Source organism: Nocardia aurantiaca (assembly GCF_009708175.1).
GTDB classification, from domain to species: Bacteria; Actinomycetota; Actinomycetes; order Mycobacteriales; family Mycobacteriaceae; genus Nocardia; species Nocardia aurantiaca.
The window spans coordinates 171,918-402,603 of the sequence record NZ_WMBB01000002.1; the positions used below are offsets into that span (position 1 = coordinate 171,918).

The following is a 230,686-nucleotide window of genomic DNA, read 5'->3' on the forward strand; positions in this document are numbered from 1 at the left end:
GATCAGGACCGCCGGGGCGTGGGTGTGCCCGCGGGTGATCATCGGCATGACCGAGGTGTCGGCCACGCGCAGGCCCTCGATGCCGCGCACCCGCAGTTCCGGATCCACCACGCTGGACTCGTCGCGGCTCATGGCACAGGTACCGACCGGGTGGTACAGCGTGTGGGCGTGGTCCTCGAGGCAGCGCCGCAGCACCTCCTCCATCGGGGTGTCGGAGGGCACCGCCGGTTGCATGAGCTCGCCGATGTGCTCCTTCAGCGAAGGCTGGTGGGCCAGATCGACGCATGCCTGCAGACCCGTGAGCAGGGCGGCGCGGTCTGCGGGTTCGGCGCAGTAGCGCGGGTTGATGCGCGGCGCGGTGAACGGATCGGACGAGGTGATGGTGATGCTGCCGATGGATTCCGGCTTGAGCAGCACCGCGGCGAAGGTGAGCGCGTGCCCGTCCGGGTCGCCCAGGCCCTCGGCGATATACGGCGCGGGCGCGAAGATGAGCTCCAGATCGGGCAGGTCGAGATCCTCGCGGCTGCGCGTGAACCCGTAGGCCTCACCGATGTTCGAGGTGAGCTGGCCGCGCCGCAGCACCAGGTAGTTGGCGAGCTCGAGCAGGTTCTTGTCCGCGCCGTAGAGGCTGCCCGCGGTGGTCCGGTAGACGATGGGCGCGGCCAGGTGGTCGCGCAGACCGCGTCCGACCTCGGGCAGATGTCGCACCACCGGGATGCCCAGTTCCTGCAGCCGGTCGCCGTCGCCGATGCCGGAGAGCATGAGCAGCTGCGGGCTGTTGATCGCGCCGCCGGACAGGATGACCTCGCGCTTGGCGGTGATCTGCTTGATCTCGCCGCCGACGCCGCCGACCCGGAATTCCACCCCGGTGGCCCGCTTGCCTTCGAACAGCACCCGGGTGGCGTGCGCCTCGGTGATGACGGTGATGTTGCGCCCCGCCTGCCGGGCGGGTCGCAGGTAGGCATCGGCGGTGCTCCAGCGGGCGCCGCGCTTCTGGGTCACCATGGTCTGCGAGAAGCCTTGCGGCCGATCGAGATTGGCGCGTTCTACCGGGTATCCGGCTTCGCCGGCGGCCTGCAGGTAGCTGTGGGTGAGCGCGCGGGGGCTGCGCTGGCGGGAGATGTGCAGCGGTCCCTTGCGGCCCTCGCCGGGTTCGTTGGCCTCCTCGACGGATTCCAGGCGCTGGAAATAGGGGAGTACCTGTTCGAACGACCAGCTCGGTCCGGCGTAGCGCGCCCACTCGTCGTAGTCGGCGGCGAAGCCGCGCACCCACATCATGGCGTTCATGGAGGAGGAGCCGCCGAGCATCTTGCCGCGCGGCCAGTACACGCGTCGGTTGCTGAGTTCGGGTTGTGGCTCGGTGCGGTAGTTCCAGTCGTTGGGGCCCTGGAAGAGCTGGTTGAACGCCGCGGGTATGTGGGCGAACTTGTCGCTGTCCTCGCCGCCGGCTTCCAGGACCACGACGCTGACGCCGGGCCGCTCGCTCAGTCGTGCGGCCAGTGCGGCCCCCGCGGATCCGGCTCCGACGACCACGAAATCGGCGGTGTGCGGGGTGTATTGGGGCATGGTGAGACTCCTCCGAAAGACCACGGCGGAGCCGCTGCCGGGCTCCGTGCCGTCCCATGCCGCTAACCCTAGGGTGGAAATCGCCCGGTCGTGGGGTGGATCGTCGGGATAGCGAAGCGAAGCTGAACAGATCAAGATCAAATCGTGTGCTTCGGACCTGTCGGAAATCCACTAGCGCCCGCGCACTAGGCTGAATACCCATGATCGACCTTCGATTCCTGCGGGAAAACCCGGATGTGGTCCGTGCGTCGCAGCGTGCGCGCGGTGAGGACCCCTCCCTGGTGGATGCCCTGCTCGAGGCGGATGCCGCCCGTCGCGCCGCGGTCGCGACGGCCGACAATCTGCGCGCCGAGCAGAAGGCCCTGGGCAAGAAGGTCGGCAAGGCTTCCCCGGACGAGCGCCCGGCGCTGCTGCAGCTCGGTCAGGAATTGTCGGCGAAGGTGAAGGAGGCCGAGGCGGCCGAGACCGCCGCGGACGCCGACCTCGACACCGCCCAGCGCGCCCTGTCGAACGTGGTGCAGGAGGGTGTGCCCGCCGGCGGCGAGGACGACTACATCGTGCTCGAGACCGTCGGCGCCCCGCGCGAATTCGAGTTCGAGCCCAAGGATCACCTGGATCTGGGTGAATCGCTGGGCCTGATCGACATGGAGCGCGGCGCGAAGGTATCGGGCTCGCGCTTCTACTTCCTCACCGGCAACGGCGCGCTGCTGCAGCTGGGCCTGCTGCAGCTGGCCGCGCAGAAGGCGGTGGCCAACGGCTTCACCATGATGATCCCGCCGGTGCTGGTGCGCCCGGAGATCATGCAGGGCACCGGCTTTCTGGGCCAGCACGCCGCCGAGGTCTACCACCTCGAGGACGACGACCTGTACCTGGTCGGCACCTCGGAGGTGCCGCTGGCGGGCTATCACTCGGGCGAGATCCTGGATCTGAGCGCGGGCCCTAAGCGTTACGCCGGCTGGTCGTCGTGCTTCCGCCGTGAGGCGGGCAGCTACGGCAAGGACACTCGCGGCATCATCCGCGTGCACCAGTTCGACAAGGTGGAGATGTTCGTCTACACCACGCCGGACCAGGCCGATGCCGAGCACAAGCGGCTGCTGGCCTGGGAGCAGGACATGCTCGCCGCCATCGAGGTGCCCTACCGCGTCATCGATGTGGCCGCCGGCGATCTGGGCAGCTCGGCGGCCCGCAAATTCGATTGCGAGGCTTGGGTTCCCACCCAGCAGACCTACCGCGAGCTGACCTCGACCTCGAATTGCACGACGTTCCAGGCGCGTCGGCTGAATGTCCGGTACCGGGACGAGAACGGCAAGCCGCAGATCGCCGCCACCCTGAATGGCACGTTGGCGACGACTCGGTGGATTGTCGCGTTGCTGGAAAACCATCAGCAAGCCGACGGTTCGGTGCGGGTGCCCGCTGCGCTGGTGCCTTTCGTCGGCACCGAAGTGCTGGAGCCGCGCTGAGTATTCGCTACTCGGCGTGGTTTATTTCCGTCGGTTGTGTCTACCGCTGGCAGGGCTTGTGTCTAGGCTAGGCGTCGTGCGAGGAATCGGGTCTCGCGGCGATACCCGGACCCGGGTGCGGGCGGCATCGGCGCTGGCGACGGCAATGGTCATGGCTCGGACCACCGGGGCGTTCTACGTCATGGGCGGAGTCCTGGGCTTGATCCTGACGGCGGTCGCCCCGGGTGAAGAGGGCAATCGGCCGCTGGTGGGCGCGGCGGCGTTCGTGGCGCTGCTGTTGGGTGTGAGCCTGCTGATCTGGGGTCCGCGGCTGCCGCATTCGGTGCATCACGCCTATGTGGCGACCGCGACCGTGCTGGTGACCATTGCGGTGCACTGGTTTCCGAACACGGTCGGCGCGATCAGCCTGGCGGCGTTCTATGTGTTCGTCGCCTGTGATGCCGCCATCTTCTTCTCCTGGCGATGGCTGGGCGCACACCTGGCGTTCGCCATCGCCTGCTGCCTGTGGGTGGTGCCTTCGCGCGGGCTGCCGTGGTGGTCGGGCATCATTCCGGCGGGCATCACCTTCGGAATCGGCATCGTGGTCGGCATCTTGACGCGCATGGCGTCGGACGCCGATATCGACGTGCTGACCGGTCTGCTGAATCGGCGCGGTTTCGACCGGGCGCTGAGCAATGCCATCGCGCACGCCACCCGCACCGGTCAGGGCCTGGCCCTGGTGCTGGTGGACCTGGACCGGTTCCAGAAGATCAACGATCACCTGGGCCACCGGGCCGGCGACGCGGTGTTGCAGCGGGTGGCCGATACCTGGTCGAAACTGCTTGCGCCGGAGCAGCGACTGGCGCGCTACGGCGGCGATGCCTTCGCGCTGCTGTTGCCCGGCACCACCGAGCAGGCCGCGATCCTGTTGACCGAGGAGTTGCGCGCGGCCGTCACCACCGGCTGTTCTGCGGGTGTGACGTCCTGGCAGCCGGGCGAATCCGGGTCATTGCTGGTGTCGCGCGCGGATGTGGGTCTGTACCGGGCCAAGCAGGCGGGCCGCAATCGCACGGTGCTGGAGTCCTCGCGGCAGCTGCCGCTGGCGGTGGAGCTGCGTGAGGCCATCGACCGCGGCACGCTGGACGTGCAGTACCAGCCGATCGTCAGTCTCGCCGACGGCGCCGCCCGCGCGGTCGGCGTGGAAGCCTTGCTGCGCTGGTCTTCTCACGCGCAGCCGGAGGTGACCACCGAGGGCCTGATCCGGGTGGCCGAGGAATACGACCTCATCTCCGATCTGGATGAGCTGGTGTTGCGTCGTGCCTGCGCCGACGCCGCGCGATTGCAGGAGACCTTCGCACAGCTGGATCTGACGCTCAACGTCAATGTGAGTGGGCTGGAGCTGGCCGAAACCGAGTACGCCGACCGTGTTTCCGGCATTCTCGAGGAAACCGGCTGGCCCGCCGCGCAACTCGTGCTCGAGGTGACCGAGAGCGAGCTGGCCGCCGAATCCGAGACCGCTATCGCGAACCTGCACAAGCTGCGCGAGGGCGGCGTCCGCATCGCCATCGACGATTTCGGCACCGGCTACTCCTCGCTCAGCCGCCTGGCCACGCTGCCGTCGGACATCCTCAAGGTGGACCAGTCCTTCGTGGCGTCCATCCGATCGGATTCCCCCGCGCCGCCGCTGCTGGGCGTGATCGCGGCGTTGAGCAAATCGCTCGACCTGCAGGTCATCGCCGAGGGCGTGGAGACCGAATATCAGGCGGCGGTGCTCACCGAGCTCGGCTTCGCGCTGGCCCAGGGCTACCACTACAGCGACTCGCACCCGGTGTCGGAGCTCATCAACGACCTCAATGATCGGCACGGCGTGGTCGGGGCGGCGCTGTCGGAAAACGAGCCGCCCGCCCACGGCTGGATCCCGCTGGACGATCCGCTTGACGGTGGTGAGCCCGGCGCGCAGAGTTGACCGCATGCGGATGCTGGTCTACGCCTGTTGATTCGTCCTTTGTAGTGCTCTACCCCGGGCTGGCGAGCCCGCGGGTTCGGTACGCGCACTGACCCTTCGCGCGATCCTGTTCGCATTCACCGCGGACCTGATCCCGCTCTACGCCATCTACGCCCTGTTGTTCGCCGCGCGCGGTCTGAACGCGGCGCAGATCTCATCGCTGTTCGTCCTCTGGTCGGCGACCTCGTTCCTGCTCGGGATTCCGTCCGGCGCCTGGGCCGACACGGTCTCGCGGCGCGGCCTGCTCATGCTGTCGGGTGCGCTGCTGGGCGCGGGTTTCGCCGTGTGGATCCGGTATCCGTCCTATCTGGGGTTCGCGGCCGGTTTCGTGCTGTGGGGTACTTCGGGCGCGCTCCGGTCGGGCACCGTCGAGGCGCTGATCTACGACGATCTGTACGCCCGCGCGGCGGCCGCCGAATACCCGCGGGTGATGGGCTGTGTCCGCGCCGCCGGCGAATCCGCCGCGCTCGCGGGCGTTCTCATAGCGGCTCCGCTCTACGCGTGGGGTGGCTATGCGCTGGTCGCCTGGTCGAGTGTCGCGATTGCCGTGGTGCACACCGTGACCGCGGCGCTGCTGCCGAGCGCACCGAAGTCGGTATCCGCGGCGGAGGTCGAGGATCTCGAGGACGGTGTCGCCGAGCGGGAGCCGGACGAGCTGGGCACGCAGGAGAGCCACAGGATGTTCGAATCCCGCGCGGTCGAATCGGAATCCATCGGCTATCTGGCAACGCTGCGCGCGGGTCTGCGAGAGGCCCTGCGGGTGCGGGTGATTCGGCGTGGCGTGGTCCTGGTGGCGCTGTTGAACGGCATCACGGCGTTCGACGAGTACTTCGCCCTGCTGGCCGGCCACGCGGGCGCCGGGCCGTCTGTGTCCGCGGTGCTGGTGGGCGTCACGGTGGCCGGAGCCCTGGCCGGTGCGACGCTGGCGGGCCGCACCCGCGGCGTATCGGCGCGGGTGATGGCTGCGGTGCTGGCCGTGGCCGGCGTCCTGTTCATCGCCGGCGCGTTGCTGGCGGGTGCGGCCGCCCACCATCCGGGGGCCATGTATGTGCTGACGGCCGTGGGCTTTTCGGCGGTGGGCATCGCCTACGGCATCGACTACAACGCCGATGTCATCGCCTCGGCCCGATCGCAGGACGCCATCGCCGGTCCGGCACGTGCCACGGTGACATCGGTGTCGGGCTTGGCCACGGAGGTGATCGCCCTGCTGGTGTTCGTCTTCGCCGCGGTGGCCGCCACCTGGCTGTCGCCGCCGGTCATGGTCGCACTGCTCGGTGTGCCGCTGCTGCTGGCCGCGGGACTGCTCCCTACCTGGATGCCCCGGGGACGAAGTGTGGACGAGCGCCGAGGGGCATGATCTGGTCGGCCGGAACGGCGTCAGGGCAGGCGGGGACAATCGGGCGGTGGCGATGCGGCGGTGGGTGGGGTTGGGGTTCGGGGGTGCCATCGGCGCGGCCGTGGCCGTCCAGGCGCGGATCAACGGCGAGCTGGGGCATCGGCTGGGGGACGGGATCGCGGCGGCCTCCATCAGTTTCGGGAGCGGGTTGCTCATCCTGGCCGTGGTGTTCGCGTGCAGCGGGCGCCTGCGTGCCGGCGTCGGGCGGGTGCGGGCGGCGCTGGAATCCGGGGGGCTGCGCTGGTGGCAGCTGCTGGGTGGGTTGTCGGGCGCGTATTTCGTTGCGTGTCAGGGGCTCACGGTGACGACCATCGGGGTCACGGTGTTCACGGTGGCCGCGGTGGCGGGGCAGCTGGTGAGCAGTCTGGTGGTGGACCGGATGGGCCTGGGGCCGGGCGGCCGGAGCCCGGTGACGGCACGGCGGGTCAGCGCCGCGGTCCTGGTGCTGGTGGCGGTTGTGCTCGCGGTGGTGGGGCGGAACGGATCCGGCTCGATCACCGGCGGGCATTCCGGCGCGTCGGTGGTGCTGGTGGTGTTGCCGCTGGTCGCGGGTGTACTGGTGGCCTGGCAGCAGGCGGTGAACGGCCGGGTGGGCGCGGTGGGCGGGCCGCTGTCGGCGACGTTGGGCAATTTCGCGACCGGCACCGCGGCGCTGGCGGTCGTCGAGGCGGGCGTGCTGGTCCGGCGCGGTGGATTCGGGCCGCTGCCGAGTGCGCCGTGGCTGTATCTCGGCGGGTTGATCGGGATTTCGTTCGTGGCGTTGGCGGTGGCGGTGGTGCGCTGGATCGGGGTGCTGCTGCTCGGGCTGACGTCGGTGGCGGGCCAGCTGCTGGCCTCGGTGGTACTGGATGTGGTCGCGCCGACCGGGTATGGGCTCTCCTCCGCGGCGGTGATCGGCTGTGCGCTCACCTTCGTCGCGGTGGCGGTCGCGACGTGGTCCCGATCGGCCTAGCCACGCAGGCTTTCGACGGGCTGCCCGGCGTGGCGTCGAAAACTGTTCGGGTGATTTGTAATTCACCGTCAATCTCGGTGTGCGATGGTGCGGGAATGGCTATCGACTACTGGGTGTGGGTGGCACGTCTGGTGCTGGCCGTCGTGTTCGGATTGTCGGCATGGGGGAAGTTCGCCGACGACTCCGGGACGCGGAAGGCGGTGGGGGAGTTCGGCATTCCGATCGCATGGGTGCCCGCGGTGGCCTGGGGATTGCCGACCGTGGAGGCGGCGGTAGCGGTCGCGGTGCTGCCGCCGTGGACCGCGGCCGCCGCGGCGTTGATGGCGATTCTGCTGCTGGGAATATTCACCGGAGCGGTGGTGCGGCTGCTGCGTCAGGGAACACGGCCGGTCTGTTCGTGTTTCGGTGCGGGCAGTGCGGCGCCCATTGGCCGCGGCACCGTGGTCCGCAATATCGTGCTGATCATGCTGGCCGGTCTGACCGTGGTGGCGACGCTGGCGAATCCGCAGGTGCCGGGTGTACTGCCGATGGATCGCGCGGTCACGCTCGCGGTCGCGGCCGGATTCGCCGCGGTGCTGGTGTCGCTGTGGGGTGAGCTGCGGTCGCTGCGTCGTCGGCTGGACGCCGTCGACAGGATGCGGCCGATCCCTCGGGACCGGCCGCATTCAGCGGATCAGACCAGTTTCTTCGAGCGCAGCTCGTGACCCCTGGAGGTCTTGCAGCGGCCGGACTCCAGATCCCACTGCCAGCCGTGCAGGTTGCAGGTGAGGGTATTACCCTCCACCACACCGAATTTCGACAGATCGGCTTTGAGGTGCGGGCAGCGGCGCTGCACCTCCCAGCCGTCGAGTTCGGTGGAGGCGGAATCGTCGTGCGCTTCGGCGAACCAGCCGTCGGCGTAGGCGATGCGCTCGTCGGTGAGGCATTTGAAGAAGGTGTAGAGGAATTCGTTGTAGCCGCCGATGCGCCAGGTGGTGAAGCGCGTCGACAGGAAGATAGTGTTCACCCAGTCGGGCTCGTCGTCGCGCAGCACGGTGCGCACCAACTGCGGGTCGATGCGGAATCCGTAGCGGTACTTGCCTTCTCCCTCGATGGGCTCGCGCACCACGCGCTTGGGGAAGTCCAGCACTACGGTCTCCTCGCCCATGACCAGGCCGACCGGGTAGCCGATGCCGTCGCAGATGACGTCGCTCTGCGCCATGATCGGCTCGAACTTGGCCTTGAGCGCGGGCAGCAGCGGCTCGCCGGCGGCCGGGGCCCAGGTGGCCTTCTCGGCGGCCAGCACCGGGGCCATCCGCTGGGCCATGTCCTCGATGTAGGCGGCCTTGTCGCCGTAGATGGTGTCGGGATCGACCGGGTGGGTGAGTGAATTCAGTTCCTTGCCCCGCAGATCCGCGACCGAGCCGGGGATCATGAGCAGCCCGCCCGAATTGCCGTGGGTCTTCATCTGATCCAGGAAGACGATCTGGTCGGGGAAGATATTGCCCTCGTCGCCGCGGTCGTCATTGAGGTAGCGCAGTTCGTCGTCGAGGAAGACCGGCGGGCCGGCGGACGGGACGACCCAGGTGGCTCCGACCTGTTCGATGTAGGAGCGGGCCCGGTCCATGCCGCGCTGACGCTTCTGCTTGCCGAAGTTGGCCTTGGTCTTGGCGGGAATGTCGTAGACCATCGGGTACCAGATGGCGCCGGAGTACTGCAGCAGGTGGACGTCCACGTGCCCGAAGGCGTCGTGCAACACGTCCATGTCGACGGGCCGGGCGTCGTTCATGTTGAAGCACACGGTTTCCCCGTCGGCGACGACCAGGGCGGAGTCGCCGATCGGGCCGTCGGCGGGCGCGCGCAGCGCGATGATCATGATGTCCAGGTCGCCGCCGGGACCGGTGACGGTGGTCTTGACCGAGTTCTCGGTCTCCACGAACCTGGTGAAGCCGAGCTTCTCGAGTTCGCGCTCGAGATCCGGCACCGGGTAATCGGGCAGCAGGACGGTGGCGTCCTTGTTGATCTTGTCGGCCAGCAGCTTGGCGTCCCAGTGATCGCGGTGCAGATGCGATACGTAGAGGAAATCGCAGTTGCCGAGCTCGTCCCAGTCCAGCTGGGTGTTGTCGGGGAACGGGAACCATGATCCGAAATAGGCCGGGTTGACCCACGGATCGCACAGGATTGTTCCGGCCGCGGTTCGGATGTGGAATCCGGCGTGTCCGACGCTGGTGATCTGCACGAGCTTCATTCCTCCCTGACCGTTACCAGCCACCCACAGTACTGGCTGGCCGGAGACGTCGCCGAGGCAGGCCGAGCTGACGGGCAGTGTCCCGAGCAGTCCCTGGCGAAGCTGGGTGGGCGGCGCTGTTCAGCCGTTTTCCACTCATATGGACCTTTTTCGGTGTCGAGAAGTCACATCAATGGAGACGGTGTCGCCCGGATCACTGGATGCCGCGAGGGCAGCGACTACGCTAGCGGAATTGTGGAACCCGTCTATTACCCCGTCATCGGGCTGGCCCGCACCGTTTTCGCGCTGCAGGGCCTGAAGTTCACCGTCAAGGGCGAGGAAAACATTCCGGCGACCGGTGGTGCGGTGATCGCGATCAACCACACCGGGTACCTGGATTTCACCTACGCCGGTCTGCCCGCGCGCGCCACGAAGCGCTACATACGCTTCATGGCCAAGAAGGAGGTCTTCGACAGCGCCGTCTCCGGCCCGATCATGCGCGCCCTCAAGCACATTCCGGTGGACCGCTCGGCGGGCGCGGAGTCGTACCACGAGGCCGTCAAGCGCCTGCGCGCCGGCGAGCTGGTCGGCGTCTACCCCGAGGCCACCATCAGCCGCAGCTTCGAACTCAAGGAGTTCAAGTCCGGCGCGGCCCGCATGGCCATCGAGGCCGGCGTCCCCATCATCCCCCTCGTCATCTGGGGCGCTCAGCGCGTCTGGACCAAGGGCTTCCCGAAGCGTCTGGGCCGCACCAACACCCCCATCTCCATCGCGGTCGGCGAACCCATCCAGCCCTTCGAACCGGCGTCGGCCCTCACCGACCAGCTGCACAAGACCATGGAAGCCATGCTCCTGGATCTCCAGAAGGACTACGTCCACGAGCCCGGCGCCTACTGGGTCCCCGCCCGCCTCGGCGGCAGCGCCCCCACCCTCGAGGAGGCCAACGCCATGGACGCGGCCGAAGCCGCCGAGAAGGCCGCCCGCCGCGCGGAGAAGCCGGCCGAGTAGTCGGCTAGCTCGGGTCGGATCCGCGAACGGCCGACAGCCAGGTGGCCGTGGCCGCCGCGACCAGCGCGGCAGCCACGAAAGCCGGCGATCCGCCGCCCGCGACGTACACCCAGAGCAATCCCGCGAACGGCCCGACCACGGCGGATTGGGCGTCCAGCACCAACCTGCGCCCGACCCCGGTCCGTCCGATCGCTTCGGGATCCGGCCGGGCCGGATTGTCGACCAGCCTGCCCACCGGCTCCGAATCCCGCAGGCGGCCCGACGGATACACCCGATGCCCGTCGATACGTACTGTGCGGCCGGACAATTCGGCCGTGACCTGGGTCAGTGTCACCAGTACCGGATCGAAATACACTGGCAGCCACCGATTCTTCCCCCCGATGGTGAACTCCAACCACGACCTGCTCACCAAGCGATGTTGCTGCCGCACCCGCCGCACGGCGACCTCCTGGCCTTGCTTCCCGCCCGATAACCCGGCGGGTGGATATCCCAGCGCGCACGCGAAGCGAAACCCGGTGTAGCCCAGGATTATCAAGGCCACGGTGACGAGCATGGTCACCTGCTCCGGATCGGCGAACGGGACCCAGGCGAGCGTGATCGCCAAGGTCCCGATCGTCACGAGAGCCGGATAGGCCAGGGGGTAGCCCGTCCGGGGGCTCACTTCAGGAAGCCGACCTTCAGGTAGTCCGGGGACGCCAGGCCGAACGCGCCCCAGTTGGCCAGGTTGGTGCGAGCGGCGTGGGTGCCGGACGCCTGGTTGAACAGCATCGAATGCCCTTCGTCCCAGATCATCTTGTCGGCCTTGTTCGCCAGTTCGATGGCCTTGTCCGGGTTCAGCTCCGCCATCGCCTGATCGATGACCGCGTTCAGCTCCGGCGAGCCGAGGCGAGACTTGTTGCCCTGCCAGTTCTTCGGGTCGTAGTAGTAGAACTGCTTCAACGCCCCGATCGGCAGCACGCTGGTGCTGCGGCTCCACTGCGCGAGATCGTAGTTACCGGGGTCGATGACGTTGGTGAACAGGCCGGTGCCGGGGACGGTCTGGATGTCGAGCTTGACGCCGATCTTCTGCAGGTCGGCCTGGATGATCTTGGCGATATTCACCCAGACGTCCTGCTGGTACATGACGTCCCGCACGATCAGCTTGCGGCCGTCCTTCTCGCGCACGTCGCCCTTCATCACCCAGCCCAGGGCATCCAATTCCTTGGCGGCCTCGTCCAGGTTGAAGGCAACATCCTGGGAATTGTCCTGGTAGCCCTTCTGACCGTCGATGTAGACGTGGTTGTTGAGCGGCTTCGGGTTGTCGACGATCCCGTGCTGGCTGGTGTCCACGATGGTCTGCCGGTCGATCGCCTTGGCGATGGCCAGTCGCAGCTTCATGTCCTCGAACAGTGAGCCCGGCGCCCCGTTGAACGCGATGAAGCCGTAGGTCGGCTCCGCGGCCCGCCGAATTTCGACGCCCGGCGCTTGCCGCGCACCGGTGACGGCTTCGAGCCCGGAGACGTAGGCCTCGTCCAGTTCGTTGTTCTGGATCGCGGGCACGACGGCGGAGTTGTCGAGCACGCTGAAGGTGATGTTGTCCAGCTTCGGCGCGTCACCCCACCATTTGGGGTTGCGGCTCAACGTGATCCGGTTCTGGGTGCGGTCGATATTGGTGATCATGAACGGGCCGCCGCTGACCGGCAGCGAGTTGCGCGCCCAATCGTTGAACGCCTGCGGGGTCTCGGTGTCCGCTTTCGGGAACAGCTGGCCGAACAGGCTCTGCCACTCGCCATAGGGTTGGGCGAAGGTGACGATGGCCTGTCGGTCGTCGACGCCCCGCTCCACTTTGCCGACATGGTCGTAACCCGAGGTGGAGGCCACCTGGTACTCGCTGTTGGTGCCATTCGACGCCTGCCACTGCGACTTCATGTCCTCCCAGGTGATGGGATTTCCGTCGGTCCACACCGCCTTGGGATTGATGGTGTAGGTGACGACCTCCGGGTTGGTGGAGGTCAGCGTGATGTCGGTGAAGAAGTTGTGGTTGACGGTGAGTTCGCCGGCCGCGTTGCTGTCGAAGGCCACGGGCAGCGTCGGCGACACGACATCGGAGGTGTCCTGAGTATTTCCATCGACGTGCAACGCGTTGAACGAGGCCGGGAACGAGCTCAGCGACAGCCGGAGGTTGCCGCCGTCCTCGAGATCCGAGACCGGATGCGGGTTGATGGCGTTGGTCGTGCCGAGGGTCGCGGTTCCGCCTTCGGTACCGCTGGAACTACACCCCGTCCCGACCAACCCGAGAGCGACCATCGGGATCGCCAGTCGAATCATGGTCGAACGTATCCGCATGGACCGCTCCTTCCGCCGCGGACGGCTGTCGAAACTTTCGGCCGGGCCTATTTCAAGAACCCGATGGCGGTGTAGTCGTACGAGGCCAGCCCGGCGGAGCCGAAGTTGGCCAGCTCGGACCGTACCCCGTAGTTGCCCTCATCCTGCATCAACGGCAGCGAGTGGCCCTCCTCGAAGACCTTGCGGTCGACCTGATTCGCCATGTGGATGGCCTTGTCGGGGTCCAGCTCGGACAGCGTCTGGTCGATGAGGGTGTTCAGTTCCGGCGATCCGATGCGCCCGTAGTTGAGTTGCAGATCATTGGGGTACAGCCCGAAAATCTGCGGGATGCTGCTGAATACGAAGGCGTCGCCGCCCATGGAGAACTGACAGACATCGAAATCGCCGGGTTGGATGACATCGGTGAAGAAGCGTTGCGCCGGCCGGGCGTCGATGGTCAGCTCGACGCCGATCCGGCGCAGGTCCTGCTGGATCAACTTGGCGATCTGAACCCAGGTGTCATCGTTGTAGAAGACGTCCCGGATCGACAGCTTCTTGCCGTCCTTGACCCGGTAGTCGCCCTGTTTCACCCAGCCGAGCGCGTCGAGCTCCCGGCCGGCGGCGTCCGGGTCGAAGCCGAGACTGTTGTCCTGATACCCGTGCTGCCCGCGCAGGAAGACATGATTGTTCAGGGGCTGTGGGCTGTCGACCAGCCCGTTCTGCATTGTCTCGGCGATGCGCTGGCGGTCGATCGCCTTCGAGATGGCGACGCGCAGTTGGGGGTCAGCGACGATCGAGCCCGGTGCGCCGTTGAAGGCGAAGTAGCGCCACCGGTTCAGCGGCGCGTGGCGGATGGATACACCCGGCACCGAGCGGAGATTCTGCAGATCGCCGACGGTGCTGAGCAGCGCCGCGTCGAGTTCGTTGTTCTGCACCGCCTGCGTCCACGCGTTGCGGTCCAGTACCCGAATGGTGACGGTGTCCAGCTTGGGGGTGTTTCCCCACCATTTGGGGTTGCGAGTCAGCGTGATCAGGCCGCCGGTGCGGTCGATGGATTGCAGCACGAACGGTCCGGCGGAGACCGGGAGCCCGTTCACCAACGACTTGTTGAACGAATTCGGGTCGGCTGTCACCGATTTCGGATACAGCATGGCGTTGCCCGCGAACTGTCCGCGCCAATCGGCGTAAGGCTTGTCGAAGGTGATGACGGCCTGCCGGTCATCGGTTCCGCGCTCGACCTTCGCCACCCGGTCGAAACCATTGCTGATGGCGATCTGGAAGTCCTTGTTCCTGCCGTTCAGCGAATTCGCTTCGGAAGCAATGTCTTCCCAGGTGATGGGGGTGCCGTCGGACCACACCGCCTTGGGGTTGATGGTGTAGGTGACGACCTGGGGATTGGTGGACGTGAGCTGCACGTCGCTGAAGAAGTCATGGTCGACGGTGAGGTTGCCCGCGGCATCGGTGTCGAAAGACCGCGGCATCAGGAATTTGATGATGTCCGCGTAATCACCGTCATTGCCGTCGATCTGGAGGATGTTCCAGTTGACGGGCACTTCGGGGGTGGGCAGCCGCAGGTTCCCGCCATCCTTGATGTCGTCGCGTGGATGGGGATTGATGTCGGACGCGGTGCCCAGCTGGCCGGTCCCGGTCGGGGTCGGCGTGTTGCTGCTGCACGCCGCCAATGCCAACCCGCTCGCGAGGACCATTGCGGCGCATGCTCGTTTACTTCGCATACGACACCCTTTCTATCGGGTCGCCACCGGTACCGGCACCGCGTCGATCAGCGCGCGGGTGTATTCGTGCTCCGGACTGGCGAAAATTCGTTCCGCCGGGCCGTATTCGACGATCTGCCCGCGGTACATGACCGCAATGTCGTGGGCAAGATTACGCACCACCGACAGGTCGTGCGAAACGAACAAATACGACAGACCGCGCTCGGTTTGCAGATCGCGCAGCAGGTTGAGCACACCGGCCTGAATGGAGACGTCCAGCGAGGACACCGGCTCGTCGAGCACCAGCAGCTCCGGATCCAGCGCCAGTGCCCGCGCGATGTTGATGCGCTGCTTCTGGCCGCCGGAGAAGTCCGCCGGGTACCGGTCCGCATGCTCGGGCCGCAGCCCCACCTGCTCGAGCAACTGCGGTACGCGCCGGTTGATCTCCTCGCGGGAACGCCCGTCGATGCGCAGCGGTTCGGCCAGCGCGTCCGAGATCGGCAAGCGTGGATCCAGGGACGCCGACGGATCCTGGAAGACGATCTGCATCTTCCGGCGGATGTTCCGGCGCTGCTGCTTGCTCAGCTCGGATACGTCAGTGCCCAGGATTTCGATGCTGCCGCCCTCCGGCCGCAAGAGCTCCATGATCTGGGTGAGCGTGGTCGACTTGCCGGAGCCGGATTCGCCGACCAGCGCCAAGGTGCGGCCGGCCCGCACCTCGAAGCTGATGCCGTCCACCGCCTTGACCTCGCCGACCCGGCGACGGAACACCACACCCTTGGTGAGCGGGAAGGTCTTGCGCAAATCGGTCACCTTCAGCACCACCCGCGAGGAGTCGACCTTCGCGATCTCCTCCGGTGCCTCGATCTCCTTGCGGTAGGCCGAGAACAGTTCCCGGCTGCCCACCTCCGCGGTCCGAATGCAGGCCGCCCGGTGCCCGGGCCCCGTATCCTGCAGTGGCGGTTCGGCCGCGCGGCACTCGTCGATGGAGACGGGGCAGCGGGGCGCGAATGAGCAGCCCTGCGGCAGGGCGTGCATGGCCGGCGGGTTGCCGACGATCGGGATGAGCGGCGACCGCGCGGGACCATCCATGCGCGAGATAGAGCCCAGCAATCCGACCGTGTAGGGCATCCGAGGTGCGGTGAAAAGCTCCTGCGCAGGCGCCGTTTCGACGATCCGCCCCGCGTACATGACCGCCACCCGGTCGGCCAATGTCGCCGCGATGCCCATGTCATGGGTGATGAAGATGACGCCCGCACCGGTGATGTCGCGCGCCTTGCGCAACAGGTTCAGGATCTGCTTCTGCACGGTCACGTCGAGTGCCGTGGTCGGTTCGTCGCAGATGATGAGCTCGGGATCATTGGCGATGGCCATGGCGATGACGACGCGCTGGCGCATTCCGCCCGAGAACTCGTGCGGAAATGCTGTGGCGCGCTGGGCCGCATCCGGAATGCCGACCAGGTCCAGCAGTTCCACCGCCTTGGCGGCGGCTTCCTGCTTGCTCATCTTCCGGTGCGCCAGCAGGGCTTCCGCGATCTGGTCGCCGATCCGGTAGACGGGGGTCAGTGCGGACAGCGGGTCCTGGAACACCATGGACACCTTGCTGCCGCGCAGGGCGGACATCTGTTTGTCGTCCAGTCCCAGCAGTTCCCGGCCGCGTAGGCGGATCGATCCCCGCACGCGCGCCTGCTCGGGCAGCAGGCCGATGACGGCCATTGAGGACACCGATTTGCCGGAGCCCGATTCGCCGACGATCGCCAGCACCTCGCCGTCGTTGACCGCGAAGTTCACCCCGCGCACCGCGTCGACGCGACCCTCCTCGCCCGGAAAGGACACACGCAGGTCGGAGACTTCCAGCAGGGGCGCGGTCATCTTGGACCGCTCGGCCGAATCCTGGCTCATTTGCCGGCCTTTCGTGCCTGCTTCGCCCGTGCTTTCCTGGCCGTCGGGTCGAAGGCGTCGCGCAGCCCGTCTCCCATGAGGTTGGCGGACAGCACGATGACCACCAGGAACGCGCCGGAGAACATGAACGTCCACGGGTACGTGAGTGCGTTCTTGGAGTAGTCGCCGATCAGCGAGCCCAACGACACGTCGGGCGGCTGGACACCGAAACCCAAGAAGCTCAAACCGGTTTCGGCCATGACGGCCCCTCCCACGGCGAGGGTGGTGTCGATGATCAGGATCGAGGCGATGTTCGGGACGATGTGCGTGGTGATGACCGTCCAGGTGGATGCACCCATATATCGTGCGGCGCGCACGAATTCGCGATCCCGCAAGGTCAGCGACAACCCGCGGACGATGCGTGCCGAGATCATCCAGCCGAACGCCGCGATCAGCACCACCAGCAGCACCACCGAGCTGTTGCCCTTGGTCTTCGGGGCGAACAGGGCGATGAAGATGAAACTGGGGACTACCAGCAGCAGATCCACCAGCCACATGATCGCGCGGTCCGTCCAGCCGCCCAGCAGGCCCGCCACCGAACCTGCGGCGGTCGCGATGATCGCCGAGATGATCGCCGCGCCGAACCCGATCACCAGGGATTTCTGCAGGCCGTGCAGGGTCTGTGCCAGTACATCCTCACCCAGCGAGGTGGTACCGAACCAGTGTTTTCCATTGGGCGGCTTCAGCTTCGCCGTGGTGTCGATGTCGGTGTAGCCGTACGGCAGGAAGTGCGGCACGGCGAACGCGATCACGAACAGCAGGATCAGCACGACCGCCGCGGTCACCGCGATCTTGTTGCGCAGGAATCGCCGCCACACCAACTTGCGGCGGCCCGCGGCGGCGATCTGTGGCGCGCCCTGGACGATGGTTTCCACCTCGGTCATCAGACACGCACCCTGGGATCGAGAATCGCATACACGATGTCGGACAGCAGGCCGGACAACAGGATCACCAATCCCGCGAAGAGCGTCACCGTCAGCACGACATTGATGTCCTGGGCGTGGATGGAGTCCACCAGCCACTCGCCCATACCGTGCCAGCCGAAGATCTTCTCGGTGAAGGTCGCGCCCGTGACGAGTCCGCCGAAGCTATAGGCGAACAGTGTCGCCATGGGGATGAGCGCGGTGCGAAGACCGTGTTTGAACAATGCGCGGGTCCGGGTGAGCCCCTTGGCACGGGCGGTGCGAATGAAATCGCCGCCGAGTACGTCGAGCATCGCATTGCGCTGGTAGCGGCTGTATCCCGCCATCGCACCGAGCGCCAGGCCGAGCGTCGGGATCAGCATGTGCTGGGCCCGGTCCACGATCTGGTTCCACAGCCCGTGCACGGCTGTCGCCGAGGTCTCGCCGGTATAGAGGAAGATCTGCTTGCCGGTGGCCAGATTGATTTCGAGCGCACCGTATTTCAACAGCGTCGCCAGCAGGAACACCGGTGTCGACAACAGCAGCATCGACACGATGGTGCTGAAGTAGTCACTGAACTTGTACTGCCGGATGGCATTAGCCGCACCGATCAGCACGCCCAGCACGGTGCCCACCACCGAACCGATCACCAGCAGCCGCAGACTGACACCGATCCGGCGGCCGAGCTCGTCCTTGACCGGCTGTCCGGCCAGCGTCTTGCCGAAGTCACCATGGACAACACCGTTCGCCCATGCCAGGTACCGCGCCGGGATCGGATCATTCAGATGCAATTCCGCCCGTTTCGCGTCGATCACCGACTGCGGTGGCCGCGGATTGCGTTGTTCCAGATAGTCCAGCGGGGTGAACGTGAGGGACGCCACAGTGAACACCAGGAACGACGCCAGCACCAGCAGCACGACATAGTTCAGCGCACGTCGCAGCAGAAAACCGGCCATCATTCCCTTTCGGGGTCGAGTACTGACCCCAGATCATAGGGACAGAATTATGTGAACGCGGGGTACGGACCGCGGACGCCGCGGCAATCCATGTGTTATTGCTCGCGTCCTGGTCGCGGATGGGGTGTGAGGTGGGCGGGGCCGGACGTGTGCCGGAAAGGTCTCGTTTGTACGGCGGGGTCGGTAATCCACGGGCGCGGCGGTTGTCGCTCGAGGCAGGATGGAGTAGGTGACGCTCTTTCACCTGCCCAAACCCAAGATGGTCGCCTCCGATGTGGACGGCACGCTCATCGACCATCATGAGCAGGTGAGCGCGCGCACCAGGGCCGCGGTCAATGCCCTCATCGCCGACGGGGTGCCGTTCGTGCTCGCCACCGGAAGGCCGCCGCGTTGGATCGATCCGGTCGTCGACGGGCTCGGCTTCGCGCCGCTGTGCGTGTGCGGCAATGGCGCGGTCATCTACGACAGCGCCACCGACCGGGTGCTGGATTCCCGCACCCTGGATATCGAGACGCTCACCTGGGCCGCCGATCTGGCCGAGCGACTGCTCCCGGGCTGCGGCCTGGCGGCCGAGCGCGTCGGCGTCACCGCGCACGACGCGGCGACTCCGCAGTTCGTCAGCTCCCCCGAATACGAGCACGCCTGGCTCAACCCGGACGACACCCAGGTCTCGCGCGCCGAGGTCATCGCCGCGCCCGCGATCAAGATGCTCATCCGCCTGCCCGGGGCCACCAGCGCCGCCATGCGCGCGGCCCTGGGACCGCACCTGGCGGGCCGCGCGGATCTCACGTATTCCACCGACAACGGGCTGATCGAGCTGTCGGCCACCGGCGTCACGAAGGCGACGGGCCTCGCGACCGTCGCTCAGCGCCTGGGCGTGCAGCACAGCTCTCTCATCGCCTTCGGCGACATGCCCAATGACGTCCCGATGCTCCTCATGGCGGGTCACGGTGTCGCCATGGCCAACGCCCACCCCGAGGCTATCGCCGCCGCGGACGAGGTCGCCCCCTCCAATGTCGAGGACGGCGTCGCCCGCACCCTCGAACGCTGGTGGTCCTGAACGAGGGTATCGAGCGGCCGATCGAGAGTTCTTCCCTCACTCCGACAGTCCTATCCCGTCATATCGGTGGTTCACTCTCGTCATGCCGGCAGTCCCCGTCATCCGGTGGTTCTCCCCGTCATTCCGGCGCGTTTCGGCCGGAATCCAGTACGACGCAGTGGATCCGGCTGAGAGCCTGCCGGGATGACGGGGAGAACATCTGTCCAGTCGCTTGGTTGGGGAGCACTTCTGTCCAGCCGCTCAATTGGAGGCGACCGGGGTTCCCAGGGCGGGAATGGGCTTGCCGGGGGCGGGGTCCTGGACTGCGCCGTAATTCTTCAGGACGGTCGTCACGATTCCGGTGAGCTTGTTGAAGATCAGTGCGCCGTTCTGGAAATCGGTGCGGACACCGTCTGGGACCGGATATTCATTGCTCGTGGGCAGGCCGAGAATTCCTGTGCCCGCACCCAATTGGAGGAAGCGCTCCAGGATCTTGCCGACCACCGTGAAGATCTGTCCGGTCGGCGAGGCATAGACGTAACCATTGGTGAATTGGCCGTACTGGCCGCCGTCCGCGAGCGCGATCGGCTCCGCTTTCGGTTGTCCCAGTGGGCCGTTCGCGCCGCCCTGCTCGTTCCAGTAGCGGGCCACCGGGCTGCGGTCGAGCATGTTCAGGATCCTCTGGGTGAGGTCGGCGAGGGCGGCCAGATCCACGTGGTCACCGGTATCGGGGGCCGGGGAGGGCAGTGGGTTGCCCGCGTTCTGGCCCGGTCGGGTCTGTACCGGGTTGGGCTGGGCGGGCGTGTTCGTGCCGCGGGCCGTGTCCTCGGCGATCTGCCGGATCTTGTCCATCAGGGCGTAGACGGCATCACCCGGGCAGGTCGTATTGCCGACATCGCGGTGCGCGAAGATATTCGGCAGGTTGACCGCCTGTCCCAGCGCGTATTTCGTGTAGTCGCTGCCCTCGGAGTACATGGTGGTCGAGCCCTCGGGATCGATGCCCGCCACCTTGGCGCGCCAGCCGATGTACTGGCCGATCGCCTGGATGGACACGTCCGTCGGAGCCTCGTCCTCGTAGTCGCCCATCAGCGCGACACCGGCGGTGTTGATATTGAAACCGCCCGCGTGCGCGCCCTCGACCGGGCGGTCCAGACCGCCGTAGCGGCCCTCGAAGATCTGCCCGTACTTGTCGACCAGGGCGTTGTAGCCGATGTCGCACCAGCCCAGCGTTTTCGCGTGATACGAATAGATGGCGCGCACGATGCCCGCCGATTCGGCCTTGGTGTAGTCATTGCGACCCGCCGTGTGGTGCACGGTGATCGCGGAGACGCCGTCGTCGTAGGTGGGTTCCTCGCAGCGCAGTGATTCGTCCGCACCCCACTGGGCCCGGGTGATCACCTTAGGTCCGCCGCCGGGCAGCGGCGCGGCGACCGAGGACAGGTTCTGGTCTATGCTGTCTCGGCCCGGATCGATCAGCACCGCGGCCAGCTTCTCCAGATCGACCTGCGCCGGATCGGCCGAACCGTCGTCGAGCGGACCCGGTTGGGCGGCCGCGGCGGCCGGTTTGCGGGTCACCAGCATCTGCACGGTCTTGGTGTTGCCGACATAGATCGGCTCGGTGCCGGTGCGCTTGCCCGCCGCGGGACGGTCCTTGCCGTTCTCGGTTTCGGCGTCGTACCAGGGTCCCCAGGTGCCGTCGGGACGCTGGGCGCGGATCTTGGTGGTGGTGCCGACGAGGTCCTGCGCGGTGAGCGCGACCATGCTGAACGGCGTGTCCCGGGTGAGCTCCTTGACCTGTGCGCCGACCTTGTCGATCAGATCGGTGGGCACCGCGCCGGGGTTCAGCGCGGGGGTTCGCAGATCACTGGTCAGGCCGGGGACCTGATGCGGTCCGGCAGCAGCGGGATTGTCGGCGCTGGGGATCGGCGCCCGAGTGCCGGAATCCGCTGGCGCGACCGGCGTGTCGCCGCCCGGAGCGGTAGCCGCAGCGCCGGGTGTCGGCGGGGCGGTGGGTGCCGGTGTGGCGGCGGGATCGGTTGGGGCGGAGGAAGTTTCGGTGCCCGGCGTGGCGGGCGGCCGCGGAACCTCGGGGCCCGGTTCGGCGATGAAGCCGGGTGTCCCGGCGGCCGGGGTGGTGAGCCGGGCGGAGCCGGGTGTGACGGGGGTGGCGTTGGGGAGCGAGCCCGACACGGTGGGGCGGGCGGGGCGTGGCGGGGCGGGCGGCTGCGAGCCGTTGTTCAGCTGCGGTAGTGGAATCTCGCTGGGTAGTTGGACGCCCGGAATGAGATTCGGCGGGATCGGAATCGATTTGGGCAGCGGCAACATCCGCAGATCGGACAGGTGCAGGTCGGGCAGGTTCAGTCCGGTCAGCTCACGCAGCGGCAGGACGATATCGGGTGCCGAGGATAGGGCGACTTCGGCCATTTGTGCAGGTATAGCTGCCAGATTGCTTTCATCCGTGTTCCGGACATCCCGGGAATCGCTCAGCGCGAGTATGCCGACCGGAGCGGTCAGCGCGAGGACGGTGACAACCGGGAGCATGTAGGCGTTTTTCGGTTTGCGATACGGCACAAGCATCTCCCATTCAGGTAAATCCGTCTAACCGCGCCCGGAGCACAAGCTTGCTACTTGGCGCATCAGCGATCACACTAGTCCCTACTGTCACATTCTCTAAACGTATGGTTGAGGCTCAGCTTTGAGTAACTCGAATGTAGCTTCGGCTCTCGACAGAACGGGTATGACATGCCGAACGGGTACCTAGCCGAGCGCCGGAAACGGCGCGGCCTGCTCACCCTGTCCCTCGCTGTCGCCGCCACCACCGGCGGTACCGCCCTGCTGATCTGGGCGTGGCCCGACAATGCCTTCCTCTTCACCGCCGGCGCCGGTCACGGCCGCGGCCTCAGCCAGAACGGCGCCTTCGACAAGGCCGCGGCGGGCTGGAACGCCGACCGCATCCTGGCCAACTACTACGACGGAGCCGAGCTGGCCGAGGTCGGCCCGACCACGGTCCGCGTCCGCCTCATGGGGCAGGATGACAAGACCCTCGACATCGGCTCCGACTCCGTCTTCTACGTCGCCGGCCGCCGCGTGATCCCCGGCCAGGCCGCGCACCTGACGCCCACCGCCACCGGCGCCGACGTCACCATCACCCAGGGCTGCGGCGGCGACACCCTCTGGGAGGGTGAAACCGACGATCCCTGGGCCTACCCCGTCACCGACGGCACCGCCCGCCCCGCCAACGAACAACTCGAGATCTGCGGCGGCAACGCCTATCGCGGCGTCCTCGGCGTGGCCCTCGACAACGGCTCCCCGCGCACGGTCAACGAGGTCGACCTCGACGACTACCTCAAGGGCGTGGTCCCCGCCGAAATGGTCCCCGGCTGGGCCGACCAGGGCGGCACCGAGGCCCTGCGCGCCCAGGCCATCGCCGCCCGCTCCTACGCCCTGGCCGAGGAGCGCTACCCCTACGCCCAGACCTGCGACACCACCGACTGCCAGATGTACCTCGGCACCGACAAGGAGGATCCCCGCACCACCGACGCCGTCGAGGACACCTCCGGCCGAGTCCTGGTGCGCGACAACCACATCCTCCGCGCCGAATACTCCGCCGCCCCCGACGGCGGCCTCCCCACCCCCGCCTCCGCCATGGAGATCGGCCCCGCTCTCACCGACTTCCCCGCGGCCGTGACCCCGGGCTTGCCCACCATTCCCGTCCTCACCCCGCCGACGCCCCAAACCCAGCCCACTCCAACGGAATCCGACCCGGCAACCCCCACGACACCGGACGCCGCCACCCCCGACCCCTCGGTTCCGGCCTACATCGACCCGACCAACGCCACCCCGGGCGCCGAAACCCCCGCCACCTCGGGCAATTCCACCCCGGTCCACCCCGCCCCCGAGAACCGAACGCGGGTCAACATCCCCCTCCCGACCCCCGGCAGCGCCGACCCCAACTCCATGGTCGCCGACCCCCGCTCGGCCCCGGCGCCCGCCGGTTCCGGCCTGGTCAAGCCGGTGATCCCCGCCGAAACCCCCGCCCCGCGCCCCGCCTCCACCCCCGCCCTGCCCGCCTCCCCGGTCCCGGCCTACGCCCCACCCCAGCCGACGACCCCAGCACTGGCGCACCAGACTCCGCGGTAATTGGCACGAATAGTCATTGCCGATCCGCCCGCTGCTACTTCCGATGTATGCCTGTAAGCCGCGAAATGCAGTCAATGGCAGATGATTTCACTGCCAGCGTCAGCGAATCAATGCAGTCTCGCCCGACCTGTCGTTAGTTCTCCGCACACTGGTTATCGCTCAGATCCATTGCGTAAGAACCGATCAGGCACAGCAGAGACCGCCGCCTCCTTCGTGATTCAGTCCAGAGCGAGGTCGCCGAGGGATTCGGCGAACTTGCGGAGGAGAGGGATGAGGGTTTCGCGGTCGGCGGGGGTGAGGTCGGCCAGGAGGCGCTGTTCGTTTTTCATGTGGAGGGGGAGGATTCGGTCGATCAGGGCTCGCCCGGCGTCGGTGAGGTGGACCCGGATGGCGCGGCGGTCGTTCGGGTCGGGGACGCGTTGTACCCAGCCTTTGGCGGTCAGTCGGTCGATGCGGTTGGTGATGGCGCCGGAGGTGATCATGGCGGCCTTGTTGAGAGCGCCTGCGCTGAGGCCGGATTCGTTGCCGGAGCGGCGGAGGGTGGCGAGGACGTCGAATTCCCAGCGTTCCAGGCCCTGGCCGCGGAAGAAGTCGGAGAGCTCGCGGTCGACGATGCGGCCCAGGCGGGCGATGCGGCCGAAGATCTCCATGGGGGAGGTGTCGACGTCGGGGCGCTGCTGACGCCAGGCGGCGGTGATCTGGTCGACGGCGTCGGGCACCGGCGGGCTCCTCTCGGGGCGGAATAAATCTCAACATTGAGATACTTGACGGTGAGGTATCCAGATGGTGTTATCTCAACTTTGAGATTATCAATGAGGAGTTACCGATGACCACCGCACGCGTCGGAGCCGCCGGACTCGCCGGAACGCTCGCCCTCACCGGGCTCGCGCCGCTGGTGTGGGGATCGACCTACGCCGTCACCACGACCTTCCTGCCGCCGGAACGGCCCATGTTCACCGCCCTCATGCGGGTGCTGCCCGCCGGCCTGCTGCTCCTGGCGATCACGCGGAAACTGCCGCGTGGACAGTGGATTCCGCGGGCGTTCGTCCTCGGCGGACTGAACATCGGACTGTTCACGCCGCTGCTGTTCGTCGCCGCCTATCGGCTGCCGGGCGGGGTGGCGGCGGTGCTCGCCGCGGCCGCGCCGCTGTTCGCGGTCGGCTTCGCGGCCCTCGCCCTGAACGAACGGCTCACGCTGCGCAAGGTGTCGGCCGCCTTGATCGGGCTGATCGGCGTGGGACTCGTCGTACTCAGGGCCACAGCGACTCTCGACACCCTCGGCATCATCGCGGGCCTGCTGGCGGCCATCTCCATGGCGGCGGGCACGGTGATGACCAAGCGCTGGGGCCGCCCCGAAGGCATCCGACCGTTGGCCATGACCGGCTGGCAGCTCACCGCGGGCGGACTCATGTTGCTGCCGGTCGCCGCCCTTGTCGAAGGCGCGCCGCCCGCGCTGGACGGCCGGGCCATCGGCGGCTACCTCTACCTGGGCCTGATCGGCACCGCCGCTGCCTACGCGCTGTGGTTCCGCGGCATCGCCAAGGCCAATGCCACCTCGGTGGCCTTCCTCGGCCTGCTCAGCCCGCTGTCGGCGGCCGTCATCGGCTGGGCCGCGCTGGGCCAGGCGCTGGCCCCGCTGCAGATCCTGGGCATGGCCATCGCGCTGGGCGGCACGCTGCTCGGCCAGACCGGATCCGCGCCCCGCGCAACGGAATCGGCGAAGCAAGCCGACATCGCCACGACCCGCGTCGCGGCCTGACGCGGAACCATCTCCCGAAGGAGCGAAAGACCATGCAGATCACAGTGTTCGGAGCGAGTGGCGACGCGGGGAGCCGGGTCGTGGCGGAGGCCCTGAGCCGGGGTCACCGGGTGCGGGCGGTCGCGCGCACCGCGGAGAGGCTGCGGGCGCTGCCGGAGCAGGTCGAGGTGTGGACCGGCAATGCCGCCGACCCCGCCGATGTGGAGAAGGCGGCGGCCGGCAGCGATGTCGTGGTGGGCGCGACCCGCCCGGCCCCGGGCCGCGAGCACGAATTGGCCGAGGTCGCCGCGGCCCTGCTGGAAGGCTTGGCGGGCAGCGGAACCCGGCTGCTGGTGATCGGCGGCGCGGGCAGCCTCACCGTCGCCGGGACCGGGAAGCTCCTCACCGAGCAGCCCGACTTCCCGGCCCACCTGCTGCCCATCGCCGAGGGCGGCAACCGCCAGCTCGAGGTATTCCGGACCACCGCGCACGCGGTGAACTGGACCTACATCAGCCCGGCCGCCCTGTTCGAGCCCGGCGAGCGGACCGGCGTCTACCGCCTCGGCACGGACGAGCTGCTCACCGACGAGCAGGGCAATTCCGCGCTCTCCATGGAGGACATGGCCGTCGCCCTGCTCGACGAGATCGAGCGGCCGCGCCACCACCGCACCCGCTTCACCGTCGGCTACTGAACCCGAAAAGTCTTACGGCACAATTGAATACATTCAGTAACTACTGCGGGGCGTGGATCGGATGACCTCGTCACGCCCCGCGCGTCGAGCTGTCGACCCCGTGCGATCAGGCGATGTGACCGGATCCGCGTGCAGAGTAACTCACCCCACGGCTCGTAACCGGTGCCTCCAGCGTTTGCCCCCGGCCTGACCGCGGACCGATCCTGAGACGACGGCGCAAAACGCGAATCGCCGACTGTGGACCCACCGGCACCAGATCAGGAGGTTCGCAGCCGGTGCTGCGGCTGGCCGGTTATCTCGGCGATCGTCTGGTAGTCGCTGTCTACGTGAAGAACCGTTGCGCCATGGACTTCGGCGGTGGCGGCGATGATCAGATCCGGTATCGGGAGACGGTGGCCACCACGCTCGGCCAGTATGCCCTGTACCGTGAGGGCGCGATCCATGACTTCCTCGGTGAGGGGAAGCCAGACCAGTGATTTCTGACCCGTGATCTTGGCCAGATAGTCCTGATGTGAACGCGCGGAATACCCGATTTCCAGTGCAGTCAGATGGCAGGATGCGACCAATGAGCCTGGCGCGCTGGTTATTTCCGCGAAGTCGGCCGCCGCGTGATCGTCGCGGAGCACCCACTCGAACGCTGACTTGTCCGCCAGCATGAACAAGGTTCTCAGCGCCACGCACCCCCCATCGCGTCGGGTGACAGGTCGGTGCCGCTGTCGCGAAGCTGCTGCAGGACCTTGGTGACAGCGCGCCGGTTCGCGATTTCGCGGAGTGCCGCGTTGACGGTAGCCACCTTGGTCTTGGTGCCCAGCTCTTCCGCCGCTAGCGCGAGCGCATCGTCGTCGATGTCGATCAGGGTTCGAGACATAGCCCACCTCATTGATATCGAGAACTTTTAATTCAGGATATCAATCTTGTGGCGATAGTGATATGAGCGTGCGGTGTCGCGCGCTGTGCCGGACCCAAAAGCGCGGGGCGTGACCGGGAATCCGGTCACGCCCCGCGGTGTCGGTCGGTTCGTTCCGGCCCGAAGGTCCTATGCGACGTGGAAGCCCGCGCCGGCCCCGCCGTGGCGGTCGACATCGGCCAGCACCGTAGAGATGTTGGTGGCCAGCTCCGGCTCGTGGATCAGGTTGCCGCCACCGGTGCACAGTGGCAGTTCGATGCTGATCGGCCCGGCGTTGAAGTCGGTGCCCGCCACCACCATGCCGACCAGCTGGTCGCCGCGCAGCACGGGCGCGCCGGAGTCACCGTGGTTGGCGCACACCTGGCTGCGGAAGTAGGTGGACTTGGTCTCCCAGACCGGGCCGCAGGTGAAGCCGGTGGTGCGGCCGTTCTTGCAGACGTTCTCGCCGATCTGCGGCGGCGCGCCGACCGAGTTGATGACCGACTGGGCGACACGGCGGGTCGGGTTCACCCGGTCCGGGTTGAAGACGATGATGGCCCAGTCCATCTCGTCGTCCTTCTCGGCGATGACGCCGATGCCGCCGGAGCGGGTGTACTCGGCCGCGACGCGCGCGCCGACCTCACCGCAGTGGCCGGCGGTCAGGCCCACGAGCTGGTTCTTGTTGTCGTAGCCCATCGCGGTGATGGTGCAGTCATTGACCGAGCTGGAGTCGGAGAGGTCCTCGACGTAGACGCCGGAACCACCGCCGAGCACCACCGGTGCGGCCGCGTCAGCGGGCCCGGCGAACAGGAGGGTGGAGCTCACGGCGGTGGCGGCCACGGCCGCCCAGTGCAGAACTCGGGCGCGGCCCGCAGACAACATTGGGTTTTCCTCATCCCCCGAATATCGAAATTCGTGCGCGCGCGGAAATCGGGAGTCCGGCAGCGCGCGCGTGGAGCATGTCACGCCCGCTGGGGAGAAGCAAGTACCACTCGCGGACCGACCGATTCGATGACCTGTTCGGAAGGCATTGCCCGGCAGCGGGTTCCGGAGCGAAACCGACTTGGACCTGTCGGTGGCCCGTGATAGAAATCCGGGCAGTGGTGATCGCACCACCGAATGTAACCGGAGCGGCCTTTCTGCCGCTGCCGAACGGGGAGAATTTCGAATGGCTTTCTCGGGCAAACTCGCCCTGACCATGTTCTTTTCCGCTGCCGCCGTCCTGGTTTCGACGCTGGGGGCCGGAACCGCCAGTGCCGAGCGCGGACCGGATGGCTCGCTGTACGGCTCGCTCGCCCTGGGCACCGACGGCGGCACCTTCTACGGCGCGGCCTGGAACTACCCGGACTGGGGTTCCTCCGACGCCGACGCGCTGAGCCAGTGCGCCCACCGCGGCTGCAAGATCATGGTGCAGTTCCGTGACGGCTGCGGCGCCATCGCCGAGAGCGCCGATCACACCTACTACTACGGCGGCGCGGGCAGCAACCGCGCCGAGGCCGAGCAGGACGCCATGAACCGGCTCACCAACTGGATGCCGTCGCCACCGGCCATGTTCGGCAGCTCCGCGCCGCCGAAGCAGTCCGTGCACATCCGGTATAGCCAGTGCACCGACGGCGCGTAAACGCCGTGCCTCGGCACCCGGCCGGGCCATACTGATGAAGGCTTGACCTTGACGCTACGTCAACTTGCATCCTGAATTCGTCGAGGAGAACGAGAGGATACGAAAGGCCGGAACGTGGCAGCGGAATGGTCCATCCAGGAATTGGCGAAAGTGGCCCGCACCACCAGCCGCACCCTGCGGCATTACGGTGACCTCGGGTTATTGCCGCCGAGCCGGATCGGATCCAACGGCTACCGCTATTACGACCAAGAATCCCTCGTACGGTTGCAGCGCATCCTTTTGCTCCGGGAACTCGGCCTGGGCCTACCCGCCATCGCCGAAGTCCTCGCGGGGCAAAAGGACACCGCTGCCGCCCTGCGCACCCATCTGGAATTGCTGAAACAGGAGCAGGACCGGATCGCGCGCCAAATCGCCTCGGTGCAAACCACATTGCGCAAAACGGAAGCAGGTGAGCAACTCATGGCAGATGAGGTTTTCGACGGATTCGACCACGCTCAGTACAAGGACGAGGTCGTGCAGCGCTGGGGCAAGGAGGCCTGGGAAAGCAGCGACCGGTGGTGGAAGTCCAAGACCGACGCCGAGAAGAAGGCGTTCCAGCAGACCCACCTCGATATCGCCGCCGACTACGGCCGCGCCCGCGCCGCCGGCCTCCCGGTCGACAGCGACGAGGTGCAGGCCATCGTGCAGCGCCATTACGACTGGCTCGGCACGACCCCCACGGGCGGACCCATCAGCGCCCAGTACTTCACCAACCTCGGCGAGATGTACGTCGCCGACCCGCGGTTCGCGCAGAACTACGACAGGCACGGCGCGGGCACCGCCGAGTACGTCCGCGACGCGATCCGGGTCTACGCCGCGGCCCGGCTGTAGCCGAAAGACACGCCGCCGCAGCCCCTTTCAATTACCGCTGAGAGGGGCTGCGGCCGTTCTCGATCGGCGCTGGAACGACTCGATCGTGCGCGTCAATGACCATGCTGACCGGCGGAACCCTGGATCAGGAGCCGCGGAGTATGTGCCGCAGCATGTTTCGCGTGACATGCGGGCAGCCCAGCCCCGCGAGTTCGGTCTCCATCTCGAACGGATGGGTGCGAAGTCCTCCGAGATTTCGATCGCCTGCTTCACCTCGACCGACAGGTCAGGGGGACAGACCTGCTCCATCGCGACGGCCACATGTCATTGGACGCGATTGCGCCAGCGCGTGGCTGACGCCATCATCACGGCCACGCCGTCCTCGAGTTCGAAGCGGAATCCCGGGTCGTAGCCCGCCCGGAGATCGGCCACGGTCAGCCCGCCCGGCGCGGTCTCGAAGCGATGCGGCTCGGCTGTCATGGCACTTCCCTAGGGTTTCTACCTCAGCGTAAACCTGCACGATGGTGCATTGCGCATCATCGTGCAGGCCTGGTCGGCGCGCTTGCGTGCCCGAATCCCGTGTCTACGCCGCGCACATGGACTGCATGACGCCGCGCAGGATCGGCGCACCGTAGGTGGTGGGCGCGAAGGCGATGGTCTCGGCCATGCTCAGCGGGGTCAGGATTGTCGAGGACACGCCGGTGAAGCCGGCCACCGTATTGCCGACGGTCAGCAGCAGGCTGGTGGTGTCGAGGGCGAGGGTGATGAGCGAGAAGACGTTCTCCACCTTCACATCTCCCAGCGCCACGGTGTTGAGCGCGCGACCCTCGTAGATGTCGAAGCCCAGGTTGGCCAGGAAGGTCAGCGGCCCGTAATCCATCGAGTCCACGATCGGACCGAGCTGCTCGGTGCGGCGCATCATCAAGACGTCGGCGACCCGGTTGCTCTGCAAGAAGCCCTGCAGCGCATCGGCATTGGCGTTCACCATTGCCGGGTCGACGGGCAGTCCGGCGGTCGTGGCCAGGAAACCGCGGGCGCGCTCGACCAGCTCGGAGGTCTTCAGCTCCGCCAGCGGAGTGCAGCCGCCGTCGGCCTTGGTGAGCTGGTTGGCCAGGTCGATGAGCGGCTGCGGCACCTCCACATGCTCATCGGGCACATCCAGCCGCAGCTTCTGGTACACGCCATTGGCATCGCAGCCCAACGACAGCTGCGACTGCACCGACCGCGCCAGCGACTTCACGCCGTTGAACAGCGCGCCCACGATGGGCTTGAGCACGAAGCCGACGGTCGGCACCAGGCTGGCGGCGAACTGGGCCGGGATCTTCACGATCCGCGTGGCCAGGATGAACACCTCGACCACGTCGCGCACCTTCAGGTCGGAGAGCGCGATGGTCCGGTGCAGCCGCCCGGTCTTGATGGCGTCGAGGTTGTTGACGATGTAGGTGACGATCGGGTCGTCGAGGAACTGGGTGCGATCGTTCACCTCGTCCGGCCCCAGCGGCAGGCCATTGCGGTGCACGTGGATCGAGGCGACGTTCTGCCGGAAATCATCGACCGACCGGTCATAGGCAGCCTGCTGTTCGGCCGGGACCACAGTGCGGATGGCGGTGGCAGCGGCGGTGATGACGTCATCGAAGGTGGCCGCCGGCTTGCCGCAGACATCGCCGGCGTCGGAGATCTCGGCGGCGGCGAGGGTGTCGCCCTCATCGGCGTGGGCGGGTGCCGCCGCCCCCGGGATGAGAGCGGCAGTGCTCAGCACGGCCGTGATGGACAGCGCCCCCAGCAGAGGGGCGAAACGAGCAAGGCGCATGTACGTGGTCTTCCGGGTCGAGTGCACGGCACGGCCGCGCATAGCACACGGCAACAAACTGGTCGGGTGTTCAATTCGACTCGATATGTAATAGAGCCCCCATGACGCCACTGTCCGCACTTTCGTGAACTCTGCGCGAAAACCTCGCGACCTTCCCCGCTCACCGGAATGACCTACGCCACTGGATCTGCCCCCCGGCGCCCCGGACGAACAGCCCGATGACTCGAACAGCCGATAGCCCGAACGGCTGATGCCCCGAACAGCCGATGACCTGAACGGCTGATGCCCCCGAACGGCCGCTGACCCGAGCGGGCCGATAACCAAGGGTTCGCGGCCCGCCTCGGCCTGGACTGACGGAGCGGGGGAGCGAAGCGGAGGAGCGGAGGAGGGAAGGCCGAGGTAACAGGGCCGCGAACGCGCCCGGAGCGAAGCGGAGGGCAATTAAGCACAGGCCCGGAGCGGAGCGGAGGGCAATTGAGCACAGGCCCGGAGCGGAGCGGAGGGCAATCAAACAGAGCTGCCGGTAGTCTGGGCACCCGTGACCGTCGCATCCCCGTTCGATCTCATCGTCGTCGGCTCCGGCTTCTTCGGGCTGACCATCGCAGAACGCACCGCCAACGTCCTCGGCAAGCGAGTCCTGGTGGTGGAACGCCGCTACCACCTGGGTGGCAACGCGTACTCGGAGGCGGACCCGGAAACCGGCATCGAAATCCACAAGTACGGCGCCCACCTGTTCCATACCTCGAACAAGCGCGTGTGGGATTACGTCAACCAGTTCACCGAGTTCACCGGCTACCAGCACCGCGTCTTCGCCATGCACAAGGGGCAGGCCTACCAGTTCCCCATGGGCCTGGGCCTGCTGTCGCAGTTCTTCGGCCGCTACTTCAGTCCGGACGAGGCGCGCGCGCTGATCGCCGAGCAGTCCGCCGAGATCGCCACCCAGGACGCCACCAACGTCGAGGAGAAGGCCGTCTCGCTGATCGGTCGCCCGCTCTACGAGGCGTTCATTCGCGACTACACCGCCAAGCAGTGGCAGACCGACCCCAAAGAGCTGCCCGCCGGCATCATCACCCGCCTGCCGGTCCGCTACACCTTCGACAACCGCTACTTCAACGACACCTACGAGGGCCTGCCGAAGGACGGCTACACCGCGTGGCTGTCGAAAATGGCCGAGAACGACCTCATCGAGGTCCGCGTGGATACCGACTGGTTCGAGGTGCGCGACGAGATTCGCGCCCAGAACCCGGACGCCCCGGTCGTCTACACCGGCCCGCTGGACCGCTACTTCGACTACGCCGAGGGCGAGCTCGGCTGGCGCACCATCGATTTCGAGACCGAAGTGCTGGAAACCGGTGACTTCCAGGGCACCTCGGTCATGAACTACAACGACGCGGACGTGCCGTTCACCCGCATCATCGAGCCGCGCCACTTCCACCCCGAGCGCGACTATCCCACCGACAAGACGGTCATCATGCGCGAGTTCTCGCGTTTCGCCCAGACCGGCGACGAACCGTACTACCCCATCAACACCCCGGACGACCGCGCCAAACTGCTCGCCTACCGCGAGCGCGCCAAGGCCGAAACCGCCTCGGCCAAGGTGCTGTTCGGTGGCCGCCTGGGCACCTACCAGTACCTGGACATGCACATGGCCATCGGCGCCGCGCTGAGCATGTTCGACAACGTGCTGCGCCCGCACCTGGAATCCGGTGCGCCGCTGGTGGACCGGGAGTCCTGATGAGCCACATTGCGCAGCCCGCTGATCAGGCCGACGGGGCGCGGGAACTCCCGCAGGATCGAGCCGCCGAATGACCGCCCAACTCACTCGCGAAGACATGAGCACCGAGACTCGCGCCGTATCCCTGCTCCAGCGCGTCATCCTGCCCCGGCCGGGTGAGCCGCTGGACGTGCGCACGCTGTACCTCGAGGAATCGGACACCAATTCCCGTCGCGCGCATGCCATCACGCGCACCGCGCTGGCCATCGGCGCGGAGTCGGAGGTCTCCTTCTGCACCTACTTCAATGCGGTCCCGGCCAGTTACTGGCGGCGCTGGAGCGTGCTGACCTCGGTGGTGCTGAAGCTGGAGCTGTCCGGCCACGGCCGCGTGGACGTGTACCGCTCCAAGGCCGATGGTTCCCGAATCCACGTGCAGGGCAACGAGTTCAGCACGCCCGGTGAGGGCGCGGCGGCCGCGGCCTTCGTGGAGTTCGAGGTGGATCTGGGCCCGTTCGAGGACGGCGGCTGGATCTGGTTCGACATCACCACCGACAGCCATGTCGAAATGCGCAGCGGCGGTTGGTACGCGCCGATCGAGGCGCCCGGCGAGGGCTCCATCGCGGTCGGCATGCCGACCTTCAACCGCCCCACCGACGCGGTGAAGACCTTGACGGCCCTGGGCTCCGACCCGCTGGTGCTGGAGAAGATCCAGGCCGTCATCATTCCCGACCAGGGCACCCGCAAGGTGATGGACGAGCCCGGCTTCGCCGAGGCCGCGGCCCGCCTGGGCGGTCGCCTGGCCATCCACGACCAGCCCAATCTCGGCGGTTCCGGCGGTTACAGCCGGGTCATGTACGAGGCGCTCGAGACCACCGACGCCGAGTACATCGTCTACATGGACGACGACATCGAGATCGAGCCGGACTGCATCCTGCGCGCGCTGGCCTTCTCGCGATTCGCCAAGTCGCCCATCCTGACCGGCGGCCAGATGCTCAACCTGCAGGAGCGCTCGCACCTGCACGTCATGGGCGAGGTGGTGGACCGCTCCATCTTCATGTGGACCGCGGCCCCGAACGTCGAATACGACCACGATTTCTCCAAGCACCCGCTGCGCGACCGCGACAACTCCAAGCTGCTACACCGGCGCATCGACGTCGACTTCAACGGCTGGTGGACCTGCGTCATCCCGCGCCGGGTGGCCGAGGAGATCGGGCAGCCGCTGCCGCTGTTCCTGAAGTGGGACGACGCCGAATACGGTCTGCGCGCCCGCGAACACGGCTACCCGACCGTCACCCTCCCGGGCGCGGCGGTGTGGCACATGGCCTGGTCCGACAAGGACGACGCCATCGACTGGCAGGCCTACTTCCATCTGCGCAACCGCCTGGTGGTGGCCTCCCTGCACCTGCCCAACGACGGCCGCCCGATGGTGGTCAACACCATCAAGGCCACGCTGAAACACCTGCTGTGCCTGGAGTATTCGACGGTCGCCATCCAGAACGAGGCGATCCGCGACTACCTGGCGGGCCCGGAGAAGCTGTTCGAGCTGCTGCCGACGGCGCTGGGCAAGGTGCACGCCATGCGCAAGGAGTTCCCGGACGCGGTGGTGCTGGCGTCCTCCACCGAACTGCCGCTGGCCTCGCACGCCGACGTGGGCGCGGTCGGCGAGCCGGGTAACCCCCTCGCCAAGGTGGCCCGCCTCGGCAAGGGCGTGCTGCACAACTTCCGCAAGGCCAACCCGCGCCACCACGAGACCCCGCAGCTGAACGTGCCGACGCTGGACGCGCGCTGGTTCCTGCTCTCGCAGGTGGACGGTGTCACCGTTACCACCGCCGACGGCCGCGGAGTCGTCTACCGTAAGCGGGATCCGCGAAAGGCCATGGAGCTGTTCAAGGAAGCGATGCGCCTGCGCAAGGAGCTGGCCGAGCGCTTCCCCGAAGTGCGTGAGCAGTATCGTCGCGCGCACGCGCAGCTCACCAGCAAGGCCGCGTGGGAGACCGTCTTCGGTATCGACACTGGTTCAGGCAGTACCCATTCGAGGAATGAGCCCAAATGACGGCTGCACAGCCCGTTTCCGGCCCCGACCGCGGACTGCACGTGGTCCCGGACGCGCCGGTGGCCCCGGTCGCGTCCCCGGCCGAGGTCAAGATCATCAATCTGGTGCAGGGCACGATCGGCCGGAACCCGGCGGTCGTGAAGGCCGCGCGGGGCATGTCGCACTTCGGTGAGCATTCCCTCGGCTGGATCGGCATCGCCGCGGCGGGCGCGCTGGTGGACAAGCCGCGCCGCCGCCAGTGGGCGGGCGTGGCCGTCGGCGCGTTCGGCGCGCACGCCGCGTCGGTGGTCATCAAGCGCATCGTCCGCCGCCCCCGCCCGCACGATCCGTCCGTGCAGGTCAACGTGTCGACGCCGTCGAAGCTCAGCTTCCCGTCCTCGCACGCCACCTCCACCGCGGCGGCGGCGGTATTGCTCGGCAGGCTCACCGGGCTACCCTTGCCTGCGGTGCTCGTCCCGCCGATGCTGCTCTCCCGGGTCGTCCTCGGCGTGCATTACCCCTCCGACGTGCTCGCGGGTTCCGCGCTGGGCGCAGCATCAGCCGCAGCCGTGCTCGCCGCCGAAAAGAGACTCGCCAAGTGACCGCCCAGGAAAGAGCCATCGTTGACATGAGCGAAGAGCCCACCAGCACCGACCTGGCAGAGGCGGTCATCAAGGGGCCGCCGAAGACGTTGGGCGGCGGCTTGATCAAGGCCATGCGCCCGCGGCAGTGGATCAAGAACGTGCTGGTGCTGGCCGCGCCGCTGGCCGCCGGCAAGACCGCCGGCGGCGAGCTGGTGATCACCGACCTGTCGGTGCTCGCGCACGTCGGCATCGCCTTCGTGGTGTTCTGCATGGCCGCCTCGGGCATCTACCTGGTCAACGACGCGCTCGACGTGGAGGCCGACCGGGCCCACCCCACCAAGCGTTTCCGGCCCATCGCGGCCGGCGTGGTGCCGGTGAACCTGGCCTACGCGCTGTCGGCGGTGCTGCTGATCGGCTCGATCCTGTTGTCCTTCACCGCGAACTGGCATCTGGCCGTGGTGATGGCGGTGTACATCGGCATCCAGCTGGCGTACTGCTTCGGCCTCAAGCACCAGGCGGTGCTGGACATCTGCATCGTGTCCTCGGGCTTCCTGCTGCGCGCGGTCGCCGGCGGCGTCTCCTCGGATATCCATCTGTCCCAGTGGTTCCTGCTGATCATGGCGTTCGGCTCGCTGTTCATGGCGGCCGGCAAGCGCTACGCCGAGCTGAAGATCGCGCTCGACACCGGCGCCAAGATCCGCAAGTCGCTGGAGTACTACACACCGACCTACCTGCGTTTCGTCTGGACCCTGTCGGCCACCGCGGTCGTGGTGTTCTACGGTCTGTGGGCGTTCGAGCAGGATCGCGCCAAGGACACCATCTGGTTCGCCATCTCGATGATCCCGTTCGTCATCGCCATCATGCGGTACGCGGTGGACGTCGACGGAGGCGAAGCGGGTGAGCCGGAAGAGATCGCCCTGGGGGACCGCGTCCTCCAGTTCCTCGCAGTCGCCTTGATCGGAGCCCTGGGTGTCGCTGTCTATCTCACCTGACGTGGTAGAGGGAGCAGAGCGAGAATCGGGCGCGCCGACGGCACAGTTGCCGGTCGGTCGCGCCTGTCCGCGCGCGGATGACACCGCGCGCTTCTCGCGACTATCCCGCGCCATGTTCATCGGTGGGATCGCGCTGACCGCGACGCTGTTCGCGGCCGGCGCATGGCAGCGGCGCTGGATCGCCGACGACGGCCTGATCGTCCTGCGCACGGTGCGAAACCTGATGGCGGGCAATGGTCCGGTCTTCAACGCGGGCGAACGCGTCGAGGCCAATACCAGCACGGCCTGGACCTTCATCGTCTACTTCTTCAGCTGGCTGACCCAGGCCCGGCTGGAATACGTGGTGCTGGGCATCGCGCTCACGCTGTCGGTGCTGGCCGTGGTCTTCGCCATGCTCGGCGCCGCCCGGCTGTGGGGCGGGACCGGTTCCGCGCTGCTGGTGCCGGCGGGCGTGCTGGTCTACATCGCCCTGCCCCCGGCCCGCGACTACGCCACCTCCGGACTGGAGTCCTGCCTGGTCATCTTCTGGCTGGCGGTGCTGTGGTGGGGGATGGTGCGCTGGAGCCAGGCCGAGAAGGTGCGCCCCGTGGCCTTTTTCGCGCTGGTCTTCTTCGCCGGTCTGGCCCCGCTCGTCCGGCCGGAGATGACACTGGTCGGCGCGCTCGCGCTGCTCATGCTCTTCTGCGCCCCGGTGCCCACGACCCGGTTGCGGCCCTGGCTGTTCCGGGCGCTGGTCGTCGCGGTCGCCGGCCTGGTGCCGATCGCGTACCAGATCTGGCGCATGGGCTACTACGGTCTGCCCTACCCGAATACCGCGGTGGCCAAGGACGCCGGCGGCGCCAAATGGCATCAGGGGTTCATCTATCTGTGGGATCTGGTCGGGCCGTACTGGCTGTGGCTGCCGCTGGCGGTGCTGCTGGTCGCGGGCGTCGTGAGCGCGCGACAGCGTCGCGCCGCCGCGCCGGCCGATCGCCCGCTCCTCGCGGTTGCCGACGAGGCCAGCAAGACCGGCTGGCGCGGGCGGATTCACCGCTTCAGCGTCTGGCTGCGCAGCCCGGCCGCGGTGGTGGCCCTCATGCTGGGCAGCGGGTTCGTGCTGACCGTCTACGAGATCCGCGTCGGCGGCGACTTCATGCACGGCCGCATGCTGCTGCCGCAGGTGTTCTGTCTGATCCTGCCGGTCGCGGTGCTGCCGATCCGGCTGCCCCGGCAAGCGCGGGAAGGCGGAGCGTTCGCGGACCGGGCGTCCGGACTGCGCGGAATGGATTGGGCTTTCGTCGTCGTGCTGGCGGCCTTCGTCGGCACGGCGGGCTGGGCGCTGTTCGCGGCCGACACCACCGCCATCACCGCCGGCACCAAGATCCGCGCCAACGGCATCGTGGACGAACGCATCTACTACGTGCTCAATACCGGCCACGACCACCCGATCCGCGCCGAGGACTACATGGACTACCCGCGCATCCGCGCCATGGTCCGGGACATCGCGAACTCGCCGGACGGTGCGCTGCTGCTCAACTCGCCCTCGTTCATGAACTGGTATCTGGTGCCCGCGCCGGTGCCGGAGGGCGGTCGCGAGCACGTGGTGTTCTTCCTGAATCTCGGTATGACCAGCATGAACGTTCCGCTGGACGTGCGCGTCATCGACCAGATGGGGCTGGCGTATCCGCTTGCCTCGCATACCGATCGGCTGACCGATGGCCGCATCGGCCACGACAAGAACCTCTACCCCGACTGGGCGGTCGTGGATACCGGCATGGTGGACAAGCACCCGTGGATGCCGTGGTTCCTGGACGAGAAGTGGAGCACGCAGGCGCGCACGGCCCTGTCCTGCCCCGACACCCAGGCGCTGCTGGCCTCCTCGCGCGCCCCGCTCACCTTCGACCGCTGGCGGCACAACCTGATGCAGGCGTTCGACTTCGCCAAGTACCGCATCGACCGGGTGCCCAAGTACGAGATCCAGCGCTGCGGCCTGGTGGATCCGACTCAGCCGCCGCCCGCACCGCCGAAGTAAGACCAAGACGAGCGAGCCCCGCGCCCTTGAATGGGTGCGGGGCTTTCTTTCATCGCGCGCATGGTGGAGGCCCGGCGGCCGGGCGAGCAGTCGACGTTTCCCTGGGTGTTCGGGAGCGAAGCCCCGAGAGTACGAGGGTTGTCCCCATCGTCATGGTTCGGATCGGAGATATGGGATGCTGTCTCGATTTGGTAACACCCCGGCGTGGGTTTCGCGATAGGCTCCGCGAGTACTCCCGTTGCCTGCCAGAAATCAGCTGTGCCGCAACGGTTGTCGCAATACGAACCTGGGTGCACAGGGAGGCCCGGGGGCACGGACGGAAGGCCGGATATGCGGGACGTGACAGTTCGCGGTGGGGCACGGGTCTGGTTACGGAAATCGGTGCTGGGCTTGGCATTGGCGACCATGGCGCCGTTGGGGGTCTCCCTGCTGGGCACGACCGCCGCGCACGCGGCGTTCAGTCCGGACGGCATGGACTTCTACGTCGACTCGGCCACGATGGGCCCGATCAAATCACGCGTCTTCCGTGCGGCCGACGGCAACACGAACCGCGTCGTCTACGCGCTCGACGGTGAGCGCGCCCGCGACGACGACAACGGCTGGGAGATCAATACCGATGTCGCGCACGCGCTGACCGCCGCCAACATCAATGTGGTGATGCCCGTCGGCGGCCAGTCCAGCTGGTATGCCGACTGGAAGTCGCCCAGCACCTTTCTCGGCGTGCCCGCGGGCACGGCCGCCGTACAGTCCGGATCCGGTGTCACCCAGGCGCTTTCCGGTGGCCCCGGCAAGTCCTACACCTACAAATGGGAAACCTTCCTGAGCCAGGAGCTGCCCAATGCGCTGCGGGATCGCCTGGGCTTCAGCTCGACTCGCAACGGCATCTTCGGCCTGTCCATGAGCGGTGGTTCCGCGCTCATGCTGGCGGCCTTCCACCCCAGCCAATTCGCTTATGCCGGTTCGCTATCAGGCGCGCTGGACCTGTCGCTGCCCGGCATGCGCGACGCCATCCGGGTAGCCATGGTGGACGCCGGCGGCTACAACGTCGACGCGCTGGCCGGGCCCAAGGACCTCACGTGGCAGCACCTGGATCCCTTCCAGTTCGCGCCCAAGCTGAAGGCCAACGGCACCCGCATGTTCATCTCGGCCGGCAGTGGTCTGCCGGCCTCCACCGACGCCATCACGACCTCGACCATCCAGGCGATGGGCATCGAGGCGGTGGCGCTGGTCGGCACCAAGGCGTTCCAGTCCCGCTGGTCCGCGCTCGGCGGCGGAAATGTCGTCTACGACTTTCCCGCGGTGGGCGTGCACAACTGGCGGAACTGGGAATCCGAACTGGGCCGCATGCTCCCGGACCTGTCCGCGAATATCGGTTGATCATCATCAGGATTTCCCGTGCGCGCCTTCGGTATTCACCGTCTGGTATCGGGGATGCTGAAGGCGCGCATTGTGGTTCACGATATATGAGTGATAGGTGATGCGCATGAGTCCGCGGGGGCGAAATGTGACTCTCGAGTCGCATGCTGGCACTGATGCGTGCCACATTCCTCATCCACAGTGGCGCTCATCACTTTCGTCACGATCCGATAACGCTCCGTTGGCCCGCGCACGATAGGGTCGCCGAGACCTCAACCGTGGTCACGAGCACACGGTGAGACCGAACGACAGGAAAGGCCGGACAAGTAAATGCGAGGCGATAGACGTCAGAGATCCCGCGGTTGGCTGAAGAAATCAGTGGTCGGAGTGGCTCTGGCGATTACGCTGCCGTTCGGGGTGTCGGCGGTGGGCGCCGGCACCGCGAGTGCGGCATTCAATCCCGACGGGTTCGACTTCTACGTCGACTCCGGATCGATGGGCCCGGTCAAGTCGCGCGTATTCCGCGCGGCCGACGGCAACACCTCCCGCGTCGTCTACGCCCTCGACGGCATGCGCGCACGACAGGATCTGAGCGGCTGGGAAATCGAGACCGAAGTCGCTCGCGCGCTGACCGCCGCGAACATCAACGTCGTCATGCCGATCGGCGGCCAGTCCAGCTTCTACGCCGACTGGAATGCGCCCAGCAGCCTTCTCGGCATGGGTGACGGCTCCGGATCGTCCTCCGGCTCCTCCTCGCTGTCCTCCTCCGGATCGTCCTCGGGCTCGGGCGCCTTCCAGATCATGGGCGGCGGCCCCGGCAAGAGCTACCGCTACACCTGGGAGACCTTCCTGTCCCAGGACCTGCCCAACGCGCTGCAGAGCCGGCTGGGCTTCAGCCGCACCCGCAATGGCGTCTTCGGTCTTTCCATGGGTGGTTCCGGCGCGCTGACCCTGGCCGCCTACCATCCGGACCAGTTCAGCTTCGCGGGCTCGTTCTCCGGCTACCTGAACATCTCCGCGCCCGGCATGCGTGAGGCCATCCGCGTGGCCATGGTCGACGCCGGCGGCTACAACGTCGACTCCATGGCGCCGCCGTGGGGCTCGCAGTGGCTGCACATGGACCCGTTCGTGTTCGCGCCGCGCCTGAAGGCCAACAACACCCGCCTGTGGATCTCGGCGGCATCCGGCCTGCCCAATGGTGATCCGGTGGCGTTCTCGACCCTGAACGGCATGGGTCTCGAGGCGCTGGCCCTGGTCAACAGCCGCGCCTTCCAGGTGCGGGCGGCCAGTCTCGGCATCAACAATGTCACCTACGACTTCCCGGCGGCCGGTATCCACAACTGGCGCAACTGGGAGAACGAGGTCAACCGCATGATCCCGGACCTCTCGAACAACATCGGGTAACTCCGGCTCTCGGAGACGCTCAGGGGGACAGCGGCTCCCCTGAACACCGATCGCGAGGTTCGCGGGCCACGTCCCGAAACCGTGAAGCCCCCGCCCAGCTGGGCGGGGGCTCTCTGCTCGAATGCGTTCGTTCTGGTCTGCGATCCGGATCCGCTGCGTGAATGGATTACGGCCATCGGTTCATGGATTGGGATATTTCGGTCAGTGTGTGCACTGTGCCGGGCGTCTGGCGCATGTTCGAGCTCGCGGCCCCGGATCGGGGTCTCGTCCGCGATACGCAGCGGAAATGTCCGGGGGCGACCTGCGCCTCGCGCCGCACGTCCGAAGATCGATCCGCGACTCGCCGAATTGAGCACACCGGATACGCCCCACTGGACATCCGATACTCGGTTTGTACCGAAGATCAGTTCTGTGTGATCAATGTTCTGCTCAAACCGAGAAGGGCTGAGTCGATGCGGGTTCGAGGCTTCATACGAAAGGTATTGGGCGTCGCCGCCGCCGCCCTCCTGATGCCATTGGCGGCGGTGATCGAATCGCCACCGGCCACCGCGGCATTCGATCCCGCGATGTTCGACTTCTGGGTCGACTCCCCGGTCATGGGTCCGATCAAGACCCGTGTGCTGCGGGCCCGCGACGGCAACACCCAGCGCGTCGCCTACGTGCTGGACGGCATGCGCGCGCAACAGGATCTGAGCGGCTGGGAGATCAACACCAATATCGCCGAGGTGCTGGCGGACTGGAACATCAATGTGGTGATGCCGGTCGGCGGCGAGTCCAGCTTCTACGCCGACTGGGCTGCGCCGAGCTCGTTCTTCGGCCTCGCGCCGGGCGCCGGATCCGCCGCCTACGGCACCGGTTCGGGCGCCACGGAGGCGATGGGTGGGGGCCCGGGCAAGAGCTACCGCTACGCCTGGGAGGACTTCCTCACCAACCACCTGCGCTGGGAGCTGCGGAACCGCCTGGGCTTCAACCCGTATCGCAATGGTGTGTTCGGCCTGTCCATGGGCGGCAGCGCCGCGCTCGCCCTGGCCGCCTACCACCCGGACTTCTTCAGCTACGCCGGTTCGTACTCCGGCTACCTGAACATCTCGGCGCCCGGCATGCGCGAGGCCATCCGGGCCGCCATGCTCGACGCGGGCGGCTACAACGTGGACAGCATGGCGCCACCGTGGGGTCCGCAGTGGCTGCGCATGGACCCGTTCGTGTTCGCGCCCACTCTGATCGCGAACAACACCCGGATGTGGATCTCGGCCGGCAGCGGCGCGCCCATGCCCGATGATCTGAACATCCCGCTCGGCGCGGCCGCCGACCGTCTGGTCCGCGGTGCGCCCCTGGAAGCCTTGGCGCTGGCCAATACTCGCGCCTTCCAGGTCCGCATGCTCACCCTGGGCGCGCAGAACATTGTCTGGGACTTTCCGGCCACCGGCCTGCACGCCTGGACGAACTGGCAGGCCGACGCCTATCGAATGATCCCGGATATGTCGGCGAACATCGGGTAGAGCCCGCCCTCGGGGACTTCTCCCGGACCCGGGAACGCGGCGGCCGCCGTCCGTGCTGGACGGTGGCCGCCGCGTTTCCGTGTCGGACGTGATCCATCACGGCGCGGTCGCGCGGAGCGTTTCCGCTGTGCCCTGCTCCGAATACGCGGAGAGGATCCTGCGGCGACAGTTTCTGCATTTCGGATGTGGTCAATAGAGACCACGCTCGTGAAAGGCGAGTCGATGCGGTCTGTTCGGATACGCGAGTGGACGCGACGGTCGGTGGCGGTGGCTGTTCCGCTGGCTGGGACAATCAGGGTCGTGACGCCCGCCCATGCGTCATTCGATCCGGGCGGCCATGACTTCCGAGGCTTTTCCTCCAAGGGTCACGTCGCGCTGCAGTGCGCACTGGTGCCGACGGCCTATCTTCCGGATCAGTTCCGTTATGCCGGATCATATTCCGGCTATTCGAAGATTTCGGTCCCCGCATGCGGGTGGCAGCGCGCGGTACTGCACGATGTCGGTGGGCTCAACATCGACGCCCTGTGGGGCCGTGCTGGAGCGAATTGTGTCCGCGCAACGCTCCTTTCGTGTTCGCGCGAATGTTGCGCGACAACGGCACCCTGGTGCGAATCTCCAGCGGCAACGGCGTTCCCGGCCCGCAGGACGTCGTGTGAAGCCCGCCGGACGCGTACAACGTCGCGAATGCGATGGGCCCGGAAGTCATAGCACTCGCGAATACCCGTGCGTTACAGGGGCGGATGGACGCGCTGGGTCCCCACAATGCGGTGCTCGACGAAACCCCCCGGAAGACACTACTGGTCGGATCATGTCTACAAGATGCTGCCGGACCTGAGCGCCGACCTCGGTCGCGCGAAAGCGCGGAGCACGCTTGCGGCGTAAGGATTTCGACGTTGCCGCGACATCACTAGGGATTCGCGATATGGTCACCGCACCATTACGGTCGGATGCGATAGTGACCGAGTTGATTCACTGAACCGGACACTCATTAGCATCACCTTGCCAACCGCTCGGAGCGTCGAATACCCTCCAGCGAGCAAGTGTTGACCAACCCGTGGTAGCGCTTCGCTCACAGAGAAGAGTCGGGATTCGCTGTGAGCGGTGATCGCGTATGTCCACGCATGGCTTTGTCATGCGCGCGTGCGCGATTGACAACTTAAGACACCGCAGCAGCGCAGTGCTGCGGTAGAGAAGGAGCAATATCCATGCGTTTCGGCAGGTCCGCCGTGCCGGGAGGAGTTTCGTCGCGACGCCGTGCGCAGAGTTGGCGCGCTCGGCTCGTTGCCGCCACCGTCACCGCGGCGGCGCTCGCTGTCCCGACCGCCTCCCTGGCCGCCCCGTCCATCGCCTCGGCCGCCCCGGCGTTCGGCCCGATGCACCGCGGTATTCCGGGCAGCTTCGAAGAGCTCATGGTGCCGTCCAGTATGGGCCCGATCAAGGTCCAGGTGCAGTGGGCCAAGAACGGCGGCAGTTCGGCGGTGTACCTGCTCGACGGCATGCGTGCCCGCGATGATCGCAATGCGTGGGCCAATGCCGACGAGGGGGACGGCCCGGGCATCTTCGCCAATGACGACGTGAACGTCATCATGCCGGTCGGCGGTCAGTCCAGCTTCTACGCCGACTGGGTGGCGCCGTCCAACACCAACGGCCAGAAGTACACCTACAAGTGGGAGACCTTCCTGACCAAGGAACTCCCCGATTTCCTTTCCGGCTACGGTGTTGCGCGCAACAACACCGCCATCGCGGGTCTGTCCATGGGTGGTTCGGCCGCCCTCATGATGGCCGCGTATCACCGCGACATGTTCAAGCAGGCCTCCTCGTTCTCGGGCTACCTGAACCTGTCCGCGCCGGGCATGCGTGAGGCCATCCGCCTGGCCATGCTGGACGCCGGTCGCTTCAATGTCGACTCCATGGCCGCGCCGTGGAGCCCGGCCTGGCTGCGCATGGACCCCTTCGTGTTCGCGCCGCAGCTGAAGGGCCTGCCGATGTACATCTCGGCGGGTAACGGCATCCCCGGCCAGTACGACGGCATCGGTTCCGCCGCCGACGTTTTCAACACCGGCAACGCCGTCGCGCTGGAGGCGCTGTCGATGGTGAACACCCGTGCCTTCCAGGCGCGGCTGGGCCAGATCAACATTCCGGCCCAGTTCGATTTCACGGCGAACGGCACCCACAAGTGGCGCTACTGGCACGATGAGCTGGTGAAGGCCCGCCCGGGCATGCTGAGCGCGCTGGGCCTGGCCTAGTGAGCCACCGGTTCGCTCTGCGAGCCACCTGATAACACGAACGACAGAACCGGCCATCCGACAGGGTGGCCGGTTCTTTTATGGCTCAGCGTGATTCGCCATGACGCGGTAGAAACCTACTGTGACAGCTGTGGCAATTGGTAGATGGGGGAGAGGCGGCCGCGCGAAGCTGGTCGCACTCGCGGTAGCCACGACAGCCTTGCTGACGGGTGGGATTGTCCGTGCGGGTGGAACGGCCTGGGCAGATCCGGCCGAACCCGCCAGACCAGATATTCGAAATGTGTTGTGGCTGAGCGACAGACGGGTATCGCTCTGGGTGGACTCACCCGCCATGGGCACCCGGATCCAGGTGCAGCTGCTTCTGGCCAGAGACTGGAACAGCAAGCCGGACAGCAGGTTTCCCATGCTCTACATGCTCGACGGCTTGCACGCGTCCGACGACGAGAACGGATGGACGAAAAACGCTGGGGCGGAGAGCTTCTACGCCGACAAGAACGTCACCGTCGTACTGCCTGTCGGCGGCGCGGCGCGCTTCTATTCCGATTGGAAGCAGTCCGACAACGGCAAGGCCTACAAGTGGGAAACGTTCCTCACCAGGGAATTACCGCCGCTGCTGGACCGCGACTGGCGCACCACGACTGTGCGCGGCATGGCCGGACTCTCCATGGGCGGTACGGCGGCCATGACGCTGGCGGCTCGTGACCCCGGCTTCGCGCGCTACGCCGCGTCGTACTCCGGGCTGCTCGCCCTGACGACTCTCGGTATGCCGCAGGCGATCGCGTCCGCCATGCGGGATGCGGGCGGCTACAACGCCGACGCCATGTACGGCACGTCCACCGACGCGGAATGGCAGTCGCACGATCCCTACGCGCTCGCGGAAAAACTGAAGGGCCTCAGCCTGTATGTGTCCAGCGGCAGCGGTCTGGCGGGCGTGCGCGATGTTCCGTCCGGGGTCCCGGGTGTGAGCACCAGCTGGACCGGTATGGCGCTGGAAGTGTTGTCGCGCTTCTCTTCTCAGCAGTTCGTGGCCAAGCTGAACAAGCTCAGCATTCCGGTGCAGGTGAACTACCGGCCCTCGGGCACGCACTCCTGGCCGTACTGGGATTTCGAGATGCGGCAGTCCTGGCCGCAGGCCGCGTCGGCGCTGGGCGTGGAGGCGGCCAAGCCGGACTGCGCCGCCGCGGGCGCGATTGCGTCTGCGGCGCTGGCGAAGTCGTGGCTGGGCGACTGTCTGACGGCGGAGTATCCCCTGGCCGGTGGTGTGGCCCAGGACTTCCGCGGCGGACGGGTGCTGTGGTCGGCGGCCACGGGCGCGCATCCGGTGGGCGGCATGATCGGCGGTGCGTACCAGGGCGCGGCGGGACCCGCTGGGGCACTCGGCTTTCCCACTACCGACGAAACGCCCATTCAGGGCGGAGCGCGACAGGACTTCCAGCGCGGCACCATCGTCTTCCACGACGGGAAGGCCGAGATACACGCCAGCTGAACCCGATACCCACCAGTTACCTTCCAGCCGGAGGTAGAGTGCACAGTTGTCCGTGACTCCCGTCACGTCGGTGTGGTTCCCCCTGCGGTTCAGGAGATCGATCTCTATGGCAGTACAGGGCGCTTCGTCATGCCCGCAGCACGGTACGGTTCGGATCACCCAGCGCGCCCGCGCCACACGCGCCTGGCGGCGTGCCCTCGCCGCCGCCGCGGCCGTGCTCGCGCTCCCGGCCTTGGCCGGGCCCGCCCTCGCGATGCCCACGCACCCGGTGCACCGCACCCCCGAGGGCGGGTTCGAGGAGCTGATGGTGCCATCGAGCATGGGCCCGATCAAGGTGCAGGTGCAGTGGGCCGCCCACGGCGGCGACGCGGCGCTGTACCTGCTCGACGGCCTGCGCGCCCGCGACGACTTCAATGCCTGGACCGTCGAGACCAATGCCCTGCAGCAGTTCGCCAATGACAATGTCACCCTGGTGATGCCGGTCGGCGGCCAGTCGAGTTTCTATACCGACTGGAGATCGCCCTCCAACACCAACGGACAGAAGCTCACCTACAAGTGGGAGACCTTCCTGACCGAGGAGTTGCCCGCCTTCCTCGAGGGTTACGGCGTCTCCCGCACCAACAACGCCGTGGCCGGGCTGTCCATGGGCGGGTCGGCGGCGCTGGCGTTGGCCGCCTATCACCGCGGCCAGTTCAAGCACGCCTCCTCCTTCTCCGGCTACCTCAATATCTCCGCGCCCGGCATGCGCGAGGCCATCCGCATCGCCATGCTCGACGCCGGCCGGTTCAATGTGGATTCGATGGCCTGGCCGTGGAGCCCGCAGTGGCTGCGCATGGATCCGTTCGTCTTCGCGCCGCAGCTGCGCAATCTGCCCATGTACATCTCCGCCTCCTGGGGTGTGCTGGGCCCGCACGATCACCCGGATTCCCCGATCGGCATCTTCAACACCGCGAATGCCGTTGCGCTGGAGGCGTTGTCGATGGTGAACACCCTCTCGTTCATGGGCCGCATGAACCAGCTCGGCATCGGTGCGCACTACAGTTTCCCGATGCAGGGCACCCACTCGTGGCCCTACTGGCAGGACCAGCTGGCCGCCGCCCGCCCCGATATTCTCGCCGCGCTGGGGGCGTAGCTCTTGTCGCATGCCAGGACAGCGACCGGTCGCGTAACCGTGAGGTAGCTCCGGTGGGACGTCCCACATAGGCGTCCCTACCCGGACGCTGGTGCGTGTGCGTGACGTCGAGGGCGTCAAGCCGTGCATGGAAGGCTCGGGGAGACAGGGCAGAAGCTGATCGTTTGCTGTTGAACGATCGATCTCCGTGTGTCCTACCGGGACTCGCGTGGTTCCAGAGGTACAACACTTGTGTGGCTGGAGTTGTCCGTGTGATCAAACGAGGGCGTATGCGCTGGGTGGCATGCGCCGCGGCGATGGTATTTCCGCTGGCCGCGGGCACCTTCTCGGGAGCCTGGCCGGCGGCGGCCGCACCCGAGGCCCCGTCCGCGCCCGCAGCGACCGTGCAGAAGATGACGTGGCTCAACGACCGCCGGGTATCGGTGTGGGTGAACTCGCCCGCCACCGGCGCGCCGATCCAGATCCAGTTGCTGCTGCCGCGCGACTGGAACGCCAAGCCGGACGCCAAGTTCCCCGTGGTCTATATGCTCGACGGCCTGCGCGCCACCGACGACGAGAACGGCTGGACCAAGGACGCGGGCGCGGCCGGCTTCTACGCCGACAAGAACGCCCTGGTGGTGCTGCCGATCGGCGGCCAGTCCAGTTTCTACGCCGACTGGCTGGCCCCCGACAACGGCCGCAACTACCAGTGGGAGACCTTCCTGGTGAAGGAGCTCCCGCCGCTGCTGGAGAGCCAGTTCCGCGCCACCGATGCGCGTGCGGTGGAAGGGCTCTCGATGGGCGGCACAGCGGCCATGATGCTGGCCGGCCGCAACCCCGGCTGGGTGCGCTCGGCCGCCTCCTATTCCGGCTTCCTCACCCTGACCTCGCTGGGCATGCCGCAGGCCGTCAACTTCGCCATGCGCGACGCGGGCGGCTACGACTCGACCAAGATGTTCGGCCCGCCGACCAGTCCGGCCTGGAAGGAACACGACCCCTACGAGCTGGCCGACAAGCTCAGGGGCGTAGCCCTGTATGTCTCCAGCGGCAATGGGGTCGCGGGCACCAGCGACCCGCTCTCCGACATCCCCGGAATCACCACCAATTACGCGGGCCTGGGCCTCGAGGTGCTGTCGCGGCTGAGCACCCAGAATTTCGTGGCCAAGCTCAACAAGCTGAACATCCCAGTCTCGGTGAACTACCGGCCGTCGGGCACCCACACCTGGCCGTACTGGGATTTCGAGATGCGCCAGGCCTGGCCGCAGACGGCCGCCGCGCTGGGCGTGGACTCGACACCCGTCAACTGCAGGCCCGGTGGCGCGATCGCGCCGGTGGCGCAGGGCAACAACTGGCTCGGCGACTGCCTGACCGCCGAATACCAGGTACCCGGCGGCGTGGCCCAGGACTTCCGCGGTGGCAAGGTGCTCTTCTCCCAGGGCACCGGCGCCCAGCCGGTGGCGGGCGCGATCGGCGGCAGCTATGCCGGACTCGACGATGCCATGAGCGCTCTGGGCTTCCCGGTCGCCGGCGAGGCCGAACTGCCCGACGGACGCGGCAGGCTGCAGCCGTTCCAGCACGGGTCCATCTACTGGACACCGCAGACCGGCGCGCAGGCGGTGCGCGGCGCCATCTTGGATGAATGGTCCAGGCAGGGTTACGAGCGTGGTCCGGCCGGATACCCCACCGGCCAGGAGACCCGCACGCCCCAGAAGGACGGCGTGGTGCAGGGTTTCGAGAACGGGCCCATGTACTTCAGCGCCAAGTCCGGCGCGCACCTGGTGCAGGGCCTGATCCTGGGCAAGTACGCGCAGCTCGGATTCGAGAACAGCCCTTACGGTTTCCCGACCTCGGGTGAGCAGCCGCTGCGCGACTTCGGCCGCTACTCCGCCTTCGAGGGCGGCAATATCTACTGGAGCCCGCTCTCCGGTGCCTGGGGCGTGCGCTCCGGCCCGATCATGGACGCCTGGGGCGCAACCGGATTCGAGAACGGCCCGCTCGGCTATCCCATCTCCGACGAGGGCCAGGTCCCGGGAGGCGCCCAGCAGACCTTCCAGGGCGGCACCATCACCATTCGCGACGGCCGGGCCACCGCGGCCACCCTCGACGGTCGGCCCATCGCCATTCCCGGTGGTGAGCAGCCCAAGCGGGATCCGGCCCAGCCGGCCGCGCAGCCGCAGCCCGCCATCGCGCTCCCCGGCCTGCCCGCTCTACCGCAGCTCGCGCCCCCGGACCCGGCGGCCCCCGCACCCGCTTCGCAACCAGCGGCGGCCCCCGCACCCGCCGCGGCTGCGGCCCCGGCACCCCAACCGAGCCCCGCCGAACCGCCGCCGCCCCCGCCCATCCCCGCGCTGGGCCCCGAGGTCCGTCCCAACTGAGGCCTTTTCCAGCCGATTGGCCCTAACCGGCCCTAAGAAGTAGATGAGGTTCCGTTGCGCCCCGGGACTCCGGACCGGGTTGCGGCTAGCCTGGGGGCGACCTCTTGCCCTTGGACAGATATAGGAAACGAATAGATGCACGGAACCCGTGGAAAGGTATTCGGCGTGGTGGCCGCTGTCGCCGCCGCCGGACTGCTCGCCGCCTGCGGTAGCAATGACTCGACCGCCAAGAGCACGCCCACGCTGAGCACCACCAAGACCACGGCGGCCGCGCCCACCACTCCGGGGGCCGCGACGCCGTCCACGGATCAGCAGGCTCCGCAGGCCGCGCCGGATTCCGGGACCGATACCTCCAATCCCGCGCGTCCGCAGCCGGTGCCGAGTCAGTTCCTCACCACTCCGAACGGCTCGCCCGCGCTGTCGGACAAGGAGAAGGGCTTCCTCGACGAGCTGAAGAAGGCCGGGATCACCCCGGGCTCCTCGGATATCGCCATCACCGCCGCGAACCTGGTGTGCCAGGGTAAGTCGGAGAACGCACCGCAGGATCAGATCATCACCTATGTGACCGCCATCGCCGGCTCCGATCCGTCCTTCGATCCGTCCAAGATGTCGGTCGAGCAGGCGGGCAAGATCTATTACGACGTCGCCTCGAAGAGCTACTGCAACAAGTGACGACGCGACACCGAATCGGACAACGTAGGCCCCGGTCGGCGGGCTGCCTGCTGCTCGCCATCGCCGCCATCGTGATCGTGGTGGTGGTGGCGCTGCTGCTGTGGTACCTGCTGGCCGGCCGGTTGCGGCTGCCCGGCCCCAAGCCGCCGGGGCCGACCCGTCCGAGCTCGCAGCCGGCCACCTGCCCGGACGTGCTCATGCTGTCCGTGCCGGGTACCTGGGAGTCGAACAGCACGGACGACCCCTACAACCCGACCGCGAACCCGGCGTCGCTGATGTTGAACGTATCCAACCCGATTCGGGCGAAGTTCCCCAACGAGCGGGTCGAGGTCTACACCGTCCCGTACGTCGCGCAGTTCTCCAACCCGGTCGCGATTCCGCCGGACGGGCAGTCGTCCTACAACGACAGCCGCTCCGAGGGGGCCAAACGCGCCACCGACAAGCTGGCCCAGACCTACGCCCGCTGTCCGCTCACCACTTATGTTCTGGCCGGCTTCTCCCAGGGCGGCGTGATCGTCGGCGATATCGCCGCGCAGATCGGCGCGGGCAAGGGCCCGGTGCCGGAGGATCTGGTGCTGGGTGCGACCACCATCGCCGACGGCCGCCGCGATGTCGGCGATCCCGGCGAGGCCATCGAAATCGGCCCGACCCCACCCGGTGTCGGCGCGGAGCTCGCGCTCAAGGGCCTCAATGTCCCCGGCATCACCATGACCGGGCCGCGCGGCGGTTTCGGCAAACTCGCCGACCGCACCTTCACCATCTGTGCCGCGGGCGATTTGATCTGCGACGCCCCCCGCCAGGCCCTGAGCCCGGGCAATATCCTCGGCAGCCTGAACATCCTGGTCCGCGCCGCCGGCAATCCGGTGCACAGTCTCTACAACGGCTACCAGGTGGACGGCAACGGCACCACCGCCACCGAGTGGACCGTGAACTGGGCGTCGGGACTCATCGAGAACGCCCCGCACCCGGCACATCTCTAAGCATTCCCTCAGAGTTCGTCATGTGAAGGCGGCCACGCTTCTCTGGTAAGCCCTCCGCGGCAGGCCGGTCCGGAGCGAACCCCTCCGAACCCAGCTTGCTGCTCGCACTTGCGCAGATCACCAGGGTGTTCGCGGCCCGCCTCGGCCTGGACCGATGGAGCGGGGGAGCGAAGCGGAGGAGCGGAGGAGGGAAGGCCGAGGTAACAGGGCCGCGAACCCGCCCGGAGCGCAGCGAAGGGCAATCAGGCACAGCGCCCCCAGTTTCGGGGTCACCCGGTAAAGTGCTCCGGGTTGCGACACAGCCGAGACCCGGTGCGTGCGGCAACTCACATCCATGTCCTGTTGTGTCCTATGCGGGGGCGCTCCCCACCCATTTGGAGGCATTCGCGCCGGTCAATCGGTAGTCCAGAGGTGTGAGCTGGGAGATGTTCGGCCGCTCCGGAGCATGGCCGGGCAGGCTCTCTGTAACATGTCCCTGGTTTGAGAACATCTAGCCATTAGACGGTCACCGCGCAGACCGCAACACAATTCTGCAGGTTGGCTCTCGTATGGAGCTCCCGCGGGCGAAGAGAGTCGGGGCCTCACAGGTAACAGCGGCATAGCAGCCGTCTCATGCCGCGTGTGCCTCGGAGGAGAAGAAGGAATGGAAGAGACTTTCGACGATTACCTCGACGAAACGGGGAACATCACGATTCCCGAGGGACACACCCTCGTCGACTACGTCGAGAAGCACACCCACGGTAATGACGCCAATGACTTGGCCTACCGCTACATCGATTACTCACGCGAGCGCGACGGTGAGTACCAGGACCTCACTTGGAGTCAGTTCGGCACGCGGCTGCGCGCGGTGGCCGCCCGACTGCAACAGGTGACCAAGCGGGGCGATCGGGTCGCGATCCTGGCTCCGCAGGGGCTGGATTACGTCATCTCCTTCTTCGCCGCCATCTACGCGGGCACCATCTCCGTGCCCCTGTTCGATCCGGACGAGCCGGGCCACACCGACCGCCTGCACGCCGTGCTCGGCGACTGCACGCCCTCCGCGATCCTGACGGCGAGCTCCTCCGCCGCCGGTGTCCGCCAGTTCTTCCGGTCGCTGCCCGCGGCCCAGCGCCCGCGCATCATCGCCGTGGACGCGATTCCCGACAGCGTCGGGGAGTCCTGGGTCCGCCCCGACATCAGGCTGGACGACATCGCGTACCTCCAGTACACCTCCGGCTCCACGCGTGTGCCGGCCGGTGTCGAGATCACCCACCGCGGTGTCGGCACCAACGTGCTGCAGATGGTGAACGCGCTTGATCTGAACGAGCATTCGCGCGGCGTCACCTGGCTGCCGCTCTACCACGACATGGGTCTGCTGACGGTGATCCTGCCCGCCGTGGGCGGCAAGTACATCACCATCATGTCCCCGGCCTCGTTCGTGCGCCGCCCGTCGCGCTGGATCAATGAGCTGGCCGCGGTGTCCGACGGCGCCGGAACCTTCGCCGCCGCACCGAACTTCGCCTTCGAGCATGCCGCCGTCCGCGGTCTGCCGAAGCCGGGGGAGTCGCTGGACCTGTCGAACGTTCTCGGACTGATCAACGGCTCCGAGCCGGTGACCACCACCTCGATGAAGAAGTTCAACGAGGCGTTCGCTCCGTACGGTCTGCCCAAGACCGCCATCAAGCCGTGCTACGGCATGGCCGAGGCCACCCTGTTCGTGTCGGCGACCCGGCACGAGGACGAGGCCAAGGTCATCTACGTGGACCGCTACGAGCTCAACGCCGGTCGCGTGGTGAAGGTCGAGCAGGGCACGGAGAACGCCATCGCGCAGGTGTCCTGCGGTTATGTGGCGCTGTCGCAGTGGGCGGTCATCGTGGACGGCGAGTCCATCGACTCCGCCGAGGGCGCGCGCGAGCTGCCCGATGGGCGCGTCGGTGAGATCTGGCTGCACGGCAACAACATCGGCATCGGTTACTGGGGCCGCGCCGAGGAGACCCAGAAGACCTTCCGCAACCATCTGGCCCATCGCCTGGCCGAGGGCAGCCACGCGGACGGTGTGCCGGCCGACGGCATCTGGCTGCGCACCGGGGACTACGGCGTCTACATCGACGGCGAGCTCTACATCACCGGCCGCGTCAAGGACCTGGTCATCGTGGACGGCCGCAACCACTACCCGCAGGATCTCGAGTACTCCGCCCAGGAGGCCTCGACCATGCTGCGCACCGGTTTCGTCGCCGCCTTCGCGGTGCCCGCCAACCAGCTGCCCGCCGAAGTCTTTGCGCAGGACAGCCATTCGGGCCTGAGCTACGACCCCGACGATGCCAGCGAGCAGCTGGTGATCGTGGCCGAGCGTGGCCCGGGTGCGGGCAAGGCCGAATCGGGCCCGATCGCGGACGCCGTCCGCGCGGCCATCTCGTCCCGGCACGGTGTCACCGCGCGTGACATCCTCCTCGTTCCGGCCGGTTCGATCCCGCGCACCTCCAGTGGCAAGATCGCGCGTCGCGCCTGTAAGGCGGAGTACATGGGGGGCACGCTGCGTGGTGGTTACACGCAGCAGGCCTTCCCCGATGCACCAGACGAGGAGTGAGACGAACGTCTCGACATTGGATGGCGCGAGCCCGTTCGGTTCGCGCCATTCATGCATGAAGGACAGTGCCGTGAGGCACCGTGGACCGAGCCGTTCCGGGCAGGGAACAGCGAGAGTCTCGATAACACCGCCGCGCACCGTGAGCAGACAGGTAGCTTGAGGAACTGATGGCTGAGAACGAGGGCACGGACCCCACCCAGACGAGCGAGAATGCACCGGCGGCCGAGAGCGAGGCCGCGCAGAAACCTGCCGCGGCCGATATGTCGGTGGCGGACCTGCGGGAATGGCTGCGCCGCTGGGTCGCCGACGCGAGCGGGCAGCCGATCGAGAACATCACGGTGGACCGGCCGATGGAGGAGTTCGGCCTGGCCTCGCGTGATGCCCTCGCACTCGGTGGCGATATCGAGGAGCTGACGGGGGTCGTGCTGAACGCGACCATCGTGTACCAGCACCCGACCATCGCCTCGCTCGCCGAGCGAATCATCAATGGGGAGCCCGACATTCCGGCCGAGGCGGCCGACGACTCGTTCTATACGGCGGGGTACCAGCCGGGTGAGGCGCATGACATCGCCATCGTCGGTCTCGCGACCCGCCTGCCGGGTGCGGGCGATACGCCCGAATCCACGTGGGAATTCCTGATCAACCGTGGCGACGCCATCCGGGAACTACCCGAGGGCCGCTGGGACGAGTTCAAGGGTGATCCGCAGCTCGCCGAGGCCATCGAGAAGGCCAATACCCTGGGCGGTTACCTCGACCAGGACGTGATCAAGGGCTTCGACGCGGAGTTCTTCGCCATGTCGCCGGTCGAGGTCGAGCGCGTCGACCCGCAGCAGCGGGTCATGATGGAACTGACCTGGGAAGCCTTGGAGCACGCCAGGATTCCGGCCAACGAGCTCAAGGGCAAGCCGGTCGGCCTATTCGTCGGTACCTCGACCAGTGACTTCAGCTTCATCATCGCGGGTGCGGCGGGCGGACCGCGAGATCCGAATGTGCCCATCTCGGCCGAGGGTTACGGACTGATGGGCTCGTCCACGGCCATCATCCCCAACCGGGTTTCCTACTTCTACGACTTCCGCGGCCCGTCCATCGCCGTCGACACCGCTTGCTCATCCACCCTGGTAGCGGTGCACGAGGCGGTGCGCTCTCTGCGCAACGGCGACTCCGATCTGGCGCTGGCCGGTGGCGTGAACATGATCCTCGCCCCGGTCGTGACCCTGGGCTTCGAGGTCAACGGCGTCTTCGCCAAGAACGGCCGCCTCAAGGCGTTCTCGAAGGATGCCGACGGCTTCATTCGTTCCGAGGGCGCGGGCCTGGTGGTGCTCAAGCGCCTGGCCGACGCCGAGCGGGACGGCGACAAGATCCTCGCGGTCATCAAGGGTTCTGCGGTCAACAGCGACGGTCGCTCCAATGGCCTGCTGGCCCCCAACCCGGATGCGCAGGCCGAGGTGTTGCGTCGGGCCTACCGGGATGCCGGAATCGCCCCGTCCACCGTCGATTACATCGAGGCGCACGGCACCGGCACCCTGTTGGGCGACCCGATCGAGGCGGACGCGCTCGGCCGCGTGATCGGCCGGGGCCGTGACGACGACAAGCCCGCGCTGCTGGGTTCGGCCAAGTCCAACTTCGGTCATATCGAATCCGGCGCGGGCGCGGCCAGTCTGGCCAAGGTGATCATGGCGTTGCAGAACAACGTCATTCCGCCTAACGTCAACTTCACCGGTCCTAACCCTTATATCGCGTGGGACCAGGCGCACCTGAAGGTCGTCGACGAACCGACCGAATTCCCGCGCTACAGCGGCACTGCCACCATCGGCGTCTCCGGCTTCGGCTTCGGCGGCACCAATGCGCACGTGGTCATTCAGGAGTACGTGCCGGCCGCGGTCGCGCCCGAGATTCCCGAGACCGCCGACCTCGACGACGAGACCACCGATGTGGTCGCCGAGGCCGAGGCGATCACCGAAGCCGCGGTGCCGGAACCGGAGTGGAGCAACCGCGAAGAGCCGGTGCCGCTGATCCTCCCGGTGTCGGGCTACCTGCCCTCACGTCGCAAGCGCGCCGCCAAGGATTTGGCCGATTGGCTGGAATCCGAAGCGGGACAGGCGACTCCGCTCGAGGACGTGGCCCGCACCCTGGCCAAGCGCAATCACGGCCGTTCGCGCGGCGTGGTGGTCGCCAAGACACACGAGGAAGCCATCGCGGGTCTGCGCGCCATTGCCGAGGGCAAGCCCGGCAACGGGGTCTTCACCGCCGATTCCCCCGCCGCCAAGGGCGCGCTGTGGGTGATGGCCGGTTTCGGTGCGCAGCACCGGAAGATGGGCAAGCAGCTCTACACCGAGAACTCGATCTTCCGAAAGGCCGTGGATCAGGTCGACGACCTGGTCATGGACGAGGCCGGGTACTCGGTCAAGGAGATGATCCTCGACGACTCCATGGACTGGGACATCGGCACGGGCCAGGTCGGCACCTTCACCATCCAGGTGGCCTTGGCCTCGGTGCTGCGCGCGCACGGCGCCGAGCCCGAGGGCGTGGTCGGCCACTCCCAGGGTGAGGTCGCGGGAGCCTACATTTCGGGCGGTCTGCCGCTCGAGGACGCGGTGCGGGTGATCTGTGCGCGCTCGCGGCTCATGGCCGAGGGCGAGGCCATGCTCACCGACGACCAGGTCCGCAATATGGCCCTGCTGGAGTACTCGGCCGAGGAGATCGCCAAGCTCCAGGAGACCGAGTTCCCCGATATCGAGGTCGCGGTATACGCCGCGCCGAACAACACCGTGATCGGCGGCATGCCGGATCAGGTGCACGCGATCGTCGCGCGCGCCGAGGCCGAGGGCAAGTTCGCGCGCGTGCTGCAGACCCGCGGCGCGGGCCACACCTCGCAGATGGACATGCTGCTGGGCGAACTCGCCGCAGAGCTGGCCGGCATCGAGCCGACCAAGATCAAGCGCGACCTGTACTCGACCGTGCATCAGGCCACCGTCTACCGCGCGGGTCACGCGCCGGTGCACGACGTGGACTACTGGGTCATGAACATGCGCGGGTCGGTGTACTTCACCAACGCCATCCGTCAGGCCGTCGACAACGGCATCACCACCTACCTGGAACTGGCGCCGAATTCCGTTGCGCTCATGCAGGTCCTGGGCACCACCTTCGCGGCGGGCGTGCACAATGCCGCGCTCATCCCGACCCTCAAGCGCAAGGAGGACGAGGCCGCGGGCGTCATCTCCGCGCTGGCGCAGCTGTACGTGCAGGGCCACAAGGTGGACCTGCCCTCGCTGCTGCCCGCCGGCGCCTACGCCGCCGTCCCGCGCACCGCGTTCCTGCGAAAGGAATACTGGCCCAAGATCTCCGGCGACTTCGGCGGAGCGGGCAATGGCCGGGTGCCGGGTGCGCACGTGGCGCTGCCGGACGGCCGCCACGTCTGGGAGGTGCAGGCCTCCGCCGTCACCGACCTGGCGGCGCTGGTGAATGCCGCTGCCGCACAGGTGCTCTCGGAGGTCACAGTCGGCGCGTCCGTCGCCCACGGCGCGATTCCCGCGTCGGGCACGCTGACCACCACGCTCACCCCGCACCCGGGCGGCGCGTCGGTTTCGGTGCACGCCAAGGAGGGCAACGTCTTCCGGCCGCTCTTCGACGCGGTCGTCACCTCCACCTCCGGTCATCCCGGCGTGCTTGCGGCCGGGATCCCGGTGGATTCCGGCCGACAGCACGCGGGAATGACGGAGGAAGTCGCCAAGGTCGAGGTGGCCGCGTCGGCCCCCGGTGAGCGCTGGGATCCGCAGGGCGCACAGACCATCGAGCAGCGCCTCGCCATCATCGTGGCCGAGTCCATGGGGTACGCGGTCGAGGACCTCCCCATGGAGATCCCGCTCATGGAGCTGGGCCTGGACTCGCTGATGGCCATGCGCATCAAGAACCGCGTCGAATACGAATTCGACATCCCGCAGCTGCAGATCCAAGCCGTGCGCGACGCCAGCCTGCTCGAGGTCGGCAAGGTGCTGCGCTACGCGATCGAGCACCGGGATCAGCTCAACGACATCGCCGCCCGGCAGGCCGCCGGCGAGGAGATCGCCGTCGACGCCGACTTCATCTCCGCGGCCCGCGCCGCCATGGCCGCGGGTGAGGATCCGGCCGCACTGCTGCCCGCCACCGAGACCACCTCGCCGGTCGCCGAGGCCGAGGCGATCGTCGCGGAAGCCGAAGCGGCCGAGCGGGTTACCGAATCGCTCGAGCACGAGTCGGCCCCGCCGATCGCCGAGACCGATGCCGACAACGTGCCCCCGCGCAATGGCGAAGAGCGGCTGGCCTTCGCCACCTGGGCGCTGGTGACCGGCAAGACGGCGGGCGGCATCTTCAACCAGCTGCCCGAGGTCGACGACGCCACTCTGGAGAAGCTGGTGGCTCGGCTGTCGGAGCGGGTCAAGGCCGAGGTCGATCCGGCCGAGGTGCGAGCCTCCAAGACCATCGAGCAACTGTCCGAGGTAGTGGTGCGCTACCAGGGCCGCAGCTCCGATCTGGAGGGCTTCGTGCGCACGCTGCGCGCGAAGGAGGCCGGTTCGAGCGCGGTGCCGGTCTTCGTATTCCACGCCTCCGGCGGCAATACGCTGGTGTATGAGCCGCTGCTGAACCGGCTCCCGGCCGGCACCCCGATGTACGGCCTCGAGCGCGTCGAGGGCACCATCGAAGAGCGTGCGCGCCAGTACATTCCGGAGATCCGTAAGCGGCAGCCGGAGGGGCCGTACCTCTTCTACGGCTGGTCGCTGGGTGCGGTGTTCGCGCTCGAGGTCGCCCAGATCATGCGCGCCGAGGGCGCGGATGTCCGGCACGTCGGCCTGATCGATCTGGCCCTGCCGGTCGAGCCGTTCAGCGATGCGCCCGAGGAGCGCGTGGAGCGGATTCGCCGCTACCAGTCCTTCGCGCAGAAGACCTACGGCTTCAATGGCGAACTCGATCAGGAGCAGCTCGAGGAGCTGGCCGCGGCGTCCGACGCCGAGCAGATCGAGATCATCATGGAGCTGCTGAAGTTCGCCGGGGTCGACATCCCGGGCGGCGTGATCGAGCACCAGCGCACCTCGTGGATCGACAGCAAGGAGCTGCAGAAGATCGAGCCGTCCAAGTACGACGGCGAGGTGACGTTGTACCTCGCCGATCGCTACCACGACGGAATGATCGAGCTGGAACCGCGTTTCGCCGAGCGGCGGCCGAATGGCGGCTGGCAGGAGCACATTCCGCATCTGGAGATCGTCCACATCCCGGGCGACCACATTCAGATCATCGATGAGCCGCGGATCGCCACCATCGGCGCCGACCTCACCAAGAAATTGGCGGAGATCGACACCACAACGAAATAGCACCACCGCGACACGGGTTCTGCGAAAGTAGGTTTGGGCCGAAAGGAGACCAGTGAGCACCACCGCCGAGAAACTCGCCGACCTTCGACACAAGCTCGACATCGCGAGGGAACCGGCGGGTGATGCGGGAATCGCCAAGCGGGCCAGGAAGGGCATCCCTTCCGCCCGCGACCGCATCGCTATGCTGCTGGACCCCGGCACCTTCGTGGAAATCGGTGCGCTGGTGCGCAATCCGGGCGACAAGAGCGCTCTCTACGGTGATGGCGTGGTCACCGGTCACGGCCTGGTCGAGGGCCGTCCGGTGGCCGTGTTCTCGCACGACCAGACCGTCTACGGGGGTTCGGTCGGGGAGATGTTCGGCCGCAAGGTCGCCGGGATCATGGAATTCGCGGCCAAGGTGGGCTGCCCGGTGGTCGGCATCAACGACTCCGGCGGCGCGCGCGTGCAGGAGGCGGTGACCTCGCTGGCCTGGTACGCCGAACTGGGCCGACGCCAGGAACCGTTGTCCGGCCTGGTGCCTCAGGTCTCGATGATCCTGGGCAGCTGCGCGGGCGGCGCGGTCTACGCGCCCATCAATACCGATGTCGTGGTCGCCACCGAGAAGGCGTACATGTTCGTCACGGGCCCCAAGGTGATTCGCGAGGTCACCGGTGAGGACGTCAGCCTCGAGGAGCTCGGCGGCGCGAATTCCCAAGCCCAGTACGGCAATATCCACCACGTGGCCAAGGACGAGGCCGCCGCGTTCCAGTGGGTGCGCGACTACCTGGGCTATCTGCCGTCGAGTTGCCAGGAGTTGCCGCCGATCGTGAATCCCGGTCTGGAACCGGAGATCACGGAGTCGGATCTCGAACTCAACTCCATCGTGCCCGACGCCGATAACGCCGCCTACGACATGCACGAGATCCTGCTCCGGATCTTCGACGACGGCGAGTTCCACGAGTTCGGGGAACCCGCCGGCCGCAACGTCATCTGCGGCTTCGCCCGGGTGGACGGCCGCTCGGTCGGCGTGGTGGCCAACCAGCCCCAGGTCTACGCGGGTGCGCTCGATGCCCGCGCCTCGGACAAGGCCGCCCATTTCGTCCGGCTCTGCGATGCTTTCGAAATCCCGCTGGTCTTCGTGGTCGACACTCCGGGCTTCCTACCCGGGGTGGAACAGGAGAAGATCGGCGTCATCAAGCGCGGTGGCCGGTTCCTCTTCTCGTTCGTGGAGGCGACGGTCCCCAAGGTCACCGTGGTCATCCGCAAGTCCTACGGTGGCGGCTATGCCGTCATGGGTTCCAAACAGCTGGGCGCGGACGTGAATCTGGCCTGGCCCACCGCCCGCATCGCGGTCATGGGCGCGGAGAGCGCGGTCTCCCTCATCGGGGCCAAAACCCTGGCGGCGGCTCCGGAGCAGCAGCGCGCGGCCATGCGCCGGCAAATGATCGATTTCTACAATGCCACGGTGGCGACGCCCTGGGTGGCTGCCGAACGCGGCTATATCGACGCGGTCATCGAACCCGCCGATACCCGTCTGGAGATTCGGCGCGCCCTGCATCTGCTCCGCGACAAGAGAATGCCGCGCAATCCCCGCAAACATCATCTGTTTCCGTTGTAGCGGCGGTTTCGCCGTGAGCCATTGCGGCCCGGCTCAATTTGTGAAAACATCGCATTTCAATTTTGGCAATGAGAGCTTTGGGAGCGAAGCAGTAATGGCTACCCTTCGAATTCGGCAGTTGATCATCGGCGGCGCGGCGACCGCCGCGACCGCCCTGGCGGTCATGTCCGCCGCACCGACCGCGTCCGCGCAGGTCACCGGGCTGACGTTCGGGGGCGGGCTGGCGCACATCAACCAGACCTACGCCGTGACCGCGCACGTCGGCGGCACGAATCCCGGTACGCAGGTGGGCTTCTGGGTCGTGGATCCGAGCGGCGTCAGCGCCGGACTCGGCGCCTTCCCGGTGAACTCCTCGGGCGACGCGACCCTCCAGTGGACCCCGACGGCCGTCGGCACCTACAAGATCATCGCGAATGACGACCTCACAGTCGGCGCCGCCGGCGGCATGAACATCGGCGTCAGCGTCACCGGGGTGAACGATGTCGCCAGCGGCAGCGCCGCCAAGGTTCCGCTCGTGGGCGGGCTGCTGAGCGGCCTGCTGAGCCAGCTCGGCCTCTGACCCCGGCCGCGGGCGGCTCGTTCGGGCGGCTCGCCGATTGCGCTGAATCTATCGGGTGACCCGTATAGATGTGAGAGCCTTCAGCTATGAGTACCTCACCGATGGCGCTACTCGAAGGCGGGCCGGATGGCCTCGAAACGCGGATCGTCCCGATCACGCCACCGGGCGTCGAGCTGCGCGTGGCATTCGGGGGCGGGTACGAGCGGTTCAGAGTGACGTCCCGATGGCGGGACACTCCGGAAGGCAACCTGCCCGTCTACGAATGGGTCGCGCACGTCGACGCCAAGAAGTAGCAGCTGAGCCGCCTCCCCGGACTTCAGCGGGCCGCAAAGAGCCGCCGACAGCCCACCCGCGCCGGGGGTCGGGAGCCGATCCGATTCTGGCCGTACCCGACGAGTTACCCGGAACCTCGCGAAATCAGTTGTCGCGTCCCGTACGAACGAACCGCCTCGACAGTGGCCGCCCGCGCGAAGTGCGGGCGGCCGCGAATCGCGGCATGTCCCAGCTTGGTCAGAAGACCCGCATCTTTCCCGGTGACCAGAACCCGGAGCGGGTCACCACATGGGTGTCGACCTGCGCGGGCTTGGGGAACCTGGCCTTGGCCGGGTCGGCCGGGTCCGGATAGAAGGGCTCGTACTCTTCCAGCGAGCCCCAGTCACGGGCGTAGTTGTCCTTCAGATAGGTCGGAACCGTCTTGGAGGACGCCAGCATCTCCGCCCAGCCCAGCGGACCACCGAATTCCTCGGCCTGCCAGGTGTTGGTGGAGCTGATCGCCAGCGGGCGGTCGGGCAGGATGCGGTACTTGGGCGCCGCGTCCACCACACCGTTGCGGTGATCGAAGGGATGCTGGCACGGGAACTGCAGGCCCACCGCCCAGTCCAGCAGGATCGGCTGGGTGGAGCCCAGGTAGCTGTTGAGCGAGACCAGCTTCGGCACCCGCGGCGGGGTGAAGGCCAGCCACTGATCGCCGATCAGAATGGGGTCGTTGGCACGGATGCGGACCACATTGGCGTCGTCGGACAGCGCCGAGAACGGGATGCGCAGGTTCCGCCACGAGGGCGCCGGGCCGATATCCAGCGGGCGGTAGGACTTGACCTCGCCGACGGTGCCGTCCGGATCGCGATGCGCGTACTCGAGGAACAGGTCCTGGCCGTAGGTCATATTGCCGGTGTCGTCGACGGACATGACGCGGCCCGCCGCCGAGATGACGATGAGCGGTGTGTCAGCCGAGCGCTGCGGCAGCTGATACCAGCTGGAGGTGAGGGAGGCGGGCTGCTGCACGCCGTCCTGGTAGCTGCCCATGACCGGGGTGGTGGCCGGGTCCAGGCCGAAGGGCAGGGCCACGGTGGACCCGTTGACGCCCTGTGCGCCCTTGCCGCCGCCGGTGCCCGCGTTCTGGCCCTTCTCGAAGGCCGGGCCGACGGTCTGGGTGGAGGTGTTGCCGGTGCCCGGCTTCACCTCGACGCTGTCGGCGTCCAGCTTGTCGGCGACGCCATTGGGGGAGAAGCCGACCGGGTTCTCACCGGCCAGCGGGTCGCCGTTGAGGGGCGGATGGGCCGGATCGATGATCGGGGTCAGATTGCCGCTGTTGACATCGCCCTCGACCAGCACGTCATTGGCGAGCCCGCAGGTCTTGCCGGTGACCGCGTCGATGTTCGAGCGGGCCAGCGAGTAGGCCGGATACTGCTGCACCGCGCCCTTGAGCAGCGACACCACTTCGAAGATCACCATGAGCGCCGCGACCACCGTGAGCGGGATGGCGGCGAACCTGCGGATCCGCTTGCCGCGCGGGGTCTTCCCGCTCTCCATCGGCTTGGCGTAGCCCTCGCGCAGCGACTGCCAGGCCACCAAGGCCAGCGCCAGCCCGAACAGCACCAGCATCAGGGTGTTGGACTGGAAGCCGTGCAGGGAGACGGTCTTGTCGAACCACGGCACGCCGTAGCTGGAGACATACCAGTAGCCGTTGATACCGGAGAACGCGACGGCGAGGGTGAACAGCAGTCCGGCCAGGAAGACCGACCGATTCTTGCGGGAGCGAAGCGCGGTGGCGGACACCGCGACCGCGGTCACCGCCGCCAGCGAGCCCGCGATGCCCGCGTACGAGCCGAAGTGGTGCGTCCACTTGGTCGGGTTGAACATCATGAAGAAGATGGTTCCGAAGACCACGCCCATGAGCCGCCAGGTCGGCGCGCTCGCGATGCCCGGCACCTGCCGCCGGCGCAGGAGCACCAGCATGGTGGTGATCAGGCACAGGATCATGAGCAGGAACGCGAACCGCCGCGCCAGCGAGCCGTCCACGGTCTCGACGAACAGGTAGTAGTAGCGCAGATAGTCCTCGTACCAGGCCAGATTCGGCCCGGTCACCTGCCGCACCCGGTTGGCCTCCATGATCCCGGCGAAGGTCTGATCGGCGAAAACCGCCACCAGCACCAGGAATCCGGCGGCCGCGATGGGGGCGAGCAGGGCGAGGTCACCGAACTGTTCGCGCCGCCGGACCACGATCCGGACCAGCGGCCGGATGCCCGCGAGCAGCGCCGCCACGCACATCAGCCCGGTCGGGGCCGCCGCCAGCGTGAACGCCGCTATGAGCACCGCGACCGCGGCGGGCAGCAGGCGCGAGGTGGCGATGGCCCGCTCGATGGAGACCCAGGTCAGCAGTGCGCCCAGGGCCACGATGGGCTCCGACCGCAGGCCGTTGTCGTAGGGCAGCCAGAAGGCCAGGAATACCAGGCCGCCGGTCCAGAGAGCGACCTTGGACCGGGCCACCGCATTGCCCAGCCGCGGCACCACTTCGCGGCTGATCACCAGCCAGCACAGGATTCCGCAGAGCAGCGCGGGAATTCGCACCCAGGGGCTGGAGGTGGAGATCTCGGCGAATGCCTGGATGACGTAGTAGTACCAGCCGAACGGCGCCTCCGGTACGCCGTACCAGCGGAAGTAGTTGGCCAGGTAGCCCGCGTGCGGGGCCGCACGCACCATGGTCAGGATGTAGCCGTCGTCGGAGGTGTTGGCGCCCACGAAATGCCACAGCAGCAGGGTGCCGATGATGCCGCCGTCGGCCCAGGTCGGCTTCAGCCAGTGCGCCGGCAGGACGCGTCGGTGGCCGCGGCCGTCGCTGGTGTCCAGCACCGCCAGCGCGCCCATGGCCAGCAGGGTGAGCAGCACGGCCGCGATGATGGCCACCAGCTTGATGACGGTCGGGGAGGAGGAGAATCGGGAGTCCACCGTCATGTGGAACGAAAGGCCCTCCGGCACAGCGCCTTTCATATCGGTGAACACGCCCACCACCTGGGGGCGCAGATCGCCGAGCAGTCGGCCCTCGACCGGCGCGGTGACCATTTCCCGGCCGCCGTCGGCGGTGGGCTTCTCGACGGTGCGGGTGACGCCCTCGAAGTCGGCGTAGGTCTGCTTGCTGTCGGAGGTGATGACGAGCCGGGAGCACTCGGTCATCTCCGCGCGGGTGGCGCTGGCCACCACGGCGTTCCGGTCCAGCACATCGACGCTCTCGCCGGACACGCGGACGAACATGGCCTCCAGGTCCGCGCTCTTGCCCTGCGGCGGCGCGGTTGCCAGCAGAATGCCGCCGCGCGGATCCAATTGCTGGACCGCGCTACACGGGATGGTGACGTTCACGTCGACCGGCACCTGCGACATCAGGGCCGCCTGCACCGGATCGAGCGACCCGGCCTGCGGCCAGCTCACCTCGGCTTGGGTCTGCCGCACCGGCAGGAACGGCGCCGCCAGCGCGAACAGCGTCCCGAGCACGCCCGCGACGATGGCTATGAGCTTCGCGACGCGATAGTCGCGCGGTGTCACGGGGGTGGTTGCCGGGGGATTCGGCTTCGTGAGGACTGCGGAGGCGTCTGGCACGGTTGCTGATCGTACGTGCCATCGCTGAGAGTGGCGGTGTTCACTCTCCTCCGCCTCTCCGAATATTTTGCGGGCTTCCCCGCCTCCCCGAATATTCTCCGGGCGCCGTTCGGCGGAACCGCACCCGTGCCGGCGGTCGGGTGCCGAACCGATTCTGGGCGTGCCCGACGAGTTAGCCCGGACCTCGCGAAATCAGTTGTCGCCTTTCACTTGGCTTTGATGGGTGAATCCTTGGCCAGACCGGAGCGGGACTGAACGGTCACGTCCAGGGTGGGCTTGGAATTCGCATCCGGGACGTACGGGGTGAACTTCTCCAGTGCGCCCCAGTCCCGGCTCCAGTCGTGGTTCAGGTACGACGGCCGAGTCTCGGACTCGAGCAGCAATCCGGTCCAGCCGAGCGGGCCGCCGCCGATGTCGTCCTGCCAGGCATTGGAGGCGTCCTGGCCCACCCGGTCGGGCAGGATGCGCCATTCGGGCACCTCGGCCACGCCGTCATGGTGGTCGAAGGGCCGCTGGCACGGGAAGGCCAGGCCCACGTGCCAGTCCTCCAGCACCGGGGCGGTGTCGCCCACCAGGGAATTCAGCGTCTCCAGCCGGGGCAGCCGGGGCGGGGTGACGGCCAGCCACTGACGCGGGGTGAGGTCGGCGTCAGTGAGCACCAGGCGAATCGAGTTGGCGCCCGCGGGAATCTGATCCAGCGGGACGCGCAGGTTGCGCCACGACGGGCTGGGGCCGATATCGATCGGCCGGATCCGGCCGACATTCGTGACATTGCCCGCGGCGTCCCGGGTGCCGTACTCGACGAACAGGTCCTGCCCGTAGGTCTCCACGCCGTCCTTGTCGAAGGACCTGATGCGGCCGGCGGCCGTCACGACCAGCAGCTTGTAGGCGGGATTGTCGCGCACGCCGTCGATATCGGCCCGGTACCACTGGGTGGTGAGTTTCGAAACCTGCTGCTCGCCTTCGGTGTAACTGCCCAGGACGGGCGTCTTGGCCGGATCCAGGCCGAAGGGCAGGGCGACCGAGCTGCCGTTGATGCCGGTCTCCTCGCTCTTGCCACCGCCGGTGCCGGCGCCCGTGGTCTTGGAGGTCTTGTTGCCGGTCTTGTTCACCGAGTTGGCGCTGCCGGTGACGGTCTCCTCCGCGTCCGCGGTGAGGTCGGAGGCGACGCCATTGGGGGTGAATCCGGTGTTCTGCGCGGCCAATCCGTCGGCGTCCGACCCGGTCCACGGGCGCAGCGGAGAACCGGCGGTATCGGTCTCCACCAGCACCTCGTTGGCCAGCGCGCACGAATCACCCTTCAGCGCACGCAGATTCGACTGGGTGATGGAGTATGCCGGGTACTGGCCGACGGCCGCCTTGGCCAGCGACAACACCTCGAACAACACCAGCACGGCCGCGGCGATGGTGAGCGGCATGCTGGCGAACTTGTCGAAGCCGCGCACCGGCCGCGGTGTGGTGTACGGCTCCCGGAAGTGCTGGTACGCCGCGATCAACAGGCACAGCACCGCCAGGCCCAGGAACAGGGTGGAGAAGCCCTTGCCCGCGATGAGCGGCGCCTTGTCGAACCATGGCACGCCGTAGCTGGACACGTACCACCAGCCATTGGGCCCGGTGAAGGTCATGGCCAGCAGGAAGAACACCGCCGCGGCGAACAGCGTCCGGTTGCGCGGTGAGCGAATCCCGTTGACTCCCACCGCGACCGCGGCCAGGGCCGCCACCGATCCGGCGAGCCCGGCGTACACGCCGAAGTGGTGGGTCCACTTGGTGGGGGTGAACATCATGAGGAACAGCGACATGAAGATGATGCCCAGGATCCGCGCCGACGGCCCGCGCGAGGTCCCCGGGATGCGACCGTTCTTGCGCAGCATCACCAGGACGCACACACCCAGGCACAGCAGCATGGCCAGAATGCCGAAGCGGCGGGCCAGCGAGCCGTCGGGAGAGAGCATGAGCAGCGAATCCCACCGGGTGCGTTCGTCGAACCAGGCCACATTGGGGCCGATGAGCTTGCGCACCCGGGTCGCCTCCATGACCGACGCGAGGGTCTGATCGGCGAAAACCACCACCAGCACCAGGGTTCCGGCGGCCACGCCCGGCGCGAGCAGCGCACCGTAGCGCAGCAGCCACGAGCCCGGCCCCTGGGCGCGCTTGATGGTGATCAGCAGCACCGGCCGCGCGCCCGCGATGAGCGCCGCGATGCAGATGAGCCCGGTCGGTCCGGCGGCCAGCGAGAAGCCCGCGATCAGCACGCCCACGGCGGCGGGCAGCAAACGCCCGGTGGCGATGCCTCTTTCGATGGAGCACCAGGTCAGCAGTGCGCCCGCGGCGATCAGGGGTTCGGGCCGCAGCCCGTTGTCGTAGGGCATCCAGGCGGCCAGGAACACCAGTCCGGCGGTCCAGATGGCGATGGTGTCGCGCCGCACCCGCGAGCCCAGGCGCGGCAGCACTTCCCGGCTGATCACCAGCCAGCACACGATTCCGGCCAGCAGTGCGGGCAGCCGTATCCACGGGCTGGAATCGCTGATCCGGGTCATCCACGCGAGCACCTCGTACGGCCACCCGAACGGCGCCTCGGCGACCCCGAACCAGCGGTAGTAGTTGGCCATGTAGCCCGAAACCTTCGAGGCCCGAGCCATATTCAGGATGTAGCCGTCATCGGAGGTGTTGGCGCCGATGACGTGCCACACCACCAGCGTGCCCAGCACCGCGACGTCCGCGAGCCGCACGCGCCACCAGTGCGCGGGCAGGAACCGGCGGGGCCTGCGCCCGTCGGAGGTGTCCAGCAGGTGCAGGGCGTAGAGGGCGATGAGCGTGCAGAGCACCGCCCCGACCGTGGCGAGGCGCTTTGGCCAGGTCGGGCTGGAGGTGAAGCGCGCGTCGATGTTCACGGTGGCACCGGCGGTACCGAGTTGGTCCCGCTTCAGGTCGGTGAACAGGCCCACGACCTGCGGCCGGGTGTCCCCGCCGACCTTCCCGGTGAACGGCGTCCCGTCCTGGCGGTCGACCCCGGTGAATTCGACCCGGGTTTCGGCGGCGTCCGAGTGGACGGTGATCGACGCGCAGTCCTGGATCTCCGCCACCGGCGCGGACAGCAGCGGAATCAGCCGCACCAGCACCGATACCGTGCGCCCCTTGTCGGGCTCGTCGGTGACCTTGACGACCAGGCCCTTCGACTGGGCCTGTCCGGAGGCCGCGGGCACGGTGGAGAACAGCGTGCCGGTCGGCAATTCGCGCAGCACCTGGCAGGGCAGCGTCACGTCCAGGTTCAGCGGCACGTATGACACCAGCGGCGCCGCGATGTCGGCCGTATTCCCTTGCGGCCAACGCAGTGTCGGCCGGTCCTGGTTGACCGGGAGGATCGGCGTGATCACCGCCAGCAGGAATCCGAGTAACCCGGACACCAGGGCGAGGATGCGGATGCGGTGGAACGCTCGGGAGTCTGCGCGCACGAGCACCGACTCTATCGACCGTGTCATCGGCCGCTTCGCATCTCCCGGCGTCCGGCATCGCATCTCCCGGCATCGGGGCTTCGACGGGGCCGAACGTTCTGCCTCCGAGCGGCTGACCGGTAGCCGATCCGGCGGATCTCCGTCAGGATGGTTGTTATCCGAACCGGGCGTGGGGCCGGGCCGGAAGACAAAGAGGAAGCATGACCGAGCTGCGACCTGGCGAAGTCATCGCCGGGTATGTGATCGCCCGGCGAATCGGCGCCGGGGGGTCGGGCGTCGTCTACGCGGCGCGGCACCCACGGCTACCCCGGCTCACGGCCCTCAAGATCTTGAAACGCGACGAGGTCGCCGAGGACGAGGTCTGGCGGCGTTTCGAGCGCGAGGCCGATATCGCGGCCCACTTCGACCACCCCAATATCGTGCAGGTCTACGACCGCGGCGTCGCCGAGGACCGGTTCTGGATCTCCATGCAGTTCATCGACGGCGTGGATGCGGCTGAGCTGCAGCATGTTTCGCCGGAACGGGGACTGCGCATCGGCTCCGAGATCGCGGCCGCGCTGGACTACGCGCACGGCAAGGGCGTCCTGCACCGGGATGTGAAGCCCTCCAACATCCTCGTCGCCGATCCCGACAGCGGCCGCCCGGAGCGCGCCCTGCTCACCGACTTCGGCATCGCCCGGCTGCGCGACGAGACCACCAAGCTCACCCATACCGGAAATATTTCCGCCACTTTCGCTTTCGCATCACCAGAGCAGGTGAGCGGCAAGCCGGTGGGCCCGCGCTCGGACCAATATTCGCTGGCCTGCACGCTTTTCGTGCTGCTCACCGACCATCGGCCGTTCCGCGCCGACAATCCGCTGGGCTGGGTGCACGCCCACACCCGGGAGCGGCCGCTGCGCATCAGCGAGGTGAATCCCGAACTCCCGGCGGCCATGGACGAGGTCTTCGAGCGGGCCATGGCCAAGGATCCGGAGGATCGCTTCGACAGCTGCGGGGATTTCGTTTTCGCCGCCACCCAGGCGTATTACTCCGATCCGGCCCTGGCGGTGACCGCCCCGGCCGGTCCGCTGCCGCGTCCGGCGCCTCGGAGCCCGCGCGAACGCACCCGGAAACCGATGTGGCAGAACTTTTTACATCGTCGCACCCTGGTGCCGGTGGCGGTGGCCGCGGTAACCGCCGCGGGGGTGGGTTTCGCCCTTCATCAGGGTGGCTCCCCCGCCGTCCGGACGGGCCTGGGCCTGGTGCCGGACCGGTTCGTGGGCACGTGGCTGGCCACCGAGGGGCAGACCAACTACCGGCTGACCGTGCGGCAGGCCGAACTCGGCGATCCGGTGCTGTCCAATCGCGTGGACGGCGTGCTGCCCAACGGTTCTCCGTTCCACTGCGAATTCTCCGCGCCTCTGGACCAGGTGCCCGGTGACGGCGATCGCCTCATCGTCGGCACGTCCGAGATCGTGGTCCGCGAGCCGGCCAATGCCTGCCGCGCCAATGGGCCCACCACCCTCACCCTGCTGCCCGACGGGCGGGTCAGCCGCAAAACCGATGTGAGCGGCCTGATCACGTACACCAGCGCCGATGCGGTGGTCGCGTCCTGGGGCCGTGACGCCGCCGCCATCGCCCGCGCCTTCCCCAGCCTGATCGGCCAGCTCGCCGCCAATGGCACCGCGGTGGGCTGGCAGGGCGGCTCCTGCCGGCCGAAGGACCCCGGCCCGGGCGAGGCGGCCCACGGCGCGCACCGCGTGCTGTGCAATGCCGATGACACCACCGGCCAGGTCCGCTTCGACGTCCTCGACTTCGATGCGCGGCCGGGCCAATCCGTGGCCGCGCTCTTCTTCGACAACGACGCCCGCACCACCGCCGTCACCCACCAGGACGTCGCGGGGGCCCTGACGGTCACCACGGCCGCCGGGGTGGACCCGGCCGCCACCCCGGACACCGAAGCCCATCGCGCGCTCGCCGCCGTGTCCTTCCCTGACGGCGATCCGAGATCCCGATTCGTCATGGTGCTGCGCTGGCCGGGGCACACGGTGAACAGCCTCCTGACCGACTGGCTCGAAAGGGCTCCCCTGAAGTAGGTAGGTGCGCGACCATGGCCGATCTGAAGCCGGGCGAGGATATCGCCGGATACGTCATCGAACGCTGGATCGGGGCCGGAGGCTCGGGCACGGTCTACGCCGCGCGGCATCCCCGGCTACCGCGCCTGGCCGCCGTCAAGGTCTTCAATCGGGACGAGGTGACCGCCGATGCCGAGGGCTGGCGGCGTTTCGAGCGGGAGGCCGACATCACCGCCCGCTTCGACCATCCGAATATCGTGTCGGTCTACGACCGCGGCCTCGACGACGGGCGGCTGTGGATCGCCATGCAGTTCGTGGAAGGCCCGGACGCGGACAGCCTTTCGGGCCTGGCGCCGGAGCGGGCCCTGCGCGTCGGCAGCGGCATCGCCTCCGCGCTGGACTACGCGCACGGCAAGGGTGTGCTGCACCGGGACGTGAAGCCGTCGAACATCATGCTGTCCCCGGCCGAGGACGGCCGCCCGGAACGTGCCCTGCTGACCGACTTCGGCATCGCCCGGCTGCGCGACGAGACCACCCACGTCACCAGGACCGGGGACATCTCCGCTACCTTCGCCTTCGCCTCACCGGAGCAGGTTTCGGGCCGGTTCCTGGATCCGCGCACCGACCAATACTCGCTGGCCTGCACGCTTTTCGTGCTGCTCACCGGATGCCGGCCGTTCCTGGCCACCGATCTGGCGGGCCTGATCTACGCGCACACCAGCACGCCGCCGCTGCACGTCTCGCAGGTGCGTCCGGATCTGCCCGGGGGCTTCGACGCCGTCTTCGACCGCGCGCTGGCCAAGCATCCGGACGAAAGATTCCCCAGCTGCGCCGATTTCACCGATGCGGTGTGGCAGGTTTGGCGGGTGGCGTCGACGCCGACCGTGTCGGACACGCCGCCGATCGGCTTCGTCACCGATCCGGGGGTGCCGCGCTCGCCGCGCACCGATCCGACCGTGCTGCGTTCCCCGCGCACCGATCCGACCGTGCTCCGCTCACCGCGTACGGATCCGACCGTCCTCGGTCCCGGGCACTATCACACCGACCCCGGCGCGCCCGCCTACGGCGTGGCCTACGGAGCGAACGCCGGATCGTTCGAAGACGCTGCGCCGCACCGGCATCGGGCCCCGGAACCCGCCCGCGGCGGGGCGGGCGTGGGACGCGGTGTGGTCACCGGACTGCTGGCCGTGCTGGCCGCCGCGGTGATCGGCGGTAGCGCCGTGCTGGTGACGGTGAATCTCGAGAGTCACGGAAGGACCAGTGGCGCACCGGTTTCCGCGGCGGTGCCGACGGTGGCCACCGCCGTGTCGAGCGTGGCGACCTCCATCGCCGCCGTGCCGCCGTCCACGCTCGCGGGCCGGGTGCCGCAGGACTTCGTCGGCGAATGGTCGGGGACCAGCGACTCCAATGCCGACGACTACCGGCTCGTCATCCGGCAGGGCAATCTGAACGACGCCGTGGTGACCTCCACGGTGTTGCGCGGCAGCCGGCCACTCTGCGTCTTCGACTACCGGCTGCTGGGCGTTCCCGGCGCCGGCGACATCACCGTCGGCGCGGGCACGGTGATCTCCGGCGGCAGCAGTTGCAGCCCCCAGGACACCCATGAGCTGGTGTTGAGCAACGGCAGGATCACTCGCGCGCTCTCGGTGAGCGGCTATGTGACCTATACCCGCGTCAAGTGACGACACCCGAGTCGGCCGATTACGCCGGATCGCGCGGGCCCACCAGGTCGCGCACGTCCCAGAGCCATACGCCGTCAACGTAGGTGGCGGGGAACCCGATCAGCTGGTCGACGGTCAGGCGCAGGGTGTCGCTGTTGTCGGTGGGCGGCAGCACCATCACGTCGGCGCGCCAGTAGCGCAGGTCGGCCAGCGCCTGGGCGCGGGCGGCGTCGTCGACCACGGGAATCTTGTTGGACTGCTGCGCCTTCAGCAGCAGGCTCGCGGTGGGCCGGTCGTCCGGACCGTAGCGACCCTTCTTGGAGGTGCCGGTCGGGCCGACGAAATAGCCTCCGGCGAGCGGGAATTCGAAGCCCGAGTCGGCCTGCCAGCGCAATGCGCGCGCGTCCGGCGGGGTCGGCGGCGGCGTGACCACCACCGAACCGTGCGAAACGTAGCGGCGCACCGTGCCGTCGGCGAAGAAGGCCGGCGTGGGGGCCCGCTGCACCGTCGGCAGGATGGTCGGGGTGAGTGGCAGCAGGGCGAAGGCCAGCGCGCCGAACAGGGCCAGCGGCCGCCAGTCGGTCGCCGAGACCTTCCAGTAATCGAGGGCGCGCTGGGTCGCCAGCGTCAGGATGAGGGCGATGGCCGGAATAGCGGCCATGGTGAAGCGCGACTCCAGCACCGAATTCAGCAGCGGCACATTCTCGAGTCGCTGCCACGGCAGTGCGATGCCGGTGTTGCGGTGGCCGATCATGAGGGTCGCGCCCAGCGACAGCACCGTGAAGGCCACGGTCACGGTGGCGGCCGCGCGCACCGCCCGCTCGCGCCACATGAGCACCGCGGCCACCGTGACCACGATCCACAGCGGCCAGCCGAAGTACGAATTCTCCTCGGTGGCGTTGATGGCCACGTTCTGTCCGTGCGAGACCAGGCCGCCCAGCGATTCGGACGGGAACTGGAACAGCGCCTCGAGATCGTTGTTCATCGGCCCGTGATCGATGGAACGGTAGGACTGCGGACCGAAGAACTGCCACCACAGCGGTATCTCGGTGAGCGCCACCGTGATCAGCGCGGCCAGCAGCACCGTCGGGGTGATGGCGAGCAGCGCGCGCAGCCCGGCGCGCGGCGTATGCAGGTAGTAGACGAGCGCGAAGACCCCGAAGGACAGCGCGAAGATGAGCAGCGGCTCCTCACCGAGCGCGATCTGCAGGGCCACTAGCAGGCCCAGGGTGAAACTGTGTCTGATCTGCCCTGCGCTTCGCTCCGGGAGGGTGCGCGGCGCAAGCGCGGGGAGGCGAAGCGCGCTCCAGAGCGAGCGCTCGGCCTCCCCGCGCTTGTGCCGCGCACCGCATGCCCGCGTCATCCGGATCAGCTGCAGCGCGATCAGCGGAAGCAGCGCCAGCACGACGAAATTCGGGTGCGCGTTGGCGTGCGAGATCATGGCCGGGGCGAAGCCGCAGAACAGACCGCCCGCGGCCGCCGCGAATTTCGACGCCACCAGCTCCCGCGAGAACAGCCAGTACCAGGCGAAGGCGGTGCCGAACAGGCCCAGGGTGAGCACCAGCACGAAGGTGACGGTCGGGCCGAACAGCAGTGTCACCGGAGTGAGCGGCACACCGACACCGAACATGGCGGTATTGGCCATCATGTTCACGCCGTCGGGATAGTTCTGCAGCATGGTGCCCAGCGGGTTTTCCAGATGCGCCACATTGTGGGCGGTGACCGCGAAGAACCACTCCCACATGGTCTGGTCCTGGCCGCTCTTGATCAGATAGCCGCGATCGGTGTGCCGCCACTGACCGGACAGCACCAGCACCGCCAGCGACAGATACGCCGCCGAGACGATCAGATCGGCTCGCGCCAGCCGCACCCGCCGTGCGGCGCGCCGCGGTCGAGACAGCTTGGGGCGAGCCGTATCCGGGGCGTCGCGGTCGAGAACCGCTACCGCCGAGCCGCCTTCATCCCCCGGGTCGGATACCCACCCCTGTGTCACGCGCAAACTCCTCGGATGCCTTGCAATCAGCGGCCAACGCTACCGGGTTCCTCTGAGAGTGCAGTGGTAAGGCGCGAAGTTATCCACAGAAACTCATGCTTATCCACAGGAATTGGACAAACTTTGGGGATAAGTGATCCTTGTCTCGTTCCTTTGTTCAAACACGCGTCACCAGGGTGAACGGTCCGATATCGGTGATCCGATAGTGCGCGTCGTCGAAGAGCGACTTGGGGAAGGAAACTGTGAAACGCTTCACATTCGGGTCGTTCGGGTACACGTCCTGCGAGAGCCGCAGCGTGTAGTCGTCGCCGGAACGCCGGAACAGGAAGGCATCCGGCGCGCGCCAGCGGCAGTGGTTCAGGGCGTCGGACAGCTCCTGCGGCGTCTTCAGCGTGCTCCACCGTTGGATCTCGGCGGTCCGCGCCGCGAAATCGGCCAGCGGGTTCGCGTAATGCGAAGTGAGAGCCTGGAATCCGTAGTACGGGTAGATCGCCAGGAAGCTGGTGTCCGCGGTCAGCACCACGCTGGCGTCGCGCGAACGGCCGGTCTGCTCCAGCAGTTTCGCGTCGATGTCGCGGTAGTACGAGACCGCCGACGGCGCCCGCGCGTCCGCGCGCACGCCATTGCCGTCGGTATCGGTGTAGGCCGTGGTGATCTCCGCCGCCAGCACCGTCGGAATGCCCTGGCTGAACCCGATCGCACCGGCCACCGCGACCGCCGCCGCGGCGATCCGGAACCGGCCGGGCTCGTTCAGCGCCTGATAGATCGCCCGCGCGCCCTCGGCGAAGGCGAACACGCCAGCGGCCGAGAGCAGCGCGATCAGCGGGGATTCGAGCCGGAACGACAGCAGCGTGGTGCCGGCCGCGGTCGCGGCCATGGACAGCAGGCACCACAGATAGATGGCGACGACACCGATCCCCAGCGCCTGAGCACGGCGTGAACTGCCCGCGCGCAGCACCAGCCAGATGGTTCCGGCCAGGCAGAAGACACCGAGTAGCGTGAATTCGGTCATGGGCAGCGGTAGTCGCGAACCGGTCTCGGGGAGATAGTGAAAGGCCGAGCCCGAGCCCAGAGAGGCCTTGCCGGACAGAAACTTCAGCAGGAACGGCGTCCACACGGTCAGCGCCAGCACACCCGCGACGGCACCGATTCCGATGAGCCGCACCAGGATCGGCCATATCGCACGCCAGGTGTGCTGTGTCCGGATCGCGAGTCCCGCGGCAATCAGGGCCATGAGGCACACCGCGAAGACCGCGACGCCGAAGTACAGGCTGTAGAAGGTGGCTGCCAGCCCCAGGAACAGCCCGGCACCCAGGACCGCGCCCCAGCCGCCGGCGGTCGGTTCCGTGACATCACCGCCGACCTCGCCGGGCCGGTGCAGAGCGCCCCAGGCCAGCACCAGGGCGGGTCCCAGCAGCAGGGTGAGCACCGCGCTGTACGCCTCGGGCGAGCCGTAGGCCAGCGTCACCGCCGTGGTCGCGGCGGCGACCGCCACCGCCCAGTCCGCCCGAATCAGGTTGGACCACAGCACGAGAGCGACCACCGCCGCCACGGCCAAGCCGATGATCGCGAACGGCTTGAACGCCTCCCACCCGGCCAGACCGGTCAGGCTCGCGAACCGGCCCCCGATCCAGAACCAGCCCGCCGGGTAGAACGGCGGCAGGTCGACGTAGTTCATATCGTGCAGCGCGGCGCTGTCGGTCAGCCGGGTCAGGTACTGCGTCCGGAACTCCTGGTCCACCGACATGCCGAACAGGTACAGCTTCGTCGCGGCCAGCGGCATGCCCAGCGTCACGGTCACGAAGGCCGAAAGCCCGCCCCAGGACAGCGGTTTCGCGAGCTGGACCCACTTGCGTAGGCGCAGCAGCACCACCGCGATCACCAGCACGGCCAGCGCGACCACCTGCCCCACGGTGGTCAGCGCCCGGGTCACATTGGACGAGTTGAACGCCGGCCAGTGCACGGTCGCGAACGCCTCGAGCCCGACCGCGGCCACCCCGGCGGCCACCACCGCGGCGAGCACCGCCTCCCCGACAGCCACACCGGCCCGCCGCGCCAGCACGCCCCCCCGCCCGCTCGCCCGCTCGCTCATCCGCACTCTGCCTCCGCGTTCGTGTCCATGGACCGCGCGCCAGCCTAGTCACTGCCGTCGGAAGTGCTTCGAACGAAGGGACCCGGTGCCGGCGGGGACAACTCGACCCGACGGATGTCCGGGATCTTCGGGCTGGAATGGAGCATGCCGCGCCGGTGAGTCGGACGCGGCATGCGTATCGGTGAAGGAACGTGTCGCCTAGATGGGCAGGCGGCGGAAGATCGGGCGCGGCACGTGGCGCAGGATCATCATGACCCAGCGGAAAGTGCCGGGGGCCCAGACGATTTCCTTGCCCTTATCGGAGGCGGAAACCGCGAGGACGGCGACGTCTTCCTTGTTGACGGTGAGCCCGTTCTCCTTGGCGTGCGCGGAGAGCCTGGTGCGCACCATGCCGGGGCGGATGACCGTGACGCGCGGACCGAACTTGGCGAGCGCCTCGCCGAGACCCAGATAGAAGCCGTCCAGGCCGGCCTTGGTGGAGCCGTAGACGAAGTTGAACCGGCGCACGCGCTCACCGGCGACCGAGGACATCGCCAGGATGCGGCCGTAGCCCTGCGCCCTCATCTTCTCGCCGAGCAGGACACCGACGGAGACCGCCGCAGTGTAGTTGATCTCGGCCATCATGACGGCCTTGCGCTGATCCTGCCAGAAGATCTCGCCGTCGCCGTCGATGCCGAACGCGACGATCGCCACGTCGACGTCACCGCCCGCCCACGCCGCGTCGATCACGGCCGGGTGGCTGTCGGTCTCGAGCGCGTCGAAGTCGATGACCTGCACCTCGGCGGCGCCGGCCGCCTTCATCTGGGCGACGGCGTCCTCGCGCAGCGGGTCACCGGGCAGGGCGGCCAGGAGAATGCGCGCGGGACCCTTCTTCAGATACTCGGCGCAGATCGCCAAGCCGATCTCCGAGGTGCCGCCCAGCAGCAGAATGGATTGCGGGTTCCCTACCGCATTGATCACTGAAGCTCCAGCCTTCTCGCCATATCGGACATGAAAACGCCTGTGGGATCGACACTTCGGCGGATCTTGATCCACTCGTCGATCCGGGGGTACATCTTGTGGAAGGTCTCCGCGTCGGTCCGGGAGTCCTTGGCAGTGTAGATACGGCCGCCGAACTCGAGTACGCGGCGGTCGAGTTCACGCACCAGGTCATTGAGGCCGGGCCGGATCGGGAAGTCGAAGCAGGTGTTCCAGCCCTCCATGGGAAAGCTGAGCGGAGCCTGATTCCCAGGGCCGAAGAACTTCAGCACATTGAGCGCCGAATGGTGGCCGGACGCCTGGATATCGACGATGATCTTGGTGAATTCGTCGAGGGCCTCGGGCGGCACCACGAACTGGTACTGCAGGAATCCCTTCGAACCGTAGGCCCGATTCCACTCCGAGATCACGTCCAGCATGTGATAGAACTGCGTCAAGTTCATCAGCTTGCCGGTGTAATTGCCGCCGAGCGCGTAATACGCCTCGCCGACCATGCCCAGCGTGAACTTGTTGACCGCGAAGCTCGGGAAGATATCCGGCACCGTCAGCAGATTCGGCGCATCGAACTTCAGCGGATTCTTGCGCAGTTTCTTCGGCAGCTCATCGAGTTTCGCCAGCCGGCCGCGCGACACATTGGCGCGACCCAGTTTCGGCGGCCCGGAGATCACGTCGAACCAGGTGGAAGAGTAGGTGTAGTTCGCCTCGGACCCGTCCTTGTGGACCGCGATCGTCTCGTCCAGGTCGACGGTCTTGATGCCGTCGGAGATGAAGTAGGCCGTCTCGGTCGGCGTCATCTCGATGGTGGCGCGCAGGATGATGCCGGTCAGGCCGTTGCCGCCGACGGTGGCCCAGAAAAGCTTGGCGTTCTTCTTCGGCCCGATGGTCTGCACCTTGCCGTCGGCGGTGAGCAGATCGATGGACCGCACGTGATTGCCGAAGCTGCCCGCGCTGTGGTGGTTCTTGCCGTGGATGTCGGAGCCGATGGCACCGCCCACGGTGACCTGCCGGGTGCCCGGCAGCACCGGCACCCACAGGCCGAACGGCAGCGCCGCCTTCATCAGCTGGTCGAGGGACACGCCCGCGTCCACATCCACCAGCCGGGAGTCCCGGTCGATCCGATGGATGCGGTTGAGCGCGGTCATGTCGACGACCAGGCCGCCCGCGTTCTGCGCGTGATCGCCGTAGGAGCGGCCCAGGCCGCGGGCGATGACACCGCGACGCAGGTGCGCGGGCTTGGCGTCGTTGTCCTCCGCGACCATGGCGACCGCCTTGGCGATCAGCTCCGGGTCATTGGTGGAGAGCACTTCCGAGGTGGTGGCTGCGGTGCGACCCCAACCGGTCAGGCGTCGGGTCTGCGTCGGCAGGTCGAACGAACCCTGTGACGCGGTGCCCTCGCCCTCGCCTGCCGAGCTGGGCTCGGCGGCGGCCGCGGTGGTGGTCTGAGCTTTCGTGGACATCGGCATAGAGGCTACAGGCATAACCGTCTCGAGGCTTGTGTCCTTTGTCCCGGGCATTACTCTTCTGCGTTGTGACCGCGGAACCCCATCTGCCCCTGCCGCCCGAGCTGCCCCTCGTCGATGAACCGGGTGGTACGGACGTCGATCTCAAGACGCAGATCGTCCGGTTCACGGTCACCGGCGGTCTGTCGGCCATCGTCGACTTCGGCCTGTACACGCTGTTGTTCAAGCTGGTGGGGCTCCCACTGCCGGTGGCCAAGTCCCTCAGCTTCATCGCCGGGACGACCACGGCGTATCTGATCAACCGGCGCTGGACCTTCAAGGCCGAGCCGAGCCGCAGGCGCTTCATCGCGGTGGTGCTGCTGTATGCGGTGACCTTCGCGTTGCAGGTCGGCATCAACCAGCTCTGCTACTACGCGCTGCCCGATGCCTGGTGGCGGATCTGGCTCGCCTTCTGTGTCGCCCAGGGCACCGCCACCGTGATCAACTTCATTGTTCAGCGCGTGGTGATCTTCAAGATCGATTGACGCTGGGCCGCAATCGCTCAGGACTCGACCAGGGCGTTGGTCTCTTCCTTGGCCCGGAAGTAGTCGCCGCCCTTGGCGCGGACATTGTCGGTGCCCCACTGCCGCATCTCGCGCTGGGCGGGGACCAGGTGCGGGATGTGCTTGCGGCAGTGGATATAGGCCTCTTCCACATCCACTACCACCCAGCGCTCCGGAATGCGGCCGCGGGCGTCGGCGGGCAGATCGGCGACGCAGCGGCGCATGAGCGCGTCGTCCACGATGCGGGCGGTGCCATTGAGGTGCAGGCCGATCAGGTCTTGCACGAAATCGATCATGAGAATGCCGACGTGCGGATTCTCGAGAATATTGCCGAGGCTGGCCATGACGCCGTTGCCGCGATATTCGGGATAGGCGATGGTGTGATCGTCGATCACGTGCAGGAAGCCGGGCTTGCCGGCGCGGAAGCTCGCATCGCATTCACCGTGCTTGTCGGAGGTGGCGATGAATGCCATGTCCATCCGCTGGATGAAATCGATCATGTGGGTATTGAGCCGATCTCGCACCTGATCGGAGTAGAAGCGCTGTGCCCGTTCCTCGGTACCGTATCGCTCCTGCAGTTCTCGTTCGCCGTCGCTGCCGTTTCTGATACCGGGCATCGTGCGCCCCCTTTGGTAGCTGAATACCGGATGGAAGAGGCTCGGCCACGAACTTCGGCCGCTTGAAATCCTATACGGTTTAACTATTTTCGTGTGGCGAATGCGGGAACCGGCGTATCCGCCCTGGTGGGGCTCTCGACCGCTGCCGGATGAGCCTTCCCGACCGAGGATCCACCCGGATGAAGGGGTTCGCAAGGGGTCTTCGGCCTTCGGTTGCGGGGATCCTGCTCATCGTTTCGGACCTCAGGTATGCGAGATCCCCAGGGGGCGCGAGGATTTCGCATACCTGATTTGTCCGCTTCGATGGAGTCTCAACGAGAGGCGGCGGCCGTCATCCCCCTGGGTAACGCCGATCTTCGGTACCCGAACCTCAATACCGAAAGGTCTTTAATGCCAGGGTGATCCGGCCGATATCAGGCGCGGGTGATCGTCACCGGCACCCCGTTGAACACGGCGTTCCCGGACGGCGCGTCCACCAGCGAATCATCGGTCAGCGCATTGGCGTTCACCCCGGCGTGTTCGCGCGCGACGGTCTGTGCGCTGTCGCCGTGTCCCCAGCCGTGCGGCAGGCTCACCACGCCCGGCATGATGTCCTCGGTCGGCTCGACCTCCACGGTCAGCGTGCCCGCCGCCGACTTCACCACCGCCCGCCCGTTCAGGCCCAGCCGCGCCGCGTCCTCCGGATGAATGTGCAGCGTGCACCGATTCGATCCGCCGACCAGCTGCGGCACATTGTGCAACCAGCTGTTGTTGGACCGCAGCTGCCGCCGCCCGACCAGCACCATCTCCGGCTGCTCGGCCGCCAGCCGCGCCCGCAGCCGGTCCAGATCGGCCAGCAGTTCGGCGGGCGCCAGCTCGACCTTGCGTGAGGCCGTCCGGAGCACGCCGGGCAGCCGGGGCTCCAGCGGACCCAGGTCGACGCCGTGTGGATTGTCCAGCAGCACTTGCAGATTCAGCCGTCCATCCCAGGTTCCGGCGGAATCCGCGCCGGCGGGCGCGGGTTCGGCGTCCACCTGCCCTTCGGACCCGCGGCCCGGGCCTGCGTCCGCAGCCGTGCGGCCGGCGGCGTCCGGGTCGCCGTCCACGGACGAACTTCGCCGGGTGGCAGGTGTATTCGGCCCGCTCGCCCACTCGCCGAAGGGACCCAGGCGCAGCATCATGTCCAGGCGTTGTTCGGTGGTGTTCCGACCGATCAGTTCGGCGCGGCGGTCGGCCATGCCGGCCTTGTGGAGGGTCCCGGCGATGACGATCTCGTCGACCACGGTGAGCGGGTCCAGGCCGGGCAAACGCGAGGAGGCGGAGGGGGATTCCTGACCGGAGACCGCCAGGGCCAGCCGGGCCATCACCTCCGCCTCGGACATCTCGTTCTCGCCCAGCGGAACCAGCGGCCGGGAGTAGCGGGCGTAGTTGTGGACCGCGAAGTTGAGCAGCGCGAAATCGTAGTGCGGAGACTGCAGAATGCGCGGGGGCGGCAGGATGACGTCCGCGTGGCGGGTGGTCTCGTTGAGGTAGCGGTCCACGCTGACCATGAATTCCAGCCCGGCGAAGGCGGTATCGAGGCGCGCGCCGCTGGGCGCGGACAGCACCGGGTTGCCCGCCACCGTCACCATGGCCCGGATCCGCCCCTCGCCCGGCGTCAGGATCTCGTCGGCCAGCGTCGCGACCGGCAGTTCGCCCATGGCCTCGGGCAGCCCGCGCACCCGGCTGTGCCAGCGCCCGGTGCGGAAGGGCCGCGACCGCACGATGCCCAGCGCCGCCCCCGCCGCGAACATGGCCCCGCCGGGCGAGTCGAGATTGCCGGTGAGCACATTGACCACATCCACCAGCCACTGCGTGAGCGTGCCGAATTCGGCCGTGCAGGTGCCGATCCGGGCATACACGGCGGCGGTCGGCGCGGCGGCCAGTTCGCGCGCGATGCGCACGATGGTCTCGGCGGGCACCCCGGTCCGCGCGGCCACCAGGTCCGGCGGGAAGTCCGCCGCGGCGGCGCGCACGTCGTCGAGTCCGTTGACCTCGACCCCGACCTCGGCCAGGTCCTCCGCGAACAGCGTGTGCACGATCCCGAACAGCAGGTAGGCGTCACTGCCCGGCCGCACGAACAGGTGCTCATCGGCCAGCTTGGCGGTGCGGGTGCGCCGCGGATCCACGACCACCAGCCGCCCGCCCCGCTGCCGCAGCGCCTCGAGCCGACCCCGGAAATCCGGTGCGGTGCACAGGGACCCATTGGATTCCAGCGGATTCGCGCCCAGCATCAGCAGATAGTCGGTGCGGTCCAGGTCCGGCACCGCCACGGTGAGCGGATCGCCGAACATGAGTCCGCTCGACACCTGCTTGGGCATCTGGTCGGCGGTGCTGGCGGAGAACAGATTCCGTGTGCCCAGCGCCCGGATGAGCAGCGGCACGTACAGCGCCCCGGCGACCGTGTGCGCATTGGGGTTGCCCAGGTACAGCCCCGCCGCCTGGTTCCCGTGCTCGGCCGTCACCTGCGCCAGCCGCTCCCGGATCACCGCGAAGGCCTCGTCCCAGCTCGCCTCCCGCCAGGTGTCGGCGGCGCGATCGCGAATCATGGGTGCGGTCAGCCGATCCGGATCGGCGTCCAGATGCCCGAGGGTCGCGCCCTTGGGGCAGAGGAATCCCCGGCTGAAGGGATCGGCGTGGTCACCGCGGACCGAGACGACGTGATCGCTGGCGTCCAGGGTGAGCTCGAGGCCGCACACCGCCTCGCAGAGCGGGCAGGTGCGTAGCAGGGTCCGGGGGCTGTCCGTGACGTGGTTCATACCCCATGATCGCCCGGAGTCCGATCGGGCGAAACACCTGCGGCCGCGGGGATGGACGAGTGCGGACTCCTACAGCTTTCCGCGTCGCATCTCGGAGCGCCGTACGATCCCCGAATGCCTTGCGCGTGACAGTATCCGGGCGAACCGGAGCGCTGGTTCGGGAGCCGCTTCCCTGGCAGCTCCCGGCGCGGGAGCCTCGGATTATGTCCGCTTTCTCTTAATTTGCAACGTTCGGCCCGGGATACGGCGAAACCCGCGAGCGCCGGGGCGCACTCGCGGGTTTCGTGTCGTTGTCGCCGGTGTCGGTACCGGTCTCAGGAGGCGATGCGGGCCGCCTGCGGGGCTCCTTTGGCGGCGGCGCGGACCGCAGCGCCGATGGCGACCACCGGCGGAACCCAGCGGGCCTCGTGCGGGGCGACGCTCCAGCAGGCCGCACCGGCGGAAAGCTTGCTCGGCGGCAGCGGGATCCCCGCTCCGTCGGAGTAGACGACCACGCCGGCTTCGCGCAGCGCCTCGATGGCGCGCGCGGCCTTGCGCAGGCCGGTGACGAGGTGGATCTCGCGGCGCTCGGCGCCCGGGATCTCGATGACCGGGCCGGTCAGGTTGTTGGCCCGCAGGTAGCGGCGCACGAAGGCGGCTGTGTCGCCGGTGACCTCGATGCCCGCGATGTCCTCGTCGGTGACCAGGCAGGCGCCATTGGCGGTTTCGGCGACCGTCCAGCCGCGCCGGATGTAGTCCTGCGCAGATTCCGCAACGGCTGACGAAAACGTCGTACGCACTGGATTCTCCATTCCCCGGTAGATCTCGTTCCTGCTCTGTGCGTCGTATCGGAACGGGGGGTTCGGGGCGTTACACCCTCTTTTTCACTTGGGTTTGGTCCTGTTCCGGAATTTCGTGTGCCCAGTTCGTTTTTGACCCGATGGTGACTGTGTCTCAGCTGCGACACGGCGCCGACGTAGCCGCCCTGCCTGCGGCGATACCGTCAAGGGCACTGCCGCCGGATCGGGGTCCGTCAACGGCCCGCGGGCGTGACGTGTTCTACACCACACTGTCTCGTCCTGCGCTGCCACCGCGTTACCGGCGACACTGGATCAGCCGAAAAGGTCTGCGGGAGAGGAGATCGTCGGCATGGCCGATCAATCGGGCGCGAACACGGCCGAACTCGAGGAATTCGACGAGATCATCGCCGAGGGCCGCTGGGCCGCTTTCAAGGAGTCCGCCACCCGCCGCATGTCCCGGCGCATCGCCGAGGACGAGGAAGGCGAGGAGCCGGTCGAACCGTTCACCAGTCCAAGCGCTTTCGGAGCTTGGAGTGTGGACGCCGCTCGCGCTCTGCTGGACCTGCAGTTCCACCGCGCCGCCACCCGCACCCTGCTGCCGCTGGCGTATCTGCTGGGCCTGGCGGCCGCTTTCGCCATTCCGATCGTGGGAACCATAGGGCTGTGGCGGATTTCGGCCTGGCTGGGCATCGTGTTCGCGGTGGTGTTCGCGATCCCGCTGGGCCTGGTGATCGCCGCGACGGTGCGTCTGCTGCTGGAATTCGTGCTCAACGCTTCCCGGCTGGCGGCCCGGGTCTCCCACATCTCCGATATGGCCGATGACCTGTTCCAGGCCCTCTCGGATGTGGCCGAACCGGTCAACCAGCTGTCCAAAGACGTTCAGGCAGTCCAGTTCTGGCGCTTCCGCCGCCGTTCCTCCCGGAAGTAGGCTCCAGAGCGGACCGATCCTGGCCACCGGGCCGCGTCCCGCGTCCATGGATCGCTGAGTTGTCCTGTGCAACAATGCGATCGCAACACTGGTATAGGGGGACTGATGGCTTTACCGCAGGGGATTACCGGATCGACCGTGCCGCGTCGGCAGCTGGGCCGATACCTGCGCGACCTGCGCAATCGCGCGCGCATGACGACCCGGGTGGCCGCGCAGCGATTGGAATGGTCCGAGGCCAAGATCTGGCGCATCGAAACCGGGCAGACCTCTTTACGCAGCCTGGACGTCGAGGCCATGTGCCGGATCTACGGCGCGCCCGAGGACGCCATCGAACCGCTCACCACACTGGCCCGAGAAACCAAGGCCCGCGGCTGGTGGACCGAGTACGGTGACGTGATCGACGAGGGCTACGAGGTCTACATCGGACTCGAGGAGGCCGCGAGCAGGCTCACCAGCTATGAGAACGAGCTGGTCCCTGGGCTTTTGCAGACCGAGCAGTACTACCGGGCGGTGCTGGCCGGAGCCTACCCGGGCATCTCGGCCGAGCAGTTGGACCGCCGGGTCCGGGTGCGCACCGCACGGCAGTCGCTGCTCACCCGCGCCGACTCGCCTCTGCAACTGGATGTGGTGATCGCCGAGGCGGTGCTGTGGCATCGGATCGGCGGCGACGAGGTGACGCGCGGCCAGCTGGACCGGCTGCGCAAACTCGCCGAGCTGCCCAATGTTCGGCTGCGGCTGCTGCCGGCCGAGTGCGGCTACCACCACGGCATGGATGCGGGCCGCTTCGTGTTGCTCGAATTCCCCACCGCCGAAGGCGAGCCCACCGAGCCGCCGGTGGTGTACGTGGAATCGCTCACCGGCTCCTCGTACCTCGACAAGGAGCATGAGGTGGAGCGCTACCGCGAGGCCGCCGCGGCCGTCAGTTCCATTGCGGTGGAGGCACTTCCGGTGATCGAGACGCTTCGCGAAGCGATCTAGCCGAGATTCTCGGCCAGCACCGCACGGTGCGTGGGCGCGGCCTGCTTGTGCAGTTCGCGCCCTTTTTCCGTGACACAGACGAAGATCGCGCGCCGATCCTCGGTGCACAGCGTGCGATCCACCAGTCCATCGCGCTCGAGTCTCGCCACGGTGCGGGAGAGCGCGCTCTGGCTGAGGTAGATGTCGTTGGCGAGATCGCTCATCTTGCAGCTGTCGCTGCCGGATTCGACGAGGCGGTCCAGGGTCTCGAATTCGCTGAGCCCGATGTGGTGGCGGCCTTGCAGTTCCTTTTCCAGAGCGCACGAGGTCGTCGCGTGCCGGGCCAGCAGATCGCGCCACTCACCCACCAGCCCTGACGCCTCCACGGGCGTGGTGACGGGCCGGGCGACGGCGCTCCCCCTCTCGGCGCTTGCTGTCGGCTTCGGCATGCCGCCATCCTAGTCCGTCCGCCATAAACATGCAACCGCATTAAATGCTTGTGCATTTGATGCGTGCGCATGTACTGTCCCCTCTCGTGACTTCCACCGAGATCCGCCCCGCAGTGAGCGCCGCGGCTGACTCCACCCAATGGACCACCCGGCTCTGGGGCATGCTCATCACCCTGTGCATCGTGCTGTTCCTGGACGGCCTCGACGTGTCGATGATCGGCGTCGCGCTGCCCTCCATCGGCACCGAACTCGACATTCAGACCTCGACCCTGCAGTGGCTGGTCAGCGGATACGTGCTCGGCTACGGCGGCCTGCTGCTGCTGGGCGGCCGCACCGCCGACCTGCTGGGCCGCCGCAAGGTCTTCCTGATCGCGCTGGCCGTCTTCGGATTGGCCTCGCTGGCAGGCGCTTTGGTCAGCTCCGCGGCCCTGCTGATCCTGACCCGCTTCGTGAAGGGCCTGGCCGCCGCGTTCACCGCGCCCACCGGCCTGTCCATCATCACCACCAACTTCGCCGAGGGTCCGGCCCGTAACAAGGCGCTGTCCATCTACACCGTCTTCGGTGCGGGCGGCTACTCCATGGGCCTGCTCTTCGGCGGTCTGATGACCGGCCTCGGTTGGCGCTGGACCTTCCTGCTCCCGGTTCCGGTGGCACTGGCCGCGCTGATCTCCGCGTATTTCCTCGTCCCCAAGGACAAGCCCGCCGAAGAGGGCGGACACGATCTGATCGGCGCGCTGCTGTCCACCGCCACCATGCTGCTGCTCGTCTATACCGTGGTCTCCGCGCCGCAGGCGGGCTGGGGCTCGGCCCGCACCATCGGATCGTTCGTCGCGGTGGCCGTGCTGGGTGCGGCATTCGTCTACGCCGAGAGCAAGGTGCCCTACCCGCTGGTGCGCCTGGGCATCCTGCGCAAGCCCACCCTGGTCCGGGCCAGCCTGGCCATCATCGCGGTCGCCGGCTCGTACTTCAGCTGGCAGTTCATCACCACGCTGTACCTGCAGGACACCCTCGGCTGGTCGCCGTTGAAGCTGTCCATGGCACTGCTGCCGGTCGGACTGCTGGTGGTCGCCTCGGCCTTTGTCTCCGACAAGCTCGTCGACCGCTTCGGCACCGGACCGATCATCGCGGTCACCATGGTGGTCATGGCCGTGGGTTATCTCAGCTACCTGCGCATCGACACCGCGCCGTCCTATCTGACCGTGCTGCTGCCCGCGGTGCTGCTGGTCGGCATCGGCTGGGTCGGCTTCCCCGCGATCAACATTCAGGCCACCAGCGGAATCGACGATGACGAGCAGGGTCTGGCGGCCGGTGTGCTGCAGACCGCCATGCAGGTCGGCGCGGCGATCGTCCTCGCGGTGACGACCGCCATCGTCACCTCGAACGTGCCGAACAACCCGACTCCGTCGGCCATGCTCGACACCTACCGTCCGGGCCTGGAATTCGCCGCCGGCGTGTCCATCGTCGGCGCCCTCGTCGCACTCACGGTCTTCCTGCCCAGGTTGCGTTCCCGGCAGGCCCGCCTCCCCGAGCCTTCGGCGCACAGCTGAGAGCCGTCGACGGCCGTGCACGCGTGCGGCCGATTGGGTGCGGAACCAATGTGGACGTACCCGATGAGTTACCCGGATCCTCGCGAAATCAGTTGTCACCTCCGAAAACACCGGGGCCCACCGCACTCGCGGTGGGCCCCGGACTCTTTTGTGAGTGGAGGCGCGCAGTGCTACCGCTTCACATCCGCCAGGCGCGGGGCCGCCGCGTCCTTGTCCGAGCGGACGAAGGTGAGCGGTTGGCCGGTACGGCCGACGGTGGGCCACTCGATGGCCAGGTCCGGGTCGAAAGCGTCCAGGTCCCGGTCGAATTCGGGGGAGTACTCCAGTGAGCACAGGTAGTTGACGGTGGAGTCGTCCTCGAGCGAGAGCAGCGCGTGACCCAGGCCCTCGGCCAGGAACACCGACTTGCGCTCCACATCGTCGATGACGACGGCGTCCCAGCGGCCGAAGGTGGGGGAGTCGCGGCGCAGGTCCACCACCACGTCCAGGAACGCCCCGCGCACACAGGTCACGTATTTGGCCTGGCCGGGCGGATTCTCGGTGTAGTGGATGCCGCGCAGCACACCCGCCGCGGAGGTGGAGATATTGACCTGTAGCAGGTCGAAGGGCCGCCCCACCGCCTTCTCGAATTCCGAGGCCTTGAACGACTCGTAGAAGACGCCGCGATCGTCTCCGTGCAGCCGGGGCGTGAACTCCCACGCGCCCGGCACCGACAGTTCCCGAATCCGCATGCCCTACTCCCAGGTTCGCCCGTGGTCCAGCAGGCCCAGCAGGTACTTTCCGTAGCCCGAGCGCACCAGGGGTTCGGCCAGCCGGGTGAGTTGATCGTCGTCGATGAAGCCGAGCCGCCAGGCCACCTCCTCCGGCACGCCGATCTTGAGCCCCTGCCGCTCCTCGATGGTGCGCACGTAATTGGCGGCGTCCAACAGCGAGTCGAAGGTGCCGGTGTCGAGCCAGGCGGTGCCGCGGGGCAGCACCTGCACGTGCAGCCGACCCTGCTCCAGGTAGGTGCGGTTGATATCGGTGATCTCGTATTCGCCGCGGTCGGAGGGCTTCAGGTCGCGGGCGATGGCGAGCACGTCGTTGTCGTAGAAGTACAGCCCCGGGATGGCGTAGTTGGAACGCGGCGCCTCGGGCTTCTCCTCGATGGAGATGGCCCGGCCCTGCGAGAATTCGACCACGCCGTAGGAGGTGGGGTCGGAGACCCGATAGGCGAAGACCGCACCGCCGTCCAGGTTGTGGAAGGTCTGCAGCTGGGTGCCCAGTCCCGGGCCGTGGAAGATGTTGTCGCCCAGTACCAGTGCGGCGCTCTCGGTGCCGATGTGGTCCGCGCCCAGCACGAACGCGCGCGCCAGCCCGTCCGGTTCCGGCTGCACGATATAGGAGATGGAGACGCCGAACTGGCTGCCGTCGCCGAGCAACCGGGCGAAGGCGTCGGCGTCCTCGGGCGTGGTGATGACCAGGATGTCCCGGATCCCCGCCAGCATGAGGGTGGACAGGGGGTAGTACACCATCGGTTTGTCGTATACCGGGACCAGCTGTTTGCTCACCCCGCGCGTGATCGGGTGCAACCGCGATCCGGTGCCTCCGGCCAGGATGATTCCGCGCATGTCTCGACAGTCTGCCAGTTCGATCGCGAAGCGCGGCGGCCAGGTTCCGGATGGGGTTCGAATCGATCACGGCCGTTTACCGAGGTCCCGATATGGCGATAACTGTTGCGTAGGTCACGTTCTCATGGTGTTCTGAAATGACGCTATGTGAGATGTCAGCGCCGACTCTCGCGCGCCGGGTTCCGAGCCCACCTCCGGAGACGGAATATCGGTCCACCGGACGAACGGCTCGGCGCGCCAACAATGAGGTAGGTGCGCGATGGCTACGGCCCACGACGACATCCCCGTCCAGAACCCGAACCGGACCAGTGCCGCCGCCCGCGCGCTGGCGGTCGTGTCCCGCACCGTGATCCGTCCCGCGGGCGAACTGGTGCCCGTCACCGCCGCATCCATGCCGGTGGCCAGCACCGTCATCAACAGCCTGGCCAAGCTGCGCCCGGCCCCGCGGGGAGTGGAACGGGAACAGGTACGGCTCAATGGTTTTCGCATGGAGATCGTGCGACCAGCCGGGGCGCGCAAAGCACTGCGCGACGGCGCGGTGCTCTACATGCACGGCGGCGGCTTCTTCCTGTGCGGGCTGGACACCCACCGTCCCGTGGCCGCGTCCATCGCTCGGCGCACCGGGCTGCCGGTGGTGAGCGTGGAATACCGGCAGCTGCCCGAGACCGATATCGCCGGCTCCGTCGGCGATTGCCTGACCGCCTACAAATGGCTGCTGGCGCACGGGGTTCCGGCCTCGAAGGTGGTATTCGCGGGGGACTCCGCGGGCGGCTACATGACCTTCGCGACCGCGCTGCGCGCCCGCGACGCCGGACTGCCCGTCCCGGCCGGACTGGTCGGCCTGTGCCCCGCACTGGATCTGGACTGCACCGAGAAGCGCGCCCACCCCAACTACCACCGCGACGCGCTGATTCCGTTGTCCGCCTTGGAGTCCGTGGTGAAGCTGGGCGCGGAGGTGAACGGCCGCCTGGATCCCCGGTTGTCGCCGGTCAACCATGTGCTGGCCGGGCTGCCGCCCGCGCTGCTCATCGTCGCCGAGGACGAGGTGCTGCGCCGCGACAGCGAGATCATGGCCCAGCGCCTGGCCCAGTCCGGCGTGCCCGCCACGCTCGAGATCTGGCGCGGGCAGGTGCACGCCTTCATGGCGATCTTCCCGAACATGCCGGAGAGCCGGGCCGCCCTGGCCAGTGTCGCTCGATTCGTTCGGGCCCGCGTCGAGGTCGAACAGGTCGCGCGCACCGCGTGATTCGATCATGCACAGCCTGTTTCGGTGATGTGGGGCTCGGGGCGCTGACCTCGGGCCCCACATCTGTTCCTGCGCACAGACTTTCCGCGTCAGAGGTAAACGAAACCCCCGCCCGGGCAGCCCGGGCGGGGGTTTCAACGTACAGCCGGAGTGTTACTTGGCCGGAGCCTGGATGTGCGGCTCGTTGACGGTGGAGAAGTACTGGATCGCGGCGGCGATGGCGACCGGCGCGGTGATCAAGATCTGACCGGCCAGGGTGCCCAGGAAGCCGACGGTGGCGGCGCCGAGGACGCAGCCGCCGAGCGGGCCGAGGCCGAACAGACCGGCCAGCGCGCCGGTCGCGACCAGGCCCGCGGCCACACCCGCGACACAGCCGACGGCCGCGCCGCCGATACCACCGACCAGGGTGCCGATGGTGGCGCCGGTGCCGATGGTGTCCTTCATGCGGTTGAAGGCGGCCTGCTCACGGTCGTAGTCCGACTTCCAGGGAGCCTGGTCCTCGTAGGGCAGGGCGACCGGCTTGTAGACCGCGTGGTCCATGTCGTACTGCGGGGTCAGGGTCGCGGTGCGGTCGGAGATCTCCGCGGCGATCGGGAACTCGAAGTCGTCGACGCGGAAGCTCAGCGGCATCTTCGCCACGACGGTGCCGTTGGAGGCCTTGATCTCCAGGTTGCCGTTGTCGTTGACCAGCGAACCGGCGTCGGTGCGCAGGATGCTGCTGGTGTCGGTGGTGGTGACCGCGTAGTTGATGGCGCCGTTGTCGTCGGCGGCCGGGGCGGCGTTCACGGTCCCGGCGGTAACGCCCAGGGCAGCGACGGCCAGTGCCGCGGTGGCGGCGAATTTCCTCATCAGCATTTGTTGAAACCTCATCGAAGAGCTCGGGGGGACATGACGAATCGAAATGGAGGACAGCTAACGAGCGGTGAACCCCCTGTGACCGTTCGTTCAATTTCTGTTCACCATGTCGATCGTGCGGTTGGCAAGGTATCGGAAATCCGCTGCAAGGAACAGGTTTTGACGTAGATATACGATCCGCCGGACTGTTACCTAACCTTCTCTATGTGATGAAGGTCACACATGTTGACGGAAAGTCGTGACGGTGCTTATGCGAATGTCACGGCGAGAGCCTGGAATTGCGACATTTCGACCGAGCGCCCGGGTTTCAATTAAGTGCATTTGTTTCAGCCGGATGTCCGAATCCGCCCACAGCGGCGGCCTCGAGGGTGTAGAGAGGGCAACTTCCCGGACCCATCGTCGCCGCCCACTCCGGCCGACGTAGTGTTTCCCTGTGCGACTGCTCGTAACCGGCGGTGCCGGCTTCATCGGCGCGAACTTCGTGCACCAGACCGTGACCCAGCGTCCGGGAGTGCATGTCACCGTGCTGGACAAACTCACGTATGCGGGCAACCGCGCCTCACTCGACCCGGTTGCGGACCGAATCGAGTTCGTGCACGGCGACATCGCCGACACCGCGCTGGTAGAGCACGTTGTCGGAGCGGTGGACGCGGTGGTGCATTTCGCCGCCGAATCACACAACGACAATTCGCTCGCCGACCCGTGGCCGTTTGTCCAGACCAATATTGTCGGCACCTACTCGCTGCTCCAGGCGGTGCGTCGCCATCAGGTGCGCTACCACCACATCTCCACCGACGAGGTGTACGGCGACCTGGAACTCGACGACCCCTCCGCATTCGGCGAGAACACCCCCTACAACCCGTCGAGTCCCTATTCGGCCAGCAAGGCCTCGAGTGACATGCTGGTGCGCGCATGGGTGCGTTCGTTCGGGGTGGCGGCGACAATCTCCAACTGCTCCAACAACTATGGGCCCTACCAGCACGTGGAGAAGTTCATCCCGCGCCAGATCACCAATCTCATCGACGGCATCCGCCCCCGCCTCTACGGCGCGGGTCATCAGGTGCGCGACTGGATCCACGTGGACGACCACAACAGCGCGGTCTGGGAAATCCTGGAACGCGGGCGGATCGGGCAGACCTATCTGATCGGCGCGGACGGTGAGCGCGACAACAAGTCCGTGGTGGAGCTGATCCTGGAGGCGTTCGGCCGCGCGCCCGACGACTTCGACCACGTCACCGACCGTCCCGGCCACGATCTGCGCTACGCCATCGACGCCTCCCTGCTGCGCACCGAACTCGGCTGGGAGCCGGAGTATCGCGACTTCCGCAAGGGCCTGGAAGCCACCATCGACTGGTATCGCGACAACGAATCCTGGTGGCGGCCACAGAAAGCCGCGACCGAATCCGCCTACCTCGCCGCAGGCGAAAAGGTGCTCTAGACGCGGGCCGAAAGGCGGGCTAGGACCAGTCCCGCCGATAATCCGCCCAATCCTGTTCGGTGGCAGCGAAATCCACATAGAGTGCGACCCCGAATGCGCGGCGGTCGCGTGCCGTGCGGCCCAAACCCGGTCGCACGCCGCGGATCGCGGCGGCAACGGTTTCGGCCCCGCCGTGATGGCCGAGATCATCGGCCCAGAATGCGGGCAGTCCGATGAGCAGATCCGTGCCGGGCGGCGTGACCTGCAACGCCAGACCGGTTTGTTGAGCGACATATCCGGCGTACAGCATGCGGCTCGGCACAGCGGTGTCGTAGGACATGTCGGCGATTTGGTCCACGCGCCGGGCGACCTCCGCGAAATAGGCCTGGGGCCACCATTTCCCATGGTCGAACAGGACCAGGCCGACGGAATGCGTTCCGGGTAGCGGATCGATGACCGGAGCGGAGACCGATACAAGCCCGCGGCGATCGGCAGCGACGGCGCGCACGCGATCGAGGATGGCGATATAGCCGCTCGACCCGGAGCGCACCGGCTCGAAATCGAAGTGAATCCCGTCGAATCCGAGATCGAGCACCTGGGCCGATGTGGAGACGACATGATCGCGGGTCGCCGGATCGTCGGTATTCAGGCCGTCGAATTCGGGGGCGAGCACATCGCCGAGCCAGGCCTGTACGCGAATTCCGGGCAGCATCCGATGCACGGCCTCGACGAACCAGCCGGCCTGTGGATAGAGATCCGGGGACAGGGCGCCGTCATTGCCGAGCGGCCCGGTATGGACGTACAGATCTTTGATCCCAGTTCCGGACAACAGGGTTCCCAGCTGTGCGATGTCCGCGTCGGATTTGCGGCCGTCGACCCAGGCGTGACCGAGCCAGAGCGCGTCATGGCCGCGGGTCCGGGCATCGGGCGGCGGCGTTCCGGCATCTTCGAGCCACAGGAACACTGTGGCCGCGAAGACCGGCGTCACGAGGATGCCGGCAATGGCCAGCAACACCAGGGCAATTCGCCGGAGGCGAGACCGGCTCCGCCACCACGACCGAGCCGCGGCCGCCGTCCGCTCGATCAGCCTCCCTGCCCGCGGAACCCGGCTCCTCATCCCCACCAGCGCATGCTAGCGGCGGATTCGATACCCGGCCGAACGCGATCAGCCCCAGACGATGGTGGTGTACTTGACCACCGCCGCGATGAGCGAGACCGAGGTGGCCGCCACCACGGTGACCGCCGCGGTGCGGGCCGGGACGCGGCCCGCGGCGTCGGTGAGCCGCAAGGGCATCCAGCGCAACAGCACCGCGAGCCCCAGTACCGCCAGCGGCACGAAGTAGCGGCCCTGCACGCCGTCGATGATGAAATAGCCGACCGGCGTGAAGGACATGTACAACGTCACGTAGATCATGGCCACGCTGGCGGCCACGGTCAGCAGCACCAGCCACGTGCGGTTGCGGTTCGCGGCCCGGGGTGAGAAGCGCTCGGCCACACCGACGCTCACGGTGAAGGCGAGCAGGCTCGCCAGGACGGTCAGCGCGGGCACCTCCACATAGGAGAAGCCGAGCTCGCCGAAGAACTGGACGAACCAGTGCTGGTCGCGGCGGGCGATGCTGTCGCCGAACACGCGCACGAAGTGGATGGGATCACTGAGGATGCCGTGCAACTGGTCGCCCGGACGCACGGTGCCCCAATCCTTCTCCGGCCGCATCAGGCTCATGCCGTCACCGGTCGGCGCGGCGGTCTTCATCCACACCGCGAACGACACCGCGCCGATGGCGGCGGCCGCCCAGGGCAGGGCGCGCTGCCACACCGCAATCCGCTCCGGATCGCCGAAAGCGAAGCGGCGCGCCGGAATCAGCACGGTCAGCATGGCGATCAGCACATAGGTCGGCTTGCAGACCGGCAGCAGTACGGTGGCGGCCAGCGCGGCCACGGTCTCGGGCTTGGTCAGCCGCTCGCCGAGGAACAGGCCCTTCACCACCAGCGCCGACACCAGCAGCGCGAGCGCGTTGGTGACGGTGTCCGCGGTGACGGTCCCGGCCTGGAACAGCGCGATGGGCAGCACGGCGACGGTGAAGGCCAACCATTGCACCCGGTGCCCGCGCAGCACGCGCAGCGCGAAACCGACGATCACCAGGTACGCGATCAGCCCGGCCCACCGGGTGGCCAGCACCATGCCGCCGACGCTGAGATCGAAGGTCTCGGCGATGCGGATGCCCGCGGCGGGCGGCAGATATGGAATGGGGGAGTAGGCCGCGGTATTGGTGAACCACATCTGCTTGGTCTGATCGGTGACCGCCGCGGCGCCGAGTTTGTCGTAGGCGTGCGGATCCTCGACCATCGGGTCCGGCTCATCCGGATTGTCTTGATAGTCGGCGAAGGCGTAGCTCATCAGCGCGTCGATGCTGACCGGGATATCGCCGCCCCACGCCGGACCGCGGTCGTCGCGAATCTTCTCGGGCAGGAAGCCGCCGTGCGCCACCTGGTAGGCCCGGCCGAACTGGGTGATCTCGTCGTGGCCCCAGAACGGGGGCGTCAGCACCGACCAGACCGCGCCGAAGATGCCCGCGATCAGCACGAAAAGCACAGCGGCCGAACCGAATCGCCGTTCGATGCGGATCACCGCGCGCCGCGTCCCGGCCGTCTTCGGCTCCGGGGCCGCCGGAAGCCGGTCCGGTGACGCGAGGGTCCTGCTGTCGTTCGCTTCGGTAACCACGGTGTCCGATTCTGCTGTGCCGTTGGGATTCTGCCCGGCAAGCCGCACCGTCATCGCGGCGAACCGCCCGGCGCTCCGCCGGACTCGGTCTCACCGACCGCCGAGTAGCGCAGGTACATGAGACGGGCCGCCTCATGCCGAGAGCGGCGGATGCCGTCCAGGATCAGGCCGGCGGTCCACGCCAGGCTGCCGAGCAGCAGCAGGGTGAAGCCGAGGAAGAGCGTGGGGAACCGCGGGACCTGGTGAATCTGATAGAACTCGATCACTATCGGCGTGATCAGGATGACCGACAGGATCCAGGCCAGCGTGCCGAACAGGCCGTAGAAGGCGACCGGCCGCTCATGCCGGGCCAGCCCGATGATCAGGCGCAGGATCTTGAAACCGTCGTGGTAGGTGCGCAGCTTGGACTCGCTGCCCGCGGGCCGATCGCGGAAACCGACCGGCACCGCCGTCTGCGGGACCCGCAGGTGCTGCGAGTGCACGGTGAGCTCGGTCTCGATCTCGAACTCCCGCGACACCGCCGGGAACGACTTCACGAAGCGGCGGGAGAAGACCCGGTAGCCGCTGAGCATGTCCTCGACGTTCTCGCCGAAGACCTTGCCCACCACGCTATTGAGCACCCGGTTGCCGGTCTCGTGACCAGCCCGGTACGCCGAACCCGCCTCGACCTCACGGCGCACGCCGAGCACGTGGTCATACGGGCCCTCGACCAGGGTGCGGATCATCTCGGGGGCCGCGGAGGCGTCGTAGGTGTCGTCGCCGTCGACCATCAGGTAGACGTCGGCCTCGATGTCGGCGAAGGCGCGGCGCACCACGTTGCCCTTGCCCTTGCGGTTCTCGGTGCGCACGATCGCGCCGGCCGCGCGCGCCTTCTCGGCGGTGGCATCGGTGCTCAGGTTGTCGTAGACGTAGACGACTATGCCGGGGACGGCGGCCTGGAGGTCGGTGACGACCTTCGCGACGGCGGCCTCTTCGTTGTGGCACGGCACAATGGCGGCAATACGAAGCTCGGTGGAGTCCACCCGGTCAATCCTCTGATCGGAGGCGAATATGAACACCGGGAGGGTACCCGACGTTCACAGGTATATGAGTGCTGCGGGTTGCGGTACCGTCGGCCGGTGTCTGCGAACGAGTCCACGGCGGTGGGTGAAGCCGCCCCGAATTCTTCCCTGACCGGCAAGGTCCGGGCCCTGCTGCAGCGGGGCGGGGCGTTCCTGGTGGTCGGTGCGATCGGATTCGTCGTCGACGCGGGCACCTACAATCTGCTGGTCTTCGTCGGCGGCGAGGGCCCGCTGTTCCGCGCCCCGCTGATCGCCAAGATCATCTCCATCGGGCTGGCCACGGTGGTCACCTATTTCGGCAACAAATGGTGGACCTACTCCGACCACGACGGCGATACCGGGGCCCGGCACATCCTGATCTACGCGGTGCTGAATGTGATGGCCATCGGGCTGCAATTGGGCTGTCTCGGCTTCTCTCGCTATGTCCTCGGACTGGACAGTCCTTTGGCGGACAACGTTTCCGGAACGCTCATCGGTCAGGCGGTGGCCATGGGGTTCCGATTCTGGGCGTACGGGAAATTCGTCTTCGCCAATGCGGGGCCAGAAACGAATAAGGCTTGACCGCCCACGGGTTCGCGTCCACCCCGGTCCGGACTGCGTTCCGCCTCCGCGCCGCTTCCAGCAAAAACGGGATCGAACGACTTCATAGACCTGCGCCTCGGCGGAGCAAGGGAGGCAAGACCCGGGACACGAGCGCCGCGACCGGCTCGGTCGACCTGCGCCGTGCCCGGAGCGCGGCGGAGGCGAATGGGCACTGTTATTCTCGGCCCCGCCGAGCGTGATGGTGGCCGTGACGTCCACATCGGATGAGCCGGTGTCTAAGTGTTCAAAGAATGTCGAGGGATTCATGGATGCGTCGGCTGGGCAGGCCGTGACCGAAACCGAAAACCCGAATATCGCCGAGGAGGCTCCCGCGACCCTGCGCGCGGAACACGCCGCGCCGGATCGGCTGGTGCTGGCCCGCGGCATCTTCTGCGGACCCGCGCCGAAGATCAGCGATGACCTGTATGCGGTCGCGAAGGGCAAGGTCACCCGGGAACGGCGGACTTTGCGCCTGGAGAAGGGCGCGTCGGTCAGCACCAATACCTACTTCGGGCGCTTCGCCGCGGCCTACTGGCAGCGGTGGACCCGGGTCACCGAGGTCGAGGTCGGCATGACACTCGAGGTGACGGGCAAGGTGCGGGTGCGGCTGGCCGCGTCCGATATCGCGGGTCACCGCCGGGTGGTCGACACCGCCGTGGTCAAGGAGACCGGCCGGGTGGCGCTGCGCGCACCGCTGGACATGTACGTCGACGGCGGCGCGCTGTGGCTGGAGATCGAGGCCCTCGGCGGCGAGGCCGTGATCACCGACCTGGAGTGGACCGCGGCCGCACCCGAGCAGGTGCGCCCGGTGGCCATCGCCATCTGCACCTTCAACCGCGCCCAGGACTGCGCCGATACCGTTGCGGCCCTGGCCTCCGACGCGACCGTGCTGTCGCTCATCGATGCCGTGTACGTGGTCGACCAGGGCACAGATCTGGTGCAGGACCAGGCGCTGTTCACGCGGACCCGGCCCAAGTTCGGCGACAAGCTGCGCTACATCCGGCAGCCGAATCTCGGTGGCGCGGGCGGTTTCACGCGCGGCCTCTACGAGGTGTCGGCCGCCAACGAGCACGCCGACGTCATCCTCATGGACGACGACATCCTGTGCGAGCCGGAAACGGTGCTGCGGCTCAACGCCTTCGCCAACATGACCGTGGAGCCCACCCTGGTGGGCGCACAGATGCTGTTCCTGTTCAACCCCGACTACCTGAATGTCGGTGCGGAGGAGACGAATCTGGGCAAGCTGCGCCACGGCCAGAAGGTGGCCAAGGCGCTGCGCAACACCTCCATGCTCAAGAAGCACCAGGAGCGCCGCGTGGACGCCGGCTACCAGGCCTGGTGGACCTGCCTCATCCCGGCCGAGGTGGTGAAGAAGATCGGGCTGCCGGTGCCGATCTTCTTCCAGTGGGACGACGTGGAATACGGCCTGCGCGCGCGGGAGAACGGTTTCGTCACCGTCACCCTGCCGAACGCCGCGGTGTGGCACGCCGACTTCTACTGGAAGGACTTCGACGACTGGGCGCGCTACTTCTCCTCGCGCAACTCGCTCATCGTGTCCTCTCTGCACCACGATCTGGACGGGAAGGCCATTACCCGCCAGCTGCTCCGGGAGATCGGTGAATACCTGGTCGGCATGCAGTACGGCCTGGCGCACACCACCCTGCAGGGCATCGAGGACTACCTGAAGGGTCCGGAGATCCTGCGCGACGGCGGCATCGAGGCGCTGGCCAAGGCCCGCGGCTCGCGCTCGGACTATCCGGAGACCATCAAGCATCCGGCCGCCACCTCCCCGGTCCCCAACGCGCACCTGCACGTTCGCCGGGCCGGCGGCGAGCCCAGCCACCCGCTGCTGGTCCTCTACAAGCGCGCCCTCATCCAGTGGACCGGCCGCGTCATTCCCGGCCCGGTCGCGGTCACCCGCGAGGACGCCCACTGGTGGCACGTCGGCCTGTTCGACCATGTGGTCGTCACCGACGCCTCGCAGTCCGGCGTCCGAGTCCGCGTGCGCGACAAGGAAACCGCCCGCCGCCTACTGCTGCGCGCCTACCGGGTGCTTCGTCAGCTGCGCAAGGAACTCCCGGACCTCCAGCGTCGGTGGCGAGCCGCCATGCCGGAGCTCACCAGTCGCGCGAACTGGGAACGCCTCTACGGAATCGACTAGACAGCAAGATATTCCCCTGACCATGGCCCGGGACCCTTTGTCCCGGGCCATGGTCGGTCTCAGCGACGGTCTGGCTGCTGCGGGTCGCCATCCATGCCCGTCGTCCATCCGATCACCACACGATGCTGCACCAACTGCCCGACGACGGCAGGGTCGATCGGGTCGACAGCCAGCGAAACCACATCCACCGCAGCGGCTTCGGGCGTCTGCGCCTGTGACATGTCGGTGAACCACGGCCGCGATGCCTCGGTGTCGACCAGCCCGGGACAGACCGCCCCGATGTAGATGCCGCGCGCGGCGGCATCCGTGCGGGCGAAGATCCGGGCCGAGGCGACCTGCCCGATCTTCGACACGGTATTGATCGACGCCGGCCACCCGGCCTCGTGATCCTTGCCCGCCTCGACCAGGTCGGCATACTCCAGCATGACCCGGTCGATATCCGCGAGATCGCGTGTCTCGGTGTCGAACAGATGCCACAGGGCCGGATCCAGATAGCGCAGGCTGCCGAAGGCGCTGGCCACGATGAGGAATCGGCCGCCGGTGCGGACCAGCGGCCCGAACTCCCGGATCATCCGGGACGTCCCGAGATTGTTGGTCTCGACGAATTCCCGGATCGTCTCGGCGTCGCTGCGATCCGCGCTGCGGCGCGCCGCCGCATTGGACACCACAAGGTCGATCCCGCCGTGCCGCTCCCGAATCAGCCGCGCCGCCTCCGCCACATCCTGGTCGTCACTCACATCCAGGACCAGCGGTTCCGCACCGGGAATCGCCGAGGCCGCCTCCGTCACCCGTTCGGCATTGCGCCCGCTGAGATAAACCGTCGACCCGTCCTCGAGCCGCCGCGCCAGCAATTCCGCGACAGCCCGCCCCAAACCTTGATTCGCACCTGTGACAAGGGCAATACTCATACTTCCGGTCAACTACCTGCTTTCCGGTCTATTCCCCTGCCCGCCAGACGATCTCGATGATTGGTGGGTTGCGGCGTCTTCGTCCCACGCCCGGTCTTCATCGATTTCCTGATGACGCGCAAGCGGCTGCCCACGCTGAAGGCGCTCGCCGAGCGCGAGGCCGTCGCGCTCGGCTGAGCCCCGGACAGGCTCCGAGCGAGCTCAGAGGAACAGGTCGGTCGTGAGCGGCCCGTCGCCGGGCACTACCCGGTATTTGTCGAGATCGGTGATGCCATGTGCGGCAAGGACTTCGTCGTCGATGAAGAAGTTGCCGGTGGTGTCCTTGGCGGGCGAGGTGAGCACCAGGTAGGCGGCGTCGGCGTAGATGTCCGGCGTGCGTGAGGTGGCGACCATCTCCTCGCCGCCGAGCAGGTTCTTCACCGCCGCCGTGGCGATGGTCGTCCGCGGCCACAGCGAGTTCACCCCGATGCCGTACTTGCGCAGCTCCTCGCTCAAACCCAATGTGGTGAGCGACATTCCGTACTTGGCGATGGTGTAGCCCAGCGCCATTCCCGCCCACTTCGGATCCAGGTTGAGCGGCGGCGACAGGGTCAGGATGTGCGGATTGCTCCCGGCCTCCGCGGATTCCCGCAGTGCCGGAATGCTGAGCTTGGACAGCAGGAAGCTGCCGCGGCAGTTGATGTCCTGCATGAGGTCGTACTTCTTCATCGGCAGCGCCTCGGTGGGCGACAGGTCGATGGCCGAGGCATTGTTCACCACCAGGTCGATGCCGCCGAAGCGTTCCCTGGTCTGCCGCACCGCATCGGCCACCGCCTCGTCGTCGCGGACGTCGCCCAGGTATTTCAGGACGGTGCCGCCGGCCTGTTCCAGTTCGGCGGCCGCGGTGTGGATGGTGCCGGGCAATTTGGGATGCGGTACATCGGTTTTCGCGATGAGGGTGATGTTCGCGCCGTCGGCCGCCGCTCGCTTGGCGATCTCCAGCCCGATGCCGCGACTGCCGCCCGACATGATCATGGTCCGGCCCGCCAGCTGCTCGGTTGCTTCGGTCATGGTCCGCTCCTGTTCCGCTGTTGTCGCCCCGAGTCCGATCATCCGCGCCCGGAGGGCCCGGTGGGGCGGAAACTGTCGCATCTCGGACGGTAAGCCAGAACTCGATACTATGCAACAAGGTGCATATTGGTGTGCGAAGACTTCCGCACCGAGCAGCGCGTCGGCGAGCCGTGGACTTGGCCGCGCCCGAGGGGCCGACCAAGGCGACGGTGCCGTGGAGCAGCGAGGTCAGCACATCCATGCCGACGCCGCTGGTGGCGCAACCTATTCCTCGAGCCCTACGACTTGGGTTTGTCGAACTGCTCGCGGCGGCCCAGTCGCTGCAGGCGCAGCCACTCCATCAGCCCGGCCGGATCCTTCTGCTGGACCAGGAAGAACCACCCGAAGCGGGCGACCTCCTGCGGCAACAGTTTTCGCATACCCGGCTGCGACATCAAGTACCCGCGATTGCGGTAGGTGAAGTACCGCTTGACCGGATCATCCGGGTACTGGGTGTGCATGCGTCCACCCAGGATCGGCTTGAACTCGGCGGAACCGTTCGGGTGCAGGTAGGCGGTCTGCAAGCAGGTGCCGAACGGCAGACCCGACCGCACCAGCCGCCGGTGCACCTCCACCTCGTCGCCGCGCACGAACAGCCGCAGGTCCGGCACGCCGATCTTGTCCACGGCCACGGCCGAGATCAGCGCGCCGTTGAACAGCGAGGCGATGCCCGGCAGGAAGTCCTCGTCGCCCAGCTCCGACCGAAGCCGCCGCCACACCACGCCGCGGCGCAGCGGGAAGGCCAGCCGGTCCGGATCGTCGATATCGGCGACCACCGGTGACACCTCGACCAGATCGTGCCGCCGCGCGCAATCGAACAGTGTGGCAAGCACATCCGGGCCCTCGGGCCGCCCGTCGTCATCGGCCAGCCACACCCAGTCCGCGCCCAGGGTGAGCGCGTGCAGCATGCCGAGCGCGAACCCGCCCGCGCCGCCGAGATTGTGTTCCGAACCGAGATAGGTGGATTCGATGGGCTGCTGGTTCACCAGCTCCCCGACCTCGGTCTCATTGCCGTTGTCCACCACGATCAGGTGATCGACCTGGCGGGTCTGGCTGCACAGCACCTTCAGGGACTGGGCCAGCAGGTCCCGGCGTTTGTGCGTGACCACGATGGCGACGATGCGCGCATCGTCGCCGTAGACGGGGGCCGACTGCTCACTCATGCGGGATTCCGTTCCGGTTCACGTTCACGTTCCAGATCCCGCAGCACCTGCGCCACGTGATCGCCCGCCTCCGGGCCCTCGTAGGCTCGCACGACGTCCTCGATACCGCCCTGCATGCGGATCTGCCCGTGATCGATCCACATCGCGGAATCGCACAGCTGGGCCAGGAATTCATTGGAGTGGCTGGCGAAGACGAGAATGCCGGAGCGCGAGACCAATTCTTGCAGGCGCACCCGCGCCTTCTTCATGAACTCCGCGTCGACCGCGCCGATACCCTCGTCCAGCAGCAGGATCTCCGGATCGATGGAGGTGACCACACCCATGGCCAGGCGCACCCGCATACCTGTCGAATAGGTGCGCAGCGGCATGGCCAAATAGTCACCCAATTCGGTGAACTCGGCGATCTCGTCGATCTTGGCGAGCATCTGCTTGCGGCTCTGCCCGAGGAACAGGCCGCGAATGACGATGTTGTCGTAGCCGGAGATCTCCGGGTCCATGCCCACGCCGAGATCGAAGACCGGAGCCACCCGACCGCGGATGCGCGCGCTGCCGCGGGTCGGTTCGTAGATGCCCGAAAGCAGCCGCAGCAGTGTCGATTTGCCCGCGCCGTTGTGGCCGACCAGGCCGATGCGATCGCCTTCCTTCAGCGACAGCGTGATATCCCGCAGCGCCTCCACGACCACCACATCGGATTGGTTGCGCCCGATGGCGCCGCCGGCCGACCCCAGCACCGCCTTCTTCAGCGATCGGGATTTGGCGTCGAAGATCGGGAATTCCACCCACGCGTTCTGGGTCTCGATACTCACATGGTCGGTCATTGAGCCTTCACACCCAGTAGGGGACGCGGGAACGGAACTTCTTCATAGCCAGTATCGCGATTATCCAGCCGACGACGGTGATGGACAGCACCACCACCCAGCTGCGCAGGTGGATCGGGTCGCCCAGCAGGGGCGCGCGCACGATCTCCAGATAGTGGAAGGTGGGGACGAGTTCGGCCAGCTTGGCGCGGTCACTCGCGGTGCCCGACAGGGCCGAGGTCTTCCACATGACCGGGGTGAGGACGAACAGCATGAGCGTGGTGCTGCCCAGGATCGGCGCCAGATCGCGATAGCGGGTGCTGAAGATGCCGAACACGATCGTGACCCAGATGGCATTGAGGAACAGCAGCATCAGGCCCGGAATGGCGAGCAGGCCCGACCAGTGCAGATGCCGCCAGATGCCGAAGGCCGCCACCATCACCACATAGATGATCAGGTTGTGCGCGAAGAACAGGAACTGCCGCCACACCAGGCGATACACGTGCACGCTCAGCGCCGAGGGCAGCTGTTTGATGAGGCCCTCATTGGCGATGAAGACATCCGAGCCCTCGAGGATGCTGGCGTTGATCACATTCCAGACGATCAGGCCGACGGTCACATAGGGCAGATAGGAACTCAGCGACTGCCCGAACAGCGTCGCGTAGAGGACGCCCATCGCGGCCGCCTGCAAACCGGTGGCGATGGTGATCCAGAACGGTCCGAGCACGGACCGTCGATAACGCTGCTTGATGTCCTGCCAGCCGAGTGCCAGCCATAGTTCACGCTGGGAGAACCCGTCGCGGAAATCCTTGAATGCGCGACCGAAGGACTGGGAGTCCGACACCAGTGGCACCGGTTCATTGTCCGGGCGCACGTCGGTCGTCACCGAGTCGGGGGGAGCAGCAGCAGGCACAGCACCCGACCTTAGCTGAATGAATTTGCCGTCCGCTTCGCTACGGGCGGGTTCGCGGCCCCGAGGGTGTCGTTCGTCCCTCGTCCAAGGCGCAGATCCATGGAGTCGTTCGTTTCCCCGGCACCCGGACGGGGACCTATCGAGCCGCGGTCCGGAACGAGAACTCCGTCTCTCCGCGCTTGCGCCGCGAACCACCGGCGTACGCCCTCCGAAGTGCGTCAGAGGTACTGGCCGCCGCCCGGATTCTGCTGGGTGCGCAGGTCGCCGTGGCTCATGCCCGGCGGAAGCGCCTGACGCATCTGCTCGAGCTGGGCGCGGGCCGCCATCTGCTGGGCGAAGAGCGCGGTCTGGATGCCGTGGAACAGGCCCTCCAACCAGCCGACCAGCTGGGCCTGGGCGATGCGCAGTTCCGCGTCGGAGGGGACGGTCTCGTCGGTGAAGGGGAGGGCCAGCCGCTCGAGCTCCTCGCGGAGTTCCGGCGCCAGACCGGTTTCCAGTTCGCGGATGGAGGTGCGGTGGATCTCGCGCAGCCGGGTGCGGGAGGCATCGTCGAGCGGCGCGTGCCGGACCTCTTCGAGCAGTTGCTTGATCATGGTGCCGATTCGCATGACCTTCGCGGGCTGCTCCACCATGTCGGCGAGCGACTCCTCCTTGTCGTGAGAGCCGTCCGAATCGCCTGAATGATCCTCACCGGCAACCGGTCCGGCGATCTCCACCGGCTCTCCGCCGATCTGCGCCGCCGCCGGGATGAACAGCGGCTTCCCCTCGGGACCGATCACGACGATGGATTCCGGAACCTCATCCGATTGCGTCATAGCCCCATCCTGCCGAATACCAGCCGAACCCGCTAAACCACCATCCCGGTTCGCAGCGCGCGCTCGGCCGGAATGACGCGTGAAACATGCCGAACGTCCGTTCCGATGTCAAGGCCGAGCGGCAGGACTCGGTGGTTCGCGGCCCGTCCTGGACTGGACCGCTGCTTGACGGACCTCCGTCTCGGCGGAGCGGAGGAGGGAGGACCGGGACCTTCGACTCCATAGACCTGCGCCTCGGCCGCGAACCCTGCCGGAGCGCAGCGGAGGCGACCAAACGCCGCCTACCGTTACCCTGTTGTGCCCTCTCCCTTTAGAGTGGCCACCATGACTTACGACGTCGCAAGGGTGCGGGGCCTCATACCGTCCCTGGGCGACGGCTGGATCCACCTCGACCCGCAAGCGGGCATGCTGGTCCCGGATTCGGTATCCCGGGCCGTCTCAACAGGTTTCCGGACCTCCGCCTTCTCGCACAGCAATCGGCACGGCGCTGCCAAGCGCAGCGCCGCGATCCTGGAGGCCGCGCGCGAGGCCGTCGCCGATCTGGTCGGCGGCGATCCGGCGGGCGTGGTACTCGGCCCGGATCGTGCGGTGCTGCTGGCCTGGCTGGCCGAATCGCTGAGCTCCCGGCTGGGTCTGGGCACCGGGATCGTGCTGTCGCGTCTGGATGACGAGGCCAATGTGGCACCGTGGCTCCGCATCGCGAATCGCTATGGCGCGCACGTGCGCTGGGCGGAAGTGGAGATCGAGACCTGCGAAATGCCGGCCTGGCAGTTCGAGGAGCTCATCGGCCCCACGGCCCGGCTGGTGGCGCTGACCGCCGCCTCACCGATCGTGGGCTCCGCGCCCGCGGTGCGGGTGGCCGCGGACCGCGTGCACGAGGTCGGCGGTCTGCTGGTCGCCGACTGCTTCGGCGCCGCGCCCTACGCGCTTCTCGACATCGACGAGCTCAACGCCGACGTGATCGCGCTGAGCGCGCCCGCGTGGGGCGGTCCGCAGATAGGCGCGCTGGTCTTCCGAGACCCCGCGTTCCTGGACCGGATCCCGTCCATGTCGCTGAATCCCTATGCCAAGGGTGCGGAACGCCTCGAGGTGGGCGGGCACCAGTACGCTCTGCTGGCCGGCCTCACCACCTCCATCGACTACCTGGCCTCGCTCGACGAGGGCGCCAAGGGCACCCGCCGGGAGCGCCTCGAGATGTCGATCACGTCCCTGCAGGACTATCACGATCATCTCTTCGAGCACCTGATGGCGGTGCTGGACACCATCCCCAACCTGACCGTCATCGGCCGCGCCTCCACCCGCATCCCGACGGTGAGCTTCACCATCTCGGGCATGCAGGCGGAGAAGGTCTCGGCCAAGCTGGCCGACGCCCGCATCGGCACGCTGAGCGGATCCCACGGCGGCAGCCGCCTCCTCGACGCCCTGGGCGTCAATGACGAAGGCGGTGCCGTGACCATCGGACTCGCGCCCTACACAACGATTTTCGAGATCGACCAGCTCGGCCGCGCGCTGGCGGCGCTGGATACCTAGAGCTCGCGGATCCGCAGGATCACCTTGCCGACCGTCTCGTCGGAGTCCAGCAGCCGGTGGGCTTCGGCGGCGGCGGTGACCGGAACCTCGGCCGACACCACCGGCACGACGGTTCCATCGGAGATGAGCGGCCACAGGTGGCGGCGCAGCTCGGTGATGATCTCCGCCTTCGATCCGCGCCCGGTCTCGGGCCGGCGCCGCAGATTGGTGGCGTGAATCGAGCCCCGCTTGCCCAGCAGCACAGCCAGATTCAATTCCGCCTTCACCCCGCCCTGCATGCCGATCACCACCAGGTGCCCGTCCTCGGCGAGCGCCTCCACATTCCGCTCCAGATACGCCGCGCCCATATTGTCGAGAATGATGTCCGCGCCGGGATATTCGCTGCGCAGCGCGGTCACGAAATCGTGCTCGCGGTAATTGATCAGCACCGTAGCGCCCAATTCCGCGCACCGGTCCAGCTTGTACTGCGAACCCGCGGTGACCGCGACCCGCGCGCCCAGCGCCCGCGCCACCTGGATGGCGTGCGTGCCGATTCCGCTGCCACCTCCGTGAATCAGCAGCAATTGTCCGCTGTGCAGGCCCGCGGTCATCACCAGGTTGGACCAGACCGTGGCCGCCGCCTCCGGCAGCGCGGCCGCCGCGGCCACGTCCAGTCCCTCCGGCACCGGGAGCAGCTGGGTGGCGGGTGCGAGCACCCGCTCGGCGTAGCCGCCGCCGGACAGCAGCGCGCACACCGGATCACCCGGATGCCAATCCCGCACCCCCGGACCGACCTCCGCGACCCTCCCGGACACCTCGAGGCCCAGGATCTCGCTGGCCCCGGGCGGCGGCGGATAGAAACCCTGCCGTTGCAGCAGGTCCGCGCGGTTCACCCCCGCGGCCACCACATCGATCGCAACCTCGCCCGGTCCGGGCGCGGGCAGATCGTCCACCTGCGCCCATTTCATGACCTCGGGCCCACCGAAACCGTCGAGCGTCACCGCCTTCATGCGGTGAAGATTACGTTCTTCGTCTCCGGACAGCCGTAGCAGATGCGACGGGATGATCACTTGGCATGTCCTCGGCGTTGGCCCAGCGTCCTCTCAGCATCGGCCGTCACCGTGGAGTCATTCGAAAGGAGATTCCATGATCACCACCCTCGCCGTCCTCGGCGGCATGGTCATCCTGGCTGCTATGGCGATGTCCGGATTCGTCGCGACCGATGCGCCGCGCGCCTTGGTCCGCGTCCGTAAGCGCTGATAACTCAGTACGTCCGGTAACTCAGCACGTCCGGGCCGTAAGAAGTTACGCCCGGGAAAGTGAGTTCGACCCCCTCCGCGCCGGGGTGGAAGGTACTAGCGTTCCGGAGCATGAGCAGTTTCGTCGATTTCCAGAACGAGATCTATCTCTCCGGCCTGGCCGGCACGGTCCCGGCGCTACCGATGACGGCGGCGGGCCTGGAAGAGCGGGCTCGGGAAGTGCTGGATCCGGCGGCCTTCGCTTATGTGGCGGGCAGCGCATCGTCGGAGCGCACCGCGCACACCAATCTCGCCGCTTTCGAGAAATACCGGCTGCTGCCGCGCATGCTGCGCGGCGCGAGCGGTCCCGGCGCGCGCGACCTCTCCGTCGAGGTGCTCGGAACCCATTTGGCCGCACCGATTCTCACCGCGCCGATCGGTGTGCTGGGCCTGCTGCGGGAGCGCGGCGAGACCCTGGTCGCGGAGGTCACCCGGGAACTGGGCATCGGCATGTGCCTGTCCACCGCCGCTTCCTCCACCATCGAGGAGGTCGGCGCGCGCGCCGGCGACTGGTGGTACCAGCTGTACTGGCCCGATGACATGGAGCTGGCCCGCTCCTTCGTCGAGCGCGCCGAAAAGGCCGGAGCCAAGGCCATTGTCGTCACCGCCGACACCCCCAGCCTGGGCTGGCGGCCGCGCGATCTGGCGCTCGGGCACCTGCCGTTCCTGCAGGGCAAGGGCATTGCCAACTATCTGTCCGATCCGGTCTTCCGCGCCAAACTCAGCGCCCCGCCCGAGGAGAGCGAGGAGGCGATGCGGGCGGCCGTACTCACCTGGGTCGGACTGTTCGGCAATCACAATCTGCGTCCGGCCGATATCGCTCGGCTACGCGACTGGACCGAACTTCCCATCGCCGTGAAGGGCCTGCTGCATCCCGACGACGCCCGCCAGGTGGTGGACGCGGGCGCGGACGCGGTGGTGGTGAGCAATCACGGCGGCCGTCAGGTCGACGGGGCCGTGGGCGCGCTGGACGCGCTGCCGACCATCGTGGCCACCGTCGGCGATCGCGCGGATGTGCTGTTCGACTCCGGAGTCCGCACCGGCTCGGATGTGATGATCGCGCTCTCTCTGGGCGCCAAGGCGGTCCTCTACGGCCGCCCCTGGGTGTACGGTCTGGGACTGGCCGGGGCCGACGGCGTGCGTCACGCGCTGCGCTGCCTGCTCGCGGATTTCGATGCCGCCATGGGGCTTTCGGGTTGCGGCAGCCTGCACGATCTGAGCCGGACCATGATCTCGTCCTAACGGGTTTAGGCCGACCCGGCGGAAGGAATCCCCGCTCTGGGAACCGTTCGTCCGGGCCGCCGAGTTGAGCAGGGGGCGATCAAACGCCGTCACAACAGGGAGCCGCGGCCGGAGGCGGACCACGGCCGACCCGAGGTGGCTCACCCCGAACAGCAGTGCGCCTGAGGCCCATATGGGCGGCAGCCAGCGGGCCGCGGGGCCGCGGTCCTGGATCTGGTGAATCTCGCCGCCGATCACCACACTGGTTCAGGGTCGGACCTTGCCCGGACTGACATGAACTCGAAGGTTCGCGTCCGTCTCGATTCTGGACCGCGCTTCGTCTCTCTGCGCTTGGAGCGGGGGAGCGGTGCGAAGGACGGATCGAGACCTCGCGGCCTAGAACCTGCCCGGAGCGGAGCGTAGGGCAGACTGGACACTGCTACGATCAATCGCCTGGAAGCGTGGCAGAGCGGCCGAATGCACTCGCCTTGAAAGCGAGCGTCGCGAAAGCGACCGGGGGTTCAAATCCCTCCGCTTCCGCTGAGAACCCGCAGGTGGATAAGACTTTTCGAATCCCCGGCGGGGTCGTCATCATCGACGGATGAGGGTGCCGGTGCGAAGCTGGATCGGAATGGGTCTGGCCGTCCTGGCGCTGCACGTCCTCGGCTGGGGCACGCTACTGCTGTTCGTGGCGCCCGGTCATCACGTGGTGCGGGGCTCGGTTTTCGGTGTCGGACTGGGCATCACCGCTTACACCCTCGGCATGCGGCACGCCTTCGACGCCGATCACATCGCCGCCATCGACAACACCACGCGAAAACTGGTGGCCGAGAACGGCCGCGCCAAGTCACACACGGTCGGATTCTGGTTCGCGCTCGGGCATTCCAGCATCGTGTTCGCGATGGTGACGCTGCTCGCGCTCGGCGTGCGGGCGCTGGCCGGGTCCCTCGAGGACGAGGGGTCGACCCTGCACCGCTGGACCGGGCTGTGGGGGGCCAGCATCTCGGGGGCCTTCCTCATCGCCATCGGTCTGCTGAATCTGGTGTCCCTGGCGGGCATCTGGAAGGTGTACCGGCGCATGCGCGGCGGCGACTTCGACGAGGCGCGGCTCGAGCGCGCGCTCGAGGAGCGCGGCCTGCTCAACCGGGTGCTCGGGCCGGTGGTGAAGCTGGTACGCGCACCGTGGCAGATGTACCCGGTCGGGTTGCTGTTCGGGCTTGGCTTCGACACCGTCACCGAGGTCGGCCTGCTGGTCGTCGCGGGCGGCGCGGCCGCCACCCGACTGCCCTGGTACGCGATTCTGGTACTGCCGCTGCTGTTTTCGGCGGGCATGGCGCTGTTCGATTCCCTCGACGGCGCGTTCATGAGTTATGCCTACGACTGGGCCTTCGCTCGGCCGGTGCGCAAGATCTACTACAACCTGGTGGTCACCGGACTGTCGGTGGCGGTGGCGCTGCTCATCGGCACCCAGGAGATCGTCTCCATCTTCGTCGAGAAGCTGGATATCACCTCGGGCTTCGTGGCCTGGATCGGCAATCTGGATCTGGGTGGCCTGGGCTACATCATCGTGGGACTGTTCGTGCTCACCTGGGCGGTGGCGCTGGCGGTGTGGCGTTTCACCGATATCGAGACGCGCTGGGAACGCGATCTGGCCTCCGATTGACGGTTTCTGGTAAATGTGGCTGGGTGGCCAGCCGTCGCATCACGAGTCGCCTGATCGGTGCCCTGGCGACCGCCGGGTTCCTGACCGGTGCGGTGACCCTCCAAGCCCCTCCGGCTTCGACCGATCCACCCGTCGAGACCGGCTCCAACGAGGAATCCGCTCCCGGTGTCGACCCGGTGCATCCCCCGCAGGCCCGCATCGACCGGGTCGAGCCGATCTCCGAGAACTTCCTCAGCGTCTTCGTCGCCTCCCCCGCCATGGGCCGCACCGTCGAGATCCAGGTGCTGCTCCCCGCGCACCGCGACAGTCCCCGCCCCACCGTCTACATGCTCGACGGCCGCAGCGCCTCATCCGATGCCAACAACTGGACCGTCCGGGCCGGCGCGTTGCGCTTCTTCGCCGACAAGAACGTGACCGTGGTCTTCACCCTGGGCGGGCCGGCCAGCTACTACACCGACTGGCGGCACAGCGATCCGAAGCTCGGCACCAACCGCTGGGAGACCTTCCTCACCCGTGAACTGCCGCCGCTCATCGACGCCCGCTTCGGCGGGGACGGCATGAACGGCCTCGAGGGCGTCTCCATGGGCGCTGAGGCCGCCATGATGCTCGCCGCCCGCAATCCGGGCCTGTATCGCGCGGTCGCGGCGCACAGCGGCTGCTACTCAATGAGTTCCGATTTCGGGCAGGCGCAGGCGCGCGCGGTCGTCGGGACCTTCGGCGGGGATCCGGACAATATGTTCGGCCCGTCCGACGATCCGCAGTGGGCCGACCACGATGTGCTCGCGCACGCGGAAGCCTTGCGCGGCAAGGCCATCTATCTCTCGTCGGGCAGCGGGCTCCCCGGGGAACACGACACTCCCGACAATCCGGACCTGCGCAACGCGGTGCTGTTCGGCGGCCCCATCGAGGCGGGCGCCGATATGTGCACCCGCCAGTTGGCCGACCGGCTGGCGCAATTGGGGATTCCGGCGACGGTGAACCGCCGCCCGACCGGGACCCACTCCTGGCCCTACTGGGCCGACGAACTGCCGCGCTCCTGGCCGACCATGGCGGCGGGATTGGGCATCGGGTAGTAGGCCGTGTCCCGGCGTATGCCCGGGCGACGACGTATTTCGCAACCGTTGAGACAACCCACCGGCTATGTACGAATCGCTCGGCAATCGCCGGCACGCGTTCTCGGGGCCGGAGGCTCTCAGCCGTGCGCTTGATCCCCGCGGACGCGGAATCGCGCGACGGTCGCCGGATCGGTGGCGAAGCGCAGGAAGGCGTCGTTCTCGTGCGGGTCGCCCGCGGTGACGCGTACGCCGTCCGCGCCGTAGGGGCGGATGATGACCCCCGCGTCGGTACTGGCCGCGCCGTACTCGGCACTGCGGTCGCCCAGCGGCAGCCAGACGAAGTTGGACTGGCTCACCGGCACCCGGTAGCCCGCCGCGATCAGCGCTTCCCGCATGCGATCCCGTTCGGCCACAACGGCATCGGTGCGCTCGAGCAGCTCGTGCCGCGCCTCCAGCGAGGCGATGGCCGCGGCCTGCGCCACCCGGCTCACGCTGAAGGGGATATGCACCTTCATGAGTGCGGTGATCACCTCGGGTGCGCCGACCGCGTACCCGACGCGCAGGCCCGCCAAGCCGTACGCCTTCGAAAACGTGCGCAGCACCAGCACATTCGGGCGGGTGCGGCCCAGCTCGACGCCATCGGGGAAGTCCTCCGCGGGCATGCGCAGGTATTCGAAGTACGCCTCGTCGAGCACCACCAGGACATCCGAGGGCACCCTGTCGAGAAACTCGACGATCTCCGCCCGGCCGCGGGCGGTACCGGTCGGATTGTTCGGATTGCACACGAACACCACCCGGGTGCGCGGGGTGATGGCCGCCGCCAAAGCGTCCAGATCGTGGGTGAATTCATCATCCAGAGGCACCTGCACCGCCCGCGCGCCCGCCACCCGGGTGACGATCGGGTACGCCTCGAACGAGCGCCACGCGAACAGCACCTCGTCCTCGGGATGGCAGCAGGTGATCTGCACCAGCTCCTGGCACAGCGCCACACTGCCGCAGCCGGCCGCCACGTTCTCGAGCTGCACGCCCAAGAAATCCGCGATGGCGCCGCGCAATTCGATGGCGTGGTTGTCCGGATACCGGTTCGACAGCTCGACCGCCTCGGCAATGGCCTTGGTCACCGACGGCAGCGGCGGGAAGGTGGTCTCGTTGCTGGCCAGCTTCACCGCGCCGGGGTGGGTCTTGCCGGCGACGTACGCCGGGATGGCATCGAGGTCCGGGCGAATGTGCGCGCTCACCCCTCCACCCTATGTCCCGTCCGCGGGTGGACGCCCGCGGGTGTCGCCTGGTTTGCCCGGACTGGGACCGCGGGCGTCCGAATGGGACTCGGCCGGAATATGTCCGGGATATCGGGCCCCAGAAAAAGATTTATCTCGTTTTTACCTGGCACAACTACAGTGGCCCTATGTCGGGGATCTATCGAGAGCTGGCCCCTGTGCACGATACGACCACGGTTCCGCTCACCGTGCTAGAACCCGAGGGGCATGCGCGCGGCGGCATAGTGGTGTTGCACGAATCACGTGAATTCAATGACCCATTACTGGAACTGATGCGCGCGCTCGCCGACGACGGCTGGACGGTCCTCGCGCCGGACCTCTTCCATCGCCCCGCGGGCGGCACCAACACCCCCGACCGAGTCTTCGGCGACGAACTCTTCGCCGATTTCGACGCCTGCTTCGAGTGGCTCACCCACCACGGCGTCTTCCGCGACTGCATCGGCGTCCTCGGTTTCGACTCCGCGGGCACCGCCGCCGCCCTGGTCGCCACCAACCGTCGCATCGGCGCGGCCGTGAGCGTGGCCGCCCCCGGCATCGAGACGCCGCTCACCCCGCAGGCCGTCCCCCTCCTCGCCGCCGCTCCCGCTTTCCAGACTCCCTGGCTCGGCCTCTTCGGCGAGGACGACCCCCTCACCCCGCCCGACCAGGTCGAGCGCCTGCGCGAGGCCGCCGCCCGTGCCGACGTAGCCACCCTCGTGGTCACCTACCCCGGCCTCCACCACCGCCCCGACCAGCCCGGCTTCGACCCCGCCGACCTCGACGACGTCACGGTCCTCGACGCCCAGACCAGAATCTACGAATGGTTCGATTCGTACCTACGCTGACCAGCAGATTTGGTCTATCGGTCACCCGCTGTGTAATCTTCTGTCCCGGCGGTTCGAAAGGAACCGGCGCCCTCGAAGAGGGGCACCAGGAGGCGTGCCAGAGCGGCCGAATGGGACTCACTGCTAATGAGTTGTCCCTTCACGGGGACCGGAGGTTCAAATCCTCTCGCCTCCGCCACCGCCCGGTACGCCGGGTACACATTTGAATAGCCATGCGCCCGTAGCTCAACGGATAGAGCATCTGACTACGGATCAGAAGGTTGGGAGTTCGAGTCTCTCCGGGCGCGCTTCGAAAGGCCCCTCTCAGCAGCGAATCGCGAATGAGAGGGGCCTTTCTCGTTCACATTGCAGCTCCAGTTGTAGCTCGCGGAGACCCTGTACGACGACACCTCGATTTCGCCGGCCCAGCGCGGTCTGTTGGGGTGCGATGGCGGGACCAGGCCCGGCATCCGCTGATTGTCCAGGCGTGGAGTCCCCGCCGGATGGGTTCTCGACACAAGATCGCGTCTGCCGGGGACTCCACGTGATCGCCGATCCTGTCGCGCTCGCCGTTTCCCGTGGGCTGGCCGGGTAGATGTTAGGGTTGTCGGCCGCTGAACGGCGGGCGCGAGGCACCCTGCCGCCATAAGTCGGACGTCACCACAATGCCTTTCGCCGGCGAAGTCGCGACACAGCGGTATGGCATCGTCAACCCAGCCTCAGCGCGGCGCAGGGCATTCGCTCGGTGCCGGTGCGCTACGCAGCCGTTCATTGATCCAGCCGTCGAGTCCGGGATGGCCGGTGACGTAACCGATCAGGTGCTCGCCGGGCACGATGCGGAAGACGGCCGGAACACCGCGGCTGCATTGTTCGTCGTACATCCGTCGAGCGTCCTCGATGGGAATCCAGGGATCGGACGCACCGTGGTAAATGTACAGCGGTACACCCGACTTCCGATTCGTCAGATTCAGCTGGCCGTACAGCTCTTGGGCAATCGGGCTGTCGAGCGAGTTGGCGATATTCGTCGCGACGTCCATCGGGATCCCGACCACGCCCAGCGGCCCATCGGCATCACCACACATATCTCGCATCGAAGAAGTCGCCACCACTTGCGCGAGATGGTTCATGTACTGGAGCATCTCCGGATGTTCGCGCGCTATCGCAAGCGACACCGACATGAGGATGCCGGATGCGATCCAGCCGTTGAAGCGGTGGGCCATGTTCGCGTAATTGGTGACCAGTCCACCCGAGGCGACGCCCGCTAGGACATTCGACAGGTCTGGCGCGTACTCGGTTTGCAACATCGCAGTCGCGTACGAGGCGATCGCTCCGCCGGAGTAGCCGATGGCCACATAACGGCTGTCCCCGAACTCGGCCGACAGGGCGTTGCGGACGGCGCGTATAGAGTCGAGCATCACGTGCCCGGCCACATTCGGCTCGGCATATGCCATCAGCGGGCCCTCGTGGTCGGGCAGGAGAACCGCGTGTCCCTCGTCGAGGGCCGACCAGATGGACGGTAGAAACCAGGCGAGATCGGTGTTGGGCCTGTCGAGTATGCCGTGTGAGAGCTGATAGCCCGGTGTGCAGTGCATCCCGAGTGCGTTGATCGGCACGGCATTCACCTCTACCGGGCGGGGACCCGGACCGTTCCATTGGGCCGCCGGGATGATCAATGTCGCGGTGCCGAAGGAGGGTGCGCCCGTCGCCGAGGTGGAGCGGAACTTCAACAACACCGCACGCCCGATCGGTGTCGCCATATGCTGGCCGGCCGTCGCTGTCACATCACGTGATTCGATGATCTGCCCGGGACTCAGGTCGGCGAGATTCGCGGGCCATTCGTCGAAGGTCGGATCCCCTGTCGCGGGCGACAACACCGCACGCCACAATGCCGCCTGTTGATCACTGGCGGATTGTAGCGGATCTGCAGGCAACAATGGCGCCGGTATGTTCTCGTTGATCCAGTTCTGAAGCGGGGAGGATAGGGGATTCCCGGGTACCGGTGGCGCCGCAGGCCCGCTGTACGGACCCTGGTCCGCCCGAGCGGGCTGATTGCCCAACAACACACAACCGACAAGAACGGAAACTGCAACGGTCAGGAACGCTCTCACAAGCCCACATCCTTTACTTGGACGAAGCTGCCGGGAGTATTGCCTATCGCAGGGCGATGCGAAATGACTTTATCAAGGGTCTGTGGTCGCGCGTTCGTTGCCCGGGTACCTTCGATCGCATACGGTTCGACAACGCGTTCGAGATCAACGAAAATGACGCGTTTACTCGCTGATGGCGGTTCACCGTTGCCGCCACCGAAACCAGTGCGTTTCTCCAGCGACTGGCAATCGAATACATCAACCCCCGGGGAACGCACGCGAATGTCGCGGCGAGATCACCGATGAACTCGAGGATCTCGAGACCTGAACGTAGCAATACCTCAACGAGCGAGACGTCCTCCGCCAGTGCGGTTTTCGCGCAAAATATTCCACACGACGCACCGAGACGCGATAGAAGTCCAGGAGGCGATCAGAGCATGCCCCTGTTCGACCCCCTGGCATCATCGAACCGAGAGATTCACTCGCACACCATTGTTTGTCATTGAAACTGGTTGCGGGCTCGTGCTCGGCGCTCGGCGATCGAGCACACTCCACTGGTGTACGAAGCATTTCTCGACCCGGACATCCGGCAACCGCCCAGACGACCGGGAGAGGTCGGCCGTACACAATGGACCCGGTCATGCGGTGGCGGCATCGCCCTGACTTGCCAGAATTGTGTTGCGTTTGCGCGGGTGGATGTTGGCGCGGGTGATATCGCCGGCGTAGTGCGCCAGGACCCGGGGATCCATCACATGCCGCCACAATGGCGGTATGGCCGCGAGCACAATCATGGTGGCGTAGCCGGCTGGAAGCTGCGGTGCCTCAGCGGAACTACGCAATGTCTGGTACCGCCGTCCCGGATTGGCGTGATGGTCACTGTGTCGCTGCAAATGGAACAGGAAGATATTGGTGACCATCCGGTCGGAGTTCCAGCTGTCGGCCGCAGAGCAGCGAGCCCAGCGGCCACTGGGCAGCCGCCGCCGCAACAGTCCGTAGTGCTCGACGTAATTGACCGTTTCCAGGAGTCCGGCCCCGATCACTGCCTGCAGCAGCAGGTAGGGCAGCATGGTCGGGCCGAACGCAAGCAGCAGCGCCGCATACAACACCAGCGTCATCGACCAGGCCTGCAGAATGTTGTTGTGAACGGTCCACCACGGTAAGCCCTTGCGCTGCAAGCGTCCCCCCTCCAGCCGGAGCGCCGAGCGGAATCCGCCGATCACGCTGCGCGGCAGGAATTCCCATAACGACTCACCCAACCGGGCGCTGGCCGGGTCTTCGGGGGTGGCGACTCGGGCATGGTGGCCCTTGTTGTGCTCGACGTAGAAGTGCCCGTACCCGGACTGGGCGAGGGCGATTTTCGCCAGCCACCGCTCCAGATGTTCTACGCGATGTCCGAGTTCGTGCGCGGCATTGATCCCGATCGCGCCAACGACACCGACGGTGGTGGACAGACCGAGTTTGTCGATGACGCTGAGTTCGTGGCCGGACCACATCTGACTCGCGATCACCAGGCCGGTCAGCTGAACCGGCAGGAACAGATATGTGCACCATCGGTAATACCGGTCGTTGGACAGCAACTCGTAGTCCTCGTCACGTGGATTCGTGCCGTCCTCGCCAACCAGCCAATCCAGCGCGGGTATCAGGATCAGCGCGATGATCGGCCCGATCCACCACAGCACCCCCCATCCGGTCCGCACCACCAGCTGGGAAGGCAACAGCGCACAGGCGGGAGCGATCGACCCCAGTACCCATAGGTACCGTTTGGTATCCGGCGAAGCCGAGCGTTTGCCTGCCCAATGCACGTTTCTGAAGGCTGGCTTCATCAGTATGTCCTTCCCAGTAGCAGCCGCCGCAGCCGTCGATCAGTGTCGAATTGTTTTTCAGCCGTCGCCGGGTCCGAGCGAATTTGTGCGAGCCGCAAGCACACTGGCCGGATCCCGCCTATTCGAATCCGTCACGGCCCAATTCGTGATGATCTTGGTTCCCCTGTCGGCGCTGACCCTGAACTACCGGCCCCGCCATGGACTATGAAGCATAGCGGGTGCGTGTCCCCATGCGCGGACGACGTCGAGCCCCGCGAACGCAATCGGGCGAATAGGAGTATTCAGCCCGGGTTGGGATTCTGAAGTGTGATGACTTTCGTTCTGTTTTTGCCTCCATCGCCGACCGCATGTGAATGTTCGAAGTCAAGTACAGCGCTGGCGTGGGGATTCGGTCCTGTCTGAAGACTCTTCGATCATCGGCGTGTCCGGTTCAATACAGTGCTTTCCGCACGCACCCGTCTTCAGCGGGACAGGCACGCCGAACTGCGGTGATCCGGGCACCCGGCGGTGACGAATGCCTGTCATGACCGACTTGATCTCCATGGATGCCGGCGCGGTGACGGGGAACCTCGACGATCTCGGCGCGGAAAGGCGCCGGCAATTGCTCGACACGGCTGCCCAGTTTCGTGCCGCGGCCTGCCGAACGATCGGCCGGCCGGTCGACCTCGATTCCGAATCAGACCTGCGGACGGTGCTTTTCGACGAGCTGGGCCTACCGCCGACTCCCGGCCACGCCACCGACACGACCGCGCTGTATGTCCTGCGGGACGAGCATCCACATTCATTCCTGACCTACCTGCTCGCCTACCGCGCCATCCGCGCAATCGGCGGCGCAATCACTTTGTAACGACACACATCCCGACCCGAAGTTGTGGAACGCACACGCGCCGGAGTCGGAGCCGGTCGCGCGTGCTATCCAGGCCCGGTCCGGCAGTTCACAGTCGACGAGGCGATCTCGATGAAACCACCACCGCGGGCTGTATGGGCGAGACGGATGAGGGTGCCCGCCTGGTGCGGCCGCTTGCGGTTCGCATTGCCATTGCCGCTGGAGAGGCATGCGCCGCTGGAGCTGTTATTAGCTTTCGGTTCGATCGCGACGCGGCTGAGCCGCCGGCAGGCAAGACCCACCGGCGGTCCAGCCCCCCTTACCGTTTGTGGTGATTTCTCAGTTGCGGTCCGTGTGGTTGCCCGAGTTGTGATGGCAGCCCGGTACTTCCATTGACGTCCCTGAAGCCCGCCGCCGACCGGCCTGAGGCGTTCGTTTTCGTCCGTTATCGAATTCGCGCAGCGGCTCGGTGTCCGAAGGATTCCCGGTCGGTCGTCAATCGCTACCGGCCCGCGCCCGAGCGCCTGATCACGAACACCATCGCAGTTGTCGAATCGAGCGAGCCACGGCTAATCTAAAGGCAAGCGCTGCAATAGTTTTCGCTTATAATAAAGCCGACCGTCCAGCGGTGCTCCGATGTGATCGCCGCGCAGGTAAGGTCTCCGACCCGAAGGATTCCGCGTGTAGGGGTCGAGTCTTGTACCGCCGCAGCTACGACAAGACCATTTCGTTTGTTTCCGATTAGGCGGCGGTGTTGAAGCCCGCGTGACGGGGCTCGCAACCTCATCGCCAGATCTGCATCGGTTCCGATGGCAACCTGGCCGGCCCACGATCCCGGCCGACTATGACCGAAGGTGCGCTCACCCCACCCGAAATCCTCGAGCCAGCGGTCGGCGGAGAGATGGTCGTCGACCGCGACTCGGGCAAACAATCTGAATACGGACAAAAGCGGATCGGAGATGCGTTGCCCTGCAACGGGGCAAAGGGCTTAATGGAAAGAGCGGGCCATCAATCGAGTTGGGCAACCATCCGGTGCAGTAGAGGAAACACCGTCGCGGCAAAGGAGGTAGTGCAATGCCTACCATCACCTCTCTCTCCCCCACCTCGGCTCGCACGACGGGAGGTACGAACGATGTGTCGTGTATTGGCTCCGCGGGTCCTTTGACCGTGCGGCTCGGTGCAACCATGACCACCTCCACCGCCGGCTCGGATATGTAGATCATGGCGATCGCCTCCGCCGACTCGGTCGAACCGTGCATGTCACGGTCGGCGCCTCGGAGGGAGCCGGCAACAGGTCCGTTGTATTGGCGTACCTGCCTTGAACAACATCGGGCCCAGCCGAGGGGCCGGTGCATGCGGTGCCATGGTCCGGCCTCACCGGGACTGGCCTGTGGATCGCCAAGAGGGGTACTGCGTCCGGGTTGTCTCCGGACATCGTTGACGGCCCAGCCGGGCTGCGGTTGTCGGTCGAGTCGCCGCCACCAGGGTGGTGGTTGCAGGGGTTAGGGGGTTTCATTGGCTACCGTCCTGAAGATGCTGCTGGCGGAGCGGCATCTCAAGAGCCACGCGGATTTTCTGTCTGCCTACGATCGGTGTGCCGCACAGCTCGATCCTCCCGTCCCTCCAGGGTATGGGCCAGCGAAAACACAGTTCTATCGGTGGCTTTCGGGCAGGATGGTCGGGCTTCCCCGCGACTATCACTGCCGGGTGTTGGCCAAGATGTTCCCCGGCTGGACGGTCGAGGAATTATTTCAAATGGCAGAGGCCGCACCGACAGTCGCTCGAGCACACGAGTCGAATCGTCTCGGAGCGGATGTCGAACTCGGGGAATTCCTTGGGGCTGAGATGATCACCAGCGGGATTACTCTCGTCTACCCGACCTTCGAGCTACCTTTGCGGCCTGTGCAACCATGCCGGCCGGCCGAGACACCCTATCGATGCACATTCGGGAGGAAAGTCCGAGCATTTGCGGCCGACCATCGCTCAGACGTTCTGGTTGCCTTGCCGCAGACCGAAATTCGGGGACTGCTATACGTATTTTCTGTCCTCCAGCGCCACACCGCTGAATCGATTGAGATCCGCAGCGACCGGGACATCGTCGCGGATAGCGACCGCCCCTACATCAGCTTCGGGCTGACCTGCAATGACTGCACGCGTATGTACCTCGAAACCGTCGAGCGCCCGCTGTTCACTCTCAACGGCAGTGGCGCTGAGAGTGGTTCCCATTTCGAGCAACTGGAATTGACAGACGGTAGTCGGTACGACTCGAGCGCGGATCACAACGTCGGCGTCATCGCGCGGGTGCGGCCCAGTCCGGAGCTGCACCCCGGTCGCTACTGGATATTCTGCGCCGGCTTGGGCCCGCGTGGTACCACCGGGGCAAGCTGGTATCTCGCCAACTCCTGGACTCTCCTGCAGCGACGTGCCGGCGATCGCGAGTTCGTCGCAGTGGTAGGTGTCGGTGAGAAGTCCGACGGCGCGGTCCAGTTGGAGCACATGCTGATCGAATCGACGTCCTGATGCAGGCCCTATTCCATTGTGTCTCAGAGTATTTCCGCGACATAAGTATTCTGGCGATGCCGCAGCCAACTCGACGCCGGCATACGCTTGATAGACATTCGCTCAGCAGTGCAACTACTGGACATATGACGAACAGTGGCTCGCGCGCGGTCAGTCGGCGACAATTTTGATAGTTGATTGCTGTCCAATAACCCGATTATCGGGGCATGGGTTGGTTTTTCGACCTGGTCGTCGACGTCGGAAACTGGCCAGCCGATCACCTTCCCGGTGAAATTCGCGGACTCGCTGTCGCACCTGCCGGTACTGCCTTTACCAGGGCGTGTACTGTGTCGCAGGAAATCACTGCCCATGTGCTGTATTCGGATGTCGTCGGTGCCGGCGAAGTCCTGTCGCCCATTGCCGGAGAGTGGATTTCGTTCCACCGCGCGAGTCGTACAGCCGATTCCACAACTCGATCGGGGAGCATTGCATTGGACTTCACCATGAATGAGAGTCAAGATGCTGTTGCTGAGCTTGTCGTGAGTTTGCTGGAACGTGATAGCGCGCGCGATATCGCACTATGGCCCAAGCTTGTGGACAGTGGGCTGCTTTCGGTAGCGCTGCCACAACGCTATGGAGGAGACGGTCTGGGGCTCCTCGAGGTCTCCGCCATGCTGACCGAGCTGGCCACTGACGCTGTCCAAGTGCCGGCGCTGACAACCTTGGGCTTCGGGGTGCTGCCGTTACTGCGTTCGGCGCCGGAATCTCTGGCAGAGAAGGTCTTTCCCGCAGTCGCTGACGGTGCAGTGCTCACCGCGGCGCTCAATGAACCCGGTGCGCCGTTCGCGATGAAGCCCGAGACCACCGCGACCGTTGACGGCAACACGGTCCGCATCCGAGGGCGCAAGGTCGGCGTGCCGTACGTGGACCGAGCTCGGTGGATCCTGGTCCCGACCGATTCCGGCCTTGCCGTCGTGGATGCGGAGGTGCCGGGTCTCGAACGTGCCCAGAGCCCGTCCGGGACCGGAGCGCCGGAATTCTCGCTGTACTTCGACGACGCGGAGATTCCCGCTGAACAACTGCTGTCCGGTGGCATCCCGGAGCTGTACCGGTATGCGCTGGCGACGATAGGTTCTGTGGCTGATGGACTGCTGAAAGGCATCGTGACGCTGGCCACGGAACACCTCCGAATCCAGGACGGGGTCTCGCGCGAAAATACGCTGGCGGCATCTCGGACGATTGCCGATATCTGTATCGCATCCCGTGCACTGCACGCAATCGCGCAGTCGGCGAATTGGGCGCTCGCGCAGAACGATGACAGCGCAGAGCATCACGAACGAGTCGACAACGGTCTCGATGTGCTGGCCTACTACGTCGCCTCCGAGCTACGCGCGACCATCCGGATGTGCCATCATCTGTATGTAGCCGACATCGCTACCGCGCATCCGCTGCACCGCTACTATTCACAGGCTGCGGACCTTGCCCGCTGGCTCGGCGGCACATCTTCCGGCTCGGTCGGTCTGAAAGACAGATTTTCATCGGTGGCTAAGACTTCGGACCGGTCAAGTGAAGGGATCTCGACCGGGCGAGCGATTGCTGATCCAGCGGTGGTGTGAGGGGCCCGAGTTTTGTTGTGGCGGAGGGTACCGAGGTCGATTTGCGACGAACCTCGATGCCCTCCAGTCCTCGCTCCAGGTCTACGTCGATGGCCGGCTCAGATGGTGCAGGTAACAGCGTGGCATATACCTACGTGTGACGGCCGGCGAGCTCATCTCGACAGTCGCTCCGAGCTGAGGGCGTCGCCGTATCAAAGTTCTCGGCTCAATCGTGCAGCCTATTGCGTACCTGAGCGTGTCGACGTAGAAGGAGGCACCGCAGCCGCAGCGCTTCCGCACGCGCGGACTCGCTCGATTCTCGCTACCGCCGTCGCCGCCGGTTGTCTCCGTCTGGTGTCACACCTCGTGCGTTCGGGCCGGCGGTGTGCACACACCGCCGGCCCGAACGCACCGCAGGGGACATCACCTTGCCCGTGCTCGCCAGGACTCCGCTGCCGCGCCGAATTCCCTCGCGATAAAAGAGAATCGAACCTACCTTGTCCTGCTGTGTGCGCGGCATCGCTGGGGTGTGGCGATGGTGGTCAGCGGACGCGGCGGTTTCGGGCGGGTCAGAAGCTCAGGATGAGTGGTTGGGTTCCGTCGGGGCACGTCGCGGAGAGTCTGCGACTACTGAACGGCTCGAGCAGGGTGCTGGCCGGCACCGAGATCCCGGTCGCACATACCGCCGTTCCGATGACAATCTGCGGCGCAGAGGTGGTGTTTGCGCAAGTCATCCCGGCGCAGATCACGCCAGCTGGCGGAATCGCAGCCGCCGACGGACCGGCACCGAGCGCACCAGCGGAAATCGCACCCGCCACCGCGGCGACGGTGAATGCGACACGCCTCATTTCTCTGTTCCTTTCGTCATGAGTAGCAATTCAACAGCAATCAGCTGCCGCGGCAGCATACCCGCAGCTTTGCGTTCAACTCACCAGGCGCGCCGCATATCAGGTGTATCCAGCTCTCACGCACCGGGAGCTGTGTCCCATTCCTGGCCATTGCACCGATCCGGTGTGCGAGAGGCCGAGCATATCCGGCTGGCCGAAGAGGTCGAGCGAGGATGAACTGGTCTGTCCGTCCGAGCCCTGCTGGGGTCACAGCAGGATTGGTTGGGCGATGTCGCCCTACCTGCGAATATTCCGGTCACAATACCACTTGTGCAAATTCAACAGCCGCACTATACGTCGGTAGCGCCCGAATGGCTGGTCGTGCTGCGACACGCCGACAAGTGTCCTGATCCAGTTCGTTGGAAGTCGGACTATTTTGTGCTGCGTTTCGAGGTTGTTCGCTATTGCACTCCGTGCGGAATTGGATGTGTGCGGGGTGTGCGTGTGTGCTCGTTCTCGGAGAGGTTGTGCGGTCGCCGGAATCGGTCGCGGTCTGGCAAGGAGCGGTGGGTGAGTTGTGTTCCGCGTGCGATGCGCGTTCCGGTGCAACCGTTCTGAGAAGGGAACGAGGGTCCGTGAGCCCGGGAACAGGACCTGGTTGTCAAGGTGTTGTCTGCCGTGGCGCAGCTCCGACCGCATTCCATCGCGTGCTTCGGCACCATACGTGGACGCTCGGAGGGACGGGAGATGGCGAGCGTCAAGTGGCGTCGGCCGGCGCGGGAAAGGCCGACGCCCGAGTGGTCGACTTCAGGCCGCAGAGCCATGCGTCGCTGTTTCCCGCCCCGGATCTCGCCATGTTATGCTCGGCGCCACCTGATGTTGGATCCCGCGCTGCCGAATCACTCTGAATAGCAGCGCGCGCACTCCGTGTGTCTGATTGTTGCTGACCTTTCGTGGTGAGTGAACGCATTGCAGCACGGCGTTCGGCGGGCCGAAACGCTGTATTCCGGGCGGGCCGAGGGGCTGTTTGTGCCTGCCTGTCCTGTCCTGTGCGCGCCGAGAGATAGCTGCTTGCATGTGAGCTTGCGTTGCTACGCCAGATGTTCGAAATGTCCGACCTTTCAGATTTCGAGATACTGGGAGACATCGATAAATGGACGTTGGGGGAGTTATCGCACCGCAACCTGGCATCCCAGTCGGATTCTCATATCCGACAAGGTGAGTCATGTGATCTTCTGATCGACATGTTCCGGCGCTGGGGATTGAGTGCCGCTTCGACGTAGACAAAACGCGTATATAGGCAATTTCGGGCACGAGCAGGGGTTGTTCCGCTGTGTTCTGGTGCCTCCGAGTCTGAGCGAGGGGTTTAGATGGAGTTGAAGTCAGCCGAACTTGTCGACCGCCAGTCGGACCTGATTCCGCTGTCGAGGGCGCAGTACGGCATGTGGCTTGCGGACAATCTGCCCGGCGGGCAGGCGATGAACATCGCGCACTACGTCGAGATCGAGGGACCTATCGACTTCGACACCTTCGTCAGGGCGGTGACCGATGCCGGCCGTGAAACCGAATCCCTCATCGTTCGGGTGGTCGAGTCCGATGGCGTTCCATATCAATTCGTTGACGACAGCATTACATACGACGAGTCCGTACTGGACGTCAGCGGCGAGAGCGATCCGTTCGCGGCGGCAATGGAATGGATGCGGCGCGATTACAACACGAAAGCTGTTGATCTGAGCCGTGATCGACTCACGACGACACGGTTGATCCGCCTCGCCGAAGATCGGTATCTGTGGTACGCGCGTGCCCACCATCTCATCATCGATGGATACGGCGCGTTCAACGTATTGAAGCGGATAGCCGAGCATTACAACGCATTGTTCGAGGGCAGGCCGCCCATGCCTTTGGAGGCGGCCGGGCTGCGCGACATCATCGAAGCGGAGCATGCGTATCGCGCGAGTTCTCGTTTCGAGAAGGACAAGACGTACTGGCTCGGCAAGGTTGCCGACCTGCCCACACCGACGAGTCTGTCCGGTCGCACCGCACGGCGGAGCAAGGTCGATCGTGTCTCCGGCCTGGAGCTTCCGTCGCAGTTGTCCGACATGCTCGACCGTTTCTCCGGCAGCCTGCAGGCATCACCTGCGCAGGTAGTCGTGGCAGCCTTCGCCGCGTTCCTCGCGCGGATGACCGGTGGCGACGATGTGGTGTTGTCGATGCCAGTCAGCGGGCGTGTGACCAAGCGCCTGCGCAATGCGGGCGCGATGTTGGCGAACATGGTGCCGATCCGGTTCACCGTGGATGCGACGACCACCGTGGAGCAACTGGTCCGCGCGTCAGTGTCCGAACTCGTCCTCGCGATGCGGCACCAGCTCTATCGGTTCGAGGATCTGCGCCGCGACTCGAGTGCGCTGGATGCGTCCGCGAACTCGTTCGGTCCGATTGTCAATATCCTCTTCTTCGACTCGGAAATTCGCCTCGGGTCGGCTGTCGGCCGCTACCGCGCATTGACCTCGGGCGCGTTGGACGATCTGCAGCTGAATCTGTACCGTTCCGGAGCCGACGCGCCGCTGTTGATCGAACTGCATGGCAACGCGAATCTCTACAGCCAGGATGAACTCGACGTACATGCCCGCCGGTTCATCGCCTTCTTGCAACGCGTCATGGATTCGCCCGTCGAAACAGCTCTGAGCGCTATTCCGCTCCTGGACCCCGCTGAAGAGGCGCGGATCGTCGGGGCGCTGGCCGGCCGTGACGGTGCAACGACTACCGCTACGCTCGTGGATTTGCTGACGCGGCAAGCCCTTTCGACGCCGTCGGCGATCGCCGTCACCTCGGGCGAGACCTCCCTCACCTATCGGGAGCTGGACGAGCGTTCCAATCGGGTCGCCCGCGCCTTGATCGCACGCGGGGCGGGCCCGGACTCGCTGGTAGCGATCGCGATGCCACGCGGCGCCGATCTCATCGTCGTCACGCTGGCCGTGCTGAAAACAGGCGCGGGATACCTGCCGTTGGATATCGCGCATCCGGCCGATCGGCTGGAATACGTGCTGAACGACTCCGATCCGATCGCCGTTGTGACGACTCGTGCCATGCACGAGTACGTGCCGGGCGACCCAGGTCGCGTGGTGCTGTTCGACGACCTTATCGGCGCGGTCGGTGATGAGATCGCGGCACCGATCACCGACGCCGACCGGATACGCCCACTGTGCCTCGACAACATCGCCTACGTCATCTATACATCGGGGTCGACGGGACGACCCAAGGGCGTGGCCATCCCCCATCGCGCGGTGGCGACGTACGTGGTGAACGCGTGCGCCGAGATCGGCGTCCGGACCGAAGACGTGTGGACGTTGTTCCATTCCTTCGCGTTCGACTACTCGGTGTGGGAGATCTTCGGCGCGTTGGTCAGTGGTGGCCGCGTGGTCGTCGTGGACAGCCTCACCACACGCTCACCGGATGATGTCGTGCGCTTGGCGGCGCGTGAGAAGGTGACCGTCTTCAACCAGACGCCGTCCGCGTTCCAGCAGTTCGGTGCGGCGCGCCGACGGTACGAGGACGCCGGCGAGCCTGACGGGGAGCTTTCGCTGCGACTGGTCATACTCTCCGGCGAACGTCTCGACCCGGCGGGGTTGGCGGATTGGTACGAGCACAACCCGAAGCTACCTGTGTTGGCGAACAGCTACGGTATTACCGAAACCACGGTTTTCGTGACGTATCTCGGCCTGACACCGAGCATCGCGACGCCGGATGCGCCGAGCGCGATCGGTTCGGCACTGCCGGGCCTGCGCACGTATGTTCTCGATGAACGACTGCGGCCGTCACCGTTGGGCGCCTGGGGTGAGATCTACGTCGCCGGAACCCAACTCGCCCGCGGTTATCTCAATCGCCCTTCGCTGACCGCTGCCCGTTTCGTTGCCAACCCGTTCGGTCGGCCGGGCGAGCGGCTCTATCGCAGCGGCGATGTCGCGCGATGGAACCACAAGGGTGAGCTGGAATACCGCGGCCGTGCCGATCAGCAGGTTCAGCTGCGTGGGTTCCGCATCGAGTTGGACGAAATTCGCACTGTGTTGTTGACCCATAGCACGGTTTCGGCGGCAGTCGTCACCGTGCATCTCCCTGGCACGGAGGCGGCCAGGCTCGTCGCTTATGTCGTGCCTGCCGGTGAAGAAGCCTGTGCCGCTGACACCTTGCGCACGCATGTCGCGACATTGCTGCCGGAGTACATGGTGCCGGCTGTCGTCGTGGTGTTGCCCGAGCTGCCACTGACGGTGAACGGCAAGGTGGATCTTCGAGCGCTGCCGGAGCCGGTTTTCGATTCTGCCGCGGCCTATGTGGCGCCGAGTTCGCCTGTCGAGGAGATGATCGCGGACATCTTCGCCGAGGTACTGGATCTCGAGCGAGTCGGGGTCCTGGACAGCTTCTTCGAACTGGGCGGCAATTCGCTTACCGCGACCAATGTCGCCGCACGGATCGCCGAGGTGACGCGATCGGATGTGTCGGTCCGCGATCTGTTCGGCAAGCCGACCGTCGCCGAACTCGCCGCACATATCGACGCCGAGTACCGGCCCGGGAGGCCCGTGCTGCGCGCGCAGTCGCGCGTCGAGCCAATTCCGTTGTCGCCGGCGCAGAACAGGATGTGGCTGATCAATCAGATCGACCCCTCCTCCCCGGCGTACAACATTCCGCTGGTGGTACAGCTGAGCGGCCGACTCGATGTCACTGCGCTGCACGCGGCTCTGACAGACGTGATCGATCGGCACGAATCCCTGCGCACCGTCTATCCCGATGTGAAAGGCGAAGGAACACAGGTTGTTCTGGCCGCCGAGCACGTTGTCGCCGGTCTCGATCTGGTATCGGAGACGGTCGACCTCGGCGATGTCACGCATCGGATCGGTGAGCTGACGTCGACCGGCTTCGACGTGCGGACAAGTCCGCCGATCCGGGTCGCGCTGCTCGCGTCCAGGGACCGGCGTAGGCACGTCCTGGTAATGGTCCTGCACCACATCTGCTGTGACGGTTCGTCTCTTCCGCCGCTCGCGGCCGATGTCGCGGCCGCCTACGAGGCCAGGTCGCAGGAGAAGAACCCGGATTGGCAGCCCCTGACCGTGCAATATGCCGATTACAGCATCTGGCACCGCGGCATGCTGGGCGACGTGAATGACCCCGAGTCACTGGCGGCACGTCAGTTGCGTTATTGGGTAGCACAATTGGCGGGGATGCCGCCGGTGCTGGAGCTGCCTACGGACCGTCCGCGTCCTGCTCGCCGATCCATGCGCGGCGATATCACCGACAGTGTGATCACAGCCGAAACATTCGCTGCGATCGAGCGTTTGGCCCGCACGGCCGGCGTCACCACCTTCATGGTCGTCCACGCCGCGCTGGCGGTTCTGCTGGCCCGGCTGTCGGGTTCGAGGGATATCACCATCGGGACGCCGATCGCGGGCCGAGGCGAGCGTGCGCTCGAGCCGCTCATCGGCATGTTCGTCAATACGGTGGCGCTGCGCACCGAGGTGCGTTCCGATGAATCCTTCATCGCGTTTCTGGCGCGGGTCAAGGACATCGATGTCGATGCCTTTGCCAACAGCGACCTTCCATATGAACGGGTTGTCGATGAAATAGATCCCAAACGGTCGGCCGCGCACGCGGAGCTGTGCCAGGTCTACCTCGCCTTCGAAAACATGGACCGCCCGAGCGTGGAGCTGTCGGAACTTTCGGTCGAGATCCTGGATCCGGGGGCGCAACAGGCGAAGGTGGACCTCATCGTCACCGTCGCCGAAAATGCCTCCGCGGGGGGCGATGTCGCCCTGCGGATCAATTACGCCACAGATCTGTTCGATCGGGAGACCGTCGAAGAGTTGGCCGGGCGGCTGAATCGGATCCTCGATGCGGTCGTGTCGAATCCGCACCTGCGGGTGGGTAGGGTGAACGTCCTGTCGGGGGTCGAGCGGGCAAGGTTGGTGCCTGCGTCGGCGGGCCATGCCGAGGCGCCACGGGTGTTGGCGGGGTTGTTGTCGGTCGCGGATCCCGATGCGGTGGCGGTGGTTGCCGGTGAACAGACGGTGTCGTACGGGGAGTTGGAAGCTCGGTCGAATCGTCTTGCGCGGCAATTGATCGCGTGGGGTGTGGGCCCGGGCGATCGGGTCGCGTTGGCCATGGCGCGGTCAGTGGAGTTCGTGGTCGGGATGTGGGCGGTGACCAAGGCTGGCGCGGCCTTTGTGCCGGTGGATCCGCGCAATCCGGCCGAGCGGGTCGCTTTCATGGTGGCCGATGCCGGTGTGCGGGTGGGGATCACCGTTGAGGCGATGCAGGATCTGCTTCCGGACTCGGTCCGGCGGATGGTGCTCGACGCTCCACACGCGACGGTTCACATCGCAGCTCAGTCCTCGGCGGCGGTGACGGATGCGGATCGGGTGCGTTCCTGCCGCATCTGCGACACGGCCTACGTGGTGTACACCTCGGGGTCGACGGGGACGCCGAAGGGTGTCGAGGTCACGCATGAGGGGTTGGCGAATTTCGCTGCCGAGCAGCGGGAGCGTTATCGGGTCGACAGTTCCTCGCGAGTGTTGCACTTGGCAGCACCGGGTTTCGACGCGGTGGTGCTGGAATTGCTGATGGCTCATGCGAACGGAGCGGCGTTGGTGGTATCGCCTCCGGATGTGTTCGCGGGTCATGAGTTGGCAGAATTGATCGGGACGCAGCAGGTGTCGCATGCATTCGTGACGCCGAGCGTGCTGGCGACGATGTCACCGTCCGGTCTGGATTCGTTGCGGGTGCTGGTGTCCGGCGGGGAGACGGTGTCGGCGGAAACGGTCGCGGTGTGGGCACCGGGCCGTCAGCTCTTCAATGCCTACGGGCCCACCGAGACCACAGTCGCGGTCGCGATCAGCGACCCGTTGTGTGTGGAGGACCGCGTCACCATTGGTGGTCCGATTCGTGGTGTCGAGGCCGTGGTGCTGGATGCGGGCCTGCAGCCGGTGCCGGTCGGGGTAGCGGGACAGCTCTATGTCTCCGGAGTGCAACTGGCCCGCGGATACCTCAACCGGCCGGTCGCGACGGCCAGCGCCTTTGTGGCCAATCCGTACGGCTCCCCGGGGGCCCGCATGTACCGCACCGGTGACCTGGTGCGGTGGACGTCCGAAGAAACGCTCGAATATCTCGGCCGCGCCGACTTCCAGGTCAAGATTCGCGGGCAGCGCATCGAACTCGGCGAAATCGAGGCCGTTCTCGCGACGCACCCCGCCGTGGCGGTGGCGGTGGCGGTGGGCGCCGCGGTCGGCGGCGCGTCGCGACTGGTGGCCTACGTCGTGCCGACCGATGGCACCGTCGACACCGCGGATTTGCTGAAGTATGCAGCACAACGCCTGCCGTCGCACATGGTCCCGGAAACGGTGATGGTGCTCGAGACATTGCCGCTGTCGTCAGTGGGCAAGATCGACCGTGCGGCATTGCCCGAACCGGTTTTCGCCGCCACTACGATCGAATACGTCGCACCGCGCGACGCGGCCGAGCAGATGGTCGCCGACGTGTGTGCCGCGGTGCTGGGGATCGAGCGTGTCGGCGTCTTCGACAGCTTCTTCGATCTGGGCGGCAACTCGCTGTCAGCCACTAGAGCAGCAGCGCAACTGAGTGCCGCATTCGGCGTCGAAGTCTCGTTGCGCATGCTCTTCGAGGCACCGACCGTCGCCGCGCTGGCGGAGAATATCCGGACCAGCGACGCGGACGGACGAGAGCCGCTGGGCCCGCAAGAGCGCCCGGACCGGATCCCGCTGTCGCCCGCGCAGACACGCATGTGGTTCCTGAACCAGTTCGACACCACGTCGCCGATTTACAACATCCCGATGGTCGTCCACATGTCGGGCAACCTCGACGTGGCCGCGATGCACGCGGCGATCGCCGATGTGATCGAGCGGCACGAAACGCTGCGAACCGTCTATCCGGACAGCGACGGCGGACCGCACCAGATGATCATGCCGGTGGAGAAGGCACGGCCCGCACTGGTGCCGGTGCCGGTCGCGAAAAGCGACATCGAGGCGCGCATCGCCGCGGAGGGGGCCGCCGGGTTCGATGTCACCTCCGAGGTTCCGTTCCGGATCACTCTGCTGCGCAGCGCACCCGACGATCACACTCTGGTTCTGGTCGCCCATCACATCGGCTTCGATGGGTCGTCGCTCGCACCGCTGGCCGCGGACTTGACGACCGCGTACCAAGCCCGCGTCGGGCAACAGGCGCCGCAGTGGTCTCCGTTGTCGGTGCAGTACGCGGATTACACGCTGTGGCAACGAAAATTGCTCGGTACCGAGAACGATCCGCACAGTCTGACTGCCGCCCAGATCGACTATTGGCGCGCGGCCCTCGCCGATTTGCCCGAGGTGCTCGACCTGCCGACCGATCACGCTCGGCCGGCCAAACAGTCCTTCCGAGGCGCGACGGTGTCGGCGACGGTGCCCGCGGGCCTCTATCGTGAGGCGATCGCGTTGGCCCGCCGCCACGATGCGACGGCTTTCATGGTGATGCACGCTGCTTACGCGGCGTTGCTGGCGCGGCTTTCGGGGGTCGGCGACATCGCGGTCGGCACCCCGATCGCCGGCCGTGGCGAGCCCGGACTGGATGGTCTGATCGGAATGTTCGTCAATACGCTGGTATTGCGGACACGCGTCGAGCCCGCCACGCCCTTCCTGCGGATACTCGATCAAGTCCGGGCCACCGATCTGGCCGCGTTCGAGAACGCCGACATCCCATTCGAACGGCTCGTCGAGGTGCTGAATCCGCCTCGCTCAACAGCACACGCGCCGTTGACGCAAGTCGGATTCTCGTTCCAGAACATCGAGATCCCGACCGTGGAGTTCGAGGGCCTGACGGTTTCGGCCCGGATGGCTGATCCGAGCGTAGCCAAGTACGACCTGCATATGAACCTCGTCGACACGCTGGGGCCGGACGGTGAACCCGGCGACATGACAATCGAATTCGGTTACGCGACCGATCTTTTCGATGAGGCGATGATCACCTCGATGGTCGACCGCTACCTGCTGCTGTTGCAGGCGATCGTGGCCGATCCCACCCGCGCTGTCGGCGACATCGACCTGCTGACCGCCGACGAGGCGCGCGAGCTGGCGGCGCGGTCGAGCGGGGAGTCGACGCGTGTTTCTTCCGCGACGATCGCGTCCCTGTTCGCCGCGCAGGCGGCGGCGAACCCGAACAGCACCGCGGTTGTCGATGCCGAAGGTGGTGGTCGGCTCAATTATCAAGAATTCGCGGCGCGGGTGAATTCGCTGGCCCGGGCGCTGATCGGACGCGGGGTCGGCCCGGGAACCGTCGTTGCCGTCGCGATGCGCCGCAGCGTCGATCTGCTGACCACGTTGTACGCAATCCATGCCGCAGGCGCCGCCTATCTGCCTCTGGACCCGGATCATCCGCTCGATCGGGTGCGTGCGGTGGTCACGGACGCGAGGCCGAGTGCCGTGATCACCCGGCCGGTCGACGAGGCGAATGTGCCCGATGACGTGCCGGTATGGGCGTTCGAGCAGCTCGGCGCCGAACACGCGGATACGTCGATGGTGACAGACGCCGACCGGACCCGGGCCCTGCACCCGGATGACCTGGCGTACGTCATCTACACCTCCGGTTCGACGGGCGTGCCGAAGGGTGTGGCGGTACCGCATGCCGCGGTGGTGAATCAACTGCGGTGGCTGCGGGATCACTACGGGCTCGGCGGCGACGATGTCATGCTGATGCGGACGCCGGTCACCTTCGATCTGTCGGTCTGGGAGCTGTTTTCCGCATTGACCTGCGGCGCGGCGTTGGTTGTCGCGAGTCCCGACGCGCACGGCGACCCGGCCGCCATGGCCAGGCTGATGGTCGAACATCGCATAACCACCGTGGATTTCGTGCCGTCATTGCTGTCGGCGTTTCTCGATGCCGCCGGCGCGTACGAATTCCCCGACCTGCGGCGGGTGCTGTGCATCGGCGAGGCCCTGCCGGCCGACACCGTCCGCCGTTTCCGGGAACTCAGCGCCGCGCGCATCGACAACCTGTACGGGCCGACGGAGGCCGCGGTCAGCGTCACCGCTCACCGCATCGACACGCTCGACGCCGTCGCCGTGCCCATCGGCATCCCCGAAGCGAATATCATTGTGCGGGTTCTGGACTCGCGGCTTCACCCCGTTCCCGTCGGGGTGACCGGAGAGCTGTATCTGGGTGGCGTCCAGCTCGCCCGCGGCTATCATCGGCGTCCCGGTCCGACGGCGGCGACATTCATCGCCGATCCCTTCGACGACGCCGGCGGTTCTCGGCTGTACCGCACGGGCGATCTGGTTCGCTGGGACTCGGAGGGCAGCCTGCGCTATGTCGGCCGTGCCGACACCCAGGTGAAGGTCCGTGGTCTGCGGATCGAACTCGGTGACATCGAGGCCGCGTTGGTCGCGCACGAGCAGGTGACCGCGGCCGTCGTGCAGGTGCGCGCCGACCGCGGCGAGCAACGATTGATCGCCTACGCGGTGGCCGCGGAGGTGTTGGATATCAAGCAGATTCGGAAGTTCCTGTTGGAACGGCTGCCGGCGTACATGGTGCCCTCGTCGGTGATGCGGATCGACGCGATCCCGCTCACGGCCAACGGCAAGGTCGACTACCGCGCTTTGCCGGTGCCGGATCCGCGCAGCCGGGAATCCGAATACCGCGCGCCGCATGGCCTCATCGAGCAGACGGTGGCCGGAGTCTTCGGCGACCTGCTCGATGTTCCGGAGTTCGGCGCCGACGACAACTTCTTCGACCTGGGCGGGAATTCGCTGGTCGCGGCGCGCGCGCTGAGCCGGATCGGCGATATCGTCGGCGTGAATATACCGGTGCAGGTAATCTTCGAGGCACCCACCGTAGCCGAGCTCGCCGAACGCATCGCGCAGTTGCGTGCGGTACCGAACCTGCCCGCGCCGACTCGGAAGCCGCGTCCTGATCGCCTTCCACTGTCGCTCGCACAGACACGGATGTGGTTCCTCAACCAGTTCGACCCGGATTTGCCCGGATACGTTGTGCCACTGGCGATGAGGCTGGACGGCGTCCTCGACATCGATGCACTCGCGGCGGCCGTCGGTGATGTCGTCGAGCGGCATGAGATCTTGCGCACCATGTATCCGGCCATTGACGGCATGCCCACACAGGTCGTACTCGATGCGGCCGACGTCGTCGGAACCTGGGACCTCACACCGCAACCGATCGGTGAGCGCGAGCTGTCGGCCCGATTGTCCGAGTTTTCCGGTGCCGGATTCGACGTGTCGAAGGGTGCGCCGCTGCGGTTCGCGCTGTATCAGCTATCCGACCAGTCATGGGTGGCCGCATTGGCCGTCCATCACATCAGTTGCGACGGCTTTTCGGTTGCGCCGCTGGCCGCCGACATCGTCACGGCCTATCGTGCGCGGTCGGGTGGCGACGCGCCGGATTGGGCGCCGCTGGCCGTACAGTTCGCTGATTACGCCCTGTGGCAGCGAGAGGTGCTCGGCTCGGCGGACGACCCGGACTCGTATGTGGCCCGCGATATCGATTACTGGCGAACGCAACTCGCCGGCATCCCCGATCTGATCGAAGTGCCGACCGACCGCCCGCGGCCGCCGGTGCGGACGCAACGGGGCGCGGTCGTCTACGCAATGATCCCGGGTGAGCTGCAGGGCCGCGTAGAGGCGCTGGCGCGGCGCGCCGGAGCGACGACGTTCATGGTCGTGCACACCGCGCTGGCGGTGTTGCTGTCGAAGCTTTCGGGCAGCGACGACATCGTCATCGGCGTGCCTCATGCCGGCCGCGGCCACCGATCGCTCGACAACCTCGTCGGGATGTTTGTCAACACCTTGGTGATGCGCAGCAAGGTCGAGGTCGACCAATCGTTTTCGAGCCTGCTGAACCAGGTACGACGCACGGCCATCGAGGCTTTCGACCATGCCACGGTCCCGTTCGAGCAGCTGGTGGAGGCACTCAATCCCGCCCGGTCGACGGCGTATACGCCGTTATTCCAGGTCATGCTCGCCTATCAGAACATGACGCAGGCCCGGGTCGAACTTCCGGGTCTCTCGGTCGAGAACGTGGATCCCGGCGACAGTGCCGCGATATACGACCTGCTGCTGACGATGACGGAGGGGCACGGCACCCACAACGAACCGACCGGCATGACGCTGCGCTTGGCGTTCGCTGCTGATTTGTTCGTGGATGAGACGATGGCTCGGTTCGCTGAGGCTTTTGTGCGGATTTTGGAGTGTGTCACTGCGGATCCGGCGGTGCCTGTCGGTGATGTCGATATCGTCGATCCGGTACAACGACGCGAATTGTTGGACGCGGCGGGTGAAGACGGTGTGGTGGTCGCGGATGCGACTCTCGCGCATCTGTTTTCTGCCCGAGTTTTGGCTCAGCCGGACGCTGTCGCGGTCACCGATGGCGTCTCGCAGTTGACGTATGCGGAGCTGGATCGGAGGTCTGCTCAGGTCGCGGCTCGGCTGATCGAGCAGGGGGTGGAGCCGGAGTCGCTGGTGGCTGTGGCATTGCCGCGTTCGATCGATCTGGTGGTGGGCTTGCTTGCGACGGTGCGGGCGGGTGCCGGTTATCTGCCGCTGGATGTGGCATATCCGGTTGATCGGTTGCGGTTCGTGCTCGACGACGCGCGTCCGGTGGCGGTGCTGACATCGGCCGGGATGGCATCGGCGGTACCGGAGTGCGCGGTGCCGGTGGTGTTTGTCGAGGATTGTGCGGATGCGGCGGGCGGCTCTGTCCCGGTGGTGGCGGATCTGCGGCTGGACAATGTCGCGTATGTGATCTACACGTCGGGGTCGACGGGTCGTCCCAAGGGTGTGATGGTCAGTCACCGCGAGGCGGTCACACTGTTTGCCAATACGGCGAAGCGTTTTGATTTCGGTCCGGGCGATGTGTGGACGATGTTCCATTCGTACGCTTTCGATTTCGCGGTGTGGGAGATGTGGGGAGCTCTGCTGTCGGGTGGCAGGTTGGTCGTGGTCGATTACGACACGTCCAGGTCGCCGGAGGCGTTCGTTGATCTTGTGGCGCGGGAGCGTGTGACGGTGTTGAGTCAGACTCCGTCGGCGTTCTACGGTTTCGTCGAGGCGGAGCGTGGGTATCGCGAATCTGGTTGCGCGGCTGGTGAACTTGCTCTGCGTTATGTCGTGTTCGGTGGTGAGGCGCTGGATGCGTCGCGGTTGAGCGGTTGGTTCGCGGGGCATGATCTGCGGTCGCCGTGTTTGGTCAATATGTATGGGATCACCGAGACGACGGTGCATGTCACGTTCCGCGAGATCGACGAGACGGATGCGGCGGGGATCGGATCACCGCTGCCGGGGATGCGGGTGTATGTGCTCGATGAGCGGCTTCGGCCGGTGCCGATCGGGGTCGCAGGGGAGATCTATGTGGCCGGTGGGCAACTGTCGCGGGGCTATTTGCGCGCCCCGGCTTTGACCGCGGGTCGGTTCGTGGCGAATCCGTTCGGTCCGCATGGTTCGCGGTTGTATCGGTCCGGGGATCTCGGCCGGTGGATCAGGTCCGCGGGTGGGCTCGAGTTGGCCTATGCCGGTCGGGCGGACGCGCAGGTGCAGTTGCGTGGGTATCGCATCGAGTTGGGTGAGGTGGAGTCCGCGTTGCTGCGGCATCCTGATGTGGTGCGTGCTGCCGCGGCGGTGCATCGTCATGCGCAGGGTGTCGATCAGCTGATCGGCTATGTGGTGGGTGTCGATGGTCGGCAGGTCGATCCGGGTGAGGTCCGCGAGGCCGCCGCCGAGATATTGACCGGTTATATGGTGCCCTCGGCGGTGATGGTGTTGCCGGATCTGCCGTTGACTGTCAACGGCAAACTCGACCGAAAAGCCCTGCCGCAGCCGGTGTTCGACGATGTCGAGGAGGTCGTGCCGCCTCGCACCGAATACGAAGCAGTCCTTGCGACGATCGTCGCTGAGATGCTCATCAATCGCGATCGGGTGAGCGTGACGGCGAACCTGTTCGAGATCGGGGTCAACTCGCTCTCGGCTGCCCGCATCGCCGCCCAGGCCGCTGCGACGCTCGGTGTCGAGGTCGGCATCCGCGACATCTTCGACGCACCGACAATCGCCGGATTGGCCGAACGTCTTGGCAAGCGAACCGGTTCCATGGTGGTGCAACTCGTAGCCCGACCGCGACCGGCGGTGGTCCCATTGGCGGCCGCGCAACGGCGGATGTGGTTCCTCAATCAGTTCGATACCGCCTCGGCGGCATACAACATCTGCTTCGCGGCTCGGTTGACCGGCCGACTGAATGTCGATGCGCTGCAGGCGGCATTACTCGATGTGGTGGATCGGCACGAGCCACTGCGCACGGTGTATCCCGCCATCGACGGCGAACCGTGCCAGATGGTGCGGGATACGGCCGCCGTGGCCGGGGAACTGGTGCTGGACCCGGAGCCGGTCGCCGAGGAAGCGGAATTGGCCGAACGGATCCGGCAGGCCGTCGAAACGGGTTTCGATGTCGCGCAATCGGTGCCGGTACGGGCACGGGTGTACCGCACCGGCGCCGAGGAGCACGTGATCGTGCTCGTAGTCCATCACATCGCGGCCGACGGCTCGTCGATGGCGCCGCTGGCCGGCGATGTCTTCACCGCCTACGCGGCGCGTGTGAACGACGAAGCACCGCAATGGCAACCGCTGCAAGTCCAGTACGCCGACTACGCGTTGTGGCATCGCGAAATGCTCGGTGCGGAGGACGATCCATCGTCGCCGATCGCCCGGCAGATCGCGTACTGGAACGACGTCCTCGGCGACGCTCCGGAACTGCTCGACCTGCCGACGGATCGGTCCCGGCCTGCCACCATGTCGATGGACGGTGGCAGTGTCGCCTTTTCACTGTCGGCGCGGCTGCACGACGACGTCGTGCGGCTGGCACACCGTGAGGGCGTCACGGTGTTCGTCGTGCTGCATGCCGCACTGGCGATTCTGTTGGCGCGCACCGCGCACAGCGAGGACATCTCGATCGGCTCTCCGATCGCCGGTCGAGGCAGCCAGGCGCTGGACGATCTGGTCGGCATGTTCGTCAATACCGTTGTGTTGCGCACGCGGGTTCGGGACGATCTGTCGTTCCGCGAACTCTTGGCGCAGGTACGCGACATCGACGTCGATGCGCTGGCCCACGCCGACGTGCCCTACGAACGGCTGGTCGACGTCCTCGACCGCGCCCGATCCACGGCATATACGCCGCTGTATCAGGTGATGTTCGGGTTGCAGAACATGCGCGCGGCGCGATTCGAGCTGCCCGGTGTCGATGTCGAACTGCTCGATCCCGGTATCGCGCAGGCGAAAACCGATCTCACCGTGCTGATGACCGAATGCGTCGACGGTGAAGGGCCGGCCGGTATCGACGGCGAGATCATCTATGCCACCGACCTTTTCGCGGCATCTACGGCGGAATCACTCGCTCGGAGGTTCATTCGGGTCATCGAAGCGGTCACCGCCGATGCGAGCCGCGTGGTCGGCGGCATCGATCTGCTCGACGCCGCGGAGTCCGAACGGCTCCTCCCGGCGCGCGGCGGTGAGACCACGTCGCCGTGTCTGCTGCCCGACCTCCTGGCCGAGGCCGTGGCAGCACACCCTGCCGCGACCGCCCTGGTCGGAGACGCCGAGAGCCTCACCTACATCGAGCTCGATCAGCGGTCCAACCAGCTCGCCGCGCACCTGCTCGCCCGAGGAGTCGGACCGGGGACGTTCACCGCACTGGCCGTGCCACGCTCGGTCGACTACCACGTCGCCATGTGGGCGATCGCGAAGACCGGCGCCACGTTCGTACCGGTGGATCTGCGATATCCCGCGGAGCGGATCGCGCACATGGTGACCGATTCCGGTGTCACCGTAGGGATCACGGTCGCGTCCGCGCGCATGTCACTTCCGGACGACGTCCGATGGGTGGTACTCGACGAACCGGATTCAGCGGCCGAGATCGCCGCGCGGTCCAGCCGGGCCATCACGGATGCGGCTCGTCCCCGGGCACTTCAGCTTCGGGATGCCGCGTACGTGATCTACACGTCTGGATCGACCGGAACACCGAAAGGCGTCGTGGTCAGCCATGAGGGATTGGCCGGCTTCGCCGCCGAGCAGCGGGTCCGCTATCGCGTGGACGCCACGTCACGTGTGCTGCAAGTGGCGGCGCCCGCCTTCGACGCGGTGCTGCTCGAGGCATTGATGGCGTGCGCGGCCGGCGGATGCTTGGTCGTGTCGCCGCCGGAAGTGTTCGGCGGTCCGGATCTCGCCGCGCTGATCCGCGAGCATCAGGTGACGCATGCGTTCCTGACGCCCAGCGTGCTGGCAACGATGTCGCCGGCGGACTTCGGATCGGTGCGGGTACTGGCGGTCGGAGGCGAGATGGTCTCCGCGGACCTGATCGCCTCCTGGGCGCCAGGGCGGCAATTGCACAACATCTACGGTCCGACCGAGACGACGATCGTGGTCACGATCAGCGATCCGGTACAGCCGTCCGACGCGATAACCATCGGTGGTCCGATCCGTGGTGTCGAGGCTGTGGTGCTCGACGCCCGGTTGCGTCCGGTGCCGGTCGGCGTGACCGGGGAGTTGTACCTTTCCGGTGGCGCATTGGCCCGTGGCTATCTGAACCGCCCCGCTGCGACGGCGGGCGCGTTCGTAGCAAACCCATACGGCGGGCGCGGGTCGAGGATGTACCGCACCGGCGATATCGTCCGCTGGACCGCGCAAGGTGCGCTGGAATACATCGGCCGCACCGACTTCCAGGTCAAGATCCGTGGCCAGCGCATCGAACTCGGCGAGATCGACGCCGCGCTGCTGACACACCCGCAGGTTGCTTCCGCTGTCACCGTGAGCCGCTCGGGACCCGGTGGACAACCCTTGCTCGCCGCGTACATCGTGGCGGAGCACGCGGCGAGCGTCGAACCCGGTGCCGTGCTCGATCATGTCGCCGCTGTCTTGCCCGCCCACATGGTGCCGTCGACGATCACCGTGCTCGACCGCATGCCGCTCGCCTCGACGGGCAAGGTGGATCGAAAAGCGCTGCCCGAACCCGTTTTCGATATCCGCGGCGACGAAGCGGACGCTGCGGCCACCGACCTCGAGCGCACCATCGCGGCCGCCTTCGCGGATGTGCTCGGCGTTGCGTCGGTCGGCGTGACGACGTCGTTCTTCGCGCTCGGCGGTGACTCCATCATGTCGATCCAATTGGCCTCGCGGCTGAAGACGGCGGGCGTCGTCGTGACGGCTCGGGACATCTTCGAGCGCAAGACCGTGCGCGGGCTGGCGCAGGTGGCCGCGGCGGCGGACCGGGTGTCTCTCGCGGAGCTGCCCGGCGGTGGCGTGGGCGAGGTCCCCTTCACGCCGATCGTGGCCTGGTTCGTCGAGCGGCTCGGGAAAGCCGATCGGTTCGCGCAGTCGATGCTGGTGCGCTTGCCACGGGACGCGCGAGTCGACCAGGTGACCTCGACCGTGCAGGCAGTGCTCGAACAGCACGACATGCTGCGGTCGCGAATGCGCGAACGGTGCATGGAGGTGCCGCCTGTCCACGCCGCCGATGCCGTCGGCGCGGTGTTCGTGCGACGCTTCCGAGCGGACGAGGCGCCGGGCAGCGACGGTTTCACCGCCGTAGTGGAAGCGGCCCTGACCGAGGCATCCGGTCGTCTCGACCCCGCCGAGGGCCGGATGTTGCAGGTCGCGTGCCTGCTTCCGGAATCGGGTGTCGAGGCCGACGCCCGTGCCCTCATCGTGATTCATCATTTGGCCGTCGATGGCGTGTCGTGGCGGATACTGCTGCCCGACCTTGTCACCGCCTGGCAGCAGATCGGTCAGGGACACACGGTCGAGTTGCCGGCACAGGGCACATCGATGCGGCGATGGGCACACGCGTTGACCGCCGCCGCCACCGACCGTGGCAGCGAACTCGAGCTGTGGCAGCGGATGAGTACCGCGGCCGATCCACTGCTCGGGACCGCGGAATTGGATCCCGCGGTCGACACCCACGCCACGGTGCGGAACCTGACGGTCTCCATACCGGCTGCGGTGACCTCGGCGTTGCTGGACTCGGTGCCCCGGGCTGTGCGCGGCAGTGTGGATGATGCGTTGCTGGCCGGGCTGGCCGTCGCCCTGACCCGTTGGCGCAGACGACGCGGCATTCTGAGCCCGGGCCTGAAAGTCCTCCTGGAAGGACACGGCCGCGAGGAGCAAATCGCTCCGGGAGCGGATATTTCACGCACCGTGGGTTGGTTCACCAGTGCCTACCCCGTCAGCCTGGACCTGGTCGGAATCGACGACGCGGACCTGCGTACGGCAGTGAAGTCGGTCAAGGACCAGCTGCGCGAGATTCCCGACAAGGGCATCGGGTACGGCTTGCTGCGCTATCTGAATACCGACACGGTCGACCGGCTCGCGGCGGCGCCGCAGCCGCAGATCAGTTTCAACAATCTCGGCCGCGCCGGTGTGGACCTGACGTCGCTGTCGGATCTTGCGTGGGTCCCGACCGATGAGCGGTTCGACCGCCGATCCGCCTTCGATCCGAATATGCCTGCGGCAGCGGTGATCACGATCGACGTCAGCATCGTGGACACCGCGAGTGGACCGGAACTGTCGGCACATATCGGCTACGCCTCGCGATTGCTCGAGCACGATGACGTGACCGAGCTCGTCGACGGATGGGTCGACGCCGTGACCGAGATCGCCACCATCGCCGGCGCTGACGACGACTGGGGATTGTCCCGTGCGGATGTTCCGCTGGTCGACCTCACGCAGCGCGATCTGGACGCCTTCGCGGACCGGTACGGTCCACTGAGCGACGTGTGGTCGTTGGCGCCGCTGCAGGAGGGTCTGCTCTTCCACGCCGAATTCGCGGCAGGCGAACTCGACGTCTACACCGCGCAATCGGTCCTCACCCTCGCGGGCGAGGTCGACGAGAATCGGCTCGAGCTGGCCGCGCGAGCTCTGCTCGAGCGGCATCCCAACCTGCGGGCCGCATTCACACGAACGGCCGACGGCGTTCCCGCACAGGTCATTCCGGCCGGGACCAGCGTGCCCTGGCGCAGGGTCGATCTCTCCGGCGACACAGGGAAAGTCGATGAGCTGATCGAAGCCGAGCGGGCGGTCGTGTTCGATCCCGCCGACCCGCCACTGCTGCGGTTCCTGCTTCTTGCCGTCGGGCCGCACGAGTTCCGGCTGGTGTTGACGGCGCACCATCTGCTGCTGGATGGTTGGTCGTTGCCGCTGCTGTGGCGTGAGCTGATCGGTTCGTATGCCGTTGCGGCACAGCAGGAGCTGCTTGCGCCCGCGGCCTCGTATCGGCAGTACCTGGCATGGCTGGACCGCCGGGATCGCGACGCCGGCATCGAGGTGTGGCGGGACGCGCTGCGGGAGGTCAGCGAGCCTACGCTCGTCGCCGATCCGCGCACCGTGGCCACGGCGGATATTCCGATCGATCTGCCCATCGTTGTCGATCGAGCCACCACAGCGGAGTTGGTGACGTTCGCGCGGGCACGTGGCGTGACGATGGCGACGATCATGCAGTTCGCCTGGGCCGTGGTGCTGGGCAACCTGCTGGGCGTCGAACGCGTGGCCGTCGGCAGCACGGTATCCGGACGCCCCGCCGAACTGCCGGACGTAGAGTCGATGATCGGCCTGTTCATCAACACGATTCCGGTCGTCGCCGATGTGCGGCGGGACCTGACCGTCGAGGACGCGCTGCGTCTACTCCAAGCCGACAACACCCGTCTGCTCGACCACCACTACCTCGAACTGTCGCAGATCATGGCGGCCGCGGGCAGCGGCGAGTTGTTCGACACCCTGGTCGTGTTCGAGTCGTATCCGGTCGACAGCAGTGGCCTGGGCGATGCCGATATCGACGGTATGCGTGTGGTCTCAGCGGAGGGCTCGGACGCGGCGCATTACCCGATCACCGTGCAGGCGCACCATACCGACGAGTTGCATATCCGAGTCCGCTACCAACGCGCGCGCGTCGACGAGGTGATGGCGGCCGGTCTCGCGGCCCGTCTGGAAACCGTACTGCGGAACCTGACCAGCGATCCGGAGTCGAGGCTCGGCGCGATCGATCTGCTGACCACGGACGAGAGGCACGCGCTCGTACCCGCCAGGGGCGGCGCTGCCATGCCGCCATGCCGCATGTCCGAGTTGCTGGCCATGGGGGTGATGGCGAATCCCCATGCCGCTGCAGTGGTCTGCGGTCCGCGCACGGTGTCCTACGCCGAGCTGGATGCCAGGTCCAACCAGGTGGCGCGGCAGCTGATCGCTTGGGGTGTAGGACCGGGCGATCATGTCGCGTTGGCGATGCCACGGTCGGTGGAATTCGTGGCCGGCCTGTGGGCGGTGACCAAAGCGGGCGCGGCGTTCGTGCCTATCGATACCCGAAATCCGGCCGAGCGCATCGCACTCATGGTGGCGGACGCCGAGGTCCAGGTGGCGGTAACGGTCGAGGAGCAGCGGGGCCTGCTGCCTGGCGCAGTGCGCCAGCTGGTCCTCGACGATCCGGACACCGAGCTGTCGATCGCCGCCCGATCGACAGCCGCCGTCACGGACGCGGAGCTGGTGCGCACGCCGCACATCCAGGATGTGGCATACGTTGTCTACACCTCCGGCTCGACCGGACTGCCGAAGGGCGTCGCGGTCACCCATGAGGGTTTGGCGAATTTCGCTGCCGCGCAGCGGGACCGGCTCGACGTGGACGCGGGGTCGCGAGTACTGCAGGCCGCCGCCCCCGGTTTCGATGCGATCGTCCTCGAGATGCTGCTGGCTCACGTCACCGGCGCCATGCTCGTGGTGTCGCCGCCTGCGGTCTTCGCCGGTCAGGAACTGATGGAACTGATTCGCGCGCAACAGGTCTCGCATGCGTTCGTCACCCCCAGTGTGCTGGCGACGATGTCGCCGGCCGGTATGGATTCGCTGCGCGTGCTGATGGTCGGCGGCGAGGTGTTGACGCCGGAAACGGTGGAGATGTGGGCGCCGGGCCGGACCCTGATGAATGTGTACGGGCCGACGGAGACCACGATTCTCGCCGGGATCAGCGCCGCGTTGCACCCGGGTGACGCGGTGACGATCGGCGCGCCGATGCGTGGTGTCGAGGCCGTCGTGCTGGATGCGTGGTTGCGGCCGGCGCCGATCGGGGTGGTGGGCGAGTTGTACCTCGCGGGAGTGCAATTGGCGCGCGGCTACGTGAACCTGCCATCGGTGACAGCGGGCGCGTTCGTCGCGAATCCGTTCGGTGCGGCAGGTTCGCGCATGTACCGCACCGGGGACCTGGTCCGCTGGACACCCGAGCACACCCTGGAATACGTCGGGCGCCGCGATTTCCAGGTCAAGATTCGTGGCCAGCGCATCGAGCTCGGTGAAATCGAAGCTGTTCTGGCCGAGCATCCCGGGATCGAACAAGCCGTCGTCATGCGACGGAAGGACCAACGCGGCGTCGACCGGCTCGTCGGCTATCTCGTCACCGACGAGGACCTGAATCCGCGCGACCTTCGGGCCGCCGCGCGGTTGCGACTGCCCGCCCACATGGTGCCTGACGTGTTCATGGCGCTCGCCGAACTTCCTTTGACCACGAGCGGCAAACTCGACCGCTCGGCGCTCCCCGCTCCGCAATTTGCGGACGGCCGCGAGTGGGTCGCTCCATGCACCGATGCCGAACGACGTGTCGCCGCGGTGTTCGAGAGCGTCCTGGGCATCGACGGCGTGGGGGTGACGGACAGCTTCTTCGACCTGGGCGGCGATTCGCTGTCCGCCACCCGCGTGACCGCGCAGTTGAGCACGGCATCGGGAGTGCGTCTCGGGGTGCGAGACCTGTTCGAGTCGCCCGTGGTCGCCGAACTCGCGGCCCGCCTGGCAACATTCGACCGCGACCACCGGGTGGCGTTGACGCCGCGACCCCGGCCTGCGTGTGTACCGCTGTCGCCGGCGCAGCAGCGGATGTGGTTCTTCAACCAGTTCGACACCGCCGCCGGTGGATACAACATTCCGCTGGTGATGCGTCTGCGCGGAGAACTCGACGTCGACGCGCTACGGCAGGCGTGTGAACTGGTCATCGAACGGCACGAGTCGCTGCGGACCAAGTTTCCGATGGTGAACGGACAGCCGTGCCAGGTCGCCGTCGCCGCCGGCGAGGTCGTCCCCGTGCTGAGTCCGGTCCATATCGACCAGAACCAGGTCATGGACCGGGCGATCGCCGTGGTCTCGACCGGTTTCGATGTGACACAGGCGCCCCCGTTCCGTATCGAATTGTTCGCTCTCGACGATCGCGATCACGTTCTGGTCATCTGTGTTCATCACATTTGCGCCGACGGCCAGTCGATGATCCCGCTCGCGCGGGACGTGGCGATGGCATACGAGGCGAGCAGGCAAGGCACAGAGCCGACATGGCCGGTACTTCCGGTCCAGTACGCCGACTACGCGCTGTGGCAGCACGAGATCCTCGGATCGGCGGATGACCCGGACTCGGTCATGTCCCAGCAGTTGCGATTCTGGAAGGACACCCTCGACGGGCTGCCCGAGCTGCTCGAGCTGCCGACCGACCTTCCGCGGCCGGCGGTCGCGTCCATGCGTGGGCGCGCGGTCGAGTTCGAGCTTCCTGCCGAACTGCACGAGCGGATCATCGCCCTCGCACGCGCGAGAAGCGCGACGGTCTTCATGGTCCTGCAGGCCGCACTGACCGTGCTGCTTTCCAGACTCGCCGGCGTCGACGATGTCGCGATCGGCACCCCGATAGCCGGACGTGGAGAGCGTGACCTCGACGATCTGATCGGCATGTTCGTCAACACCCTCGTGTTGCGGTCACGGGTGTCGGCGCGGCAGCCGTTCGCGGAACTGCTCGCCTCGACCCGTGAGACGGATCTGGCAGCGTTCGCGCACGCGGACGTGCCTTTCGAGCAAGTCGTGGAAGCGCTCAATCCGCCCCGGTCGACAGCCCATCTTCCGCTGTACCAGGTAACGCTCGATGTCCAGAACCTGAGCAAGGCCGCGCTGGAGCTGCCGGAGCTGCGCATCGAGCCGCTGGAAGACGGTTTCGAGCAAGCCCAGGCCGACTTGAACGTGAAGCTGGTCGAGCGATTCGGTCAGGGGGGCCGTCCCGATGGCATGGCGGGACGACTCACCTTCGCTGCTGATTTGTTCGTGGATGAGACAATGACCCGGTTCGCCCACGCTTACGTGCGGATTCTGGAGTGTGTCACTGCGGATCCGGCGGTGCCTGTCGGTGATGTCGACATCGTCGATCCGATACAGCGGCGCGAATTGCTGGACTCGGCGGGAGAAGAAGGCGCTGTGGTCGCGGATGCGACGCTCGCGCACTTGTTCGCTGCCCGAGCCCTGGCCCAGCCGGACGCGGTCGCGGTCACTGACGGTGTCTCGCAGCTGACCTACGCGGAACTGGATCGGAGGTCTGCTCAGGTCGCGGCTCGGCTGATCGAACACGGAGTGGAGCCGGAGTCGCTGGTGGCCGTGGCATTGCCGCGTTCGATCGAACTGGTAGTGGGCCTGCTCGCGGTGATTCGGGCAGGCGCCGGTTATCTGCCGCTCGACGTGGCGTACCCCATTGACCGGTTGCGGTTCGTGCTCGACGACGCGCGTCCAGCGGTGGTGCTCACCTCCGTATACACGGCTTCGGACTTGCCGGAGTGCGCGGTACCGGTGGTGCACATCGAGGATTGCGCGGATGCGCCAGGCGGCGTCCCGGTGGCGCCGAACCTGCGGCTGGACAACGTCGCCTATGTGATCTACACGTCCGGGTCCACGGGCCGTCCCAAGGGAGTGACGGTCAGTCACCGCGAAGCAGTCACGTTGTTTGCCAACACGGCCGAACGTTTTGATTTCGGCCCGGGCGATGTGTGGACGATGTTCCATTCGTACGCTTTCGATTTCGCGGTGTGGGAGATGTGGGGAGCTCTGCTGTCGGGTGGCAGGTTGGTCGTGGTCGATTACGACACGTCCAGGTCGCCGGAGGCGTTCGTTGATCTTGTGGCGCGGGAGCGTGTGACGGTGTTGAGTCAGACTCCGTCGGCGTTCTACGGTTTCGCCGAAGCAGAGCGCGAGTATCGCGAATCCGGTTGCACGGCTAATCGACTCGCCTTGCGATATGTCGTATTCGGCGGCGAGTCGCTGGATGTATCCCGGTTGACCAATTGGTTTGCGGCGCACGATCTGCGATCACCGTGCCTGGTCAATATGTATGGGATCACCGAGACGACGGTGCATGTCACGTTCCGCGAGATCGACGAGACGGATGTGGCCGGGATCGGATCACCGCTGCCGGGGATGCGGGTGTACGTGCTCGATGAGCGGCTTCGGCCGGTGCCGATCGGCGTGGCAGGGGAGATCTATGTGGCCGGCGGGCAACTGTCGCGCGGCTACCTGCGCGCCCCGGCTTTGACCGCGGGTCGATTCGTGGCGAATCCCTTCGATCCGCATGGTTCGCGGTTGTACCGATCCGGCGATCTCGGCCGGTGGACCAAGTCCGCGCGTGGGCTCGAGTTGACCTACGCCGGTCGAGCGGACGCGCAGGTGCAGTTGCGCGGCTATCGCATCGAACTGGGTGAGGTGGAGTCCGCGTTGCTGCGGCATCCTGATGTGGCGCGCGCTGCCGCGGCAGTGCATCGCCATGCGCAAGGCGTCGATCAGCTGATCGGCTACGTTGTGGGTATCGATGGTCGGCAGATCGATCCGGGTGAGGTTCGTGAGACCGCCGCCCAGGTCCTGACCAGCTATATGGTGCCCTCGACGGTGATGGTGCTGCCGGATCTGCCGTTGACTGTCAATGGCAAGCTCGATCGAAAGGCTTTGCCCGTTCCCGATTTCGACACTTCGTCGACCGAGTTCGTCCCACCGCGAACGCATTCCGAGAAGGTGATCGCCGATGTCTATGCGCAGGTCTTGGGTGTCGGACGGGTCGGGGCTTCGGATGGGTTCTTCGATCTGGGCGGCAATTCGCTGCTGGCCACGATGGTGGTGAGCGAGCTGCGCGCTCGTGGCGTGACCATCGCGTTGCCATGGATGTTCGACGACGCGACACCGAAGGCACTGGCGCGCAGGGCCGATGAGGCTACGGGCGGCTCCGGTCTGGAGGTGCTGCTTCCGCTGCGCGCGAGCGGATCGAAGCCCGCGATATTCGGTGTGCACCCCGCCGGAGGATTGGCATGGTTCTACGGCGGTCTTGTCGAGCATTTGGATAAGGATCGACCGGTGTACGGCCTGCAGGATCCGCACGTCGTCGCGGGCGAACCTGGTGCGGAATCGGTGGATGAGTTGGCCGAACGGTATGTGGCCGAGATTCGCCGAGTGCAGCCGTGCGGTCCGTACCATTTGCTCGGCTGGTCGTTGGGCGGGCAGATCGCGCACGCGATGGCGGTGAAGTTCCAGCGCGACGGCGACCTTGTCGGGACTCTGACCCTGTTGGATTCCGCCGCCGACGTACTGGATCTGTCTGCTGATTCGATGATCGGTACTGCGGAGGAGCCCGCGCCGGGACGCTTGATGGCAGACCTGCTGGGCGGCTGGCGGGAACTGTTCGAACTCGGCGACGAAGTCGAGGCGGCGACCCCCGAGCAGGCGTGGTCGGTGATCCGCGATCAGGTGACCTCGACCGGCATGTTCACCGCCGAACAGGTCGATCGGGTAATGAACAGCTTCCAGATCGCGGCCGATATCGCCCAGCGGTATCGACCGGGAGTCTTCGACGGCGACCTGGTCTTCTTCACCGCGGGAAAGGACCGCGCGGACCACGACGCCCTCGTGCGTACGTGGCGACCGTATGTCACCGGCGACATACAGAACACGATCGTCGATGCACGACATCTCGAATTGACCCATCCGTTCGCCCTGGCCGTCATCGGCCCGATTATCGAAAGCTTCATGAGCTGAGAGCGCGACTCCACAAACCGAGGACCTTCGGCTCGAGGACGGCCGGACCGTCACCTGCACGAGTCCGGCCGAAGCGCGGATGCTGTGGAGTGAGATGTCGACGGAGGGGTTCTATCGGTGTGCCGCCCTGGGCTTGCGATCGGGGGGATACCGCACTCGACATCGGCGCGAACACCAGCCTGAGCGCGATGATGTTCGCCGACACCCGCCCCGGAGTTCGGGTGATCGCCGCCGAGCGGGCCCCGTTGACGTTCGATTGCCTCGCACACAATATGGCTGCGTATGTACTGGCCGGCGTGCCGCTGCAGGTCGCGGTCGGCGCCGAGTCCCCGGCAAACGCTACCGGCGCATCATCGAACGCCGCGGCAAGCTCGAGGCCCTTGTCGCGGTGGCCCGTTCGATCCTGGTCATCATCTGGAACCTGCTGACCAACCCCGGCACCCGGTTCCACGACCTAGGACCCGGCTACCACGTCACCCCCGCGAACACCGAACGCCGAGCCCTCAACCATATCGCCCAGCTCACCGCCACGGGCTACCACGCCACCCCATCATGCAGCCTCACCGCGGGCTTTGGGGCGAGAGGGCCGACCCGGCGAACCAGGTCGGCCCCTTCAGAATCACGCATACCGCCAGCTTCCCTGGGTAGTGTGCACCTACCTCAGGGCGCGGAGCGGTTAAGTGGCCGCCTTAGGTGTATTGGAAAACGTTCGTGGCAAGACCGCCTCCGGTCGCGACAACGACCTGCACCGCAATGGGTGGCGCAAGCGACGTCGCCGGCGTGGTGGCCGTGATTTGTGTCGGGGAATTCACCGTGAATGAGGTTGCCGGAAGGTTATCGAAATACACTCCGACAACGCCGATGAACCCGGTGCCGGTGAGGGTGACCACTGTACCTCCTGCCGCCGGTCCCGAGGGCGGGTTGACCCCAGTCAGTGTCGGAACCGGCGAATAGGTGTACAAAATTCCGTTGCTCGTGCCTCCCGTATCGGTCACAGTGACCTGCACCCCGCTCGTCCCCGGGGGAGCCTTCACAACAATCTGCGTGGGGGTAACGCTGACGATCGTGGCGGTCGCCGCACCGAATTTGACTGTACTCGTAGCTGTGAAGCCAGTGCCGGTCAATGTAACCTGGGTGCCACCGGCCGCCGGTCCGGAAGTTGGGTTGATCGAGGTCAACGCGGGAGCGCCGTAGGTGTAGGGAACTCCGTTGCTCGGGCCGTTCACGGTCGTGACGATGACCAGCACCGTACCCGTCCCGGCGGGAGCGGTCGCAGTAATCTGCGTCGGGGAATTCACTGTGGCATATGTGGTGTAGCCACCGAACGACACTGACGCCGGGCCGATGAAATCTGTACCGGTGATAATTACACTGTTACCCCCGGAAGTCGGCCCCGCGGTCGGCGATAAGCTCGTGATTGTAGGCATGGCATTGCCTCCTATATTGGTTATTCTTCTATGCCGGGATATGCTCTGCCTGATGGCAGCCCGGCTACACCATTAACGCTCTGAAACCATCACTGGGGCAATGCATTTCGAGTCCGCTTTTGTCCGCTTTCGGAAGCGCTGCCGGTTGTGCCCTTGCCGGACAAAGGCGGACCGGCTCGCGCGACACCGCTGATCCGCATCCGCAGCGGCGCGCGATGAGTTGATGGAAAACACACGATCACAACGACGTTCGACCTGAGTCGGCTCACGTTTCGGCGATGGATCGTGGCGGAACCCTGTGAACTGGCGGTTCCCGGCTCAACCCGCTGTTCTCACGCACTGACGTCGTCGGTTCAGCGGCCGGGGAAGGCGGCCTGGTCGCCGGCGCGATGCTCACGGAGCTGTTCACCAACCGGGTCGCGGCCCGGCCGGACGTGGTCGCGGTGACCGATGGTGCGGCGCAGCCGACCTATTCGGAGCTGAACCGCCGGGCCGGCCGCTCGGCTGACCGAGCACGCTGTGCGGCTGGAATCGCTGGTGGCCGTGGCATTGTCGCGGTCGGTCATAGAAAGGTTCATGAACGAATGCTGATCATCTTCCGACTGCCTGCACAACACCTCCGAAATGGGTTGTTGCAACGGAAATGCGGGCATAGCGTTCGATCTGATCTCGGTCCCTTCTTGCCGGCCTGGCGGCCGGCGGGAAGGGACCGGCTGATGTCGGAGACGCTCGTAGGTTGACAACCGGGTGGTTTCAGGTGACCGCCCGCCTTACAGCGCTAGTTCAGTCAATGACACTGTGCGGCGGTGCATTTGGTCACGATCATCCGAACGGCCGCCGTACTTTCGATTCTGCCGAAGGTCAGGGGCCCCCGCCGTGCGTCGGCGGCGAACCCTGTTGCGGCCCGCGAACAGCACGGCGCAGTCGCGGATCAGCCGATGGACTGGCGGCTGCGGACGCGCGGACCGGTGTGCACGGGAAGGCGCTCGTAACCGTGCAAAGTGAACAGCGGCCGCCGGGTGGGCGGATCAGTCAATCGCAGGTCCGGAAACATCTCGAACAGTGCGCGCAGGGCATGCGCTGCTTCCATACGGGCCAGACCGGCACCCACACACACGTGGATGCCGTTGCTGAAGGACAGATGGTTTTTGGCGTTGTCCCGGGTGATGTCGAAACGTGCCGGATCGGTGAACACGGCGGGGTCACGGTTCGCGCCGGCCAGCGACAGCACCACGGTCGACCCCTTGCGCAGCCGAACACCGCCGATCTCGAGCGCGGTACGGGTGGTGCGAATGGTGGTCAGCACCGGCGGATCGATCCGGAGAATCTCCTCCACCGCATTGGGCCAGAGTTGTGGCTCGGCGCGCAACCGGTTCAGCTGATCGGGGTGGCCCAGCAACCAGACGATGCCCTTGCCGATCAGGTTCACCGTGGTCTCGAAGCCCGCGGCCATCAGCAGGGTTGCCGACGCGCACAGTTCGTAGGTGTTCAGATCGCCGGCCGTGACCAGGCTGCTGAGGATGTCGTCGCCGGGTTCGGCGCGCAGGCGCTCGATGTGCTCGATGAGATACCGGTGCACCCCCTCCGAGGATTCCATCGCCCGCTGGTGTGTCCGCCAGGAGATCCCGAGGTCGAACAGGGGGCTGATGTCGTCGCCCCAGCGCAGGAACATCTCGCGGTCGGAGTCCGGGAAGCCGAGCATCTCGGAGATGATCGCTATGGGCACCTGCGCCGCGTATCGCGCCACCAGATCGGTGGGCCCATCGTCGGGCAGCGCCGTGAGCAGCTCCTCGGTAACGGTCTCGATCCGGTCGCGCAGCCGGCCGATGGCACGACGGGTGAAGGCCGCGGCGACCGGTTTGCGCATCCGGGTGTGCTCGGGCAGGTCGATCACCAGCATCGACGGCGGATCGGCCGGGTTCGGTGGGACGGGCCGGCGCTCCAGCGCGCGCCGCACGGGCCGCGGCACACCGATCACGGTCGGCACACCGACACCGAAACGGTTGTCGCGCAGTATCTCCCGGACCACATCGTGATCGAAGGTGATCCACACCGGAAGCACCCGGTGCAACCCGCCCTGCCCGCGCATCTCCTCGATCAGAGCGTACGGATTCTCGATGCCCTCCGAGCTGCCGTTCAACCGTGCGAACAGGTCATCACGACGAAGCGATGCCTTTTTGAACAGGCGAATCACCCCGTGACTGTTGACCCACCGATACACGTACTGGGGTTTCATCGAGCTCCTCCATGGTCGAAGCTTCGCACCCGGCTGCGGCGCAGCCCGAATCCTCGTCCGAGGCAGCCGATGGGGCCTCGGCGCCGCGCCAGTCACGCCCGGAAGGCGCGGGTGTGTTCAGGTTCGCGGCGAGCGTCGGGCAGGATGCCGCCGCGTTGCGGTCCGGTGCGCCGAACGCCGAGTTTCGGCCATGGCCCTGCGATGCCGAAGCTGCGGTCGGCGGGCGGATACGGCCGGTGGCTGCGATGCGGTGACATGCTCGACAGCTGGAACCAATTGCTGCCGTGCGCCGTTCGGGTTTCCTTGTTGACCTGATGGGCCGAGTCCAGAAGCAGCGGTTACAACCGGAAATTCTCGTACGCACGCGCTAGTTCGATCTCAGGTCAAACGTCGCTGACCTGAGCTGTTGCGGCAGCGGCGGATATCGACTGTCTCAGGGTTTTCGGACGCATGTCGGTCCAGTTCGTCTCGATGTATTCCACGCAGGCTTTTCGGCTGTCCTCGCCGAACGCTCGATGCCACCCGTTCGGGATATCGGCAAAGCTTGGCCACAGGCAATACTGTTCTTCGTCGTTGATCAGAACGGAGAACCGGCCGTCTTCGTCGTCGAATGGGTTCGTGCTCATTTCACCTCGCTATATAATGGCATTGTATGCGGATGTATGATGTCCGCCCTGCGCTGTAGAAGTTCGGATAAAGTCAACTGGATCTGCCGAAGTTCCGAACAACTGCAGCATTGATTGCGTCGTGTACGAAGCAGGACAGTCATCCCCGGTGTGTACATGCCCTGTACGCACCCGGAATGACTAGATCAATACCATCATGTTCTCCGTCCGTGCGAGTCGACATCCCCGCAGATCATGCCTGCGAACCGCACAGTATTCGGCACCGTGCGGCGCACGGATGGGAACCGGCCGGAAATCTATCCACCATGGACCAGGGCGTCAAGCACTGCCGAATAGCTGGCGTGTCATGGGGCTTGTTCGTGTCAAAACGGGCAAAATGTGAACATTGGTCATAGGGTGCGCGTTATGGGGACAGCCACGACGGGAATGGCCCCATCCGCGACTACTGTAGCTTCGAACTGCACATAGTGTTCCCCGTGGACCGCAGGTTCCTTCTGGAGGATTCGTCCATTGGTACCCCAAACGCAGGCGTGGTCGACGAGCGCGAGGTTGTCAGTGGCCGCCACGCTCGTATTCATTACCTCCACCATGGCGGCGGGGTCGGCGGCGGGTGAGCCTGCAGATGGCCCTTCCTTGGATTTGCGCTCGTGTCCGAGCCTGTTTCTTCTTGGGGTACAGGGAACCAGTGACTCATCGCCCGACGCGCCCGTTTCCGTCGATGCTGGCGCATTGTCGGCGGTCTTCGTACCGGTAGTGTCCGCCGTCGGCCAGACGGTAGTGAACCGTGCATATGTTCCTTACCAGGCATCTTTCGGTGGATTCATGCCCGGTAGCCGGGCGCCATACGCGGAGTCCATGACCGGTGGTCTATCCCACCTTCGGTCAATGGCCAGCGAAGTTGTCTACCGTTGCCCGAATACAGAACTCGGGTTGGTCGGGTATTCGCAAGGTGCACATGTTGTTTCGATATTCGCACGCGAGGTCGGCGCTGGAGACGGCCCGGTGCCTGCGGATAGGGTAGCGGGGGTGGCGTTGTTCGGGGATCCGACTCGTAGCCCAGCCGCGCCGCTATTTCCAGGGGATCCAGACAAGGACCACCCTGACCCGGCCCCCGGCACTGTCGGGACAGAAGTGGCTGCGCTGCCGAAGTTTTCGCTTCCAACGCCGTCTGGTGGAGGTATCGGGCCGGTGCGAGACATCGCCGCGGACTTCGGGCGCCTCACCGGGCGGGTTGCCTCGGTGTGCCTGCCCGATGACCTCGCTTGCGACGCACCTACCAGGTCTCCGCTGCTGCATATGATCGTGACCATAGTCGGCCAGATTGAATTCACACCGGACAACCCTGTCGCGACGCTATCGTCTATCTACCGTGCAATCCAGGCGACAATTGTGAAAACTCTGGCGGCAGTGGTGAAGGAGGACCTACACGGCTACTCGCTCGGGACGCTGTCGTTGACCCCGGAAAAGCCTCTCAGCATCCGCCTCGCCGAAGCGGCCGATCTGCGGGTTCCGGCAGATCCACAGTCTCGCGAGGCGCTCCTGAAGCTTGCCACCGCTGCGTTCAACACACTTCTTGCGATCACCGGGACCATGCTGTCCAGCTCCGAATACGCCGACATCGCCAGCATCGCGACGCTCAACCCCCTTGCAGCTATCGCCCGGCTGGACGCAGCGATCAGGTCCGCGTCGACCCGCGGGCAGGTACAGCAAGATGTGCTCCGCCTGCTGATACAGATCTTTGATGCTCTCGGACAGATCGGTGCCGACAACGCGGAACTGCTCGACCCGCAAACCTGGCTTCGCTTCGCTGACACCGCTCGCCGCCACGTCGCATATACCCACGCCGACGGCAGCGGCCGCCCCAGTACCGCAGTGCTCAGCGACTGGTTCACCGCACTGGCTCGTGACTTGGCTACTCGCAACCTCCCCTCACGCAGCGGTGAGGCCGGGCCGGCCCCAGCCCAAGGTCCGGCAGGAACCAAGCAGGTGCCACCTACGAACCCGTCGATCACGCCCTCGGTCATCACATCCGCACCACAAGCCGGCATCACCGCGAACGCGGCGCCACCGATCAAGGCCAACTCCGCCGATGCTCTTCGCTGGATCGACCGTGTGTCGTGTCGAGTAGCGGTGTTGGTCCTGCTCGGCCTCGCCGTGGCCCTGGTGGTGGGCCGACGTGTTTCCAATCTTCGCCGCGCGAACCGCTCGCCTGCTCGCAACCGTGCCGTCCTCGGGGAAACGGCAGAGGGCGTGGATCGGACGTGTTCGACACGACTGCAAGCCCGTGGCGTCGACGAGAATGATGTTGACGACGGCTGAGTTCTACTGATCCGGCGCAACGGTTCTCGGCGACGCCTGAGTTCGAACCCCGCGTGGGCACCATGCGCTCTCGAATGTCCCGGCATCACAAGCCTTCCAGGTCTCAAGTCTTACTTGATGGCGGTTTGTCCGAAGAGCCCATGGCGGCCGCGCCTCTTGTGGGCCTATCTGATGGAGCGTCGAAACTCTTCGGATACAGGCTCTCTGGCGAATTGAGCGCGATAGCGCTCGGCGGTGGTGGCAAGTGAATCGGCCACGGTAGGTCCGAAATGCCCAACGCTGAAACGCCGCTGGGAAGTGTGTAGGAGAGCGCCCTCTGCGGCTACACTCATCGACGCTGCCGAACATGCCTCTGCTAATTGACGTAGAAACGCCGCTTCGTTGTCGACCACGTTGCCGTGCAGGTGATCTCGAGTATCAGCAGGAACCAGGTTCGCCATGCTTCGACGTCGCCGAGCGTGAGCGAGAGAAGAAGCGAAGTGACCTCAGCTGGAAACTGTTCGTGTTCGATGGAAAGACAGTATGGATCCACTGTTTATGTCCACGAGTAGCGCCTTTGTCTCAGGCCACAACCGGCCACCGACATGGTCGTCGGCGCGCAAGCCTGCCCAGAGCTGAGCAACCCGGACGCTCTGGCCGTCGTCGGCCCCGACTGAAAGGTTCACCAACGTATGATGCCCACCTTCCAGCCGTTGAGACTCGACGATGACAGGATGGTGACTTGCACGAGTCCGGCCGAGGCGCGGATGCTATGGCGCGAGACGATGGCGACCAACGGCTTCTATCGACACGCCGCCGCCCACCTGCGGCCCGGAGAGATCGTCCTGGATATCGGCGCGAACATCGGACTCACCGCGATGATGTTCAGCGGAGCCTGTCCCGGAATTCGGGTCATCGCCGCCGAGCCCGTACCGACGATTTTCCACTGTCTGCAGCGCAATATGGCCGTTCATGTGCCTCAGGGGGTGCCGCTGCAGGTTGCGGTCGGCGCGGCGCCCGGGATCATGCCATTCACCTGGTACCCAAGGGCGTCGGCCAATTCCGGTCTGTATGCCGACCGCGAAGAAGACGACGAGACGACCAGGATCTTTCTGCGCAACAGCGGGCTGGATGATGAATCGATCGGATACATCACTGCCGGCCTGCACGACGGTCAGCAGATCGACGTGGAGGTCACCACGGTATCGGCGCTATTGGCCGAGCACGCCCGCGACGCCGAGGTCGGATTGCTCAAAGTGGATGTGGAGCGCGCGGAATTGGACGTATTGCGCGGCATTACCGAAATGGACTGGCCTCGTATTCGCGCGGTCGTGGCCGAGGTTCACGACACCGATGGCCGACTGGCTCAATTCTGCGAGTTGTTGAGCAGACACGGATTATCCCCGCGCAGCAGGCAAGACCCGTCCTTGGCCGGAACCGAACTGCATGAGGTCTACGCTGTCCGGCGGCCGGCCAACTGACCCGATCCGACTGGAAGGGGACTTTCGGAACAGCGGCGCATCTCAGCCTTGGCCCGACTGGCCGAACCTGATGGTTCGGCCAGGAAGGATGAACGGTCCCGAACCGCCTCGTCCCCCGGATTACTTCCAGGCGGCGAGGTCGGGGAGATTGCCGGTGAGGTGGTGGCCGGGGGAGCGGCCGATGAGCCAGGCGGCCAGGTCGGTGGCGGGGCCGGTGACAGTGGTGGTCGGGGTGCCGACCGTGCCGGTGTAGCCGGTGTCGGTGGCGGTCACCGTGAAGCCGGTGCCGTCCACGGGCCGGACCTCGCTGATGGATTGGGTCAGCAGGCGGGTGGTGAAGTCCTCGGACCAGTCGGCCGGGGTGTAGCCGACGGCGAGATCCACGTGGTGGATTTCCACCTCGAGCAGGCGCATCCAGGGGATGCGGGTGGCGGGGATTTCGCCGCCCTGGCGGTTGCGGACGAGGGTGGGCCAGCGGTCGGCGGGCATGGCCCGGGCCAGGGCCAGCCAGCGTTCGGCGGAGGCGGTGAGGTCCTCGAGCTGTTCGCGCAGGGGGCGGGGCGCGCCGGCCTCGATATCGGCCTCGCGGAGGAATTGGCTTGCGTACTGCGGGGTTTCGATGCCGGTACGGGCCCACAGCAGCAGGTTGACCAGGCTGTCGGCATTGCGGGACAGGTGGGCGAGCACGTGGCCGCGGGTCCAGCCTGGCAGCAGCGAGGGCTCCACCAGATCGGCGTCGCTCAGGGCGGCGACCGCGGGGATCAGGCGATCGGTCGCGGCGGCGACGGTGTCGAGCAGGGCGGCGGTGTCGGCGAGGTGCGCATCGCTGGTCACCAGACCGACCCTACCCAGTCGGGTCGGTCAGTGGCCGGATGAAGTCCCGGTGCGCCGGTGCCGGCCCGGTGTTCCGGAATCCCGTTCGGCCACAACGATTTGCACCGCCAGCGCCACCAGCCACAATGACATGGCCCCCACCTGGATGCGCTGCGCGATGCCGAGACCGTAGTTGCCGGGCAGATTATCGGCGATCAGCATCCACGCGGTGACTGCGGAACCGATGATCAGAATCCACAATCCGGTGTGCCGCAGGATCGGCCAGCGCCGGTATTTGAACGCGGCCACGGTGAACGCGATCATCGCGATATAGATGGAGAACACCGCCAGCGTGCTGGTCAGTGCGTGGATCTGGTGCAGCTGTGGGAACAGCCCCGTGTCCACATAGCGCTTGGGCCTGTTCGGATCCTCGGGCACGATGGGCCACTGCGCGTCCGCGATGGTGGCCGCGCCGAAGCAGGTCAGCGCCACCCATCCGATGGTGGAGTAGAGCCGCCGCGAGAACAGCAGCAGCCCGCCAAGTCCCGCCACCACCAGCAGGGAGCCGGAAACGGTGTCGCCGGTGCTGAACACCCACCGGAATGGCGCGCCCTTCTCGGCCAGTTGGCTCAGGAAGGTATTGGTCGGGTTGCTGTTGATGGGCAGGATGAATTCCAGGACCCAGGAGGAGTAGCCTAGTCCGGCGACCGCGATCAAGATCGCGATGAACCAGCGCAGCGCCCGTCGCCATCGCGGCTGCCGGATCTTCTCCTTCGGAGCCGCCTCGACTGGTATCTGCTCGGTTTGCATCACCGCGCTCGCTTTCGCTGGCCTCGCTTACTCGTACTGCCCTGCCCGCAGTTTCTGATCTGTCCGGACTCGTCGGCTGATCCGGTCGTAGGTCCATTGTCTCGCACTGGGAAACATGGTCGTCACATGCTGCGCGTCAACGCCCGCATCACCAGGTCGGCAGCCGATTCCGTGCCCTCGTGTTCCCACACTCGCACCACGGTCCAGCCCGCCGCCGCCAGCCGGGCGTCGGTGTCGCGGTCGCGCGCCACATTTCCCGCCAGCTTGGCGGCCCACCACTCGGCATTGTTCTTCGGGTACGTCGCATGCTCCGGACAGCTGTGCCAGAAGCACCCGTCCACGTACACCGCCACCTTGCGCCGAGGAAAGACGAGGTCGGCCCGCCGCCGCAGGCCCGGCAATGGAGCCCGGTCCACGAAGAAGCGCTTCCCGCGCCGATGCAATTCCCGCCGCAGCGCCAGCTCCGGCGTCGTCCCCACCCGCCGTTGCTTGGCCATGCGCGCGCTGGTCGCCGCGTCGGTGCCCGGTCGCCGCGCATCCGCCATCAGGCCATCCTTATCGCGGCCCGCTGGGCCGGCAAGGTCGGCTGTGTCACGCGGCCTCGCGCGGCGCGCCACCCATGCGCTCCAGATGATTCTCGACATCGTCGAGGAAGCCCTCGGGGAAACGCAGGGAGCCCATCCGGGTGCGACGCAGGAATCCGGCGGTCGCCCGCGCGGACAGCAGCCGGGATTCGTCGAGGAACCAGCGCAGATCCTCATACGGCGCGTGAACGGGCCAGGTGGACACCGGAACCCGGTGCACCTGCCCGCGATGGCCCCAGGCCGCCGTCGGCCAGCTGCGGCGGGTCAGCGGTTCGCCGTCCGGAACCGGATCGTCGGACGGGTTGGTGACGCGCTCGGCGATCCAGGACGCCATGCGCACGCTCACCGCATTGCCGACCAGCTTCCAGCGATGCCCCTGCCGCACGCCCGGCACGGTCAAAGCCGGTGTGGTCCAATCCGGGTCGAAGCCCTGCAGCCGCTCGCCGTCGGTGATGCCGGGCGTCACCAGCTCACCCGAGGGCAGCCGGACCGCGGGCGGGCTCGCGATGCCAAGGGCCGAGCCTCCTTTCAGCGTTGGCACGGCATTCACCGCCCAGCCCAGGCCGCGGGTGCCCTCGGTCCAGTAGAAGCCGCACGGATCGTGCGCCGCATCGCCAACATCGCGCGGGCCCGCGTCCACCCCGAACAGGATCGGCCGCGGATCCTCGGTGCGGGAGGCCAGCATCAATACCCGCTCGCGTCGCTGCGGCAGCCCGAAGGCGCGCGCGTCCACCACCCGGTAGGCCCAGGTGTAGCCGAGTTCGGTGAGCGCGGTGGTGATGTGCCGCATGGCCGCGCCGCCACCGAGCTGCAGCATGAACGGCACATTCTCGATGAGCAGCCAGCGCGGTCCTCTCTTGCGCTTGACCAGCCGGAACACCTCGTCTACCAAACCCGAACGGGCCCCGGTGATTCCGGCCGTCCGCCCGGCCTGCGACAGGTCCTGGCACGGGAAACCGGCCGCGACGAGCTCGGTCCCGGCGGGCAGCCCGCGCAGCTTGGTGACGTCCGAATGCAGTGGCACGTCCGGGAAGTGGGCGGCCAGCACCGCCTGCGCCCCCGAGTCGATCTCGCACAGCAGTTCACTGCGCCACCCGTGCGTCGCGAGCCCGAGCTCCAGCCCGCCGATGCCGGCGAACAGGCCGACCATCCGCGCGCCCGTCACAACAGTCCCTTTCACCCCGAAGTCCCCGTGCCCAGAGCAGGGTACTCGAGTCCGCGCACCCCCACGGTGACCAGCACCCGCCACATGCCTTGTCTCAGAGCTCCTCGCTATCACCGGCGCAATTGATCAGCGGTCATTGGCGTGCGCGAACGCCGAGAACCGGCCCGCACCATTGCATGTTGATCACGATGTCCCGCGGGTGGGGTGATTACGGCCGGGGAGCGCTGGTGCGGGGACACCGGCAACTACGGTTATAGGCGTGACGGATAACGGGAGTGAGGACGCCAAGCCGGCGACGCCGCGGTGGCCGGCCATACTCACCTGGCGCGCGCACAATGGGTCGCGGATGGAGTCGGTGCGGGTGGTGCTGAGCGGCAATCGGATTCGCGCAGCCGGCCGCATCGTCGCCGGCGACTGTGAGGACCACCCCGCCTTCAGCGCGTCCTATGACCTGGTCACCGACGAATCCGGGGTCACCAAGCGGCTGTCGTTGCGCAGCACCCTCGCCACCGGCGAACGCCATGCCTCCATCGCCCGTGACGAGGAGAACTACTGGCTCATCGACGCCGGAGCCACTCACGTGCGCTCCACTTTCGGCGGGGCGCTGGACGTGGACGTGGTGCTGAGCCCGCTCTTCAACACCCTCCCCATCCGCCGCTACGGGATGGCCCATGCCAGCGAGGACGTGCAGGTGCCGGTCGTCTACGTCCGTCTCCCCGATCTCCTGGTGCAGGAAGCCAGCCTCACCTACAGCAGCGGCGCCGACGGCATCCACGTGCTCTCACCCGTCTCCAGCGCGACCGTCACCGTCGACGAGGACGGCTTCCTGCTGGACTATCCAGGCCTGGCCGAGCGGATCTAATCCAGCGAAGTGAGGACGCCGCCGGAGCGCCCGGCGTCGATCAGCTTGGTGAGCCAGTTGTGGTCGCCGGGGCGGACATCGGTGATGACCCAGCGCTCGTTGTCCTCGTAGTCGATGCGGGCGTCGTGGCCCGCCTCGGTGAGCTCGGTGATGGTGCCGTTGGCGCGCAGGCTGTCCCGGGCCTGGGTGAGGACCTCGAGGGTGTCGTCGAGGACGTCCAGCAGTGCGGCGGCGTTCGGTTCGCAGATGGCGCGAACCAGATCGGGGGCGGTGGCGGCGACGCGGGTGCCGTCGCGGAAGGATCCCGCCGCCAGGCCGAGGGCGAGCGGGCCGCCATTGGAACCCTCGATGGCCAGGGCCTCGGCGAGAATGTGGGGCAGGTGCGAGATGCGGGCGACCGCGCGGTCGTGTTCCACCGCGAGTACCGGCACCACTACCGCGCCGCAGTCCAGCGCGAGGCGCGCGACACGCCGGAAGTGGTCGGCGTGTACGCCCGGATCGACGCTGACCGCCCAGGCCGCGTTCTTGAACAGGTCGGGACCGGATGCGGCCCAACCGGATTCGCTGGTGCCGGCCATGGGATGGCCCCCGACATAGCGGGCTCCCAGTTCGTGGCGCTGCACGGCCTCCGCCACCGGAGCCTTCACGCTCACCACATCGGTGAGCACACAGTCGGGGGCGAAGGTCCTCACATCGGACAGGACGGTGTCGATGGCGGGCATGGGCACGCCGATCACGACCAGCGCGTCGCGCTCCTCGGCCCGGGTGAGTACCGCCTCCACATCGCTGATCACGTCGTAGCCGTCCATGCGCGCGGCCTTCGCGCCGACCTCGGAGCGGTTGTAGCCGAACGCCTCATAGCCGGCGGCGGCGGCGGCGCGCAGCACCGAACCGCCGATCAAACCGGTACCCAGGACGCAGACAGCTGGTTTCGGAGTGCCCGTCATCCGACCAGATTCGCATACGACTTCAACATTTCCCCCGAAGCGGACTACCGTTGCGGCCATGGCAGCACAGCGCTCGAGCACGAACAGGGCGGCGTCGGACGAGTACGACGACGTGGATGGGTTCGCAGTGGCGGTTGTCCGCGAGGAAGCGAACTGGAAGGTGACGCCATTGAGCGAGGCGTCGCTGTCCAGTCTGACCGCGGCCGAACACGAGTTGCGTGCGCTGCGAAGTTCCGGCGCGGTGTTCGGCCTGCTCGACGTCGACGACGAATTCTTCATCATCCTGCGCCCGGGCCCCACCGGCAGCCGCATCCTACTGTCGGACGCCACGGCCGCCATCGACTACGACATCGCGGCCGATGTGCTGGAGGAACTCAATATCGAGATTCCCGACATCGACCCGGACGAACTCGACGACGTCGAGCCGTGGGAGGAGGGCGACCTGGCCGTCCTCACCGATCTCGGCCTGCCCGAACCGGTGCTGGCGGTCATCCTCGCTGAGACCGACCTCTACCCGGATGAGCAGCTCGGCATGATCGCCCAGCGCCTCGGCTTCGCCACCGAGTTCTCCGCGGTCCTGGACAAGCTCCCGCGTTGATCGGCTCGCTCGCCTCGGATGAGGCGATGATGCGGGTCGCCCTCGCCGCGGCAGCCGCCGCCGACCCGCGCGACGTCCCCGTCGGCGCGGTCGTCTTCGACGCCGAGGGCCGGGAGCTGGCCCGGGCCGCCAACGCCCGTGAGGCCCTGGGCGATCCGACCGCGCACGCCGAAGTGCTGGCCCTGCGCGCGGCCGCCCAGGTCATGGGCGACGGCTGGCGCCTCGAAGGCGCAACCCTGGCCGTCACCCTCGAACCGTGCACCATGTGCGCGGGCGCCCTCGTCCTCTCCCGCATCGGCCGCCTGGTCTTCGGCGCCTGGGAACCCAAGACCGGCGCGGTCGGCTCGCTCTGGGACGTAGTCCGTGACCGACGTCTCAATCACCGCCCCGAAGTCCGAGCCGGCGTCCTCGAACCCGAATGCGCCGCTCTCCTCGCCGATTTCTTCGACACCCACCGCCCCTAGCCCTCTCTCCAGGCGATTTCGGAATCACCGGGGTCCTCGGGTAAAGTCACCAGCGGTGGCGTGTCCGAGCGGCCTAAGGAGCACGCCTCGAAAGCGTGTGAGGGGTAACCCCCCTCCGAGGGTTCAAATCCCTCCGCCACCGCCAAAGCCCCTGATCTGCGAAAGCAGATCGGGGGCTACTTTTTTGGATCGGGAAACGCTCCGAATCAGTCCATCAATGCGCGCAGCAGTGGCCGATTCCAGCTCTGGGACTCGAGGTCGTAGAGGGCGAAGGTGGGAGCGAAAGACCAGCAGCCCCAGGAGAATCCGTGCTCCTCGGCCTGGCGCCGGTTGAACTCGGTCCACCGGGCCCGGCTCGCGGTGTCGGCATTGGTGCTGGTGCCGAACTCGCCGACGAAGACCGGGCGGTGGTCGGTCGCGGCCCAGGCGGCCAGGCTGGCGTAGCCCGCGGCCAATTCGCCGCGCTGCTGGTCGGTTCCGGTCCAGGTGGCGCCGAGCCACGAGCGCGGATCGCCGAACGGGGTGTCGGCGCCCAGCCATTCCTCGCCCTGCATGGTGAAGATGATCGGCCAGTACTGATGGACGGTGAGGATCAGGTTGGCGTCGTCGGGCAGCGACAGCCGCGGCAGCATGCGGATGTTGTTGTAGGCGCCGGGGCCGAAGACGACGGCGCGTTCGGCATCGGTCGCGCGGATCACGGCCAGTAGTTCTCGCAGGGTGTCGTTCCACAGTGGGTCGAGGGCGTCGCGCGGTTCGGTGAACGGCTCCAGCACCACCGAAAGCGGGCGGTCGGCGAAGGCGGTCGCGATCTGGTCGGTGATGCGCAGCAGGCGGGGCAGGTGCTGCGCCGGGGCCGCGATCAAGTCCGGGTCGAGGAAATTGGTGAGCACCACCGCCAGGCCGCGCTCGGTCGCCAAGTCCAGATAGGTGTGGACGCGATCCACAATGTGTGGCGCGATCCGGAAGTCGGGCGCGCCGCCGCAGTGCGCCGCCCAGTACACGCCCAGCCGGACCGCCGAGAACCCCGCCTGCCGGCAGAGGTCGAATTCGTGTGCGGTCAGATCGATGGTGTAACCGGACTCCAGTGGTGACCCGAGGTTCGGGCATACATTGATGGTGCGAGCCAGCAGCCGGTTGATGTCATGAACGGTCATCGGGGTACTCCTCGTCGGCGAGCGGCCAGGTCAACGTGCCCTGGCGGAGGTCGGTCGCGAAGGCGAGCAGCCAATCGCGCTCGGCGCGGCGCAGTGCCTGGGCGTAGGTGTGATCGACGAGGAAGACCGGCGCGACGTCCGGCGCGGCCACCAGCCCGGCCTCGACCTCCTCGATGGTGGCGTCGATGCGTTCGGCCCGGCGCGAGACCAGTTCCGCCACTTCGCTTCTGGGCAGCGCGAACATGAACGACAGCGCCGCGGCGAAGGCGGGCGGGTCGTGCGCGGGATCGCTGAGCAGCTCCCGCAGCCAGGTCTTCAGCGCGGTGATCCCGTCCCGGGTGATGCGGTAGACCGTGCGCTCCGGACGGTTGCCGGCGCGCGCCGGGTCGTCCTGCTCGACCAGTCCGGCCGCCGTCAGCCGGGGCACCAGGTCGTACAGCGTCGCGTGCTTGAGCCCGAGGGTGCGGTCGAGTCCGCGCTCGCGCAGCAGGGCGCGCATCTCGTACGGGTGTCGGGGACTTTCCGCCAGCAGGCCCAGCACGGCCAGGGTCGGTGGTCTGAACAGCGGCCTCGGCGGCATGCCGACTCCTATAGTCGAACTCGATTGGTCGAACTCGACTATATCATTCCTGCTTATTCCGAACGAGAATTTGGTCAAGGGTCGCGGTCAGGATTGCTTACGGTGCAGAACTTTCCGCGCGCGCCGACCGTTGGGAGGAACCGATGTCGTACCCGCACAGCCAGTCCGGTCACCGGCGCACAACCCCTACCCGGTATCCGCGCCCCGAACGGCGTCCGAAGGGCTGGCCGGCGACTGGGGGAACCGGGTCCCCGGAAAACGCTGAAACGTACTGCGGGACAAAAGCACTCGGCCCCCACCTGGAATCGGGTGGGGGCCGGGCGTAATAGAGGGCGTCAGCCGACCGTGGCGGGCTGCTTGTCCTCGACCGGCGCGGAGGCCTGCTTCAGCTCGGCGAGCTTGGTGCCTTCCACGTCGATGTCGGGGAGGACGCGGTCCAGCCACTTCGGGATCCACCAGGCCCACGGGCCGAGCAGGGCCAGCAGGGACGGGATCAGAACCATGCGGACGATGAAGGCGTCGAAGAAGACGCCCGCCGCCATGGCGAAGCCCATGGACTTGGCCACCACGTTGTCGTCCAGCATGAAGGCGCTGAACACGGAGATCATGATGATGGCGGCGGAGGTCACGACGCGGGCGCCGTGGTGGTAGCCGCTGATCATGGCGTGCTTGGCGGACTTGCCGTGCACATACTCCTCACGCATGCGCGTGACCAGGAAGACCTGGTAGTCCATGGCGAGACCGAAGACCAGACCGATCAGCATGATCGGCAGGAAGCTCACCAGCGGATGCGCCTCGACCAGGCCGAAGTGGCCCTCCTGGAAGATCAGCACGGTCGCGCCGAAGGTGGCCGCCATGGAGAGCAGGAAGCCCAACGCGGCGGTCAGCGGCACCAGAATGGAGCGGAACACCAGCAGCAGCAGGATGAAGGCCGCGCCGGCCACGATCGCCAGGTACGGAATGATCTTGTCCAGCAGGGCCTGCGAGACATCCGCGTAGATGGCGGTGGTGCCGGTGATGCCGTACTCCATGCCGTACCGGTCCTTGAATTCGGACTCGGCATTGCGGGCGTTCTTGACCAGGTCCTTGGTCTCCTGGTTGTTCGGCCCGGACTTGGGCACGCCCATGAACATGGCGGCCTGCTTGTCCTGACTCTGCTGAGCGAAGGTCAGGTAGTCCATGCCGGGGTAGGCGGCCAGCTTGGAGCGCAGCGCGTCGAGGGCCTCGGTGCGCTGGTCCGCCGGGGTCTTGCTGAGGTCGACCGCTACCAGCAGGGTGCCGTTCGCGCCCTCGCCGAAGCCCGCGGTCTGTAGGTCGTACGCCTTGCGGACGGTGGTGTGCGTGGGCATGGAGTCGCCGCCGGGCAGACCCAGCTGCAGATTCACCGCGGGCGCGGCCAGCAGACCCAGCAGCACCACCGAGATGCCCAGCGTCAGCGCGGGCGCCTTGCCGATGAGGCGGGCGAAGCGCATGCCGTTGGTGACCGAGTTCTCGTCCTCGGGATCGTGCTTGGCGACCAGCGGCAGCTTCGGCTTGAACAGGAAGCGGCCGAACGCGCCCATGAGCGCCGGCATCAGGGTGACGGCCACCAGCACCGCCATGGCCGCGGAGACCGCGCCGAAGATGCCCATGTAGGTGAGGAAGCTGACGCCTACGAAGCTCAGGCCCGCGAGCGCGATGATGACGGTCAGGCCCGCGAAGATAACGGCCGAACCCGCGGTGCCGACCGCGGTGCCCGCGGCCTCCTCCGGCGAATTCGACACGGCCAGTTCATGTTTGTAGCGGGAGACGATGAACATGGCGTAGTCGATGGACAGCGCCAAGCCGATCATGGAGGCCAGGATCGGGGTGAAGGTCGGCACGGTCAGGAAGTGGGTGCCGAACATGATGATGGAGATGGCGGTGCCCACGCCGACCAGCGCGGTGAGAATCGGCACGAAGGCCGCCACGATCGCACCGAACGCGATCACCATGACCACCAGCGCCACCGCGATGCCGATGAGCTCGGAGGAGCCGTTGGAGCCGCCCGGATCCTGGGCGATGGAACCGGTGACCTCGACCTGCAGCCCGGCCGCGCGAGCCTCGTCGCCGACCTGGTAGGCGGCGTCGCGGTCGGCCTGCTTGATGTCGGAGAACTTCGCGATCGTGAACTTGGTCTTGACCGTCGCCACCGAACCCGGGTTGTCCTTGTTCAGGACGTTCAGCGGCGCGCTGGAGCAGATCGCCGCGAAGTTCGGGTTGGAGCGGTCTCCGTTCAGGCAGTCGATGCCGGCCTGCTCACCGATCTTCTTGGTGAGGTCGATCGGATTCACCGGCGGCGCGGCCTTGTCCACGATGGACAGGTCGCCGAGCTTGGTCAGGAACTGCTGTAGCGCGGCCGCGTTCGCGGGATCGGTCAGCTTCTGACCCTGCGGCGCGGCGATCACATACGTGCCGCTGACGGCATTGGGATCGAACTCTTTGGACATGCCGGGGAAATGCTGGTCCAGGATCTCCGTCGCCCGCTCCGAAGGCAGGTTCGGCATGGTGAAGGAGTCCTGGAACGGCTTGGCGAGCGAACCGCCGAGGCCGCCGATGACGAGCAGCGCGGCGAGCCACGCCGTGATGACGATCCATTTCCGGCGGAAGGCGAACTTTCCCCACCGATAGAGGTATACGGACACAGGGGTTCTCCTGGGCGATGGTTTGTGCGGGCGAAACAGGGGTGCTGGTGTGCGAGCGCGTAGACAGCACTGCCGCCGGGAGCGCTACGGCTCCCCGCCTCCACGAAACTGAATCTGCCTACCGTGCGGTAGGTAGACTACCGAGCGGCAAAGCGGAGGAACAACCTCGACTCTAGGTGGCGTTGATCGCAATCCGAGCGCGGGTGAGAGGATGAGAGCATGGGTGGCCAAGCCGTGTCCGGAACAGTTATCGCAGGTAGAAGCACCAAGGACATGATCCGGGACGCCGCTCTCCAGCTGTTCTCGACCAAAGGGTTCGATCACAGCAGCCTGCGCGAGGTCGCTGATGCGGTAGGAATCACAAAAGCCTCGCTTTACTATCACTATGCCTCGAAGGTCGATCTTCTGGTAGCGATCATCGAGCCGATGTTCGATGAGGTGCGCACTCAGGTCGAGGGTCTGGATGACATCGCGCACACCCCCGAGAATGTGCGCGAGGTGATTCGTCAGCGTTTGCGCTCGATGCTGTCCAACCGGCAGGTAGGCGCGCTGTGCATGCGAGACACCGTCGCCATCGTCAACGCGCTCGGCAATCGCTATCCCGACATGATCGAATTGCACCACCGCATGTGCCGGTGGATGGCCGGGCCCGATGCCGACGATGACACCCTGCTGCGCGCCGCCGCGGCCATGCAGGTGCTCAGCACCGCCATGATGTCGCAGGAGATCGTGCCCCACACCGATACCGATCACATCGAGCAGGCGCTGCTGAATGCCGCACTCAGCGTGCTGAATCCGAAACGATAGTGTTTTTTCACCGCCGATCTGGATCAGGAGTTCTCGTGCACATCACCGCGAAGGTCGATTACGCGGTGCGCACCCTTGTGGAAATCGCGAAGGCGCAACCGGATTCGGTGAAGGCCGACGCCATTGTGGCCGCCCAGAACATTCCGCCGAAGGTGCTGGAATCGGTGGTGGCGGATCTGCGTAAGGGCGGATTGGTGATCAGCCGCCGCGGCCCCGACGGGGGCTACCGTCTGGCCCGCCCGGCCGCCGCGATCAGCATCGCGGATGTGATTCGCGCCGTGGAGGGCCCGCTGGCCTCGGTGCGCGGGCAGCGGCCCGAGGATGTCGGCTACCCGGGTGCGGCCGAACCGCTGCAGCGCGTGTGGATCGGACTGCGTGTGAACATCCGCTCGGTGCTGGAGCGGGTCAGCGTCGCCGACATCGCGCACGATCTGCTGCCGTCCTTCCTGGACGAGCTGCTGCGCGATCCGGACGCTTGGACGCGGCGTCCCCGCCCGAGCGGACCGGTCCCGGCCGCGCCCGGCGGACCCGCCGCCGTCGAGTGGCGCGATCTGGATCAGCCTGATTTCTAACCTTCCCGACCGTGCGGTAGAACGCCTCGGCGAGCGCGGGATTATGGCGGTAGCCTGCCACCATCATGTTGATCCGACTTCTACGCACCTTCCTGTGGCCGTACCGCACTCAGTTGGCGGGGGTCGTCGTGCTCCAGCTGATCTCGGTCATCGCCATGCTGTACCTGCCCACGCTGAACGCCGACATCATCGACAACGGCGTCACCAAGGGCGATATCGACTACATCTGGTCCACCGGCGGATGGATGCTGCTGGTCACGGGCATCCAGATCCTGGCCCAGGCCGTCTCGGTCTACCTGGGCGCGCAAGCGGCCATGGGCGCGGGCCGCGATATGCGCGCGGCCCTGCTGCACCGGGTGGGCACCTTCTCGGCGCGGGAGGTCGGCGTGTTCGGCGCGCCCTCGCTGATCACCCGCAATACCAATGACGTCGGCCAGGTTCAGCTGCTCGTGCTGATGAGCACCACCATCCTGGTGATGGCGCCGATCATGTGCATCGGCGGTATCTTCATGGCGCTGCGCGAGAACCTGCAGCTGTCGTGGCTGCTGCTGATCGCGGTGCCGGCGCTGGGCCTGTCCATGGCCCTCATCATCAGCCGCATGGTGCCGGGCTTCCGGCGCATGCAGGAGCGCATCGACGCGGTGAACCGCGTGCTGCGCGAGCAGATCACCGGCATTCGCGTGGTGCGGGCCTTCGTGCGGGAGCGGCAGGAGACCTGGCGCTTCGGTGTCGCCAATACCGAGTTGACCGAGCAGTCGCTCTATGTCGGCAAGTACATGGCCCTCATGTTCCCGACGGTCATGCTCATCTCGAACGTGACCACGGTCGGCGTCATCTGGTTCGGCGGCCACGCCATCGACAACGGGGACATGCAGATCGGCTCGCTCACCGCGATGCTGGCCTACATCATGCAGATCCTCATGGCGGTCATGATGGCATCCTTCCTGGCCATGATGGCCCCGCGCGCCGCGGTATCGGCCGAGCGCATCAGCGGCGTGCTCGACACCGAATCGTCGGTGTCGGAGCCGCGACTGCCGCAGCCGTTCAAGAGCGATCCGGGCACGGTGGATCTGGCCTTCGCGGAGTTCAAGTTCCCGGGCGCCGAGAAGCCGGTGCTGCGGGCCATCCGCTTCGAGGCCAGGCCGGGCACCACCACCGCCATCGTGGGCGCCACCGGTGCGGGAAAGACCACGCTGATCAACCTGATCCCGCGGCTCATCGATGTCACCGACGGCGCGGTGTACGTGGGCGGGACCGACGTCCGGCACCTGCGACTGGAGACCTTGCGCTCGGAGATCGGCCTCGTGCCGCAGAAGGCGTACCTGTTCTCGGGCACCGTGGCCTCCAACTTGCGCTACGGCAAACCGGACGCCACCGACGAGGAGCTCTGGCACGCGCTCGAGATCGCGCAGGCCGCCGATTTCGTGCGCGAGATGCCGCAGGGCCTGGAAACGCCTGTGGCACAGGGCGGTACGACCGTTTCCGGCGGCCAGCGCCAGCGGCTGGCCATTGCCCGCGCGCTGGTGCGCAAGCCGCGCGTCTACCTGTTCGACGACTGCTTCTCCGCCCTCGACGTCGCCACCGACATGCGGGTGCGGGAGGCCTTGAGGCCGGAGACCGCGAACGCGTCGGTCATTATTGTGGCGCAACGGATCTCGACCATTCGGGACGCCGATCAGATAGTGGTGCTCGAGGACGGCGCGATGGCCGGCATCGGCACCCACGACCAACTACTGCAGGACTGCCCCGAGTACCGCGAGATCGTGGAATCGCAGTTCAGCGTCGAGGAGGCGCGGTGAGACACCATCGCGAAGCGCTCACCGCGCAGACGGGGTGCGGGATCTCCCGCATGGCACAGGTGGAGGTGCGATGAGGCCCGGAGCCGTCAATCCCGGTGCGCCGGATGCCAAAGCGAAGTCCTTCGGCCCTTCGCTGAAGCGCGTCCTGCGCATGCTCGCGCCCGACCGGTTCTATCTGGTTGTCGTCTTCCTGCTGGCCGTCGCGTCGGTGGTGCTCAATACGCTGGGCCCGCAGATCCTCGGCAAGGCCACCAACCTCATCTTCGACGGTGTGGTCGGCAAGCAGCTGCCCGCGGGACAGAGCAAGGACGAACTGGTCGAGGGGTTGCGCCAGAGCGGCAACACCACCTTCGCCGACATGCTGGCCAGTATGAACGTGATTCCCGGTACGGGAATCGATTTCACCGCGGTGGGCCATGTGCTGGCCTGGGTGCTCGCCCTCTACATCGGCTCCTCGGTATTCGGCTGGCTGCAGGCGCAGCTGCTGATCATCGTGATCAACCGGACCGTCAAGCGGCTGCGCGCGCAGATCGAGGAGAAGATCCACCGCCTGCCGCTGCGTTACTTCGACTCCATGCCGCGCGGCGATGTGCTCTCCCGCGTCACCAATGACGTCGACAATGTGGCGCAGACGCTGCAGCAGACCATGTCCCAGCTGATCATCAATGTGCTGTCGGTGATCGGCATCCTGATCATGATGTTCTGGATCTCATGGCTGCTGGCCCTGATCGCGCTGCTCACCGTGCCGCTGGCGGTCGTCGTCACCGCGCAGATCGCCAAGCGTTCCAAGCCGTACTTCGTGGATCAGTGGAAGTACACCGGCGCGGTCAACGCGCAGGTCGAAGAGGCCTTCACCGGCCACGAGGTGGTCAGCGCCTTCGGCCGGGTACGCGAGGTCGGCGAGAAGTTCGACGAGACCAACGAGCAGCTGTACAACTCCTCGTTCAAGTCGCAGTTCATCTCCGGGCTGATCATGCCCGCCATCATGTTCCTGGGGAACCTGAACTACGTGCTCATCGCCGTGGTCGGCGGCCTGCGGGTGGCGTCGGGCAATCTGTCGCTGGGTGAGGTGCAGGCCTTCATCCAGTACTCCCGCGGGTTCACCCAGCCGCTGACCCAGATCGGCTCGATGATGAACATGTTGCAGTCGGGTGTGGCCTCGGCGGAACGCATCTTCGAGATCCTGGATGCCGATGAGCAGTCGGCGGATCCGGACCCGGAGGATCCGCGGCCGGTGGATCGTGGCCGGGTGGCGTTCGAGGACGTGTCCTTCCGCTACGAGCCGGACGTCCCGGTCATCGAGAACCTGTCGCTGGTGGCCGAACCCGGGCACGTGGTGGCCATCGTCGGGCCGACCGGTGCGGGCAAGACCACCCTCGTCAACTTGCTCATGCGGTTCTACGAGGTGGATTCCGGCGCCATCACCATCGACGACGTCGACATCACCCGCATCACCCGCGACCATCTGCGCTCGCGTATGGGCATGGTGCTGCAGGACACCTGGCTGTTCGGCGGCACCATCCGGGAGAACATCGCCTACGGCAATCCCACCGCCTCCGAGGAGGAGATCCTCGAGGCCGCCCGTGCCGCCTACGTGGACCGGTTCGTGCACGCGCTGCCGCACGGCTACGACACCGTCATCGACGAGGAGGGCTGCGGCGTCAGCGCCGGTGAGAAGCAGCTCATCACCATTGCCCGCGCGTTCCTGGCCAAGCCGTCCATTCTCATCCTGGACGAGGCCACCAGCTCGGTCGACACCCGCACCGAGCTGCTGGTGCAGCACGCCATGGCGGCGCTGCGCCGGGACCGCACGAGTTTCGTGATCGCGCACCGGCTTTCGACGATCCGCGATGCCGACACCATTGTGGTGATGGAGAAGGGCACGATCGTCGAGCAGGGCACGCACGAGCGGCTGCTGGCCGACCAGGGCGCGTACTCCCGGCTCTACAACGCACAGTTCGCCGCGGCCATCACCGACGGCGAGGCCGACCATGCGGACGATCTGGAACCGGACGCGGTAGTGCTCAGCAAGAGCTGACCCGCCGCTCGCGCCGGCCCGGCCCGTTTCCGGGGTCCGGTCCATCGCCTGCCGAATCCGGCCCGGCCCGCACCCGATGGTGCGGGCCGGGCCACTTTTCGCGGAGTGAGAAGATGGCTCGGTGTCCGCTGCTTCCGAGTTCTCGTTCAAGGTCGGTACCCGCCTCGAGGGGCGGCACGGTCGGACGGGCATCATCAGCACTCCGCACGGCGATATCGCCACGCCGGCGTTCATCCCGGTCGGAACGAAGGCGACGGTCAAGGCGGTGCTGCCGGAGACCATGAAGGAGATGGGCTCGCAGGCATTGCTCGCGAACGCCTATCACCTCTATCTACAGCCCGGTCCCGACATCGTGGACGAGGCCGGGGGCGTGGCCGCCTTCATGAACTGGCACGGCCCGACCTTCACCGACTCCGGCGGCTTCCAGGTCATGTCGCTGGGCGTGGGTTTCAAGAAGGTACTGGCCATGGAGGCCGTCGGCGTGCGGAGCGATGATGTGATCGCCGAGGGCAAGCAGCGACTGGCGCACGTCGACGACGACGGCGTCACCTTCCGCTCGCACCTGGACGGCTCCACGCACCGGTTCACCCCCGAGGTGTCCATGGGTATCCAGCATCAGCTGGGCGCGGACGTCATGATGGCCTTCGACGAGCTCACCACGCTCATGAATACCCGTGGCTACCAGGAGGAATCGCTCGAGCGCACGCGGCTGTGGGCCGAGCGCTGCCTGGACGAGCACGAGCGGCTCACCGCCGCCCGCCCGCATCGGCCGTATCAGGCGCTGTTCGGCGTCATCCAGGGCGCGCAGTACGAGGACCTGCGCCGCAAGGCATGTCGCGATCTGGAGAACCTGCGCGGCGGGGCCGGCACCGGATTCGACGGGTACGGCATCGGCGGCGCGCTGGAGAAGCGCAATCTCGGCACCATTGTCGGCTGGTGCTGTGACGAGTTGCCCGAGGGCAAGCCGCGGCACCTGCTCGGCATCAGTGAGCCGGAGGACATCTTCACGGCGGTGGAGAACGGCGCCGACACCTTCGACTGCGTGAATCCCTCACGCGTGGCCCGCAACGCGGCGCTGTACACCGACGAGGGGCGATTCAATATCAATACGGCTCGGTTCAAGCGGGATTTCACGCCCATCGACGAGACCTGCGACTGCTATACCTGCGTCAACTACACCCGCGCCTACATCCATCACCTGTTCAAGGCGAAGGAAATGCTGGCGGCGACGTTGTGCACCATCCACAACGAGCGCTTCACCGTGCGCCTGGTGGATCGCGTACGCGAGAGCATCGACGGCGGCTACTTCGACGAGTACCGCACCGAGTTCCTGGGCCGCTGGCGCGGCCGCATCAAAGCCCCTGGGCTGTAAGGGAATTCGACACGACCGCGCCGCGATGTCGCAGGCTGTGGCCCTCGACGGTTCAGGGGCTACCCCTGAGAGCCCGGAGAATTGGCCGTGCCCTACTCGTAGATGGCGGAGCGCTCACGCGGCCGGTACGAAGGCTCGTGCTTCTTCAGGAAGGCGATGCACCGGTAGCTGATCGGCAGCACCATCATCTCGACCAGGGTCTTCCAGGTGAAGCCCACGATCAGGTAGTTGAGGTAGTCACCCCAGGTGTGGATGCCGATGGCGGTGGCCGCGATGGAGCAGAACACGAAGGTGTCGCCGAATTCGCCGGCGACGGTGGAGCCGAGCAGTCGGGCCCACAGATGCTTCTCCTTGGTGCGTTCCTTGATGAGCACCAGGGTGATCGAGTTCAGGAACTGGCCCACGAAGTAGCCGGCTATACCGGCGAGGGCCAGCTGCGGGGTATGGCCGAGCACATCCCCGAAGGCCGAACCGTCCTGCTCGAGGTTGCCCGTGGGCAGCTTGATGACCACCTGGAAGCAGGCGATCATGAGCAGCAGCGCGGCGAACCCGTAGTAGACGATGCGGCGGGTGGCGCGGAACCCGTAGACCTCGCTGAGAATGTCGCCGATGACGTAGGCGAGCGGGAACAGGAAGAACGCGCCGTCCATGGTGATCGGTAGGATCGTCAGCGGGCCGAGGCGCACGTCGTGTCCGGCCAAGAACTGGACGCCCTTGGCGACACAGACGTTCGAGATGAGCAGGGTGGCCGTGAAGGCCACCGCCACCGGTGTGAAATATCCCCCCGCCGCGTCCGCGAATGCCGCGTGCTCGGGCGTGGGGTGTCCAGATCGGCCGGTTTCGACCGTTTTCGTATCACTCACGCGGAAAGTATCCCTGCCTGGACCGATACCCACGGGCGAGTGGGTGTCCTAGGCTGAGCCAATGACAAATCCCGGCGATTCCGACGAGTGGTGGAAGCAGTATGGCGGTGAGGGCGTGGCGCCCGAAACCCCGCCCCCCGCGGCGCCGCAGCAGATGATCCCGCCCCCGGCGGGCTACACGTCCGATCCCCAGTACCAGAGTCCCACGCTGACTCCGCCACCGCAGCCGGTATATCCGAATTATCCTCCGCCGCAGGCGAATCCGATGCCCACCTACCCGCCCGCCGGGCAGCAGCAGCCCCAGGGTTACGGGTATCCGGGCTATCAGCCCTATGGCTACAGCCTGCCGGTGCAGCAGACCAACTCGCTGGCCATCGCCTCGCTGGTGGTGTCGATCATCGGCCTGCCGAGCCTGTTCTTCTGCCTGTTCATCCCTGTGGTGTCGATCGTCGGTCTGGTGCTCGGCATCGTCTCGCTGAGCCGGCTCCAGAACAATCAGCAGCAGGGCCGCGGCTTGGCGCTGGGCGGCATCTGGGTGGGTGGGATCGGTACCGTCATCGGGATCGGGCTGCTTCTGATTCTCATCATCGCCGGGGACTGGAGCACGTCTTACAGCTGAAATAGCTGTAAGGCAACGAAAATGGGGCGCATCCGTGAGGATGCGCCCCATTTTCGTTGCCGCGTGGCGGGCGTCAGCCCTTCAGCACCTGGGTGCCGCCGGCGAACTTGTCGTGCCAGCCCTGCTTGTTCGGGTCCTGCTCGATGGTGATGGCGATGTAGATCGCCATACCGACACCGATCAGCCAGCCCAGGCACGGGATCAGCTGGACGATGACGAACAGGTTGCGCTTGGCCGAGGTGGCCGGGTCGATCGGGCCACCGCCGGGTCCGACCACGCGCAGGCCCAGGATCTTCTTGCCGAGCGTCTGGCCGTTCTGCTGGGTCTCCATCAGGATGAAGTAGCCGAACAGGATGACCGGCACCAGGATGCTCCACACCCACGCGACCTTGTTGGGCAGTAGCGCCTCGATGATGCCGCCGGGGATGCCGATGATCAGGCCGTCGATGATGCGGGCGGCGAACCGGATCCACAGGTCACCCGGCTGCGCGCCACCGAAACCGCCTGCGCCGAAACCGGGCTGGCCGCCGCCCGGGTAGGGCTGGTACGGCTGCTGGCCGTAGGGCTGCTGCTGGCCGTAGGCGTCCGACTGACCGAACTGGGGCTGCTGCCCGTACGGATCGGACTGCTGCCCGTAGGGCTGCTGGCCGTACGGCTGCTGCGGCTGCTGGCCATAGGGGTCGGACTGTCCGTAGGGCTGTTGCTGACCGTACGGCTGCTGCGGCTGCCCGTACGGCTGCTGTGGCTGCCCGTACGGCTGGCCGCCCTGCGGATACTGGTTGGGGTCGTACCCACCGCTCGTCATTGTTTCGCCGTCCTCGTCGAATTCGTTCGGGATCTGGTCGAGTGCGTACGTTACGGATATGAGCTGGGTTGCAACAACCCGTTGGGGTCGAGTGTCCACGGCTCGCGCGGCAGGTGCTCCGGCCGGAATTGTTCCAGTAGAGCGGACGGCGTGGTTGCGCCGGTGTAACCCAATGACGCCGCGAGCACGCCGAGCACCTGTTGCGCGGATTCGCCCAGCGCCATCCGATCCCGCAGGGTGACCGCGCCGTCGCGTTTCGCGAGCCGCTGGCCTGCGGTGTTCAACACCAAGGGGACATGGGCGTATTCGGGCACGGGCAGGTCGAGCAGGGTCGCCAGATACGCCTGGCGCGGAGTGGAGGGCAGCAGGTCGTCGCCGCGTACCACCTGGTCGATGCCCTGGTCGGCGTCGTCGACCACGGCCGCGAGGTTGTAGGCGGGGGTGCCGTCGCCGCGGCGCAGCACCAGATCGTCCACCGCGCCGCGGTATTCGCCGAACAGCCGATCGGTGACGGTGAATTCGGTGACCTCGGCGCGCAGCCGCAGCGCGGCGGGTCGGCCCTCGTCGCGCCGCTGCTGTTTCGCCCGTTCGGTGAGGTCGCGGCAGGTTCCGGGGTACGCGCCCATGGGACCGTGCGGTGCGGTGGCCGCCAGCTGGATTTCCCTGCGCGTGCAGAAACATTCGTAGGTGCGGCCCGCGGCGGTCAGGCTCTCGATGGCGGCGTCGTAGAGCGCGAGCCGCTGCGACTGCCACACCACCGGCGGATCCCAGTCCAGCCCGATGGCCGCGAGATCCGCCAGCTGCCGTTCGGCCGCACCTTTTTTCACCCGGTCCAGATCTTCGACCCGCATGAGGAAGCCGCGTCCGGTGGAGCGGGCGAACAACCAGGCCAGCAGTCCGGTGCGCAGGTTTCCCAGGTGCAGGTCCCCGGACGGGCTCGGCGCGAACCGGCCGTAGGCGGTTCGAGCAATATGGCCGGTCGTTGCTGCGGCGGGGTCGGTGGGCACGTTTCCCGATGGTAGTTCGCATGCTTCGCAGTGCCGTTGGTCCTGCGCCGTCTTGCGGCCACACACAGTGAGTGCGAGTGGACAGCCGGATTGCGAATTCAGTGCGGGATTGTGAGTCGGGGCCGAAGATCGTTGTCGGATATGGCTTTTCCCTGCTCGAGCGCGGTGAGCAGGGTGTGTGCGCAGGCCAGCAGGCCGGGGGAGTCGATATCGTAGGGGGCGGGTCCGTAGTCGGCGAGCCGGCGCGCCGCGCGTTCGAGGAGAGTCTGCGCCCCCTTCTGATTTCCGCGCTGAATGTGGGTAAGTCCAACGGCAAATTGCGCGAGACCCTGCCACAGCGACTTTTCGGCGAACGGACCGTTCTTCCAGGCGGCCTCGAGCACCTCATGAGCGTTGAAGGCCAGGCCGTCGTCGAGCAGGCGTTGGGCGTAGTCGAGGGTCTCGGCGGGCGGCAGGTCGAGATCATCGGGTATGCGGGGGATGCCGGCGGCGCCGAAGGGGAGTGGTCGCCCAAAACGGTCACGAGGTCGGGCATTCCGGGCGCGGCCGTTATCGTCGCGGTCTCTTCCGGTGTCGTCCTGTGTCTGCTCGGGCATGCCCTTCATGATTCCTCATGGCGGGGTGGTCCGGGCGCGCGAAGTTTGCCCGCGGGTCCGCGAATGGCTGGACAACGGAATTCGGACTTCTGAAATTGAAAAGCCTCAAATTGCGGCTATTTCCGTGCAAATAATTAGCTGGCTAACCTTGCGGGAAATTTGCTGATTGAAAATGAAAGAATGCGATCTCCCTATGACAAACCCTGCTAGGGTCTAGCGCGGGAACGGCCACCGGGGGTGCATTCCCATCGTGAAGTGCGGAGAAGAGGTCGGACGGAGCGTTTGCGTGCGACCCGTGGCGCACCAGGGATTCATGAATCTCGATGGATCCCGAGGTTATCAAGATCGATGCCGGCAAGATCTCACGCTTGACGCAGCAAAGGAGCTAGTACCGTGAAGGTGGATTACACAGGCGCCGTTTGGCGCAAGAGCAAACACAGCGGCCCCAACGGCAACTGCGTGGAGGTCGCATTTCTCGGCGACGGCAATGTCGCGGTCCGCGACAGCAAGGATCACGGCCATGGGCCGATCCTGGCCTTCACCCCCGGCGAGTGGGATGCCTTCGTAGCGGGCGTCTCCGATGGAGAGTTCAAGCGGGCCTGACCGCTGCCTCACCGGGAAAACAGAACCGGAAGCCCCCGAGTCCCGGAGACTCGGGGGCTTCGCTCTGACCTTTCCGCCGCGGCGCAGGTCTACGGAACCGTTCCTGCCCCCGATCCGAGGCGGAGGTCTTTCGAGCGCAGTCCTGAATCGAGCGCTCCACCTCCCCGCGCTCGGCCGCGCACCGTTGGGCGGGGAGCGAGTGCACCGTACGGGTTTCGTTATGGTCATCGGGTGACATGCCTGGCCGCCCGGGACGCCACCATGTATTGGCTGTCCGCGCGCACGCGCAACGACCTGTTCCTGCTCTACTGCTTCGCCGACGCGGGTCGCGATGCCGGGGAACTGCGGGCCGCCGTCGCGAACCGGGTGGTGCGTATTCCGGATTTGCTGATACATGTGCTGGATACTCCTGCAAACATTGCGTATCCGATTTGGGCGACTTGCGAATTCGCGAACGATCAGTTCGTCGATCATCACCGCGCGGACGCCACCTGGGCGAATGTCACGGCCGCCGTGGGCGACCTGCTCGGCATGGGCCTCAACGCGAACGACCGCCCCTGGCGGCTACACGTGTTCCGAAACGTCCGGGATGCCCCGGGATTCGCTACCGGTGAGCCCGCGGTCGTAGCGGTGCTCCAGCTATCCCACGCACTGGCCGACGGTCGTCGCGCCGCCGCCATCGCGCGAGCGCTCTTCGGCGACGGCGAGTTTCCCGTGCCGGCCGACCGAGCGCGATCCCGATCGCTCTTGGACGGGCGTCTGCCGCGTCGCGCCGGTGACGTCGCGATGAGCGCGCTCGCCGCGACCATCGCCTTGCCGGTCATGCCGATCAATATGGTGCGCACCATCTTTCGTGGTCTAGCCGCCGCCCGGGCCGGGCGGCGGCTGGCCGAGCTCACAGCCGCCGGGGAGCTGCCGCCGCCCGCCCCCGATACCGAACCGACCATCCTGAACGGCACTGGCGCACCCCCGGCCGCGCATATCGTCCGAATGCTGGTGTGCGACAAGAATCGGCTGCGGGCCCCGGATCACTCGGTGACAGTTGTGGCGCTCACCGCTGTTTCGATCGCGTTGGAGCGCTATCTCCGGGAGCGCGGCGCGGCGGTCGCCGACCTCCGCGCCCAGGTCCCCATGGCGATCGCCACCGCCGTCGGCGCCCGCAACGGATACCGCGACCTGTCGGTGGATCTGGCCGTCGCCGAACCGCTGCCACGCACCCGCGCCGACCGCGTCGCCGCCGACCTCGCCGCGCGCCGCACCCGCGCCGCGCATCCGCTCCAGGACGCGCAGGACTCGGTGGCCGCCGTCCTCCCCGCCCCGCTGCTCCACCGTGACGTGACGCACGCCCCCATCGATGTTCTCCCCGAACGAATTTCGGGTCACACCGTCGTCTCCAGCGTCGACCGCGGTCCCGCCGACCTCGAGTTCGGCGGCGGTGCCGTCCGATTCACCGCGGGCTTCCCCGCCCTGGGCACGGTCATGCACCTGACCCATGGCGTCCACGGCCTCGGCGACAAACTCACCCTCTCGATCCACGCGGACCCCGCCGTGATCCCCGATATCGACCATTACGCGGTCCTGCTGGAGTCCGCGCTCGACCAGGTCGCCAGCGCATTACGCGACACCGACGCCGCCGACTGAGCCGTTGACAAAGCCATATCCCACTGTAGAAGATGATGAAGTCGGTCGGCGGTCCGTCGTCGTCCTCACTGATCGAAAGAGCGGCCCATGCCCACGCTTCCGTGGATGACAGTCGGCACGCCCACCAGGCCCGAGGTCCAATGTATGGCCTCGCGCCTCGAGGTCGACTCGCTGCTGAGCGCACCCGGCTTCCTGATCGCTTCACTGGCCCTGTGGTGGCAGGCCCGCCGCTCGCCGGGAGCGCTGGGTGTGGCCTTGAAGGCAGAGATGCTGAAGGGCACATTCTGGACCTACTCGGCTTGGGAGGATAAGGCGGCCATTTACGCCTACGCGCGCTCCGAGCCGCATAAGTCGACTGTCGAGCGCAAGCGAAAGGTCATGCGGGACGCGACCTTCGTGTTCTTCAACGCGCCGGTGGACGAGTTGCCCCTGTCGTGGACCGAGATCCGCCGCCGGATCGCCGAGCAACGCGGCTCAGCGCAACCAGACCACAAGTCCGCACAGTGAACGATTTCGACGTAACTCGGATTCTCGCTCTACCGGACACGGGGTCGCACATCGGCCGGCTTGTCGGATTGGTGATGTAGGCCTCGCCCACGACTGAACGTGACGGCGTCCCGCCGCCCCTTCTCGCCGACCGGCCCCTCAGGTATTCGTCCGGCCCGATGACGTCGAGGATTTCTTGCCGGCGGACCTCGACGACCCGGTCCTCGAACGCCTCAGGGGTCACTTCGCCGTTGGGGCGGAATCGGGGTTGACAGCAGGGCTGTCCGCCCGTGCTGATCCGCATGCGAAGCGAAGACATCTGGCGGGCGCTCCCGGGTTGGGGTTCCGTGGAGCCCGCCGGCATCCTCTCAGATGTCCCGAGTGTGGACCGCTGATATGGATCAGCCCTGGTCGGATCTGGCGAAAACCAGATTCGACCAGGGCATACCCTGGCGGAGGATAGGGGATTTGAACCCCTGAGGGCTGTTAACCCAACCCGCGTTCCAGGCGAGCGCCATAGGCCACTAGGCGAATCCTCCGCCGAGCAATATACCGGGTGCACCCCTGGTGGAAGCAAATGCCGTGGTCGGCGGCTATTTCTTCTTCACATTGTCGAGGGCCTTCCGGGCCTGGTCCTTGCACACCTGAGCGATCTCGTCCTTGCTGACGTCCTGGCCCTTGGCCATGCGCAGGCGGATGTTGATCTTGACCGAGGCGTTGTCGTCTTTGACCGCGACCGTGTAGTCGGTGGTGGTCCAGTAGGTCCAGTCGTCGACCTTCGCCGACCAGTAGCCCGCCTCGCCGATGCCGTTCACGTCGCCCGCGGTCCGGCCGCTGCCGGTGGTGCCCGTGTCGGTCGTCTTCCACATGTCGTAGTCGGGCCGGTTGTAGGCGGTCGAGGAGCCGCTCAGGAAGGACACGTCGAGGGTGAGGTCGGCCGTGTTGGTGGTGTATTTGTCGGTCTTGCTGGCCTCTTCGTTGCCGGCACGGCATTCGAAGCGGCCGCCCGAGTAATCGGTGGGCTTGGTCTCGGAGTGCTCGGGGGTGCCCTTGGAGGTGGCGACCCACTTGTTGAGCACCGTGGTGTCGATCACGGTGCAGCCGTTGGTGACACCGTCCATCGTGTACTTGCCGGCGTTCTTCTTCTTGTCGCCGCCGAGCGGCGAGGGGCTGTCGCCGCCGGAGAGGGCGACCGCGCCGATGACGATGCCGACGATCACCACCAGGCCGATGACACCGCCGACGATCCAGCCGGTCTTATTGCCGCCCGGGCGCGGCGGCTGCGCCGGGTAGCCGTAGCCGGGTACGAGCGGCGGGGTCGGGGGCGGCGGGGTGTACTGCGGTTGCGGGTAGCCGCCGGACAGAGGCTGCTGCGGGTAGCCCCCGGAGATCGGCTGCTGCGGGTAGCCGCCCGACATCGGCTGCTGCGGGTAGCCGCCGGAGGGCTGGCCGCTCGGAAGCGCCTGGGCGGGCGGGGTGTACGGCATGGCGCCGGCGTTGTAGTTGAGCATGGTCGGGTCCGCGCCCTGAACCGGTTGGCCGGCATCGGTTCCGGTGGGCGGGGTGGCCCACCATTGCGCGGTCTCCTGGGATTTCGCCGGGTCGTGCGGCCCGCCGGGTCCTGGATCGGAACTCGTCATGTCGTCTTTCCCCTCCGGAATTTCGCGGAGCATCCCGCGTATCGCAGGCATCGTATCGACCCGGCGCGGCACGGGGCGCGGTGAGCGGCTACACTGGCCGACGGATCCAGCGCGGCGCGCATCCTGTGAACTCCCCCAGGGCCGGAAGGCAGCAAGGGTCAACGGGCTCTGCCGGGTGCGCTGGGTCCCCTTTCTTTTCCGGCCCAGGTCGTGTGGCCGACGGAAGTCCATATATCGCTGCCGAATCGGGCGCGGCTCCTAGTAACGTGGGCGGTTGGGTTCGCGCCGCGCGCAACCCTGGACAATCACCCCACGCCCTTGGAAAGGCTGTCAGATGCCTCGGCAGACGCAATTCGGTTTGATGAGCCATGCGGAACTCGTGACGGAACACGAGACGCAGACCGCGAACTACGCGAAGCTCAAGACCGAGAAGCTGACGCTGGACATTACGAGGGGTAAGCCCTCGCCCGAGCAGCTGGATCTCTCGCAGGAACTCCTCGAGCTGCCGGGCACCGCCGACTACCGCGACGCCAACGGCACCGACGTGCGCAATTACGGTGGCCTGCACGGCCTGCCGGAGCTGCGCGCCATCTTCGGTGAGCTGCTCGGCATCCCGGTGTCGAACCTGCTCGCCGGCAACAACGCCAGCCTGGAGATCATGCACGATCTGCTGGTGTTCGCCATGCTGCACGGCACCGCGGATTCGGTGCGGCGCTGGGCGGACGAGCCGGCGCTCAAGTTCCTGTGCCCGGTGCCGGGTTACGACCGGCACTTCGCCATCACCGAGTCGCTCGGCTTCGAGATGATCCCGATCCCGATGAGGGGCGACGGGCCGGACACCCACCTGATCGCGGAGCTGGCGGCCTCGGACCCCAGCATCAAGGGTCTGTGGGCGGTGCCGAACTACTCGAACCCCACCGGCATCACCTTCTCCGAAACCGTTACCCGCGAACTAGTTTCGATGCCGACGGCCGCGCCGGACTTCCGCCTGTTCTGGGACAACGCCTACGCCGTGCACCCGCTCACCGACAGCGCCGAGCCGGTGCTGGACGTGCTGGGCATGGCCGAGGCGGCCGGGCACCCGAACCGTCCGTTCGTGCTGGCCTCCACCTCGAAGATCACCTTCGCGGGCGCGGGCGTGAGCTTCTTCGGCTCGTCCACCGCCAATGTGGAGTGGTACCTGAAGCACCTGGGCAAGAAGACCATCGGCCCGGACAAGGTGAACCAGCTGCGGCATCTGCGCTTTTTCAAGGATGCCGACGGTGTGCGGGCGCACATGCAGAAGCATCGCGCCATCCTGGAGCCGAAATTCAAACTGGTGCTGCGGATCCTGGAGGATCGGCTGGGCGCGTCGAAGGTGGCGTCCTGGACCGAGCCCAAGGGCGGCTACTTCATCAGCCTGGATGTGCTGGAGGGCACCGCGAGCCGGGTGGTGGCGCTGGCCAAGGCCGCGGGCATCGCGCTGACTCCCGCCGGGTCGTCCTATCCGTACGGAAAGGACCCGGAGGACAAGAACATTCGCATCGCGCCCAGCTTCCCATCCGAGGGCGAGCTGGAGAAGGCGATGGACGGCCTGGCCACCTGTGTGCTGCTGGCCGCGTCCGAGAAGCTCCTCGGCCACACCGCGTAATCAACGGGCGGCCGGGAGCCGTTGGCATCGGCAACCCGTGCCGGCGGTCTGGAGCGCCACCGAGTGCCGACGCTCCCGGCCGGTTACCGGCACGGTACGAAATCGGTTGTCGCCAAAAGGATGTGGGCTCGCACAAAGTGCGAGCCCACGTCACTTGTTCTCGGTCATTCGCTTCGATGCGGTTTGTGCGCCAGCACCGCGAAGATGGTCACCGACAGGTGGATGTCGCCGCTGGCCGCGCCGGCCTCCAGGTCGGCGAGCAGTTGGTCGCGCTGGCGCTCGCTGATGGAGCCGCGCGCGACCGCCCGATCGGCGACACGGGCGACCAGCGCGCCCGCGCCGATTCCGCCGTCCTGGATCAGCGCGTGCGAGCCGATATCGTCGACGACGAGGCCCGCCTTGGTCAGCTGCCCGGCCAGGCGGCGGCCCGCGAACGGGTTGGTGGTGCCCGCGATCATGGTCTCGATAACCTCGTGCACCACATGCCGGTCGCCGGGATGCACGATGGCCGTACCCCAATCGGAGTCCATGACCACCACACGCCCGCCGGGCCGCAGCACCCGGGCGATCTCCCCGGCCGCGCGGGCGGGCGCGGTGAGGTGCTGGAAGACGCGCTCGCACAGCGCCACATCGAAGCTCTCGCTGCCGACGGGCAGGCCGTAGGCGTCACCGCTGACGAATTTGGCGGTGGATCCGGCCTGGGCGGCGCGGCGTTCGGCGGCGGTCAGCAGGTTCGGGTCGGGTTCCACCCCGAGCGCGATGCCGGTGGGTCCGACCAGATCGGCGAGGGTCAGCACCTCCGAGCCGCTGCCGGATCCGATGTCGAGGGCGCTCTCGCCGGGCTGGGTGGCCAGGGCGTCGTGCGCCCAGGCGCGCAGGCGCCGGATGCCCGGCAGCGTTGCCTGTAGATCGTGAACGTCGACGAGCTGGTCTTGTCCATCGCGGTCGAAACGGTCCGGTCGCAGTCCGGACCCAGCGGCAGGGTGCGCCGCGGTTCGCACTGAAGCATTAGCCATGGTGTCGGGCATGGGCCGAGCCTAACCCTTCGAAGGGCTCGGCGTGACCCGCGTCACCGCAACGCGGGATGAATGGGATGATCGATGCATGGTGAGCCGCACGCTGTGTATTGCGCAGGAATCCGATGCCGACGAGCTGCTTTCGACCGATGATTTCGCCCTGTTGGTCGGAATGATGCTCGATCAGCAGTTTCCCATGGAGCACGCATTCCGCGGCCCGAGGAAACTCGCCGACCGGATGGGCGGGTTCGATATTCACAAGATCGCCGACGCCGATCCCGAGGAATTCGAGGAGCTGGCCGCCACCCCGCCGGCCATCCACCGCTATGGGCGGTCCATGGGCCGGCGCGTGCAGGAGTTGGCCCGATACATTGTCCAGAACTACGACGGCAATACCGCGGCCCTGTGGACCGACGGTGATCCGGACGGCAAGGAAGTCCTGAAGCGGCTCGAGAAGTTGCCGGGTTTCGGCGCGCAGAAGGCGCGAATCTTCCTGGCGCTCCTGGGCAAACAGCGCGGGCTCGCCGTTGCCAGCTGGCGCGAGGCGGCCGGCGCGTACGGCGAGGACGGTTCCCGCCGTTCGGTCGCCGACGTCACCGACGCCGAATCACTCACGCAGGTGCGGGAATTCAAGAAACAGGCGAAGGCCGCCGCCAAGGTGAAGTAGATCGCGTCCGTTCGGGCCGATCGAATCAAGCTGGTTTTTAACCTCCAGGAATCTGGGAGGTTGCTTAATGCTTGCCGCCGACAGTTCAGTTCGCGGCAGTGGGAAGCAGTACCAGAATGAAGATGAGGAAATTCGCCGGGATCGCGGCATTGACGATCGCGGCAACGGGTGTGACGGCCGGAACAGCGTACGCCGGTCCGGCCAAGGTCGATGAGGGTGCGATCAACTACACCGCCCAGACCACCGACGCCGGCACGGTCATTCGCACCGACGCCGGTTCGCTGGTGGTCGAGGACGGGGCGCTGAAGATCAAGGCGGCCAATGGAATCACCGTCGCCGGTACGGAATTGAAGTTCCGCGTCGACGAATTCGAGTTCCCGATCGCGGCGCAGGTCAGCGACCGCACCGCGACCCTGACCCCGCAGCTCGATGTGGACCACGCGGTCTACAAGCCGGTCGCGCTGCCCTACGAGGATCAGGCTCCCTGGAAGACCCAGTACGACCGCGAGCAGGCCGCCTGGGGCCGCCTGCGCGATACCATCGGCCTGGGCGCGACCGTGGGCACGCTGGTCGGCGGCCTCGGTGGCGCGGCGCTGGGCTGCGTCGCCGGTGTCAGCGTCGGCCTGGTGGCAACCGGTGCGCTGGCGACCCTGTTCGGCGCGGGCCCGCTCGCGGGCTGCGTGGTGGGTGCGGCGACCGTCGGGTTCCTGGGTACCCTCGCCGGTCAGTTGTTCGTCACGGCTCCGGTCGCGATCGCCGCCGCGGTGCAGTACTTCACGACTATCAATCAGCCGTTCACGCCTGCCAAGTAGGCAGTTTCGGCAACCGATGGGCAAAGGTTCACTGCGTTGGAACCAACGAGCCACATTGCGTTTGTAATGGCCGGTTTCCATCACTGGGTCCCAGGGGCTACACCTGACCTTGTTCCCCTGGGGCGCATCCGCTCATCTCAAGAGGAATCCCGAAAACACATGCGTCTCAAGAAATTCGCTGCGGTATCCGCGCTCGTCGTCGCCGCTGTGGGCGTCACCGCCGGCACCGTGAACGCTGCCCCGGCCGCCGACGACAACGGCGCCATCAACTACGCGGTCACCACCACCGACACCAGCAGCATCCTGCGCACCGACGCCGGTTCGCTGGTCAACGACAATGGCAACCTGGAGATCAAGGCCGCCAACGGCACCGTCGTGGCGAAGATGCCGCTGAGCTTCCGCGTCGACGACTTCGAGTTCCCGATCGCCGCGGAGATCGCGGATCACACCGCGACCCTGACCCCGCAGTACGACATGGACCACGCGGTCTACAAGCCGGTCGCCCTGCCCTACGAGGACCAGGCTCCCTGGAAGTCGGACTACGACCGTGAGCAGGCTGCCTGGAACCGCATGAAGGACACCATCAGCACCGGCGCCACCATCGGCACCCTGGTCGGTGGTATCGGCGGCGCGGCCGTCGGTTGTGTCGCGGGTGTGGCCGCGGGCCTGGTCGCGACCGGCGCGCTGGCCGGTCTGTTCGGCCTCGGCCCGCTCGGCGGCTGTGTCCTCGGCGCTAGCGCGGTCGGCTTCCTGGGCACCCTGGCCGGTCAGATCTTGATCACCGCGCCGGTCGCCATCGCCGCCGCGATCCAGTACTTCTCCACCATCAACGGGCCGCACATCGCCGCCCCGGCCAAGTAAGAGCGAGGGGCTTTATACGCATCAGCGAATACCTCATCGGGACAACCCGCTCGGCCGTATCGCCGGGCGGGTTTCCCATTTCAACTGTTCACCGGTGCGATTGTTCATCGGTTCAGCACCCCGGATACATACTTCGTTCGCGTCGGGCCGTTTCGATCATGCGGTCCATACCTGCGGACTGCCTGATGAGGAAACAAAGGGAAATGCGCATCAAGAATTTCGCCGCCACCGCGGCGTTGGTCATCGCCGCCATGGGCGTCACCGCCGGCACCGTCAATGCGGCCCCCGCCGCCGACAATGGCGTTATCGACTACGCCGCAACGACTTCCGACACCAATACCATCATCCACACCGATGGCGGTTCCATGGTGGTCGAGGACGGCGCTTTCAAGATCAAGGCCGACAACGGCACCGTGCTGGCCGGTCTGCCGCTGAACTTCCGGGTCGACGACTTCGAATTCCCGATCGCCACGGAGATCGCGGATCACACCGCGACCCTGACCCCGCAGTACGACATGGACCACGCGGTCTACAAGCCGATCAACCTGCCCTACGAGGACCAGGCGCCGTTCAAGAGCGACTACGACCGTGAGCAGGCCGCCTGGAACCGCATGAAGGACACCATCAGCACCGGCGCCACCATCGCCACCCTGGTCGGCGGTATCGGTGGCGCGGCCGTCGGTTGCGTCGCCGGCATCGGCGCGGGTCTGGTTGCCACCGGCGCGCTGGCCACCCTGTTCGGCCTCGGCCCGCTCGGCGGCTGCGTCCTCGGCGCTGCCACGGTCGGCTTCCTGGGAACCCTGGCCGGTCAGCTGTTCGTGACAGCCCCGGTCACCATCGCCGCCGTGTACAACTACTTCGTCACCATCAACCAGCCGCACATCGTCGCGCCGCCGACGAAGTAATAGCGACCCTGTCGCGAAGATCTGGTCGACCCCCGTCCGGCACCCTGCTGGGCGGGGGTTTCGCACTGTCCCGCACCGCGACCGCGGTCGGCTCGCGACTTGCGATCGGTGTGAGCACAATCCTGTCACCGGGCGCGCGCCGGTGCTGAAGTGGGGTGATGGGCGAGCTGACCTCCATTCACGGCGCGGCTGCCGCGCTGACTCCGGCCGACGGGGCCGATCTGCGGCGGACGTTCGCGCACTTTCCCAGCGGAGTGGTGGCGGTGTGCGCGCGCATCGGCGGGACTCCGTATGGGTTGGTGGCGAGCACTTTCGTGCCGGTATCGCTGGATCCGCCACTGGTGTCGATCTGCATTCAGTACACGTCGGAGACCTGGCCGCGGCTGGAGCAGGCCGACCGGCTGGGGTTGAGCCTGCTCGCCGGTGAACAGGAGGCGGCGGCGCGCGGGCTGAGTTCGCGGCGCGGGGATCGGTTCCGCAATGTCGAGCTGCGAGCCGGGAACGGGAGCGCCGCCTTCGTGGCCGGAGCGACCGCCTGGCTGGAAACCTCGGTGCACGAACAGGTTCCGGCGGGCGACCACGCCGTGGTGCTGTTGCGGGTCCACCGCATCGGCGCGCGCCCGGAATCCGAGCCGCTGGTCTTCCACCGCAGCGGTTTCCGCGCCCTCCACGACCCGGACCCGGAGCGCGACGAAGCCGTCGGCTGATTTCCGCGCTTCCACCGTAAGTCCGGAAATCGACTGTCATGCCATTGAATTCACGCTGATCCGGACCGGCGACACGCACTGCCGGAATTCGTATCGTCGTCACCACCATCCAGAGCGATCGAGAGACCTGGCTCGCAGACATCGCAGCAACCCCCGCGCACGTGGTGCGGGTGCTTCCGCCAGGACCGATGGAGGACGAATCCATGAGCACGCTGGCGGCGACCGCGCAGACCGAGCGGGAAGCTGGACACGATGACGGAGATCTGCCGATCGTCCGTACCCGCCACCCATGGCGCTGGGTCACGGGAGCGATCGCGCTGGTGCTGGTCGCGCAGTTCGCGCACGGCCTGATCACCAATCCGGGCTGGGAATGGGGCACTTTCGCGCAGTACATTACCGCGAAGTCGGTGCTGTCGGCATTGACCGTGACGCTGGAGCTGACCTTCTGGGGCACCCTGCTGGGGTTCTTCCTGGGGATCTGGCTGGCGGTGGGCCGGCTGTCGCGGAATCCGGTGCTGCGGGCGATCTCCTGGACCTATGTGTGGGCGTTCCGCTCGATTCCGCTGATCGTGCAGCTGCTGTTCTGGTTCAACCTGGCCTACCTGTACAAGACGCTGTCGCTGGGGATTCCGTTCGGGCCGGAGTTCGCGCGGTTCCAGACCAATGGCGTGATCAGCGGATTCACCGCGGCTGTCATCGGTTTGGCGCTGCATCAGGCCGCATATTCGGCGGAGATCATCCGGGCCGGGATCATCTCGGTGGACGAGGGGCAGTGGGCGGCGGCCCGGTCGCTGGGTCTGCCGTGGCGGCGGCAATTCTTCACCATCGTGGCGCCGCAGGCCATGCGCGGGATTCTGCCGAATGCCGCCAATGAGGTGATCAGTCTTTTCAAGGGCACCTCGATCGTGTCGACCATGGCCATTGCCGAGCTGTTCTATCAGGTTCAGGTGATCTACGGCCGCAATGGCCGGGTGGTGCCGCTGCTCATGGTGGCGACGGCCTGGTACATCCTGCTCACCACCGTCCTGAGCGTCATTCAGTTCTATATCGAGCGGCACTTTTCGAGAGGACGCAGTTCCCGCGAAAGCCGTTCCGCGAGTGCGAAAGGCGGGGACCGGCGATGAGCGAATTCGCGATCGAATTACGCGGTGTTCGAAAATCCTTCGGCCGCAACGAGGTGCTGTCCGGCATCGATCTGGCCGTCCGCCCCGGCGAGGTCACGGTGATCCTCGGCCCGTCGGGTTCGGGCAAGTCGACGCTGCTGCGCACCATCAACCATCTCGAGCAGGTGGACGGCGGCACCGTCCGGGTGGGCGGCGGGCTGATCGGCTACCGCCGTAAGGGCGACAAGCTCTATGAGCTGCATGAGCGCGAGATCCTGCGGCAGCGGGCGCGCATCGGTTTCGTCTTCCAGAACTTCAATCTCTTTCCGCACCTGACGGTTCGGGAGAATGTGGCACTGGCGCCGGTGGCCGCCCAACACCGCCCCAAGGCCGAGGTGAACGCCGAGGCGCTGGAGTTGCTGGCGCGAGTCGGCTTGGCGGACAAGGCCGACGAGTATCCGAGTCGGCTGTCGGGCGGGCAGCAGCAGCGCGTGGCCATCGCGCGGGCCCTGGCCCTACGGCCGGAGGTGGTGCTGTTCGACGAGCCCACCTCCGCGCTCGATCCGGAGCTGGTCGGCGAAGTCCTCGATGTCATCCAGGATCTCGCCCGCGGCGGCTCGACCCTGGTGATCGTCACGCACGAGATCGGTTTCGCCCGCGAGGTCGCCGACACCGTGGTGCTGATGGACGCCGGTCGCGTCGTCGAACAGGGTCCGCCCGCGCAGGTGCTGGACAACCCGTCGCACCCGCGCACCAAAGCCTTTCTCGCACACGTCCTCTGAGCACCAGGTAAGGAAACGCCCATGTCTCTGGCGAGCCGTCGCAGACGGATCACCGCGCTTATCGCGCTCACCGTACTCGGCCTGTTCGCGAGCGCCTGTGGCGGCGCCGGCGACGGCGGTGTCCGGAGCTCCGATACCGTCAACGGGCTCAGCTACGACCTGTCGCCGCAGCAGCCGGGCCGCGTGCACGCCACCAAGGTGGACGCCATCGCGGCGCAACTGCCCACGGCCGTGCGAGATCGCGGCACGCTGGTGGTGACCGGTTCGGTCGGCGCCACACCGCCGCTGCGCTTCTACGCCACCGACGACCGCACCCCGATCGGCTCCGACACCGACATCTCCTACCTCATCGCCGACATCCTCGGACTGAAGGTGGACACCCGCATCGGCGACTGGGCGCAGAACTTCGTGAAAATCGATTCGGGCGAGGCGGACGTCTTCATCAGCAATGCCACCGTCACCGAGGAGCGCAAGGAGAAGTACGACTTCGCCACCTACCGCCTCGACAATATCGCCCTCGAGGTGCCCAAGGACGCGACGTGGACCTATAAGGACCGGAAGTCGCTGGCGGGCAGGAAGATCGGCGTCGGGTCCGGCACCAATCAGGAACAGCTGCTGGTGAAATGGAACGAGGACAACCTCGCCGAGGGCCTGCCCAAGATCGATCTCGTCTACTACGAGAAGGCCGGCGACTACTACCTGGCGCTGTCCTCCGGACGCCTCGACGGCTATCTCGGCCCCAATCCCGCAGCCCGATATCACGCCGCCGCAAGCGGCCAGACCAAGGTGGTCACGACCCTCTCCGGCGCGGGCGACGCCCTCCAGGCCGAAATCGGCGTTCTGACCAAGAAGGACAACGGCCTGGCCGGACCGCTGCGGGCGGCTCTCCAGTACGCCATCGACAACGGGCTCTACAAGCAGGTCCTGGACCGCTGGGGCCTGGGCGACGAGGCCGTACCGCAGTCTCGGATCAATCCGCCCGGACTACCGAAGAAGAAGGGATGAGCGTGTCGCGCACCGTATTCCACGTCGGACAGCACGATCCGCTGGCCGCGCCGCTGCTGGCGGAGCTGGCCATCGAATACAGCAGCCGCTACGGCCGCACCCCCGGCGAGGTGCACGCGGACCTGACCGGCTATTCGGCGAGCCATTTCGCCCCGCCGCACGGCGACCTCCTGATCGTCGTGGAGGACGGAGAACCGGTGGCGGGTGGCGCGTTCCAGCGCTATGACGACCGAACCGCCGAACTGAAGCGGATCTGGACGGCGAGCGCGCACCGGCGCAAGGGGTTGGGCCGGTTCGTGCTCGAACAGCTGGAGACCGAGATCGCCCGCCGCGGCTACCGGCGCATCTACCTGACCACGGGGCCGCGCCAGCCGGAGGCGGTCGCGCTGTACACCGCGGCCGGGTACACCGCGTTGCCGCGCGATGTCGTGAAGGAAGTCGGCCACGTGCATCCGTTCGAGAAGTACCTGGCGGTCGGCGAGGGCGCGGAGGCGATCCCGGCATGAAATTCCTGCTCCTGACGCTCATCACGCACACTCCCGACCCGGTGACGGGTGACACCGAGTCAGCCCGGCAGCGCCTGCGCCGGGTGGTCGACAGCGCCCGGCTGGCCGAGGATCTCGGCTACGACGGTTTCGCGGTGGGGGAGCGGCATGAGGATCCGTTCATCTCCGCGGCCCCGCCGGTGGTGCTGAGCCATATCGCGGCCGTCACCGCCCGCCTGGCTCTGTTCACCGGCGTCACCACACTGAGCCTGCTCGATCCGGTGCGCGCCTTCGAGGACTACTCGACCCTGGACAATCTCTCCGACGGGCGCCTGGAGCTCATCATCGGCAAGGGCAACGGCGCGGCGCAGGCCAAGCTGTTCCACGTCACCACCGACGATCAGTGGGATCGCAATCGCGAGGGCTATGAGCTGTTCCGCAAGCTCTGGGACAGCGACAACGTCACCTGGGAGGGCCGTTTCCGGCCATCGCTGACCGAGGCCAAGGCGCTGCCCCGCCCGTTGCAGCCGCGCCTGCGCATCTGGCACGGCAGCGCCACCAGTCGGGAATCCGCGGATTATGCCGCGCGGCACGGGGATCCGCTGTTCTCGGCGAATGTCACCTATCCGATCGAGCCCTACGCGGACCTGGTCGACCATTACCGGGAGCGCTGGGCGGCCTACGGCCATGACCCCGCCGAGGCGCTGGTCGGCGCGGGTACCGCTGGGTTCCTGGTGACCCGCACCTCGCAGGAAGCGCTGGATCTGTATCGCCCGGTCTTCGAGGCGAGGCAGGCCGTGGCGCGGAAGTTCGGCGTACCCATCGTCTTCGAGACCGTGGAGGACTTCGCCGCCCGTTCCTCGGCCCTCATCGGCAGTCCGGAACAGGTGTTGGACAAGGTGAGCCGCTACCACGAGCGGTTCGGCCACGAGGTGATCCACCTCAGCGCCGACGCGGACGGCCGCACCGAGATCCAGCACCGCGACAGCCTGGAACTCTTCCAGGCCGAGGTCGCCCCGGAACTGCGCCGCCATATTCCCAGCCGCCCGCTCGGCGGCGATCGCTACCCCTCCGGAGACCTCCGATGAACCATTCCCTCGCCGCGAGAGCCACGCGTCCCCTGGCGTTCGCCGGCGCGCTGGCCGCCACCCTCACGCTCGCCGCGTGCGGTGGCGCAAGCACCGAGAACTCCGGCGAGCCGGCGGGTCCGCCGCAGGCGGGCGGCACCCTGCGCTACGGCCTGTCGCTGGCCCCGACCTGCTCGGATCCGGCGCAGTCGGCGACGAACCAGACCATCTACGTGACCCGGCAGATCGTCGACTCACTGGTGGACCAGGATCCCGACACCGGTGAGCTGAAGCCGTGGCTGGCCGACAGCTGGACGGTCTCCCCGGACGCCAAGTCGTTCACCTTCCATCTGAAGGACGGCGTCACCTTCAGCGACGGCACCCCGCTCACCGCCGATTCGGTGCGCAAGAACTTCGACTCCATCGTCGCCCTCGGCGGGGTCAAAGCGCCGCTGGCCGCGAGCTACCTGGCCGGGTACACCGGCAGCACGGCGACGGATCCGCGCACGGTGCGGGTGGACTTCTCCACCCCGAATGCCCAGTTCCTGCAGGCGACTTCGACACCGCAGCTGGGAATCCAGTCCGATGCCACGGTCGCCGCGTCCGCCGACGACCGGTGCCTGGGCGCGAATATCGGCAGCGGCCCGTTCACCTATGCCGAATGGAAGCAGAACACCTCCGCGACCCTGACCAAGCGCCCCGGATATGCCTGGGGCTCGGCGGTTTTCGCCACCCAGGGCGAGGCTCACCTGGACCGCATCGTGTTCACGGTGGTCCCCGAATCCGGCGTCCGCACCGGCAGTCTCGCCTCCGGCCAGCTCGACGCGGTCAGTGACGCGCTGCCGCAGGACATTCCGCAGATCGAGGCGGGCGGCGGCCGAGTGCAGTTCACCGCCAATCCGGGCGTCCCGTTCGGACTCCAGGTGAATGTCACCCGCGGCCCGCTGCGCGACCCGGCGGTGCGGGCGGCACTGGTGCCCGCCATCAACCGCAAGGAACTGGTGGACACGGTGCTGGGCCCGCAGTTCACGGTCGCCACCAGCGTGCTCGCCTCGAAGACCCCGGGTTATGTGGATCTTTCGAGCCGGGTGAAATACGACCCGGACGCCGCGAAGAAACTGCTCGACCAGGCGGGCTGGGCGCCCGGCGCGGACGGCATCCGGGTCAAGGACGGTCAGCGGCTCGCGGCGGGTGTCATCTTCACCCCGGTCTTCGCGGGCAATCAGGCCATTCTCGAACTGACCCAGCAGCAGCTGCGGGCCGTCGGTTTCGACCTGCGCCTGGAGCCGCTGTCGGTGGCGGAGTCGAATGTGCGCCAGAACGCCAAGGACTTCGACTTCGACTACTACAACTCGACCCGTGCCGACGGCGACATCCTGCGCACCACCTTCGCGCTGGACCAGCGCAACCTGAATGCCCGCGGCCCGGCCGAGCCGCTGGATTCCCTGCTCTCCCAGCAGCTGTCGGCCACCGACCCGGCCGCGCGGTCCCGCATCATCGGCGACGCCCAATCCGCGGTGCTGGACCAGGGGCTGTGGATTCCGACCATCGAACTGTCCCAGGCCATCGGTGTCGGCAAGAACGTGGCCGGGGTGAAGTTCGAGGCGTCGGCCCGGTTGCAGTTCCACGACACCTGGCTGCGGCGGTAATCCCATGGGCCGCTACGTGATCGGACGGGTGCTTCAGGCGGTGGGCGTGCTCTGGGCGGCGTTCACGCTGTCGTTCGTGGTGCTGTACCTGCTGCCCGGCGATCCGGTGGACATGGCCGTCAATGCCGTCACCGGCACCCCCGTGGACGCTGCGGCCGTCGCGGAGATGCGCGCCAGATACGGCCTGGACCAACCACTGTGGACGCAGTATTGGACGGCGCTCACCCACGCGGTGCGCGGCGATCTGGGCCATTCACTCTTCAGCGGCCAGACCGTCACCCGCGCCCTGGCCGACGCGCTGCCCTCGACTGTGGCGTTGGCCGGCCTGGGCCTGCTGCTGGCGGCGCTGGGCGGCACCGGGCTCGCCCTGGCCGCCGCCTACACCGTGCGGCCCTGGCTGCGCGGCCTGCTCACGGCGCTGCCGCCGATCGGGGCGTCCATGCCCGGCTTCTGGGTGGGATTGCTGCTGCTGCAACTTTTTTCGTTCCGGCTGCGACTCGTCCCCGCCCTCGGCGGGACGGGGTTGCGCGGCACACTCCTGCCCGCGATCACCCTCGCCATCCCGGTCGGTGCGGTGATCGCGCAGGTCCTCTACAGCAGTCTGGTCGCCACCTGGCGGCAGCCGTTCGTGGAGGTCGCCTTCGCCAAGGGCGCGTCGCGCTGGTGGGTGCAGCTGCGTCATGTGCTGCGGCCCGCCGCGACCCCCGCGCTCACCGTGGCGGGTCTGTGGGTCGGTCAGGTGCTGGCCGGCTCGGTGGTCACCGAGACCGTGTTCTCGCGGCCGGGACTGGGCCGCCTGACCCAGGAGTCGGTGCTGCACGAGGACATTCCGGTGGTGCAGGGGATCGTCGTGTTCGCCGCACTGGTCTTCGTCACGGTCAACCTGCTCATCGATCTCGCCTATCCACTCTTGGATCCCCGTGTGGTGCACCGGGATGCACGGAAGGAGCGCGCGCATGCCTGACGGCCGCCACCTCATCCGGAATCTGCGCGAGCGGCTGCGTGTGCCGTCGGGGCCGCGTTCGCGACGGCGCGTCATCGCCCTGACCCACCCGCTCCTGGATCCCGGCATCGCCTACTGGGAATTCGACGACGTGGTTCACGTGCTCGACGACGAAGCGCGGATCGATGTCTGACGCCGCGGCCGGGTACGAACCCGTCGCGGTGCTGACCGATCCCGCCGTGACCGCCGAACCTGACGCCCGACCGGAGCGGCCGTCGGCGCCGGGACCCGAAAACAGTGAGCTGCGGATCACGCTGGTGCGCCGGGCAGCATGGGTGCGTCGCAATCTCGGCCTGCTCGCCGCCGGGACGGTCGTGCTGCTCGTGCTGGTCTGGGCGGTCGCGCCGTCGTTGTTCGCGAGCGGTGATCCGCTGCGCGGCGTGCCGGCGCAGAAGCTGCGGGGGCCGAGCGCGGAGCACTGGTTCGGGACCGACAATCTCGGGCGGGATCTGTACACGCGGGTGGTGCACGGGACCGGGCTCTCGGTGAGCGCCACCGTCTTCGCGGTGCTGCTCGGACTGGTCGCGGGATCGCTGCTGGGCCTGGTGGCGGGCGGGGCGGGCGGCCCGGTGGACACCGCGCTCATGCGGGTGGTCGATGTGCTGCTGTCCATCCCGGATCTGCTGGTCGCGCTCGCCATGATCACAGTGCTGGGGCTGGGCACTCGCAATGTGGCTGTCGCCGTGGGTGTTTCGCTCATCGCCCGATTCGCGCGGGTAATGCGCGGTGAAGTACTGCGGGTGCGGCGCGCCCCGTATGTGGAGGCCGCCTTCGCCTCCGGGGTGCGGTGGCACACCGTGCTGTTCCGCCACGTGCTGCGCAATGCGTACGGGCCGGTGGCGGCGCTGGCGGCGGTCGACTTCGGGGTCGCGGTCCTGTTCGTGGCTTCGCTGAGCTTCCTCGGCTACGGCGCGGTGCCGCCGACGCCGGAGTGGGGATCGCTGGTGTCGGACGGCCGCGCGTTCCTGGCCACCGCATGGTGGCTGACCACCCTGCCGGGGCTGGTGATCGTCGTACTCGTGCTGTCCACCCAGCGGATTGCCCGCGCCCTCCAGAAGGGAGAAACGCGATGAATATCGACCTGCGGAGACCTGCGAGCGATGTGTCGGGCCGACGCGACGGCATGCTGTTGAATATCGAGGGGCTGCAGGTCGAGTACCGGGGCGGCACCGGGACGACGGCCGCCGTCCGCGGCGTCTCGTTGGCGGTGCGGCGCGGCGAGACGGTGGCGCTGGTAGGCGAATCAGGTTCGGGCAAGTCGACTCTCGCGCACGCGGTGATCGGGTTGCTCTCTGGCGGACGCGTCACCGCGGGCGAGATCACCTTCGCGGGAGAGCGAATCGAGCACGCCCCTGAGCGGGCGCTGCGACGGCTTCGCGGTGCGCGCATCGGCCTGGTCCCGCAGGATCCCGGCACCTCGCTGAATCCGGTGCTGCGCATCGGTGACCAGGTGGGGGAGGTGCTGCGCATTCATGGCCGCGCCGGCCGCCGGACGGCCCGGATCGAGGCGGTGCGGATTCTGGAGCAAGCCGGGCTGGATCGTCCGGAGGTGCGGGCGCGGCAGTATCCCCAGGACCTCTCCGGCGGCCAGCGGCAGCGCGTGCTCATCGGCATCGCCCTGGCCTGCGGCCCGGAACTGGTGATCGCCGACGAGCCGACCAGCGCCCTGGATGCCACCGTGCAGCGCCGCATTCTCGACCACCTCGCCCAGCGCACGGCCGAATCCGACACCGCGGTCCTGCTCATCACCCACGACCTGGCCGTGGCCGCCGAGCGCGCGGACCGCATCGCGGTCATGCGAAACGGACTGATCGTCGAAACGGGCACGGCGGCAGAGGTACTGGGCAATCCACAGCACCAGTACACGAAACAGCTGATCGCCGCCGTCCCGAGCCTCGATCGGAACGAGCGTCCGCGCCCGGGCCGTTCACATTCGACTCCGCTGTTGTCGGCGACCGGCCTGCGCAAGTCGTTCCGTGTCACAGGAGATTTCACGGTCACCGCCGTCGACGACGTCTCCCTGGAGATCGATCGCGGCGAAACCCTGGCCTTGGTGGGCGAATCCGGCTCCGGCAAGTCCACCACCGCCCGCATCCTCGCCCGACTCACCGAGCCCGACGCGGGCGCCGTCACTTTCGACGGCCAGGACATCACCGCCCTGCGCGGCGCCGGACTGCGCGCCCTGCGTCGCCGTATCCAGGTCGTCTACCAGAACCCGTACGTCTCGCTGAATCCCACGCTGACCATCGGCAAGATCGTGTCGGAACCCTTGGCGGCATTCAAGATCGGCGATCGGCGGGGACGCCGCAAGGCGGCGGGCGAACTGCTCGAGCAGGTCGCGCTGCCCACCTCCTACCTGGACCGCCGCCCCGCCGAGCTCTCCGGCGGCCAGCGGCAGCGCGTCGCCATCGCCCGCGCCCTGGCGCTGCGCCCGGACCTGCTGGTCCTCGACGAACCGGTGTCGGCCCTGGATGTCTCGGTGCAGGCGCAGATCCTGGACCTGCTCGAACGCCTGCAAGCCGAGCTGGATCTGGCCTACCTGTTCATCTCCCACGACCTGGCCGTGGTCCGCCGCCTGGCCGACCGCGTGGTCGTCATGCGCCAGGGCTGCGTCGTCGAAACCGCCGCCACGGCAGACCTTTTCGGCAATCCGCGCAACGACTACACCCGCGAGCTGCTCGCGGCCGTCCCCCGGGCCACCGTGCCCGACGTCCCCCTTCCGATCGAAAGGACAGCCTGATGCCGCGAACGACTCCGCTGCTGCTGGGCCTGGAACTGTCCGGCACCGGTGCGCACCCCGCCTCCTGGCGTCGCGCCGACTCCCGCGCCGAGGACCTCTTCGACGCCGGCTACTGGGTGCACGCGCTGCGGGCCGCCGAGGACGCGGGCCTCGACCTGGCCTTCCTGCCGGACGCGTTCACCCTGCAATCGTCCGGTGCGCTCGGCCGCCTGGACGCGGTGGCGGTGGCCGCGCGGGCGGCCGCGGCGACCCGGCGCATCGGGCTGATCCCGCAGGCGTCGGTCACCCACACCGAGCCCTTCCACCTCTCCAAAGCCATTGCCAGCCTGGACTTCGCCACGCAGGGCCGGGCGGGCTGGGAGGTCGCCGTCTCGGCGGGGGAGGCGGCCCTGTTCGGCCGCAAGCCGGAGCAGGACGACCGGTCCCGCTGGCGCGAGGCGGACGAGGCGGTCGAGGTGGTGTCCCGGCTGTGGGACAGCTGGGAGGACGATGCCGAGATCCGCGACACGCCCACCGGCCGCTTCATCGACCGCGCCAAGCTGCACTACATCGACTTCGCCGGCGAGCATTTCTCGGTGAAGGGCCCGTCCATCACCCCGCGCCCGCCGCAGGGGCAGCCGCCGGTCGCGGTGCGCGCCGCCGATCCGCACAGCACCCGCGTGGCCGTGCACCGCGCCGACCTGATCCGGGTTGCCGCACCGGATCTCACGACCGCGGCCGCCACCCGCGCCGAACTGCGCTCCGCCGTGGCCGCCGCCGGGCGCGACCCCAACCAGGTCCGGGTATTGCTCGACATCGACATCCATCTGGCGGACACCGTGGACGCGGCCGCCGCCGAGGTCGCCCAGCTGGAGGAGTGGATCGCCACCCCAGCCCCGGCGACGGTGTTCCACATCGGCACTGCCGCCGAACTCCGCGACATCCTGCGCCGCGTCGAAACCGACTGTGCCGCGGATGGTGTGGTGCTGCGGCCGCTCGCGCTGGCCGCCGCGTTGCGCCACCTGCCCGCCCTGACCCCGTCCCTGCGCGAACGTATCGGTCTGCCGCGTCCGGCGAACCGCTACGCCCACATCTGAGGAGCCACCATGCCGGACCATCGGATACGCAAGCAGATTCACCTCGCCGCCCACTTCCCGGGCGTCAACCACCACACCGTGTGGACCGACCCGGAGGCGGGCAGCCAGATCGCCTTCGACTCCTTCGTCCACCTGGCCCGCACCGCCGAGCGCGGACTGTTCGACTTCTTCTTCCTGGCCGAGGGCCTGCGCCTGCGCGAACACCGCGACCTCATCCACGACCTGGACGTGGTGGGCCGCCCCGACACCTTCACGGTGCTCAACGCCCTGGCCGCGGTCACCACACACCTGGGACTGGCCGGGACCATCAACACCACGTTCAACGAACCCTTCGAGCTGGCAAAGCAATTCGGGACGCTGGACCACCTCTCCGGCGGCCGCGCCGCCTGGAACGCGGTGACCTCCTCGGACGCCTTCACCGGCGAGAACTTCCGGCGCGGCGGCTATCTGGAGCACGCCAAACGCTATACGCGCGCGCATGAGGTGGTCGACGCCACTCGCGCGCTGTGGGACAGCTGGCCGGCCGATGCGCTCGTGATCGACCGGGAGCGCGGGGTTTTCGCCCGGGACGTGCCGCGGGTGCGGTTCACCAGCGACCAGTTCGAGATCGACGGGCCGTTCGTACTGCCGCGCAGTCCGCAGGGCTATCCGGTGCAGATCCAGGCCGGCGACTCGGACGAGGGCCGCGAATTCGCCGCCGCCAAGGCCGATGTCATCTTCAGCGCCCACGGCGAGCTCGATGACGGGCAGCGGTTCTACCAGGACGTGAAGGACCGCCTCGCCAAGTATGGGCGCGGTCGCGACGATCTCAAGATCATGCCCGCCGCCGGGTTCGTGCTCGGCGACACCGCGGCCGAGGCGGTCGAACGCGCCCGCCACATCCGCCTCCAGCAGGTGACGCCGCAGACCGCCATCGCCTTCCTCGAACAGATATGGGGCCGCGATCTTTCCGCCTACGACCCGGATGGCCCGCTGCCGGACATCGACCCGGCCGAGGACGTGACCATCACCCGCGGCCGGGTCCGACACACCCGCGATCCGCGCGCCGTCGCCGCGGACTGGCGGTCCCGGGCCGCCGCCGAGCACCTGTCCATTCGCGAACTCGTCATCGCCACCACCGCCCGCCAGCAGTTCGTGGGCACGCCTCGGCAGGTGGCCGCCGAGATCGACCGCTATGTCCAGTCCGACGCCGCCGACGGTTTCGTGCTGGTCCCGCATCTCACCCCGACCGGTCTCGACGAGTTCGTCGACAAGGTCATCCCGGAACTGCAGTCCCTGGGCAGCTTCCGCGCCGAGTACACCGGCACGACCCTGCGCGACCATTTGGGTCTGCGTCACCCCCATCGCAACGCCCGCCACCCCCATCACGGCACCGAAGGAGTCCGCGCCTCATGACCGCCACCGCCACCGCATCCGACCAGCAGTGGGCCGCCTTCCGCGCCGAACGCGCCGACTGGGCCCGCCAACCCCTGGGCTGGCTCAGCCTGACGGGCCTGCACTGGCTCGGGGAACAGGACGAGACGATCGACGGGCTACCCGGCCGCTGGCACGCCGACGGCGAGAACGTCCATGTGTCGGTCGAATCCGAGGAATCCGGACTGCTGTCGCTGGACGGTGCGCCGATCGCGAGTTCGGCCGTACTCACTCCGGGCGAAGGCGCGCCGGGACTCGAGGTCCGCACCGGTGACCGCCTCATCGAGGTGATCCGCCGGACCGGCCAGTTCGCCCTGCGCATCCACGATCCGGCCTCACCGACCCTGGCCGCCTTCACCGAGATCCCCGTCTATCCGCCGGACCCCAAATGGGTCGTCACCGGCCTGTTCGAACCCTTCGACGAGGCCCGGGTGGTAACCACCGGCGCGGTGGTCGAGGGACTGCGACATCACCACAATGCCAGCGGCAGCGTCACTGTCACGCTCGACGGCGTCGCGCGGCGGCTCGTGGTGTTCGGCAGCCCGGCCCACGGCCTGCACGTGCTCTTCACCGACGCCACCAGCGGCGTCACCACCTACGGTGGTGCGCGCCGGCTGGACCTGTCCGAGCCCGACGCCGACGGCACGGTGCTCCTCGACTTCAACCGCGCGGTCAATCTGCCGTGCGCGTTCACCGACTACGCCACCTGCCCGCTGGCGCCGGCGGAGAACAGGCTGCCGTTGGCTGTCGCTGCGGGCGAACAGGATCCGCGCAAGGGGCACTCGGCATGACCATCCCGCTCTCGGTCCTGGACCTGGCCCCGATCAGCGCGGGCTCGACACCGCAGCAGGCGGTGCGCAACAGCATCGACCTGGCCAGACAGGCGGAACGGTTCGGCTACCATCGGTTCTGGGTCGCCGAACACCATTTCGTGCGGGTGGCCAGTGCCGCTCCGGCCACCCTCATCGGATTGATCGCCGCCGCAACCGAATCCATCCGCGTCGGATCCGCGGCCGTGCAACTCGGCCACCACACCTCGATCTCGGTGGTGGAGGCCTTCGGCACCATCGACGCCCTGTATCCGGGTCGCCTGGATCTGGGGCTCGGCCGCTCCGGGCACCGCGGCGAACAGGTGCGGTCGGCGGGCGTACCCCCGGTGCCCGCACCGGATCGGCCCACCGAGGTCCGCGATGGAGTGGTGATCCCGCCGCCGTTCTTCCCCGGCCAGCTACTCGACTTCTCCAGGGTGCGAGCGGGTTTGGAGGCACTGCATCTGCCGGGCGCGCGACCACTGCCCTACACCGAGCAGATCGCGGAGATCCTCGCGTTGCTCGACGGCACCTATGTCACGCCCGACGGCATCGACCTGCACGCGGTCCCGGGTGAGGGCGCGGCCCTACAGCCCTGGTTGTTCGGCAGCAGCGGTGGCGAAAGCGCACAGCTGGCCGGACGATTGGGCCTGCCGTTCGCGGCGAACTACCATGTGTCGCCCGGCACCATCGTGGAAACCGTGGAGGCGTATCGGGCGGCTTTCCGCCCGTCGGCCCGCTTCCCGCGCCCATATCTGGTGGTCTCCGCCGACGTGGTGGTCGCCGAGGACGACGCCACCGCCCAGCGCCTGGCAGGCACCTATGGCCACTGGGTCTACAGCATTCGCAGCGGCGCCGGCGCGGCCGAATACCTCGATCCCGATACCGCGCCGCCGCTGTCCGACCAGCAGCGCCGCCTGGTCGACGACCGGGTCACCACCCAGTTCACGGGGTCCCCGGCCACCGTCGCCGCCCGCCTGAACGCCCTGCAACGGCTGACCGGCGCGGACGAACTCCTGGTCACCAGTGTCACCTTCGATCATGAGGATCGGGTGAACTCCCACCGCCTGCTGGCGCGCGAGTGGGGCCTGACCCCGCAGGTGCGCGCCGCCTGAGACCACCGCCGCCCGCCCTGAGGGGGACTCCGGGACGGGCGGCGGGGAAACCCGCAGTGCGCGCAAGGGCCTCGCGTGCGTGCGGGACGGGGTCGGGTCGGATCGTGGACCGTCCGGCCCGACCCTCTCGGCCACAACGAAATCCCCGCCGGGCACGCCCGGCGGGGATTTCGTCGTACCGGTCTAGCGGGCCCGGGTGGCCCGGCGCATGGCCGACAGCGGATCCGCGTAGAACACGCTCACCGAGGTGACCGCGGCCGCGAATTCCTGGACCCGGCCACCGAATCGGCTGATTCGCAGATCGGCCGCGGGCAGCGTGGTCGACTCCGCGAAGGCCCTGGCGACCCGCTCCATCCCGGGCCGCCAACCGGTGAACGCCTGGCCGCCCAGGACCACCCGGTCCGGATTGAGCATGTCGCGCACCAGAGCCGCGGCGCGGCCCAGGATTTCGGCCCGCTCGATCAGCAGACCTCGGGCGGCCGCATTGCCCGAATCGGCGGCCCGATACAGATCGGTGATCGCCGGGCGGCGCGGGGCCTCCGGCTTGGGCAGCACGCCCTTGCGCACGGCGCGCTCCAGCAGGGCGCGCTCACCGATGGCGGCCTCCAAGCAGCCGCGCCGACCGCAGGTGCAATCCACGTCCGAGCCGGTCGGCAGGTGCGCGATCGAGCCGGGACCGTTGGCGGGGGTGTGCACGCGATCGTGCAGAGTCACCGCGACACCGGCGGTTTCGCGCGCGTACACGAACAGGCTGCTGCCCGGCCGCGACTCCTCGGCCGGTTCGCGCGGGGTCAGCAGCAACTCCGCCGCGGCCATGGCCTCGACGTGCGTGGACACCGAGACCGGCAGATCCAGCACGCTGCTGAAGACCGCCGCCACCGGTGCGGCCTGCCAGCCCAGGCGCGGATGATCCACCACACCCGCCGCGGAATCCACCCGTCCGGCCAGCGCCACGCCGGTCCACAGCGGCCGCCGCCGCGGCAACCGATCCAGGAACGCCTTGGCGCTGCGGGCAACTATGGTCAGCGCCGCGTCCTGACCCGTCTGGGGCGTGGCGATCTCGAGTCCGCCGAGGATGCGGCCGGACAGGTCCGCGGCCACGATGCGGGTGACGGTGGAGCCGATGTGCACACCCAGCGTCACGTACGAGTCGGTGTCGACCTCGAACGGCACGCGCGGGCGGCCCACCGCGCCGGAGGCGGTCAGATCGGCGCGTTCGCGCAAGAGCCCCGCCGAAAGCAGCGCGGACACTTGGCGATTCACGGTGGCGATACTCAGACCCGTTGTCTGCGCGGCGATATCGCGGAAGATGGGGCCTCGGGTGGCGGCGCGCAGCACGGCGGCCGCCGGATTGTCGGTGATGCGCAGCTCCGGCGGCACCGCCGGGCGGGCCGGAGCCAGCCGCGCGGTGGCGACGGAGACAGCGGAATGGTGACGTTCGAGCGTGGGGCTGGACACTTTTCGCAAATCCTTGCTGCGGTCCCACCTGCCGACAGGGGGACGAATGCCTAGATGGAGGAATCAGCGGTGCAGCGAGGAACCCGGATTCGAACAGGAATCGGGGTCAGAACTCGGCTGCGCGACGGCAGGGACAACACAGTTCCCGTTGCCGCGGCAGCCGAACGCCCAGCGCGACGGTCACGTACGTGACCCGCGGCGCGAAGAGAGGGCGGCTGGCAGACATGGGATCAAAGTATCATTCCGATTACGCGGAATGGAAGGCGCGCACGACCCTCCCGGCAGCCCGGGCCTGTTACGGCACTCCCGCCCGAAACCCTCCGAACAATCCCCCGTATGACCGGATCTTTTGTGTCGGTGGATGTTTCACGTCAGACGCCTCGGCGGGCGGCACGGTCACCGAAAGTGGCGTACGCCACGCCCGTTTCCCATATCTCGAGAAAGCGGGCGCGATCTCGAGCACGACCACGGGAGAGACCCGGACCGGTCCGGCCCGACGCCGCGCACCCGCCTTCCGATCACGGTGATTTCAACGCCCGCGTCCCGTGAGCAGGTGGCGCAATACCCCGATTCCCCGGCATCCGGGCAGGCCGCGCGCATCGTCGGGCGGCGTAAACCCGCACCGCGCACCGGGGCCCGCGGTGAGCGCTCGAAGCTGTCCAGATTCCGCCGCTACAGTTCTGAAACCGCAGGTCAAAGGCGCGGAAAGGAGTCACGTGTCGCCGGAACCGATACCGTTGCGCGCCCCCGGACGCCGGGCCGATCGCGCCCGCCAGGTGGCGGATGTACTGCGTCAGCAGATTCACGCGGGATACTTCGACCAGGCGCTGTCCTCCGAACAGGAGCTGGCCGCTGAATTCGCGGTGTCGCGCAATACGGTGCGCGACGCACTCGCACTGCTCAAGGACGAGGGCCTCATCGAGCGCGCACCGAAGATCGGCACCCATGTCGCCCGGCGCAAATATGACCACGGGCTCGACGCGCTGCTCGGATTGAAGGAGACCCTGCGCGGGCACGGCGACGTGCGCAACGAGGTGCGCGCGGCGCGGCCCGTCATCCCGCCGCCCGCGGTCGCCCGCAAGCTGCTGCTCGAACCCGGCCAACCGGCCGTCTATATCGAGCGTCTGCGCTATCTGGGCGACCTGCCGCTCAGCCTGGACCTCACCTACCTGGTCCCCGACATCGGCGACGAGGTCATCGCCCGGGATCTCGAGACCAATGACATCTTCGCCCTCATCGAGCAGATCGGCGGCGGCCCCCTCGGTTCCGCTGATCTCGCGCTGGAGGCCATCACCGCCGACGCGCACTCGGCCATGACCCTGCAAATGCCGGAGGGCGGCGCGCTGCTGTTGCTCGAGCGGCTCACCAAACTCGAGGACGGCCGCCCGGTCGACCTGGAATACATCCGCATGCGCGGGGACCGGATCACCATGCGCGGCAGCCTGATCCGCCCACCGGAGCGCACCGACTGGAGGTTGACCTAGATGGCTTTGGCCCGGCACCGGGTGGACGTCCCGGTGACCATCGACGAATCGCTGTGCATCCAGGGCTGCACGCTGTGCGTGGAGATCTGCCCGCTGGATTCGCTGGCGATCAACCCGGACAACGGCACGGCGTACATGCACGTCGACGAGTGCTGGTACTGCGGCCCCTGCGCGGCCCGCTGTCCCACCGGCGCCGTCACCGTCAATATGCCCTACCTGCTGCGTTGAGGAAAACCCATGAAGTACCGCACCGCCCGCCTCGCCGCGACGGCGCTCGCCGCCGCCCTGGCCCTGACCGCGTCCGGCTGCTCGCTCGAAAGCAGCGGTGGCGGTGACACCGTCAAGGTCGTCATCGGCTACCAGTCCAAGACCATCAATACCGTCACCGCCGGAACCCTGTTGAAGGCCAAGGGCTTTCTGGAACAACGACTCGACGCGCTGAGCGCGAAGGGCGGCAAGAAGTACCAGGTGGAGTGGCAGGACTACGACACCGGCGCGCCCATCACCGCGCAGATGGTGGCGGAGAAGATCGACATCGGCTCGATGGGCGACTATCCGCTGCTCATCAACGGCTCCCGCACCCAGGCCAACGAGCGGTCCAAGACCGAGTTGGTCTCCATCACCGGCTACAACCCCAGGGGCGCGCTGAACATGGTCGTGGTCGCGCCCGACTCCAAGGCGCGGTCCCTGAACGACCTCGCCGGGCAGAAGGTCTCGGCCAGCGTCGGCTCCGCCGGGCACGGCACCCTGGTGCAGGCGCTCACCCGTGCGGGCATCGACCCCAGGCTGGGCGTCGAGGTGCTCAACCAGCAGCCCCAGATCGGTTCCTCCGCACTCGAATCCGGCCAGGTGGCGGCGCTGTCGCAGTTCGTGGCCTGGCCCGGGCTGCTGGTGTTCCAGAACAAGGCCAAGCTGCTCTACGACGGCGCGGAACTCAACGTCCCGACCTTCCACGGCGTGGTGACCCGCCGCGACTACGCCGCGCAGCACCCGGAGGTGCTCAATGCCTTCCTGCAAGCCCAGCTCGACGCGACCGATTTCATCCACCAGCACGCCCTGGAGGCGGCGCAGGTGGTCGCCGACAACGCCGGGCTGCCCCCGGAGGTCGTGTACCTGTACAACGGGCCCGGCGGAACCTCCTTCGACACCACGCTGAAGCCCGCGCTCATCACCGCGTTCAAAGACGATGTGCCGTACCTGAAGTCGATCGGCGATTTCGCCGATCTCGATATCGACAAGTTCGTCGACCCGGCCGCGCTGCAACAGGCCTACCGGGAACGCGGCCTGAACTACGACGCCGAACTGGCGAACCCCGCCAATCCGCTGCCCGGCGCCGGCGGCGAGCTCTGGCTCTCCGGCCAGGACGCCACCCAGCCCGTCGCCGACCCCACCGCCCTGCTGCGCGCCGTCGAACAGGCTCGTGCACAGGGGAAGACGGTGCGCGCCGCCTACGTGCCCGACGCCGAGCTCGGCACCCGCTGGTTCGCCGACAAGGCGCTCTGGGTCCGCGACGGCGAGACCTACCTGCCCTTCACGACTCCGGCAGCCGTGCAGCGCTACCTGGCCCAGCACCCGTCGGGTGTGCCGGTGTCCTACGGCCAAGCCGTCAACGAGGTGCGGCGGTGAGCGCCCGTCGCGGGGCCGTCGTGGTCCACGGCGGGTGCCGGGCCGCTGATGCCAGCCGAATCACTCTGTGGCGCAAGGGGGTTGGACAATGACCGCAACCACGGCGGTGGTGGTCGGTCCGGCACCGCAGATCGCACCACCCGCACGTGCGGTGGGCCCGGCTCGCGCGCGGACCCGCTGGACGGCATGGCAGTCGCGTGTGGTCCGCGCGCTGTCGGTCCTCACCGCCGTGGGTGTCTGGCAATTCCTGACCGCCGAGCACATTCGGCTCTGGGTGCGGTTCGACACGCTACCGACGGTCACGCGGATCGTGCGGGCCTTCCGGCACCAGCTCGGCACCGACACCTACTACCTCGACCTGGGCCAGTCGCTTATCCGCATCCTCACCGGGTTCGGACTGGCGGCGGCGATCGGCGTGACGAGCGGTGTGGCACTGGGGCGGTCGCGGTGGTTCGCGGATGTCATCGGGCCGCTCACCGAGCTGGCCCGGCCGATACCGGCCATCGCCATCGTGCCGGTCGCGATTCTGCTGTTCCCCGATGACGAGGCCGGAATCGTGTTCATCACCTTCCTGGCCGCGTACTTCCCGGTCATGGTCGCCACGCGGCACGCGGTGCGTGCGCTGCCGATCATTTGGGAGGAGTCGGTGCGTACGCAGGGCGGGACTCGCTGGGATGTGCTGTGGCGAGTCGTGCTGCCGGGCAGCCTGCCCGGCGTGTTCGGCGGGTTGTCGACCGGAATCGGTGTGGCGTGGATTTGCGTGGTGTCGGCCGAAATGATCTCGGGACGGCTGGGCGTCGGATACCGGACCTGGCAGGCGTACACCATTGTCGACTATCCGGGTGTGTTCGTCGGGATCATCACCATCGGTGTGCTCGGCTACACCACCTCCGCCGCCGTGGAATTCATCGGGCGGCGCGTCACACACTGGCTGCCCCGCGGTGAGGAGACCACGAAATGACCACGGCCGGAATCGGTGTGACCCTGGAACGCGTCGGGCTGTCGTACACGGGCGCGCCGGTGATCGACGATCTGTCGATCACGGTGCGGCCCGGGGAGATTCTGATCCTCACCGGGCCTTCCGGATGCGGGAAGTCCACCGTGCTGCGCGCCCTGGCCGGATTGCTCCGTCCGGACTCGGGCCGGGTGTTGGCCGACGGGCTCGAGGTGACCGGCACCGACCGCGACCGCGCCGTCGTCTTCCAGGACAACGCGCTGCTGCCCTGGAAAACCGTCCGCGCCAATATCGAACTGGCGCTGAAACTCCGGGGCGAACCCCGCGCCGGACGGCGGGCGCTGGCCGAGCGCTGGATCGACGAGATCGGGCTCACCGGCTTCGCCGACTTCCTGCCCAAATCGCTGTCGGGCGGCATGCGGCAGCGCGTGCAACTGGCCCGCGGACTGGCGGGCGCGCCGCGCGCGGTCATGATGGACGAGCCCTTCGGCGCGTTGGACGCCCGGACCCGCAACACCATGCAGCGCCTGCTGATCGATACCTGGCGCGACCATCCCACCACCATCGTCTTCGTCACTCACGACGTGGACGAGGCGCTGCTGCTCGGCGACCGCGTCGCCGTGCTCGGCCGCGCCGGGGAACCCCTACGAGCGCTGCTCGAGGTCCCGCGCCCGCGCGAAGCGGGCATCGACCGCTCCGCCCTGCGCACCGACATCATCGCCGCCCTGGACCATTCGGGCGAGCTCACGGAGGCAACGAAGTAATGGACATCCCCGATCTCGCCGACACCACCCGCCTCGACTGCGATGTCCTGGTCATCGGCGGCGGCACCGCCGGCACCATGGCCGCTCTCACCGCCGCCGAAGCGGGCGCGACCGTGCTGCTGCTGGAGAAGGCGCACGTCCGCCACTCCGGCGCGCTGGCCATGGGCATGGACGGCGTCAACAACGCCGTCATCCCCGGCAAGGCCGAACCCGAGGACTACGTCGCCGAGATCACCCGCGCCAATGACGGAATCGTCAACCAGCGCACCATCTATCAGACCGCGACCCGCGGCTTCGCCATGGTGCAGCGGCTGGAGCGCTACGGCGTGAAGTTCGAGAAGGACGCCTACGGCGAATACGCCGTGCGCCGGGTCCACCGGTCGGGATCGTATGTGCTGCCCATGCCGGAGGGCAAGGACGTCAAGAAGGCGCTGTACCGCGTACTGCGGCAGCGCACGATGCGCGAGCGCATCCGGATCGAGAACCGACTGATGCCGGTCCGGGTGCTCACTCACGAGGGCCGTGCGGTCGGCGCGGCCGCATTGAACACGCGCACCGGCGAATTCGTCGCCGTGGGCGCGAAGGCAGTCATCCTGGCCACCGGCCCGTGCGGCCGCCTCGGCCTGCCCGCCTCCGGCTACCTCTACGGCACCTACGAGAATCCGACCAATGCCGGTGATGGCTACGCCATGGCCTACCACGCGGGGGCGGAGCTCTCCGGCATCGAATGCTTCCAGATCAACCCGCTCATCAAGGACTACAACGGCCCCGCCTGCGCGTATGTGGCCAATCCGTTCGGCGGCTACCAGGTCAATGCCCTCGGCGAACGGTTCGTGGACTCCGACTACTGGTCCGGGCAGATGATGGCCGAGGTGAAACGGGAGATCGAATCCGCGCGCGGCCCCATCTATCTCAAGGTCTCACACCTGCCGGAGGAGACCCTCGAGGCCCTCGAAGGCATCCTGCACACCACCGAGCGGCCTACCCGCGGCACCTTCCACGCCAATCGTGGCCACGACTACCGCAGCCATGACATCGAGATGCACATCTCCGAAATCGGCCTGTGCGGCGGGCATTCCGCCTCCGGTGTCTGGGTCGACGAACACGCCCGCACCACCGTGCCCGGCCTCTACGCCGCCGGCGACCTCGCCTGCGTCCCGCACAACTACATGATCGGCGCCTTCGTCTACGGCGACCTGGCCGGAGCGCACGCCGCGTCCACCCTCGACGACGTCGCCGCGCCCGCCGAACTGCCCGTCGACCAGCTCGCCGCCGCGCACGAACTCGTCTACCGCCCGCTGCGCAACCCCGACGGTCCGCCGCAGCACCAGGTCGAATACAAGCTGCGCCGCTTCGTGAACGACTATGTGGCCCCGCCCAAGACGGCCACCAAGCTCTCCCTCGCCATCGAGACCTTCGACCGCATGCTCGGCGACCTCGACGCCATGGGCGCGCGCACCCCGCACGAGCTCATGCGCTGCGCCGAGGTCACCTTCATTCGCGACTGCGCCGACATGGCCGCCCGCTCCTCGCTCACCCGCACCGAATCCCGTTGGGGCCTCTACCACGAGCGCGCCGACCTGCCCGAGCGCGATGACGTCGAATGGCGGTACCACCTCAACCTGCGCAAGACCGCCGAGGGGCGGATGGAATTCCTGAAGCGGCCGGTCGCACCCTATTTCGTCCCGGTACCGGGGCTGGACGACCCGCCGGCCGCCGACACCGCCGCCATCCCGGTGGATCAGCCCGCCCTCATCGGCACCCCGCCCAACCTCGGCGCGCAGGTGCGTTCGCGGGTTGCGGCGGCGGGCGACGTCACGAAAGACGTGGTGGCGCCGCGTATCGCGCTCCTGCTGAGCCTCGATGCGCCCGGTATCGCGGAGCTGCTGCCGTTCCTCGCTGATCCGGATCCCCGGGTGCGTGCCACCGCCCTGGCGGTCCTCACCGAGAACACGCCCGACGGATTCGCCGACCAGCTCATCGTGGCGCTCGCGGACGAGGATGCGGACGTGCGTTCGGCCGCCGTGGCCGGTCTGCGTGAACTCGCCGAAATCCTGCCCGCTGCAACGGGTCTCGCGCGCCATGTCGATTCCCCCGATCCGATCGTGCGCGCCGCGGTGGTGGACCTGCTGCGCGCTCTGCGCTGCGGTTCAGCGGAGATCTTCGCCAAGGCCGCCGTCGACGCCGACCATCGCGTCCGCGTCCAGGCCGTGCACGCCTTGGTCTCCCTGGACGACTGGACCGCCCTGACCACCGCCGCCCACGATGACGACCGCGAGGTCAGAATCGCTGCCGCGCGGGGTCTGGCCACCATCGGACTCGGCGGGGCGGACACCGTGCGCGCTCTCACCGAAGATCGCGACCCGCTGGTCCGCGCGGCCGCGTTCACCGCGCTCTCGCGTCTCGGAACCACCGCGGACGGTGCGACACTGACTGCCGCACTGTGTGATTCGGCATGGCAGATACGCGAGGGCGCGGCGCGCGGCCTGGCCGCGGTCGGCCCGGATCACGGGGTCGAACCGCTGAGCCGCGCCCTCACCGATATCCATCCCGACATCCGCAAGGCCGCGGTGCTGACCCTCAGCACCTGGCCGGACTCCGCCGCGGCTCTGGCCGCCCTCGAGACCGCCCTCGCCGACAGCGACGCCGATGTGCGCGCCTATGCCAGACGCGCGCTGGCCGTGCACGCGGGTGGCTAGGCCGGCTATGTGACCCGGTGCAGTAGACCGGCGGGCAGGTATCCGGTGGCGATGCCGGGCCGCATCCCCCGATCCACGGCCACGCCGGCGACCGCCAGCAGCGGCCAGGCGATGAAGCCCTCCGGGTCCAGCCGCCGCTGCGGGGTATCCCAGAAACGCCGGTGGAATTCCAGGCCCTCCACCAGCGCGGTGTCGAATTCGGCCGAGTCGCCGCGCAATACGGCGTCCAGCAGGCACAGCGCGGAGTAAGCGATGGTGAGCGCGTAGTCGTCGCCCGCGGCGGGCTGGGCGTCCACCGCGGCCTCGATGCCGTCCACAATGACGGTCTCGGCCGCCGGATCGCCTGTCCACACCCGCTGCCAGGCATCGGCCCACAGGTACAGACACTGCTCGAGCGGATGCCCGGCACGGGTGGTCGCTGACAGCGGATAACCCGCGCCGCCTGGAGCACCCAGCAGGAACGTGAGCAGCCCGTGGTCGCGTCCGATCAGTGCGGGCCACAATCCGGTGAGTAGATCCGCCGCCGTGGGCGGCGCGGACATGCCGCCGCCGGCCGGGACCGCCCACTGCGCTCCGGCCAGCGTCACAGTGAAAGGCTTCTGCCCGGCGGGCGCCGCCACCGATCGTAGCCGCGCCGACTGCGCGACCGCCGAATCCGACACGGCCTGCCGTAGCGCGGCGGACTCGCCACGCTGGTCGTCCAGGCTCAGATAACCGGCGATGGCACGCGAACACCAGGCCACGTCGGCGAGCACCGCCTGCGGCTGCCCCGCCAGGAATTCGGCGCGCAGCGCGGTCGTCCGTACCCGGACGGCCCGGCCGAAGCCGGCATCCGTACTGCGAATAGCTGCCGGATAGCTGAAATCCTGTCCGTTCAGTATCGGGTGGCGATCTGTCATCCGAGTGCGATGAAGATCGAGGTGAGCGGCAGCTTCTCCAAATGATTGCTCACGGCGCGACAATAGCGGACTCCGCGACCTCGTACATCGGTTGGCATATCGGTCGGCCCGGGTGCGTCACCGCTGGTCAGCGGTCCGGAACAAGCCCTCGACGGCCGTAATGAAATACGGGAAATGCGCGCCGAAACGCTGCAGAGCGCGATCGCCCTCGAAGCCGCCGAACCAGTACAGGCCCGGGCTCCCGTCCGCGGTCGGATCCAGCTCACGGAAGGTGCGCACCCACTGGTCACCGCGCCGCGCGGCCACCAGGAACGGCAGCGCCCGGGAGAACACCAGCTCCTGATCCGCGGCCGGAATGCGTTGCGGCGCAATCATGTCCAGCCCGCGCTGCATGGCCTGCACCCGGTCGGTCAGCTCCCGGCCCAGCGCCGTGCGGGCCGGCAGATAGCGCGGCAACAGCAGCGCCGCCACCCCGCCCAATGCGATGGCCGCGCCGACCAGGGCGTGCCGCTGCGGACCGAAGGCCAGCACCGCGGTCGCGATGACGCCGAGCGCGATCAGGGCGACGCCCAGCCAGAACTCGAAACCCCGGCGCGTGCGGTCGATGAACACCCCGGCGGTCACCGCATCGTCGATCAGGGCCGCGCGCACCGCGCCCGCGTCCACCTTGCCGCGGCGCTCGGACAGCAGCACCGAATCGGTGCCCTCCGGAATCAGCGCCGCGTACACGGCGCGCTCGTAGGCGGTCAGCTGCGGCTCGGGCGGATTCATCCGGGCGAAGCGCCAATCCGAATCGCCGACCGCGCTCACCCACAGGTAATTGCGGACCGCCAGATCCACCACGGTCGACGCCATATCGGGCACATCGGCGTGGCCGTCGAGCAGCAGCCCGGCCATGCTCGGCAGGATGCCGTCCGGCGAGGTGAACTGCACGTGGTCGCCCGCGCGCACCAGCGGGTCGAGTACCTCGGTACCGGCCGGAGCCGAACGCCGCGACCACACCACATACCCGGCCGCCGCGGCCAGCGCCGCCAACAGCACACCGAACGCCGCGAACACCGGACCGGTCAGTGAAAAGGCATTGGGCGCATTGTCATCGCGGACATCGGCATTGGCCTTGACGGTGTTCGGCGGCAACTGCAGTGTCACATCCAGGATGTCGCCCTTGTGCAGATCCGTCTTCTCCAGATGCGCGAACCCGTCCGGCTCGACGCGAATATCCGCGCAGTTCTGGGGATTTCCGGGCGGGCCCACCGTGCACTTGGTGACGCCCATGCGAAAACTCGGGCTCGACACCGTCGCATTGATCGACGCCACATCGGTATTCAGCACCCCGGTCCACTGGAACACCTGCGCGCCCGAAGCGTCACTGACGGTGTTGTGCACCGTGTATTTGAAGGTGGCCGAGCCCGGCCGGGCCGCAATGGTGAACCGGTCGTCCGCGACCTTGGCATCGCCGTCGCCCTCGGCGGACACGTCGGTCACCTCGAAATTGCGCTGCACTCCGGAGCCGACCTGCACCCGCAGCGGCACCACCTGCCGAAACTCCTCGCCCTCGGGCACTTTCACGGTTTCGGTGACCCGTAGCAGACCGTCGTCGCCCAGATTCACCTCAGCGGTGATATCCACGCCGGCCGACTGCGCCACCGCGGTCGGCGCCGCCACGCCCGCCACCGCGAGCAGCAGCGCGGCCAGGGCGACCCCCCGAAAAATCTGCATGACTGGCTACTCTAGCCAGCTTGCTATCCTTCCTCAGCGGCAAGGCGCAGGTCCATGGAGCCGGCAGGCTATCTCTGAGGAACGAGGGGGGTGCGGGGGATGACTCGCCCACCGTCCGAGCACGGACCGACGCCCCCTGGGCAGTGGCCTGTGCCACCGCCCGGAAACTCACCGCCGCAAGGCAATCGGCCGGCGCCGCAGGGATTCCCCGCCGTCCCGCCACAGCGTCCGCAGGGCTCCCCGCAGCCGATGCCGCCGCCGCCCGGACGGCCCACCCCGCCGCCCGGCCATCCCCAACGCCCCGGTTATCCCCAGCAACCCGGCGTACCGCCGCGCCCCGGCTATCCACAGCAGCCGTCGACCCCGCAGTCCCGGCCGGGATATCCACCGCGCCAAGGCTATCCGCCGCCCGGCTACGGTCAGCCGTCCGGCTACCCGGCCCGGCCCGGCTACCGCGCGCCCATGCCGCCGCCCACCGCTGCCCCGCCGACCGGCGCCATCCCGATGGCCCGGCCCGCGCCGCCGCGCCGCGGCCGAGTGGGCGTGCTGGTGGTGACCCTGGTTCTGCTGGTGACCGGCGTGCTGTTGCGCACCGCGATCACCACCGGCCTGAACTCCGTGAACGCGGGCTCGACCGTCAAGACCACCTACTCCGGGGATTCCGGCGACAACCACGGCGTTGCGGCCACGGCCGACAATCCGCTGCTCACCAATGCCGACTACACGTTGTTGCCCGCCAAGTGCGCGTACACGCCGTGGAGCACCCAGGTCGAGGTGGCGCGAAAGTTCTTCGAAACCGCGGCCGACTGCCTGCACTCGGCGTGGAAGCCCTTGTTCGACAAGATGAATCTGCCGTTCGAAGCGCCCAAACTGAACGTTTCCGCCGACACCACGGGAATCACCACGCTGTGCACCGGAAACAGCACGAATTTCGCGGCGTTCTACTGCTCGGCGGATATGACCATCTATATGCCGATCAGTCAGCTGCAAACGGATATCTTCGGCAACAACTGGGTGGTCTACCTGTCGGTTTTCGCCCATGAATACGGCCATCACGTGCAGGCCCAGGCGGGCATTCTCGGCAAAGTCCACCAGCAGCGCCGCGACGCGGGCTCGCGCAGCGATACCGGACTGGAACTGTCGCGCCGCACGGAATTGCAGGCCCAGTGCTTCGACGGCATGTACCTTTCGTCCTCGAGCAATGGCGGCTCGCTGAGCAGCGCCCAGATCGGCGTGGCCCGCAATGACGCCTACCATCGCGGCGACGCGCCCGGCGATATGCGCGATCACGGCACCGCTCAGAACATGGGCGGCTGGTTCGAGATCGGGTACGACAAGGACCGCGCGCTGCAGTGCAATACCTTCAGCGTCCCGGCCGGCAAGGTGAACTGAACCGGACCACACAAGCATTCGAGCCCCGCTGCCGTGCGCAGCGGGGCTCGAATCATCTCGGGGCTCAGTGCCCGAGTGGCTTGCCGATCCGGCTCGGGGCGTGCCCGTGCACGCCCTCGGCGTACGCGGTCTCCGCGTGCAGCGCGAAGTCGATGCCGCCGATCTCGTCCTCCTTGGCGATCCGGAAACCGATGACCTTGTCCAGCACCTTGCCCAGCAGGAACGTCACCCCGAAGGCGAAGGCCGCCACCGTCACCACGCCCAAGGCCTGCTTCCCGAGCTGGCCCGGTCCGCCGCCGTAGAACAGGCCCTTCGGGCCGCCGGTCATGACCGCCGAGCAGAGCAGACCGACCAGCAGCGTGCCCACGATGCCGCCCACCAAGTGCACGCCCACCACATCCAGCGAATCGTCGTAGTTGCCCTTGAACTTCCAGCTCACCGCGAACGAACACACCACGCCCGCAACCAGACCCACGACCACCGCGCCCATCGTGTTCACCTCGCCGCAGGACGGCGTGATGGCCACCAGACCGGCCACCGCGCCCGAGGCCGCGCCGAAGGTGGTCGGCTTGCCGTCGCGGCGCGCCTCGACCACCAGCCAGCCGAGCATGCCCAGACAGCCCGCCACCAGCGTGTTCAGGAATACCGCCGCCGCCAGACCATTGGCGGACAGGGCCGAACCGGCATTGAAGCCGAACCAGCCGAACCACAGCAGACCCGCGCCCAGCAGCACGAACGGCAGATTGTGCGGTCGCATGGCATCGGTCTTGAAGCCCACGCGCGGACCCAGCACCAGTGCCATGGCCAGTGCCGAAGCGCCCGAGGCGATCTCGACCACCAGGCCGCCCGCGTAGTCCAGCGCGCCCAGCTTGGCCAGCCAGCCGTCCGGGGTCCACACCCAGTGTGAGATCGGCGCGTACACGATGAGCGCCCACACGGGCACGAAGATCATCCATGCCGAGAACTTGGCGCGGTCGGCGATCGCACCGCTGATCAGGGCGACGGTCAGGATGGCGAAGGTCAGCTGGAAGGTGACGTACAGCAGTTCCGGCACCGCCGCGCCGCTCTTGTCCACCACGTGCAGCGTGTTCGGATCGATTCCGGCAAGCCCGACATGGCCGAGATTGCCGATGATTCCGCCGCCGGCGTCATCCCCGAACGCCAGGCTGTACCCGAACAGCAGCCACACCACCGTCACGAGCGGAATCGAGATGAAGCTCATCATCAGCATGTTGAGCACACCGCTGGACCGCACCATGCCGCCGTAGAAGATCGCGAGTCCGGGTGTCATCAACAGCACCAGCGCCGTGGCGGCCAAGAGCCAGGCCGTGGCTGCCGGGTCGAGGTGGGGTGTCATGCGATAACTCCTTCCACGCGGTGATCGCGTTGCGTGGAAGTTACCGAATCCTCACGTTAAGGCGCTGTTACAAAAATGAGTCTTCGGATACCTGCCCGTAACAGCCCTAGCTGCGCAGTCCCGATTCTCCGCGCCTTCGGCGCCCGGCGTGGAGCCGTCGGACTCGGACACGCGTGCCCACGATTCAGGGGCCGCTCGATTCCGGGCACGCCCCAGGAGTTGGTCCCGACCTTGCGAAATCAGCTGTTGCGCTGGCCTCGCCCCTTACGGTCCAGCGCGCGCGATCCGCGCGGCCCGGGCACCGGATTGCCGTCGTCGAGCGCCATCCATTCGGCGGTGACGAGCCACTGCATCTGGGCCCGGGCGTCGGCTGTGTCGTTGAACACGCGCCGACCCCGGTCATCACGCAGTTCGTAGGCCATGACCGACCAGCGCGGCGGGCGGCCGAGCTCGGCCACCTGGTCCCGCAGATAGGCCGCCACCAGCGTGCCGATGGTGTTCACCGGGCGCAGCGAGACCCGGTTACCGTACCGGGCGGCATGGAAACGCCTTCCGGCACACAGGGATCGGGGCGCGGCGTTGTAGGCGATCCAGCCGGCGCGCTGGGCGCGCTCGATCAGCCACAGGTGCTTGATGGAGGTCGGCGGGATATCGCCCACCCGCTCGCGGATCAGGCCGATCACCGGTTCGGAGAGCAGGATGTCGCGCCGCGTCGGGCCGGTGCCGCGCCCGGTCCAGTACTCGTCGGTCAGCTTGGCCAGCACCCGCCCGAAGTCGTCGATGCTGCGCTGCGCCCGGCGGCCCAGCCGCTCGATGCGCTCGGCCTCGGCCCGCATGTCGTTTTGCACGATGAGGGTGCGGATGGCCGCCAGGGTCGGTACCTGGCCGCGCTGCAGCAGTTCCAGAATCGCGCCCGCGGTGGCGGGATCGGCGGCGGCGGACACCGGGAGCGAAGCCCGTTTGATGTCGTAATCAGCCGGGCTGATCGCCCGGCTGAGCAGTCCGACCGCGGCGGAATCACCGGCGAATTCGGTACTGGAGAGCCAGGCGGCGGCGATGTCGTCGTGCGACGGCACTTGGCATGTCCTCCGAGAGATTTGGTTGTGCCCCGGTCGGGATGAGGGACCGGCCGGGGCAACCAACCTGATGAAGGTTTGGCTACCGAAGTTGCCGACGTCCACGGTAGCCAAAAGATTGCGATCTTGCCGCATCGGTTGACCGGATCGTTATGTCGGCTCTGTGGTGTCGAAACAGAACGTAAGTCTGTATCTGGTCACGTACCAGGTAAATGGTTTTGGACAATCAGTCCGTAAGAATGCGCTGAGAATTAGCTGATGGATTTGTCGGGGTATCCGTTCGGGTCGGTCGGTTCTGACCGGTCCTCAGGACTGAGTGTGATCTACGCCATAGTTCGAGTAGTTCACGGGACAGAACCGACGTACCCGGCGACCGGTCCGGCGGCGCATCGCCACCTGTCGGCCTGCCCCGGTAACCTCTCCCCGTGGCTCTGTACCGGAAGTACCGACCGGCAACGTTCGCTGAAGTGGTGGGTCAGGAGCACGTCACCGATCCCCTGAGTATCGCGCTCGACACCGGGCGGATCAGTCATGCCTACCTGTTCTCGGGGCCGCGCGGGTGTGGCAAGACCTCCTCGGCGCGCATTCTCGCGCGCTCGCTGAACTGTGTGCAGGGCCCGACCTCCAAGCCCTGCGGCGTGTGCCCGTCGTGTGTGGCGCTCGGGCCGGGCGGTTCCGGCAACCTCGACGTCATCGAGCTCGACGCCGCCAGCCACGGCGGTGTGGACGACACCCGCGAACTGCGGGACCGCGCCTTCTACGCCCCGGCCGAATCCCGGTACCGCGTCTTCATCGTCGACGAGGCGCACATGGTCACCACCGCGGGCTTCAACGCGCTGCTCAAGATCGTGGAGGAGCCGCCCGCCCACCTGATCTTCGTCTTCGCCACCACCGAGCCGGACAAGGTGCTGCCCACCATCCGCTCGCGCACCCACCACTACCCCTTCCGGCTGCTCCCGCCCGCCACCATGCGCGGGTTGCTCGGCAAGATCTGCGACCAGGAGGGGGTGCGGGTCGAAGAGTCGGTATACCCCTTGGTAATTCGCGCCGGCGGCGGCTCCCCGCGTGACAGCCTCAGCGTGCTGGACCAGCTGCTGGCGGGCGCGGGCCCCGAGGGCGTCACCTATCCGCGCGCGGTGGCGCTGCTCGGCGTCACCGACGTAGCCCTGATCGACGACGCCGTCGAGGCTCTCGTGGCCGCCGACGGCGCGGCCCTGTTCGGCACCATCGACCGCGTGGTGGAGGCGGGCCACGACCCGCGCCGCTTCGCCACCGACCTGCTCGAGCGCCTGCGTGACCTCATCCTGCTGCGCGCGGTCCCGGACGCCACCGACCGCAACCTGGTCACCGGGCCCGGGGACGTCATCGACCGCATGCGCTCGCAGGCCGACCGCCTCGGCCCCGCCGCTCTGGCCCGCCACGCCGAACTCCTGCACGAGGGCCTCGGCGATATGCGCGGCGCCACCAATCCCCGCCTCCTGCTCGAGGTCATCGCCGCCCGCATGCTCCTCCCGGCAGCCTCGGACGATGAGACCGCCACCTTGCAGCGCCTGGAAACCCTGGAACGCCGAATGGCAAGCGGTGCGATCGCGCCCGCGTCGCAGTCCGCTGCCGCACCACAACCCGGTGGGTCCGCGACTGCCGCGCCCCCGGCGACGCCCACCGCTGCAAGCGCTCCTCGCCGCCGGGGGGCCGAGGCTCTCGCCGCCCTTCGTGCGGAGAAAGCGCCCGCCGACGCCGCCCCTCAGCGCACGCAGACGGGTACGGTGTCGAGCCCCGCGGACCAGGGCCACGCTCCGCAGCCCCTCACGTCGCAGGGCGGATCTTCCACGCCCGCAACCGATTCGGCTCCTTCGGCCGCCTTCGCGATGAATGACATTGCGGCGGTGGCGAATCCGTCCGTCGCCGGTGGCGTCGCGGTTCGCCCGCCGGAGCTCGGCCCGGTAGCGGCTGCCGCGCCCGCGCGGGAATCCGCCCCGGCCGCGCGGGTCGAGCAGCCCGCCGCCGTGACGACCGCCGCTGCGCCCGATGCCGTTCCGGTGCCCGGCAGCCCGGCCGCACGACCCGCCGGGGCTGCTCATCCCGCGGAGCGTGCTGCCGTACAACAGGCTTCGGCCCCACCCGCCGGAGCCGAACCGGCCGAACCGCTTGCTGAGCCGGGTGTTCGCCCTGCGGCTGCGGCCCTCGGCATGCCCGTGGAAGACGGTGCCGCGCAGCGCGTTTCCGCACAATCCGCGTCCGCCGCCCCGGTGGCCTCGGCCCGCGAGGCAGCGGCCGACCCGACCGCGCAAGTCGCGACTTCGGGTCCGGACGATCGGAAATCCATGGAGTCGTCCGCTCCGGCGACGGCTCGCTCGGCGTCCTCGGTCCCGTTCGATGCACCCGCCGATCAGGTTGTGGCACAGCAGCTTTCGGCGGGGGACGCGGTCGCGTCCAGCGGCTTCAGCGCTGCCGAGCCGGCTGCTCCGGTGGCGGCCCACGGCGCGGTCGCATCGGCGCCGGCGCAGGCTGATTCCACGCACGATCCCGACATCGCCGGTGGTCGGGCGGCCGCCTCGGATGCCGATGCGCCGCAGACCGAAGCGGCCGGTGGTGCGGAGACGGGACTCGCCGGGGCGGTGCATGCCGCGGACGATGTGCTGCAGGAGATCGAGGCGGCCTGGGCCGATATTCGGGCCAAGGTGCGGGAGTTCGGCGCCGCGGTGCAGGCATTGCTGACCGGGGCCAGTGTGGCGCGGGTAGAAGGGGAGACGATCGTCTTCGCGCATCTGCACGCGCCGCTGGCGCAGCGGTTGTCGCAACCGCAGAACCTGGACGCGGTGCGGTCGGCGGTCCGGGCGGTGCTGGGCCGGGATCACGACGTGCGGTGGGAGGTCGGGGGACCGGCGGCCGGTGGCGGGTCGGGAGCCAAGGCGTCGGCGGGACGTGGCCCGGCGGGCGGGCAGGCCGCGCCGAAGAAAACCGCGCCGAAGTTCTCGCGGCCGAGTCAGGCCAAGGCGGCCACGGCGGCGCCGGCCGCCGAACCCGCGGCGGCGAGCGGGTGGGGGAGCGCCACCGCGCCCGCGCCACAGGCCCCGGCGCCCGCCGACGCGGGTCCGGCGGGCGGGGATCCCTTCGAAGGCGGCGGCGCCCGCTACGCGCCCCCGGAGGACGATATTCCGCTGCCTGACGGGCCGGACCTTCCGGACGATCCGGGGCCGGGGGACTACTCACCGGTAGGTTATGACGGCGTCCCACCTGCTACTACGCCGGAAGAGGAGCGGGAGATGCTGGAGGAGTCGGCCAAGCCGGTGCCTCCGGAAGAGCGTCGCGACCCGGATGAGGTGGCCCTAGCGCTCTTGCGATCGGAGTTGGGCGCCACACCTCTCGAGGGTTGACAGTTCCCCTGCGCGGCAACTTAAGTTAACCGGAGTTCGCATAGTTCGGTACTATGATCGGGTGGCCGTGAGTATCGGTTTCGCGAGGTTCTAAGGTATGCCCAGGCGTACGGGCTACCGGAGCGTCGACAAGCCGGCTCGTGACGCGGTTTGTACAGCGTCAGGCGGTCGGTCGTAAGACCGGTCGGCGAGGTTATGGCCATGGCACGGCCCGCACAACGCGGTGACGGCGCACCCAAGAGAGGAAAACTCCGATATGACCACAGAGGCCTACATTTACGAGGCCATCCGCACCCCGCGCGGCCGTAACCGGAAGGGCTCGCTGCACTCGGTCAAGCCGATCGACCTGACCACCGGTCTGGTCCACGAGCTGCGGAACCGGTTCCCCAATCTGGACGAGGACCGCATCTCGGACGTCATTCTCGGCTGCGTCTCGCCGGTCGGTGACCAGGGCGCCGACATCGCCCGCACCACCGTGCTGACCGCGGGCCTGCCCGACACCGTCGGTGGTGTGCAGCTCAACCGCTTCTGTTCCTCGGGTCTCGAGGCCGTCAACATGGCCGGTGCGCGGGTGCGCGCGGGCTTCGACGACATGATCATCGCGGGCGGCGTGGAGTCCATGTCCCGCGTGCCGATGGGCTCCGACGGCGGCGCCATGTTCATGGACCCGAAGACCAGCTACGACAACTACATTGTCCCGCAGGGTATTTCGGCCGACCTCATCGCCACCATCGAGGGCTTCTCCCGCGAGGACGTCGACAGCTACGCCGTCCGCTCGCAGGACCTGGCGGCCAAGTCGTGGGAGAACGGCTACTTCGCCAAGTCCGTCGTCCCGGTCAAGGACATCAACGGTCTGACCGTGCTGGACCGCGACGAGCACATGCGCCCGGGCACCACCCTCGCGGACCTCGGCAAGCTGAACCCCTCCTTCGCGGGCATCGGCGAGATGGGCGGCTTCGACGCCGTCGCCATGCAGCGATACACCTACGTCGAGAAGATCGACCACGTCCACCACGGCGGCAACTCCTCGGGCATCGTCGACGGTGCGGCCCTGGTGCTGATCGGCTCCGAGGCGGCCGGCCAGGCTTCCGGCCTGACCCCGCGTGCCCGCATCGTGTCCGCCTCGATCACGGGCGCCGACCCGACCATCATGCTGACCGGCCCGACCCCGGCCGCGTACAAGGCCCTGGCCCAGGCCGGCCTGACGGTCGACGACATCGACCTGTTCGAGATCAACGAGGCGTTCGCCTCCGTCGTTCTGAAGTTCCAGAAGGACCTGGGCATTCCGGACGAGAAGCTGAACGTCAACGGTGGCGCGATCGCCATGGGCCACCCGCTGGGCGCCACCGGCGCCATGATCCTCGGCACCATGGTGGACGAGCTGGAGCGTCGCAACGCCCGCCGTGCCCTGCTGACCCTGTGCATCGGCGGCGGCATGGGCGTCGCCACCATCATCGAGCGCGTCTGACGCCCACCCGAGACTTCTTCAGGAGAACGAAACACAATGACTGAGAACATGATCGGCTGGGAGAAGGACGCCGACGGCATCGTCGTGCTGACCATGGACGACCCGAACCAGGGCGCCAACACCATGAACCAGCTCTACAAGGACTCCATGCGGGCCACCGTGGACCGCTTGGTGGCCGAGAAGGACGACATCACCGGTGTCGTCATCACCTCCGCGAAGAAGACCTTCTTCGCCGGCGGCGACCTCAAGAACATGATGCAGACCACCCCGGCGGACGCCGCGGCCATCATGGAGGAGCTCACCTTCATCAAGGACGACCTGCGTCGTCTGGAAACCCTTGGCAAGCCGGTGGTTTCGGCCATCAACGGCGCGGCGCTGGGCGGCGGCCTGGAGATCACCCTGGCCACTCACCACCGCATCATCGCCGACGTCAAGGGCGCTCAGGTCGGCCTGCCCGAGGTCTCCCTCGGCCTGCTCCCGGCCGGTGGCGGCGTCACCCGCATCACCCGCATGCTGGGCATCGCCAACGGCCTGATGGGCGTGCTGCTGCAGGGCCAGAAGTTCAACGCGCAGAAGGCCAAGGCCGCCGGCCTGGTCCATGAGGTCGTCTCCTCGGTGGAGGAACTGATTCCGGCCGCCAAGGCGTGGATCAAGGCCAACCCCGAGGGCGGCGTGCAGCCGTGGGACGTCAAGGGCTACAAGATCCCGGGCGGGACCCCGTCCACCCCGGCGCTGGCCGCCAATCTCCCGGCCTTCCCGGCCAACCTGCGCAAGCAGCTCAAGGGCCAGAACATGCCGGCGCCGCAGGCCATCATGGCCGCCGCGGTCGAGGGCGCGCAGGTCGACTTCGACAACGCCTCGCTCATCGAGTCCCGCTACTTCGTGTCCCTGCTGACCGGCCCGGTCGCCAAGAACATGATCCAGGCGTTCTTCTTCGACCTGCAGCACATCAACAACGGCGGTTCGCGCCCGAAGGATGTGCCCAAGCGTGAGATCAAGAAGGTCGGCGTGATCGGCGCGGGCATGATGGGCGCGGGCATCGCGTACGTCACCGCCAAGGCCGGCATCGACGTCGTCCTCAAGGACGTCTCGATCGAGGCCGCCAACAAGGGCAAGGACTACTCGGTCAAGCTCGAGGAGAAGGCCCTCGCGCGTGGCAAGACCACCGAGGAGAAGTCCAAGACCCTGCTCGACCGCATCAAGCCGACCGCCGACGCGGCCGACTTCGCCGGTGTCGACTTCGTCATCGAGGCCGTGTTCGAGAACCCCGATCTGAAGGCCAAGGTCTTCCAGGAGATCGAGGACATCGTGGACGCCGACGCGCTGCTCGGCTCCAACACCTCGACCCTGCCGATCACCCTGCTGGCCAATGGCGTGAAGCGGGCCGAGGACTTCATCGGCATCCACTTCTTCTCGCCGGTCGACAAGATGCCGCTGGTCGAGATCATCAAGGGCGAGAAGACCTCCGACGAGGCGCTGGCCCGGGTGTACGACTACACCCTCGCCATCCGCAAGACCCCGATCGTGGTGAACGACTCGCGCGGCTTCTACACCTCGCGCGTGATCGGCAAGTTCATCAACGAGGCCATCATGATGCTCGGTGAGGGCATCGACCCGCAGACCATCGAGCAGGCCGGTCTGCAGGCGGGCTACCCGGCGGCGCCGTTGAAGCTGTCGGACGAGCTGAACTTCACCACCATGCAGAAGATCTACAAGGAGACCGCGGCGGCCATCCTGGCCGCGGGTGGCGAGATCGACGCCGCCTCGGGCGCGACCGCCACGATCCTCGACAAGATGGTGGGCGAGTTCGACCGCAAGGGCAAGGCCGGCGGCGCGGGCTTCTACGACTACGTCGACGGCAAGGCCACCGGTCTGTGGTCGGAGCTGCGTTCCACCTTCAAGACCTCCACCGAGCTCCCGGAGGGCGTCACCTTCCAGGACCTCGAGGACCGCATGCTGTTCGCGGAGGCCATCGAGACCCAGAAGTGCTTCGACGAGAACGTGCTGACCTCGACCGCCGACGCCAACATCGGCTCGATCTTCGGCATCGGCTTCCCGGCCTGGACCGGTGGCACCCACCAGTTCATCGTGGGCTACCCGGGTGGACAGGAAGCCTTCGTGGCCCGTGCCGACGAGCTGGCCGCCAAGTTCGGCAGCCGCTTCGAGGTTCCGGCTTCGCTGCGCAAGTGATTCCGGTGCTCGAGCGCCAAGTGATTCCGGTGCTCGAGTGTTGAAATACCCGGCCCGGGTCGCGAATAAGCGGCCCGGGCCGGGCGTTTTACAGGTGTGTGAAGAGGACCGGACGGGATATCCGGAGCTGAGTGAAAGGGTCCACACGCCCGTACGGTCCGCGCTACGTTGGAATGTGCGCGGGTAGAACACCGGAAGCAGCCCGTACGTTCGGTACGCGCTCGTTCCAGTTCGACGGTGTCAGTTCGAGGTGGTCCAGATGAACCCACAGGCGCGCCCGGGTGGCTCGCGGAGTGAGCAGGCCCCTCCCGAAAACGCCACGCAAGCCTACCTTCCCATGACCATGGACGACGAGCTCGAGGCCATGGGCCTGTTCGACGCGGAGGAGATCGGCCGGGGTGGTTTCGGGGTGGTGTACCGGTGTGCCCAGCGCGCCCTGGACCGGGTGGTGGCGGTCAAGGTGCTGTCCACGGAGATCGACGACGAGAGCCGGGAGCGGTTCCTGCGCGAAGAACACGCCATGGGCCGGCTGTCCGGGCATCCGAACATCGTCGACATCCTGCAGGTGGACGTGACGCCGAGCGGGTGGCCCTTCATCGTCATGCCCTATGCCACGCGCGGTTCGCTCGAGCAGGTGGTGCGCGACAGCGGACCCCTGTCCTGGACGGATTCGCTGCGGGTGGGCGTGAAGCTGGCCGGGGCGATCGAGACCGCGCACCGCGCCCAGGTGCTGCACCGCGATGTGAAACCGGCCAATGTGCTGCTGAGCCGCTACGGGGAGCCGCAGCTCACCGACTTCGGAATCGCCCGTATCCCAGGGGGTTTCCGCACGTCGACGAGATTGATCACCGGTTCGCCCGCGTTCACCGCGCCCGAGGTGCTCAAGGGTGACGAGCCGACGGTGCGCTCGGACGTGTACGGGCTCGGGTCCACCCTCTTCGCGCTGCTGACCGGCCACGCCGCCTTCGAGCGGCAGGCCGGGGAGAAGATCGTGGCGCAATTCCTGCGCATCACCAGCCAGCCGGTGCCGGACCTGCGGGAGCTGGAGATTCCGCCGGATGTGGCCGCGGCCATCGAGGCCGCCATGTCGCCGGATCCGCGCGACCGGCCCGCGACCGCGGTGGAATTCGGCGAGCTGCTGCGATCCGTGCAGGGCGAACACGGGCAGGTCCCGGACGAGATGGCCCTGCTCGACGCCGCGGAGCACGGCGACGACGCGGATGCCTCGGGCGCTCGGACATATTCGCGCCGACGCGCGCACACCATTCTCACCGCACCGCGGTCCCACTCGCTGGCGCTGCGCCCGCAGGGCAATCCCAACGCCGTGTTCGGGGCCGTCAGCAATACGTTGCCGCCCACGGCCACAACGAAATTCCGGCCACCGATCCCGGCCCGCGAGCCCATTGCCCGGCCCCGGCTGCTGGAGTCGCTGCGCGCGGGCGGCCGCCGCCGGCTGGCGGTGATCCACGCCCCGGCCGGCTTCGGCAAGAGCACCCTCGCCGCGCAGTGGTGTGCCGAGCTCAGCGATCGCGGGGTGGCGGTCGCCTGGATCGGCGTCGACAGCGACGACGACAATGAGGTGTGGATGCTGGCCCACATCATCGCCGCCATCCGCAAGGTGCGCCCCGAGATCGGCGTGGGGCTCGAACAGCTGCTGGAGGAGCGACCCGCCGAAGCGGTGCCGTACGCGGTGTCGGCGCTCATCGACGAGGTGCAGGCGAGCGAGAGCCCGGTGGTCGTGGTGGTGGACGACTGGCATCGGATCACCGACGCCGGGGCGCAGCGGGTGATGGAGTCGCTGCTCGACAACTGTTCGCACGACCTGCGTTTCGTCATCACCAGCCGGGAGCGCGCCGGGCTGCCGCTGAGCCGCCTGCAGGTGGCCGACGAGCTGGTGGAGCTCGGCTCCCCGCAGTTGCGGCTGACCGAGGCGGAGACTCGGCAGATCCTGATCGACCGTATGGGCCTGGATCTCGACGACCGGCAGGCGGAGCAGATCCACATCGCCACCGATGGCTGGCCGGCGGCGATCCAGTTGGTCGGGCTTTCCCTGCGTGCGGCGGATCACGACGTGGATCGGCTGATCGCCGGACTCTCCGGCGACAACAAGGCGATTCGCGAATACCTCGCCGAGAACGTCCTGGACACCGTCGAGCCCCGGATGCTCGAATTCCTCAGCGCCATCGCGGTTCCCGAGCGCGTGAACGCCTCGCTGGCGGAGGCGCTGTCCGGCGCGAAGGACGCCGCGGATCTGCTGGACCAGGCCGAGCAGCGCGAACTGTTCGTGCATCGGCTCTCCGACGATCCGAGCTGGTACCGGATGCAGCCGATGGTGGCCGAGCATCTGCGCGCGCGGCTGGATCGCGCGCAGCCCGGACAGCTGAAGAAGCTGCACGGCAAGGCTTCTCGCTGGTTCGCCGAACACAATCTGATCAAGCAGTCGGTGGATCACGCGCTCGCCGCCACCGATCTGAAGTACGCGCTGGACCTGGTCGAGAAGGGCGGCATGGACCTGATCGACAGCTCCCGGCTGGCCACCCTGTTCGGTATGGTGTCGAAACTGCCGGTGCAGCAGGTAACTTCGCGATCCAAGCTGTTGATAGCGCTGGCGCGAGCGAATGTGAACCTACAGCAGTCCGGCGCGGCCCGCACCGCGCTGGGGCGGCTGTCGAACATGCTGGCGCGCACCTCGCCCACCGATGCCGAAGCGGTGAACCAGCGCTGCCAGGCGGCGGTGCTGGGCGCGGCCGATCAGGTGGCTCGCGACCGCACCGAGGGCGTGCTGGACAAGATCACCGAATGCCTCGAGCTGGCCGATGAGCTCCCGGCGTGGACGGTGTCGACGGCCGCGAACCTGGCCTCCTTCGTGCGGCTGTGCGATTTCGACTTCGATGGCGTCCGGGACATGCAGAAGTGGGCCGCGCCCTATCACGCCCGCTCGGCCGACCCGCTGGGCGAGGTGTTCGGGCTGTGCGCCCAGGGTCACGCCGCCTGCGAGCAACTCGATATCGATACCGCCACCAGATGTTTCGAGCAGGCCTGGCAGACCGCTCGCGACCGCGCGGGTTCCCGCTCGCATTCGGTGCGGGTGGCGGCCGCGCTGCTGGGCGGGCTGGCCTATCGCCGCGGCGACCTGGACAACGCCGAGCGCCTACTGGATCAGAGCCATGAGACGACCGCCCGGGTCGGCCCGGTGGACTTCCTGATCACGATGTTCGTGAGCGGTGCCCGCCTGAAGGCCGTCCGCGGCGACCTGAAGACCGCCACGGCTCGCCTGGACGAGGGCGCACGCACCGCCGCCGACCGCCGACTCACCCGCCTGGCCGCCGAGGTCCGGGCCGAGCGCCTGCGCCTGGGTCTGCCCGCTGACCCGCTCACGGCCGGGCTGGTGACCGACCCCATGGTGCGTCCGCTGCGCCACGCCACCGGCGCGGCCGCGCTGGCCACCGAGGCCGAGGAGGTCGCCACCATCCGCGCCCTGCTGGCCCGGCACTACCGCGGCGAAAACCGCGCCACCGACGAGCTGGCCCCGCTCGGCACCGACGACACCGCGGTCAAACGTGCCCGCGCCCTGTATTCGCGCATCCGCGAACAACACCGGCCCCGTGCCGAACTCGACTCGGCGCTGCTGCTGGCCGAATGCCTGTCCGCCGCGGGCTGGTTCGGTGAATCCATCGCGCTGCTCACGCCGGTGGTGGTTCGCTGTGCCGATCTGGGCTGGTCACGGCCGCTGCTGGATGCCGGGCCCGGAGTGCTGAACATCCTGCGCACGATGCGCCATGAGATGCCGTTGGACACCGGGGACGGCGACGGGCTGCACGTGCCGCGCCGCTTCCTGGATTCGCTGCTGTAGACCTGTCCCGTTGAGAGTTCGCGGAGGGGATTCACAGCGTTTCTCGAGGAACGGCATAGACAATCGCCGTCGTGTCCTTGACCCATGCGCCGGTACAGTCACCGCCCCTCGCGCCGCCGCCGGCTCCGCAGGCGCCGGCGGCGCGGACCGGATATCCGGGCTTCCACCACGGGGTTTCGCTATTGCACGGGTGGGTGCCGCAGGTGGTGGCGTTCGCGGCGGTGCTGTTGCTGGTGATCGCGTTCGCGCGGTTCACCCGCCGCTGGTGGTTGCTGTGGATGCCGGTGTGCGCGGTGGCGGGCGTCGCGGTGGCGTGGGCGGCGTGGATCTTCACCAATAATCAAGGCTTGGCCTCGGATCCGGCGCCGGTGCTGCTGTGGTCGTGCGTGGGCCTGACAGCCGCGGGCCTGGTGGCTGCCGTCGTGGGGTTGCGGACC

Annotated in this window: 160 protein-coding genes, 5 tRNA genes, 1 other RNA gene, 1 pseudogene and 1 riboswitch (2 of these 168 only partly in view); of the genes and pseudogenes, 101 read left to right on the top strand and 66 right to left on the bottom strand. The window is 67.2% G+C overall.

Annotated features, from left to right (window positions below; genetic code table 11):
- Positions 1 to 1,566, bottom strand: the 5' portion of a protein-coding gene (locus GLP40_RS04305; protein ID WP_154786521.1) for a GMC family oxidoreductase. Its footprint begins 33 nt before the window's first position; the window shows 1,566 of its 1,599 coding nt (coding positions 1-1,566); the start codon lies at positions 1,564 to 1,566; its stop codon lies off the left edge, out of view.
- A 200-nt stretch (positions 1,567 to 1,766) separates the two neighbouring features.
- Between GLP40_RS04305 and serS the strand changes: the two genes are divergently transcribed.
- The 5 genes from serS to GLP40_RS04330 all read left to right on the top strand — a co-directional run bounded on the left by serS (position 1,767) and on the right by GLP40_RS04330 (position 8,062).
- Positions 1,767 to 3,026, top strand: coding sequence for a serine--tRNA ligase (gene serS, locus GLP40_RS04310; RefSeq protein ID WP_154786522.1), 1,260 nt, complete (start codon positions 1,767 to 1,769; stop codon positions 3,024 to 3,026).
- A 76-nt stretch (positions 3,027 to 3,102) separates the two neighbouring features.
- Positions 3,103 to 4,971 (top strand): putative bifunctional diguanylate cyclase/phosphodiesterase, encoded by a 1,869-nt coding sequence (locus tag GLP40_RS04315; protein WP_328289673.1) that lies wholly within the window; start codon positions 3,103 to 3,105, stop codon positions 4,969 to 4,971.
- Positions 4,972 to 5,077: 106 nt separating this feature from the next.
- Positions 5,078 to 6,367, top strand: coding sequence for an MFS transporter (locus GLP40_RS04320; RefSeq protein ID WP_154786523.1), 1,290 nt, complete (start codon positions 5,078 to 5,080; stop codon positions 6,365 to 6,367).
- 52 nt (positions 6,368 to 6,419) lie between these two features.
- Complete coding sequence (locus GLP40_RS04325) at positions 6,420 to 7,358, top strand: DMT family transporter (protein WP_154786822.1); 939 nt, start codon at positions 6,420 to 6,422, stop codon at positions 7,356 to 7,358.
- Between the two features lie 95 nt (positions 7,359 to 7,453).
- Positions 7,454 to 8,062 carry a MauE/DoxX family redox-associated membrane protein gene (locus tag GLP40_RS04330; protein WP_154786524.1) on the top strand — a complete coding sequence of 203 codons (609 nt, stop codon included), beginning with the start codon at positions 7,454 to 7,456 and terminating at the stop codon, positions 8,060 to 8,062.
- Here the strand turns inward: GLP40_RS04330 and GLP40_RS04335 are convergent.
- Complete coding sequence (locus GLP40_RS04335; protein WP_328289766.1) at positions 8,032 to 9,576, bottom strand: Rieske 2Fe-2S domain-containing protein; 1,545 nt, start codon at positions 9,574 to 9,576, stop codon at positions 8,032 to 8,034. The two genes, GLP40_RS04330 and GLP40_RS04335, sit on opposite strands and share 31 nt — an antisense overlap.
- Before the next feature lie 243 nt (positions 9,577 to 9,819).
- On the opposite strand from GLP40_RS04335, the gene GLP40_RS04340 reads away from it, so the two are divergent.
- Positions 9,820 to 10,572 carry a lysophospholipid acyltransferase family protein gene (locus tag GLP40_RS04340; protein WP_328289674.1) on the top strand — a complete coding sequence of 251 codons (753 nt, stop codon included), beginning with the start codon at positions 9,820 to 9,822 and terminating at the stop codon, positions 10,570 to 10,572.
- 4 nt (positions 10,573 to 10,576) lie between these two features.
- Here the strand turns inward: GLP40_RS04340 and GLP40_RS04345 are convergent, their stop codons facing one another.
- From GLP40_RS04345 to GLP40_RS04370, 6 genes are read right to left on the bottom strand one after another with little or no spacing between them, the layout of a single operon-like run.
- The gene (locus GLP40_RS04345; RefSeq protein ID WP_328289675.1) at positions 10,577 to 11,233 is read right to left on the bottom strand and encodes a hypothetical protein; all 657 of its coding nucleotides are present in this window, start codon (positions 11,231 to 11,233) and stop codon (positions 10,577 to 10,579) included.
- Positions 11,230 to 12,897, bottom strand: coding sequence for an ABC transporter family substrate-binding protein (locus GLP40_RS04350; protein WP_154786526.1), 1,668 nt, complete (start codon positions 12,895 to 12,897; stop codon positions 11,230 to 11,232). The genes GLP40_RS04345 and GLP40_RS04350 overlap by 4 nt, the downstream gene beginning before the upstream one ends.
- 47 nt (positions 12,898 to 12,944) lie before the next feature.
- Positions 12,945 to 14,582 carry an ABC transporter family substrate-binding protein gene (locus GLP40_RS04355; RefSeq protein WP_230329231.1) on the bottom strand — a complete coding sequence of 546 codons (1,638 nt, stop codon included), beginning with the start codon at positions 14,580 to 14,582 and terminating at the stop codon, positions 12,945 to 12,947.
- Between the two features lie 39 nt (positions 14,583 to 14,621).
- Complete coding sequence (locus tag GLP40_RS04360; protein ID WP_154786825.1) at positions 14,622 to 16,460, bottom strand: ABC transporter ATP-binding protein; 1,839 nt, start codon at positions 16,458 to 16,460, stop codon at positions 14,622 to 14,624.
- A 26-nt stretch (positions 16,461 to 16,486) separates the two neighbouring features.
- Positions 16,487 to 17,413, bottom strand: a complete 927-nt coding sequence (locus GLP40_RS04365; protein ID WP_154786528.1) for an ABC transporter permease — start codon at positions 17,411 to 17,413, stop codon at positions 16,487 to 16,489.
- A complete protein-coding gene (locus tag GLP40_RS04370) occupies positions 17,413 to 18,387 on the bottom strand; it encodes an ABC transporter permease (protein WP_154786529.1) in 975 nt (324 codons plus the stop codon). The genes GLP40_RS04365 and GLP40_RS04370 overlap by 1 nt, the downstream gene beginning before the upstream one ends.
- Positions 18,388 to 18,646: 259 nt before the next feature.
- On the opposite strand from GLP40_RS04370, the gene GLP40_RS04375 reads away from it, so the two are divergent.
- A complete protein-coding gene (locus tag GLP40_RS04375) occupies positions 18,647 to 19,447 on the top strand; it encodes an HAD family hydrolase (protein WP_154786826.1) in 801 nt (266 codons plus the stop codon).
- A 240-nt stretch (positions 19,448 to 19,687) separates the two neighbouring features.
- Here GLP40_RS04375 and GLP40_RS04380 read toward each other — a convergent pair whose 3' ends face one another.
- Entirely contained in the window at positions 19,688 to 21,850 is a 2,163-nt protein-coding gene (locus tag GLP40_RS04380; RefSeq protein ID WP_230329232.1) for an N-acetylmuramoyl-L-alanine amidase, read from the bottom strand.
- A 318-nt stretch (positions 21,851 to 22,168) separates the two neighbouring features.
- Here GLP40_RS04380 and GLP40_RS34340 point away from each other — a divergent pair, with 318 nt between their 5' ends.
- Positions 22,169 to 23,566 carry a SpoIID/LytB domain-containing protein gene (locus GLP40_RS34340; protein WP_154786531.1) on the top strand — a complete coding sequence of 466 codons (1,398 nt, stop codon included), beginning with the start codon at positions 22,169 to 22,171 and terminating at the stop codon, positions 23,564 to 23,566.
- 218 nt (positions 23,567 to 23,784) lie between these two features.
- On the opposite strand, the gene GLP40_RS04390 is transcribed toward GLP40_RS34340, so the two are convergent.
- The gene (locus GLP40_RS04390; RefSeq protein ID WP_328289676.1) at positions 23,785 to 24,285 is read right to left on the bottom strand and encodes a MarR family winged helix-turn-helix transcriptional regulator; all 501 of its coding nucleotides are present in this window, start codon (positions 24,283 to 24,285) and stop codon (positions 23,785 to 23,787) included.
- 107 nt (positions 24,286 to 24,392) lie between these two features.
- On the opposite strand from GLP40_RS04390, the gene GLP40_RS04395 reads away from it, so the two are divergent.
- The gene (locus GLP40_RS04395) at positions 24,393 to 25,325 is read left to right on the top strand and encodes an EamA family transporter (protein WP_154786532.1); all 933 of its coding nucleotides are present in this window, start codon (positions 24,393 to 24,395) and stop codon (positions 25,323 to 25,325) included.
- A gap of 32 nt (positions 25,326 to 25,357) precedes the next feature.
- Positions 25,358 to 25,996 carry an NAD(P)-dependent oxidoreductase gene (locus GLP40_RS04400; protein WP_154786533.1) on the top strand — a complete coding sequence of 213 codons (639 nt, stop codon included), beginning with the start codon at positions 25,358 to 25,360 and terminating at the stop codon, positions 25,994 to 25,996.
- A gap of 257 nt (positions 25,997 to 26,253) precedes the next feature.
- On the opposite strand, the gene GLP40_RS04405 is transcribed toward GLP40_RS04400, so the two are convergent.
- The 3 genes from GLP40_RS04405 to GLP40_RS04415 all read right to left on the bottom strand — a co-directional run bounded on the left by GLP40_RS04405 (position 26,254) and on the right by GLP40_RS04415 (position 27,764).
- The gene (locus GLP40_RS04405; RefSeq protein WP_154786534.1) at positions 26,254 to 26,652 is read right to left on the bottom strand and encodes a PIN domain nuclease; all 399 of its coding nucleotides are present in this window, start codon (positions 26,650 to 26,652) and stop codon (positions 26,254 to 26,256) included.
- 11 nt (positions 26,653 to 26,663) lie between these two features.
- The gene (locus tag GLP40_RS04410; RefSeq protein ID WP_154786535.1) at positions 26,664 to 26,864 is read right to left on the bottom strand and encodes a type II toxin-antitoxin system VapB family antitoxin; all 201 of its coding nucleotides are present in this window, start codon (positions 26,862 to 26,864) and stop codon (positions 26,664 to 26,666) included.
- A 168-nt stretch (positions 26,865 to 27,032) separates the two neighbouring features.
- Complete coding sequence (locus GLP40_RS04415) at positions 27,033 to 27,764, bottom strand: S1 family peptidase (protein WP_154786536.1); 732 nt, start codon at positions 27,762 to 27,764, stop codon at positions 27,033 to 27,035.
- A gap of 286 nt (positions 27,765 to 28,050) precedes the next feature.
- Here GLP40_RS04415 and GLP40_RS04420 point away from each other — a divergent pair, with 286 nt between their 5' ends.
- The gene (locus GLP40_RS04420) at positions 28,051 to 28,503 is read left to right on the top strand and encodes a DUF4189 domain-containing protein (RefSeq protein WP_154786537.1); all 453 of its coding nucleotides are present in this window, start codon (positions 28,051 to 28,053) and stop codon (positions 28,501 to 28,503) included.
- A gap of 114 nt (positions 28,504 to 28,617) precedes the next feature.
- Positions 28,618 to 29,373 carry a MerR family transcriptional regulator gene (locus tag GLP40_RS04425; RefSeq protein WP_328289677.1) on the top strand — a complete coding sequence of 252 codons (756 nt, stop codon included), beginning with the start codon at positions 28,618 to 28,620 and terminating at the stop codon, positions 29,371 to 29,373.
- A 303-nt stretch (positions 29,374 to 29,676) separates the two neighbouring features.
- Here the strand turns inward: GLP40_RS04425 and GLP40_RS04430 are convergent, their stop codons facing one another.
- Positions 29,677 to 29,832, bottom strand: a complete 156-nt coding sequence (locus tag GLP40_RS04430) for a hypothetical protein (protein ID WP_154786538.1) — start codon at positions 29,830 to 29,832, stop codon at positions 29,677 to 29,679.
- Positions 29,833 to 29,935: 103 nt separating this feature from the next.
- Complete coding sequence (locus GLP40_RS04435) at positions 29,936 to 31,162, bottom strand: hypothetical protein (protein WP_154786539.1); 1,227 nt, start codon at positions 31,160 to 31,162, stop codon at positions 29,936 to 29,938.
- A 538-nt stretch (positions 31,163 to 31,700) separates the two neighbouring features.
- Between GLP40_RS04435 and glf the strand changes: the two genes are divergently transcribed.
- The 19 genes and pseudogenes from glf to GLP40_RS04530 all read left to right on the top strand — a co-directional run bounded on the left by glf (position 31,701) and on the right by GLP40_RS04530 (position 61,984).
- Positions 31,701 to 32,897 (top strand): UDP-galactopyranose mutase, encoded by a 1,197-nt coding sequence (glf, locus tag GLP40_RS04440; protein WP_328289678.1) that lies wholly within the window; start codon positions 31,701 to 31,703, stop codon positions 32,895 to 32,897.
- A 70-nt stretch (positions 32,898 to 32,967) separates the two neighbouring features.
- Positions 32,968 to 34,929, top strand: coding sequence for a glycosyltransferase (locus GLP40_RS04445; RefSeq protein WP_154786541.1), 1,962 nt, complete (start codon positions 32,968 to 32,970; stop codon positions 34,927 to 34,929).
- Positions 34,926 to 35,510 (top strand): phosphatase PAP2 family protein, encoded by a 585-nt coding sequence (locus GLP40_RS04450; protein WP_154786542.1) that lies wholly within the window; start codon positions 34,926 to 34,928, stop codon positions 35,508 to 35,510. Before GLP40_RS04445 ends, GLP40_RS04450 begins: the two co-directional genes overlap by 4 nt.
- Before the next feature lie 26 nt (positions 35,511 to 35,536).
- Positions 35,537 to 36,484, top strand: coding sequence for a decaprenyl-phosphate phosphoribosyltransferase (locus GLP40_RS04455; RefSeq protein ID WP_154786543.1), 948 nt, complete (start codon positions 35,537 to 35,539; stop codon positions 36,482 to 36,484).
- 112 nt (positions 36,485 to 36,596) lie between these two features.
- Positions 36,597 to 38,495 (top strand): flagellar motor control protein ZomB, encoded by a 1,899-nt coding sequence (gene zomB / locus GLP40_RS04460; RefSeq protein ID WP_196054522.1) that lies wholly within the window; start codon positions 36,597 to 36,599, stop codon positions 38,493 to 38,495.
- Positions 38,496 to 38,825: 330 nt separating this feature from the next.
- On the top strand, positions 38,826 to 39,872 hold the full coding sequence (locus GLP40_RS04465; RefSeq protein ID WP_230329233.1) for an alpha/beta hydrolase: 1,047 nt from the start codon (positions 38,826 to 38,828) through the stop codon (positions 39,870 to 39,872).
- A gap of 309 nt (positions 39,873 to 40,181) precedes the next feature.
- Positions 40,182 to 41,255 carry an alpha/beta hydrolase gene (locus tag GLP40_RS04470; RefSeq protein WP_154786544.1) on the top strand — a complete coding sequence of 358 codons (1,074 nt, stop codon included), beginning with the start codon at positions 40,182 to 40,184 and terminating at the stop codon, positions 41,253 to 41,255.
- Positions 41,256 to 41,707: 452 nt separating this feature from the next.
- The gene (locus tag GLP40_RS04475) at positions 41,708 to 42,754 is read left to right on the top strand and encodes an alpha/beta hydrolase (RefSeq protein WP_196054523.1); all 1,047 of its coding nucleotides are present in this window, start codon (positions 41,708 to 41,710) and stop codon (positions 42,752 to 42,754) included.
- 1,205 nt (positions 42,755 to 43,959) lie between these two features.
- Entirely contained in the window at positions 43,960 to 45,000 is a 1,041-nt protein-coding gene (locus GLP40_RS04480) for an alpha/beta hydrolase (protein ID WP_154786545.1), read from the top strand.
- 121 nt (positions 45,001 to 45,121) lie between these two features.
- Positions 45,122 to 46,447, top strand: a pseudogene (locus GLP40_RS04485) (alpha/beta hydrolase-fold protein); the annotation flags it as partial.
- 145 nt (positions 46,448 to 46,592) lie between these two features.
- Positions 46,593 to 47,618: an alpha/beta hydrolase gene (locus tag GLP40_RS04490; protein ID WP_154786547.1), complete on the top strand. Its 1,026-nt coding sequence runs from the start codon at positions 46,593 to 46,595 to the stop codon at positions 47,616 to 47,618.
- 269 nt (positions 47,619 to 47,887) lie between these two features.
- Positions 47,888 to 49,972 carry an alpha/beta hydrolase-fold protein gene (locus GLP40_RS04495; RefSeq protein ID WP_196054524.1) on the top strand — a complete coding sequence of 695 codons (2,085 nt, stop codon included), beginning with the start codon at positions 47,888 to 47,890 and terminating at the stop codon, positions 49,970 to 49,972.
- 135 nt (positions 49,973 to 50,107) lie between these two features.
- A complete protein-coding gene (locus GLP40_RS04500) occupies positions 50,108 to 50,644 on the top strand; it encodes a DUF732 domain-containing protein (RefSeq protein WP_154786548.1) in 537 nt (178 codons plus the stop codon).
- Positions 50,641 to 51,624, top strand: a complete 984-nt coding sequence (locus GLP40_RS04505) for a cutinase family protein (protein WP_328289679.1) — start codon at positions 50,641 to 50,643, stop codon at positions 51,622 to 51,624. The genes GLP40_RS04500 and GLP40_RS04505 overlap by 4 nt, the downstream gene beginning before the upstream one ends.
- Before the next feature lie 643 nt (positions 51,625 to 52,267).
- Complete coding sequence (fadD32, locus tag GLP40_RS04510; protein WP_154786549.1) at positions 52,268 to 54,190, top strand: long-chain-fatty-acid--AMP ligase FadD32; 1,923 nt, start codon at positions 52,268 to 52,270, stop codon at positions 54,188 to 54,190.
- Positions 54,191 to 54,357: 167 nt separating this feature from the next.
- Positions 54,358 to 59,535 carry a polyketide synthase Pks13 gene (pks13, locus tag GLP40_RS04515; RefSeq protein WP_154786550.1) on the top strand — a complete coding sequence of 1,726 codons (5,178 nt, stop codon included), beginning with the start codon at positions 54,358 to 54,360 and terminating at the stop codon, positions 59,533 to 59,535.
- A 52-nt stretch (positions 59,536 to 59,587) separates the two neighbouring features.
- On the top strand, positions 59,588 to 61,132 hold the full coding sequence (locus tag GLP40_RS04520; RefSeq protein ID WP_328289680.1) for an acyl-CoA carboxylase subunit beta: 1,545 nt from the start codon (positions 59,588 to 59,590) through the stop codon (positions 61,130 to 61,132).
- A 94-nt stretch (positions 61,133 to 61,226) separates the two neighbouring features.
- Complete coding sequence (locus GLP40_RS04525; protein ID WP_154786551.1) at positions 61,227 to 61,691, top strand: hypothetical protein; 465 nt, start codon at positions 61,227 to 61,229, stop codon at positions 61,689 to 61,691.
- Between the two features lie 86 nt (positions 61,692 to 61,777).
- Complete coding sequence (locus GLP40_RS04530) at positions 61,778 to 61,984, top strand: DUF5988 family protein (protein ID WP_154786552.1); 207 nt, start codon at positions 61,778 to 61,780, stop codon at positions 61,982 to 61,984.
- Positions 61,985 to 62,201: 217 nt separating this feature from the next.
- On the opposite strand, the gene GLP40_RS04535 is transcribed toward GLP40_RS04530, so the two are convergent.
- Both GLP40_RS04535 and GLP40_RS04540 read right to left on the bottom strand, forming a co-directional pair.
- Complete coding sequence (locus GLP40_RS04535) at positions 62,202 to 65,561, bottom strand: arabinosyltransferase domain-containing protein (RefSeq protein ID WP_407671529.1); 3,360 nt, start codon at positions 65,559 to 65,561, stop codon at positions 62,202 to 62,204.
- Positions 65,562 to 65,767: 206 nt separating this feature from the next.
- The gene (locus GLP40_RS04540; protein ID WP_154786553.1) at positions 65,768 to 69,040 is read right to left on the bottom strand and encodes an arabinosyltransferase domain-containing protein; all 3,273 of its coding nucleotides are present in this window, start codon (positions 69,038 to 69,040) and stop codon (positions 65,768 to 65,770) included.
- A 173-nt stretch (positions 69,041 to 69,213) separates the two neighbouring features.
- Between GLP40_RS04540 and GLP40_RS04545 the strand changes: the two genes are divergently transcribed.
- A complete protein-coding gene (locus tag GLP40_RS04545; protein WP_154786554.1) occupies positions 69,214 to 71,088 on the top strand; it encodes a serine/threonine-protein kinase in 1,875 nt (624 codons plus the stop codon).
- Positions 71,089 to 71,102: 14 nt separating this feature from the next.
- The gene (locus GLP40_RS04550) at positions 71,103 to 72,749 is read left to right on the top strand and encodes a serine/threonine-protein kinase (protein ID WP_154786555.1); all 1,647 of its coding nucleotides are present in this window, start codon (positions 71,103 to 71,105) and stop codon (positions 72,747 to 72,749) included.
- Positions 72,750 to 72,768: 19 nt separating this feature from the next.
- Here the strand turns inward: GLP40_RS04550 and GLP40_RS04555 are convergent, their stop codons facing one another.
- The 4 genes from GLP40_RS04555 to GLP40_RS04570 all read right to left on the bottom strand — a co-directional run bounded on the left by GLP40_RS04555 (position 72,769) and on the right by GLP40_RS04570 (position 79,254).
- A complete protein-coding gene (locus GLP40_RS04555) occupies positions 72,769 to 74,628 on the bottom strand; it encodes a glycosyltransferase family protein (protein WP_154786835.1) in 1,860 nt (619 codons plus the stop codon).
- Between the two features lie 250 nt (positions 74,629 to 74,878).
- A complete protein-coding gene (locus GLP40_RS04560; protein ID WP_154786556.1) occupies positions 74,879 to 76,813 on the bottom strand; it encodes a galactan 5-O-arabinofuranosyltransferase in 1,935 nt (644 codons plus the stop codon).
- 198 nt (positions 76,814 to 77,011) lie between these two features.
- A complete protein-coding gene (locus GLP40_RS04565) occupies positions 77,012 to 77,773 on the bottom strand; it encodes a decaprenylphospho-beta-D-erythro-pentofuranosid-2-ulose 2-reductase (RefSeq protein ID WP_328289682.1) in 762 nt (253 codons plus the stop codon).
- A complete protein-coding gene (locus GLP40_RS04570) occupies positions 77,770 to 79,254 on the bottom strand; it encodes an FAD-binding oxidoreductase (protein ID WP_196054525.1) in 1,485 nt (494 codons plus the stop codon). Before GLP40_RS04570 ends, GLP40_RS04565 begins: the two co-directional genes overlap by 4 nt.
- Before the next feature lie 65 nt (positions 79,255 to 79,319).
- Here GLP40_RS04570 and GLP40_RS04575 point away from each other — a divergent pair, with 65 nt between their 5' ends.
- Positions 79,320 to 79,775, top strand: coding sequence for a GtrA family protein (locus GLP40_RS04575; RefSeq protein WP_328289683.1), 456 nt, complete (start codon positions 79,320 to 79,322; stop codon positions 79,773 to 79,775).
- A gap of 17 nt (positions 79,776 to 79,792) precedes the next feature.
- On the opposite strand, the gene GLP40_RS04580 is transcribed toward GLP40_RS04575, so the two are convergent.
- From GLP40_RS04580 to GLP40_RS04590, 3 genes are all read right to left on the bottom strand, one after another.
- Complete coding sequence (locus GLP40_RS04580; protein WP_154786559.1) at positions 79,793 to 80,410, bottom strand: pyridoxamine 5'-phosphate oxidase family protein; 618 nt, start codon at positions 80,408 to 80,410, stop codon at positions 79,793 to 79,795.
- Positions 80,411 to 80,823: 413 nt separating this feature from the next.
- Complete coding sequence (locus GLP40_RS04585) at positions 80,824 to 83,187, bottom strand: molybdopterin-dependent oxidoreductase (RefSeq protein ID WP_230329234.1); 2,364 nt, start codon at positions 83,185 to 83,187, stop codon at positions 80,824 to 80,826.
- A gap of 314 nt (positions 83,188 to 83,501) precedes the next feature.
- On the bottom strand, positions 83,502 to 83,978 hold the full coding sequence (locus tag GLP40_RS04590; protein WP_154786560.1) for a hypothetical protein: 477 nt from the start codon (positions 83,976 to 83,978) through the stop codon (positions 83,502 to 83,504).
- A 337-nt stretch (positions 83,979 to 84,315) separates the two neighbouring features.
- Between GLP40_RS04590 and GLP40_RS04595 the strand changes: the two genes are divergently transcribed.
- Entirely contained in the window at positions 84,316 to 84,894 is a 579-nt protein-coding gene (locus GLP40_RS04595; protein ID WP_154786561.1) for a DUF4282 domain-containing protein, read from the top strand.
- A 105-nt stretch (positions 84,895 to 84,999) separates the two neighbouring features.
- Positions 85,000 to 85,872: a helix-turn-helix domain-containing protein gene (locus tag GLP40_RS04600; protein WP_154786562.1), complete on the top strand. Its 873-nt coding sequence runs from the start codon at positions 85,000 to 85,002 to the stop codon at positions 85,870 to 85,872.
- On the opposite strand, the gene GLP40_RS04605 is transcribed toward GLP40_RS04600, so the two are convergent.
- A complete protein-coding gene (locus GLP40_RS04605) occupies positions 85,869 to 86,300 on the bottom strand; it encodes a MarR family transcriptional regulator (protein ID WP_154786563.1) in 432 nt (143 codons plus the stop codon). The genes GLP40_RS04600 and GLP40_RS04605 overlap by 4 nt on opposite strands.
- 59 nt (positions 86,301 to 86,359) lie before the next feature.
- Between GLP40_RS04605 and GLP40_RS04610 the strand changes: the two genes are divergently transcribed.
- Positions 86,360 to 87,847, top strand: coding sequence for an MFS transporter (locus GLP40_RS04610; protein ID WP_407671530.1), 1,488 nt, complete (start codon positions 86,360 to 86,362; stop codon positions 87,845 to 87,847).
- A 170-nt stretch (positions 87,848 to 88,017) separates the two neighbouring features.
- On the opposite strand, the gene GLP40_RS04615 is transcribed toward GLP40_RS04610, so the two are convergent.
- Entirely contained in the window at positions 88,018 to 88,578 is a 561-nt protein-coding gene (locus GLP40_RS04615) for a dTDP-4-dehydrorhamnose 3,5-epimerase family protein (RefSeq protein ID WP_154786564.1), read from the bottom strand.
- 3 nt (positions 88,579 to 88,581) lie between these two features.
- Positions 88,582 to 89,457, bottom strand: a complete 876-nt coding sequence (gene rfbA / locus GLP40_RS04620; RefSeq protein ID WP_154786565.1) for a glucose-1-phosphate thymidylyltransferase RfbA — start codon at positions 89,455 to 89,457, stop codon at positions 88,582 to 88,584.
- 259 nt (positions 89,458 to 89,716) lie between these two features.
- Here rfbA and GLP40_RS04625 point away from each other — a divergent pair, with 259 nt between their 5' ends.
- Positions 89,717 to 90,703: an alpha/beta hydrolase gene (locus GLP40_RS04625; protein ID WP_154786566.1), complete on the top strand. Its 987-nt coding sequence runs from the start codon at positions 89,717 to 89,719 to the stop codon at positions 90,701 to 90,703.
- A 153-nt stretch (positions 90,704 to 90,856) separates the two neighbouring features.
- Here GLP40_RS04625 and GLP40_RS04630 read toward each other — a convergent pair whose 3' ends face one another.
- Positions 90,857 to 91,558 carry a hypothetical protein gene (locus GLP40_RS04630; RefSeq protein ID WP_154786567.1) on the bottom strand — a complete coding sequence of 234 codons (702 nt, stop codon included), beginning with the start codon at positions 91,556 to 91,558 and terminating at the stop codon, positions 90,857 to 90,859.
- 433 nt (positions 91,559 to 91,991) lie between these two features.
- Between GLP40_RS04630 and rfbB the strand changes: the two genes are divergently transcribed.
- The gene (gene rfbB, locus GLP40_RS04635; protein WP_328289685.1) at positions 91,992 to 92,996 is read left to right on the top strand and encodes a dTDP-glucose 4,6-dehydratase; all 1,005 of its coding nucleotides are present in this window, start codon (positions 91,992 to 91,994) and stop codon (positions 92,994 to 92,996) included.
- Between the two features lie 19 nt (positions 92,997 to 93,015).
- On the opposite strand, the gene GLP40_RS04640 is transcribed toward rfbB, so the two are convergent.
- From GLP40_RS04640 to GLP40_RS04650, 3 genes are all read right to left on the bottom strand, one after another.
- Positions 93,016 to 93,990, bottom strand: a complete 975-nt coding sequence (locus GLP40_RS04640; RefSeq protein WP_328289686.1) for a glycoside hydrolase family 18 protein — start codon at positions 93,988 to 93,990, stop codon at positions 93,016 to 93,018.
- Positions 93,991 to 94,140: 150 nt separating this feature from the next.
- Positions 94,141 to 95,697 carry a DUF2142 domain-containing protein gene (locus GLP40_RS04645; protein ID WP_328289687.1) on the bottom strand — a complete coding sequence of 519 codons (1,557 nt, stop codon included), beginning with the start codon at positions 95,695 to 95,697 and terminating at the stop codon, positions 94,141 to 94,143.
- Between the two features lie 50 nt (positions 95,698 to 95,747).
- A complete protein-coding gene (locus GLP40_RS04650; protein ID WP_328289688.1) occupies positions 95,748 to 96,719 on the bottom strand; it encodes a glycosyltransferase in 972 nt (323 codons plus the stop codon).
- Positions 96,720 to 96,815: 96 nt separating this feature from the next.
- On the opposite strand from GLP40_RS04650, the gene GLP40_RS04655 reads away from it, so the two are divergent.
- Both GLP40_RS04655 and GLP40_RS04660 read left to right on the top strand, forming a co-directional pair.
- Complete coding sequence (locus GLP40_RS04655) at positions 96,816 to 97,319, top strand: GtrA family protein (RefSeq protein ID WP_328289689.1); 504 nt, start codon at positions 96,816 to 96,818, stop codon at positions 97,317 to 97,319.
- 286 nt (positions 97,320 to 97,605) lie between these two features.
- Entirely contained in the window at positions 97,606 to 99,501 is a 1,896-nt protein-coding gene (locus GLP40_RS04660; RefSeq protein WP_154786569.1) for a glycosyltransferase, read from the top strand.
- Between the two features lie 59 nt (positions 99,502 to 99,560).
- On the opposite strand, the gene GLP40_RS04665 is transcribed toward GLP40_RS04660, so the two are convergent.
- The 6 genes from GLP40_RS04665 to GLP40_RS04690 form a co-directional block, all read right to left on the bottom strand.
- Positions 99,561 to 100,409, bottom strand: coding sequence for an SDR family NAD(P)-dependent oxidoreductase (locus tag GLP40_RS04665; protein ID WP_154786570.1), 849 nt, complete (start codon positions 100,407 to 100,409; stop codon positions 99,561 to 99,563).
- Between the two features lie 201 nt (positions 100,410 to 100,610).
- Positions 100,611 to 101,459, bottom strand: a complete 849-nt coding sequence (locus GLP40_RS04670; protein ID WP_154786571.1) for an SDR family oxidoreductase — start codon at positions 101,457 to 101,459, stop codon at positions 100,611 to 100,613.
- A 278-nt stretch (positions 101,460 to 101,737) separates the two neighbouring features.
- Entirely contained in the window at positions 101,738 to 102,661 is a 924-nt protein-coding gene (gene glfT1 / locus GLP40_RS04675; protein ID WP_154786572.1) for a galactofuranosyltransferase GlfT1, read from the bottom strand.
- Positions 102,658 to 103,479: a galactan export ABC transporter ATP-binding subunit Wzt/RfbE gene (gene wzt / locus GLP40_RS04680; RefSeq protein ID WP_154786573.1), complete on the bottom strand. Its 822-nt coding sequence runs from the start codon at positions 103,477 to 103,479 to the stop codon at positions 102,658 to 102,660. Before wzt ends, glfT1 begins: the two co-directional genes overlap by 4 nt.
- Before the next feature lie 7 nt (positions 103,480 to 103,486).
- Positions 103,487 to 104,344 (bottom strand): galactan export ABC transporter permease subunit Wzm/RfbD, encoded by an 858-nt coding sequence (gene wzm / locus GLP40_RS04685; RefSeq protein ID WP_456094000.1) that lies wholly within the window; start codon positions 104,342 to 104,344, stop codon positions 103,487 to 103,489.
- Positions 104,345 to 104,589: 245 nt separating this feature from the next.
- Complete coding sequence (locus tag GLP40_RS04690; protein WP_154786574.1) at positions 104,590 to 105,186, bottom strand: bacterial proteasome activator family protein; 597 nt, start codon at positions 105,184 to 105,186, stop codon at positions 104,590 to 104,592.
- 324 nt (positions 105,187 to 105,510) lie between these two features.
- Between GLP40_RS04690 and GLP40_RS04695 the strand changes: the two genes are divergently transcribed.
- A complete protein-coding gene (locus GLP40_RS04695) occupies positions 105,511 to 106,716 on the top strand; it encodes a cysteine desulfurase-like protein (protein ID WP_154786575.1) in 1,206 nt (401 codons plus the stop codon).
- Here GLP40_RS04695 and GLP40_RS04700 read toward each other — a convergent pair.
- Entirely contained in the window at positions 106,713 to 107,705 is a 993-nt protein-coding gene (locus GLP40_RS04700) for an NAD(P)H-quinone oxidoreductase (RefSeq protein ID WP_154786576.1), read from the bottom strand. The two genes, GLP40_RS04695 and GLP40_RS04700, sit on opposite strands and share 4 nt — an antisense overlap.
- A gap of 360 nt (positions 107,706 to 108,065) precedes the next feature.
- Here GLP40_RS04700 and GLP40_RS04705 point away from each other — a divergent pair, with 360 nt between their 5' ends.
- The 4 genes from GLP40_RS04705 to GLP40_RS04720 all read left to right on the top strand — a co-directional run bounded on the left by GLP40_RS04705 (position 108,066) and on the right by GLP40_RS04720 (position 111,950).
- Positions 108,066 to 109,235 carry a lactate 2-monooxygenase gene (locus tag GLP40_RS04705; protein WP_154786577.1) on the top strand — a complete coding sequence of 390 codons (1,170 nt, stop codon included), beginning with the start codon at positions 108,066 to 108,068 and terminating at the stop codon, positions 109,233 to 109,235.
- Between the two features lie 434 nt (positions 109,236 to 109,669).
- Positions 109,670 to 109,754, top strand: a tRNA-Ser gene (locus GLP40_RS04710).
- Positions 109,755 to 109,815: 61 nt separating this feature from the next.
- On the top strand, positions 109,816 to 110,877 hold the full coding sequence (nicT, locus tag GLP40_RS04715; protein ID WP_196054526.1) for a Nickel transporter NicT: 1,062 nt from the start codon (positions 109,816 to 109,818) through the stop codon (positions 110,875 to 110,877).
- Positions 110,878 to 110,900: 23 nt separating this feature from the next.
- Entirely contained in the window at positions 110,901 to 111,950 is a 1,050-nt protein-coding gene (locus GLP40_RS04720) for an alpha/beta hydrolase (RefSeq protein ID WP_328289691.1), read from the top strand.
- A 119-nt stretch (positions 111,951 to 112,069) separates the two neighbouring features.
- Here GLP40_RS04720 and hisC read toward each other — a convergent pair whose 3' ends face one another.
- Complete coding sequence (gene hisC / locus GLP40_RS04725; RefSeq protein WP_328289692.1) at positions 112,070 to 113,170, bottom strand: histidinol-phosphate transaminase; 1,101 nt, start codon at positions 113,168 to 113,170, stop codon at positions 112,070 to 112,072.
- A gap of 167 nt (positions 113,171 to 113,337) precedes the next feature.
- Between hisC and GLP40_RS04730 the strand changes: the two genes are divergently transcribed.
- The 3 genes from GLP40_RS04730 (at position 113,338) to GLP40_RS04740 (ending at position 114,320) form a co-directional block, all read left to right on the top strand.
- Complete coding sequence (locus GLP40_RS04730) at positions 113,338 to 114,033, top strand: dienelactone hydrolase family protein (RefSeq protein ID WP_154786578.1); 696 nt, start codon at positions 113,338 to 113,340, stop codon at positions 114,031 to 114,033.
- 88 nt (positions 114,034 to 114,121) lie between these two features.
- Positions 114,122 to 114,211: transfer RNA gene (locus GLP40_RS04735), tRNA-Ser, on the top strand.
- A gap of 36 nt (positions 114,212 to 114,247) precedes the next feature.
- A tRNA-Arg gene (locus GLP40_RS04740) sits at positions 114,248 to 114,320 on the top strand.
- Positions 114,321 to 114,731: 411 nt separating this feature from the next.
- Here the strand turns inward: GLP40_RS04740 and GLP40_RS04745 are convergent.
- Both GLP40_RS04745 and GLP40_RS04750 read right to left on the bottom strand, forming a co-directional pair.
- Positions 114,732 to 116,120, bottom strand: a complete 1,389-nt coding sequence (locus GLP40_RS04745) for a lipase family protein (protein ID WP_328289693.1) — start codon at positions 116,118 to 116,120, stop codon at positions 114,732 to 114,734.
- Positions 116,121 to 116,737: 617 nt separating this feature from the next.
- Positions 116,738 to 117,922, bottom strand: coding sequence for an alkane 1-monooxygenase (locus tag GLP40_RS04750; RefSeq protein ID WP_154786579.1), 1,185 nt, complete (start codon positions 117,920 to 117,922; stop codon positions 116,738 to 116,740).
- Between the two features lie 541 nt (positions 117,923 to 118,463).
- On the opposite strand from GLP40_RS04750, the gene GLP40_RS04755 reads away from it, so the two are divergent.
- From GLP40_RS04755 to GLP40_RS04765, 3 genes are all read left to right on the top strand, one after another.
- The gene (locus GLP40_RS04755) at positions 118,464 to 118,769 is read left to right on the top strand and encodes a DNA polymerase family A protein (protein ID WP_154786580.1); all 306 of its coding nucleotides are present in this window, start codon (positions 118,464 to 118,466) and stop codon (positions 118,767 to 118,769) included.
- Between the two features lie 1,512 nt (positions 118,770 to 120,281).
- Positions 120,282 to 121,268, top strand: coding sequence for a hypothetical protein (locus tag GLP40_RS04760; RefSeq protein ID WP_154786581.1), 987 nt, complete (start codon positions 120,282 to 120,284; stop codon positions 121,266 to 121,268).
- A gap of 206 nt (positions 121,269 to 121,474) precedes the next feature.
- On the top strand, positions 121,475 to 122,863 hold the full coding sequence (locus GLP40_RS04765) for an acyl-CoA dehydrogenase family protein (RefSeq protein ID WP_230329237.1): 1,389 nt from the start codon (positions 121,475 to 121,477) through the stop codon (positions 122,861 to 122,863).
- 548 nt (positions 122,864 to 123,411) lie between these two features.
- Here GLP40_RS04765 and GLP40_RS04770 read toward each other — a convergent pair.
- Positions 123,412 to 123,690, bottom strand: coding sequence for a hypothetical protein (locus GLP40_RS04770; protein WP_154786582.1), 279 nt, complete (start codon positions 123,688 to 123,690; stop codon positions 123,412 to 123,414).
- Positions 123,691 to 125,039: 1,349 nt separating this feature from the next.
- Between GLP40_RS04770 and GLP40_RS04775 the strand changes: the two genes are divergently transcribed.
- Positions 125,040 to 149,531 carry a non-ribosomal peptide synthetase gene (locus GLP40_RS04775; RefSeq protein WP_154786583.1) on the top strand — a complete coding sequence of 8,164 codons (24,492 nt, stop codon included), beginning with the start codon at positions 125,040 to 125,042 and terminating at the stop codon, positions 149,529 to 149,531.
- A 689-nt stretch (positions 149,532 to 150,220) separates the two neighbouring features.
- On the opposite strand, the gene GLP40_RS04780 is transcribed toward GLP40_RS04775, so the two are convergent.
- The 4 genes from GLP40_RS04780 to GLP40_RS04795 form a co-directional block, all read right to left on the bottom strand.
- A complete protein-coding gene (locus tag GLP40_RS04780; RefSeq protein WP_154786584.1) occupies positions 150,221 to 150,958 on the bottom strand; it encodes an IPT/TIG domain-containing protein in 738 nt (245 codons plus the stop codon).
- A 353-nt stretch (positions 150,959 to 151,311) separates the two neighbouring features.
- Positions 151,312 to 151,536 carry a hypothetical protein gene (locus GLP40_RS04785; RefSeq protein ID WP_154786585.1) on the bottom strand — a complete coding sequence of 75 codons (225 nt, stop codon included), beginning with the start codon at positions 151,534 to 151,536 and terminating at the stop codon, positions 151,312 to 151,314.
- 353 nt (positions 151,537 to 151,889) lie between these two features.
- Positions 151,890 to 153,194, bottom strand: a complete 1,305-nt coding sequence (locus GLP40_RS04790; RefSeq protein WP_154786586.1) for a cytochrome P450 — start codon at positions 153,192 to 153,194, stop codon at positions 151,890 to 151,892.
- Between the two features lie 383 nt (positions 153,195 to 153,577).
- On the bottom strand, positions 153,578 to 153,820 hold the full coding sequence (locus GLP40_RS04795) for an MbtH family protein (protein ID WP_154786587.1): 243 nt from the start codon (positions 153,818 to 153,820) through the stop codon (positions 153,578 to 153,580).
- 588 nt (positions 153,821 to 154,408) lie between these two features.
- Between GLP40_RS04795 and GLP40_RS04800 the strand changes: the two genes are divergently transcribed.
- A complete protein-coding gene (locus GLP40_RS04800) occupies positions 154,409 to 156,139 on the top strand; it encodes a cutinase family protein (RefSeq protein WP_230329284.1) in 1,731 nt (576 codons plus the stop codon).
- 671 nt (positions 156,140 to 156,810) lie between these two features.
- Positions 156,811 to 157,599, top strand: coding sequence for an FkbM family methyltransferase (locus tag GLP40_RS04805; RefSeq protein ID WP_154786589.1), 789 nt, complete (start codon positions 156,811 to 156,813; stop codon positions 157,597 to 157,599).
- A 120-nt stretch (positions 157,600 to 157,719) separates the two neighbouring features.
- Here the strand turns inward: GLP40_RS04805 and GLP40_RS04810 are convergent, their stop codons facing one another.
- The 4 genes from GLP40_RS04810 to GLP40_RS04825 all read right to left on the bottom strand — a co-directional run bounded on the left by GLP40_RS04810 (position 157,720) and on the right by GLP40_RS04825 (position 160,956).
- Complete coding sequence (locus tag GLP40_RS04810; RefSeq protein ID WP_328289694.1) at positions 157,720 to 158,433, bottom strand: maleylpyruvate isomerase family mycothiol-dependent enzyme; 714 nt, start codon at positions 158,431 to 158,433, stop codon at positions 157,720 to 157,722.
- 27 nt (positions 158,434 to 158,460) lie between these two features.
- The gene (locus tag GLP40_RS04815) at positions 158,461 to 159,222 is read right to left on the bottom strand and encodes a DUF998 domain-containing protein (RefSeq protein WP_154786590.1); all 762 of its coding nucleotides are present in this window, start codon (positions 159,220 to 159,222) and stop codon (positions 158,461 to 158,463) included.
- Positions 159,223 to 159,344: 122 nt separating this feature from the next.
- Positions 159,345 to 159,767 (bottom strand): very short patch repair endonuclease, encoded by a 423-nt coding sequence (locus GLP40_RS04820; RefSeq protein WP_154786591.1) that lies wholly within the window; start codon positions 159,765 to 159,767, stop codon positions 159,345 to 159,347.
- Positions 159,768 to 159,813: 46 nt separating this feature from the next.
- Entirely contained in the window at positions 159,814 to 160,956 is a 1,143-nt protein-coding gene (locus GLP40_RS04825; RefSeq protein WP_154786847.1) for a DNA cytosine methyltransferase, read from the bottom strand.
- Positions 160,957 to 161,230: 274 nt separating this feature from the next.
- Here GLP40_RS04825 and GLP40_RS04830 point away from each other — a divergent pair, with 274 nt between their 5' ends.
- Entirely contained in the window at positions 161,231 to 161,833 is a 603-nt protein-coding gene (locus GLP40_RS04830; protein ID WP_328289695.1) for a putative glycolipid-binding domain-containing protein, read from the top strand.
- Here the strand turns inward: GLP40_RS04830 and GLP40_RS04835 are convergent.
- Complete coding sequence (locus GLP40_RS04835; protein WP_154786592.1) at positions 161,830 to 162,780, bottom strand: prephenate dehydrogenase; 951 nt, start codon at positions 162,778 to 162,780, stop codon at positions 161,830 to 161,832. The genes GLP40_RS04830 and GLP40_RS04835 overlap by 4 nt on opposite strands.
- Positions 162,781 to 162,838: 58 nt before the next feature.
- Here GLP40_RS04835 and GLP40_RS04840 point away from each other — a divergent pair, with 58 nt between their 5' ends.
- The 3 genes from GLP40_RS04840 to GLP40_RS04850 all read left to right on the top strand — a co-directional run bounded on the left by GLP40_RS04840 (position 162,839) and on the right by GLP40_RS04850 (position 163,987).
- Entirely contained in the window at positions 162,839 to 163,378 is a 540-nt protein-coding gene (locus GLP40_RS04840) for a tRNA adenosine deaminase-associated protein (protein ID WP_154786593.1), read from the top strand.
- A gap of 26 nt (positions 163,379 to 163,404) precedes the next feature.
- Positions 163,405 to 163,842 carry a nucleoside deaminase gene (locus GLP40_RS04845; protein WP_154786849.1) on the top strand — a complete coding sequence of 146 codons (438 nt, stop codon included), beginning with the start codon at positions 163,405 to 163,407 and terminating at the stop codon, positions 163,840 to 163,842.
- Between the two features lie 54 nt (positions 163,843 to 163,896).
- A tRNA-Ser gene (locus GLP40_RS04850) sits at positions 163,897 to 163,987 on the top strand.
- A 61-nt stretch (positions 163,988 to 164,048) separates the two neighbouring features.
- On the opposite strand, the gene GLP40_RS04855 is transcribed toward GLP40_RS04850, so the two are convergent.
- From GLP40_RS04855 to GLP40_RS04865, 3 genes are all read right to left on the bottom strand, one after another.
- Positions 164,049 to 164,996, bottom strand: coding sequence for a glycoside hydrolase family 5 protein (locus GLP40_RS04855; RefSeq protein WP_154786594.1), 948 nt, complete (start codon positions 164,994 to 164,996; stop codon positions 164,049 to 164,051).
- On the bottom strand, positions 164,983 to 165,576 hold the full coding sequence (locus GLP40_RS04860) for a PadR family transcriptional regulator (protein ID WP_154786595.1): 594 nt from the start codon (positions 165,574 to 165,576) through the stop codon (positions 164,983 to 164,985). The genes GLP40_RS04855 and GLP40_RS04860 overlap by 14 nt, the downstream gene beginning before the upstream one ends.
- A 335-nt stretch (positions 165,577 to 165,911) precedes the next feature.
- Positions 165,912 to 168,239 carry an MMPL family transporter gene (locus GLP40_RS04865; protein ID WP_328289696.1) on the bottom strand — a complete coding sequence of 776 codons (2,328 nt, stop codon included), beginning with the start codon at positions 168,237 to 168,239 and terminating at the stop codon, positions 165,912 to 165,914.
- Between the two features lie 273 nt (positions 168,240 to 168,512).
- Between GLP40_RS04865 and GLP40_RS04870 the strand changes: the two genes are divergently transcribed.
- The 5 genes from GLP40_RS04870 (at position 168,513) to tgt (ending at position 174,827) form a co-directional block, all read left to right on the top strand.
- Entirely contained in the window at positions 168,513 to 169,046 is a 534-nt protein-coding gene (locus GLP40_RS04870; protein WP_230329238.1) for a TetR/AcrR family transcriptional regulator, read from the top strand.
- Between the two features lie 35 nt (positions 169,047 to 169,081).
- Positions 169,082 to 169,618, top strand: a complete 537-nt coding sequence (locus GLP40_RS04875; RefSeq protein ID WP_328289697.1) for an RrF2 family transcriptional regulator — start codon at positions 169,082 to 169,084, stop codon at positions 169,616 to 169,618.
- Between the two features lie 65 nt (positions 169,619 to 169,683).
- A complete protein-coding gene (locus GLP40_RS04880; RefSeq protein ID WP_154786598.1) occupies positions 169,684 to 171,417 on the top strand; it encodes an ABC transporter ATP-binding protein in 1,734 nt (577 codons plus the stop codon).
- A gap of 70 nt (positions 171,418 to 171,487) precedes the next feature.
- Positions 171,488 to 173,455 carry an ABC transporter ATP-binding protein gene (locus GLP40_RS04885; protein ID WP_154786599.1) on the top strand — a complete coding sequence of 656 codons (1,968 nt, stop codon included), beginning with the start codon at positions 171,488 to 171,490 and terminating at the stop codon, positions 173,453 to 173,455.
- Between the two features lie 121 nt (positions 173,456 to 173,576).
- Positions 173,577 to 174,827 carry a tRNA guanosine(34) transglycosylase Tgt gene (gene tgt / locus GLP40_RS04890; protein WP_328289698.1) on the top strand — a complete coding sequence of 417 codons (1,251 nt, stop codon included), beginning with the start codon at positions 173,577 to 173,579 and terminating at the stop codon, positions 174,825 to 174,827.
- A gap of 92 nt (positions 174,828 to 174,919) precedes the next feature.
- On the opposite strand, the gene GLP40_RS04895 is transcribed toward tgt, so the two are convergent.
- Entirely contained in the window at positions 174,920 to 175,690 is a 771-nt protein-coding gene (locus GLP40_RS04895; protein ID WP_328289699.1) for a queuosine precursor transporter, read from the bottom strand.
- Between the two features lie 61 nt (positions 175,691 to 175,751).
- Here GLP40_RS04895 and GLP40_RS04900 point away from each other — a divergent pair, with 61 nt between their 5' ends.
- Positions 175,752 to 176,309: a DUF4190 domain-containing protein gene (locus GLP40_RS04900; protein ID WP_154786600.1), complete on the top strand. Its 558-nt coding sequence runs from the start codon at positions 175,752 to 175,754 to the stop codon at positions 176,307 to 176,309.
- 73 nt (positions 176,310 to 176,382) lie between these two features.
- Here the strand turns inward: GLP40_RS04900 and GLP40_RS04905 are convergent, their stop codons facing one another.
- The 3 genes from GLP40_RS04905 to GLP40_RS04915 form a co-directional block, all read right to left on the bottom strand.
- Positions 176,383 to 177,114 (bottom strand): RDD family protein, encoded by a 732-nt coding sequence (locus GLP40_RS04905; RefSeq protein WP_154786601.1) that lies wholly within the window; start codon positions 177,112 to 177,114, stop codon positions 176,383 to 176,385.
- Positions 177,115 to 177,164: 50 nt separating this feature from the next.
- Positions 177,165 to 178,121, bottom strand: coding sequence for a tRNA glutamyl-Q(34) synthetase GluQRS (gene gluQRS, locus GLP40_RS04910; RefSeq protein WP_328289700.1), 957 nt, complete (start codon positions 178,119 to 178,121; stop codon positions 177,165 to 177,167).
- A 98-nt stretch (positions 178,122 to 178,219) separates the two neighbouring features.
- Entirely contained in the window at positions 178,220 to 178,726 is a 507-nt protein-coding gene (locus tag GLP40_RS04915; RefSeq protein WP_230329239.1) for a DUF309 domain-containing protein, read from the bottom strand.
- Positions 178,727 to 179,110: 384 nt separating this feature from the next.
- On the opposite strand from GLP40_RS04915, the gene GLP40_RS04920 reads away from it, so the two are divergent.
- The 3 genes from GLP40_RS04920 (at position 179,111) to GLP40_RS04930 (ending at position 181,468) form a co-directional block, all read left to right on the top strand.
- Positions 179,111 to 179,320, top strand: a complete 210-nt coding sequence (locus GLP40_RS04920) for a DUF397 domain-containing protein (protein WP_328289701.1) — start codon at positions 179,111 to 179,113, stop codon at positions 179,318 to 179,320.
- 231 nt (positions 179,321 to 179,551) lie between these two features.
- Positions 179,552 to 180,961, top strand: coding sequence for a wax ester/triacylglycerol synthase domain-containing protein (locus tag GLP40_RS04925; RefSeq protein ID WP_154786602.1), 1,410 nt, complete (start codon positions 179,552 to 179,554; stop codon positions 180,959 to 180,961).
- Between the two features lie 87 nt (positions 180,962 to 181,048).
- Positions 181,049 to 181,468 carry a DUF3291 domain-containing protein gene (locus GLP40_RS04930; RefSeq protein ID WP_154786603.1) on the top strand — a complete coding sequence of 140 codons (420 nt, stop codon included), beginning with the start codon at positions 181,049 to 181,051 and terminating at the stop codon, positions 181,466 to 181,468.
- 429 nt (positions 181,469 to 181,897) lie between these two features.
- On the opposite strand, the gene GLP40_RS04935 is transcribed toward GLP40_RS04930, so the two are convergent.
- Positions 181,898 to 181,986, bottom strand: a tRNA-Ser gene (locus tag GLP40_RS04935).
- 54 nt (positions 181,987 to 182,040) lie between these two features.
- Positions 182,041 to 183,087, bottom strand: a complete 1,047-nt coding sequence (locus GLP40_RS04940) for a hypothetical protein (protein ID WP_154786604.1) — start codon at positions 183,085 to 183,087, stop codon at positions 182,041 to 182,043.
- Positions 183,088 to 183,186: 99 nt separating this feature from the next.
- Between GLP40_RS04940 and ffs the strand changes: the two genes are divergently transcribed.
- Together ffs and GLP40_RS04950 are read left to right on the top strand one after the other, a co-directional pair.
- An RNA gene (ffs, locus tag GLP40_RS04945) (signal recognition particle sRNA small type) lies at positions 183,187 to 183,281 on the top strand.
- Between the two features lie 140 nt (positions 183,282 to 183,421).
- A complete protein-coding gene (locus GLP40_RS04950) occupies positions 183,422 to 184,717 on the top strand; it encodes a PLP-dependent aminotransferase family protein (protein ID WP_154786605.1) in 1,296 nt (431 codons plus the stop codon).
- A gap of 164 nt (positions 184,718 to 184,881) precedes the next feature.
- On the opposite strand, the gene GLP40_RS04955 is transcribed toward GLP40_RS04950, so the two are convergent.
- Positions 184,882 to 185,745: a methyltransferase domain-containing protein gene (locus tag GLP40_RS04955; RefSeq protein WP_230329240.1), complete on the bottom strand. Its 864-nt coding sequence runs from the start codon at positions 185,743 to 185,745 to the stop codon at positions 184,882 to 184,884.
- 76 nt (positions 185,746 to 185,821) lie between these two features.
- On the opposite strand from GLP40_RS04955, the gene GLP40_RS04960 reads away from it, so the two are divergent.
- From GLP40_RS04960 to GLP40_RS05050, 19 genes are all read left to right on the top strand, one after another.
- The gene (locus GLP40_RS04960) at positions 185,822 to 186,400 is read left to right on the top strand and encodes an HhH-GPD-type base excision DNA repair protein (RefSeq protein WP_154786606.1); all 579 of its coding nucleotides are present in this window, start codon (positions 185,822 to 185,824) and stop codon (positions 186,398 to 186,400) included.
- 116 nt (positions 186,401 to 186,516) lie between these two features.
- Positions 186,517 to 187,212 carry a hypothetical protein gene (locus tag GLP40_RS04965; RefSeq protein WP_154786607.1) on the top strand — a complete coding sequence of 232 codons (696 nt, stop codon included), beginning with the start codon at positions 186,517 to 186,519 and terminating at the stop codon, positions 187,210 to 187,212.
- Between the two features lie 159 nt (positions 187,213 to 187,371).
- A complete protein-coding gene (locus GLP40_RS04970) occupies positions 187,372 to 188,073 on the top strand; it encodes a hypothetical protein (RefSeq protein ID WP_154786608.1) in 702 nt (233 codons plus the stop codon).
- Between the two features lie 203 nt (positions 188,074 to 188,276).
- A complete protein-coding gene (locus GLP40_RS04975) occupies positions 188,277 to 188,978 on the top strand; it encodes a hypothetical protein (protein ID WP_154786609.1) in 702 nt (233 codons plus the stop codon).
- 158 nt (positions 188,979 to 189,136) lie between these two features.
- Positions 189,137 to 189,685, top strand: coding sequence for a flavin reductase family protein (locus GLP40_RS04980; protein WP_154786610.1), 549 nt, complete (start codon positions 189,137 to 189,139; stop codon positions 189,683 to 189,685).
- Between the two features lie 102 nt (positions 189,686 to 189,787).
- A riboswitch (SAM riboswitch) is annotated at positions 189,788 to 189,880 on the top strand.
- A gap of 8 nt (positions 189,881 to 189,888) precedes the next feature.
- Complete coding sequence (locus GLP40_RS04985) at positions 189,889 to 190,809, top strand: amino acid ABC transporter permease (RefSeq protein WP_154786611.1); 921 nt, start codon at positions 189,889 to 189,891, stop codon at positions 190,807 to 190,809.
- Positions 190,806 to 191,570 (top strand): amino acid ABC transporter ATP-binding protein, encoded by a 765-nt coding sequence (locus tag GLP40_RS04990; protein WP_154786612.1) that lies wholly within the window; start codon positions 190,806 to 190,808, stop codon positions 191,568 to 191,570. Before GLP40_RS04985 ends, GLP40_RS04990 begins: the two co-directional genes overlap by 4 nt.
- A gap of 21 nt (positions 191,571 to 191,591) precedes the next feature.
- A complete protein-coding gene (locus tag GLP40_RS04995) occupies positions 191,592 to 192,575 on the top strand; it encodes an ABC transporter substrate-binding protein (RefSeq protein WP_154786613.1) in 984 nt (327 codons plus the stop codon).
- Positions 192,572 to 193,081 (top strand): GNAT family N-acetyltransferase, encoded by a 510-nt coding sequence (locus GLP40_RS05000; RefSeq protein ID WP_154786614.1) that lies wholly within the window; start codon positions 192,572 to 192,574, stop codon positions 193,079 to 193,081. Before GLP40_RS04995 ends, GLP40_RS05000 begins: the two co-directional genes overlap by 4 nt.
- Complete coding sequence (locus GLP40_RS05005; protein ID WP_154786615.1) at positions 193,078 to 194,148, top strand: LLM class flavin-dependent oxidoreductase; 1,071 nt, start codon at positions 193,078 to 193,080, stop codon at positions 194,146 to 194,148. The genes GLP40_RS05000 and GLP40_RS05005 overlap by 4 nt, the downstream gene beginning before the upstream one ends.
- On the top strand, positions 194,145 to 195,776 hold the full coding sequence (locus tag GLP40_RS05010; RefSeq protein ID WP_154786616.1) for an ABC transporter substrate-binding protein: 1,632 nt from the start codon (positions 194,145 to 194,147) through the stop codon (positions 195,774 to 195,776). Before GLP40_RS05005 ends, GLP40_RS05010 begins: the two co-directional genes overlap by 4 nt.
- Before the next feature lie 4 nt (positions 195,777 to 195,780).
- On the top strand, positions 195,781 to 196,740 hold the full coding sequence (locus tag GLP40_RS05015) for an ABC transporter permease (protein WP_154786617.1): 960 nt from the start codon (positions 195,781 to 195,783) through the stop codon (positions 196,738 to 196,740).
- On the top strand, positions 196,733 to 196,912 hold the full coding sequence (locus GLP40_RS05020) for a hypothetical protein (protein ID WP_154786618.1): 180 nt from the start codon (positions 196,733 to 196,735) through the stop codon (positions 196,910 to 196,912). The genes GLP40_RS05015 and GLP40_RS05020 overlap by 8 nt, the downstream gene beginning before the upstream one ends.
- On the top strand, positions 196,905 to 197,852 hold the full coding sequence (locus GLP40_RS05025) for an ABC transporter permease (RefSeq protein WP_154786619.1): 948 nt from the start codon (positions 196,905 to 196,907) through the stop codon (positions 197,850 to 197,852). Before GLP40_RS05020 ends, GLP40_RS05025 begins: the two co-directional genes overlap by 8 nt.
- Complete coding sequence (locus GLP40_RS05030) at positions 197,849 to 199,519, top strand: dipeptide ABC transporter ATP-binding protein (RefSeq protein ID WP_407671533.1); 1,671 nt, start codon at positions 197,849 to 197,851, stop codon at positions 199,517 to 199,519. The genes GLP40_RS05025 and GLP40_RS05030 overlap by 4 nt, the downstream gene beginning before the upstream one ends.
- The gene (locus GLP40_RS05035; protein ID WP_154786620.1) at positions 199,519 to 200,595 is read left to right on the top strand and encodes an LLM class flavin-dependent oxidoreductase; all 1,077 of its coding nucleotides are present in this window, start codon (positions 199,519 to 199,521) and stop codon (positions 200,593 to 200,595) included. The genes GLP40_RS05030 and GLP40_RS05035 overlap by 1 nt, the downstream gene beginning before the upstream one ends.
- A gap of 9 nt (positions 200,596 to 200,604) precedes the next feature.
- Positions 200,605 to 201,990: an NtaA/DmoA family FMN-dependent monooxygenase gene (locus GLP40_RS05040; protein WP_154786621.1), complete on the top strand. Its 1,386-nt coding sequence runs from the start codon at positions 200,605 to 200,607 to the stop codon at positions 201,988 to 201,990.
- Positions 201,987 to 202,799, top strand: a complete 813-nt coding sequence (locus tag GLP40_RS05045; RefSeq protein WP_154786622.1) for a DUF1684 domain-containing protein — start codon at positions 201,987 to 201,989, stop codon at positions 202,797 to 202,799. Before GLP40_RS05040 ends, GLP40_RS05045 begins: the two co-directional genes overlap by 4 nt.
- A complete protein-coding gene (locus tag GLP40_RS05050; protein ID WP_154786623.1) occupies positions 202,796 to 203,932 on the top strand; it encodes an LLM class flavin-dependent oxidoreductase in 1,137 nt (378 codons plus the stop codon). The genes GLP40_RS05045 and GLP40_RS05050 overlap by 4 nt, the downstream gene beginning before the upstream one ends.
- A 183-nt stretch (positions 203,933 to 204,115) precedes the next feature.
- Here GLP40_RS05050 and GLP40_RS05055 read toward each other — a convergent pair whose 3' ends face one another.
- Complete coding sequence (locus tag GLP40_RS05055; protein WP_328289702.1) at positions 204,116 to 205,390, bottom strand: ROK family protein; 1,275 nt, start codon at positions 205,388 to 205,390, stop codon at positions 204,116 to 204,118.
- Positions 205,391 to 206,106: 716 nt separating this feature from the next.
- On the opposite strand from GLP40_RS05055, the gene GLP40_RS05060 reads away from it, so the two are divergent.
- The 6 genes from GLP40_RS05060 (at position 206,107) to GLP40_RS05085 (ending at position 212,918) form a co-directional block, all read left to right on the top strand.
- On the top strand, positions 206,107 to 206,874 hold the full coding sequence (locus GLP40_RS05060) for a GntR family transcriptional regulator (protein WP_328289703.1): 768 nt from the start codon (positions 206,107 to 206,109) through the stop codon (positions 206,872 to 206,874).
- Positions 206,875 to 207,102 carry a 4Fe-4S dicluster domain-containing protein gene (locus GLP40_RS05065; RefSeq protein WP_154786624.1) on the top strand — a complete coding sequence of 76 codons (228 nt, stop codon included), beginning with the start codon at positions 206,875 to 206,877 and terminating at the stop codon, positions 207,100 to 207,102.
- 9 nt (positions 207,103 to 207,111) lie between these two features.
- A complete protein-coding gene (locus GLP40_RS05070; protein WP_154786625.1) occupies positions 207,112 to 208,500 on the top strand; it encodes an ABC transporter substrate-binding protein in 1,389 nt (462 codons plus the stop codon).
- An 88-nt stretch (positions 208,501 to 208,588) separates the two neighbouring features.
- Positions 208,589 to 209,461 carry an ABC transporter permease gene (locus tag GLP40_RS05075; protein ID WP_154786626.1) on the top strand — a complete coding sequence of 291 codons (873 nt, stop codon included), beginning with the start codon at positions 208,589 to 208,591 and terminating at the stop codon, positions 209,459 to 209,461.
- On the top strand, positions 209,458 to 210,219 hold the full coding sequence (locus tag GLP40_RS05080; protein ID WP_154786627.1) for an ABC transporter ATP-binding protein: 762 nt from the start codon (positions 209,458 to 209,460) through the stop codon (positions 210,217 to 210,219). The genes GLP40_RS05075 and GLP40_RS05080 overlap by 4 nt, the downstream gene beginning before the upstream one ends.
- Positions 210,219 to 212,918 carry a fumarate reductase/succinate dehydrogenase flavoprotein subunit gene (locus tag GLP40_RS05085; RefSeq protein WP_154786628.1) on the top strand — a complete coding sequence of 900 codons (2,700 nt, stop codon included), beginning with the start codon at positions 210,219 to 210,221 and terminating at the stop codon, positions 212,916 to 212,918. Before GLP40_RS05080 ends, GLP40_RS05085 begins: the two co-directional genes overlap by 1 nt.
- Positions 212,919 to 212,923: 5 nt before the next feature.
- Here GLP40_RS05085 and GLP40_RS05090 read toward each other — a convergent pair whose 3' ends face one another.
- Both GLP40_RS05090 and GLP40_RS05095 read right to left on the bottom strand, forming a co-directional pair.
- Positions 212,924 to 213,817, bottom strand: coding sequence for an immunity 49 family protein (locus GLP40_RS05090; RefSeq protein WP_154786629.1), 894 nt, complete (start codon positions 213,815 to 213,817; stop codon positions 212,924 to 212,926).
- A 117-nt stretch (positions 213,818 to 213,934) separates the two neighbouring features.
- Positions 213,935 to 215,536, bottom strand: coding sequence for a DUF2207 family protein (locus GLP40_RS05095; protein ID WP_154786630.1), 1,602 nt, complete (start codon positions 215,534 to 215,536; stop codon positions 213,935 to 213,937).
- Positions 215,537 to 215,785: 249 nt separating this feature from the next.
- Between GLP40_RS05095 and GLP40_RS05100 the strand changes: the two genes are divergently transcribed.
- Positions 215,786 to 216,928, top strand: coding sequence for a neutral zinc metallopeptidase (locus GLP40_RS05100; RefSeq protein WP_230329241.1), 1,143 nt, complete (start codon positions 215,786 to 215,788; stop codon positions 216,926 to 216,928).
- A 64-nt stretch (positions 216,929 to 216,992) separates the two neighbouring features.
- Here the strand turns inward: GLP40_RS05100 and GLP40_RS05105 are convergent, their stop codons facing one another.
- Both GLP40_RS05105 and GLP40_RS05110 read right to left on the bottom strand, forming a co-directional pair.
- Positions 216,993 to 218,285 carry an ammonium transporter gene (locus GLP40_RS05105; protein WP_154786631.1) on the bottom strand — a complete coding sequence of 431 codons (1,293 nt, stop codon included), beginning with the start codon at positions 218,283 to 218,285 and terminating at the stop codon, positions 216,993 to 216,995.
- A 239-nt stretch (positions 218,286 to 218,524) separates the two neighbouring features.
- On the bottom strand, positions 218,525 to 219,361 hold the full coding sequence (locus GLP40_RS05110) for a hypothetical protein (RefSeq protein WP_230329242.1): 837 nt from the start codon (positions 219,359 to 219,361) through the stop codon (positions 218,525 to 218,527).
- Positions 219,362 to 219,786: 425 nt separating this feature from the next.
- On the opposite strand from GLP40_RS05110, the gene GLP40_RS05115 reads away from it, so the two are divergent.
- The 5 genes from GLP40_RS05115 to GLP40_RS05135 form a co-directional block, all read left to right on the top strand.
- Positions 219,787 to 222,738: a DNA polymerase III subunit gamma and tau gene (locus tag GLP40_RS05115; RefSeq protein WP_328289704.1), complete on the top strand. Its 2,952-nt coding sequence runs from the start codon at positions 219,787 to 219,789 to the stop codon at positions 222,736 to 222,738.
- Positions 222,739 to 222,994: 256 nt separating this feature from the next.
- Entirely contained in the window at positions 222,995 to 224,206 is a 1,212-nt protein-coding gene (locus GLP40_RS05120) for an acetyl-CoA C-acetyltransferase (RefSeq protein ID WP_154786632.1), read from the top strand.
- A 36-nt stretch (positions 224,207 to 224,242) separates the two neighbouring features.
- On the top strand, positions 224,243 to 226,396 hold the full coding sequence (locus tag GLP40_RS05125) for a 3-hydroxyacyl-CoA dehydrogenase NAD-binding domain-containing protein (RefSeq protein WP_154786633.1): 2,154 nt from the start codon (positions 224,243 to 224,245) through the stop codon (positions 226,394 to 226,396).
- A gap of 337 nt (positions 226,397 to 226,733) precedes the next feature.
- Complete coding sequence (locus tag GLP40_RS05130; protein ID WP_230329243.1) at positions 226,734 to 230,249, top strand: serine/threonine-protein kinase; 3,516 nt, start codon at positions 226,734 to 226,736, stop codon at positions 230,247 to 230,249.
- Between the two features lie 71 nt (positions 230,250 to 230,320).
- Positions 230,321 to 230,686, top strand: the 5' portion of a protein-coding gene (locus tag GLP40_RS05135; RefSeq protein WP_328289705.1) for an alpha/beta hydrolase. Its footprint extends 1,095 nt past the window's final position; only the first 366 of its 1,461 coding nucleotides appear in the window; it begins with the start codon at positions 230,321 to 230,323; the stop codon falls past the right edge of the window.

What these genes read in the sequence shown, in the direction of transcription:
- serS (WP_154786522.1), top strand. Translation starts at nt 1,767, where the DNA reads ATGATCGACCTTCGATTCCTGCGGGAAAACCCGGATGTGGTCCGTGCG.
- GLP40_RS04325 (WP_154786822.1), top strand. Translation starts at nt 6,420, where the DNA reads ATGCGGCGGTGGGTGGGGTTGGGGTTCGGGGGTGCCATCGGCGCGGCC.
- GLP40_RS04330 (WP_154786524.1), top strand. Translation starts at nt 7,454, where the DNA reads ATGGCTATCGACTACTGGGTGTGGGTGGCACGTCTGGTGCTGGCCGTC.
- GLP40_RS04350 (WP_154786526.1), bottom strand. Translation starts at nt 12,897, where the DNA reads ATGCGGATACGTTCGACCATGATTCGACTGGCGATCCCGATGGTCGCT.
- GLP40_RS04355 (WP_230329231.1), bottom strand. Translation starts at nt 14,582, where the DNA reads ATGGTCCTCGCGAGCGGGTTGGCATTGGCGGCGTGCAGCAGCAACACG.
- GLP40_RS04360 (WP_154786825.1), bottom strand. Translation starts at nt 16,460, where the DNA reads ATGACCGCGCCCCTGCTGGAAGTCTCCGACCTGCGTGTGTCCTTTCCG.
- GLP40_RS04365 (WP_154786528.1), bottom strand. Translation starts at nt 17,413, where the DNA reads ATGACCGAGGTGGAAACCATCGTCCAGGGCGCGCCACAGATCGCCGCC.
- GLP40_RS04370 (WP_154786529.1), bottom strand. Translation starts at nt 18,387, where the DNA reads ATGGCCGGTTTTCTGCTGCGACGTGCGCTGAACTATGTCGTGCTGCTG.
- GLP40_RS04375 (WP_154786826.1), top strand. Translation starts at nt 18,647, where the DNA reads ATGGTCGCCTCCGATGTGGACGGCACGCTCATCGACCATCATGAGCAG.
- GLP40_RS04380 (WP_230329232.1), bottom strand. Translation starts at nt 21,850, where the DNA reads ATGGCCGAAGTCGCCCTATCCTCGGCACCCGATATCGTCCTGCCGCTG.
- GLP40_RS34340 (WP_154786531.1), top strand. Translation starts at nt 22,169, where the DNA reads ATGCCGAACGGGTACCTAGCCGAGCGCCGGAAACGGCGCGGCCTGCTC.
- GLP40_RS04395 (WP_154786532.1), top strand. Translation starts at nt 24,393, where the DNA reads ATGACCACCGCACGCGTCGGAGCCGCCGGACTCGCCGGAACGCTCGCC.
- GLP40_RS04400 (WP_154786533.1), top strand. Translation starts at nt 25,358, where the DNA reads ATGCAGATCACAGTGTTCGGAGCGAGTGGCGACGCGGGGAGCCGGGTC.
- GLP40_RS04405 (WP_154786534.1), bottom strand. Translation starts at nt 26,652, where the DNA reads ATGCTGGCGGACAAGTCAGCGTTCGAGTGGGTGCTCCGCGACGATCAC.
- GLP40_RS04410 (WP_154786535.1), bottom strand. Translation starts at nt 26,864, where the DNA reads ATGTCTCGAACCCTGATCGACATCGACGACGATGCGCTCGCGCTAGCG.
- GLP40_RS04415 (WP_154786536.1), bottom strand. Translation starts at nt 27,764, where the DNA reads ATGTTGTCTGCGGGCCGCGCCCGAGTTCTGCACTGGGCGGCCGTGGCC.
- GLP40_RS04420 (WP_154786537.1), top strand. Translation starts at nt 28,051, where the DNA reads ATGGCTTTCTCGGGCAAACTCGCCCTGACCATGTTCTTTTCCGCTGCC.
- GLP40_RS04430 (WP_154786538.1), bottom strand. Translation starts at nt 29,832, where the DNA reads ATGACAGCCGAGCCGCATCGCTTCGAGACCGCGCCGGGCGGGCTGACC.
- GLP40_RS04435 (WP_154786539.1), bottom strand. Translation starts at nt 31,162, where the DNA reads ATGCGCCTTGCTCGTTTCGCCCCTCTGCTGGGGGCGCTGTCCATCACG.
- GLP40_RS04445 (WP_154786541.1), top strand. Translation starts at nt 32,968, where the DNA reads ATGACCGCCCAACTCACTCGCGAAGACATGAGCACCGAGACTCGCGCC.
- GLP40_RS04450 (WP_154786542.1), top strand. Translation starts at nt 34,926, where the DNA reads ATGACGGCTGCACAGCCCGTTTCCGGCCCCGACCGCGGACTGCACGTG.
- GLP40_RS04455 (WP_154786543.1), top strand. Translation starts at nt 35,537, where the DNA reads ATGAGCGAAGAGCCCACCAGCACCGACCTGGCAGAGGCGGTCATCAAG.
- zomB (WP_196054522.1), top strand. Translation starts at nt 36,597, where the DNA reads ATGTTCATCGGTGGGATCGCGCTGACCGCGACGCTGTTCGCGGCCGGC.
- GLP40_RS04465 (WP_230329233.1), top strand. Translation starts at nt 38,826, where the DNA reads ATGCGGGACGTGACAGTTCGCGGTGGGGCACGGGTCTGGTTACGGAAA.
- GLP40_RS04470 (WP_154786544.1), top strand. Translation starts at nt 40,182, where the DNA reads ATGCGAGGCGATAGACGTCAGAGATCCCGCGGTTGGCTGAAGAAATCA.
- GLP40_RS04475 (WP_196054523.1), top strand. Translation starts at nt 41,708, where the DNA reads ATGCGGGTTCGAGGCTTCATACGAAAGGTATTGGGCGTCGCCGCCGCC.
- GLP40_RS04480 (WP_154786545.1), top strand. Translation starts at nt 43,960, where the DNA reads ATGCGTTTCGGCAGGTCCGCCGTGCCGGGAGGAGTTTCGTCGCGACGC.
- GLP40_RS04490 (WP_154786547.1), top strand. Translation starts at nt 46,593, where the DNA reads ATGGCAGTACAGGGCGCTTCGTCATGCCCGCAGCACGGTACGGTTCGG.
- GLP40_RS04495 (WP_196054524.1), top strand. Translation starts at nt 47,888, where the DNA reads ATGCGCTGGGTGGCATGCGCCGCGGCGATGGTATTTCCGCTGGCCGCG.
- GLP40_RS04500 (WP_154786548.1), top strand. Translation starts at nt 50,108, where the DNA reads ATGCACGGAACCCGTGGAAAGGTATTCGGCGTGGTGGCCGCTGTCGCC.
- fadD32 (WP_154786549.1), top strand. Translation starts at nt 52,268, where the DNA reads ATGGAAGAGACTTTCGACGATTACCTCGACGAAACGGGGAACATCACG.
- pks13 (WP_154786550.1), top strand. Translation starts at nt 54,358, where the DNA reads ATGGCTGAGAACGAGGGCACGGACCCCACCCAGACGAGCGAGAATGCA.
- GLP40_RS04525 (WP_154786551.1), top strand. Translation starts at nt 61,227, where the DNA reads ATGGCTACCCTTCGAATTCGGCAGTTGATCATCGGCGGCGCGGCGACC.
- GLP40_RS04530 (WP_154786552.1), top strand. Translation starts at nt 61,778, where the DNA reads ATGAGTACCTCACCGATGGCGCTACTCGAAGGCGGGCCGGATGGCCTC.
- GLP40_RS04540 (WP_154786553.1), bottom strand. Translation starts at nt 69,040, where the DNA reads ATGACACGGTCGATAGAGTCGGTGCTCGTGCGCGCAGACTCCCGAGCG.
- GLP40_RS04545 (WP_154786554.1), top strand. Translation starts at nt 69,214, where the DNA reads ATGACCGAGCTGCGACCTGGCGAAGTCATCGCCGGGTATGTGATCGCC.
- GLP40_RS04550 (WP_154786555.1), top strand. Translation starts at nt 71,103, where the DNA reads ATGGCCGATCTGAAGCCGGGCGAGGATATCGCCGGATACGTCATCGAA.
- GLP40_RS04560 (WP_154786556.1), bottom strand. Translation starts at nt 76,813, where the DNA reads ATGAGCGAGCGGGCGAGCGGGCGGGGGGGCGTGCTGGCGCGGCGGGCC.
- GLP40_RS04570 (WP_196054525.1), bottom strand. Translation starts at nt 79,254, where the DNA reads ATGCCGATGTCCACGAAAGCTCAGACCACCACCGCGGCCGCCGCCGAG.
- GLP40_RS04580 (WP_154786559.1), bottom strand. Translation starts at nt 80,410, where the DNA reads ATGCCCGGTATCAGAAACGGCAGCGACGGCGAACGAGAACTGCAGGAG.
- GLP40_RS04585 (WP_230329234.1), bottom strand. Translation starts at nt 83,187, where the DNA reads ATGAACCACGTCACGGACAGCCCCCGGACCCTGCTACGCACCTGCCCG.
- GLP40_RS04590 (WP_154786560.1), bottom strand. Translation starts at nt 83,978, where the DNA reads ATGGAGAATCCAGTGCGTACGACGTTTTCGTCAGCCGTTGCGGAATCT.
- GLP40_RS04595 (WP_154786561.1), top strand. Translation starts at nt 84,316, where the DNA reads ATGGCCGATCAATCGGGCGCGAACACGGCCGAACTCGAGGAATTCGAC.
- GLP40_RS04600 (WP_154786562.1), top strand. Translation starts at nt 85,000, where the DNA reads ATGGCTTTACCGCAGGGGATTACCGGATCGACCGTGCCGCGTCGGCAG.
- GLP40_RS04605 (WP_154786563.1), bottom strand. Translation starts at nt 86,300, where the DNA reads ATGCCGAAGCCGACAGCAAGCGCCGAGAGGGGGAGCGCCGTCGCCCGG.
- GLP40_RS04610 (WP_407671530.1), top strand. Translation starts at nt 86,360, where the DNA reads ATGCGTGCGCATGTACTGTCCCCTCTCGTGACTTCCACCGAGATCCGC.
- GLP40_RS04615 (WP_154786564.1), bottom strand. Translation starts at nt 88,578, where the DNA reads ATGCGGATTCGGGAACTGTCGGTGCCGGGCGCGTGGGAGTTCACGCCC.
- rfbA (WP_154786565.1), bottom strand. Translation starts at nt 89,457, where the DNA reads ATGCGCGGAATCATCCTGGCCGGAGGCACCGGATCGCGGTTGCACCCG.
- GLP40_RS04625 (WP_154786566.1), top strand. Translation starts at nt 89,717, where the DNA reads ATGGCTACGGCCCACGACGACATCCCCGTCCAGAACCCGAACCGGACC.
- GLP40_RS04630 (WP_154786567.1), bottom strand. Translation starts at nt 91,558, where the DNA reads ATGCTGATGAGGAAATTCGCCGCCACCGCGGCACTGGCCGTCGCTGCC.
- GLP40_RS04660 (WP_154786569.1), top strand. Translation starts at nt 97,606, where the DNA reads ATGGATGCGTCGGCTGGGCAGGCCGTGACCGAAACCGAAAACCCGAAT.
- GLP40_RS04665 (WP_154786570.1), bottom strand. Translation starts at nt 100,409, where the DNA reads ATGAGTATTGCCCTTGTCACAGGTGCGAATCAAGGTTTGGGGCGGGCT.
- GLP40_RS04670 (WP_154786571.1), bottom strand. Translation starts at nt 101,459, where the DNA reads ATGACCGAAGCAACCGAGCAGCTGGCGGGCCGGACCATGATCATGTCG.
- glfT1 (WP_154786572.1), bottom strand. Translation starts at nt 102,661, where the DNA reads ATGAGTGAGCAGTCGGCCCCCGTCTACGGCGACGATGCGCGCATCGTC.
- wzt (WP_154786573.1), bottom strand. Translation starts at nt 103,479, where the DNA reads ATGACCGACCATGTGAGTATCGAGACCCAGAACGCGTGGGTGGAATTC.
- GLP40_RS04690 (WP_154786574.1), bottom strand. Translation starts at nt 105,186, where the DNA reads ATGACGCAATCGGATGAGGTTCCGGAATCCATCGTCGTGATCGGTCCC.
- GLP40_RS04695 (WP_154786575.1), top strand. Translation starts at nt 105,511, where the DNA reads ATGACTTACGACGTCGCAAGGGTGCGGGGCCTCATACCGTCCCTGGGC.
- GLP40_RS04700 (WP_154786576.1), bottom strand. Translation starts at nt 107,705, where the DNA reads ATGAAGGCGGTGACGCTCGACGGTTTCGGTGGGCCCGAGGTCATGAAA.
- GLP40_RS04705 (WP_154786577.1), top strand. Translation starts at nt 108,066, where the DNA reads ATGAGCAGTTTCGTCGATTTCCAGAACGAGATCTATCTCTCCGGCCTG.
- nicT (WP_196054526.1), top strand. Translation starts at nt 109,816, where the DNA reads ATGAGGGTGCCGGTGCGAAGCTGGATCGGAATGGGTCTGGCCGTCCTG.
- GLP40_RS04730 (WP_154786578.1), top strand. Translation starts at nt 113,338, where the DNA reads ATGTCGGGGATCTATCGAGAGCTGGCCCCTGTGCACGATACGACCACG.
- GLP40_RS04750 (WP_154786579.1), bottom strand. Translation starts at nt 117,922, where the DNA reads ATGAAGCCAGCCTTCAGAAACGTGCATTGGGCAGGCAAACGCTCGGCT.
- GLP40_RS04755 (WP_154786580.1), top strand. Translation starts at nt 118,464, where the DNA reads ATGGATGCCGGCGCGGTGACGGGGAACCTCGACGATCTCGGCGCGGAA.
- GLP40_RS04760 (WP_154786581.1), top strand. Translation starts at nt 120,282, where the DNA reads ATGCTGCTGGCGGAGCGGCATCTCAAGAGCCACGCGGATTTTCTGTCT.
- GLP40_RS04765 (WP_230329237.1), top strand. Translation starts at nt 121,475, where the DNA reads ATGGGTTGGTTTTTCGACCTGGTCGTCGACGTCGGAAACTGGCCAGCC.
- GLP40_RS04770 (WP_154786582.1), bottom strand. Translation starts at nt 123,690, where the DNA reads ATGAGGCGTGTCGCATTCACCGTCGCCGCGGTGGCGGGTGCGATTTCC.
- GLP40_RS04775 (WP_154786583.1), top strand. Translation starts at nt 125,040, where the DNA reads ATGGAGTTGAAGTCAGCCGAACTTGTCGACCGCCAGTCGGACCTGATT.
- GLP40_RS04780 (WP_154786584.1), bottom strand. Translation starts at nt 150,958, where the DNA reads ATGCCTACAATCACGAGCTTATCGCCGACCGCGGGGCCGACTTCCGGG.
- GLP40_RS04785 (WP_154786585.1), bottom strand. Translation starts at nt 151,536, where the DNA reads ATGAACCTTTCTATGACCGACCGCGACAATGCCACGGCCACCAGCGAT.
- GLP40_RS04790 (WP_154786586.1), bottom strand. Translation starts at nt 153,194, where the DNA reads ATGAAACCCCAGTACGTGTATCGGTGGGTCAACAGTCACGGGGTGATT.
- GLP40_RS04795 (WP_154786587.1), bottom strand. Translation starts at nt 153,820, where the DNA reads ATGAGCACGAACCCATTCGACGACGAAGACGGCCGGTTCTCCGTTCTG.
- GLP40_RS04800 (WP_230329284.1), top strand. Translation starts at nt 154,409, where the DNA reads ATGGCGGCGGGGTCGGCGGCGGGTGAGCCTGCAGATGGCCCTTCCTTG.
- GLP40_RS04805 (WP_154786589.1), top strand. Translation starts at nt 156,811, where the DNA reads ATGATGCCCACCTTCCAGCCGTTGAGACTCGACGATGACAGGATGGTG.
- GLP40_RS04815 (WP_154786590.1), bottom strand. Translation starts at nt 159,222, where the DNA reads ATGCAAACCGAGCAGATACCAGTCGAGGCGGCTCCGAAGGAGAAGATC.
- GLP40_RS04820 (WP_154786591.1), bottom strand. Translation starts at nt 159,767, where the DNA reads ATGGCGGATGCGCGGCGACCGGGCACCGACGCGGCGACCAGCGCGCGC.
- GLP40_RS04825 (WP_154786847.1), bottom strand. Translation starts at nt 160,956, where the DNA reads ATGGTCGGCCTGTTCGCCGGCATCGGCGGGCTGGAGCTCGGGCTCGCG.
- GLP40_RS04835 (WP_154786592.1), bottom strand. Translation starts at nt 162,780, where the DNA reads ATGACGGGCACTCCGAAACCAGCTGTCTGCGTCCTGGGTACCGGTTTG.
- GLP40_RS04840 (WP_154786593.1), top strand. Translation starts at nt 162,839, where the DNA reads ATGGCAGCACAGCGCTCGAGCACGAACAGGGCGGCGTCGGACGAGTAC.
- GLP40_RS04845 (WP_154786849.1), top strand. Translation starts at nt 163,405, where the DNA reads ATGATGCGGGTCGCCCTCGCCGCGGCAGCCGCCGCCGACCCGCGCGAC.
- GLP40_RS04855 (WP_154786594.1), bottom strand. Translation starts at nt 164,996, where the DNA reads ATGACCGTTCATGACATCAACCGGCTGCTGGCTCGCACCATCAATGTA.
- GLP40_RS04860 (WP_154786595.1), bottom strand. Translation starts at nt 165,576, where the DNA reads ATGCCGCCGAGGCCGCTGTTCAGACCACCGACCCTGGCCGTGCTGGGC.
- GLP40_RS04870 (WP_230329238.1), top strand. Translation starts at nt 168,513, where the DNA reads ATGATCCGGGACGCCGCTCTCCAGCTGTTCTCGACCAAAGGGTTCGAT.
- GLP40_RS04880 (WP_154786598.1), top strand. Translation starts at nt 169,684, where the DNA reads ATGTTGATCCGACTTCTACGCACCTTCCTGTGGCCGTACCGCACTCAG.
- GLP40_RS04885 (WP_154786599.1), top strand. Translation starts at nt 171,488, where the DNA reads ATGAGGCCCGGAGCCGTCAATCCCGGTGCGCCGGATGCCAAAGCGAAG.
- GLP40_RS04900 (WP_154786600.1), top strand. Translation starts at nt 175,752, where the DNA reads ATGACAAATCCCGGCGATTCCGACGAGTGGTGGAAGCAGTATGGCGGT.
- GLP40_RS04905 (WP_154786601.1), bottom strand. Translation starts at nt 177,114, where the DNA reads ATGACGAGCGGTGGGTACGACCCCAACCAGTATCCGCAGGGCGGCCAG.
- GLP40_RS04915 (WP_230329239.1), bottom strand. Translation starts at nt 178,726, where the DNA reads ATGAAGGGCATGCCCGAGCAGACACAGGACGACACCGGAAGAGACCGC.
- GLP40_RS04930 (WP_154786603.1), top strand. Translation starts at nt 181,049, where the DNA reads ATGCCCACGCTTCCGTGGATGACAGTCGGCACGCCCACCAGGCCCGAG.
- GLP40_RS04940 (WP_154786604.1), bottom strand. Translation starts at nt 183,087, where the DNA reads ATGACGAGTTCCGATCCAGGACCCGGCGGGCCGCACGACCCGGCGAAA.
- GLP40_RS04950 (WP_154786605.1), top strand. Translation starts at nt 183,422, where the DNA reads ATGCCTCGGCAGACGCAATTCGGTTTGATGAGCCATGCGGAACTCGTG.
- GLP40_RS04955 (WP_230329240.1), bottom strand. Translation starts at nt 185,745, where the DNA reads ATGCCCGACACCATGGCTAATGCTTCAGTGCGAACCGCGGCGCACCCT.
- GLP40_RS04960 (WP_154786606.1), top strand. Translation starts at nt 185,822, where the DNA reads ATGGTGAGCCGCACGCTGTGTATTGCGCAGGAATCCGATGCCGACGAG.
- GLP40_RS04965 (WP_154786607.1), top strand. Translation starts at nt 186,517, where the DNA reads ATGAAGATGAGGAAATTCGCCGGGATCGCGGCATTGACGATCGCGGCA.
- GLP40_RS04970 (WP_154786608.1), top strand. Translation starts at nt 187,372, where the DNA reads ATGCGTCTCAAGAAATTCGCTGCGGTATCCGCGCTCGTCGTCGCCGCT.
- GLP40_RS04975 (WP_154786609.1), top strand. Translation starts at nt 188,277, where the DNA reads ATGCGCATCAAGAATTTCGCCGCCACCGCGGCGTTGGTCATCGCCGCC.
- GLP40_RS04980 (WP_154786610.1), top strand. Translation starts at nt 189,137, where the DNA reads ATGGGCGAGCTGACCTCCATTCACGGCGCGGCTGCCGCGCTGACTCCG.
- GLP40_RS04985 (WP_154786611.1), top strand. Translation starts at nt 189,889, where the DNA reads ATGAGCACGCTGGCGGCGACCGCGCAGACCGAGCGGGAAGCTGGACAC.
- GLP40_RS04990 (WP_154786612.1), top strand. Translation starts at nt 190,806, where the DNA reads ATGAGCGAATTCGCGATCGAATTACGCGGTGTTCGAAAATCCTTCGGC.
- GLP40_RS04995 (WP_154786613.1), top strand. Translation starts at nt 191,592, where the DNA reads ATGTCTCTGGCGAGCCGTCGCAGACGGATCACCGCGCTTATCGCGCTC.
- GLP40_RS05000 (WP_154786614.1), top strand. Translation starts at nt 192,572, where the DNA reads ATGAGCGTGTCGCGCACCGTATTCCACGTCGGACAGCACGATCCGCTG.
- GLP40_RS05005 (WP_154786615.1), top strand. Translation starts at nt 193,078, where the DNA reads ATGAAATTCCTGCTCCTGACGCTCATCACGCACACTCCCGACCCGGTG.
- GLP40_RS05010 (WP_154786616.1), top strand. Translation starts at nt 194,145, where the DNA reads ATGAACCATTCCCTCGCCGCGAGAGCCACGCGTCCCCTGGCGTTCGCC.
- GLP40_RS05015 (WP_154786617.1), top strand. Translation starts at nt 195,781, where the DNA reads ATGGGCCGCTACGTGATCGGACGGGTGCTTCAGGCGGTGGGCGTGCTC.
- GLP40_RS05020 (WP_154786618.1), top strand. Translation starts at nt 196,733, where the DNA reads ATGCCTGACGGCCGCCACCTCATCCGGAATCTGCGCGAGCGGCTGCGT.
- GLP40_RS05025 (WP_154786619.1), top strand. Translation starts at nt 196,905, where the DNA reads ATGTCTGACGCCGCGGCCGGGTACGAACCCGTCGCGGTGCTGACCGAT.
- GLP40_RS05030 (WP_407671533.1), top strand. Translation starts at nt 197,849, where the DNA reads ATGAATATCGACCTGCGGAGACCTGCGAGCGATGTGTCGGGCCGACGC.
- GLP40_RS05035 (WP_154786620.1), top strand. Translation starts at nt 199,519, where the DNA reads ATGCCGCGAACGACTCCGCTGCTGCTGGGCCTGGAACTGTCCGGCACC.
- GLP40_RS05040 (WP_154786621.1), top strand. Translation starts at nt 200,605, where the DNA reads ATGCCGGACCATCGGATACGCAAGCAGATTCACCTCGCCGCCCACTTC.
- GLP40_RS05045 (WP_154786622.1), top strand. Translation starts at nt 201,987, where the DNA reads ATGACCGCCACCGCCACCGCATCCGACCAGCAGTGGGCCGCCTTCCGC.
- GLP40_RS05050 (WP_154786623.1), top strand. Translation starts at nt 202,796, where the DNA reads ATGACCATCCCGCTCTCGGTCCTGGACCTGGCCCCGATCAGCGCGGGC.
- GLP40_RS05065 (WP_154786624.1), top strand. Translation starts at nt 206,875, where the DNA reads ATGGCTTTGGCCCGGCACCGGGTGGACGTCCCGGTGACCATCGACGAA.
- GLP40_RS05070 (WP_154786625.1), top strand. Translation starts at nt 207,112, where the DNA reads ATGAAGTACCGCACCGCCCGCCTCGCCGCGACGGCGCTCGCCGCCGCC.
- GLP40_RS05075 (WP_154786626.1), top strand. Translation starts at nt 208,589, where the DNA reads ATGACCGCAACCACGGCGGTGGTGGTCGGTCCGGCACCGCAGATCGCA.
- GLP40_RS05080 (WP_154786627.1), top strand. Translation starts at nt 209,458, where the DNA reads ATGACCACGGCCGGAATCGGTGTGACCCTGGAACGCGTCGGGCTGTCG.
- GLP40_RS05085 (WP_154786628.1), top strand. Translation starts at nt 210,219, where the DNA reads ATGGACATCCCCGATCTCGCCGACACCACCCGCCTCGACTGCGATGTC.
- GLP40_RS05090 (WP_154786629.1), bottom strand. Translation starts at nt 213,817, where the DNA reads ATGACAGATCGCCACCCGATACTGAACGGACAGGATTTCAGCTATCCG.
- GLP40_RS05095 (WP_154786630.1), bottom strand. Translation starts at nt 215,536, where the DNA reads ATGCAGATTTTTCGGGGGGTCGCCCTGGCCGCGCTGCTGCTCGCGGTG.
- GLP40_RS05100 (WP_230329241.1), top strand. Translation starts at nt 215,786, where the DNA reads ATGCCGCCGCCGCCCGGACGGCCCACCCCGCCGCCCGGCCATCCCCAA.
- GLP40_RS05105 (WP_154786631.1), bottom strand. Translation starts at nt 218,285, where the DNA reads ATGACACCCCACCTCGACCCGGCAGCCACGGCCTGGCTCTTGGCCGCC.
- GLP40_RS05120 (WP_154786632.1), top strand. Translation starts at nt 222,995, where the DNA reads ATGACCACAGAGGCCTACATTTACGAGGCCATCCGCACCCCGCGCGGC.
- GLP40_RS05125 (WP_154786633.1), top strand. Translation starts at nt 224,243, where the DNA reads ATGACTGAGAACATGATCGGCTGGGAGAAGGACGCCGACGGCATCGTC.
- GLP40_RS05130 (WP_230329243.1), top strand. Translation starts at nt 226,734, where the DNA reads ATGACCATGGACGACGAGCTCGAGGCCATGGGCCTGTTCGACGCGGAG.